Here is a 227,769-nt window from a genome sequence, read left to right as displayed (position 1 = left end):
GCCGAACGCGCCGCGGGCAGGATTTCGACGTTCTGCGTCGGACGGATACGCGTGCCGAGCGTGTCGATGACTTCGCCGTCGACGAGCACCCAGCCTTTCTCGATCCATTCGTCGGCTTCGCGGCGCGAGCAGAGGCCGAGTTCCGACATCACTTTGGAGAGGCGCACGAGGCCGTCGTTGTGGTCGCGATGCTTCGGCGCGGATTCCGCGGCGGGTGCGGGCGGCTTGCGCGCTTCGATACGATCGTCGCGTTTGGCGAATGGTCGATCGTCGTCGCGGCGTGTGGGACGCGTGCCCGGCGCGCGGTCGTCGCGCGATTTGAACGGGCGATCTTCGGTTGATCGGCGCGGGCCGCGATCGCCGAACGCGGGGCGTGAATCGTCGCCGCGTGGTTTGAATGTGCGACGCTCGTCGCCACCGGCTGGGCGCTCGCCGCGCGCCGGCGGACGACCTTCGCGACCGCGATCTCCAAATGCAGGACGCGAATCGTCACCACGCGGTTTGAACGTGCGACGTTCTTCGCCACCAGCAGGACGCTCGCCGCGCGCCGGCGGACGACCTTCGCGACCGCGATCGCCGAATGCAGGACGTGAATCATCGCCACGCGGCTTGAACGGGCGACGCTCGTCGCCACCGGCTGGGCGCTCGCCGCGCGCAGGCGGACGACCCTCGAACGATTTGCGCGGACCGCGATCGCCGAATGCAGGACGCGAATCATCGCCACGCGGCTTGAACGGGCGACGTTCATCACCACCGGCAGGACGCTCACCCCGCGCAGGCGGACGACCTTCGAACGATTTACGCGGACCGCGATCGCCAAATGCGGGACGCGAATCGTCGCCACGCGGCTTGAATGTGCGACGTTCATCACCCCCGGCAGGGCGCTCGCCGCGCGCAGGCGGACGGCCTTCGAACGATTTACGCGGACCGCGATCGCCAAACGCAGGACGCGAATCATCGCCACGCGCTTTGAACGGGCGACGTTCGTCACCACCGGTTGGGCGCTCGCCACGCGCAGGCGGACGGCCTTCGAACGACTTGCGCGGACCGCGATCGCCAAACGCAGGACGTGAATCATCGCCACGCGGCTTGAACGGGCGACGTTCCTCACCACCGGCAGGACGCTCGCCACGCGCAGGCGGTCGACCTTCGAACGATTTACGCGGACCACGCTCGCCAAACGCCGGACGCGAATCATCGCCACGCGGCTTAAATGGGCGTCGCTCGTCGCCACCGGCAGGACGCTCACCACGCGCAGGCGGCCGGCCTTCGAACGACTTGCGCGGACCGCGATCGCCAAACGCAGGACGCGAATCGTCGCCACGCGGCTTGGACGCGCGCGCTTCGCGCTTGTCGGTCGTCGGCGGGCTCGCGCGCTTGGGACGTGCCTCGTCCGGCGACGGCGCGCGAACAGGCTTGCGCCCGGTGACCGTGCCGGTTCGAACCGGTGAACGCGTCGCCGAAGTGGGACGCGGATGTTTGGCTGTCAGTTTGACGCGCATAAAGTCTCAGGCTGCGATCGCGCGCAGCAGCTCGGTTTCCACCTGGATCTGGGTGCGGTTGTTCGACAGGCTCTTGCCGTCGAGCAGGAACACGTCCTCGACACGTTCGCCGAGCGTGTTGATCCGCGCCGCCTGCACGCCGATCCGGTGTTGCGCCAGAACGCGCGCGATCGAATAAAGAAGGCCCTGCCGGTCGTTGGCCGACACGGACAGGATGTAGTACTGGCCGCGATCGTCGGGACGCAGGTCCACGCGCGGTGTGATCGGAAACGTGCGCACGAGCCGCGATACGCGGCCCTTCGACGGTTCCGGGAGTATGCGCTCATCCGCGAGCAGCGCGGCGAGTTGCTGCTCGACGAGGTTGGCGATGTCGCGATAACTCCCGTCGTGATCCGGATGCGCGACGAGGAAGTTATCGAGCGCGTAACCGTGACGGGTCGTCGTCACGCGCGCATCGAGCACGGAGAGACCGTTCTTGTCGAAATACGCGCAGATGCCGGCGAAGAGATCGGGCCGATCCTTCACGTACACGAGCACCTGCAACGCCGCGCCGATGGGCGAGGGCCGCGCGCGCACGATCGGCTCGTCGCTCTCCACGTGACGGTAAAGCACGCGCGTCTGCCACGCGATGTCGGCCGGATCGTGGCGCAGGAAATAGCCGACGTCGAGCTGATCCCACAGGCGCTTTTGCGCGTGCTCCGGCACGGTTTCCAGCCGCAGCAGCGCGAGCGCCGCTTCCTGGCGCGACTTGAGCTCCGAATGCGCATCCGGCTGCGCGCCGCCGAGCACGGCCTGCGTCGCACGGAACAGGTCTTCGAGCAGCTTGCCTTTCCAGTTGTTCCAGACTTTCGGGCTCGTGCCGCGGATATCGGCGACGGTCAAAAGGTAAAGCGCGGTGAGTCGCCGCTCCGTCTTCACCACCGACGCGAATTGCTTGATGACTTCGGGATCGCTCGTGTCCTGCTTCTGCGCGACCTGGCTCATCGTCAGATGCTGCTGCACGAGCCAGATCACGAGCTCGGTATCTTCGGCGCCGATATCGTGCTCGCGGCAAAAACGCCGGGCGTCGGCCATGCCGAGCGTCGAATGATCGCCGCCGCGGCCCTTCGCGATATCGTGGAAAAGAGCCGCGACATATAGCACCCACGGACGCTCGAAGTTGCCCATCAGCTGGCTGCAGAACGGATACTCGTGCGCATGCTCGGCGATCGCGAAACGCCGCAGGTTGCGCAGCACCATCAGGATGTGCTGATCGACGGTGTAGACGTGATAGAGATCATGCTGCATCTGCCCGACGATGCGCCGGAAGTTCAGCAGGTAGCGCCCGAGCACGCTCGTCTGGTTCATCAGTCGGAACGCATGCGTGATGCCTTCAGGCTGCTTGAGGATCTCCATGAACAGCCGGCGATTCTCCGGGTCGCGCCGCCAGTCGCGGTCCATCAGATCGCGTGCGTTGTAGATCGCCCGCAGCGTGCGCGCGGAAAATCCCTTGATGCCGCGCGTCTGTTCGTACAGCAGGAACGCTTCGAGAATCGCGTGCGGCTCGCGCTCGAATACATCGTCGCGGGCGATTTCCAGCATGCCTTGCTTCTCGACGAAGCGCCCGGAAATGACCCGCGTGATGCCGCTCGTCGACGGGAAAAGCTGTGCCTCGACGTTCTGGATCAGGATGGTGGCGAGCTGCGTGACCGCCTTCGCCGCCCAGTAGTAGCGGCGCATCAGCTGCTCGCTCGCGCGCTTGGCGGTGGTCGCCTCGAAGCCGAAGCTCTCCGCGAGCGGCGTCTGCAGATCGAAGACGAGAATGTCCTGGCGGCGCTTCGCGATCACGTGTAGCCGCGCGCGCAGCGCCTTCAGAAAGCCTTCGTTGCGGCGCAGTTCGCGCGCTTCGCGTTCGGTAATGAGCTCGCGCGCATCGAGTTCGCGCCAGCTGCTGCCAAAGCCCGCCGCGCGCGCGATCCACAGAATCAGTTGCAGATCGCGCAAGCCGCCGGGGCTTTCCTTGATGTTCGGCTCGAGGCTGTAGGGCGTGTCCTGAAACTTCGCGTGACGCTGGCGCATTTCCAGCACTTTCGCCTGGAAGAACGCGCGCGGATCGAGCGTCTCGCGATAGCGCGCCGAAAAGCGCTGGAACAGGGACATGTCGCCGCAAATGCGCCGCGCTTCGAGCAGCGACGTCTGCACGGTGATGTCGTTGCCGGCCTCGGCGATGCATTGCTCGACCGAGCGCACGCTGCTGCCGATATCGAGTCCCAGATCCCACGCCATCCCGATGAAACGCTCGACGCGGCCGTTCAGCTCCGCATCGCCGTGTTGCGGCGACGCTTCGGGAAGGAGCACGAGGATGTCGACGTCGGAATAGGGCGCGAGCTCGCCGCGCCCGTAACCGCCGACCGCGACGAGCGCCGCGCTCTCGGGCATGTCGCAGGCGGCCCACGCGCCTTTGAGGGCGTCGTCGGTGGCGCGGGCGAGCGCGTGCATCAGCGGCTCGACGTTCGACGCCGCCCCGAAGCGTTCGATAAGCGCCGCCTTCGCCGCCTTGTAGGCGGCGCGCAACGTTTCACAGGGCGTGGCGACAGCGGCGATTACGCTCATGAATGGAAAGTGGCGAGGACGGCGGAAGGATGCGCCCGCGTGCATGCGCGGCGGGCGCCGGGAGAGACGAAATCAGGCGGTCGCGGCGATCAGTTGCGAGGGCGCCTGCGTGCCCGCCGAAACGGTCAGCACGTCATAGCCCGTCGGCGTGACGAGCACGGTGTGCTCCCATTGCGCCGAGAGGCTGCGGTCGCGCGTCTTGACGGTCCACTGGTCCGGCATCGTGCGGATTTCGCGGCGGCCAGCGTTGATCATCGGCTCGACGGTGAAAATCATGCCGGCCTGCAGTTCGATGCCCGTGCCGGCACGGCCGTAGTGCAGCACCTGCGGCTCTTCGTGGAACACCTGTCCGATGCCGTGGCCGCAGTATTCCCGCACGACGCTGTAGCCTTGCGCTTCGGCGTGCTTCTGGATCGCCGCGCCGATGTCGCCAAGATGCGCGCCGGGGCGCACCTGTTCGATGCCGAGCCACATGCAGTCGAACGTCGTCTGAACGAGGCGCTTCGCCAGGATCGATCCCTCGCCGACGATGAACATGCGGCTCGTGTCGCCGAAATAGCCGTTCTTGATGACGGTGACGTCGATATTCAGCGCGTCGCCGTTCTTCAGCACCTTTTCGCCGGGGATGCCGTGGCAGATCACATCGTTTACGGAAATGCAGGTGGCTTTCGGGTACGGCGGATAGCCGGGCGGCTGATAATTGAGCGGTGCGGGAACGGTGCCCTGTTCCTTCACCATATATTCGTGACAGAGGCGATCCAGCTCTTCGGTCGTCACGCCGGGAGCGATATGCGGCGTGATGAAATCGAGCACTTCGCTGGCGAGCCGGCAGGCGACGCGCATCTGCGCGATATCGTGTTCGTTTTTCAGCGTAATGGACATGACTTGGCCCGAAATGCGTGTGTGCGGCAGTGAGCCGCGAAAGCGGCATTATCGCACCTTAAGAAATGCGCCGCACCCGGATCGTTTGGACCGGACGGGGCTAGGGCGCTAAGGTTGATGCAAAGACGCGCGGTTCCGGATCGGTCGTGCGGCTTGAGCCGACCAATCCTCACATGCTATACTCGAAGGCTAAGTCGTAATCCATATTGCCGTCACGATGTCGTATGACAATCCGGGCGTGAATAGTGGAATGCGGCTTGGAAACTTGTTTCAAGTCGATACGCAAGCCGGCGCACCCAGGGTGTCCGGCGCCCGGTTAAGCGAAAACAACCAGGCGCGGGATGCGGCAGCCGGCTTAAGACCTAACCCTCGCGGAGAATTTCATGGCAGTCACGATGCGTCAAATGCTGGAAGCCGGTGTCCACTTCGGTCACCAAACGCGCTTCTGGAACCCCAAGATGGCCCCGTACATCTTCGGTCATCGCAACAAGATTCACATCATCAACCTCGAAAAGACCCTGCCGCTCTACAACGACGCGCTGAAGTATGTGCGCCAGTTGGCAGCGAACCGCGGCACGATCCTTTTCGTCGGCACGAAGCGCCAGTCGCGCGACACCATCGCTCAGGAAGCAGCGCGCGCCGGTATGCCTTTCGTCAACGCCCGCTGGCTCGGCGGCATGATGACCAACTTCAAGACGCTGAAGGTTTCGATCAAGCGCCTGAAGGACATGGAAGCGGCGCTGGAATCGGGTGAAACCGAGCGCATGAGCAAGAAGGAAGCGCTTCTGTTCGAACGCGAAATGGTCAAGCTGCAAAAGTCCATCGGCGGCGTGAAGGACATGGGCGGCATTCCTGATGCAATGTTCGTGATCGACGTCGGCTACCACAAGATTGCCGTGACCGAAGCGAAGAAGCTCGGCATTCCGGTCATCGCCGTGGTCGATACGAACCACTCGCCGGAAGGCATCGACTACGTGATCCCGGGCAACGACGACGCCTCCAAGGCAGTCGCGCTGTACGCTCAGGGCGTTGCCGACGCGATCCTCGAAGGCCGCGCGAACGCGGTGAACGACGTTGTCCAGGCCGTCCGTAACGGCGAAGGCGACGAGTTCGTCGAGGTCAACGCAGAGGCGTAATCGAGCCCTGCGGCCGACAAAAAAGGGGGCTTTGCGAAAGGCCCCTTTTTTTTAGTCGAAGCGATAGAAATGCCTATTTTCCTGCCGTGGGCGCGATGTAAAGCCGGCGGCACGTATCAAACAGACTCAAGGAGCGAATGATGGCGGCAATTACCGCAAGCATGGTGGCAGAACTGCGCGCAAAGACCGACGCGCCGATGATGGAATGCAAGAAGGCGCTGACGGAAGCCGACGGCGACATGGCGCGCGCGGAAGAACTGCTGCGCGTGAAGCTCGGCAACAAGGCGAGCAAGGCGGCATCGCGCGTGACGGCTGAAGGCATCGTAACGGCGCACGTCGAAGGCGCCGTGGGCGCGCTCGTCGAACTGAACTGCGAAACCGACTTCGTCGCGAAGAACGACGACTTCCTGGCCTTCGGCAAGACGATCGCCGAACTGGTCGCCAAGAACAACCCGGCCGACGTGGCCGCGCTGTCGGCGCTGCCGCTGGAAAGCTCGACGGTCGACGCCGTGCGTCTCGCGCTCGTCGGCAAGATCGGCGAAAACCTGTCGATTCGCCGTTTCGTGCGTTTCGAGTCAGCCAACAAGGTCGCGTCGTACCTGCACGGCACGCGTATCGGCGTGCTGGTCGAGTTCACGGGCGCTGACGACCAGATCGGCAAGGACGTCGCGATGCACGTCGCCGCGATGAAGCCGGTTTCGCTGTCGTCGGACGAAGTGCCGGCCGATCTGATCGCCAAGGAGCGCAGCATCGCCGAGCAGAAGGCCGCTGAATCGGGCAAGCCGGCCGAGATCGTCGCGAAGATGGTCGACGGCTCGGTCCAGAAGTACCTGAAGGAAGTGTCGCTCCTGAACCAGCCGTTCGTGAAGAACGACAAGCAGACGATCGAACAGATGCTCAAGGCAGGCAACGCATCGGTGCAGAAGTTCGCGCTGTTCGTCGTGGGCGAGGGCATCGAAAAGCGCCAGGACGACTTCGCAGCCGAAGTCGCTGCGCAAGTCGCAGCGGCCAAGCAGTCCTAAGGCTCGCTTAAGGCGCGTGTGCTGTGATAGCGCGCCGAGTTCGCGGTACCCGCGGCGGAACATTCCGCCGCACGCATTCAGCGATCGGATCGCACAAGCAGCGGGCGCGTTAGGCTAGGGATAACCCTGATCTACCGCGCCCGCCGCCCGATCCGGCCCGCTTGCGGTAAGTAATGTTTCACCCCTACAGTTCTACGTTGTTGCAACCCTCCTCGGCGCGATCGGAACCTCATATGCCCACAGCCTACAAACGCGTACTCCTCAAACTCTCCGGCGAAGCCCTCATGGGCGACGATGCTTTCGGCATCAATCGCGCAACGATCGAAAGGATGGTGGCGGATGTCGCGGAGGTGGTGCGGATCGGGACGCAGCTTGCCGTCGTCATCGGCGGCGGCAATATCTTCCGTGGTGTGGCGGGCGGCGCGGCCGGCATGGATCGCGCGACGGCCGACTACATGGGCATGCTCGCCACGATGATGAACGCGCTCGCGCTCCAGGACGCCATGCGCCACGCGGGCATCGAAGCGCGTGTGCAGTCGGCGCTGCGCATGGATCAGGTGGTCGAGCCCTACATCCGTCCGCGCGCGATTCGCCAGCTCGAAGAGGGCAAGGTCGTGATTTTCGCGGCCGGCACGGGCAACCCGTTCTTCACGACAGACACGGCAGCCGCGCTGCGCGGCTCGGAAATCGGCGCCGAAGTGGTGCTGAAAGCGACGAAAGTCGATGGCGTATACTCCGCCGACCCGAAGAAGGACCCGCACGCGACGCGCTACAGCACGATCAGCTTCGACGAGGCCATCGGCAAGAACCTTCAAGTGATGGACGCCACTGCGTTCGCGCTGTGCCGCGACCAGAAGCTGCCGATTCGCGTGTTCTCGATCACGAAGCCGGGCGCGTTGAAGCGCATCGTGCAGGGCGACGACGAAGGGACCCTCGTCCACGTGTAAACTCTCGCGGTATCAGGCGCTGCGCGGCTGGCGGGGAGCCCCGCGCGTGATGCGCCGCTTTTCGCCAGTAAAACCCAGGTTTGGAGGTTCAAAATGAGTGTGGCTGACATCAAAAAAGGCGTCGACCAGAAGATGCAGCGGTCGATCGAAGCGTTCAAGGCCGATCTCGCCAAGATTCGCACGGGTCGCGCCCACACGGGGCTGCTCGACCACATCCAGGTTGATTACTACGGCTCGAACGTGCCCATCTCCCAGGTCGCGAACATGACGCTCGTCGATGCGCGCACGATCGGCGTGCAGCCGTGGGAAAAGAAGATGGTCGCGGTGATCGAGAAAGCGATCCGCGAATCGGATCTCGGCCTGAACCCGGCCACGCAGGGCGACCTGATCCGCGTGCCGATGCCCGCGCTCACCGAAGAGCGCCGCCGCGAACTCACCAAGGTCGTGAAGAGCGAAGGCGAAACCGCGAAGGTCGCCGTGCGCAACCTGCGCCGCGACGCGAACGATCAACTGAAGAAATCCGTGAAGGACAAGGAGATTTCCGAAGACGACGAGCGCCGTGCGAGCGACGAAGTGCAGAAGCTCACCGACAAGTTCGTCGCTGAGATCGACAAGCTCGTTCAGACCAAAGAATCCGAAATCATGACGGTGTGAGGCCGTAGAAACGGTCCTGCCAGCCCTGGGCGTGTATATATCCGGGCTGGCTTTCACTCTTTCAGATTCCCAGATTCAGCGGCCATGACCTATACCAGCTCTACCGTTACCGTGCCCGATGTCGCGGCTGTCCCGCGCCACGTCGCGATCATCATGGACGGCAATGGCCGATGGGCGACCGAGCGCCGCCTGCCGCGCGTCGCCGGTCATACGCGCGGCGTCGATGCGGTTCGTGCGACCGTCGAAAGCTGCGCGCGGCGCGGCGTCGAATTCGTCACGCTCTTTGCGTTCAGCTCCGAAAACTGGCGCCGTCCGACCGACGAAGTGTCGTTCCTGATGCGCCTGTTCGTCACCGCGCTCGAGCGCGAAATCGGCAAGCTGCACGCGAACGGCATCCGCCTGCGCGTCGTCGGCGACATCAGCATGTTCGACGACCGCATCCGCGCGCTGATTCAACGCGCCGAGACCAAGACGGCCCGCAACACCCGCCTCACGCTGACCATCGCCGCCAACTACGGCGGGCGCTGGGACATCATGCAGGCGACGAAGAAACTCATCGCCGAGTCCCTGGAGACGGGCACGCCCGCGCGCGTGGACGACGAGTCGTTCGCCGCGCATCTCGCGATGGCCTATGCGCCCGAACCGGATCTCTTCATCCGCACGGGCGGCGAGCAGCGCATCAGCAATTTCCTGCTGTGGCAGCTCGCGTACACCGAGTTTTATTTCACCGACATCTACTGGCCCGACTTCGACGCCGACGCGCTCGATCGCGCGATCGCTTCCTACGGTGACCGCGAGCGCCGCTTCGGGCGCACGAGCGCGCAACTCGCTTCTCAATCGCAGAAGGCCGACACCCTTTCATGCTAAGAACCCGTGTCATCACGGCAATCGTCCTGCTCGCGGTACTGGTGCCGATCACGCTGTTCGCGCCGATCGGCGCGTTCGGAGCGCTCATCGGTTTCGTCGTGGTGTTCGCGGCCTGGGAATGGGGACGTCTCCTCAAGCTGAACGGAGCGGGGCCGGTTGCCTACGCGCTCGTCGCGGGGCTCGCGCTCATTTTCAGCACGTTTCTCGGGATCAAGTCCACGCCGCTGTACCAGATGGCTGCGATTTTCTGGGTGCTGGCCGGTCCCTACGCCTTGCTGCGCAAGCCCGCGCTAGCCGCCCACACGTGGCGCGCGTTCCTGCTTTTCGCGGGAATCGTCGTGTTTCTGGCCTGCTGGCATGCCGTCGTCGATGCGCGCACGCGAGGCGTTGCATTCGTGCTATCGCTTCTTCTAGTAGTCTGGCTGGCTGACATAGGCGCATACTTCGCCGGAAAAGCGCTCGGCCGCCACAAACTCGCTCCGTCGATCAGCCCGGGCAAAACCTGGGAGGGCGCCATCGGTGGGTGGCTCGCCGTCATCGTCATCGGCGCGCTCGCCGCTGCCACCGGCTTTTATGCGCCTACCGTATTCACGGCCTTCGTCGGGCATCTCGGCTGGGATCGCTCGTTCGTCGCGCTTTCCGTGCTGGTCGCGTTCAGCGTGGTCGGCGATCTGTTCGAGTCGCTGCTGAAGCGCCAGGCCGGCGTCAAGGACTCGAGCGGCCTCTTGCCCGGTCACGGCGGCGTCCTCGACCGCATCGACGCATTGTTGCCTGTATTGCCGATCGCATTGCTCATGCTTGGCTAATCGGCTAGAGAAGAATTTATGCAAAAACGTCTCACATTGCTCGGCTCCACGGGCTCGATCGGCGACAGCACGCTCGACGTCGTGGCAAGGCACCCGGACCGTTTTTCGGTCTACGCGCTCACCGCTCACCGCAACGGCGACAAACTCGTCGCCCAGTGCCTGAAATTCCAGCCCGAGGTGGCGGTCGTCGGCGATGCCGAAACGGCCGCGCGCGTCGCGTCGGCATTGCGCGCGCAGGGCTGCAAGACCGAAGTGACGCACGGTACGGAGGCGCTCGTCGAGGTCGCACGCGCGACGCAGTGCGACACGGTCGTCGCGGCCATCGTAGGCGCTGCGGGCCTCGCGCCCACGCTCGCCGCCGCGCGCGCCGGCAAGCGCATCCTGCTCGCGAACAAGGAAGCGCTCGTGATGTCCGGCCAGATTTTCATGGACGCGGTGCGCGACAACGGCGCGATTCTGCTGCCGGTCGACAGCGAGCACAACGCCGTGTTCCAGTGCCTGCCGCCTTGCGCGGACAAGGAAGCGCAACTGCATGGCGGCGTGTCGAAGATCATCCTGACGGCGTCGGGCGGCCCGTTCCGCACGCGCGAACCGGCGACGCTCACGAACGTGACGCCCGAGGAAGCCGTCAAGCATCCGAACTGGGCGATGGGCCGCAAGATCTCCGTCGATTCCGCGACGATGATGAACAAGGGCCTCGAAGTGATCGAGGCGCACTGGCTCTTCAATCTGCCGGGCTCGCGCATCGAAGTGCTGATCCATCCGCAGAGCGTGATTCATTCGATGGTGTCCTACGCCGACGGCTCGGTCCTCGCGCAACTCGGCAACCCCGACATGCGCACGCCCATCGCGCACGCGCTGGCGTATCCTGACCGTGTGGACTCGGGCGTGGCGCCGCTGGATCTCGTGCAGATCGCGACCCTCACGTTCGAAAAGCCCGATTTCGCGCGCTTCCCGTGCCTCGCGCTGGCCATCCAGGCGCTCGAAGCGGGCGGCATCGCGAGCGCCGCGTTGAACGCGGCCAACGAAATCGCCGTGGAAGCGTTTCTGGAGCGCCGCATCGGCTTCATGGCAATCGGCGGCGTGGTCGAGCGCGTGCTGAACGACCTGCCGAATACGAGCGCCGCGACGCTGGCGGACGTGCTCGCGGCCGATGCGAGCGCGCGCCGTCTCGCATCCCGTTTCGTCGCTGAGCTCACCGCGAGCGCGCCGGGCGCCGAACCCATCGCCCATTGAGGCCGTCATGAACTTTCTGACCGAAATCGTCGCCTTCGTCGTTGCGATAGGCGTACTCGTCGTCGTCCACGAATTCGGTCACTACAGTGTCGCGCGACTGTGCGGCGTGAAAGTGCTGCGTTTCTCGGTCGGCTTCGGCAAGCCGCTCGTGCAGTGGGTCAGCAAGAAGACGGGCGTTCAGTGGACGATCGCCGCGCTGCCGCTCGGCGGCTACGTGAAGATGCTCGACGAACGCGAGGTCGATCCCGATAGCGGCACGACGATTCCCGCCGAGGACTTGCCGCGCGCTTTCAACCGCCAGAGCGTCGCCAAGCGGATTGCCATCGTGGCGGCGGGGCCCATCGCCAATTTCCTGCTCGCGATCGCGCTCTTTTCCGCCGTGTTCGCGGGCGGCGTGACCGAACCCGCCGCGATCGTCTCGCAGCCCGCGCCCGACACGGCGGCGGCGCACGCGGGTTTCGAAGGCGGCGAGACGGTGCTCTCGATGCGCGACGCGCAGGGCGGCGAGACGCATCCGATCCGCTCCTGGTCCGATTTGCGCTGGAAGCTGCTCGACGCGTCGTTCGATCATCGTCGCATCGTGCTGACGGCGAAGACGCACGACGGGACCTTCGACTTCCCGGTGACGGTCGCGGGCATCACCGACGAGCAAGCCGATCAGGACTTCATGGACAAGCTCGGCTTCGCGCCGGGCGGCGGCACGTTGACGGTCGCGGGCGTCGAGGCGGGGAGCGCGGCGCAGAAGAGCGGGCTGAAGGCGGGCGACATGCTGCGCGCGATCGATGGCCGCAGCGTCGACAACGCGACGAGCTTCATCGATTACGTGAAAGCACACGGCGCGAAGCCCGTCACGCTCGTGATCGAGCGCAACGGCAAGCGCGAGTCCGTGCAGATCGTGCCCGACCTCAAGCACGATGCATCGACGGGCAAGGAGATCGGCCGCATCGGCGCCGCGCTCGCGAATCAGCTGCCGACCGTGGACGTGCGCTACGGGCCGCTCGAAAGCCTGCGCCTCGGCGTGAACCGGACGTGGGACATCAGCATCTACTCGCTGCGCATGTTCGGGCGGATGATCGTCGGCGAGGCTTCGCTCAAGAATCTCTCGGGACCGGTCACCATTGCCGACTATGCGGGCAAGAGCGCAAGGCTCGGCGTGGCGGCCTTTGTTTCGTTTCTCGCCCTCGTCAGCATCAGTCTCGGAGTGTTGAACTTGTTACCGATTCCGGTATTGGACGGTGGGCATCTGTTATATTATTTGGTTGAGGCTGTTACCGGCAAAGCCGTATCCGATCGCTGGCAGCTGGCTCTGCAAAGGGCGGGCCTGGTCTGCATCGTCGCACTGTCGATGATCGCGCTGTTCAACGACCTCGCTCGTCTGATTCGTTTTTGATCCACTTTGACAATTTCTGGCGGCGCGTTTCGAGCGACCGCCGGAACGAATGCAGCTTTAAATACTGGGGAAGCACGTTGTTCAAACCTCATCGCTTTGTTCCTAAGACGGCTGTGGCCGCGGCACTCGCCGCAACGGGTATGGCGGCGCACGCCACCACGCCGTTCGTCGTGCAGGATATTCGGATCGACGGTCTCCAACGCATCGAGCCGGGCTCCGTGTTCGCTTATCTGCCGATCAAGCAAGGCGACACCTTCACCGACGACAAGGCCTCCGAAGCGATTCGCGCACTCTACGCGACGGGCTTCTTCAATGACGTTCAGATCGCAACCGAAGGCAACGTGGTGGTCGTGCAGGTGCAGGAGCGCCCGGCCATCTCGGCTATCGATTTCGCGGGCCTGCACGAGTTCGACAAGGACAATCTCACGAAGGCGCTGCGCTCGGTCGGTCTGTCGCAAGGCCGCTCCTACGACAAGGCGCTCGTCGACAAGGCGGAGCAGGAGCTCAAGCGCCAGTATCTGACGCGCGGCTACTACGCGGCGGAAGTCACGACCACCGTGACGCCTGTCGACCGCAACCGCGTCGCCATTCTGTTTTCCGTCGCGGAAGGTCCGAGCGCGAAGATCCGCCAGATCAACTTCGTCGGCAACAAGGCGGTGAGTTCGGGCACGTTGCTCGGCGAAATGCAGCTCTCCACGCCGAACTGGTTCTCTTGGTACACGAAGAGCGATCTCTACGCGAAGGAAAAGCTCACGGGCGACCTCGAGAACGTGCGCTCGTACTACCTGAACCGCGGTTACCTCGAGTTCAGCATCGATTCCACGCAGGTGTCGATCTCGCCGGACAAGAAGGACATGTATCTGACGATCGCCGTGCATGAAGGCGAGCCGTACAAGATCAGCAGCATCAAGCTCTCGGGCAATCTGCTCGACCGCGAGGCCGAGCTCAACAAGCTCATCAAGATCAAACCGGGCGAGCGCTTCTCCGCGGAGAAACTGCAGGCGACGACCAAAGCCATCGTCGACAAGCTCGGCGAATACGGCTACGCGTTCGCGCAGGTCAACGCGCAGCCGCAGATCGATCAGTCGAACCACACCGTGGCGCTCACGCTGCAAGTCGACCCGAGCCGCCGCGTGTACGTGCGGCGCGTGAACATCGTCGGCAATACGCGCACGCGCGACGAAGTGGTCCGTCGTGAAATGCGCCAGCTCGAAAGCTCGTGGTTCGATTCGAGCCGCCTCGCATTGTCGAAGGACCGGGTCAACCGTCTCGGCTACTTCACCGACGTGGACGTCACCACGACGCCCGTGGAAGGCACGAACGACCAGGTCGACGTGGACGTGAAGGTCGCGGAAAAGCCGACCGGCGCGATCACACTGGGCGCGGGTTTCTCGTCGACGGACAAGGTGGTGCTGTCGGCGGGCGTGTCGCAGGACAACGTGTTCGGCTCGGGCACGAGTCTCGCGGTCAACGTGAACACCGCGAAGACGTACCGCACGCTGACCGTGACGCAGGTCGATCCGTACTTCACGATCGACGGCATCAAACGTATCACCGACGCGTACTACCGTACGTATCAGCCGCTGTACTACTCGACCGATTCGAGCTTCAAGATCATCACGATGGGTGCGGACACCAAGTTCGGCATCCCGTTCTCCGAGCAGGACACGGTGTTCTTCGGCGTCGGCGCCGAACAGAACACGATGGACGTGGACTCGAACACGCCGCAGTCCTACATCAACTACGTGAACGAGTTCGGCCGCGTGGTGAACAACTATCCGCTGACGATGGGCTGGTCGCGCGACAATCGCGACAGCGCGCTCGTCCCGAGCCGCGGCTACTACATCCAGTCGAACGCGGAATACGGCACGCCGCTCGGCAACACGACCTACGCGAAATTCGACGCGCAGTTCCAGTATTACTACTCGTTCGCGCGCGGCTTCGTGCTCGGTTTCAACCTGCAGGGCGGCTACGGCAAGGGCCTGCAAGGTCAGACGTACCCGATCTTCAAGAACTACTATGCGGGTGGTATCGGTTCGGTGCGCGGCTACTCGCCGAGCTCGCTGGGTCCGCGCGACGCGAAGACGAACGACCCGATCGGCGGCTCGCGCATGGCGGTCGGCAACATCGAGCTGACATTCCCGCTTCCGGGCACGGGCTACGACCGCACGCTGCGAGTCTTCACCTTCCTCGATGCCGGTAACGTCTGGGGCGACCCGAACCAGGGCGGCACGAGCGGCGGTGCGAACGGCTTGCGCTACGGCTACGGTGTGGGTCTCGCGTGGATCTCGCCGATCGGCCCGCTCAAGCTGAGCCTTGGCTTCCCGCTGCAGAAGCACGAAGGCGACCAGTATCAGAAGTTCCAGTTCCAGATCGGTACGGCCTTCTAAACGGTATGCCGACTGTCACGAACTTCATCCATTCAGACGTAACGTGAGGAACACTTTGGGAACCGGTAAGCATTCGAAACATATGGCGCTGGCGCTTGCGTTGTCGATGGTTCTCGGCCTGGGCACGGCGATGTCCGCCAGTGCTCAGGAAGCGCGCATCGCTGCGGTCAATTCGGACCGCATCCTGCGCGAATCTGCAGCGGCGAAAGCCGCTCAGTCGAAGCTCGAGCAGGAATTCTCCAAACGCGACAAGGCGCTGCAGGACATGGCGCAGCGTCTGAAGGCGATGTCGGACAACATCGATAAAAACGGTTCCTCGATGTCGCCGACCGACCGCGCTGCGCGCCAGCGCGACCTCGCGCAACTCGACGCGGACTTCCAGCGCAAGCAGCGCGAGTTCCGCGAAGACCTGAACCAGCGCCGCAACGAAGAACTCGCGGCGGTGCTGGATCGCGCGAACAAGGTGATCAAGCAGATCGCCGAGCAGCAGCACTACGATCTGATCGTGCAGGAGGCGGTGTACGTGAGTCCGCGCATCGACATCACGGATCAGGTGCTGAAGGCGCTGGCCGCGGGCGCGACCGGCACGGGTTCGCTCACGAGCCCGAACTGACGAGGACTGAGACGAGATGGCATCAGGCATGGCGATCACGCTCGACGAACTGGTGAAGCGCTTCGGCGGCGAGGTGGTCGGTGACGGCGCGCACGCGGTCGGGAGTCTCGCACCTCTCGACAAGGCTGGCTCGGCACAGCTCGCGTTTCTCGCGAATCAGAAGTATCTGCCGCAGGTCGAGACGACGCGCGCCGGCGCGGTGCTGATTTCCCCGGCCGATCTCGAGAAGGTGACGAATCGCGCGGGCAGTAATTTCATCGTCACGCCGAACCCCTACGCTTATTTCGCGCGCGTGGCGCAGGCGTTCATCGATCTGGCGACGCCCAAGGCGAGGCCGGGCGTGCATCCCAGCGCCTATGTCGATCCGGACGCGAAGGTCGCGGCGAGCGCCGTGATCGGACCGCACGTGACGGTGGAGGCGGGCGCCGTCATCGGCGAGCGCGTGAAGCTGGATGCGGGCGTGGTCGTCGGCCGGGGCGTGAAGCTCGGCGACGACGTGCATCTGTATCCCAACGTCACCGTCTATCACGGCTGCAAGTTCGGCGCGCGCGTGATCGTGCACGCGGGCGCGGTTATCGGCGCGGACGGCTTCGGCTTCGCGCCGGATTTCGTCGGCGAGGGCGATGCGCGCACCGGCAGCTGGGTCAAGATTCCGCAGGTCGGCGCGGTGGATATCGCAGACGACGTGGAAATCGGTGCGAACACGACCATCGATCGCGGCGCGATGGCCGATACCGTCATCGAGGAATGCGTGAAGATCGACAACCTCGTGCAGATCGGTCACAACTGCCGCATCGGCGCGTACACGGTGATCGCCGGCTGCGCGGGCATCGCGGGCAGCACGAACATCGGCAAGCATTGCATGATCGGCGGGGCGGTGGGTATCGCGGGCCATGTGACGCTCGCGGACTATGTGATCGTCACGGCGCAATCAGGCGTCTCGAAATCGCTCCTGAAACCCGGCATGTACACGAGCGCGTTTCCGGCCGTGCCGCACGGCGACTGGAACAAGAGCGCGGCCATCATGCGCAATCTGGACAAGCTGCGCGATCGCATCAAGTCGCTGGAAACAGCGCTCGCCGATACAGCCAAGCGTGGCGATACGAGCGGCGACGAATAAGCAAGAACCTCGCGCAGAGCGGGCTCATCCAAGCCGCCGAAGCGCCAAGAGCAATTCCGGGCGGGCGTCCGATACGGCCCGCCATCCAAATTTCCGCGCCTGACGCGCGCGTGAGCAGAACGACCATGAGCACAGAAAAAATCAATCTCGACATCCACAAGATCCTCACGCTGCTGCCGCATCGCTACCCGATCCTGCTCGTGGACCGCGTGCTCGAACTCGAGCCGCACAAGAGCATCAAAGCGTTGAAGAACGTGACGATCAACGAGCCGTACTTCCAGGGCCACTTCCCGACGCGGCCGGTGATGCCGGGCGTGCTGATCCTCGAAGCGCTCGCGCAGACCGCGGCGCTGCTGACCTTCGCGGAAGAGCCGCACGATCCTAGCAACACGCTCTATTACTTCGTCGGCATCGACGGTGCGCGCTTCAAGCGCGTGGTGGAACCGGGCGATCAGTTGATCCTCAACGTCCACTTCGAGCGGTACATGCGAGGCATCTGGAAGTTCAAGGCGCGCGCCGAGGTCGATGGCGCGACCGCGGCCGAAGCCGAGCTCATGTGTACCGTCAAGAGCACGGACGCCTGAGGCATCTGCGTTCACTCCGCGTTCATCGTAACAAGCAGCACGAACAGCATAGGCGAAATGCGCATGAGCAAGATTCACCCAACCGCGATCATCGAGCCGGGCGCCCAGCTCGACGAGTCCGTCGAGATCGGGCCGTACGCGATCGTCGGTTCGCACGTCGTGATCGGCGCGGGCACGACCGTCGGCTCGCACAGCGTGATCGAAGGCCACACGACGATCGGCCGCGACAACAGCATCGGCCATTACGCATCGATCGGCGGCCGTCCGCAGGACATGAAGTACAAGGGCGAGCCGACGCGCCTCGAAATCGGCGACCGCAACACAATCCGCGAATTCACGACGCTGCACACGGGCACGGCGCAGGATCAGGGCTTGACGTCGATCGGCAGCGATTGCTGGATCATGGCGTACGTGCACGTCGGCCACGACTGCCGGCTCGGCGACAACGTCATCATGTCGAGCAACGCGCAACTGGCCGGGCACGTGTTCGTCGGCGATCACGCGATCATCGGCGGGATGTCGGGCGTGCATCAGTTCGTGCGCATCGGCGCGCATTCGATGCTCGGCGGCGCTTCGGCGCTCGTGCAGGACGTGCCGCCCTTCGTCATCGCGGCCGGCAACAAAGCTGAGCCGCACGGCATCAACGTCGAAGGACTGCGCCGCCGCGGCTTCACGCCCGAAGCGATCTCGGCGCTGCGTTCGGCGTATCGCATCGTCTACAAGAGCGGTCTGTCGCTCGAAGAGGCGAAGGTGCAGTTGAAGGAACTGAGCACGGCAGGCGGCGAGGGCGACGAACCCGTCACGGCATTTTCGGATTTCATCGCGGCGTCGCAGCGCGGCATCATCCGCTAGACACGCCGCCCGATGACCCTGATCACCAACCCGCCACGCATCGCGATGGTCGCGGGCGAGCCCTCTGGCGACCTGCTCGCGGCCTCGCTGCTCAAGGGCCTCACGCAAACCCTGCCGGAAGGCACGCGCTATAGCGGTATCGGCGGCCCGCGCATGACAGCCGAAGGCTTCGAAGCGCACTGGCCGATGGACAAGCTGACCGTGCGCGGCTATGTCGAAGCCCTGAGGCATATCCCCGAAATTCTCGGCATCCGCAACGAGATCAAGCGTCAGTTGCTCGCGGAGCCGCCGTCGGTGTTCATCGGCGTGGACGCGCCGGATTTCAATTTCGGCCTCGAACAGCCGCTGCGCGAAGCAGGCATTCCGACCGTGCATTTCGTGTGTCCGTCGATCTGGGCGTGGCGCGGCGGCCGCATCAAGAAGATCGCGAAAGCGGTCGATCACATGCTGTGCGTGTTTCCGTTCGAGACCGCGTTGCTGGCTAAGGCGGGCGTGGAGGCGAGCTACGTCGGTCATCCGCTCGCCGACGAAATTCCGCTCGAACCCGACGTCATGGGCGCGCGCCGCGAACTCGGCATCGCGCAGGGCGGGCCGGTGATCGCCGTGCTGCCCGGCAGCCGCCGCTCGGAAATTTCGCTGATCGGTCCGACCTTCTTCGATGCGATGGAACTGATGCAGCGTCGCGAGCCCGGCGTGCGCTTCCTGATGCCCGCGGCGAATCCGGCGTTGCGCGAGTTGCTTCAGCCGCTCGTGGACGCGCATCCGAATCTTTCGCTGACGATCACCGATGGCCGCGCGCAAACCGCGATGACCGCCGCCGACGCGATTCTCGTGAAAAGCGGCACGGTGACGCTGGAAGCGGCGCTGCTCAAGAAGCCGATGGTCATCTCGTACAAGGTGCCGTGGCTGACGGGCCAGATCATGAAGCGGCAGGGTTATCTGCCGTACGTCGGTTTGCCGAACATTCTGGCGGGCCGTTTCGTCGTGCCGGAAATCCTCCAGCACTTCGCGACGCCCGAGGCGCTCGCCGACGCAACGCTGAAACAGTTGAACGACGACGCCAACCGCCGTACCCTGACGGAAATCTTCACCGACATGCACATCGCGCTGCGCCAGAACACGTCGCAAAAAGCGGCCGAGGCGGTCGCGCGAGTGCTCGAAACGCGGAGGCCGCGATGATGGCGGCGAAACCATCGGCTCAGGCAGGACTCGATTTCAGCTCACCTTTCGACATCATCTGCGGCGTCGATGAGGCGGGGCGCGGTCCGCTGGCCGGCCCGGTCGTGGCAGCGGCCGTGATTTTCGATCCCGCGAAGCCGCGCATCAACGGTCTCGACGATTCCAAAGCGCTGACCGCCAAAAGGCGCGAGGAGCTCTACGAGAAGATCGTCGATCGCGCGCTCGCGTTTTGCATCGCGTCGGCGAGCGTCGAGGAAATCGACACGATCAACATCCTGCACGCGAGCATGCTCGCGATGAAGCGCGCGGTGGAAGGCCTTTCGGTCGCGCCGACGCTCGTCAAGGTCGACGGCAACCGCTGCCCGACGCTGTCAATTCGCGCCGAAGCCGTGATCGGCGGCGATGCGCTCATCAAGCAGATTTCGGCGGCATCGATTCTCGCGAAGGTCACGCGAGATCGCATGCTGGTCGAGCTTCACGAAACCTTTCCGGTGTACGGCTTCGATGCGCATGCCGGCTACGGCACGCCGCAGCATCTCAGGGCGCTGCGCGAGCATGGCCCGTGCGAGCATCATCGGCGTTCGTTCGCGCCGGTGCGCGAGGCGCATATCCGCTTCGGCTCGGTGCTGCCCGAGCTCGCGCCGGAAGTGCTTCAGGTCGCCGCGGCGCTCGAAGACGATCCCGATTCGCTCGCTTTCTGAGCGGCACTCAATTCAACGTGAAATCCATCACTTCGCGGGACAATCCGCTCTATAAGCGCATCAAGGCGCTGGCCGGCTCTACCGCGCAGCAGCGTCGCAGCGGCCATGCGCTGCTCGAAGGCCTGCATCTGGCGTCGGCCTATCTCGATGCAGCCGGACAGCCCGAAACGTGCGTGGTCACCGAAGGTGCGCTCACGCATGAGGAAGCCCGCGACATCGTCGCGCGTATCGAGGAAAAGCGGGTCGTCGTTTTGCCGGACGCGCTCTTCGGACAGCTTTCGAGCGTCGTGCACGGCGTCGGCATGCTGTTGCTCGTCGAGAAAATCGATGCCGAGTTGCCCGCGCGCGTCGCCGAAACCTGCGTGATTCTCGACGGCATCCAGGACGCGGGCAATGTCGGCTCGATTCTGCGCAGCGCGGCGGCGGCGGGCATCACGCGTGTGTTCTGCGCGCCGGGCACCGCGTACGCGTGGTCATCGAAGGTGCTGCGCTCGGGCATGGGCGCGCACTTCCTGCTGGATATTTTCGAAGACGTGGATTCCGCGGATCTGATCGCGCGGCTCGATGCGCCCGTGACCATCACCGATTCGCATGGCGCGGTCGCGCTCTACGATTGCGATCTGTCGGGCGCGCTGGCGTGGGTGTTCGGCAATGAGGGCGCGGGCGTGTCGCAGGTCTGGCGCGATGCCGTGACGCATCGCGTGACCATTCCGCAGCCGGGCGGGATGGAGTCGCTCAACGTGGCGGCCGCGGCGGCGATCTGTCTTTTCGAGCAGTGCCGCCAGCAGCGCTGAGCATAATCAGTAATACGACGGCCGTTCCGGCTTGATTTCCTGCAGGATCGTCGTGGCGATTTCCTCGATCGACTTGTGCGTCGACGAAAGCCACTTGACGCCCTCGCGCTTCATCATCATTTCCGCTTCGTTGATCTCGTAGCGGCAGTTCTCCAGCGCCGCGTACTTGCTGCCCGGGCGACGCTCGTTGCGAATTTCCGCGAGCCGCTGCGCATCGATCGAAAGGCCGAACATCTTCGCCCGATGTTCGAGCAAAGGCGTAGGCAGCTTGCCGCGCTCGAAGTCTTCGGGAATCAGCGGATAGTTCGCGGCCTTCACGCCATATTGCATCGCCAGATAGAGGCTCGTCGGCGTTTTGCCGCTGCGCGATACGCCGACCAGAATGACATCGGCATCGGCGAGGTTGCGGTTGGACTGGCCGTCGTCGTGCGCGAGCGAGAAGTTGATCGCCTCGATGCGATTCTTGTATTCCTCGGTGTCGGCATTCTGGTGGACGCGGCCCATCGCGTGCGTCGACTTCATTTCCAGTTCGTGTTCGAGCGGCTCGATGAAGGTCTGGAACATGTCGAGGACGAGCGCGTTGCAGCCCTTGACGACTTCGTTCGACGCGCTGTCGACGAGCGTGGTAAAGACGATCGGACGGCGGCCATCGAGGTCCACAACCTCGTTGATCTTTTCCACCGTCGCGTACGCCTTGTCGATCGAATCGACGAACGGCACGCGCACGAGCCGGAATTTTTGATCGAACTGGGCGAGGATCGAATGCGCGAAGGTTTCGGCAGTGATCCCGGTCCCGTCGGAAACGATGAATACGGAAGGCGGCATCGGCAAAAGACCAAATGGGGAACGAGTTGGGGCGGGCGCGCTCAAACGGTAACACGCGAAATAGACCGCGGGAACGCCCTGCACGGCTCACGAAAGCGCCTGTGTTACATTGGTTGCCCAGCGGTGTGCGCCGGCGAACCGAGCGGCGTGAAAGACTTCGATTTTGCCGTGGAATTACTGTCTCTGCCGAAACAAATTGAGAATCGGCACGGTAGAATAGCGGCAACCTGTTCGATAAGCAATTGCGGACAAATTGATTCGGATTTTCGTCAAATCGCGGTGGGTTCGTCGGTTTTGGCAGCAAAAACCTACGATTTCGAGCAGATTTCAGACGTCCCGCTTCTTTTTGCAACGCGCCCGGCTCCGGTGACGCGCTCCCCGATGGTTTATCAAACAGGTTGTACGAGATGCGGCCGCGCTTCCAATGAGCGCCGCCGCATATGAGCCCACTCGTGCGATCGTGAATTCCATCCACCTTAGGGGCTTGTATGACTAACGCAGTTAATGTTGCGAAAGATGTCGCAAAGGATCAGGCGTATGTAGTTCCATTCGAGCAGTTGCGAATGACCGACGTGGAAATCGTCGGTGGCAAGAATGCGTCGCTCGGCGAAATGATCAGCCAGCTTTCCGAAGCGGGCGTTCGTGTGCCGACGGGCTTTGCCACAACTGCGCTCGCATTCCGCGATTTCCTCCAGCACAACGACCTGACCGAGCGCATCGCCAAGCGTCTCGAGACGCTCGACGTCGACGACGTGAAATCCCTTGCCGAAGCGGGCAAGGAAATCCGCCAGTGGATCGTCGACGCGCCGATGCAGCCGCGTCTCGAAGACGAAATCCGCCGCGGTTTCGAAGTGCTCCAGAACAGCTCGCCCGAAGAGCTTTCGTTCGCCGTGCGCTCGTCGGCGACCGCCGAGGACTTGCCGGACGCATCGTTCGCGGGCCAGCAGGAAAGCTATCTGAACGTGGTCGGCATCGAGGACGTACTCGATCGCATGAAGCACGTGTTCGCGTCGCTCTACAACGACCGCGCCATCTCCTATCGCGTCCACAAGGGCTTCACGCATGCAGAAGTCGCGTTGTCGGCGGGCGTGCAGCGCATGGTGCGCTCGGACGTCGGCGCGGCGGGCGTGATGTTCACCATCGACACCGAATCGGGCTTCAAGGAAACCGTGTTCATCACGTCGAGCTACGGCCTCGGCGAGACGGTCGTGCAGGGCGCGGTGAATCCGGACGAGTTCCACGTCTTCAAGACCACGCTCGAACAGGGCAAGTACCCGATCATCCGCCGCTCGATCGGCTCGAAGCTCATCAAGATGGAGTTCACGAAGCCGGGCGAGCCGGGCCGCGTGAAGACCGTCGACGTGCCGCACGAGCAGCGCAACCGCTTCTCGATCACCGACGAAGACGTGATCGAACTCGCGAAGTACGCGGTGATCATCGAGAAACACTACGAGCGTCCGATGGACATCGAGTGGGGCAAGGACGGCCGCGACGGCAAGATCTTCATTCTCCAGGCGCGCCCCGAGACGGTGAAGAGCCAGGCGTCCGGCAAGGCCGAGATGCGCTTCAAGCTGAAGGGTCAGTCGAACGTGCTGGCGACGGGCCGCGCAATCGGCCAGAAGATCGGCGCGGGCCCCGTGCGCGTGATTCACGATCCGTCGGAGATGGAACGCGTGCAGCCGGGCGACGTGCTCGTCGCCGACATGACCGACCCGAACTGGGAGCCGGTGATGAAGCGCGCATCGGCCATCGTGACGAACCGCGGTGGACGTACGTGCCACGCGGCGATCATCGCGCGTGAACTGGGCGTGCCGGCGGTGGTCGGCTGCGGCGACGCCACCGACGTGCTGAAAGAAGGCGCGCTCGTCACGGTATCGTGCGCGGAAGGCGACGAAGGCAAGATCTACGACGGCCTGCTCGAAACCGAAGTCACGGAAGTGCAGCGCGGCGAGCTGCCGAAGATTCCGGTCAAGATCATGATGAACGTCGGCAATCCGCAGCTTGCGTTCGACTTCGCGCAGTTGCCGAACGCGGGCGTGGGTCTGGCGCGGCTCGAGTTCATCATCAACAACAACATCGGCGTGCATCCGAAGGCGATTCTGGAGTACCCGAACGTCGACGCCGATCTGAAGAAGGCAGTCGAGAGCGTCGCGCGCGGCCATGCGTCGCCGCGTGCGTTCTACGTCGACAAGCTGACGGAAGGCATCGCCACGATCGCGGCCGCGTTCTATCCGAAGCCCGTCATCGTGCGTCTGTCGGACTTCAAGTCGAACGAGTACAAGAAGCTGATCGGCGGTTCGCGCTACGAGCCGGATGAAGAAAACCCGATGCTCGGTTTCCGCGGCGCGTCGCGCTATATCGCGGAAGACTTCGCCGAAGCGTTCCACATGGAATGCATCGCGCTGAAGAAGGTGCGCGAGGAAATGGGTCTGGACAACGTGCAGATCATGGTGCCGTTCGTGCGCACGCTGAACCAGGCGGATCGCGTGATCGAACTGCTGAAAAAGTTCGGTCTCGAGCGCGGCAAGAACGATCTGAAGCTCGTGATGATGTGCGAGGTGCCGTCCAACGCGATTCTCGCGGAGCAGTTCCTGGAGCGCTTCGACGGCTTCTCGATCGGCTCGAACGACTTGACGCAGCTCACGCTCGGCCTCGATCGCGACTCGGGCATGGAACTGCTCGCGGCGGACTTCGACGAGCGCGACGAAGCGGTGCTGTTCATGCTCAAGCGCGCGATCGAAACTTGTCTGCGGCTGAACAAGTACGTCGGCATCTGCGGGCAGGGGCCGTCCGATCATCCGGACCTCGCGGAGTGGCTCGCGAAGGAAGGCATCGAATCGATGTCGCTGAATCCGGACACGATCATCGAGACATGGCAGCAACTGGCGAAGACCTTGTCAAAATAAGTCAGCAGCGCCTTTCCGGTTGCTTTCGGAAAGGCGCGAGCGTGCTATAAAAACACCCCGGACTTCTCCGGGGTGTTTTCGTTTGGAGACCGGCGATGCTAACGAGTGGACTGATTTGGTGGGTCGCGGCGGGCGCGCTGATCGTCGCGGAGCTGTTCACCGGCACGTTCTATCTGCTCATGATCGCGCTGGGCATGATCGCGGGCGGCATCGCTTATGTGTCCGGCGCGCTGCCGCATGTGCAGATGGGCGCGGCGGCCGTCATTGCGCTGATCGCCGTCGTGGTTTTGCGGCGCTCGCGCTTCGGTAGCTGGAAGGGGCGCGATGCATCGCGGGATGCGGCCGTGAATCTCGATATCGGCGCGACGCTGGAAGTGGATCAATGGCGCGATGGCCGCGCGCGCGCAATGTATCGCGGCGCGCAGTGGGACGTCGAACTCGCGCCGGGCGAAACTGAAGGCGCGCGGTACTACCGCATCACGGCGCTGGACGGGAACCGGCTGATCGTCGCGGCCAAACGTTAGACACGCTCGCTCACTATAAGAAGGAGTCACACAATGTATTTCGCGCTCATCGTGCTCATCATCGCCATCGTGATCGTGGTGAACACGGTCAAGATCGTTCCTCAACAGCATGCCTGGGTGCTGGAGCGATTCGGCCGCTATCACGCGACGCTCACGCCGGGTCTCAACATCGTGCTGCCGTTCGTCGATCGCATCGCCTACAAGCACATGCTGAAGGAGATTCCGCTCGAAGTGCCGAGCCAGGTGTGCATCACGCGCGACAACACGCAGTTGCAGGTAGACGGCGTGCTGTACTTTCAGGTGACGGACGCGATGAAGGCGTCGTACGGTTCGAGCAACTTCGTGTTCGCGATCACGCAGTTGTCGCAGACGACCTTGCGCTCGGTCATCGGCAAGCTGGAGCTCGACAAGACGTTCGAGGAGCGCGATTTCATCAATCAAAGCATCGTGAATGCGCTCGACGAAGCCGCGTCGAACTGGGGCGTGAAGGTGCTCCGCTACGAGATCAAGGACCTGACGCCGCCGAAGGAAATCCTTCACGCGATGCAGGCGCAAATCACCGCCGAGCGCGAAAAGCGCGCGCTGATCGCCGCATCCGAAGGCCGCAAGCAGGAGCAGATCAATCTGGCCGCCGGCGCACGTGAGGCCGCGATCCAGAAGTCCGAGGGCGAGCGTCAGGCGGCGATCAATCAGGCGCAGGGCGCGGCATCGGCGATTCTCGCGGTGGCCGAGGCGAACGCGCAAGCCATTCAGAAAGTCGGCACGGCGATTCAGACGACGGGCGGCATGGAAGCGGTGAATCTGAAGATCGCGGAGCAATATGTCGGCGCGTTCGGCAATATTGCGAAGACGGGCAACACGCTGATCGTGCCGGGGAACCTGTCCGATATGAGTTCGATGATCGCGTCGGCGTTGACCATCGTGAGAGGCGAGGGCGGCGGCGTCATCAAGAAGAGCTGACGCGCGGCAAAAGCAAACGGGGCGCTCAAGGCGCCCCGATTCGTTTAACGCGAAGCCGTGCGCATCAGGCGCCCGCGCTCGCGTTCCCAGTCGCGCTTCTTTTCGGTCTCGCGCTTGTCGTGCAGCTTCTTGCCCTTCGCGAGCCCGATCTCGCACTTCACGCGGCCGTCCTTGTAATGGAAGTTGAGCGGCACGAGCGTGTGTCCGCGTTGCTCGACCTTGCCGATGAGCTTGTCGATCTGGTCGCGATGCAGCAGCAGTTTGCGCGTGCGCACCGGATCCAGATTGGCGAACTTCGATGCCTCGGGCAGCGGGCTGATATGCGTGCCGATCAGAAAGAGCTCGCCGTGCTTGATCACGACATAGCCTTCCTTGATTTGCGCTCGGCCCGCGCGCAGCGCCTTGACTTCCCAGCCTTCGAGCACGAGACCGGCCTCGTAGCGCTCTTCGACGAAGTAATCGAAGAAGGCTTTTCTGTTGTCGATGATGCTCATGAATGGAAAGTGCCCAACTCGTTTAAAATCACGATTTTAGCAGCGTGCCGTCCGGCAGACGAACTCCGGCCGTGTTCTCTTGCGCGTTGCAGCCCAATTCAGCCACCGCTGCGCCCTATATGGCAGACGTCCAGAAAACCGTATTGATCCGCCATTCGGCGGAAGAAATGTTCGACCTCGTCACCGATGTCGCCGACTACCCCAATTTCCTGCCCTGGTGCGGCGGCGTCGAAATCGGCCGCCAGGACGAGAACGGCATGGAAGCGAAGATCGACATCAGCTTCAAGGGCATCAAGCAGCACTTCGCGACGCGCAACACGCAGAAGCGTCCGACCACCATCGATATGGAGTTCCTGAGCGGCCCTTTCAAGAAGTTCACCGGTTACTGGCGCTTCACGCCGCTGCGCGCGGACGCGTGCAAGATCGAATTCGCGCTGCACTACGAATTCTCCAATGTGATTCTGGAGAAACTCATCGGGCCGGTGTTCAGCCATATCGCCAACACGTTCGTCGATTCCTTCGTGAAGCGCGCGGATCAACGCTACGGCAAGCGATGATGCATATCGACGTCTGCTACGGCCTGCCCGATCGCGCGTTTCTGAAGCGCGTCGAGTTGCGCGAGGGCGCGACGGTGCGCGACGCAATCGATGCGAGCGGCGTGCTGCTCGTCCATCGCGATATCGATCTGTCGACGCAAAAGGTCGGCGTGTTCGGCAAGGCGAAGGCGCTCGACGCGGCGCTCGCCGACTTCGATCGCGTGGAGATTTATCGGCCGTTGAAAGTCGATCCGAAGGCCGCGCGCCAGCGTCGCGTCGACAAGGCGCGCAAGGCTGGTTCTATCGAAGGCCGCAAGTGGCACTCGAAGGATTCGCGCTGAGCCGTTTCAATGCGCGGGCGCTTCCTTCGCGCCCGCCGGCGCAGGCTCCAGCGTGTGTTGTCTGACCGACCAGAGCACGCCCACGAGCAGCAGCACGATCGCGAGCACTTCTGGCGTACGCGGCCAGCGGCCGTCGTAGACGAAAGCGTAGAGCAGGGCGAAGAGCGTTTCGAAGACGATCATCTGACCCGCGAGCGTGAGCGGCAGGCGTTTCGCCGCCGCATTCCACAGCATGTTGCCGAGCCACGAACCGCCGGTCGCCAGCGCGAAACACACGATCCAGAACACGTGCCAGCGCGCGGCCGGCACGCTCGCCTGAACCGTCCCCGCGGGCAGCATCCAGACGACGGCGCCGAGCACGAGGCCCAGGAGGCCCGTCACGATGCCCCATAGCACGGACCACTCGTTGCCGTCGAAGTGGCGATTTGCTTGCAGATAGCGTGCGTTGACGACCGCGTACCACGTCCACGATGCGAGCGCGCCGAGGGCGCACGCGAGACCGGTCAGGCGCGTGAGCACGCTCGCCGCATGCTCGCTACCGCCCGACGACGACACCACGTCGCTGAACACGTCCAGGTTGATGCACGCGATGCCGGCCAGCACGAGCAGCAAAGGTCCGACGAGCCGCCTGAGATCGATTGCGCCGTGGTCGCGCCGTCCGGCGAGCGTGACGGTGACGGGCAGAATGCCGACGATCAGCGACGAAGGCGCGACGCCCACCAGTTGCACCGCGCTCGCGAGCAGCATGTAGTAGAGCAGGTTGCCGATCAGCGCCAGCTTCACGAGCGCGATGAAATCGGCGCGCGTGAGTTTGGCGAAGAGCCTGCGGGCGAACGGCAGCGCGACCGCGAGCGACACGGCGCCGTACATCAGATAGCGTCCGACGCTCAGCGCGAGGGGCGAAAAATCCGGCAGGAGCCGGGGCGCGAGAAAGATGAAGCCCCAGATCGCTCCCGCTGACATTCCGTACATCACACCGCGCTGCATTGCCCGACTCCCTGTCGTTGTTTCATCTGACGGCACGAAGGGTAGCGTGGGCCCCGGGCGGCCGTCTTGTCGAAAACTGCATATGCGCGAGCGCCCGGCACGCGGGCGCGGACGGCCCGGATTTTGCGGCCGAACGGCCTAAGCTGCTGTTCGGGCAGTGAAAATGCAGGGAACTATCGGTATAATCTGCTTTTGCGCCCATAGGATTTGCCATGCGTCTGATCCAGAAAGCACTCACGTTCGATGACGTGCTCCTCGTGCCCGCGTTTTCCAGCGTTCTCCCGCGCGACACCAGCCTGAAATCACAGCTGACCCGCAATATTTCCCTGAACATGCCTCTCGTGTCCGCCGCCATGGACACGGTCACCGAAGGCCGGCTCGCCATCGCGATGGCGCAGATGGGCGGCATCGGCATCGTTCACAAGAATCTCACTGCCAAGGAGCAGGCCCGCGAAGTCGCGAAAGTGAAGCGCTTCGAGTCGGGCGTCGTGCGCGATCCGATCACAATTCCTCCGCAGATGCGCGTGCGCGACGTCATCGCGCTGACGCAGCAGCATGGCATTTCGGGCTTCCCGGTGGTCGAGGGCGCGCAGCTCATCGGCATCGTCACGAATCGCGACCTGCGTTTCGAAGAACGTCTCGATGAGCCGGTGCGCAACATCATGACCCCGCGCGAGCGTCTCGTGACGGTCAAGGAAGGCACGTCGCTCGCCGAAGCGAAAGCATTGATGCACGGCCATCGCCTGGAACGCGTGCTGGTCGTCAACGATGCGTTCGAGTTGCGCGGCCTGATGACCGTGAAAGACATCACCAAGCAGACGGAAAACCCGGACGCCTGCAAGGACGAAGACGGCAAGCTGCGTGTGGGCGCGGCGGTGGGCGTCGGTCCGGATAACGAAGAGCGCGTCGACCTGCTGGCGCAGGCGGGCGTCGACGTGATCGTCGTCGATACCGCGCACGGCCACAGCCAGGGCGTGCTCGAACGCGTGCGCTGGGTCAAGCAGAATTACCCGCACGTGCAGGTCATCGGCGGCAATATCGCGACGGCGGCGGCGGCGAAATCGCTCGTCGAATACGGCGCGGACGCGGTGAAGGTCGGTATCGGCCCGGGCTCGATCTGCACGACGCGGATCGTCGCGGGTGTCGGCGTGCCGCAGATCACGGCGATCGCCAACGTCTCCGAAGCGCTGCGCGGCACCGGCGTGCCGGTCGTCGCCGACGGCGGCGTGCGCTTCTCGGGCGACGTCTCGAAGGCGCTCGCGGCGGGCGCGAACGTCGTCATGATGGGCAGCATGCTCGCGGGCACGGAAGAATCGCCGGGCGACGTGTTCCTGTATCAGGGCCGTCAATACAAGTCGTACCGCGGCATGGGTTCGGTCGGCGCGATGAAGGACGGCGCGGCGGACCGCTACTTCCAGGACAACTCGGCGAACATCGACAAGCTCGTGCCGGAAGGCATCGAAGGCCGTGTGGCCTACAAGGGCTCGGTCAACGCCATCCTGTTCCAGATTGTCGGCGGTGTGCGCGCGAGCATGGGCTATTGCGGTTGCCGCACGATCAACGAAATGCACGAGAAGGCGGAATTCGTGCAGATCACGGCGGCCGGCATGCGCGAGTCGCATGTGCACGACGTGCAGATCACGAAGGAAGCACCCAACTATCACGTCGACTAATCGCGCGGAGCGATCATGAAACCGTTGCTGCGGGTCGTGCTCGTCATCAATGCCCTGATTTTTCTGGCGTTCGGCCTGCTGTTTCTGCTGACGCCGTGGGCCGGCTTGTACAGCGCGCTGCAACTGGATTCGATCCGCGTGCAACCGGTGTTCGCCGGGCAACTGCTCGGCATCGCGCTCATCGGGCTGTCGTGGCTCGCGTCTCATGCTTCCGTCGATGGCGCATTGACGGCCCGGGCCGCCCGCGTCTCGGGTCACGTGCAGTGGCTCTCGGGCGTCGTGGTGCTGGTCTGGTTGCTCGGGCTGCACGCGCCGCAGGTCGATGGCTTCGGGCAGATCAGCGCGGCGGTGGTCGGCGCCGTGCTGCTCGTACTCGGTTTGGGTAGCGTGAGGCTGTCGTCGGCGGTGCGGCGACGCGAGCGCGCGGCGCTGGCGGGCGCTGCGTCCGCCCAGCGGGCGGAGAAGAAGGCGGCGCAAAAGCGCGAGGATGTTCGCACGAGCGCCACGGTGCCTTCGGCGCGCGTCGAGCCGATCGATACCGCGGTCCGTCCCGCGGCGCGCGCGCCGCAAGCTACGGCCATCGATCCGGTTTCGGGTCGTGCGATCGATTCGGCGGGGCGTCCGCTCGATCCGGCTTCGCCGATCTCATCCGCCGCGGTGCGCGCGCATCCGGACGGCGCCGTCGATCCCGTCACGGGCGGCACGCTCGATCCGGTGACGGGCCGCGCGGTCGATCCGGTCACCGGCAAGCGCATCGAGCCCGTGATCAGCGGCGAGATCGATCCGGCGACGGGCCGAAGAGCCGATCCGCTCGCGCCCGACGCGAGCCACGCACCACGTTGAGGGCGCGAAGCGCATGCCGCAAGCCACGCGAGCGCAGCATCGGAAACACGCAGGACAAGCACGGTCGGCCATTGCGCCGGCCGTCGATTTATTTGCAGGCGGGCCGCGCGACGTCGCGTCCCGGCCGCACAGACATTATTCGTTCACTTAGCCTTTGGCCGCAGCCATGCACGACAAAATCCTGATTCTCGATTTCGGCTCCCAAGTCACCCAGCTGATCGCACGGCGCATCCGCGAGTCGCATGTCTACTCGGAGATCCATCCGTACGACGTCGATGAGACCTTCATCCGCGAATTCGCGCCGAAGGGCATCATCCTGTCGGGCGGCCCGAACTCCGTCACCGAGGCGAAGTCGCCGCGCGCGCCGCAGATCGTCTTCGATCTCGGCGTGCCGGTGCTCGGCATCTGTTACGGCATGCAGACGATGGCCGATCAGCTCGGCGGCAAGGTCGAACTGGGCAACGTGCGCGAATTCGGCTATGCGGAAGTACAGGCGCTGAATCACACGGGTTTTCTGGAAGGCATCGAGGACTTCAAGAGCGGCAAGGACGAGTCGATGCTCAAGGTGTGGATGAGCCACGGCGACAAAGTGGTCGACTTGCCGGCGGGCTTCAAGCTGATGGCCTCGACGCCGTCGTGCCCGATCGCCGCGATGGCCGACGACGACCGTCGCTTCTACGGCCTGCAATGGCATCCGGAAGTCACGCACACGGTGCAGGGCCGCGCGATGCTCGACCGTTTCGTGCTGGAACTGTGCGGCGCGCAGGCGGACTGGGAGATGGGCCATTACATCGACGAAGCCGTGGAGAAGATCCGCGCGCAGGTCGGCAACGAGCATGTGATTCTCGGTTTGTCGGGCGGCGTCGATTCGTCGGTGGCGGCGGCGCTCTTGCATCGCGCGATCGGCGACCAGTTGACGTGCGTGTTCGTCGATCACGGCTTGCTGCGTCAGAACGAGGCGGAGCAGGTGATGTCGACGTTCGCGGATCATCTCGGCGTGAAAGTGATTCACGTCGACGCGAGTGCGGAATTTCTGCAGAAGCTCGCGGGCGTGACCGATCCGGAAGCGAAGCGCAAGATCATCGGCGCGGAGTTCGTCGAGGTGTTCCACAAGGAATCGGACAAGCTCACCGATGCGAAGTGGCTCGCGCAGGGCACGATCTATCCGGACGTGATCGAATCGGCGGGCAAGGGCAAGAAGGGCGCGCACACCATCAAGAGCCACCACAATGTCGGCGGCTTGCCGGAGACGTTGAATCTCAAGCTGCTCGAACCGTTGCGCGAACTCTTCAAGGACGAAGTGCGCGAGCTCGGCGTGAAGCTCGGTTTGCCCCACGCGATGGTGTATCGACATCCGTTCCCGGGGCCGGGTCTCGGCGTGCGGATTCTCGGCGAAGTGAAGCGCGAATTTGCGGATCTGCTGCGTCGCGCGGATGCGATTTTCATCGAGACGCTGCGTAACACCATCGACAAGGAAACGGGCAAGTCGTGGTATGACCTCACGAGCCAGGCGTTTGCGGTGTTTCTGCCGGTGAAGAGCGTCGGCGTGATGGGCGATGGCCGCACTTATGAGTATGTCGTCGCGCTGCGCGCCGTGCAGACGCTTGACTTCATGACGGCGCATTGGGCGCATCTGCCGCATGAGTTGCTGGGGCATGTGAGCAATCGCATCATTAATGAGGTTCGCGGGATCAATCGGGTGGTGTATGACATCTCGGGGAAGCCGCCTGCGACGATTGAGTGGGAGTGAGGCGGGATCTCGTCTCTCGTTGACCCTTGCAGCGCCATCGATTTGCGAAGCTCAATCGCAATTTGATTGATGAAAATTTGTTTGCTCTCAGATGATTCAGTGAGATAGCGGGGTCGCGTTGGTGGTTGCGTCCTCGCCAATCTAAAACAAAAATAATGAGTGACATCAAGCTCTTCAAACTGGTCGAAGGTGTGGCCGTTGAGTTGAACGGTCAAGCCTCTGACCTCGAAAAACCGTTGCAGTCGCTGATCGAAAAGAATCTCGAAGCGCTTCTCGGGATTCGTTTTCTAGCGACGGAATACGCGACAGGAAAGACGCACTCCGGGCGGATCGACTCGTTGGGGCTGGATGAAAACAACAGCCCGGTGATCCTCGAATACAAGCGATCCGTAGGCGAAAACGTAATCAATCAGGGCCTGTTTTATCTCGACTGGCTGATGGATCATCAAGCCGAATTCAAGCTGCTAGTGATGGAGCAGCTTGGTCATGCGGCTGCGGCGCTGATCGATTGGAGTGTTCCTCGTCTCCTTTGTATTGCCGCTGATTTCACTCGATACGACGTCCATGCGGTGCAACAGATCAATCGTAACGTCGAGTTGATTAGATATCGCCGATTCGGGTCCGATCTCCTACTCTTCGAACTTGTTAATGCGACTATCGCCGCTAAGCCGAAGACAGGCCTGAAGCTATCGAATTCTGCGAAGGCAGTAGCTCCCCCGGTTCCTGCTATGCCAGTGGGACCGGCGATGCCGACGGTAACCAGTGTCGCTGCCAAGTCGGCAGTTTCGAGCGGAGACAAAAGCTATGCGGAGTGGGTTGAACAATACCCGGCTTCGATGCTCGAACTGTTGACGTCGATGGAAGACTTCATCGGTTCTTTGGGTGACGATGTTCAGCGTAAGGAGCTCAAACTGTACGTCGCGTTCAAGCGGTTAAAGAACTTTGCTTCTATCGTCCCGCAAAAGACCAGGTTCTTGCTGTTTCTTCATCTTGACCCCGATAAGATCAATCCCTTGCCGGGCAATGCCCGCGACGCGCGAAAATTCGGTCACTGGGGGACGGGGGATGTGGAGCTATCGATCGCCAGTTTCGACGATTTCGAACAGACAAAACCGTTAATCTTGACGGCATATGATGGGCATGGTGGGTTGAAAGTGCAGTAGCAAGCGGCGCGCACGAATCCGGAGGAACACGAATCATGAACGCTATTGTCTCCGAGCATGCGCCCTCCGTGCACCTCACTGAATCCATCTTCTTCGCGCTCTATCCCGACGCCCCCGCCGCCACCCGAATCACCGAACTCGCGGCTCGTCTGCGCATCGACCACAAGCTGAAGGCGACGCCGATCCCCGCCGCTCGCCTCCACATCACGCTGCAATACCTCGGCGCCTTCCCTGGCGTCCCCGCCGATGTCCTCAAGCAAGCACACACCGCGGCTTCGCAAATCACATCGCCGCCCGTCGAACTGACACTCGACCGCATCGAAAGCTTCTCCGGCCGCCGCGCGAAACGCCCGCTCGTTCTCTCAGGCAACGTCACCGCGCCACTCGACGCCCTCGAACAAACCCTCGGCGCAGCGCTCGCAACCGCCGGCATCGCACTCAAGCGCCATCCCCGCTTCACGCCCCACGTAACCTTGCTCTACGACGAGCATCGCATCGCGCGCCGGCCCGTCGAGCCCATCGCATGGACCGCGCGCGAGTTCGTGCTCGTGCGCAGCCTGCTCGGCCGGTCGCAATACGAAGTCCTCGCGCGCTGGCCGCTCGTATCGTGAGCCGTCGGATCCACCCAAAATAAAGGGTTTCGCGGATTTTTCTAACGCGTTAAGGTTCGTGTATCGGAATAAATCGATACGAAGCGCTTACATGACCCGGTCCCGTCTCCTGCACATCACGCCCGAAACGCATAACGTCCAGATCGATCTCGTCTACGCCACCGATCGCAATTTCACCGGCAAGCCGATCTACAAGGCGCAGCACTGCCTGCTGCTGGAACCCGCCGAAGCCGCATTGCGCAAAGCCGTCGATATCGCGCGGAGCATCGGCATGACGCTGCGGATCTTCGACGCCTATCGTCCGCCGCAAGCGCAAAAAGTGCTGTGGGACTTCCTGCCCGATCCGACCTTCATCGCCGAACTCGGCCGCGGCTCGAACCATAGCCGCGGCACGGCAGTGGACCTGACGCTCGTCGATCGCGACGGCAACGAGCTCGACATGGGCACCGGATTCGACGCGATGGTCGTCGAATCCGAGCATTTCCACTTCGGCCTGCCGGAGCACATCCAGCGGAATCGAACGCTGTTGCTCGGCGTGATGCACGGCGCGGGCTTCACTCACATCAAAAGTGAGTGGTGGCATTACGAATTGCCAGGCTCGCGCGAACTTGCTCTGATCGATAACGAAGAAAGCGGCCCGCTGCGGCTGATGTGAACCCGAAACCAACAGGACGACATCACATGAAAAAGGCATTGGCAGCGGTCATGCTCGCCTCGGCGCTGACGGCATTCACCGGCTTGCAGAGCGTGCAGGCGGCCACGCCGAAGGACATGTTCGTCATGGCGACGCTGCTCGATGAATTCACCTCGCTCGATCCCGGCGAAATCTACGAGCTGGTGCCGGAGGAATATGTCGCGAACACGTATGACCGGCTGGTGCGCGTCGATCTGAAGGATCCGTCGAAATTCAATGGCGATGTCGCCGAGTCCTGGACCGTGAGCCAGGACGGCCTCACGTTCACGTTCAAGATTCGCCCGGGCCTCAAGTTCCACTCCGGCAATCCGCTGACCGCCGACGACGTCGCCTGGTCGATCCAGCGCACCGCGCTGCTCGACAAGGGCGCGGCGGCCGTGCTCGCGGGTATCGGCCTGACCAAGGCGAACGCGCTGCAGAACGTGAAGAAAGTGGACGATACGACCGTCTCCATCACGACCGATCAACACTACGCGCCGACGTTCGTGCTCAACGTGCTCGGCTCGTGGCCGGCGTCGGTGGTGGATCGCAAGCTCGTCGAATCGCACGCGAAGGGCAGCGACTACGGCAACGAGTGGCTCAAGACCAACGAAGCGGGCTCGGGCGCGTACAAGCTCGTCAAATGGACCGCGAACGACAGCATCGTGCTTCAGCGCTTCGAGGGTTATCGCATCCCGCTCGCGATGAAGCGTATCGTGCTGCGTCACGTGACCGAGGCGGCGAGCCAGCGCCTCATGATCCAGAACGGCGACATCGACGTCGCGCGCGATCTGAGCCCCGACGATCTCGACACGCTCTCGAAGAGCGGCGTCATCAAGGCGACGGCCGTGCCGCAGGCGACGCTCATGTATCTCGGCCTCAACAACAAGAACCCGAATCTCGCGAAGCCCGAGGTCTGGGAAGCGATGAAGTGGCTGATCGACTATCAGGGCATCCAGAAAAACGTGATCCGCACGACCTACAAGGTCCACGAGACGTTTCTGCCCGAAGGCTTTCTCGGCGCGCTGAACGAGAACCCGTATCACCAGGATGTCGCGAAGGCGAAGGCGCTCCTCGCCAAGGCGGGTCTCGCCAACGGCTTCACCGTGAAGATGGACGTGCGCAACGACTATCCGTACAGCGAGATCGCGCAGGCCGTGCAGGCGAATCTCGCACTCGCGAACATCAAGGTTCAGCTCATGCCGAGCGACAACAAGCAGACGCTCGGACGCTATCGGGCGCGCGCGCATGACATCTATATCGGCGAGTGGTCGGCGGATTACATCGATCCGCACAGCAACGCGCAGGGTTTCGTCTGGAACCCGGACAACTCGGATGCATCGAGCTACAAGATGCTCGCGTGGCGCAACGCTTGGGACATTCCGCAACTGACCAAGGAAACCAACGCCGCGCTGGCCGAAAGCGATACGAAAAAACGCGCGCAGCTCTACGAGAAAATGCAGCGTGAAGTGCTCGCGAAATCGCCGTTCGTGATCATGTTCCAGAAGGTGTCGCAGGTCGCGGCGCGGCCCGGCGTGACCGGTCTCGAAGTCGGGCCGATCAACGATCTCGTGTCCTACCGCAACATCAAGAAGCAGTGAGCGCGGTCACGTTCATCGAGCGCTTGCGTGCGATGAGCGCGCATCGGGGCGGCGTGCGCATCGGGCTCGCGCTCGCGCACTGGATCGTGATGCTCGTCATCACGTTCACGGGCCTGCTCGCGATCACATTCTTCATCGGCCGCAAGATTCCGATCGATCCTGTGCTCGCGATTCTCGGCGATCGCGCGTCCGCGAGCGCGTATGCCGCCGCGCGTCTGAGACTCGGGCTCGACAAGCCGCTCATCGATCAATTCGTGATCTACGCGCGCGACGTGCTGCACGGCAATCTCGGCGTCTCGCTGCTGACGGCCAATCCGGTGATCGACGACATCAAACGCGTCTTTCCCGCGACGCTTGAACTCGCGACGCTCTCGACGTTCATCGGCATCGCGATCGGCGTGCCGCTCGGCGTCGCGGCGGCGGTGAAGCACAATCGCATCGTCGATCACATCGCGCGCGTGATCGGGCTCGCGGGCAGTTCGGTACCGGTGTTCTGGCTCGCGCTGATGGGCCTCCTGCTGTTCTATGCGCGGCTGCACTGGGTGTCGGGGCCGGGGCGCATCGATCCGGTCTATGACGGCATGGTCGATACGCGCACGGGCAGCCTTCTCATCGATTCGATCATGGCCGGCGAATGGGACGTTTTCCGGAACGCGTTTTCGCATATCGCGCTGCCGGCGAGCGTGCTCGCGTTTTATTCGATCGCGTATCTGTCGCGCATGACGCGCTCGTTCATGCTCGAACAACTGAGCCAGGAATACGTGACGACCGCGCGCGCCAAAGGCCTGCCCGAGCGCCGCGTGATCTGGCGGCATGCGTTCGGCAATATCGCGGTGCCGCTCCTGACGGTGATCGCGCTCGCATACAGCTATCTGCTCGAAGGCTCGGTGCTGACCGAAATCGTGTTCGCGTGGCCGGGCATCGGCTCGTATCTGACGGGCGCGCTGCTCAACGCCGACATGAACGCCGTACTTGGCAGCACGCTCGTGATCGGCGCGACGTTCATCGCGCTCAATCTCCTGACCGACGCGCTCTATCGCGTGTTCGACCCGCGCACGCGCTGACATGGAGGATTTTGCCCAGATGAAACCGGCGCGAACGAGCTTGCGCACGTGGCTGCTCACCGACACGCCCGCGTCCCCGCGCCAGGCTGCGCTCGGTCGGGCTTACCGGCGCTGGCGGCGATTCTCGTCGAATCCGCTGAGCATGCTCGGACTCGCGATTCTGCTGCTGCTCATCGTGGTCGCGGCAATCGGACCGATGCTCGTCGCGCAGGACCCGTTGCAGCAAGTGCTCGCCGAGCGTCTCACGCCGCCCGGCGCGGCGCACTGGTTCGGCACGGATCAGCTCGGCCGCGACATCCTCTCGCGGCTCGTGTACGGCTCGCGTCTCACGCTGGCGATTGCCATGCTCGTCGTCGTGCTCGTCGTGCCGGTCGGCCTTGCGATCGGCACGGTGGCGGGCTACTGCGGCGGTATCGTCGATACGGCGCTGATGCGCGTGACCGATGTCGCGCTCGCGTTCCCGAAGATCGTGCTCGCGCTCGCGTTCGCCGCGGCGCTCGGGCCCGGCGTGCTCAACGCGGTGATCGCGCTATCGATCACCGCATGGCCGCCGTATGCGCGTCTCGCGCGCGCGGAATCGCTGCGGCTCGCACAGGCCGATTACATCCACGCGGCGCGTCTGCAAGGCGCATCGCATCCGCGCATTCTGCTGCGCTATATCGTGCCGCTGTGTTCGTCGTCGGTGATCGTGCGCGCGACGCTCGATATGGCCGGCATCATTCTCGCCGTCGCGGGTCTCGGGTTTCTCGGACTGGGCGCGCAGCCGCCGAGCCCGGAATGGGGCTACATGGTGGCGTCGGGCCGCAATGTGCTGCTCGATGCCTGGTGGGTCGCGACGATCCCCGGTCTCGCGATTCTCGCGGTGAGCCTCGCTTTCAATCTGCTCGGCGACGGTCTGCGCGACGTCTTCGATCCGCGTCATGGAGGCTGACTTGTCCGATGTGCTGGCGCGGATCGACGGGCTCGAAGTGGCCTTCGCGGGCCACGACGGCGCGCTCATGCCTGCGGTGCGCGGCGTGTCGTTGACGGTGCGGCGGGGCGAGCGGCTGGGGATCGTCGGGGAATCGGGATCGGGAAAATCGCTGACCGGGCGCGCGCTGCTCGGGCTTCTGCCGCCCGAGGCGAAATGGTCGGCGAAGGGGCTGCGTTTCGAAGACCGGGACCTGCTCGCGATGCGCCCGCAAGAGCGCCGGCGCCTGTGCGGCACACGCATGAGCATGATCCTGCAAGACCCGAAGTACTCGCTCAATCCGGTGATGACCGTCGCGCAGCAGATGCGCGAAACCTTCGTGCGGCAAGGCGTGCGAGAGAGCCGGCGTGCGCTGCGCGAACGCATCGTCGCGGCGCTGGAAGCGGTGCATATCCGCGATCCGCAGCGCGTCGCCGATGCTTATCCGCATGAACTCTCAGGCGGCATGGGCCAGCGCGTGATGATCGCGATGATGGTCTCATCCGGTCCGCGCCTCCTGATCGCCGACGAACCCACGAGCGCGCTCGACGTCCTCGTGTCGATGCAGGTGCTCGCAGTGCTCGACGAGATGATCGATCGCCACGACACCGGGCTCGTGTTTATCAGCCACGATCTGCCGCTCGTGATGTCGTTTTGCGATCGCGTCGCGGTGATGTATGGCGGACGCGTCGTCGAGACATGCGCGGCGCGCGATCTCGTTCACGCGACGCATCCGTACACGCGCGGGCTGCTCGAAGCGAATCCGCCGCTCGACAATCCGCCCGACGAGTTGCCGACCTTGCGCCGCGACCCGGCGTGGCTCGACGAAGGGACGACGCGATGATCGACATCGAGCACGCGCACATCCGCTTCAGGACGAAGACCGGCCACGTCGACGCCGTGCGCGACGTTTCCTTGCGCGTGGAGGAGGGCGAAGTCTTCGGGCTGGTCGGCGAATCGGGCAGCGGCAAGTCCACCTTGCTGCGCGCGCTCGCCGGACTGACGCCGCTCGCGGGCGGCAGCATACGCATCGGTTCGCGTCCCGTGCGGCGCGATGTGCAGATGGTGTTCCAGGACCCCTATGGCGCGCTGCATCCGCGCTTCACCGTCGATAAAACCTTGCGCGAGCCGCTCGCGATCAACGGCATCGGCGACGAAGATGCGCGCATCCTCGATGCGCTCGCCGAAGTCGGCCTCGGCCCGGCATTCCGCTTTCGCTATCCGCATCAGTTGTCGGGCGGGCAGCGCCAGCGCGTGTCGATTGCGCGGGCGCTGATCGTCGAGCCACGCGTCCTGCTGCTCGACGAGCCGACCTCAGCGCTCGACGTCTCCGTGCAGGCCGAGATTCTGAATTTGCTGCGCCGTCTGCATCGCGAGCGCAAGCTGACGATGATTCTCGTGAGCCATAACCTCGCGGTGATCGGCTTTCTCTGTCAGCGCGTCGCGGTGATGCGCAATGGCGAGATCGTCGAGCAGCTGGGCGTGGAAGCGGTGCGCTCGCGCAACGTCGAGCACGAATACACGCGACGGCTGCTGCTCGCGACGCAAGGCTATACGCGCGAAAGCGCGACGCGTCAGGAGCGCGGACAGGGCGGTTAGTCATCGTACAAGCACAGTTGCCTTGAGGCAGTCAATGCATGTTGCGCAAACGACGCATATGAACCGCAATAAGCCCGGTATACGGTGACGCGCCGCGAACAGGCGCGTGTTGCGCGAAAACCTCTCGGCGGCCGCTGATAGAATAGGATCTGGATTGTCGAGACGTGCCGAACAACGCGCGAGCGTGGTTTTCCGGCTGCCTTCCGACTTCGAGCTAACCAACGGAAATCGTGACAGACCGCGCCCGTTCGCGGGTGAAAGCCGGTCGTAATCCCCGATGAAATTGCTAGATGCTTTGGTCGAACAGCGGATCAACGAAGCCGCTACGCGTGGCGAGTTCAACAACTTGCCGGGCGCGGGCGCTCCGCTCCACTTCGACGACGACGTCCTCGTGCCCGAGGAAGTGCGCGTCGCCAATCGAATCCTCAAGAATGCGGGCTTCGTCCCGCCCGCCGTCGAACAGCTTCGCGCGCTGCGTGGGCTACAGGAAGAGTTCGACAAGGTGACGGACCCCGCGGCCCGCTGCCAGTTGCAAGCCAGGATGCTCGCGCTCGACATGGCGCTCGAATCGCTGCGTGGCGGCGGTTGCGTGCCGCACGAGTACCGTCGGCGCATCGCTGAGCGGCTTTCCGAGCGCGCACAGTCGCGCGTGGCGGTGGAAGCCAAGTGACCGGAATGCCGGACGCGCCCGATCCCGCGCCGAACGCTTTCATCGCAGATCCATCCAGCGAACGCGATCGCCGCTTCATGGCGCTCGCGCAACACGCCGCCGACGAAGCCCGTCGCGCGGGTGAAGTCCCTGTGGGCGCGGTGATCGTGCTTGGCGATGAAGTCATCGCCACCGGCTTCAATCATCCGATTCGCGGCCACGATCCGTCCGCGCATGCCGAAATGGCCGCGCTGCGCGCCGCCGCCCAGAAACTCCAGAACTACCGTTTGCCGGGCTGTGAACTCTACGTGACGCTCGAGCCGTGCCTGATGTGCGCGGGCGCGATCATGCACGCGCGGATCGCGCGAGTCGTTTATGGCGCGACAGACCCGAAAACCGGCGCGTGCGGCAGCGTCGTCGACATGTTCGCGAATGCGCAGCTCAATCACCACACCACGGTGACGGGCGGCGTTCTCGCCGACGAATGCGGACACGCGCTCAAGAATTTCTTCGCCGAGCGGCGTCGTCTCGCGCGGGAAGAGCGCGATGCGCGTCGGGCGCGTGAAGCCGGCTCAATAACGAATCCAACGACAATATTGTGAAATCACGCACCATCGACCTCGTCGCGCCCTCTGGCTATCCGCACGATCCGGCGGCTGTGGAGCGCGCCCTCGGGCGATTGCGCAGGGAAGGGCATCGCCTGGAAAACGTCGATGCGACGCGGCGGCGTTTCCAGCGCTTCGGCGGCACTGACGCCGAGCGCGCGGCCGATCTCAACCGCCTCGCGGACGCATCGCGGCCGTTGCCAGACATCGTACTTGCGGTGCGCGGCGGCTATGGCGCATCGCGCATCCTGCACGGACTCGACTATCTCGGCTTGCGCAGACTCGCCGATCAGCCGGTCGCGATCGTCGGCCACAGCGATTTCACAGCGATCCAGTGCGCGCTCTTCGCCCACGCTGGCGTGAAAAGCTTCGGCGGGCCCATGTTCGCGGGCGATTTCGGCGCCGAACAGACGAGTTCGTTCACGATGCAGCACTTCTGGAACGCGATTTCCCATTCGAGCTTCACCGTGACGAGCAAAACGCCGCAGCGGCAGACCGTGGATGCGACCGGCATGCTGTGGGGCGGCAATCTCGCGATTCTGGCGTCGCTTGTCGGCACGCCGTATATGCCGCCGATCGAGGGCGGGATTCTCTACATCGAAGATGTGAACGAGCATCCGTTCCGGATCGAGCGGATGATTTATCAGTTGCATCAGTCGGGCATGCTCGGACGTCAGCAGGCGATCGTGATGGGCGAATTCTCGGGCGGCCGGCTTTCGGATTACGACAACGGCTATTCGCTCGACGCGATGATCGAGCAGGTCAGATCCGTGATCGGCATTCCGGTGGTGACGGGCCTGCAATTCGGGCATGTGGAGAATCTTCTGACGCTTCCTTTCGGTGCGACTGCTCACCTCGTGGCGACCGAGCGGGGATTTACGTTGAAGCTGTCGGACTATCCGCATCTGGCTTGACGCGGAAAGAACAGGGCGCTCCAGCGAGCGCCTAATTTTTAACCTTATTAAGCAACTAACGGTCTTGTTGTGCACCATCCAGGGGTCAACCGCGCACCAGACCCGAGGATGAGATTGTCGACAAAAAAGTGCTGGCAATGCTGACAAAAACTTGGTGAATTCGCTCAGACGTCCGTCCGCACTGGAGTAGAGCCGGATTCGACACCACGGAAAAGACCTTGAGTCGCAGAATCTCAAAATGAATTGTTGACAATCTTTATGTCGATTCTAAGATGCTTAACATGCAAGCGAGCACATCATGTCCGACACCAACCGTAGTGCTGAATCGAATGCTTTACCGGCCGCGCCGAACGGGGCGAATGCCGAGTCGATCGCCGAAAATATCCGCGCCGCGATCCTCGAGCATCGCCTGGCGCCGGGCGCGAAGCTGACCGAGGCGCAGTTGTGCGAGGTGTTCGCGGTGAAGCGCGGCACGGTCCGTCAGGCGCTCGCGCAACTGTCGAACGAGCGGCTGGTCGATCTGGAGCCGAATCGCGGCGCGTTTGTCGCAAGTCCGTCGCTGCAGGAAGTGCATGAAGTGTTCGAGATGCGCCGCATCATCGAGCTGGCGGTGGTGGAGCGGATCGCGCAAGGACACGGCATGCGTCGGCTGAAGTCGATCAGCGCCACCATCGGCAAAGAGCGCCGCGCATTCGAGAGCCACGATTTTTCCTCGTGGATCCGGCTTTCCGGCGAGTTCCACACTGAGCTCGCGGCGCTGACCGGCAATACGGTGTTGTGCGAATGTCTGTCGGGACTCGTCGCGCGCTCGACGCTGATCTCGGCGTTGTACGAATCGCTCGGAAAGAGCTCGTGCTCGTTCGAGGACCACGAAGAGATTCTCGCCGCGCTCGATGCCGGCGACGCCACGAAAGCGGCTGTTCTGATGGCGCAGCATCTGCGCGATGTCGAATTGAAGATGCTGGAGCGGCCGGCGCGCGGCGCGGTCGATCTGAAGGAAGTATTCACGAAGCCCGCCGAGCGCGAAAGGGCGCTGGATACGTAAGCGCAATGACGAGGCAGATCGGAGAATCTGCCATCGGCTGAATGTAGCAGGACTAAATAATTGGAGACCGTGCCCCGCGCGCCGCGCCGGGCACGCGGAGAGTCGCACGCGCAAAAAATCCGCAGCGTGGGCCGCATCGAACAGGACGCTCGTGTGAGCGTGAAATGAAAGTCGCCACAGGGCGAAAACGCAAATCCGAAGAATGCCGCGCCGATTCGATATCAGCGAAGGCATCAGATCGAAGCTCGTCACATCAGCATTTGCATCTTTTCACTACGCAAGCAGCCAATGAAGGAGACGTCATGGCCCAGTTCAGTGCACCCGGCAGCTCAGCCCTGCCGCAATACGAAGAGCAGACAGCAGGACACGATCCGAATCTGCCCGCAGGTTACAGCGATCGCCTTTACAACGAGGACCTCGCGCCGCTCAAGAACCAGACCTGGGGCGCGTACAACATCTTCGCGTTCTGGATGTCGGACGTGCATAGCGTCGGCGGTTATGTGTTCGCCGGGAGTCTCTTCGCGCTCGGCCTGACGAGCTGGCAAGTGCTGGTGTCATTGCTGATCGGCATCGGGCTGGTGAACGCGCTCTGCAACATGATCGCAAAGCCGAGCCAGGTGGCCGGCGTGCCGTATCCGGTCGCGTGCCGCGCCACCTTCGGCGTGCTCGGCGCGAACATTCCGGCCGTGATTCGCGGGCTCATCGCGGTCGCGTGGTACGGGATCCAGACGTACCTGGCTTCGAGCGCGCTCGTCATCGTCGTGTTGAAGTTCGTGCCGTCGCTGATGCCTTACGCCGATGTGCACAAGTACGGCTTCGTCGGGCTCTCGGCGCTCGGCTGGGCGGGCTTCATGCTGCTCTGGGTGCTGCAGGCCATCGTGTTCTGGCGCGGCATGGAGATGATCAAGAAGTTCATCGACTTCGCCGGTCCCGCCGTCTATGTCGTGATGTTCATGCTCGCCGGCTATATGGTGTGGCGCGCGGGCATCAAGAACATCGGACTGAATCTGGGTGGCGTGAAGTATCACGGCATGGAAGTGATTCCCGTGATGATTACCGCGATCTCGCTCGTCGTCTCGTACTTCTCCGGCCCGATGCTCAACTTCGGTGACTTCTCGCGCTACTGCAAGAGCTTCCGCAGCGTTAAGCGCGGCAACTTCTGGGGTCTGCCGGTCAACTTCCTGGCGTTCTCGCTGGTGACCGTTATCACGACCGCGGCGACGCTGCCCGTGTTCGGCCAACTGATTACCGATCCCGTCGAAACCGTGGGCCGCATCGATCATCCGACCGCCGTGATTCTCGGTGCGCTGACCTTCACGATCGCGACTATCGGCATCAACATCGTGGCCAACTTTGTGTCGCCGGCCTTCGATTTCTCCAACGTCGCGCCGAAGCTCATCAGCTGGCGTATGGGCGGCATGATGGCCGCGACCGCGTCGATCTTCATCACGCCGTGGAACCTGTTCAACAACCCGGCCGTGATCCACTACACGCTGGATATTCTCGGCAGCTTCATCGGACCGTTGTACGGCGTGCTGATCCTCGACTTCTATCTCGTGAAGCGCGGCAAGCTCGCAGTGGACGATCTCTACTCGGTGTCCGAGGAAGGCAAGTACTGGTACACGAAGGGCGTGAACCGCCGGGCGGTGATGGCGCTCCTGCCGGCCGCCGTGATCGCGATTCTCTGCGTGATGCTGCCGTCGCTCGAAGGCGCGGCGAATTTCTCGTGGTTCATCGGTGCGGGCCTGGCTGCGGTGTTCTACTTTTTCCTCGCCGATCGCAAGCGCCCGGTGTGAAGCTTGACCTATAACGAACGATAGAACCTGAGAGAACCTTCCAAAGCAGTCTGGAGAACAGCAATGCGCATCAAACTGATCAACCCGAACACGACGCAGCGCATGACCGACTCGATGGGCCGCTGCGCCCGCGAGGTCGCCGCGCCCGGCACCGAGATCGTCGCCGTCAGCCCGACGATGGGCCCGGCGTCCATCGAAGGCTATTACGACGAGGCGATCGCGTCGTTCGGGCTTCTGGCCGAAGTGGAGGCCGGAGAGAAACAGGGCTTCGACGGCTACGTGATCGCCTGCTTCGGCGATCCGGCCCTTTACGCCGCGCGTGAGTTGGCGCGCGGTCCGGTGATCGGCATCGCGGAAGCGGCGATGCACGCGGCGAGCGTGATCGCGCCGGGCTTTTCCGTCGTGACCACGTTGCAGCGCACGGTCGGCATGGCCTGGCATCTGGCGGAGCGCTACGGCATGACGCGCTTCTGCAAGAACGTGCGCGCAACCGACGTCCCCGTGCTCGAACTCGACGTGCCGGGCTCGCCCGCGCGTCAGACGATCATCGACGAATGCCGGCGCGCGCTCGACGAGGACGGCTCCGATGCGATCGTGCTCGGCTGCGCGGGCATGGCTGAGTTCTGCCGCGAGGTGGAAGACGCGATCGGCGCGCCGGTGGTGGAGGGGGTGACGGCCGCGGTGAAATGGGCGGAGGCGCTGATCGCGTTGAGGCTCCACACCGCGAAACGCGGCGATTATGCGCGTCCGCTCGCGAAACGGTACGACGGCGTGCTGTCGGATTTCAGCCCGCGCTGATGGCGCTTCGGACCGACACATACGGACGACGTGACCCGGAATATCTGACCTGATGTATGGGCGGGCCCGGGTCTTTTAGCTACACTGAATCGTCGACAATCCCGCTTTTTTCAACGCTTGAGTTCAACGCCTGCCATGTCACTCGATCCGAAATACCCACGCGACCTGATCGGCTACGGCCGCCACCCGGTGCAGGCGAACTGGCCGGGACGCGCGCGCGTCGCCGTGCAGTTCGTGCTCAATTACGAAGAGGGCGGCGAGAATTGCGTGCTGCACGGCGATCCGGGCTCGGAGCAGTTTCTGTCGGAAATCGTGGGCGCGGCGGCGTATCCCTCGCGGCACATGAGCATGGAGTCGATTTACGAATACGGCTCGCGTGCAGGCGTGTGGCGCATCCTGCGCGAATTCGAAAAGCGCGCCATGCCGCTGACGATTTTCGGCGTCGGTATGGCGATCGAGCGGCACCCGGAACTGGCGAAGGCGTTCGTCGAACTGGGGCATGAAATCGCGTGTCACGGGTATCGCTGGATTCACTATCAGGACATGTCGCCGGAGCGCGAGGCGGAGCACATGCGCCTCGGCATGGAAGCGATCGAGCGCGTGACGGGCGTGCGGCCGCTCGGCTGGTACACCGGACGCGACAGTCCCAACACACATCGGCTGGTCGCCGAATACGGCGGCTTTCTCTACGACTCGGACAACTACGGCGACGACCTGCCGTTCTGGACCGAAGTGGAGGTGACGGGCGGCGGGAAGAAGCCGCATCTGATCGTGCCGTACACGCTCGACACGAACGACATGCGCTTCGCGACGCCTCAGGGTTTCAACACGGGCGAACACTTCTTCACGTATCTGAAAGACGCGTTCGACGTGCTCTACGAAGAAGGCGACGAAGCGCCGAAGATGCTGTCCATCGGCATGCACTGCCGCCTGCTCGGACGTCCCGGGCGTTTCCGCGGCCTGCAGAAATTCCTCGATCACATCGAGAAGCACGATCGCGTGTGGGTCACGCGGCGTGTCGACATCGCGCGTCACTGGCGCGAGCAACATCCTTTCGAGAAAACCAACAACGGGACGGCGGCATGAAGGCGATGCAATACACACTCGACCAACTCAATACCATGCCCGCCGACACGTTCGTGACGGTGCTCGCGGGCATCTTCGAACATTCGCCGTGGGTGCCGGAAGCGGCGGCGCGACAGCGTCCGTTCAAGGACATCGACACGCTGCACACGGCGATGTCGCATATCGTCGAAACCGCGGGCGAAGAGAAGCAGCTCGCGCTCATCAACGCGCACCCGGAACTCGCGGGCAAGGCGGCGGTGCGCGGCGAACTGACGGCCGAATCGACTCGCGAGCAAAGCGGCGCGGGCCTCGGTCTATGCACGCAGGAAGAGTTCGACAGGCTGCAATCGCTCAATACGCGATATCGCGAAAAATTCGGTTTTCCGTTCATTCTCGCGGTGCGCGGGTATGACCGTCACGGCATCATCGCGAACTTCGAAAAGCGCGTGAATCACGACCGCGCCGAAGAACTGCGCACGAGTCTCGACCAGATTTACCGGATCGCGCGTTTCAGGCTGAACGACCTGATCCAGGCTGCGTAATCCGCATCAACCGTCACAACCGAACGAAAAGCAAGGAAGCAGACAAATGGCAATCCCGACACTCGATCCCAACGCGCCCGAATTCACGCGCCGCTATGTGAACCTCGCGGATCCGCGTCTGGGCGCGCAGGCACTCGAGGCGAGCGACGATTTCTTCGCGCCGAAGGACCGCATGCTGAACCCGGAGCCGGCGGTGTTCATTCCCGGCAAGTACGACGACCACGGCAAGTGGATGGACGGCTGGGAAACGCGCCGCAAGCGCACGACGGGCTATGACTGGTGCATCGTCAAGCTGGCGCGTCCGGGCGTGATCAAGGGCATCGACGTGGACACGAGCCACTTCACCGGCAATTTCCCGCCGGCGGCGTCGATCGAAGGCGCGCATGTCGCCGACGGTTCGCCGAATCAGTCGACCCAATGGACGGAAATCGTCCCGTCGACGACGCTTCAGGGCAACCATCACCACTATCTCGAAGTCAAGGCCGAGCAGCCGTTCACGCATCTGCGCGTGAACATCTATCCGGACGGCGGCATCGCGCGTCTGCGCGTGTACGGCCAGCCGCAGCTCGACTGGAGCAACGCGGACCGCAACCAGCTCGTCGATCTCGGCGCGATGGAAAACGGCGCGTACATGGTGGGCACGAACAACCAGCACTTCGGCCTCGCATCGACGCTGCTGATGCCGGGCCGCGGCGTGAATATGGGCGACGGCTGGGAGACGCGTCGTCGTCGCGAGCCGGGCAACGACTGGTGTATCGTCGCGCTGGCGCAGCCGGGCGTCATCAAGAAGGTCGAAGTGGATACCGCGCACTTCAAGGGCAATTTCCCGGATCGCTGCTCGCTTCAGGCGGCTTACGTGAAGGGCGGCACGGACAGTTCCCTCGTCACGCAGGCCATGTTCTGGCCCGTGCTGCTCGGCGAGCAGAAGCTGCAGATGGACAAGCAGCATTTCTTCGAGTCGGAAGTGGCGGCGCTCGGCCCGGTGACGCACGTGCGCTTCAATATTTATCCCGACGGCGGCGTGTCGCGTCTTCGTCTCTTCGGAACCCTCGCATGATGAAAAAGCTCGCTATCGAACCGTTGACGCGCGCTGCGTTCAAGCCTTATGGCGATGTCATCGAACTCGATGGCGCGAAGCAGATCCCGATCAACCTCGGCACCACGATCCGCTTTCACGATCTGTGCAACGTGGACGTGACGGATCAGGGCGGCGATGCGATCGTCAATCTCTTTCGCGGCCAGCCGCGCACGCTGCCGTTCGAATGCAAGATGATGGAACGGCATCCGCTCGGCAGCCAGGCGTTCATTCCGCTCGATGACCGGCCGTATCTCGTCGTCGTCGCGCCCGCCGGCGATCTCGACGAGTCGAAGATTCGCGCGTTCGTCACGAGCGGCTGGCAGGGCGTGAACTACGCGAAAGGCGTGTGGCACCATCCGCTGCTCGCGTTGGGGAAGGTGAGCGATTACATCGTCGTCGATCGCGGCGGTGGCGAAGGGCACAACCTCAACGAGCTGGATCTGAAGGAATCGCTGTGGCTGACGGACGAGGCGATGCGCTAGACCGCTTTTTTCGGGCAAGGGAAGGACCGGTGCGGTAAGACCGGTCCTTTTGCTTTTGGGGCGTTAAGATAAGCAGTTCATTTCCGATGACCCCCAACCCACGATGATCGATCTTCGCAGCGATACCGTCACCCGTCCCAGCCAGTCCATGCTCGCCGCCATGTCGGCCGCCGAAGTCGGCGACGATGTCTGGGGCGACGATCCCACCGTCATCCGCCTTCAGGCCGCGCTTGCCGAACGCACGGGCAAGGAAGCGGGCCTGTTCTTCCCGAGCGGCACGCAAAGCAACCTCGCCGCGTTGATGGCGCATTGCGAGCGCGGCGACGAGTACATCGTCGGGCAGTCCGCGCACACGTACAAATACGAAGGCGGCGGCGCGGCGGTGCTCGGCAGCATTCAGCCGCAGCCGATCGAAAACGCGCCCGACGGCTCGTTGCCGCTCGACAAGATCGCGGCCGCGATCAAGCCGATCGACAACCACTTCGCGCGCACGCGTCTGCTGGCGCTCGAGAACACCATCGGCGGAAAGGTGCTGCCGGCCGATTACGTGGCAAAGGCGACGAAGCTCGCGCGCGATCGCGGTTTGTCCACGCATCTCGACGGCGCGCGCGTGTTCAATGCCGCGGTGGCGTCGGACAAGCCGGTCAGGGATCTGTGCGCGCCGTTCGACAGCGTGTCGGTCTGCTTCTCGAAGGGTCTGGGCGCACCGGTCGGTTCGGTGCTGGTCGGATCGAAGGCGTTGATCGATGTCGCGAGCCGCTGGCGCAAGGTGCTCGGCGGCGGCATGCGTCAGTCGGGCCTGCTCGCCGCGGCGTGTCTGTATGCGCTCGATCATCACGTCGACGCGCTCGCGCAGGATCACGACAACGCTGCTCATCTCGCCGCGGGCCTTGCGCAAATCGATGGAATCGAGGTGCAATCGCACTCGACGAACATGGTCTTCGCTCAGATTCCCGAAGCGCATTGCGCACCGCTCGAAGCCTTTCTGAAGGAGCGCGGCATTCTCATGCAGATGCTCTATGCGTCGCGCTTCGTCACGCATCGCGATGTGTCGCGCGCGGATATCGATACCGTGATTCGCGCGGTGAAGGACTACTTCGCGCGTTGAATAAAAAATGCCCCGCTCGAACATCAGCGGGGCATTTCTCGACTCGGAACGGCAGACTTATTCGACGGCGCCGCCTGCAAACCACGCCGCCACCTTCTGACGCTCGGCATCGGTCATCTGCGTGACATTGCCGAGCGGCATCGCCTTCAGCGTCACGGCTTGCTGATGCACGCGCTGGGCGTTCTGCTTGATCTCGGCGGGCGTATCGAGCAACACGCCGGCGGGCGCGCTGCCCATCATCGTCGGATGCGCGGAGTGGCAGGTCGCGCAACGTTGCTGGATGATCGGCTGAATGTCGGAGACCTTGATCGTCGGCGCACCGGCGGCCTGTGCGACCGCCACGGTCGGCGCGGGCATCGTCCAAGCGAACGCGCCGAGCACCAGCACCAGACCCGCGACCGGCATGTACCACAGCACCTGGCCGCGATGGCGCATCACGAAGAACTGGCGAATGAGCGCGCCCGCCAGCATGATCAGCACGAGAATCAGCCAGTTGAACTTGTGCGTGTAGGTCATCGCGTAGTGGTTCGACAGCATCGCGAACACCACCGGCAGCGTGAAATACGTGTTGTGCACGGAGCGCTGCTTGCCGCGCTTGCCGTAGATCGCGTTCGGCGTTTCGCCCTTGAGCATCGCGGCGACCATCTTGCGCTGGCCCGGAATGATGACGAAGAACACGTTCGCCGACATGATCGTCGCGATCATCGCGCCGGTGATCAGATAGGCGGCGCGGCCCGCGAACACATGGCACGCAATGAACGCCGCGACCAGCACGTAGATGCCGACGCAGATGCCGAGCAGCTTGTCGTTGGTGCCGAGCACGCGGCACAGCGTGTCGTACACGATCCAGCCGGCCATCAGGAAGCCGAGCGCGGCGGACACGGCGACGACCGGGCCCATGTCGAGCACGCTCTTGTCGATGAGATAGGTGCTCGGCGACAGCAGATACAGCACGAAGAAGAGGCCGAAGCCCGACATCCACGTGGTGTAGGACGGCCAGAACGACCAGTGCAGGTTCTCCGGCATGTCCTGCGGCGCGACGGAATACTTCTGCATGTGATAGAAGCCGCCGCCGTGGACGTGCCAGAAATCGCCGAACACGCCGCGACGGCGCGCGTTCGGGTCCGTGGGCGGTTTCAGACTGTTATCGAGCGCAACGAAGTAGAACGATTCGCCGATCCATGCGATCGCGACGATGACGTGCAGACAGCGCAATACGAGATTGAGCCAGTCGGTGACAAAGCCTTCCATGTACTCCTCCACTACCGATTCGTTATGCGCACATCGTCAGATTTATGGGGACGGGCGCGATATATATGTTTTAGCTGCCGCGATACGTGCTGTACGCCCACGGCGATACGAGCAGCGGCACGTGATAGTGCGCGCCGGAATCCGCGATGCCGAAGCGCAACACGACGCGATCGACGAAGCGCGGCTCGGGCACCTTCACGCCGATCGTGGCGAAGTAGTCGCCCGCGTGGAACACCAGTTCGTATTCGCCGGTTTCCAGATCGGCGCCTTCGAGCAGCGGCGCATCGGCGCGGCCGTCGTCGTTGGTGTGGATGGTCTTGATCGCGCGGCGGGCGTCGCCGTTGAGCGCGAACAGCTCGACTTTGATGTTTGCGCCCGGGCGGCCGTGCGCGGTGTCGAGGACGTGGGTGGTGAGCTTGCCCATTCGCAGTTTCCTTGAGTTGTGCGAGATCCGGCTTTGCGCATCGATCCGAAATTCGGCACCTTGAAACGTCAGTGCGTCTGCGGCGGATCGAGGCTCCACGTCAGTGGCTACATACCCGTCGGCGTTTCAGATGCGCGCCGTGTACAGCATTGTAGGAATTTGAGACGCGCTGTGCGCCCGCGATAGGAAAGATAATGCCCAACGCATGACAGCGGCGCGTAAGCCTTGCCGCAAAGGGTTCGCCGACGTTCCCGGCGGCTTCCCGACGACTCTTCCGGCGATGCTACCCGCGCCAAAAATCGGGAATATATCGCCGCCGTGAAGACGACTATGACGGCAGTCTGATTGCGTCCGATTTTTTGATTGCGGACAGTGGCGGTGCGCGCAGTATCGATGGATATTTGCCGCGTCCCGAAGACGGCGGCAGACGCTGGGTAACCGGGGCTTTTACTGGTTCCCTTACCGTCTCTGGAGATAACGCAGATGCCACGCAGTCTTTTGGTCAAAAACGCTCACATGCTCGTCACGATGGACGAGCAGCGCCGTGAAATTCGCGACGGCGGCATGTATATCGAAGACAACCGGATCGTGCAGGCGGGACCGACGAGCGAATTGCCGCAAACCGCCGACGAGGTGCTCGACATGCGCGGCCATCTCGTGATTCCGGGCCTCGTCAACACGCACCATCACATGTATCAGAGCCTGACGCGGGCGATTCCCGCGGCGCAAAACGCCGAGTTGTTCGGCTGGCTCACGAATCTCTACAAGATCTGGGCGCATCTCACGCCCGACATGATCGACATCTCGACCAAGACCGCGATGGCCGAGCTGCTGCTTTCCGGCTGCACGACGTCGAGCGACCATCTGTATATCTATCCGAACGGCAGCCGGCTCGATGACAGCATCGCGGCGGCGCGCGAAATCGGCATGCGTTTTCATGCGGCGCGCGGCAGCATGAGCGTGGGACAGAGGGATGGCGGCTTGCCGCCCGATTCGGTCGTCGAAAAGGAGGACGCGATTCTGAAGGACTCGCAGCGCCTGATCGAGACGTATCACGACGAAGGCCGCTACGCGATGCTGCGCGTGGTCGTCGCGCCTTGCTCGCCGTTTTCGGTGAGCCGCGAATTGATGCGCGACGCGGCGCTGCTTGCGCGCGAATACGGCGTGTCGCTGCACACGCATCTGGCCGAGAACGTGAACGATGTCGCGTACAGCCGCGAGAAATTCGGCATGACGCCCGCGGAATATGCCGAGGACCTCGGCTGGGTCGGGCATGACGTGTGGCATGCGCACTGCGTGCAACTGGACAAGCCGGGCATCGAACTGTTCGCGCGCACGGGAACGGGCGTCGCGCATTGTCCCTGCTCGAACATGCGGCTGGCATCCGGCATCGCGCCGATCCGCGCGATGCGTGATGCGGGCGTGCCGGTTGGTATCGGCGTGGACGGCTCGGCGTCGAACGATGGCGCGCAGATGGTCGCGGAAGTGCGGCAGGCGCTGCTTTTGCAGCGTGTCGGGTTCGGTCCGGATGCGATGACGGCGCGTGAGGCGCTTGAAATCGCGACGCTCGGTGGCGCGAAAGTGCTCAATCGCGATGATATCGGCGCGCTCGCGCCTGGGATGGCGGCGGATTTCGTGTCGTTCGATCTTTCGCAGACGGCGTTTGCGGGCGCGTTGCATGATCCGGTGGCGGCGCTGGTGTTCTGCGCGCCGTCGCAGGTGTCGACGAGTGTTATCGATGGGAAGATCGTGGTGAAGGATGGGCGGTTGACGACGGTCGATTTGGGCGCGGTGGTGGAGCGCCATAATCGCCTGGCGCGGGGGCTGGTTGAGGCTTCGGGTTTGTGAGGGTTCGGTTTGGGCGGGGGCTTGCTTTTCGGCTTCTATGGATGGCCTGAGTTCGCGGTGGTCTATTAGCACTGCCCCTCCCCGGGGCGGGGGTCACTTTCTTTGCTGCTGCAAAGAAAGTAACCAAAGAAAGCAGCTTCTCACCGCCCGCGGTCACACGCACGTTAGCCATGCTTGCCAGCCGCAGGCGGCACTCGCCTAAGTGTCGCCCTCGAAGGCCCATCCGGGCTTGGCTCGCGCACGGTCTGCCGCACTAAATGTTTTGGCGCGTTGGTTCAGCACCAAAGAGTTCCGGCACAGCGCTACGCGCTGCCGTTGGGTATGCAAGGGAAACCATCGAAGAAGCGTGCGCAAACCCGATTGACCCATCGGCCGCGAAGCGGGCCGGAGCTATTTGGTGCTGAACCAGTTTGTTGTGTGGTGCGATGGGTCGGACCGTGCGCGGTCCAAGCCCTTGTCTGCTTGTGGGGGCACTCTCTACTGCCGGGCCATTAGGCCAATTGCCTGTGCCGCGGCCGGTGTGAGGTGCTTAGGCTGGGGAAAGCTGTTTCTTTGGTTACTTTCTTTGCAGCAGCAAAGAAAGTGACCCCCGCCCCGGGGAGGGGCAGAGCAAATAGACCGACGCGAAAACAGGTTTCACGAACGAACGCAAAGACAAGCGAGCGAAAAACCAAAAGCAACATCAAGGCTGATCGATCAACGACCGCGTCGCCTCGGCGACGAGCCCCCGCAGCCAGCGAACCTCATCGGAATAATGACACCGCTCATGCCACAACTGGTAATACTGCATCGGCGGGAAATCGAGCGGCGCCGGCACGACCGCGAGCGGCAGAAACCGCGCGTAATGGTCCGCGAAAAGCCGCGTCGTCGTGAAGACGAGATCCGACTTGATCAACACATAAGGCGCGAGATTGAAGTACGGCAACGTAACGACGACATGACGCTTCAAACGCTCCCGCGCAAGATGCACGTCGATCGCACCGCGCTGCCCGACGGAATAGGGCGTCGGCGCGAGATGCGGCGCGTTCAGGTACTGATCGAGCGTGAGCCCGCCGCGCTTGGCGAACGGATGCTGATTGCTGACGAGACACACGATCTTGTCGACGAACAGATTGGAGAGGTGCAACTGTTCGGGCGGCTCGGGCCAGTTGCCCACGACGATATCGAGCTTGCCGTCCTCGAGCGCCAGCTCGTAATCGAACGCGGGGCCGAGCGAATGGAACTCGAGCGTCGCGTCGGGCGCAGCCTGCCGGAATCGTTCGACGACGGTCGGCACGAACAGCACGTTCAGATAGTCGGGACAGCCGATGCGATAGCACCGCACCGACGTCGAAGGATCGAAGTTGTGCTGCTGGACCTTGATGCGCTCGATTTCGCGCAGCGCGTTCTGCGTAGGTTCGAGCAGGCGCAGACCATATTCGGTCGGCACCATGCCGGACTTGCCGCGCACGAGCAACGGGTCGCCGGTGATATCGCGCAACCGGCGCAAGGCGGCGCTGATGGCGGGTTGCGACTGATTGAGCTTGACGGCCGCACGCGTCACGCTGCGTTCCATCAAGAGGGTATGCAAGACGCGTAACAGATACGTATCGATCGCCTCGCGTTGCTGACTCATGTTATCTCCACTATATGTTCTGGCTGATCGATGCGGGGGTGCAACATATCATTTTTAATATGACGTAAAAATTTCGTCAAGGTGTGGCTTACCCGCAAACACTGGCTTTAGCGGTACGCAACACATAATTTTGAGTTATCGACTTAGCGTCCCGAATTCTGTAAATTCTGCCCGCGATATGAGTTTGTGCGACACCGCCGTGTCACGCGCTCGTGAGCGGTAACTTTTCCAGCCCGGTCTGCTCGGTGGCCAGGCGCATTTCTGGATTTCAATGGGCGACGCCATTTCCACGTCGATGACGCCACCGCGCCTGGCGTTGTCGGGTATCAGCAAACAGTATCCGTCCGTCAAGGCGAACGACGGCGTGAATCTCGTCGTCATGCCGGGGGAAATTCACGCCGTGCTCGGCGAGAACGGCGCGGGCAAATCCACGCTGATGAAAATCATCTACGGCGCGGTGCGCCCGGATGAAGGCGAAATCCGCTGGCAGGGCGAAACGGTCGAGATCGGCAGCCCGGCCGCCGCGCGCAAGCTCGGCATCGGCATGGTGTTTCAGCACTTCTCGCTGTTCGAGACGCTTACGGTCGGCGAGAACATCGCGCTCGCGCTCGACGAGAAGTTCGACATGAAGGCGCTCGGCAAACGCATCCGCGAAGTGTCGAAGGACTACGGCCTCGATGTCGATCCGCAGCGGCACGTGCACAGCCTCACCGTCGGCGAGCGGCAACGCGTGGAAATCGTGCGCTGCCTGCTGCAGAATCCGCGTCTGCTCATCATGGACGAGCCGACCTCGGTGCTCACGCCGCAGGCCGTGCAGAAACTCTTCAAGGTGCTGCGACGCCTCGCCTCCGAAGGTTGCAGCATTCTCTACATCAGCCACAAGCTCGACGAAATCCAGTCGCTCTGCGAAAACGCCACCGTGATGCGAGGCGGGCGCGTGACCGGCAACGTCGATCCGCGCAAGGAAACGCAGGCATCGCTCGCGCAACTGATGGTCGGCCATTCGCTACCCGACTACACGCGCCGCGAGCACAATCCGGGCGAGGTGCGGCTCGCGGTGAAGAACCTGTCGGTGGCGAGCCCCGATCCGTTCGGCACATCGCTGGAGAACGTCTCGTTTTCCGTGCACGCGGGCGAGATCTTCGGCATCGCGGGCGTGTCGGGCAACGGACAGGCGGAACTGCTCGCGGCGCTCTCGGGCGAAATCCGCGACCGTCACGTCGCGCCCGATGCCGTCTCGATCTGCGGCAAGTCCGCCGCGCGTCTGACCGCGGGCGGACGACGCCGGCTCGGCTTCGCGTTCGTGCCCGAGGAACGCCTCGGGCGCGGCGCGGTTCCGGCGATGTCCCTCGCCGATAACGGTCTGCTCACCGCGCATCGCGAAAACATGGTGCGCGGCGGCTGGATCAGATCGGGCACGGTGAAGTCGTTCGCCGAGCGCTGCATCAAGTCGTTCGACGTGCGCTGCGGCGGCAGCGATGCGCTCGCGCAGAGCCTGTCGGGCGGCAACCTGCAGAAGTTCATCGTCGGGCGCGAGATTCTTCAGGAGCCGAAGGTGCTCGTGGTCGCGCAGCCGACCTGGGGCGTCGATGTCGGCGCGGCGGGCTTCATCCGCCAGCAACTGCTCGATCTGTCGGCGCGGGGCGTGGCCATCCTCGTCATTTCCGAGGAGCTCGAAGAACTCTTCGACATCTGCGACCGGCTCGCCGTGATCGCGCGCGGCAAGCTCTCGCCGGTGCGCAAGACGAGCGAAACCAACGCGGAGGAAGTCGGCCTCTTCATGGCCGGCCTTTTCGAAGGCAAGTCCGCGCCCGCCGCCGAACCCGACTCTCTCTTGAAGCATTAAGCACGATGATCTTCCCCTATCGACTCGAAGCGCGCCCGACGCCCTCGCGCGCCATGCAGCTCGCGGTGCCGGTGGTTGCCGCCGTCGCGACGCTCGTCATCGGCTTTCTGATTTTCAGTCTCGTCGGCCAGGACCCGTTGCGCGCGATGCACGCGTTCTTCATCGAGCCGCTGTCGAGCGTCAACGGCTGGTCCGAGCTCGTGCTGAAAGCGTCGCCGTTGTGTCTGATCGGACTCGGGCTCGCGGTCGGCTATCGCGCGAACGTGTGGAACATCGGCGCGGAAGGGCAGATGCTGCTCGGCGGCATCGTCGCGGGCGGCATCGCGATCCATGTCGGCGATGCTTCCGGCTGGTGGACGCTGCCGCTGATGATGGCGGGCGGCGTCATCGGCGGGATGGTGTGGGCGGGGATTCCCGCGCTGCTGAAGAGCCGCTTCAACACCAACGAAATCCTGACGAGCCTGATGCTCACCTACGTCGCGGCGCAATTGCTGATCTATCTGGTGAGCGGCCCGTGGCGCGACCCGGAAGGCATGAACTTCCCGATCTCGGCGATGTTCGGCGACGATGCGCTGTTCCCGCGTCTCTACGGCGACTGGCACTGGGCGTGGCTCAAGGGCACGCGCATCAACGCGTCGGTGTTTCTGACGGCGATCGCGATTCCGTGCGTGTGGCTCTTCATGCGCAAGAGCTTCGCGGGCTTCCGGATGAACGTCGGCGGTCTTGCACCGCTCGCCGCGCGCTACGCCGGTTTCTCCGACAAGAAAACGATCTGGACATCGCTGCTCTTGTCCGGCGGCCTCGCGGGCCTTGCCGGCATGGGCGAAGTGGCCGGTCCGATCGGCCAGCTTCAGGCGGGCTGGTCGCCGGGCTACGGCTTCACGGCGATCATCGTCGTGTTCGTGGGACGTCTGCATCCGGTGGGCATCGTGCTCGCGAGCCTGCTGATGGCGCTCCTGTATCTCGGCGGCGAAGCCGTGCAGACCTCGCTGCAATTGCCGCAAGCGCTCGCGGGCGTGTTTCAGGGCTTGCTGCTCTTTTGCCTGCTCGGCTGCGACCTGTTCGTGAATTACCGCATCAAGCGCAGGACGCCTGCGCATCACGCCGCATGACGAGGCAATAAAAATGGACATCAATCAGGCCAGCAACCTCGCGTCGAGCGCCGTGATCGCCGCCATCCCGCTGATGTACGCGGGCGCGGGCGAACTCGTCGCGGAAAAATCGGGCGTCCTGAATCTCGGCGTCGAAGGGATGATGCTGATGGGCGCCGTCACCGGCTACGCCGTCACCGCGATCACCGGAAGTCCGTGGCTGGGCATCGTCGCGTCCGTGTTCGCGGGACTCGCGATGGCGCTGCTGTTCGGCTTTCTCACCATCACGATGCTCGCCAATCAGGTCGCGACGGGCCTGTCGCTGACGATCTTCGGCATCGGCTTTTCGGCGTATGTCGGCAAGCCGTATACGTCGGCGGCGGTGCGCGCGAGCATCGACGTGATGCCGCTTCCCGGCCTCGCGAACATTCCCGTGCTCGGCCCCGCGATCTTCTCGCTCACGCCGCTCGGCTATCTCGCGTTCATCATGTTCGGCGTGATCGGCTGGTTCCTCTACAAGACGCGCGCGGGGCTCGTGCTGCGCTCGGTCGGCGAATCGCCCGCGGTCGCGCATGCGGTGGGCTTTCCGGTCGTCGGCGTGCGTTATGGCGCGACGCTCTTCGGCGGCGCGATGGCCGGCATCGCGGGCGGCTATTACTCGATCGTCTATCTGCACGTCTGGCAGGAACAGTTGACTTCGGGCCGCGGCTGGATTGCGCTTGCGCTCGTCGTGTTCGCGACCTGGAGGCCGGGCCGCCTGCTGATCGGTGCGCTGCTCTTCGGCGCGGTGATGGCGCTGCAGTTTTACGCGCAGGCGATCGGCGTGCCCGTACCGACGCAATTCCTCGCGATGCTGCCGTATATCGCAACGATCGTCGTGCTCGTGCTCATCTCGCGCAACCCGAACACGATCAAGCTCAACGCGCCCGCATCGCTCGGCAAGCCGTTTTTCGCGGCGAGCTGATGCTGTTGTTCTCGCGCAGCATCGCGGTTTCGCTCTCATTTTTGACCGACCAAACTGACGCGGGGCTGCATGACCGCTTCACACAACATCGACCAGGAGAATCACAATGAATAAACCATGGCTGAAGGCGATCACCGCGACGGTCGCATTGTCCGCCACCGTCGCGGCCCTGAGCGCGCGGGCAGCGGATGCGCCGGGCGTCGCGTTCGTCTATCTCGGCAATCCGGGCGATGCGGGCTGGACCTTCGCGCACGATGCGGGCAGCAAGGAAGCCGAAGCGAAGTTCGGCAGCAAGATCAAGATCACGCGCGTGGAGAACGTGCCTGAGTCGGCGGATTCGGAGCGCGTGTTCCGCGATCTCGCGAACAAGGGCAACAAGGTCATCTTCGCGACGAGCTTCGGCTATCAGGATTTCGCGCTGAAGGTCGCGAAGGATTTCCCGGACACCATCTTCCTGACGGCAACGGGCTTCAAGAAGGCGAAGAACTTCGGCACCTATGACGTGCGCATGTATCAGGGCGCGTATCTGGCGGGCGTCGCCGCGGGCTACGTGACGAAGACCAACACGCTCGGCTTCGTCGCGTCGGTGCCGATTCCGGAAGTCGTGCGCAACATCAACGCCTACACGATGGGCGCGCGCTCCGTGAACCCGAAGGTCCATACGAAGGTCATCTGGATCAATAGCTGGTTCGATCCGGGCAAGGAAAAGCAGGCTGCCGAAACGCTGATCGGGCAGGGTGCCGACGTGCTGCTGCAGAACACGGATTCGAATGCGACGCTCAATACCGCCGCCGAGAAGAAAGTCTTCGCGTTCGGCTGGGATTCGAACATGAAGAAGTTTGGCCCGAGCGCGCATCTGGGCTCGGTGGTCGCGCACTGGGGCGTGTACTACAACACGGTGATCCAGCAAGTGCTCGACGGCAAGTGGAAGAACGATCCGGTGTGGCTCGGCATTCCGCAGAAGGCTGTCGATCTCGAAGATTTGAACACTGGCGCGATTCCCGCGAAGGCGGTGCAGGCGGTTGCCGCGAAGCGTGACGAACTGCATACGGGCAAGTGGGATGTGTTCAGTGGTCCGATCAAGGATCAGTCAGGCGCGGAGAAGGTGCCGGCGGGCAAGACGCTTTCCGATCCGGAACTGCAGCGGATCAATTGGTATGTCGAGGGGGTCGACGGGTCGTTGCCGAAGTAAGTTTTTTTGCGATTGATCCCGTGATCGTGTCGGTTTATTAGCACTGCCCCTGTGCGGGGCGGCACCTACTTTCTTTGCTGCTGCAAAGAAAGTAGGCAAAGAAAGCAGCTCGTCCAAGCCCGCGGTCACACGCACGTTGGCCATGCTTGCCAGCCCGCGGTGGCCCTCGCCTAAGTGTCGCCCTCACAGGCCCAATCGGGCTTGGCTCGCGCACGGTCTGCCGCACCAAATGTTTTAGCGAGCTGGTTCAGCACGAAATAGCTTCGGCACAGCGCTACGCGCTGCCGTCGGGTACGCGAGGGAAACCATCGAAGAAGCCCGCGCGCACCCGATTGACCCATCGGCCGCGAAGCGGGCCGGAGCTATTTGGTGCTGAACCAGTTTGTTCTGTGGCGCGATGTGTCAGACCGTGCGCGGTCCAAGCCCTTGTCTGCTTGTGCGGGCACTCGCTACTGCCGGGCCATTCAGCCAATCGCCTGTGCCGCGGCCGGTTTGAAGTGCTTAGGCTGGGGATAGCTGTTTCTTTGGTTACTTTCTTTGCAGCAGCAAAGAAAGTGACTGCCGCCCCGCACAGGGGCAGAGCTAATAGACCGACGCGAAAACGGGATCCGGCAAAAAGCCGGCCCCGGCATGCACGCATCCATCATCGAACGCCAACGGGATCGGCCAAAAGCCCACCCCCGGCTCGCGGGGGCGCCGCCATCAATCGATACGCAGTCCCACCTTGATCGTCACCTGCCAGTGCAGGACCTTGCCATCATCGATGTGTCCTCGTGTTTCCACCACTTCGAACCAGTGCATGTTGCGCAGCGTTTTCGACGCCTTCTCGAGCGCGACGCGCACGGCGTCATCGCTCGATTGCGGCGATGAGCCGGTCAATTCGATCTGCTTGTAGACGTGTTCCGACATGGTGTTCTCCTTGTAGTCCCTCAAGGGGATGTCTTCCGATGCAGCAAGGCACGCGCCATCACGCTTTCGCGCGTGGCTTCCATTAAAGGACAGGAACGCTTACGGGAGTAGTCGGGGTTTGCGCGAAGCACGTCGATGCGCAGACAACGGCACGCGAGGCCTCGTTCACGAGGCCCGCATGCATCGGGGACAAACAGGAAAGCTCAGAGAAGGATCAACGCAGCGGCCGTGAGGCAGCATCGCCCGCGTCCTGACGGCGCGTGCCGCGACGCCTGCGCGCCGAAACCGTCGCGCCGAATTCGCTCAGGATCTGCGTTCGGGCGCGGCTCGCGAACACGAGGAAACCAAAGCCGTTCGCCTCGTACCAGTAACCGCCGTTCTCCAGTCCGTCGAGTGGCTGCTCGAGCGCATTGGTGATCGATTCGACACAACGCCTGTGCAGCTCGTCGATGGCCGGGTACGGCGGCTGGGCGCCGCGCACGCTGCACAGAAGAACATCGAGCCCCGGCAGGACATGCGCGTACAGCACCGGTTCATCCTGGGCGCGAGCTCGGGCAATCTTCGTGTCGAGCTGACCAAATGGCTTGAAATGCCGCAGCACGGCGAGAAAAGACTCGTCGCCATCGGCCTTCACGCGCTTACGCTTTTTCGGGAAGGACATAAAAACTCGCCTGAAAAAGAATTGCAAGAAACGCAGCGTCCTCATGCGGCCACTCCCGTCTTGCGCGCCGCACGTCGATCTTTTATAGCGCATCGATGTGATTAGGTCACGGTGAATCGGGCCATTCGTCATTGTGACCGGCAAAACGCCGGTGCACGTTCCTGGCGCATGATTCGTGCCGATGACCGTTTGGCGGCCCGCTTGGCATCCCTCTGAGCATCTATCCCAATAATAGTCCCGCTGCTACCCGCGCGAACAGCTTTCGTAAAGAAAAAAGCGGGTGGGCGCACCAAGCGTGCGGGGTGACTCTTTGGGCAGACCCATGCGCATCGCACGGGTTCCGCCCGTTTCGAGCGGGTTTGCCCGGCTAGACGCGCGGCGCGTTCTTGAGTTCGTCGCGGATTTCGCGCAGCAGCAGCACGTCTTCCGGCGTCGCGGGCGGCGGCGTGGTTTCGGAAGGCTTGCGCAGATTGTTGATGAACTTGACCATCAGAAAGATGATGAACGCGAGGATGATGAAGTTGATCAGCGTCGTGATGAACGAGCCGTAGCCGAACACGGCGACGCCCGCCGTCTGCAAGTCCTTGTACGAATCCGGATTGCCCTTGAAGGTTGGCGGTATCTGTCCGAGTTTTACGAATAGGTTTGAAAAGTCCAGGCCGCCGGTGGCAAGACCGACGACCGGCATGATCAGATCCTTCACGACGGAGTTCACGATCGTCGAGAATGCGCCGCCGATGATGACACCGACCGCGAGGTCCATGACGTTGCCCTTCAGGGCGAAGTTCTTGAATTCTTCGATCATGCTCATGCGCGGCTTCCTCCAGTTTGAGTTAGACGGTTGTGCGGGCCAAAGCGGCAGCAAGGGCTATGCCATTGAGACATCCGCGAAACGCGCAGCGAAGTGTTTCATCGCGGACAGCGTCAATGATAGTCAATTCGACTGCGGACCGCCCGCGTGCCGAAAATCGCGCACGCCCGCGATCATCATGCGGCAGGCACGCGGCCCACGCTGATCGCCGCGCAAAAGGCGGCGTGATCGGCGACTGTCTGCGCGCCGTAGCGCTCAGCCCAGCTCGCGTAGGCCGCGTCGAGTCGATCCGAGTTGCCGCAATACCCCGCGATGAGCGCGGCGTCGCCCGTGCGCGCGTGGGCCCGGCCGAGCAGGAGGCCGAGACACCACGCGTAAAAATCGAAGGTGGCGCCGTGCAGCCAGTCCATGGGAATCGAGCCGCGAATCTGTTTCATCTGTCGTACGTAGAAATCGCGGCCGGATATGGTCGTCCAGCCGAGCAGCGCGTCCGACGAACTCTGCAAAAGCCGCTGGCCATGCACGACACGCCGTCCCTGATGCCGATACGGTTCGTCGAGCGGCGGCACGAAGGGCGCGGCGGCGGGCACGATGCCTTCCTTCACCTGAATGAAAAGCGGATCGCCGAGCGCGCGCCCGAGCATCAGCACGAGATACGCGCGCGTGCCGACACTGCCCACGCCGACGACGCGATGCGCCACATCCACGACGTCGTAGCGCTCGAGCATCATGCGCCATTCGCCCGCGATGGTCTGCAGATACGCCTTCAGGCCATCGATCACATGATTTTTTTCGGCGGCGTCGAGACTCGTGAGGATCGGCGGATCGACCTTGAAGCGATAGCTCTTGCCGACAGGTTCCGCGACTTTCGCGAGCATCGTCGCGTGCGAGCGCTTCATCGCGCGCTCGACGGTCTTTTCGATGGTCGCTTTTTCGTCGGCGTCGAGCTTGGTCGGGGCGTCCATGTGCAACGCGCTCGCGTAGGAGCGCATCTGCCAGAGATCGTAGGGGCTCACTTGCCAGAGATCGGCCATCGTCGTGCGATACGCGGCACATGCCGAGCGCACCGCGCGCTCGCGCCCGGCGGCGTCGACGCCGTTCTCGCGCGCCGCCACGTTGATGCTCGCGGTCAGGCGCTTCAGATCCCATTCCCAGGGACCGACTAGCGTTTCGTCGAAGTCGTTCAGATCGAACACGACGTCCTGGCGCGGCGTGCGAAAAAGGCCGAAATTATTGACGTGCGCATCGCCGTCGATGATGACGTTGTGCCCGATCGACGGGGACTTCGCCAGATCCCACGCCATCACGGTCGCGGAGCCGCGCAGGAACGCGAATGGCGACTCGGCCATGCGCTGCATGCGCAGCGGAATAAGCCGCTCCTGCCGGCCTGCGTTGCCCGCGAGCACGCGCTCGACGGGATCGGGCCTGTCGTGCTCAGGCGACCACGCGCCGTGGGCGTCGAACGGAACCGCGTCGCGCAACGCGCGGCCGGTCGCACGGCTTTCTTCGGCGGTGCCGTTGAGCGGTGAATTCGACGTCGCGGAAGCTGGGCGTGTGGACAAGGCGTATTCTCCTTCGGCGATGGGCGCGTGCGTCGAACGTGCCGGGGAGCGTCGGGCACGGAACGTTTTACACGCGGCGCGTGGCGAGCATGAGGCGTCGGATGTCGCGGAAGGTATGAAGCAAGCGGCGCGCCGACACAGCGCAAACGGGCACGCTAAATGCTCCTTACGATCGGCTTGAAGCCCCGCAATGCCAACGCACGATTCCGACGCAGCGCGCGTCAACCATTCGAACACATCATCTCATGCCGAACGAAATCCGCATTGCCGAAGGCTCCCCGTTTCCGCTCGGCGCTAACTGGGACGGAAAGGGCGTCAATTTCGCGCTCTTTTCCGCGAACGCGACCAAGGTCGAGCTGTGTCTCTTCGACGAGAAGGGCGAGAAGGAAACGCAGCGCATCGAGCTGCCCGAATACACCGATGAAGTCTGGCACGTCTACGTGCACGGGCTCGAACCCGGCGCGGTCTACGGCTATCGCGTGCACGGTCCTTACGAACCGGAAGCGGGACATCGCTTCAATCCGAACAAGCTGCTGCTCGATCCTTACGCGAAGGCGCACGTCGGCACGCTGCAATGGGATCCGGCCTTGTTCGGCTACACGCTCGACGCCGAAGGCGACGATCTCACCTTCGACGAACGCGACAGCGCGCCTTTCATGCAGAAGTGTCAGGTCATCGATCAGACCTTCAGCTGGACGCACGCGACGCGCGTGCGCGTCCCGTGGGAACACACGATCTTCTACGAGACGCACGTGCGCGGCTACACGAAGCTGCATCCGGCGATTCCCGAGCACATGCGCGGCACCTTCGAAGGGCTCGGGCAGAAGGAGGTGGTCGAGTACATCAAGAGCCTCGGCGTGACATCGGTGGAACTGTTGCCGATCCATACGTTCGTCAACGACAGTTATCTGCTCGACAAGGGCCTCACGAATTACTGGGGCTACAACACGATCGGCTTTTTCGCTGCCGATCCGCGCTATTTCGCGCGCGGGCCGGGCGTCGTCGCCGAGTTCAAGGAGATGGTCGACCGGCTGCACGAAGCCGGCCTCGAAGTGATTCTCGACGTCGTGTACAACCACACCGCCGAAGGCAACGAGCGCGGGCCGACGCTGTCGTTCCGCGGCATCGACAATGCGTCGTACTACCGGCTCATGCCGGAGGAATCGCGCTACTACATCAACGATACCGGCACGGGCAACACGCTCAATCTCTCGCATCCGCGCGTGCTGCAGATGGTCACCGACAGCCTGCGCTACTGGGTGACGGAGATGAATGTCGACGGTTTCCGCTTCGACCTCGCGACGATCCTCGGCCGCGAGCCGTACGGCTTCGACGAAGGCGGCGGCTTTCTCGACAGTTGCCGGCAGGACCCGATTCTGTCGAGCGTCAAGCTCATCGCGGAGCCGTGGGATTGCGGGCCGGGCGGCTATCAGGTCGGCGGCTTTCCGCCGGGCTGGGCGGAATGGAACGATCGCTATCGCGACACGGTGCGCGAGTTCTGGAAGGGCGACGAAGGCGTCGCGCCGGAACTGGCGACGCGCATCACCGCATCGGGCGACAAGTTCAACAAGCGCGGACGCAGGCCGTGGGCGAGCGTCAATTTCATCACCGCGCACGACGGTTTCACGCTGAACGATCTCGTGTCGTACAACGAAAAACACAACGAGGCGAACGGCGAGGATAACAACGACGGCCATTCGGACAACAAGTCGTGGAACTGCGGCGCCGAAGGCCCGACGGACGACGCGGAAATCCGCACGCTGCGCGAACGCCAGAAGCGCAACATGCTCGCGACGCTCCTGTTCTCGCAAGGCACGCCGATGCTGCTCGCTGGCGACGAATTCGGCCGCACGCAGAAGGGCAACAACAACGCGTACTGCCAGGACGACGACATCAGCTGGGTGAACTGGGACCTCGACGACGATGGCCGCGCGCTCGCCGAGTTCGTGCGCAAACTGACGACGCTGCGTCACACGCTGCCTGTGCTGCGGCGCCAGCGCTTCCTCACGGGCGAATACAACGAGGACTTGCAGGTTGCCGACGTCAGATGGCTCGGCACGACCGGCGACGAGCTCACGCAGGAGCAATGGGACGATCCGAACATGCGCTGCTTCGCGATCGTCTTCGACGGCCGCGCGCAGGCGACCGGCATCCGCAAGCCGGCGTCGGACGCAACGCTTTTGCTGATCGTGAACGCGTATCACGACGTGGTCGATTTCACGCTGCCCGATATTCCGGGCCCCGACGAATGGATCTGTCTGATCGACACGAATGCGCCGATCCGCGAGGAATTGCCGGAGTTCGGTTCGGACGACGTGTATCAGGTGACGGGGCGCTCGCTGCTGTTGTTCGCGCTTCAGCCGCGCGGCGCGACGAGGCGGATTTTCAAGCGTCTGGAGGAAGCGCTGACGGACGAAGCGCCGCCCGAAAGCGACGAGAAGAAAGCGGAAGGCTGAAGCTCGCGTCGACGGGCCGTCATGCGCGACCGGGTATCATGCGATTCTTTGCACTAGAGACAGGAGGCGGCGCGAGCCGCCTTCTTTTTTCCACGATGCCTGTTTCATTCACGCATGAACGCGCGCTCATCGAAGGCCGCGCTGCGCCGACGGCATGATCCTGCACGCCATTCTGCACGTCGCGAGCTGGGATCAGCTCGAACGCATCTGGGAATTCATCGTCGGCTTCTTCAAGTTTCTGTGGGGCCTGTTGCGTTTTCTCGGCGGCGGCTGATGCGCCAATTCTCCACGCCGTAACGAAAAGGGCCCCGCGCAAACGGGGCCCTCGATCATGCGTGCGCGACAAGCGGCAGGGTCAGGAATCGCGCCAGCTGTCGTCGCTGCTGCCGAGGTCTAGGCCTCCGCCGCCGCTGCCATCGTTCCAGTCGTTCGAGCCGTTGCCGAAATCGAGGCCGCCGCCGTTGGTGTTGTTGCCGAAGTCGAGACCGCCATTGTCGTTTTGCGCCGGGCGATCGACAGGCACTTCGCGCTCGATCACGCGATCGCGCCCATGCGACAGCGCTTCGCCCAGCAACACGCCGGTGAGCAGTCCGCCCATGCCGCCGCCGAATCCGCCGCCGCCTTGCTGAATGATGACGGGCGGTTGCTGCCCCTGCTGCGGCGGATAAGGCGGATAGGGCCCTTGCTGCGGATACTGCTGCTGGCCACGTCCGAAACGCTCGGCTTCCTGCGCATACGGCGAGCCGGCCGCCGCACCCGCTTGAGCGTTGTTCGCGGCGTTCGGATCGGGACGGCCCTCGGCGCGTGCCTTCAAACTTGCGACCTGATTCGCCAGATCTTCGATCGCATACGGCGGCACCGGATTCTTCGAGTTCGATAGCGACTCGACCATCTCGCGCAACTGCGTCTCCGCGCCTTCGACATCTTTAAGGAGCGCCTCGTGACCCGGCGCGGTGGAGAGCCGGACGTCGAGCTTGAGCGTGCGCACGTCGTTGAGCAGCTCGGTCGCGCGCTTGATCTGCGAGCGGCGGTCGTTCTCGGCCTGACCGTCGTCACGTGCGCGGGCACGTCGCAAGCCCCAGCGCAGCACGAGCGCGATCGCCGCGATCAGCAGCGCGAAACCGATCCACGCGCCCATGCCGATGCCGTGCTTTTGCGGCGCGGCGGACGCCTGTTCCTGATTGAACGGATTCTGCGCGCTCGAAGTAGTTGCGCCGTTGTTCGAGCGCGGCGAGATGCTCGCGCGCGTCGCATCGGCCTGGATGCGGGCCTGCGTAGCGGCGAAGCGCGATGGATCGGTGAAGCTCAGCGAGGGATCGAGCGATTTCGCCTGCTGAAGCTGCGAAAGCGCGTCGCTATAGCGGCCCTCGCGGTCGAGCACCTGTGCATACAGGTAGTGCGCATGCGCGTTCTTCGGATGCGCGCTGAGCACTTCGCTCAACTGGGAGTCGGCCTGTTGCCAGTTGCCCTGCGTCATCGACTGCTCGACCTGCTGCGCGGTCGGCACGGCGAACGCGAGCGGAGAAGCGAGCGACAGCGACAACGCCAGAGCCGTCAAAGTCTTTTTCATGATGCGGGCCGGACGCGATGAACGTCCGTCTCCTGTCGATGCTGCAAACGGGTGATGCAAGTCGTGATGCTCAAGGTAACGCATATTCGTGCGACGCGCGGCGGACCCGGAAGTTCGCCGCGCGCCGCCGCCTTTCAGATGCAGCACTTACTGCGCCGGCGTATTCAACTGCTTCTTCAGCGCTTCGAGACGATCTTCCACCGATGGCCCGCGATTGAGCGCGGCGAGCTTGTCCTCGAGCGCCTTGCCGGAGTTCTGGTCCGCCGAATTCAGACGCGCGTCCGAGCGGGCGTTGGCGAGTTGAACCTTGTCTTCGAGCTTCTGGAAGTCTTCGGAAAGATTTTTTCCGCCGATGCCGCCCAGCGCGGTAGCCGCCGTGTCCTTCGCCTGCGCGATCTGCTGCTTGGCCTGAAGAATATTCGAGCGCGCGTTGAGATCGTTGCGGCGCTGGCGCATGTCCGCGATCTGCTTTTTCAGATGCTCGACCGAGGGCACGAGCGTTTGCAGTTCCGCCGCGAGCGCGTCGCGTTCGGTTTCGGCGTTCGACTGCGCCGCGAGTGCTTCGCGCGCGAGACTTTCATCGCCCGACTGAAGCGCGCGCTTCGCGCCGTCTTCGTACTTCTTCGCCTTGTCGGCTGCTGCGTCGCGCTTGCTTTGCTGCGTCGCGACCTGCGCTTCGATCTCGATGAGCGAGTTCTCCGCCTTCGCGATGCTGTCGTCGAGCTCGCGCACGATCTGGCGTGCGTCGCGCGAAGGGTCCTGCATGGTGTCGGCGGCGTCGTTCAAGAGGCCTCTGACCGTGCGCGTGATGGAATCGAAAAGCGACATGTATTTCTCCTGGATGAAGACGGCGGCGTGCGCGCCCACCTGCGTGCCACGCGGCTCGAATGTGAGGCGCAATGCGCGGGATTGCAAGCGTCGTGAGCCTCACGCTCACGCCGGGTTTACCCGCTCATTAGATCATGCCGTGACTTAATCGGGACTTAACGGAAGGTTAAGGAGTGTAACGATGCGCCGTGCCGAAGAAGCGGACTACGGCAGCGGCGGCTAGCGTTCGGAACGCGTGTCGTCCGTCAGCGAGGCATCGTCGCCCTGATCCGTGTCGTGCTCGGCATCCTCTTCAGATTGGGCTTGCTGAGCTTGAGAAACCGTACGCGCCTGCGCCGCCCGCTTGGTTGCGCTCGCCGCCGCTTCGCGGGCCTCGCGCGCGGCGGCTTTCGCGGCGACGCTCTTCAGCGCGGCGTTGAGCGCATCGGGGGCTTTCGGCGCACGCAGACGATCGACGATGCCCGCGACCTTGATCTGCTCGCTCGTCGCGTTGAAGTTCAGCACCGCGCGCCGCATGAGCTCGCTCACGCTGATGCCGAGGTTGTCCGCTGTCTTGCTGATGGCCAGCTTCTGCGCGGGGGTCACGAAAACAACGATGCGTTCGCTGGGTTTGGTCGTCATGAGCGGCTCGCAAACAGTAAGGCAATCGTATGGGACGATCGCGACTTCGGTTCATCAAACGGCACGACATCGTTACTGCAGGCCCACCCGACCTGTTCCGGGGAACCTGCGATCCACTCAACCATCATATCGGTTTGCGGGCGGCCGTGCGTGTGAACCACCGCGCATCCCATGCGTTTGAGCATTGCGCAAAAACGGCGCGCGATCAACGACTTGGATATTTTCTCATACGGTTGTCCACAAGGCTCTCAACACTTTCTGTGGGTAACCCAACATTCACGCGCGTTCCGGCGGCGCGCGGGCATTTACTTACAAAAAATTCCCGCTGGTTTTGTAGTGGCGCCCGCGAATTCTTTAAAATGCGCTGTTATCTTCGGTCGATACCGGCCCGCACATTCACTCGTCCCGCCTTTGCAGTAGCGCCAGGGCTTCGGCGCATCGCATCGCAGCTCGGCAGCGCGCGCTTCACGGCGCGCCGAACGAACCCAGTCATGCCTATCATCAAACGACCCGACTCATCCAAATCCTCGCGATACGATCGCGAACCCCGCTGGAACGACTCTCGCAACGACTCACGCAATGACTCGGGCGGCCGCGACGGCGGCGGGCGCAATGGCGGAAACGGCCGTAACGATCGCAACGGCGGCGGCCGAGGCCGTTCGCCCTTCGCGCGCATCGCGCTCTGGTTCGCGGGGCTCGCTGCGATCGGCGTCGTGATCGGCGCGCTCATCGTCGGCTATGCGCTCGTCGTCATGGGGCCGAACCTGCCGTCGCTCAATGCGCTGATCGACTACCGGCCGAAGGTGCCGCTGCGCGTCTATACCGCCGATCACGTGCTGATCGGCGAGTTCGGCGAAGAGCGGCGCAGCCTCGTGCGCTTTCAGGACATCCCCGACCAGATGAAAAAGGCGGTCCTCGCGATCGAGGATTACCGCTTTTACGATCACGGCGGCGTCGACTTCGTGGGCATCCTGCGCGCGGGCGTGACCGATCTGACGCACGGCGGCGCATCGCAGGGCGCGAGCACGATCACGATGCAGGTCGCGCGCAACTTCTTTCTGTCGAGCGAGAAGACGTACACGCGCAAGATCTATGAAATGCTGCTCGCGTACAAGATCGAGCGCGCGCTGACGAAGGATCAGATTCTCGAGGTCTATATGAATCAGATCTATCTCGGCGAGCGCGCCTACGGCTTTTCGGCTGCGGCACGCGTGTACTTCGGCAAGGATCTGAAGGACATCTCGCTCGCCGAAGCGGCGATGCTCGCGGGTCTGCCGAAAGCGCCGTCGGCGTATAACCCGGTCGTCAATCCGAAGCGCGCGAAGGTGCGTCAGCAATACATTCTCAAGCGCATGCTGGACCTGAACTTCATCACGCGCGAACAGTACGATCAGGCGATCGCCGAGGATATCCACACGAAGTCCGCGGGCACCGAGTACGGCGTGCATGCGGAATACGTCGCGGAAATGGTGCGGCAGATGATGTACGCTCAGTACAAGGAGGAAACGTACACGCGCGGACTCACGGTGACGACGACCATCGATTCCGCCGATCAGGACGCCGCGTACAAGGCCGTGCGCAAGGGCGTGATGGATTACGAGCGCCGGCATGGCTATCGCGGGCCGGAGGGCAACATCAATCTGCCGTCGAACGCGGACGACCGCGCCGAGGCGATCGAAGACGCGCTCGTCGATCATCCGGACAACGGCGAACTCGTCGCTGCGGTCGTGACGGCCGCGAGCCCGAAGCAGGTGACGGCGCAGTTCGTCGGCGGCGATACCGCGACCATCGCGGGCGAAGGACTGCGCTTCGTGGCGGCGGGATTGCGCAACAATGCGTCGAAGGCGCTTGCGATCAAGCCGGGTTCGATCGTGCGCCTCGCGAAGGACGACAAGGGCAACTGGCAGATCACGCAACTGCCGCAGGTCGAGGGCGCGCTGGTTTCGATGACGCCGCAGGATGGCGCGATCCGCGCGCTCGTCGGCGGCTTCGACTTCAACAAGAACAAGTTCAATCACATCACGCAGGCCTGGCGTCAGCCGGGTTCGAGCTTCAAGCCGTTCATCTATTCGGCGGCGCTCGACAAGGGTCTCGGACCGGCGACCATCATCAACGATGCGCCGCTGTACTTCCCCGCGGCGGGCGGCGGCGATGCGTGGGAACCGAAGGACGACGACCAGCCCGACGGCCCGATGTCGATGCGCACCGGCTTGCAGAAGTCGAAGAACCTGGTGTCGATCCGCATTCTGTCGTATATCGGCACGGGCTACGCGCAGGACTTCGTCACGCAGAAGTTCGGCTTCGACAAGGACAAGACGCCGCCTTATCTCCCGCTCGCGCTCGGCGCCGGCCTTGTCACGCCGTTGCAACTGAGCGGCGCGTATTCGGTGTTCGCGAACGGCGGCTATCGCATCAATCCGTATCTCATCGCCGACGTCGCCGATGCGCGCGGCACCGTGATCTCGCGCGCCAATCCGCTCATGGCCGGCAGCAACGCGCCGCAGACGCTGGAGCCGCGCAACGCGTACATCATGAACAGCCTGCTGCATACGGTCGCGACGCAGGGCACCGGCTCGGGCACCAATGTGCTCAAGCGCAACGACCTGCAAGGCAAGACCGGCACGACCAACGACGCGAAGGATGGCTGGTTCGCCGGCTATCAGAAGCAGCTCGTCGCGGTTGCGTGGATGGGCTATGACCAGCCCAAGACGCTCGGCAGCCGTGAGTTCGGCGCGCAGCTCGCGTTGCCGATCTGGGTCGAGTACATGGGACGTGCGCTGCGCGGCATTCCGCAGGAGCAGATGGCGAAGCCCGATGGCATCACGACCGTGGACGGCGAATTGTTCTACGCCGACCGCACGCCGGGAGCGGGCTTCGTGGCGAGCATCGGGCTCGACAACACCAATCCGATGGCGGGCGATGCGACCACGATGGGCGGCGTCGGACCGGCGGGCATGCAGGCGCCGCCGACACCGCAAGTCACGACCGACGAACGCAAGCAGATCATGGACATGTTCAGCAGGCCGTGAGGTGATGCGGCACAGTCGATAAAAAAGCGCGCCGGGCTAAACACCCGGTGCGCTTTGCATTTCGGAGGCGTGAGTTCAGTGACCGACGGTCGCGGGTGACTTCACTTCACATTTCACGTCGAGCGTGGACTTGTCCGCGAACGAAAGGGTGAGGAGAATCGTCGAGCCGACCTTGAGCGGCTTGGGCGGCTCTTCTAGCATCAGGTGATAGCCCTTCGGCGCGAAGCTCAGCGTGCCGTGCGCGGGGACATCGACGGAATCGACCGGCGACATCGTGGCCGTGCCGCTTTTGCTCTCGGACTTGTGCATCATCGCCATGCCGAATGCGGGCGTCGCCGCGGCCGTGAGCGTCGCGGGCTTGTCGCCGTTATTGGCGACGGTGAAGTAGCCCGATGACGGCAGGTTCGGCGGCATCGCGCGAATCCAGCAATCGCGGGCTTCGAGCGTCGCGGCCTGTGCGAGCGATGCGCAGGCGAGGGTGCCCACGAGTACAGCGATTTTTTTCATTGCGTTCTCACTTGACGATGAAGTTGTAGTGACCTTGCGTGCGATGCCCGTCCGCTGCGACCGCGGTCCATTGCACCTTGTAGACGCCCGGCGCGAGATCGGGAAGCGCGACGCTCATGTGCTTCTTGTCGCTGGCATCGACGGTGGATTTCGCGGTGTTGATCTGCGTGCCCTGAGCATTGGTGACGATGAGCTTGCTGAAGGTCGGTTCGAGCGCTTCGCCGAAGTCGATCGCGACTTCGTGCGGCGCGCTGACGGTCGCGCCGGGTCCGGGCTGTTGCACCTTCGGCAATGCATGCGCGAGCGCGAGCTGTGCCGAGCCGAAGAACGCCAGCGCGAGCGCGCCGCGCATGATCGATGATGAAAGCATGATGGTTCCTTGCGTGCTCGAAGCCGCTGGCTTGTCGAGCAATGTTTGCTGCGTGCGAATGACGGACTTCATCTCGCGCGGTGCGATGAACGAAGTCCATGCGTAGGAGCGTGAATCAGGCGAAGGCGGGCGGGGCGCGCGGTTGCGCGGCGCTGAGCAGCTCACGGCGCGGCGCATCGTCGAAGGTGGCGTCGGCGAATGTTTCGTTTGACGGGAACGCGCAGAAGGTTCGATCGAGCGATACCGGCGGCGTCGGTGCGTGCGCGATGAGATCGCAATAAGCGCACACCTGAAAATGACCAACGGCGTCGTGATCGACCGGATGCGAATCGTGCGATGTGCGTGCATCGGCGGCGCACACGGAAGCGAGCATCGATTCGATGCGCGCATGTTCGAACGCCTGCGATGCGACGGGCGCGAGCGAGAGCAGCAGGATCGCGCATATCGCCGCGAACCCGCTTATCTTCCCGATGATGCCTCGACGCAAGTGATGCATGTCGCGTTTGATCCGTTATCGATACATAGACCATGCTGAGCGGACGATTATGCCATGCGTGTTTTCACACGCTTTGCATCGGAGCGAGTCGCTTCGACGCAGCATCGATGCTTCGCTTCTTCTTTTTCTTTGATCGAAGCAGATGGGGTCTTGCGACAAAGTAAGCGAGGACTTATAATCTTTTCTTCGACGGACGCGGGGTGGAGCAGTCTGGCAGCTCGTCGGGCTCATAACCCGAAGGTCGTAGGTTCAAATCCTACCCCCGCAACCAACACCGTCCAGCATCACGCAGAAAAGCCCGGTCAAGCCGGGCTTTTTGCTTTTCAGCGCACGCATCGCAGTGCGTCCATCGTGCAAACCCACGAACCGCACGAAGTCGCAATCTAACCAGTTCATGGCCGAAGCGCATGTGGCGGCTTCACATGCGCATGTCAAAATCGCAAAGACCGGCGCATGCACATGCGCCAATCCAATCCCATTCCACGCACGATAAAAGGAGTCCTCGCTCATGGACATTCCACACGTTCTGCAGGCTATCGCGCATCAGGAACACACGCTCGTGTTTCAGCAGTTTCACGCCGAGCATGCGTGGCAGATCGGCTCGCAATTGCGCGAGATGGCGCTCGCGCGCGACGCAGCCGTCGTCATCGACGTGCGTACGTTCGGGCGCAAGCTCTTCTATGCCGCGATGGACAACACGACGCCCGACAACGCGCGCTGGATCGAACGCAAGTCGCGCACCGTCGAGCATTTTCGACGCAGCTCGTATGCAATCGGGCTCGCGCTCCAGCAGGCGGGCACGACGCTCGCCGACAAACACGCCCTCGATCCCGCCGAGTTCGCGACGCACGGCGGCGCGTTTCCGTTGCGCGTATCGGGCGCGGGCGTGATCGGTTCGGTCGCGGTGTCGGGTCTTCCGCAGCGCGACGATCACCAGATGGTCGTCGAAGCGCTATGCGCCGTGCTCGGTGAGAACTTCGGCAATCTTTCGCTCGGACGCGACTGACGTCATCGGCATCCTCGAATCGACACGACAACCAAGATGCGCTCAACCGCTTATGTGCTTCTCGCCATCGCGATCGTCGCCGAAGTCGTCGCGACCTCCGCGCTGCGCGCCTCCGACGGCTTCACGCGTGCGCTGCCCGCGGCCATCGTCGTGGTCGGCTACGGGCTGTCGTTCTATCTGCTGTCGCTGACGTTGCGCGCGTTGCCCGTCGGCGTCGTGTATGCCGTGTGGTCGGGCGCGGGCATCGTGCTTATCACGATCGTCGCGGCGCTGCTCTTCAAGCAGACGCCCGATCTGCCCGCCATGCTCGGCATGGGCCTCATCGTGGCGGGCGTCGTGGTGCTCAATGCGTTCTCGAAGATGAGCGCGCACTGACACGCCCGAGCGCGCAGGCTTATTTGCAGCGCACGATCATCGAGCGATTCTTGACATTCGCCGAGATCACGTTGGTGATGCCGCCGCCGGTCGGGCCGCCTTCCTCGTTATCTTTCGAGACGATGTCGTATCCCGTCGCGCCGCATTTCTTGCCGGCGAGCACATAGCAGCTCGCCCAGCTCGATCCGGCGTCCGCGCCGCTGCAGTTGACGGCATAGCCGGTCTGTCCATCGGGCAGATTGATGAGCGATGCGTCGTTCGACGATGCGCACGCGCCGAGAGTCGAGATCGCGACGACAGCCGCGCCGAGTGCCGCGGCACGCAGCCAGGAGACACGCGAAACAGCGCCGCCATGTGCGGCACGTGCGGAGATACGGCGCATGCGCCGACCAGGTTCCTTCATCTTTACCTCGTGAGAGCGAAATGACGATATGCGCCCGCCGGCCTTGAGTTCGCGGGGAGGGCGCATTTTTTGAGATGTGCATTGTCCCATACGCCGCTTACGCGACACGTAAGCGGATGTTATCCGCGCGGCGCATGCCCGAAGCGCGATGGTCGCGCGGGCGCGTTGCTTGCGGAGCCACGATTGAACGCGCAAATCCGATGAACTATTTTCCGGATCGCGCACCTTATTCTCTGCAGTTTCGGTTGGAATTGCTTATCGGACGGCAGGACCAAAAGTGCCGCGAGCGAAAAAAGGAGAGAAAGCCATGGCGGAAAGAGTCACGGGGCCATATCGAGGGTATTACATCAGCGCGTCGGCGCGGCTCGTGCAATCGCACGGCGAGCATGACGGCGATGCGCCGATCTATGTCGGCTCGGTCAGTCTCGCGCGCGGCGGGCCCGACGACGCGCATCGCTTCGAGGCGCTCGTCGATCTCGGATCCGAGCGGCGCTTCGCAACCGAAGGCGAGGCGCTCGAGCATGTGGAGCAGGCCGCGCGCGAATACATCGACCGCTTGCTGCAAGCGACGTGATGCGTCCCATCCATCTTCGACACGCCGTGCTGTACGACGTCGCGAATGGCCTGATCGATCTTTTTCCGAGCGGCGCGGATATCGCGGAAATCGGTCTCGAGGCGACGCCCGCGCTCTTCGTGAGCTGGCGTACCGGCGGCGTCGCGAATCACCCCGGCAACATCGCGTGGGGCGTGCACTATCGCTTCGACGCGCAGGTGCTGCGCGACTATCCGCATCTGTCGGAGGAGGCGCGGCAGCGCGTATGCGAGCGCGTGCGCGAAATGAGCCGGTTGCTCGACTTCAACTACGCGGACCCTCTGGCGAGTTCGCTGCTCGTCGTGGATGTCGACGAACCGTTCTTGCCGCGTGAACGGCGCGGGCGCTGGACCGCGTGGCGCGAGCGCGAGTACCATAGTCGCCGAATCGATTCGTGCGATCGTTTGCGGCGCTGCAAACACATTCGCATCGAATGGAGCAACGAAGCGGAGCAACGAAGCGCTTGAACGTCTTCGCGTTGGCGCCGACCCGATGCTTTCCCGGCCGGGCGCCACGCATCAGCAACGAGACAATCATGGATATTCGATTCCTCCCCGACGCGCCCGATTACCGCGATGCCAACCTGACCATCGAGTTCGCCGCGATCGTCGACGGACGACGCGTGCCGTGCGCGATTTCGGTGGAAGCGCTGGAAGATCATTTCGGCGCGCAAACCTATGACAGCGCCGGCTGGATCGATGCGTTCGATTCGGGCCGCACGCGTATCGAAGCCGTGGCGCGCGAGCATCTGCGCGTGACCAACGGTATGCCGGTGCTCCTGAAAAGCGGACACTTTCCGCCGGGACGCGTCACGGTCTGATGCGCTGACGCACACGCACCTTCTCCTCTTACACGGCGCGATGTAAGACCTCCATCGCACCGCGTCCTTTATCGACGGCGGATGCGTTGCGCCTCCTTCCGCGTGATCGCGCATCGGAGTACCATCGCTCTATTCGCCGCACGCGATGCGATTCGCTCGGCACATTATTTGCTCGAAGGCATGCGCTTCTTGAGCAATCAAATATAAAAATCGCGCGGGGTCGTCATGCTTCAATCCTTTCTTCACTCACTTGTCGAGTCCAATGCGCTATGGCTCATCTGGGCAGCCGTTGGTGTGCTGATTCTTGCGCTGTGCATCGTGTTCGCGTCGGTTCTGCTGAGCGACTCGGACGAGCCGCTTTATCGGGCCGCGCCGCGCCGCGACGACGACGCCAAGATCACTATCTGAGCGCGCGCGGGCGCGCCGCGATTTGACTTCGACAGAGGCGGTGCCGACAATGCCTCGCATGGGACCGCAAGAGCGGCGCACCGAGCAAAGACGCGAACAGCGCCAGGCGCTGCGCGAGCGCATACTCGAGGTCTCGCGCGAGATCGTGAAGCGCGAAGGGTTCGCATCGCTCTCGATGAGAAAGCTCGCCGAAGCGATCGATTATTCGCCCGCCGCGCTGTACCTTCATTTCAAGAGCCGTGGCGATATCGCGCGGGCGTTGCGCCGCGAAGGGCACGCGAGTCTGCGCGATGCGTTCGTCGCGCATACATCGATCGCGGACCCGGCCGCGCGTTTGAACGCGATGGGCCGCGCGTATGTCGAATTCGGGCTGGCCGAGCCCGAGACGTATCGGCTGATGTTCATGGAGCCCGCGGGTTCCGCCGAAGCGGCCGCCGATGCCGATGCCGATGACAACGGCAACGGCCACGCGGCGGAATCCGGCGCGGCGACGCTTTCGCTGATCGCGGATGCGTTCGTCGAGTTGCGCGCGGCCGACCGGCTGCCGCCGCGCGCCGCGCCGATTGCGTGCGCGGAAGGGCTGTGGGCGAATCTGCATGGCATCGTCGCGCTGAAGCTCAATGGCGCGGCGTTGCCCGAGACACCGGCCGCGACGCTCGTCGAGTTGTCGCTCGACGTGTGGTACGCGCCGGTCAACGGAACTGAACCTCGGGGAACCGAAACTCGATTCAACTCACCGGATCGATCCGACACTTCAACACGATGACCACCGAAGACATCCGTATCGACACCGCCAACGGCATCGGCTTCATTGCACTCGATCGTCCGAAGGCACTCAACGCGCTGACGCCGCCGATGCTGCGCGCGATCAGCGAGGCATTGCGCGCGTGGCGCCACGATCAGGCGATCCGCGCGGTCGTCGTCTATAGTCCGCACGTGCGGGCGTTCTGCGCGGGCGGCGATATCCGCTTTCTGTACGAGTCCGCGCAGGCGGGCGCGCGCGACGCGATCGACGCGTTCTTCACCGACGAATACAAGCTCAATCACGCGATCTTCACGTTTCCGAAGCCGTATATCGCGGTCGTGAACGGCGTCGTGATGGGCGGCGGCATGGGCATCTCGCAGGGCGCGCATCACACGGGCGGCCTGCGCATCGTCACGCAATCGACGAAGATGGCGATGCCCGAGACGCGTATCGGCCTCTTTCCCGATGTCGGCGTGAGCTGGTTTCTCGCGCGCGCGCCGGGCGCGATCGGCCGTTATCTCGCGGCGACCGGCGCGAGCCTCGCCGCCGCCGATGCGCTCTACGCCCGCATGGCCGACGCTTATCTCGACGATGGCGCGCTGCCCGGACTCGTCGAATCGCTGAGGCATCAGCGCTTTCTCGATGGCGTGGAAATCGTGCGCTTCGTGCAGAACGAAACGACGAAGTACAAGGTCGCGCCGATCCCCGAGAGAAGCGAGCTTGCCTTGGCGCGCACGATGATCGACAAGCACTTCGCGGCGGGCAACGGCGCGTCGATTCTCGCGTCGCTCGAGCGCGAGGCGGACGCCGGCAACGACTGGGCGAAGCGCACCGCAGCCGACTTGCGCGAGCGCTCGCCGCTTTCCGTCGATGTAGCGCTGCAGCAGGTCGATCGCGCGAAGTTCTCGACGATGGCCGAAACGCTGCGCCGCGACTTGGATCTCACGCGCACGATGTTCGAGCGTGGCGATGTGCTGGAGGGTATTCGGGCGCGCATCGTCGACAAGGACAACGAGCCGCGCTGGAAGATCGCACGCGCCGAGGATGTGAACGCCGCCGATATCGACCGCATGTTCGAAAGCGCGTGGACGCCCGCGGCGCATCCGCTGCGGCTCTTGAAGGACTGATGCCGCGCGGGTGATTTCGACGCCGGATCAGTCCGGTTCGCTGCCGGCCATGAATGCGCGCATGAAGACGAGCGCGCCCCAGCCCCAGATCGCGTTGGCGATGAAGTTCGGCGCGAGGCGCGGCAGCATGTTGCCGCTCGGCCAGATGCCGCGCGCCGGATCGATCACGAACACGCCGACCGCGGTCAGCACGATGCCGCCGAAGACGAGCGCGCCGATCCAGGGCGCGTTGCGCTCGGGCGCGACACGCAGAAGCCACACCATCAGCACGGCGAAAATCGAGCTCCACAACGCATTAGCGATGAATTCGGGGATGCCGAGCGGAACAAACGGTGCGGTGGAAAAGCCGGCCGGATCGACGAGACCCGCTGCGTGCAGCAGCGCCAGGGTCGATTCGCGGAAAAAGAGCGCGGCGAGGAAACCGGAAACTAACGGCAGTATGACTTTTTGCATTGATTGGACCGCTTGAAGCCGGAGGGCGCGGTTCTCTCCGATTGTCATGACGAGCGCCATTATAGTTGCGTCGCGCGTGCTTCCAGGCGGGGTCCGGGGCCTTCGCGGATTATTTTGCGATCGCGTCGCTCGCCGGGCTGTGATGCAGCATGCGATCGCTGTTCTGCGGCGGATTCGGGCGCTTCACCGGCATGTTGTCGGGGTTGTCGGGACGCGTGGCGCTCGCGGATGGCGCACCGGGTGCGCCCGGCGGCTTGACCATCGATGCGCTGTCGTCGGGGCGCGCGGTCTGGGCGTGGGCCGCGAAGGTGGTGAGGAGCAGAAGGGCGGCTGTCGCGAGGTGATGCCGGGTCATGATCGCTCTCCGCGAAGGGGAGATTTTTGATGTGCATGACGCGTGCCTGAGGTCCAAGCGACCCGGCATAACAACCGATCCGCAGCGCTGCGGTAAAATCGCGGATTCCCCTTGAGATTCAGGCGGTTCGCACGAAAGCGCGGCCGTCGTCGCCCATGTCAGCCGTATCGAAGATCAGCCCCCGCCGCGTTTCCATTGCACCGATGATGGACTGGACCGACCGCCATTGCCGGTCCCTGCACCGGCTCGTGTCGCGTCATGCGTGGCTCTACACGGAGATGGTGACCACGGGCGCGCTGCTCTACGGCGATGTCGCGCGGCATCTCGCGTTCACGCCCGCCGAGGCGCCCGTCGCGTTGCAACTCGGTGGCAGCGAGCCGACCGATCTCGCCAAGAGCGCGAAGCTCGGCGAACAATGGGGCTACGACGAGATCAACCTGAATTGCGGATGCCCTTCCGAGCGCGTGCAGCGCGGCGCATTCGGCGCGTGCCTGATGAAGGAGCCGCAGCTCGTCGCGGATTGCGTGAAGGCGATGCGCGATGCCGTGTCGGTTCCGGTGACGGTCAAGCATCGCATCGGCGTGGATACGGTCGAGGAGTACGAATTCGTGCGCGATTTCGTCGGCACGATCGCCGATGCGGGCTGCGAGGTGTTCATCGTGCACGCGCGCAACGCGATCTTGAAAGGCCTGAGCCCCAAGGAAAACCGCGAGATTCCGCCGCTCAAGTACGAGTATGCGTATCGGTTGAAGCGCGACTTCCCGCATCTGGAGATTTCGATCAATGGCGGCATCAAGACGTTGGACGAAGTCGAGGAACACCTGAAGCACGTCGATGGCGTGATGCTCGGGCGCGAGGCTTATCACAATCCGTACGTGCTCGCGGGCGTCGACACGCGCTTCTACGGCGCCGCTGCGCCGGTTCCGTCGCGCGAGGACATCGAGGCGGGGTTCATCGACTACGCGCGCCACGAACTTTCGCGCGGCACGTATCTCGGTGCCATGACGCGGCACGCGCTGGGGCTGTATCGCGGCGTCGCGGGTGCGCGCGGATGGCGTCGCGTGCTCTCGGACAATCGGCGGCTCGCCAAAGGCGATCTGACGATTTTCGACGAGGCGCGTGCGCATCTTCGCGAGGCCGTGGAAGCTATCGAGTCCTGACGGCGCACTTCGGAAAAAGATGCTCGAAGGGACTAGGCAAGTGCAATCATTGTTCGTATAATCTCGCTTCTTGATTGCTACGGCAGTTCTGAAGCAGTCGGGATCGCGGTAACAGTGGTGGCTGTAGCTCAGTTGGTAGAGTCCAGGATTGTGATTCCTGTCGTCGTGGGTTCGAGTCCCATCAGCCACCCCACCGAGAATTCATGCAAAAAGCCCAGTCATCCGACTGGGCTTTTTGCTTTGCGCGACGCTTCGGCGCAAACGTTCACCCGCTTCGCCTCACCATGCTAGGATTTCCAAACCACCCCCAACGACGACATCGGAGACAGACATGACGACTTTGGCGATCGACGGTGTGCGCTGGGTCAACGATCGCGTGACCAACGTGCGCTGGGGCAGCTTCGATCCGGCCACGAACGACTGGACCGCGCCCACCACCATCGTGGACGTCCAGCAAGTCGTGGACGCTCTCAAAAGCGGCAAGGAAGTCCGCACGCTCTTTACACTCGGCGGCCGCGTCTTTCTCGGTCCAAAAGTCAGCGCGCTGCCGTATACGAACGGGCATATCGGCATCGAGGCGCGCGTGCAGGACGGGCAGATCGAGAAATCGCTCGAAGATCTGCCGCCCGTCTGAAGGTATCGCAAAGGCGCACTCGCGGAGACGAGCGTTGAATCGGGAACACGCGCTGCAGTTCGAAACCGAGTTCATGCCGCGCATCGTCGAGCGTGTGATGCGTGTCCTCGGGCGCGGCGTGCGCGTCGAGATACTTCCTTACGAGCGCGCAGCCGTGCCGACGCGTTTGCATGCCAACGCCGATGCGCATCGAGCGGGCGATGAGCATCGTCACGTCTATCCATATCCGCTGAACGTATTTCTGACCTGGGACGACGAAGAAATCGAACGTTTGTTGGGCGACGGCGGCGAGGCCCGATTCCTGCGATATCTCGACGCGATGGCCGCCAAGCTCGACGCCTGGCAGGGCGCACGCGACGTCGATCTCGCGACGCGTTCCCAGGCGGAGCCGTCAGTGCTCTTTGGCGGTCTCGATTTCGAAGCCTGATCACGGCGGCCGGCTGCCGCCCGTTAGCGCCCGATCAGCCGACGCATCGCATCGCCGGGGCTCACGCATTGCGTGGCGTCGGCAGGGCGCATCAACATGAACGTGGAGGTCGGTATGGCATCGTCGAATGAAGGCGATCTGCGCGCATTCGTGCAGACCGCGGAACAGGCGGGCGGTTTTGTGTGGGTCCTTGCGCTCGTCGATTTTTCGGCGCGCGAGGTGAAGCGCGTGCTGGTCTCCGAAGAAAATTTCGCCACCGCCGACGCAGCCCGCGACGCAGGCAATGATCGCCTGAAAGGGATGTCGAACGACCGCTGACGAAGCCTCGCGCGCGCGGCCCGCGACGGATTCACTTCGTCGCGATCACCATCGACTCCGGTCCCGCGAGAGGCTCGACGCGCGCCGTTGCGAAGCCCGCTTCCTTCATCCAGGCGCAACATTGCGCGCCGGTGTAATCGAAGCCGCCCGGCGTTTCGATCAACATGTTGAGGCTCATCAGAAGGCCGAACGCATTCTGACGGCGTTCGTCGTCGATGATCGCGTCGTACACGATGAGCACGCCGCCCGGCGGCAGCGCCGCATGGCACTTCGCGAGCAATTCGAGCTTCTGCGGCAGGTTCCAGTCATGCAGGACGTGACCCATCACGAGCACATCCGCCGACGGGCACGGGTCCTTGAAAAAATCGCCGGGATAAAAGCGCAAACGCTCCTGCAGCCCGTGCGCCGCGACGTAGTCGTCGAAAATGGGTCCGACCACCGGCAGGTCGAAGCCGCCTCCCGTCAGATGCGGATGCGCCCGCGCGACCTGCACCGGCAACGCGCCTTGCGCCGCGCCGATATCGATGAACGTCCGGTACTCGCTCCACGGAAACTGGCGGGCGATCGCCTGCGCCGCGCCCATGCTCACGCCGCTCATCGCTTGCAAAAAACCGCGCAGGCGCGCCGGGTCGCTATAAAGCGTCTCGAAGACATTGCCGCCGTGCTTCGATTCGTTCTGCGGCAAACCCGTGCGCAGCGCCTCGGTCAACGATCCCCAGAACGGGTACAGCCGCGCGTTCGCCATCTCCAGCAATCCGCCGACATACGAAGGCTTCTCGCGATCGAGGAAGAAATCGGCGTCGCTGGCGTTCGCGTAGCGGCCATCCTCGCGCGTAAGCAGATTAAGCGCGACGAGCGTATCGAGAAAATCCAGCGCCCCGCGCGGATGCAGTTCGAGCGCCTGCGCCAGGTCTTGCGCGGTTCGCGGTCCGCTTGCCAGTTGCGTGAACACGCCGAGTTCGACCGCCGACAGCAGCGCTTTCGACGCCCAGAACGCCATGCCCATCTGCAGCAAGCGCTCGGGATTCGGCTGTGCGTTCATACTGCCTTGCGCGTCTTGCATGATGCGGCTCCCTGAAGCTGAAAGCAGGCTGGAAAGGTCTGCGTACTCTAGGATCGGTTCGCGTCCGGTTCAAGGAGTTATGTGGGCCGCACCACGCAGACGAAAACATGTTCGATGATATCGAACGAGTGCGCCGATGACGTCGTACGGCAGCGCGCGAAGTACCGCCCATAATGACTTCACACTGATCAACGTTCAAAGGAGAACGTCATGAATCGCTTCGAAGGCAAGACAGTTCTGGTTACCGGCGGAAACAGCGGCATCGGTCTCGCGGCGGCGCAGGCATTTGCGGCGGAAGGCGCGCGGGTCGTCATCACGGGACGCGACGAAAGCTCGCTCGCCACGGCGCGCGCGTCGCTGGGCGCGGACGCGATCGCCATCCGCAACGTCGCCGGCACGGTCGGCGCGGCGCGTGAACTGGCGCAAGCGCTCGTCGATGCGAACATCCGCCTCGATGCGATCTTCGTCAACGCGGGCGTCGGCACGTTCGCACCGTTCACCGACATCGACGAAAAGGCGTGGGACGAAACCTTCGCGATCAACGTGAAAGGGCCTTACTTCCAGATTCAATCGCTGCTGCCGCTTCTGAACGAAGGTGCATCGATCGTGCTGAACGGTTCGATCAACGCGCATATCGGCATGCCGATGTCCTCGGTGTATGCGGCGAGCAAGGCGGCGCTTGTGTCGCTCGCGAAGACGCTGTCGGCGGAATTGCTGCCGCGCGGCGCGCGCGTGAATGTCGTGAGCCCCGGCCCGGTCTCGACGCCGCTGCATGAAAAACTCGGCCTCGTCGACGAAGCCGCCGCGCAACTCCAGAGCCAGATTCCGCTCGGGCGCTTCGGCAAGTCGAGCGAAGTCGCTGCGACGGTGCTGCATCTGGCATCGGCGGAATCGGGCTTCATCGTCGGCACGGAGATCATCATCGACGGCGGCATGAGCCAGCTCTAAGCCAACCGCACGGGCCGCACGCGCGGCCCGTGCTCCGCGAGGGATTCATCATGAGTGACATCACTTCGTTCGTCGTGCATCTGCCGGGCAAGCCGGAGCATCGCGATGACCTCGAAACGCGTCTTCTCGATGTGCTGGACCGCATGTCCGACGAGCCGGATTTCATCAACACGTATCTGCATCGCGCGGCGGACGATCCGAATACCCTCGTGCTGTACGAAACGTGGGCGTGTTCCGCCGAGCATTTCCGCGCGCATCATCTGGGCCGGCCTTATCGGCAGGCGTACGAGGCCGTGCTGCCGCAATTGCTCGCGCGCGACCGGACGATCGAATTTCTCACGCCGGTGCGAACCTACGAACGCGGCGCGCTCAGCGCATCGCCGGCTGCAGTTCGCCCCAGCTGACGAGAATTTGCTGGATGCTGCGCGCGTAGGCATCGCGATGTTTCGGCGACTCCGAGTGATAGGCGCCGATCGCGCGCCACGTGTTGCCGTACTTCACCATCTTCTGCTTCAGGAGCCACGCGGCGACGAACACATTGACGCACGGATCGGCGAGCGCGCGATGCGGGATGCCCTGACGCGCCAGATCGGTGAAATGGATCGAGTTGATCTGCAACTGGCCGACATCGATCGAGCCGTTGGCGTTGCGGTTGATCGCGGCGGCATCGCCTTTCGATTCGCGCCAGGCGACCGCGCGCAGCACGAGCGGATTGACGCCCTGATAGGCGGCGGCCTGCTCGAAGCAATCGTCGGCGTGAGCGGCGCCCGACGCGAGCGATGCGCCGAGCAGCACGCAGGCGGCGAGGGCGGCATGAGTCGAACGGAACATGAGGCGTGGCTCCTTCGGAAATGGGCGCGCGTCGCTTACGGCGCGAGCGCGATGTCGATGCGATGCTCGACGTCCTTCATGTACGCGCGCGATTCGTCGGACACGACGAGACGCGGTTCCGGGCCGCTGCATTTGCAGTCGGCGACGCGGCGCGTTTTCTTGCCTTTCTTGCTCGCGGACTTGACGGGCGGATCGTCGTCGTCGGTGGCGGCGGGGGGCAGCATCGCGAGCGTGGGCAAGGGCGGATAGACCTTCTGGACGACGGGGCCCAGCGCCGCGAGCGTTTGCACGGAGGCGGGCGCGCTCACGTCGAGCGGACCTGCGAAGGCGCTCGCCGAAAGCAATATGCCGGAGGCGAGGATCAGGAATCGGCGCATCGCGTCAGCCTCCCTGCGTCGGCTTGATGGACACGCTGTAGGGCTGTCGCGCGCCGGCGGTCAGATTTTCGAGGCTGAGCCTGACCGTGTGCCGGGCGGGAACGCCTTTCCAGATCGCCTGGTTGAGATACGGAAAGTCCTGTGCGAGCGCGGTGACGAGGATGGTCGTCGGCTGCTTCTGCGCGGCCGCGAGCGCACCGGCCTTTGCGAGCATCGCGGTGAGTTGCGGATCGCGCGCGCCGAGCGCGTCAGCGGGAATCTCGAAGCGGATGATTTCGGCGGACACCGCCGGCTTGTCGGTCTGGGCCGTGCTGGCCGCCTGCATCGGCGCGCAGCCGGTCACGGCGAATGCGACGGCGATGGCAAAAAAAAGTGACGCTGCCCCCTTCACTGGCATCTCCTGATTCAGTCATGGTGATATGCGAGTTGACGGCTCGCACGCGCGCGACTTGATAGCCGCGCGCAAACGTTTCGCCAAATAGCAAGACTTGACTCAGAAGACAGTGATTCGGGAAATCGCCCTGCACGGATTGCGGCAAACGATGCCGCGACGTTACCGATGTGACGGTGAAATGACGCGGGGATCGATCAGATGGGCCACCACGCGCCGATGCTCGGCTCGGCGTCGAGCGCGCGGAGGAAATCGTTGGCGAAGGCGTCGGCGGCGATTTCTCGCTCGGGCGAGCCTTCGGGTAGATCGTGGGGATTCTTCAGGCCGCGCGCGTGGCGGATGGCGGCGACCGTTTCGGTCAGGGCAGCGAGCGAGTCGAGCGTGTGGGAGTTCATACCGCGGATTACGGCACAGACGACGAAGGCTTTAGCCCTCACGTCATAAAACCGTCACGCCTTCGGCTTCCGATGCCCCGAAACGAGCGCGCCCGCATCCCTCGCGAGCCCGAACAGGTCCAGCACGCCCACCAGCCCCACGAACGCGACGATCAGAAACGCGACGCCGAAATCCTCCGGCCCGATCGAATGCGCATCGTGCCCGTGCAGCCACTCGCCGATGCGCAACGCGATCGCGCCGACCGCGACGCCGATGCCCATCGTCATCTGAAAGAGCGTGCTGGACAGCGCCGATGCGCCGCTCATCTGTGCTTTGGGCACATCGGCGAAGCTCAGCGTGTTGAGCGCCGTGAACTGCAGCGAGCGCGACAGGCCGCTCGCGAACAGCACGACGACGATCACGAGCTTCGGCGTCGTCGGCGCGAGCAGGCTCATCGCGGCAAGCGAGAGCGCCGCGAGCACGCCATTGACGATCAGCACCGGCCGAAAACCGAACTGGCGCATCACGGGCGTGGTGACGAGCTTCATCGACAGATTGCCCGCGAACACGGCAAGCGTGAGCAGGCCCGATTCGAACGCGTTCATGCCGAAGCCGACCTGGAACATCAGCGGCAACAGAAACGGCGCCGCGCTGATCGCGATGCGAAAGAGCGATCCGCCGCCCATCGCCACGGCAAAGGTTTTCACCTTCAGCGCCGACAGATCCACGACCGGATGCGCCGCGCGCCGCAGATGCCACCACGAAGCGATGCCCGCCGCCACGCCCACCGCGACGAGCACGCCGACGAGCGTCCAGTCGGCGTCGCTGCGGCCGACCAGTTCCATCGCGTAGAGCAGCGTCGTGCACGCAATGCCGCAGAGCGCGAAGCCCGGCAGGTCGAAGCGCCGTGTCGCGTCGCCGCGCTCGTTGCCGATGAAGCGCAGCGTCAGCAGCAAGCCGATCAGACCGAGCGGCACGTTCAGATAGAAGATCCAGCGCCACGACGAATACGTCGTGATGAAGCCGCCGAGCGGCGGGCCGATCACCGGGGCGACGAGTCCCGGCCACGTGATGATCGCGATGGCGCGCATCAGGCCTTCCTTGGGCGTCGCGCGCAGCACGGCCAGCCGGCCGACCGGCACCATCATCGCGCCGCCGATGCCCTGCAGCACGCGCGCGGCGGCGAACGCGGGCAGCGTCGAGGTCGTGGCGCACAAAACGGACGCCGCCGTGAACACCGCGATCGCGCTCGCGAACACGGTGCGCAGGCCGAAGCGGTCGGCGGCCCAGCCGGAAATCGGGATGAAGACGGCGAGCGTCAGCAGATACGCCGTGATGCCGAGACTCATGTCGGCGGGATGCACGTTGAACGAGCGCGCCATCTGCGGCAATGCGGTGGCGATGATCGTGCCGTCGAGGTTCTCCATGAAGAAGGTCGCAGCGACGAGCGTGACGATGAGCGACGAACCCTTGTTGTCGCGATCGCTTGCGGACGGCATCGGTCGAACGCTCCTGCATGACGTGTTGGAAGCTTGCCATTCTAGCCGCGAGAGCAGAGCTTTCGCGGCTATGGTAGTTTTTGCGATTGCCGGAAGACCAGCCATGCAGCATTTCCGACAATGCGCCGACAACGCGCAAACACAACGCCAACAAGAGGAATGAGCAATGAAGTTTCGGAAACTGGGTGATTCGGGTCTCGACGTCAGCCTGATCGGGCTCGGCACCATGACCTGGGGCGAGCAGAACACCGAAAGCGAAGCGCACGAGCAGATCGACTACGCGCTGGCCCAAGGCGTGAACCTGATCGATGCCGCCGAAATGTACCCGGTGCCGCCGCGCCCCGAGACGCAGGGCCGCACGGAGGAATACATCGGCACGTGGCTCGCGAAGAACGCCGCGAAGCGCGGCGACATCGTGCTCGCGACGAAAATCGCCGGGCCCGCGCGCCAGCCGCACAATCCGCGTCATATTCGCGGCGCAGGCAACCAGTTCGACCGCAAGAACCTGAACGAAGCCATCGACGGCAGTCTGAAGCGTCTGCAAACGGATTACGTCGATCTTTACCAGTTGCACTGGCCCGATCGCAGCACGATGACCTTCGGCCGCCCGTCATACCCGTATCTCGACGACGAATACACGGTGCCCATCGAGGAAACGCTCGCCGCGCTGGCCGATCTCGTGAACGCGGGCAAGATCCGCCATGTGGGCGTGTCGAACGAAACGCCGTGGGGCGTCGCGCAATTCCTGCGCGCCGCCGAAAAGGCCGGATTGCCGAAGATCGTCAGCATTCAGAATCCGTACAGCCTGGTGAACCGCACGTACGAGCTCGGCCTGTCCGAGTTCACGCACAAGGAAGGCGTCGGGCTGCTCGCGTATTCGCCGCTCGCGTTCGGCTGGCTGTCGGGCAAGTATGAAGGCGGGGCGCGTCCGGCGGGCGCGCGCATCACGCTGTTCGAACGCTTTCAGCGCTACAGCAAGCCGCAGGCGATCGCTGCGATCACGTCCTATGTCGAGCTGGCGAAGCGCCACGGACTCACGCCGACGCAACTCGCGCTCGCGTTCGTCAACACACGGCCGTTTACGACGAGCACGCTGATCGGCGCGACATCGATGTCGCAACTGAAGGAGAACATCGAGAGCGTGAATGTCGAACTGTCGGAGGAAATTCTGGCCGAAATCGAAGCGCTGCACGAACGACAGCCGAATCCGGCGCCCTGAAATTCCCTGTCCGGTCATGCATTTGTCGAAGAATCGGATGCGCTGGCCGCGAATGTGTCAGCATTGACGTTCGCATGGCAGTCGCGTAGTGCCTGCATCCTTTTCGTAATACCGCCGTGGGCCGAAGCGCCTGACGCTTTGACCCACGGCGCACCCCTCGCAACGTTCGCGGTGCGGTGCCGGCTGCAAGGCACTACACTTGCTCGATGGTCCTGGTTGCCCGCTGCGGCGCCTTTCGCCACAGCGCGCTCTTCGCAAAGGAGTCGTCGCTCATGTCTCAAGGAACACCGCAGGCCAAAGATCTCGATCGCCTCACGATCGACACCATCCGCACCCTCTCGATGGACGCCGTGCAGAAGGCCAATTCCGGCCACCCCGGCACGCCGATGGCGCTCGCGCCCGTCGGGTTCCATCTCTGGCAGAACCATCTTCGTTGCGATCCCGACGCGCCGCTCTGGCCCAATCGCGACCGCTTCGTGCTGTCGGTCGGGCATGCGTCGATGCTGCTTTACTCGCTCCTGCATCTGGCGGGCGTGAAGGAGTTCGACCAGGACGGCAAGCCGACCGGCAAGCCCGCGGTGTCGCTCGACGACATCGAGCACTTCCGCCAGCTCGACAGCAAGACGCCCGGTCATCCGGAATACCGCATGACGACCGGCGTCGAGACGACGACCGGCCCGCTCGGGCAGGGCCTCGGCAACAGCGTCGGCATGGCGATGGCCGCGCGCTGGAAGGAAGCCCACTTCAACAAGGGCAAGGATGCGATCTTCGATTACCGCGTCTACGCGCTCTGCGGCGACGGCGACATGATGGAAGGCGTATCGCACGAAGCCGCGTCGCTCGCGGGGCATCTGAAGCTCTCGAACCTCATCTGGATCTACGACAGCAACCGCGTCACCATCGAAGGTCATACGGACCTCGCCTATAGCGACGACGTCGAGGCGCGCTTTCACGGCTACAACTGGCACACGCTGCATGTCGACGACGCCAACGACGCGCAGGCGCTCGAAGACGCCATCAACAAGGCGAAGTCGCACACGGACAAGCCGACGCTGATCGTCGTGAAGAGCATCATCGGCTGGGGCGCGCCGAACAAGCAGGACACGTCGAGCGCGCACGGCGAAGCGCTCGGCGAGGAAGAGGTCAAGCTCGCGAAGAAGTTCTACGGCTGGCCCGAGGACAAGCAGTTCTACGTGCCGGACGGCGTGATGCAGCATTTCGCCGACGGCATGGGCGCGCGCGGCAAGAAGCTGCATGCCGAATGGAAGCAGCGCTTCGACGCCTACGAGAAGGCCAATCCGGAACTCGCGAAAGAAGCGTGGCAGATGCTCGAATCGAAGCTTCCCGACAACTGGGACGCCGACATTCCGACTTTCGAAGCCGACGCGAAGGGCATCGCCACGCGCGATTCATCGGGCAAGGTGCTGAACGCCATCGCGCCGCGCCTTCCCTGGCTGATCGGCGGTGCGGCGGATCTCTCGCCATCGACCAAGACGAATCTCAAGTTCGAAGGCGCGGGGAGCTTCGAGCACGACAGCTACGGCGGACGCAATCTGCACTTCGGCATCCGCGAGCACGGCATGGGCGCGGTCTGCAACGGCCTCGCGCTGTCCGGGTTGCGCCCGTACGGATCGACGTTCCTGATTTTCAGCGACTACATGAAGCCGCCGATCCGCCTTTCCGCGATCATGGAAGTGCCGGTGATCTACGTGTTCACGCACGATTCGATCGGTGTCGGCGAAGATGGTCCGACGCACCAGCCGATCGAGCAGCTCGCTTCGCTGCGCGGCGTGCCGGGTCTGTGCACGCTGCGCCCCGCCGACGCGAACGAGGTCGCCGAAGTGTGGCGCGTCGCGCTGACGCATTCGAAGGAGCCTTCGTGCATCGTGCTCACGCGTCAGGCGCTGCCGACTTTCGATCGCAAGAAGTACGCATCGGCCGATGGCGTGAAGCGCGGCGCCTACGTGCTCGCCGATGCCGATAGCGGCAAGAAGCCCGAAGTGCTTCTGCTCGCGACCGGCAGCGAAGTCTCGTTGTGCGTCGAGGCCTACGAGAAGCTGAAGGGCGAAGGCATCGCGGCGCGCGTCGTGTCGATGCCGTCGTGGGACATCTTCGAGAAGCAGGATAAGGCGTACAAGGACTCGGTGCTGCCGCCGGACGTGAATGCGCGCGTTTGCGTCGAGCAGGCCGCGACGCTCGGCTGGGACCGCTATGTCGGCCGCCTGGGATCGCAGATCGTGATGCACACCTTCGGCGCATCGGCGCCATTGAAAGCGCTGAAGACGAAATTCGGCTTCACGCCGGAAGCGGTCTACGACGCCGCGAAGAAGCAGATCGAACGCGTGAAATCCAACGGCAAGGAGTGAATCATCATGCAGATCGGCATCGTGGGACTGGGGCGCATGGGCGGCAACATCGGGCGGCGGCTGATGCGCGCCGGGCATACGTGCGTCGCGTACGATCACAATCCGCAAGCGACCGAAGCGCTCGCGAGCGAAGGTGCGACGGGCGCGAAGGATCTCGGCGATCTCGTCGCGAAGCTGAGTGCGCCGCGCGTTGTCTGGCTCATGCTGCCCGCCGGAAAGATCACGGAGGATACGCTCGACGATCTGCACAAGATCCTCGGCGCGGATGACGTGATCATCGACGGCGGCAACAGCTTCTATAAGGACGATATCCGTCGCGCCGCGCAGTTGCGCGAGAAGGGCATCCATTACGTCGACGTCGGCACGTCGGGCGGCATCTGGGGACTGGAGCGTGGCTACTGCATGATGATCGGCGGCGACGAGGCGATCGTGCGGCGGATCGATCCGATTCTCGCGACACTCGCGCCCGGACGCGGCGACATTCCGCAGACGCCCGGCCGCGAAGGACGCGATGCGCGCGTCGAGAACGGCTATATGCACTGCGGGCCGGTCGGCTCGGGGCACTTCGTGAAGATGGTGCACAACGGCATCGAGTATGGCCTGATGCAGGCGTATGCCGAGGGCTTCCACATTCTCAGGCACAAGGAGTCGAAGGATCTCGCGGAAGGCGAACGCTACACGCTCGATCTCGCGGATATCGCCGAAGTATGGCGGCGGGGAAGCGTCGTCTCGTCGTGGCTGCTCGATCTCACCGCGGGCGCGCTCGCCAGCGACGGAACGCTCGAACGTTTCTCGACGGAAGTCGCGGACAGCGGCGAAGGGCGCTGGACCATCGAGGCGGCGATCGAGGAAGCGGTGCCTGCGCAGGTGTTGTCGGCGGCGCTTTACACGCGCTTCCGCTCGCGCGATGCCGAGTCGTTCCCCGAGCGCATGCTTTCCGCGATGCGCTTCGGCTTCGGCGGGCATCACGAGTTTCCCGTGAAGTAGCTTTTTTTCTTCGATGATACGAACACGGCGATGGACTTCAACGGTCCATCGCCGTTTTTCATTTCATCATGCGTCGCCGGAAGAGCCACGCGCACAGGAAAAACGGCACGACCGCATAGGCGGTCAGCACGAGCACGTGCAACGCTGCGCCATCGAACGGACGGCCGAGCATCGCCGGGCGGATCAGCTCGACCGCATGGAAGAGCGGCAGAACCTGCGTGACGTGCCGGGCGATCGCGGGCAGTTGCGCGATCGGAAAGAACACGCCGGAGAGCAGCAGCATCGGCGTGAGCGCGAGCGTCTGATAGAACATGAAGAAGTCGTAGCTCGGCGCGAGCGCGGTGATGACCATCGCCGTGCTGGCGAACGCGAGTCCCGTAAGCACGATCACGGGCAGCGCGATCAGCATCGACGGAAAGCTCGCATAGCCTAGCGCGCCCGCGACGATCATGATCGCCACGCCCGACAGCACCGACTTGCTCGCGGACCATACGATCTCGCCAAGCACGATGTCGCCGAGCGTGAGCGGCGTATGCATGATCGCTTCCCACGTGCGCTGCACGTGCATGCGCGAGAAGCCCGAGTACATCGCCTCGAAGCTCGCGGACATCATCACGCTCGATGCCGCCGTTCCCGCCGCGAGAAACGCGATATACGACACGCCGTCGACATGCCCGACCATCAGCCCGAGACCCAGCCCCAGGCCGAAAAGATAGATCATCGGGTCGGCGAGATTGCCGATCATCGAGGCGATCGCGAGCTTCTTCCAGACGAGATAGTTGCGCCGCCAGACCGACATCCAGTGCGTTGCGTTGGCGGGCAGCGCGCTGGATAGCGGCGTGAAATTTTCCGCGTGCTTGGACTCGCGTTTTCGTCCGATGCGGGATGGTTCGAGCGTATCCATTGATTCAGTCCACCATCTCACGTCCCGTGAGACGCAGGAAAACATCTTCGAGATTCGCCGGACGATGCAGATAGCGCACGTCCGCGCGGCCTTTCACGCGCGCATGCACGGGCTGCGGATCGTCGACATAGCAAAAGAGCGTTTCGCCGCTCACTTCCATGCGCTCGACGAACGGTTCGAGCTCCGCCGCGAGCGCCTGCGGATCGGGCCCGTAGATCTCGATCACATCCGAGCCGATCACCGATTCGATGAGATCGCGCGGCCGTCCCTCGGCAATCTTGCGGCCTTCCTCGATCACACAGAGGCGATCGCAAAGTCGTTCGGCTTCTTCCATGAAATGCGTCGTCAGAAGGATGGTCTTGCCGCGCGCGAGGAGCGAGCGCAGGCGCTCCCAGATCATATGCCGCGCTTGCGGATCGAGTCCGGTGGTGGGTTCGTCCATCACGAGGACATCGGGATCGTTGACGAGCGCGCGCGCGAGCGTGAGACGCCGCTTCATGCCGCCCGACAGTTCGCCGACGCGCGCATCGGCCTTGCTCTCCAGGCGCGCGAACTCCAGCAGCGATGGCACGAGCGCATCCATGCGCGCGCCGGTGAGACCGAAGTAGCGGCCGAACACAGTCAGGTTTTCGCGCACCGTGAAATCGGGATCGAGATTGTCGAATTGCGGCACGACGCCCACGCGTTCGCGCGCGAAACGGGCGCGCGCGGGCACCGGCTCGCCGACTAGACGGATCGCACCGCTATCGGGCGAGGTGATGCCGAGCAGCATCTTGAGCGTCGTCGTCTTGCCCGCGCCGTTCGGGCCGAGCAGTCCGAAGCATTCGCCGGGCCGCACATCGAACGACAGACCATCGACCACGGTGCGCTCACCGTAGTGCTTCCTTACTTCGCTGAACTCGATGGCGGGCGCGCCGTTTTCATCGGACTCGCGTGATGTTTGATCAGTCATGCATTCGTGCCGCAGGAAAATCGCGTAGGGGAAATCCAGCGGGCTAGTGTAATCCATTGCACCAAGGCGATGCCTGGCGTGCAACCGCGTGCGGCGAGCGCGTGTCAAACCTGTGCGACGGGCGCCGAACCGGTTCCGGCCGAAAGTGCCAGAGGCTTGTCCGTCGGCGTGTTCGGAGTTCTGGCACGGTGCGAGCTAGCATGTTCGCGTCGGTAAGCGTTTTCCAGCGTTGTCACCCAAGGGGCGACGCACGATGATGAAGCAACGCCGCGGGTAAATCGCGCTTCGGGTCGCGTCGGGCGGGCGCGAAGGGCAAGTTGGCCAGGGAGGTCATGATGGAAAGCTACCGAAAAATCCTGCTCTGCTATGACGGCTCCAGAGAAGGTCGCAAGGCATTGCGCCAAGGCGCGAATCTCGCGCTGGATCTGAATGCCGAGACGCACGTCCTCGCGGTGGTGGATATGCGCTCGAGCATCGCGCAGAGCGCCGGACTGCTAACCGATATGGCCTGCGGACGCTTCGAAGAAGCCGCGCGCGACATTCTGCAGGAAGGCGTCGAATGGCTGCGCGAACGCGGTCTTCAGGCGCAGGGACATTTCGCGTTCGGGCATCCGATCGACGAGATCGCCGCGCTCGCCGAAAGCCTTCAGGTCGATCTCGTCGTGGTCGGGCATCGTTGCCGCAATGGTCTCGCGCGCTGGTGGATGGGCGCGGGCAACACGCCCTTGCTCGACCGCGTGAAGTGCAGCATTCTCGTGGCCGTCTGTCAGGCGGGTGAATCGGCGGAAGCGGAAGACGAAGCGGCTTACGCGGCCAAGCCCGTCAAGGCCGAAGCCGGCGCCTGATCGTCAGCCTCAGCCATTGAGATCGACCGCGACGAGCTTCCATGACACGAGGCCGTAGCGGTGAAAGATCGCCGAGTAACGCGCATCTCCGGCGCCGTGCTGATAGGTGACGACGAACGTGTTCAGGCTTCGATAACCGGCGGTGGTCTGCGGCGGTTCCTTGGGCGCCTGCTGCGCGGCCGTGACGCCCGAGGCCGGCGCGTTCGACGGCGTTGCCGATGAACCGTTTCCGGCTTGCGGCGGTTGCTCGCCCGGATCGCCGCGCGGCGGAATGCCGTTCAGAATCGCCGCGACGCCGTCCGGTGTCGCATATGAATCGACGAGAGGACCGACGAGCGCCGCACCTATCATCGCCCCGATGATTGCGAGCGGATTGCCGCTCTTTTGAATATCGACGCGGCGCGTGAGCAGCGCGCCGACCTGTTCCTTGAGGCTCGCGCGCAACGCGGGAAAATCGACGTACTGGTTGACGGTCTGCGCGTCGCGGGCATCGGCTGCGCGCTTCACGCGATTCAGCGCGATATAAGGTGACGCGTAAATAAAAGCGAGCGCCGCGACGAGAATCAGGACGACGAACGCGGTAGCGACAGAACGGGTAGTGCGGGACATGCGACGACGAAGCCTCTTTGCGAAACGTGAATTCGGGATTGACCACGCCGGCGCGCGATAAATCCCGTGAATTCACGTTCCACTCCGATTCAGGCGAGGATGCCGCCGGCGAGCCCCGCGTCTTCCTCCGCGATGCAACGGTCGATCATGCGCGACACTTCGTCGATCTTGCCCACCAGAATCACGCGCGATTGCCCGCGATAGACGCGCACCGGCGCGCGCTGTTCCGGCTCCGCGTGCACCGTGCTGCTCAGCGACACGCGCGCGAAAGCCGGCTGCCGGGAGGGCAGCGCGGGCATGTCGTCGAAGAGGTCGGGGGCGATTTCGGCGTGCGGCGTGCCGCATGCGATCAGCGTGCGCAGATGGCGCAGGCGGCCAAACTGACGGAAGGGCAGCAGACGGGCAAAACGTTCCATGATGACTCTCCAGACGATAGGACGCACCGCGGCGCACCGCGCACGGCGGCCGTCATGCTTGTTGTGTTTGAGCCGCCTCGACTGAGCGTTAAAGCGGTTGGTGAGGCTATCTTGCGATGTCAATGGGACATTTCTTGTCCCATTCTTATCTCTTTCTGAACGTGAGCGAACGATTTGCCCGCGCTTTTCGCTCCCCGCCCTTGCCGGACGGAGACTTCAGAACTCGCCAGAACGAATCAGGCCAACCGCGATGCCTTCCAGCGCGAAATCGCCGCTGCCGGAGCGCACGAAAATGTTCTCGTAGTCCGGATTCTCGGCGATCAGTTCGACGCCGTCCGGACGACGTTTCCAGCGTTTGACCGTGACGTCGTCGCCCAGACGCGCGACGACGATCTGTCCGTCCTTCGCCTCGGTGCGCTTCTGCACGGCAAGCAGATCGCCGTCGAGAATGCCGGCGTCGCGCATCGACAGGCCCCGCACTTTCAGCAGATAGTCCGGCTTGCTGGAGAAGAGCGCGGGATCGCATGCGTAATGCTGCGAGATGTGTTCCTGCGCGAGGATCGGGCTACCTGCCGCGACGCGCCCGACGAGCGGCAGCGACAATTGCATGATGCTCTGATGCGGCAGCGTGAACTGATGCGGCATTTCTTCGGAGCGATCGATCCGCGAGGCGTCGCCGAGCAGCCGGATGCCGCGCGACGAGCCCGCCGCGAGTTCGATCACGCCCTTGCGCGCCAGCGCCCGCAAGTGCTCCTCGGCCGAATTCGCCGAGCTGAAGCCGAGTTCCGCCGCGATCTCGGCGCGCGTCGGCGGAAAGCCCGTGCGGTCGATCGCGCGCTGAATCAGTTCGAAGACCTGCTGCTGCCGCGCGGTAAGTTTTGATGTCTTGGTCACAGGCTCTGGCCCCTGGTGCACTGTATGGATGGACAGTTGACTGTATTTTTATACAGTATTTCGCGCTTTTCAAGCTTTACTTTAAGTTCGCCCGCCCGCGGCAGCCGAGGACGCGTTTCACCGCCGCCGTCGCTTCTTCCACCCAGGAATATGCTTCTTAGCAGTTTTACGTATAAAAAAGTGAATAACGATTATTTCTAATCATATAGACGCCTCGATAGACTGATTCCGTCAATTCGATAAGACGGAGAACGGGGAATGCGAAGCATCAGATTGGGATTGGGCAAAGGCGCGCGGCGCGTGCTCGCGGCGGCGGCGCTGACGGCGGCGGGCGTCGGGCTGGCTGCGTCGGCGTTCGCGCAGACGTCGTTTCTGAACGTCTCCTACGACCCGACCCGCGAGCTGTATCAGGACTTCAATCAGGCGTTCGCGAAGAAGTGGAAGGCCGACACGGGCGAAACGGTCACTTTCAAGCAGTCGCACGGCGGCTCGGGCGGACAGGCGCGCGCGGTGCTCGATGGATTGCAGGCCGATGTCGTGACGCTCGCGCTCGCCTACGACATCGATGCGCTCGCGTCCAAGGGACTCGTCAACGCGGACTGGCAGAAGCGTCTGCCGGACAACGCGTCGCCGTACACATCGACGATCGTGTTCCTCGTGCGCAAGGGCAATCCGAAGCACATCAAGGACTGGGACGATCTGGCCAAGCCGGGCGTGTCGATCGTCACGCCGAATCCGAAGACCTCGGGTGGCGCGCGCTGGAACTATCTCGCGGCGTGGGCGTATGCGCAGCACAAGCCGGGCGGCAACGACCAGACCGCCAAGGACTTCGTGACGAAGCTCTACAAGAATGCGGGCGTGCTCGATTCCGGCGCGCGCGGTGCGACCACGAGTTTCGTGCAGCGCGGCCAGGGCGACGTGCTGATCGCATGGGAGAACGAGGCGTTCCTCTCGGTGAAGGAATTCGGCACGGACAAGTTCGAGATCGTGGTGCCGTCGGTGAGCATTCTCGCGGAGCCGCCGGTCGCGGTGGTCGACAAGGTCGTCGACAAGCACGGTACGCGCAAGCTCGCCGATGCCTATCTCAAGTATCTGTACAGCGACGAAGGACAGCAGATCGCCGCGCGCAATTTTTATCGGCCGCGTTCGGACAAGGTGCCCGCTGAACTCACGAAGCAGTTCCCGAAGCTGAAGCTCTACACCATCGACGACACGTTCGGCGGCTGGACGAAGGCGCAGAAGACGCACTTCGCGGACGGCGGCGTGTTCGATTCGATCTATCAGCCGCAGTAAGCGAAAGAGCGGGCGACGCGGCGCGTCAATGACGCCGGGCGCCCCGAAGCAGCGACGCGCCCAACCCCGGCGCAAGAAAAGGATCAATCAAGGATGACGACCCTCACATTCAAGAAGCCGAGCGCGCTTCCCGGGTTCGGCCTGACGCTCGGCATCACGGTGGCGTACTTAAGCCTCGTGGTGCTGATTCCGCTTGCCGCCACCTTCGCGAAGACCGCGACGCTCGACTGGGCGCAGTTCGTGCGCGCGGTTACGTCGCCGCGCGTGCTCGCGTCCTATCGGCTCACGTTCAGTGCCGCGCTCGGCGGCGCGCTCATCAACGCGGTGTTCGGCTTTCTCGTCGCGTGGGTGCTCGTGCGCTACACGTTTCCGTTCAAGCGCATCGTCGATGCGATCGTCGATTTGCCGTTCGCGCTGCCGACCTCCGTCGCGGGCATCTCGCTCGCCGCGGTCTATGCGGGCAACGGCTGGATCGGGCAATATCTCGCGCCGCTCGGCATCAAGGTCGCGTTCACGCCGCTCGGCGTGCTCGTCGCGCTGACGTTCATCGGCTTGCCGTTCGTCGTGCGCACGGTGCAGCCGGTGCTGGAGGAGTTCGAGCGCGAGCAGGAAGAGGCCGCCGCGTGCCTCGGCGCGACGCGCTGGCTGACGTTTCGCCGCGTCGTGCTGCCTTCGGTGTTTCCCGCGCTCCTGACCGGTTTCGCGCTCGCGTTCGCGCGTGCGCTCGGCGAGTACGGCTCAGTGATTTTCATCGCGGGCAATGTGCCGATGAAATCCGAGATCACGTCGCTGCTCATCATCACGAAGCTCGAACAGTACGACTATGCCGGCGCGACCGCGCTCGCCGTCGTGATGCTGTGCGTGTCGTTCCTGATGCTGCTCCTCATCAACACGCTGCAATGGTTCCTGCAGCGGCGCACGAGCAAGACGGGCGCGGCGCCTGCCGTCGCCGCCGGTCCTTCGCTGCATGTCGGACATCCGGGCGGAGGTCACGCATGAGTACGCCCGATAGCAAAGCGCTTCCGGTGCACGCCAGCGCGCGCGTGCGCGCCAGCAGCCTCAATCCCGTCACCGAACCGCGCGCCGTGCGCTGGCTGCTGACGGGCATCGCGCTCGTGTTTCTTGCGCTCTTTCTCGTCGTGCCGCTCGTCGCGGTGTTCGTGCAGGCATTCGCGAAGGGCATCGATTATTACTTCGAGTCGCTGAAGGATCCCGATGCGTGGTCCGCGATCAAGCTCACGCTGATCACCGCGGCGATCGCCGTGCCGCTGAACGTCGTGTTCGGGCTGGCCGCTTCGTGGGCGATCGCGAAGTTCGACTTTCGCGGCAAGGCGCTCCTGACCACGCTCATCGATCTGCCGTTTTCAGTTTCGCCCGTGATCTCCGGTCTCATCTACGTGCTGATTTTCGGCGCGCAAGGCTGGTTCGGTCCGTGGCTCGCCGCGCATGACGTGCAGATCATCTTCGCGGTGCCGGGCATCGTGCTCGCGACGATCTTCGTGACGTTCCCGTTCGTCGCGCGCGAGCTGATTCCGCTGATGCAGGCGCAGGGCAACGACGAAGAGGAAGCGGCGCACGTGCTCGGCGCATCGGGCTGGCAGATCTTCAGGCGCGTGACGCTGCCCAACGTGAAGTGGGGCCTGCTGTACGGCGTGATTCTCTGCAACGCGCGCGCGATGGGCGAGTTCGGCGCGGTATCGGTGGTGTCGGGCCATATCCGCGGACAGACCGACACGATGCCGCTGCACGTCGAAATTCTCTACAACGAATACAACTTCTCGGCCGCGTTCGCGGTGGCGTCGCTGCTTGCGCTGCTCGCGCTCGTGACGCTCGCGCTCAAGCTCCTCGCGGAGCGGCGCATGTCGCAAGCCATCGGCGAAACCCGGACACCCGCACAGAATTGAAGAGGCCGACAACATCATGAGCATCATCGTTCGCAATCTGCAAAAACGCTTTGGCGATTTCACCGCGCTCGACAACGTCACGCTCGATTTTCCGGCGGGCGAACTCGTCGCGCTGCTCGGGCCTTCGGGCTGCGGCAAGACCACGCTCCTGCGGGTCATCGCGGGCCTCGAATTCGCCGATGCGGGCCAGGTCGTGCTGCATGGCGAGGACGTCGCGGCAGTCGGCGCGCGTGAGCGGCAAGTCGGCTTCGTGTTCCAGCATTACGCGCTCTTCAGGCACATGACGGTGTTCGAGAACGTCGCGTTCGGCCTGCGTGTGAAGCCGCGCCGCGAGCGTCCGAGCGAAGCCGTGATCCGCGAGAAGGTGCATGAACTGCTGAAACTCGTGCAGCTCGACTGGCTCGCCGAGCGTTTTCCGTCCGAACTGTCGGGCGGGCAGCGGCAGCGCATCGCGCTGGCTCGCGCGCTCGCCGTCGAACCGAAAGTGCTGCTGCTCGACGAGCCATTCGGCGCGCTCGATGCCAAGGTGCGCAAGGAACTGCGCAGTTGGCTGCGCCGCCTGCACGACGATCTGCATATCTCGACGCTCTTCGTCACGCATGACCAGGAAGAGGCGCTCGAAGTGGCGGACCGTATCGTCGTGATGAATCATGGCCGCGTGGAGCAGGTGGGCAGTCCGCAAGACGTGTACGATCATCCGCAGACGTCGTTCGTGTACGAGTTTCTCGGCGCGGCGAACCGGCTGCAGGGCAATGTCGATGCCGGCGGCTTTGTCGTCGATGGCGCAGCAAGCCCGATCGCCGCGGAGGCGCATTTCAGGGGCCGGGCGCTCGCGTATGTGCGTCCGCACGATCTCGCGCTGTATCCCGCCGACGGCACGCATCGCGACGGCATCGTGGTCGGCGTGCGGCGCGTCGTGACGCTCGGCGGCTCGGTGCGCGTCGAGCTCGAAGGCAGTGCGGGCGGCGTGATCGAGGCGGAACTGGATCGCGAGGCATGGCGCGCGCTCAAGCTCGATGTCGGCGACGGCGTGACGGCCGTGCCGCGCGCGCTGCGCGTCTTTCCGGCGCCGTCGCCGGCGCAATGAGATAACAACATAAAAGGATCGCGGAGAGGTTTCACATGAATTTTCAGCAATTGCGCTTCGTGCGCGAGGCCGTGCGTCAGAACATGAATCTGACGGAGGTCGCCAACGTGCTCTACACGTCGCAGTCGGGCGTGTCGAAACAGATCAAGGATCTGGAGGACGAGCTCGGCGTCGATATCTTCATTCGCCGCGGCAAACGTCTCACGGGTCTCACCGAGCCGGGCAAGGAGGTGCATCAGCTGATCGAGCGCATGCTGCTAGACGCGGAGAACCTGCGGCGCGTGGCGCGCCAGTTCGCGGATCAGGACAACGGCCACCTTGTCGTCGCGACGACTCACACGCAGGCGCGTTACGCATTGCCGAAGGTCATCCGACAGTTCACCGAGGTGTTCCCGAAGGTGCATCTCGCGCTGCGCCAGGGCAGTCCGCAACAGATTGCGCAGATGATCATCAATGGCGAGGCGGATATCGGCATCTCGACCGAAGCGCTCGACCGTTATCCGGATATCGTCACGTTTCCGTGCTATTCGTGGCATCACACGGTCGTCGTGCCGAAGGGTCATCCGCTCGTCGGCCGCGAGAACATCACGCTCGAGCAGATCGCCGAATATCCGATCGTCACTTACGACCAGGACTTCACCGGCCGCTCGCACGTCGACCAGGCGTTCGCGAGCGCGGGCGCGATTCCCGATATCGTGCTCACCGCGATCGATGCCGACGTCATCAAGACGTATGTCGAGCTCGGCATGGGCATCGGCATCGTCGCGGCGATGGCCTACGACGCGAAGCGGGACACCGAGCTCGTCGCGCTCGATACGCAGCATCTGTTCGAGGCCAGCACGACGCGTGTCGGCCTGAGAAAGGGCGCGTTCCTGCGCGCGTATGCGTATCGATTGATCGAGATGTTCGCGCCGCAGCTCGAAGAAGCGCAGATCGCGGCCCAGCTTCGCGAAACGGCGTGATCCGCATGCCGGCTGATTTACAATCGCCGGCATGAATACATCCTCTCTCCCTCGCATCGCCGTGCTGGCGACGGGCGGCACTATCGCCGGGTCCGCCGGTGACGCATCGAAGACGGCGGGCTACAAGGCGGGCGTCGTCGGCGTCGACAAATTGCTCGATGCCGTGCCCGCGCTCGGTTCAGTGGCGCGCATTCACGCGGAGCAGATCGCGAGCATCGACAGCAAGGACATGAGCGCCGCGCTGTGGACGACGCTCGCATCGCGCATCGACGAACTGCTCGCGCAGGACGATATCGATGGCGTGGTCGTCACGCATGGCACCGATACGCTCGAAGAAACCGCGTATCTGCTGCATCTCACGGTGAAGAGCGCGAAGCCTGTCGTGCTGACGGCGGCGATGCGCCCATCGACTGCGCTGTCCGCCGATGGCCCGCTCAATCTGCTGAATGCGGTGACTGTCGCGGCATCGAGGGACGCGGCGGGCAAGGGCGTGCTCGTCGCGGTCAATAACCAGATTCATAGCGCGCGCGATGTCACCAAGACGAGCACTTATGCCGTCGATGCGTTTCGCTCGCCCGAGACCGGCGTGCTCGGTTTTGTGCAGGACGGGCGCGTCGAGTTTCAGCGGATAGTCGTGCGGCCGCATACCGTTGCGAGCGAGTTTTCCGTGAGCAGTCAATGGCCGATGGTCGAGATCGTCGCGAGTTACGCGGATGCATCGCGGGTGATGGTCGATGCGCTTGTCGCGGCGGGAGTGCGGGGGATCGTCGTTGCGGGCACGGGCAATGGCTCGATGCATGCGACGCTTACGCAGGCGCTCGCCGATGCCGTTTCGCAGGGCGTCGCGGTCGTGCGCGCGTCGCGCGTGGGGACGGGGCATGTGATGCGCAACGGCGCCGCGAATGATGACGCGATCGGGAGCGTCAGTGCGGGGACGATTAACCCTTATAAGGCGCGGGTTTTGTTGATGCTTGCTCTTGCTTCGGGAGTTGATGACTTGCAGCGCGTTTTTGATGTTTATTAGGGTTTTTTGTGCTTGCTTGGGTTTCTATGGATGGCCTGATTTCGCGGTGGTCCATTAGCACTGCCCTCCCCGGGGCGGGGGTCACTTTCTTTGCTGCTGCAAAGAAAGTAACCAAAGAAAGCAGCTTCTCATCGCCCGCGGTCACACGCAGTTTGGCCATGCTTGCCAGCCCGCGGTGGCCCTCGCCTAAGTGTCGCCCTCGAAGGCCCAATCGGGCTTGGCTCGCGCACGGTCTGACGCACCAAATGGTTAAGCGCGCTGGTTCAGCACCAAATAGCTTCGGCACAGCGCTACGCGCTGCCGTTGGGTATGTGAGGGAAACCGTCGAGGAAGAAGCGCACGCAAACCCGATTGACCCATCGGCCGCGAAGCGGGCTGGAGCCATTTGGTGCTGAACCAGTTTGTGGTGTGGTGCGATGTGACAGACCGTGCGCGAGCCAAGCCCGATTGGGCCTTCGAGGGAGACACTTAGGCGAGTGCCACTCGCGGCTGGCAAGCATGGCCAACGTGCGTGTGACCTCGGGCGGTGAGAAGCTGTTTCTTTGGTTACTTTCTTTGCAGCAGCAAAGAAAGTGACTGCCGCCCCGCACAGGGGCAGTGCTAATAAACCGACACGAACTCAGGCCATCCATAGAAACCAAAACAAACAATCCGACGCGGACACCCGACGATAAACCGTCTGACCGACCAAGGCTTACCCGGCGCATCACCGGGTGCCGCTTCTCGGACCCCACTTTGTCGCCCTCAGCCCAGAGCGACATTTGTCCCGCGTGCCCATACGCGGGACGCCCCACGGCTCAGGTGCTGCTTACGCAGCCTTGGCTTGCGCCGGCTCGTCAGCCACCTGGAAGTTCGACATGATTTCGAGCGCACGTACGAGCGCCGAGTGATCCCACGCCTTTCCGCCGTTCGCGGCGCACACGCTGAACAATTGCTGCGCGCTGGCCGTGTGGGGCAGGGCTAGGCCCATCTTGCGCGCGCCGTCGAGCGCGAGGTTCAAATCCTTCTGATGCAGCTCGATCCGGAAGCCCGGATTGAACGTGCGCTTCGTCATGCGCTCGCCATGCACTTCGAGAATGCGCGACGATGCGAAGCCGCCCATCAGAGCACGACGCACGCGCTCCGGATCGGCGCCCGAACGCGACGCGAACAGCAGCGCTTCCGCGACCGCCTCGATGTTCAGCGCGACGATGATCTGGTTCGCGACCTTGCAGGTCTGACCCGCGCCGTTGTCGCCGATGAGCGAGATGTTCTTGCCCATCAGTTCGAACAAGGGCTTCGCGATCTCGAACGACTTCTCGGGGCCGCCGACCATGATCGTGAGCGTCGCTTCACGTGCGCCGACTTCGCCGCCGGAAACCGGCGCGTCGAGATAGTCGCAGCCGAGCGCGTTGATCTTCTTCGCGAACTCCTGCGTCTCCAGCGGGGCAATCGAGCTCATGTCGATCACGAGCTTGCCCTTCGTGAGACCCTTCGCGACGCCGTCATCGGCGAACAGCACATTGGCGACATCGGGCGTGTCGGGCACCATCGTGATGACGATCTCGCTTTCCTGCGCGACCGCCGAGGAATCCGCGACGACCTGCGTTTGCGCGCGGATATCGTCCGGCACCGGAAACTTGCCGTTCACGACGAGCTTGTGGCCGCCCTTGATGAGATTGCGCGCCATGTGCGCGCCCATGATGCCGAGGCCGATGAAACCGATCGTTGCCATACTTCGAGCTCCTCCTGTGTGTCTGGTTTAAGCGGTTGCGCCTTGCTTCACGCCGCCGATCGATTGAAGCCAGCCGAGGCCCGCTTCGGTGCCGTCAAGCGGCTTGTACTCGCAGCCGATCCAGCCTTGATAGCCGATCTCGTCGAGCAGACCGAACAGATACGCGTAGTTGATTTCGCCCGTGCCCGGCTCGTTGCGGCCAGGGTTGTCGGCGAGCTGGATATGCGCGATCTGCGGCAGGTTCTTCCGGATCGTCGCGGCGAGTTCGCCTTCCATGCGCTGCATGTGATAGATGTCGTACTGCAGGAACAGATTGTCCGAACCGACCGCGCGGATCACATCCAGTCCTTCTTTCGAGCGGTTCAGCGCGAAGCCCGGAATGTCGTACGAATTGCACGGCTCGACCAGCAGCCTGATGCCTTCCTTCTTCAGCGCTTCCGCGGCAAAACGCAGATTCTCGATGATCGTCGTGCGCGCCTGTTCCGCCGATACGCCCGCCGTCGGAATGCCGACGAGGCAGTTCAATTGCGGCACGTTCAGCGCCTTCGCATATTCGATCGCGCGCGGCACGCCTTCGCGGAACTCCGCGACGCGATCCGGCAGGCAGGCGATGCCGCGCTCGCCCGCTTCCCAGTTGCCCGCGGGCAGGTTGTGCAGCACGATCCGCAGGTCGTTGTCCTTCAGGCGCTTCTGGATATCGCTGATCGAGAACGCGTAAGGGAACAGGAACTCGACCGCCTTGAAACCCGCGTTCGCGGCCGCGGCAAAGCGGTCGAGGAACGGGACTTCGTTGAACAGCATGGTCAAATTCGCGGCAAATTTCGGCATTGTTCTTTCCTGATGGTCGGTCAGTGAATGTTCGCCGCGCATTCGCTCGATCGAACGCGCGGCGGCGAAGCTTCAGTCGAGCGGCGTGACGGCGGTCGGCGCATCGGCCTTGGTTTCGGCGAGTTCTTCGAACTCGTTGATCGCGTCGATCTCGGTGCCCATCGCGATGTTGGTCACACGCTCGAGAATCATCTCGACCACGACCGGCACCTGATGTTCGGCGGCCAGCGCCTGCGCACGCTTCAGCGCCGGTGCAATGTCTTCCGGCTTGTGCACGCGCAGCGCCTTGCAGCCGAGGCCTTCGGCGACCGCGACGTGGTCCACGCCATAGCCTTCGAGTTCAGGCGCGTTGATGTTGTCGAACGCGAGCTGCACGCAATAGTCCATGTCGAAGCCGCGCTGCGCCTGACGGATCAGGCCGAGATACGAGTTGTTCACGACCACATGCACGTAGGGCAGCTTGAATTGCGCGCCCACCGCGAGCTCTTCGATCATGAACTGGAAGTCGTAGTCGCCCGAGAGCGCGACGATCTTGCGTTGCGGGTCAGCCGCACGCACGCCGAGCGCGGCGGGAATCGTCCAGCCGAGCGGGCCGGCCTGGCCGCAGTTGATCCAGTTGCGCGCCTTGAACACGTGCAGGAACTGCGCGCCCGCGATCTGCGACAGACCGATCGTCGTGACGAAACAGGTGTCGCGGTCGAACGCGAGGTTCATCTCTTCGTAGACGCGCTGCGGCTTCATCGGCACGTTGTCGAAGTGCGTCTTGCGCAGCATCGTGCGCTTGCGCTGCTGGCAGTCCGCCACCCACGCGCCACGATCCTTCAGCTTGCCGGCGGCCTTCCATTCCTTCGCCACTTCGACGAACAGTTCGAGCGCGGCCTTCGCATCCGACACGATGCCGAGGTCCGGTCCGAACACGCGGCCGATCTGCGTCGGCTCGATATCGACGTGCACGAACTTGCGGCCCTTGGTGTACACCTCGACGCTGCCGGTATGGCGATTCGCCCAGCGATTACCGATGCCGAGCACGAAGTCCGAGGCGAGCATCGTCGCGTTGCCGTAGCGGTGCGACGTCTGCAGGCCGACCATGCCTGCCATCAGCGGATGATCGTCGGGGATCGCGCCCCAGGACATGAGCGTCGGAATAACGGGCACGCCGAGCGTTTCCGCGAACTGCACGAGCAGGTCTTCCGCCGCCGCGTTCAGCACGCCGCCGCCCGAGACGATCAACGGCTTTTCGGCGTCGTTCAACATCGTCAGCGCCTTTTCGATCTGCCCGCGCGTCGCTTTCGGCTTGTAGACCGGCAGCGGTTCGTACGTGTCGATGTCGAATTCGATCTCGGCGAGCTGCACGTCGATCGGCAGGTCGACCAGCACCGGACCCGGACGGCCCGAGCGCATCAGATGGAATGCCTGCTGGAACACGCGCGGCACGAGCGCCGGCTCGCGCACGGTGACGGCCCACTTCGTGACCGGCTTGGCGATCGATTCGATATCGACGGCCTGGAAGTCTTCCTTGTAGAGACGCGCGCGCGGCGCCTGGCCGGTGATCGCGAGAATCGGAATCGAATCCGCCTGGGCCGAGTAGAGGCCGGTGATCATGTCCGTGCCCGCCGGGCCCGACGTGCCGATGCAAACGCCGATGTTGCCGGGCGCGGCGCGGGTATAACCTTCGGCCATGTGCGATGCGCCCTCGACGTGGCGCGCGAGCACGTGGCTGATGCCGCCCGACTTCTTCATCGCCGAGTAGAACGGGTTGATCGCTGCGCCCGGCACGCCGAACGCGGTATCGATTCCTTCTTTTTCCAGCACGAGGACGGCTGCGTCGACGGCTCTCATCTTGGGCATGGTTGTCTCCTTCCTGGGGGTCTCTATCCGAAATGGCTGTCTGCATTCAAGCAGGGTTCCGTTGCACTTTAAGTCTGTGAAAAAGGTTTGATAAGATCAGCCGCAGTCGCTTTTTCCCAAACAAAAAGTATCGAATGCCCGTTCCGCGCGGTCGGGCGGCTGGAGACGAGAGATGGACCGCTTCAAGCAGATAGAAACTTTCGTGCGCGTGGCCGAAGCCGGCAGCCTGGCGGCGGCGGCGCTGGAGGAGGGCGTGTCGCCGGTGATTCTCGGCAGGCGCATCGACGCGCTCGAGAAGCGCCTCGGCGTGAAGCTGATGTACCGCTCGACGAGGCGGCTCGTCGTGAGTGAAGAGGGCGCCGCGTTTCTGGACCGCTGCAAGAATCTGCTGCTGGAATGGGATCAGGCGGAGAACGAGCTCGCGGCGGGACGACGCGCGGTCGGCGGGCATCTGATCGTATCGGCGCCGGCGGCGTTCGGTCGCATGCACGTCGCGCCGCACGCGCCCGCATTCGTCGCCGACAAACCCGAACTGCAGATGTCGTTCAATCTGACCGACCGCGTCGTCGATCTGGTGCGCGAAGGCTATGACCTGTCGATTCGCATCGGCGGAGCGGTCGATCCGAATTTCGTCGCCGTGAAGCTCGCGGGCAACCGGCGCGTGGTGTGCGGCACGCCCGCCTATTTCAGGAAGCACGGCCGGCCGAAAGCGCTCGAAGACCTGCCGAATCACAACTGCCTCGCGTTCAATCTCCAAGGCGGGCAGAATCGCGGGTGGTATTTCCGGCGTAACGGCAAGGTCGTGACGGTTCGCGTGACCGGGACGCTCGATTGCAACGATGGCGAGTTGCTGCATCGCTGGGCGTCGGAGGGATTGGGGCTCGGCTGGCGCTCGACCTGGGAAATCCAGCGGCAACTGGAATCGGGCGAGCTCGAAACCGTCCTCGACGAATTCGAATTGCCCGATTACGACATCCTCGCGGTCTATCCACAACAGCGCTATGTACCGGCGCGCGTGCGCTATTTCATTGATTATCTTAAGGAAATCTATGCGCAACCCGGTTACTGGAGCCGTCGGCTGACGCTTCCGGGCGAGCCGCAGACGGCGCCCGCGCAGGCGTCGTAACTACTTGAAAACGCGTTCAAAATCGTATTTGCGCAGCCGCATGTAAAAAGCTATAATCTTTGGCTTCTCACTTGCCGCACCGGTCCGACGCCCGGGCGGCTTATATCCACAAGGAGTGAATATGCGTCATTACGAAATCGTCTTCATCGTGCATCCCGATCAGAGCGAGCAAGTGCCCGCCATGATCGAGCGCTACAAGGGCACGATCACGTCGCACGGTGGTCAGATCCACCGCATCGAGGACTGGGGCCGTCGCCAACTGGCCTACATGATCGAGAAACTCGCGAAGGCTCACTACGTCTGCATGAACATCGAATGCGACCAGGCCACGCTCGAAGAACTGGAACACGCGTTCAAGTTCAACGACGCCGTTCTGCGTCACCTCATCGTCAAGATGAAGAAGGCCGAAACCGGCCCGTCGCCGATGATGAAGGAAGTGCAGCGCGAAGAAGCCAAGAAGGCGGCTAGCCAGCCGTCCGAAGCGCAGGCTTAAGGACAGTTCAATACTGTCAAGCCACCAGGGAACAGAAGCTATCTCGTGAACCGGCTGCAACTGACAGCAAGCGTCGTGGAACGCGAACCGGTGCGGTACACGCCCGCCGGCATCCCGATCGCAAGCTGCACGTTGCAACACCGCGCGGAAGTCGTCGAAGCGGGCATCGCCCGTCAGATCGAACTGACACTGCAGGCGGTCGCGGCCGGAGAAGCGAGCGGCAGGCTGGAAAGCTGTCCGATGGGCGTCGAAGCACGCTTCACCGGATTTCTGGCCAAAAAGAGCCGTAACGCGCGGACCCTGGTGTTTCACATCACAGAATTGCAGGACATTGGAAAGGACTAATCATGCCCCGCCCGACTGGTAAGAAATTCGACAAGCGTCGTCAGCAACAAAACCCGCTCTTCAAGCGCAAGAAGTTCTGCCGTTTCACGGCAGCCGGTGTCGAGCAGATCGACTACAAGGACACGGAAACGCTGAAGGACTTCATCGGCGAAAACGGCAAGATCACGCCGGCTCGTCTGACTGGCACGAAGGCGCACTACCAGCGCCAGCTCGATACGGCAATCAAGCGCGCGCGTTTCCTCGCGCTCCTGCCGTACACCGACCTGCACAAGGCCTAATCAGACGACGCACTAAGGAAAGCCAAAAATGCAAATCATTCTTTTGGAAAAGGTCGTCAACCTGGGCAACCTCGGCGATATCGTCAAGGTCAAGGACGGCTACGCACGTAACTTCCTGATCCCCGGCAAGAAGGCACGCCGCGCAACGAAGGACGCAATCGCCGAATTCGAAGTTCGCCGCGCCGAGCTCGAAAAGGTCGCCGCTGAAAAGCTGGCGGACGCGCAAAAGCAAGGCGAAAAGCTGAACGGCTTCACGGTTCAGGTTTCGCAAAAGGCTGGCGTGGACGGCCGTCTGTTCGGTTCGGTCACGAATGCGGACATCGCCGAAGCACTGAAGTCGCAAGGCTTCGCCGAAGTGGAAAAGGCGCAAGTGCGTCTGCCGCAAGGCCCGCTGAAGATGGTCGGCGACCATTCGGTTCAAGTGGCGCTGCACACGGACGTGCTGGTCGACGTCACCGTGTCGGTGCTCGGCGAGCACGCGTAAGTTTGACGCGAGACTTCGGTCTCGCGTGCGGTACGAAAAAGCGGAGCCTTTCATGGCTCCGCTTTTTTTCGTCTGAACGTAGCCTAGCGCGCGACATTAATCGATAATTCCACCCCATGAACGCTCCGTCCAAAGACCCGCAACTCGACGCGCTGAAGGTCCCGCCGCATTCGATCGAAGCCGAGCAATCCGTGATTGGCGGCCTGCTGCTGGACAACGCCGCATGGGACCGCATCGCCGATGTCATGCACCAGAGCGATTTCTATCGCTACGACCATCGGATCATTTACGAGCACGTCGGCAAGCTGATCGCGGCGACGCGCCCGGCCGACGTCATCACCGTCTACGAAGCGCTCACGATGGCCGGCAAGGCCGAGGAAGTGGGCGGCCTCGCGTATCTGAACGCGCTGGCGCAAAACACGCCAAGCGCCGCGAATATCCGGCGCTACGCGGAGATCGTGCGCGATCGCGCCGTGCTGCGCCGCCTCGTGTCGGTCGCGGATGAAATTTCCGCCGATGCCTTCAATCCGCAAGGCAAGGAAGTTCGCCAGATTCTCGACGAAGCCGAAGCGCGCGTGTTCTCGATCGCCGAAGACGGGGCGCGCGGCACGCAGGGCTTTCTGGAAATCGGGCCGCTGCTCACGCAGGTCGTCGAGCGCATCGACACGCTGTATCACACGGCGAATCCGAGCGATGTGACCGGCACGCCGACAGGCTTCGTCGATCTCGACCGCATGACTTCGGGCATGCACGGCGGCGAGCTGATCATCGTGGCCGGCCGCCCGTCGATGGGTAAAACCGCGTTCTCGATGAACGTCGGCGAATATGTGGCGGTGGAGTACGGCTTGCCCGTCGCGGTGTTCTCGATGGAAATGCCGGGCACGCAACTGACGATGCGTATGCTGGGTTCGGTCGGCCGGCTCGATCAGCATCGTATGCGCACGGGCCGTCTCACGGACGAGGATTGGCCGAAGCTTACGCACGCGGTGCAGAAAATGAGCGAGGCGCAGCTTTTCATCGATGAAACCGGCGGCCTCAACCCGATGGAGCTGCGCTCGCGCGCGCGGCGTCTGTCGCGGCAATGCGGCAAGCTCGGCCTGATTATCGTCGACTATCTGCAATTGATGTCGGGCTCGGGCGGCGGCGAAAACCGCGCGACCGAAATCTCCGAAATCTCGCGTTCGCTCAAGAGTCTCGCGAAGGAACTCGACGTCCCGGTGATCGCGCTGTCGCAGTTGAATCGAGGTCTCGAACAGCGTCCGAACAAACGCCCGATCATGTCGGACCTGCGCGAATCCGGCGCTATCGAACAGGACGCCGACGTGATCCTCTTCATCTATCGCGACGAGGTCTACAACCCCGACAGCCCGGACAAGGGCACCGCGGAAATCATCATCGGCAAGCAGCGTAACGGTCCGATCGGCCCGGTGCGCCTGACCTTCCACGGTCAGTACACGAAGTTCGACAACTTCGCCGGCGCGCAGAACTTCTACGGCGGCGAATAGGCCTCCGATCGCATCCACTGTCAATCCCTGACGACATCGGCCACCGCGTGTCATGAACGCGCGGTGCGTCCGCCAATGTGCGCAGGTACAATATGACGGTTTGATGTACGTCTCAAATTGACCCATTTAGCGGGAATTTCATGTTCGGTCGTTTCATGCCCACCGAGGGCAAATTCTTCGAGATCTTCAACGCGCACGCGAAGTGCATGGTCGATGCAAGCCGCGAGCTCGAACTGCTGATCGATAACCTTGACGATGCCGAGGTCCACAAGCAGAACGTCCAGGCGAACGAAAAGCGCGCGGACAAGCTCACGCACGAGACCATCGATCTGCTGCACAAGACGTTCATCACGCCGCTCGACCGCGACGAAATCCACAAGCTCATCACGACGATGGACGACATCCTCGATCTGATGGAGGACGTCGCCACGGCCATTTCGCTGTACGACGTGCGCGCGGTCACGTCGGAAGCGAGCCAGCTCGCGCATATCTGCACCGGCACGGTCACGCGCGTGCAGCAGGCCGTCGGACTGCTGGCCGACATGAAGCGCGCGAGCGAAATCCTGAAGATCTGCGAGGAAATCGACCGGCTGGAGTCGGACGCCGACCGCGTGCTGCGCTCGGCGATGTCGAAGCTCTTCCGCGAGGAAGACGACGTGAAGACGCTCATCAAGCTGAAGGCGATTTACGAACTGCTCGAGACGATCACCGACAAGTGCGAAGACGTCGCGAACATCATCGAAGGCATCGTGCTGGAAAACGCCTGACCACGCCGTCCAAGCCCCCGGCGCGCGGCAGGCCCGCGCGCGGCGGGACACGAGAAAACCGGGACGACTAACCGGCAGCGCATTTCAAGACCGGTCAAAACAACACCAACCGATGCATTCGATTCAACTCGCCATCTGGGCAGTCTCCTTGCTCGTCATAGTCGCACTCGCGTTCGACTTCATGAACGGCTTTCACGACGCCGCCAATTCCATCGCGACGGTCGTCTCGACCGGCGTGCTCAAACCGCAGCAGGCCGTCGCGTTCGCCGCCGCGTTCAACGTCATCGCGTATTTCATCTTTCACCTGAAGGTCGCGGCGACCGTCGGCAAAGGCACGATCGATCCCGAAATCGTCGATCACTACGTCATCTTCGGCGCGCTCGTCGGCGCGATCGGCTGGAATATCGTCACGTGGCATTACGGCATTCCGTCGAGCTCATCACATGCGCTGATCGGCGGTCTCGTCGGCGCAGCGCTCGCGAAGTCGGGCTGGGGGTCGCTCAACTGGGACGGATTGCTGAAGACCGTCGCATTCATTTTCATCTCGCCGCTGCTCGGCTTCGTGCTGGGCTCGTTCTTCATGCTGCTCGTGTCGTGGCTGTATTTCCGCACGCCGCCCTCGAAGGTCGACCGGCGTTTCCGGCGCATGCAGCTCGTGTCGGCGGGCCTGTACTCGCTCGGCCACGGCGGCAACGACGCGCAGAAGACCATCGGTATCATCTGGATGCTGCTGATCGCGACCGGCTACGCTTCGGCAGCCGCCGATGCGCCGCCGATCTGGGTGATCGGCCTGTGCTATCTGTCGATGGGTCTCGGAACGCTCTTCGGCGGCTGGCGCATCGTGCGCACGATGGGCCAGAAAATCACCAAGCTGAAGCCGGTCGGCGGATTCTGCGCGGAGACGGGCGGGGCGATCACGCTCTTCGTCGCGTCGTTCCTCGGCATTCCCGTTTCGACGACGCATACGATTACCGGCGCGATCGTCGGCGTCGGCGCGACGCAGAAGTTCAGCGCGGTGCGCTGGGGCGTCGCGGGCAATATCGTGTGGGCGTGGATTCTGACGATTCCCGCGTCCGCCGCGCTCGCCGCAGCGGGCTGGTGGGTCGGCCACCGCTTCCTGTAAGCGTTTTATCTTGCCTCGGGGCCCGAACCGCTTCGGAGCCCGAGCGCGTCAAATGATCGGCGACGACACACCGTCCATCGGAATGATCGCGCCCGACACGTAACTCGCGCGCCGGCTCGCCAGAAAGAGCGCCACGTCGGCGATTTCCTCAGGTTTTGCATAGCGTCCGAGCGGCACTTTCGCCTGGCTTTCGGCAAGCACCTGATCGCGCGTGACGCCTTGCCGTTTCGCTTCCAGATCGAGTGCTTCCTCGACGCGCTCGGTGAGCGTCGCGCCCGGATTGATCGCGTTGATGCGAATGCCGAGCTTCGCGTAATGATGGGCGAGGCCGACGGTATTGAGCATCAGCGCCGCATTGGCCGCGCCGCCCGCGATATGGATGTCCGTCGCGATCTTCCCGCCCATTCCGACGATATTGACGATCGCGCCGGGTTCCGTGCCCGGTTCGTTGCGCAGGCGCTCGGCCATGCGCTTCAGCACGACCTGCTGCGGATAGACGTAGGAGAAGTATTTGGCGTCCATGGCCGCTTTATAGGCCGCGGCATCGAGCGTGTCGGGATCGTAGCGACGGGCGGCGCCCGCGCTATTGACGAGGATATCGATCGGTCCGAGCGCGGCGCTCGCTTCCTCGACCACATCCTCGGCGCTGTGCGCTTCGTGCAGGTCCGCGCGCGCGAGATGCACGTGATAGCCGGCGCTCGCCAGTTGTTCGCGGGCGCGGGCGAGATTCGCGGCATCGCGTGAGACGATCGCGACTTTCGCTCCTTCGCTCGCGAACGCCTTGGCGCATGCAAATCCGATTCCCTTGCTGCCGCCCGTGATCAGGACGACCTTGCCCGCGAGTCCCAGGTCCATGGTATTGCGCTCCGTCGAAGAATGATCGAAACACGATAGCAGAGACGCGTGGCGCGCGTCAGTTCGTGCCGGTCGCGAAGCTTGCGATGGGATCGTCGGTTTGCGCGGGGCGGGGCGCGGCGAGCGAACCGGTAGAGGCGCGCATCACGCGTACGGGCGCTTCGGCGGGATCGGTTGAGTCGGTGGCCTGAGCGGCGCGCGCCTGTTGACGTGCGGCGCGCGAGGTCGGAGGCGGCGGCTCGAAGGCGTCGGCGGCTGCCTGGATCGGATCGGACGACGCGTTGACGGCGGCGGCTGTCTGCGGCGCGATCGCGCCCGCGGCTTGCGATTGTCGTTGCGCGGCGGTGAGCGTGGAGGGCGGCGGTTCGAACGCGTCAGTGTTTGCCGGAACGGGGGGCGTTTGCCGCGCGTAAGCAGGCGTCGGCGCGGGCGTTTGCACGGGTGCGGGCGATGCCAGATAAGTCGGTGCATCGAACGGCGCGGGTGCGGCCTTGGGCGGCGCGACGCGTCGGATTCCGTCGAAGCGTTTCGCCCAATACGGGTTCGTCAGATAGTCGAGCCGCACGGTGCCGCCCGTCGACGGCGCGTTCACGAAACGCAGTTTGCCGACGTAAATGCCCACGTGCGAATGCGGCCGCCCGGTCGTGTTGAAGAAGATCAGGTCGCCCGGCGCGATGCCGTCCGGCTCGACCGATTCGCCTCGCGAACTCATGTCGGCGGTCGTGCGCGGCAGATTGACCGACGCCGCGCGGTCGACGACATAACGCACGAGCCCGCTGCAATCGAAACCCGCGTCCGGCGTGTTGCCGCCCCAGCGGTAGGGCACGCCGACGAGCGACATCGCCTGAATGGAGATTTCCTCGCGCCCGACGCTGTGATCGACGAAGTTCGGAAAGCCGGGTGGCGGCTGGTAGGTGCGGTTCGCGGTCGTGCTGGCGGCGGGCTTGCGTGCCGTCTGCTGCGGCGCGGATCCACACGCGGCGAGCAGTACGGTGACGGAAAGCAGCAACCAGATTCGACACATTGCATTAGGCGAGCGAAATCTCGCCGGGAGGGCACTGTGCCGATACTAGCCCGCCGAACGGGCGTGCGACAAGATGTCTTCAGGATTTACATGAAGCTTGTGCCGTAAGTGTTGCAGCCGGGGAACGTTCAGACAAAAGAAGCGGCCCGGCGAATTGCTTCGCCGGGCCGCATGGAAACGCAAAGGCGTGGTGCTTACAGGATGTCGGACGCGTAATCGGCGAGGCGCGAACGTTCGCCGCGCGCGAGCGTCACGTGTCCGCTATGCGTCCAGCCCTTGAAGCGATCGACTACGTACGTAAGACCCGAGCTGCCCTCGGTCAGGTACGGCGTGTCGATCTGCGCAATGTTGCCAAGGCAGATGATCTTCGTGCCCGGACCTGCGCGCGTGACGAGCGTTTTCATCTGCTTCGGCGTCAGGTTCTGCGCCTCGTCGATGATCACGTACTTGTCGACGAACGTGCGCCCGCGCATGAAGTTCATGCTCTTCACCTTCAGCCGCGAACGGATGAGTTCCTGCGTCGCGGCGCGGCCCCATTCGCCGGCGGCATCGTCGGTCTTTTGCAGGACTTCGAGGTTGTCGTCGAACGCGCCCATCCACGGCTGCATCTTCTCTTCCTCTGTGCCCGGCAGAAAGCCGATATCTTCGCCGACCGGCACCGTCGCACGCGTCACGATGATCTCGTTGTAGCGCTTGTCGTCGAGCACCTGCGCGAGGCCCGCGGCGAGCGCCATCAGCGTCTTGCCGGTGCCCGCCTGGCCGAGCAGCGTGACGAAATCGACTTCCGGGTTCATCAGCAGGTTGAGCGCGAAGTTCTGCTCGCGGTTGCGCGCTGTGATGCCCCACACGTTGTTCTTGTGATGGCCGTAGTCGCGCAGCGTCTGCAGGAGCGCGGTCTTGCCGTTCAGTTCGCGCACGACGGCGTGGAACGACGGCTCGCCGTTCTGCGGCTCCAGATAGACGAACTCGTTGACAAGCATCGACGGGCACAGCGGACCGGTCACACGGTAATACGTCGTGCCGGTCTTGGTGTCCTGCCAGCTCTCCATGCCCTTGGCGTGCTTGGTCCAGAAGTCCTGCGGCAGCGCGCGCACGCCCGAATAGAGCAGGTCCTTGTCCTCGAGAACCTGGTCGTTGAAATAATCCTCGGCGGGCAGCCCGAGCGCGTGCGCCTTGATGCGCATGTTGATGTCTTTCGACACCAGCACGACTTGCCGATCCGGCCGCTCCTTTTGCAGCGCGCGAACGACGCCGAGAATCTGGTTGTCCGCCTTGCCGACCGGCAGGCCTTCCACCGGCTCGATGTCGGTGAGCGTGGTCTGGAAGTAAAGGCGGCCGAGCGCGTCGCGGTTGCCTTGCGCGGCGAGCGGCAAACCTTCCGCCATCTTGCCGGCGTCGCCCGCGTGCGCGACGAGCGCATCGAGCGTGCGGCTCACCTGACGGGCGTTGCGCGCGACTTCCGACATGCCCTTCTTGTGATTGTCGAGTTCTTCCAACGTCATCATCGGCAGATAGACGTCGTGTTCCTCGAAGCGGAAGAGCGAGCTCGGATCGTGCATCAGCACGTTGGTGTCGAGCACGAACAGCTTGCGCAGTTCGGCTTCCGCCGCCGTGCCCTTGCGGCGCTTGTTTTGCGTGCGCGTGTCCCTCGGCGCGGTCCGCGCCGAAGTCTCCGGCGCCACAGGCGTCTCGGCGCGCTCGGTGCGAGCTTCGACTGGTTCCGGCGTGGCGCGCGCGGGCGGCGCCGGCTGCAGGAGCGCCGCGGTCTGTTTCGATTTTCGGCCGCGCGTCGGCACGGTGCCCGGCGCGGGCGGCGGCACGACCGCTTCCACGTGCGGTTCGGCCGGAATCTGGGTCAGCACTTCGCTCGCGATCGAGCGCAGCGTGTGCGCGGCGTTCGTGGCGGGACGCTCGGCGGCGACGGTCTCGACCGCGCCGTAGGCGTCGTCATCGCTCGCCGCGGCTTGTTTCTTCGACTGTTTCGAAGGCCGGGCTTTGGCCTTGTATTCTTCAGCCGGAAGGAGGTGGCCGAGCTTGGCCGGGGCGGTAGGCAAAGGCATAGTGTTCCCTCGAAAGGAATCGGGTCGTGTATCGTGCGCCGCCTGTCGCATCCTGCTCGTCCGCCCTCGAAGCGATACGAATCCCGCAGTTTGCGCCCGGTGGCGCGCTTAGTTGTCGAAATCGCCGGTTCGCCTAAGTTTCGATCTGCTCCTTGGGGGTCGCGTGCAACGCGCCGCTCGCGAGCCGGTCAACCGTGGCTTTTGTGCGACGCCAAATAAAAAAGCCGCCGTTCCGACTACCGGAACCAGCGGCTGACTTCTGTTTCAGAGCGCCTTTCCCTTGCCGGCTCCACGTAGCCCGGGTCCATGCCGACCGTACCGACAGGCACACGGCGGCTCGCGCTAAGACAAAGGGAATGGGGAGGACAGGCGCTCATTGCGAACCAATATATCGTGCCTCAAATCGCTTGTACAGCCTCGACAATAGCCTCTACGTGGCCTGGCACCTTGACGCCGCGAAACTCGCGGCGAAGCACGCCTTTCGCGTCGATGAGGAAGGTCGAACGCTCGACGCCGCGCACTTCCTTGCCATACATTTTCTTCATTTTGATGACATCGAAGGCCGAACAGATGGCTTCGTCGCCGTCGGAAACCAGCGTGTAGGGCAGTTCCAGCTTGGCCTTGAAATTGTCGTGCGATTTCACGCTGTCACGCGAGATGCCGATCACTTCCGCGCCCGCCGCCCTGAACTGGTCGTAGTGGTCGCGAAACTGCAGGCTTTCGGTCGTGCAGCCCGGCGTGTTGTCCTTCGGATAAAAGAAGAGCACGACCTTTTTGCCGCGCAGGGAGGACAGGGTGAACTCGCCACCCGTCGCGGGCGCGGTGAAGTCGGGAACGGGCTGGTCGACTGCGACTGACACGTAGGTTTCTCCGGTTGTTCTGATTTGTAGGTGAGAAAGAAGACGAAACTCGCGGCGAGTCCCGAAAAGCGGCCACGCGCCGCTTCAGCCCGCCTGAACGATCAGCTCGCCCGCGCGGCCCGGAATCTCGCCCCACGTCACAGGGTACGTGGGCAGCGACGCGCGGTCCAGCGCCGCATGGTAATCGCCCATCGTGGCGAAGGTGTGTCCCTGCGCGCGCCAGCCGGCGAGCAGTTGCTCGAACACCGGCGCGAGCTTCTGGCCTTCGAGTTCGGCGTGCAGGGTGAACACCTGATCGTGCGGATTGTCGGCCGTATGGCGCAGCACATGGGCCGCGACGTTGCTTTCGTCGACGCCGTCGACACCCAGCACTTCGTCGAGCGTCGGGAGCGTCGTGGGCATCTGGATGTGGTTCAGCGTGCGGCCATCGAGAACGGGAGTGTACGGCGTGTGGCCGCGCCCGTCGGACGCATAGCGCATGCCCCATGCATCGATCTGTTCGAAAGCGTAGCCGTTCATCTGCCAGCCGGCCGCGCCGTGCGTGACGGGCGGTCCGCCGAAGATCTCGATGAAACGCGCATGGCTCTGCCGCATCTGCGCGACGGTCCATTCGCGGTCGCGCCCACGCACGTTGTCCTGCCAGTAGACGTGGTCCCACGTATGGATGCCGCATTCGAAGCCGGCTTCGTGAATCGCGCGCATCTCCGACACGGCTTCACGGCCGATGTCCGGCCCCGGCAGGAGGACGCCGTACATGAGCGTCTTCACGCCATAGTGCTCGACCACCGACGTGCGCGACACCTTCTTCAGGAAGCCGGGCCGGAAGACGCGCCGCAGCGCCCAGCCGGTGTGATCGGGGCCGAGGCTGAAGAGGAACGTCGCGCGGGCGCTGTACTTGTCGAGCAGACGCCCGAGATTGGGCACGCCTTCGCGCGTGCCGCGCAACGTATCGACGTCGATTTTGAGAACGATGCGGGCCACGCGCGGTTCCCTCGCTTACGACTGTTCGACGAGCTTGCGGGCTTCGCCCACGTGGCCGCGATACGCTTCGAAGATCTTGCGCAGCGCGTCGTCCATGGACGCTTGCGGCGCCCAGCCGAGTTCCTGCATCGTGTTGTCGATCTTCGGCACGCGGTTCTGCACGTCCTGATAGCCGTTGCCGTAGTACGCGCCCGACGAGGTCTCGACGAGCTGCACCTTCTTCGCGGTGTCCGTGTACTCGGGGAACTCGTTCGCGAGCGCGAGCATCTTGTTCGCCAGCTCGCGCACCGAGAAGTTGTTCGTCGGATTGCCGATGTTATAGATCTTGCCCGACGCCACGCCGTCCTTGTTCTCGATGATCTTCATCAGCGCGCCGATGCCGTCGTCGATGTCGGTGAACGCGCGCTTCTGCGCGCCGCCGTCGACGAGGCTGATGTTCTCGCCGCGCACGATATGGCCGAGGAACTGCGTCACGACGCGCGACGAACCTTCCTTCGGCGTGTAGATCGAGTCGAGGCCCGGGCCGATCCAGTTGAACGGACGGAAGAGGGTGAAGTTCAGCCCTTCCATGCCGTAGCCCCAGATCACGCGGTCCATCAACTGCTTCGAGCACGCGTAGATCCAGCGCGGCTTGTTGATGGGACCGTAGGAGAGCACGGAGTTTTCCGGATCGAACTGCTCGTCCGTGCACATGCCGTAGACCTCGGAGGTCGACGGAAACACGAGATGCTTGCCGTACTTCACGGCCGAACGCACGATCGGCAGATTCGCTTCGAAGTCGAGTTCGAACACGCGCAGCGGCTGCTTCACGTAAGTCGCGGGCGTCGCGATGGCGACGAGCGGCAGGATCACGTCGCACTTCTTCACGTGATACTCGACCCACTCCTTGTTGATCGTGATGTCGCCTTCGAAGAAATGCATCCGCTCGTGATTCGCGAGGTCGCCCAGGCGATCGGTTTGCATGTCCATCCCGAAGACTTCCCAGTCGGTGTTTTCGAGGATGCGCTTGGACAGGTGATGGCCGATGAAGCCATTGACACCCAGGATCAGAACTTTTTTCATGAATGACGAGAGGATTGAATGATGCGGCCGAATTCGGCGGGATCGACGGGGCGCTCTTCGTCCACGGGTTGCGAATCGGGGCCGAGCGTCCGATGGCGCAACTCGTGGATGGCGATGACGCGGCCATCGCCGCAGACGCCGAACAGCGCATTATCCGCCACGCTTAGGCCCGGGGGCAAACCCCGCAACTCACCGAGCCTTTCGGAGGACAGGCCGGGCGCGCCGGTTTCGGGCACGAGCCGCGCCCGCGCGACGATGAAACGGTCCGCGCCGATATCCGTGAACGCGCCCGGATACGGCGGCGCGACCGCGCGGATCAGGTTGTAGACACGCTGCGCGGGCTGCGACCAGTCGATGCGGCCGTCTTCCGGCTTGCGCCCGCCGTAATAGCTCCCCGACGCGAGATCGTTCGGCAGATGCGGCGCTTCGCCCGCGAGCAGCGCGGGCAGCACGCGCCAGAGCGTCTGCTCGGCAGCGACCACGGTCTTGTCGAACACGAGCGCGGCGGTGTCGTCGGGGAGAATCGGCACCGGCGTCTGCGCGAGGATCGCGCCCGCATCGGGCTTCTCCGCCATTTCGTGCAGCGTCGCGCCGGTCTCGGTCTCGCCGTTGATCACCGCCCAGTTCGTCGGCACGCGGCCGCGATACTTCGGCAGGAGCGAGCCATGCATGTTGTACGCGCCGCGCCGCGCGAGCGAGAGCAGCGAAACCGGCAGCATGTGGCGGTAGTAGAACGAGAAGATGAAGTCCGGCGCGATCTTTTCCAGCGTGTCGTACAGCTCGGGCGACTTGGGATCGGCGCGCGTGATCGTGTCGATGCCGTGCTCCGCCGCAACCTGCGCGACGCTGCCGAACCAGATGTTCTCGCTCGCGCTGTCCTCGTGCGTGACGACGAGCGCGACATCGACGCCGCGTGCGAGCAGCACCTGCAGACAGCGCACGCCGACGTTGTGATAGGCGAAGACGACTGCGCGCGGCTTCATCGGCCGTCTTCCTCGCGCGTGACGACGGCCACGTGCTGCACGGATTCCTGCAGCGGCTTGATCGCAGTGGGCAGGCCGTCGCGCTGTTCGAGGATCGTCTGGACGAGATAGCGGGGCCGCGCGCGCACTTGCTGATAGATGCGCCCGATGTATTCCCCGAGCAGCCCGAGCGCGAAGATGATCACGCCGAGCATGAAGAACGTGATGGCGAAGAGGGTGAACACACCCTGAACTTCCGCGCCGAACATGAAGCGGCGAATCAACAGCAGCAGGAAGAGACCCGCCGAGCCGACCGACAGGATCACGCCGATGAACGACAGCCACTGCAGCGGCACCACCGAGAAGCCGGTGACGAGATCGAAGTTCAGGCGAATGAGACTGTAGAGCGAATACTTCGACTCGCCCGCAAAGCGTTCTTCATGCGCGACATCGACTTCGATGGGGTTCTGCGCGAACGTGTACGCAAGCGCCGGAATGAAGGTGTTGATCTCGCCGCAGCGGTTGATCGTATCGATGATATGGCGGCTGTACGCGCGCAGCATGCAGCCCTGGTCGGTCATGCGAATCTTCGTGATGCGTTCGCGCAGGCGGTTCATCGCGCGCGACGCTTTCTTGCGCCACAGGCTGTCCTGCCGCTGCTGACGAATGGTGCCGACGTAGTCGTAGCCCTCGCGCATTTTGTTGACGAGCTTGGCGATTTCCTCGGGCGGATTCTGCAGGTCGGCATCGAGCGTGACGACGATTTCGCCGCGCGACTGTTCAAAGCCCGCGAGAATCGCCATGTGCTGGCCGTAATTGCCATTGAGCAGAATCACGCGCGTGGTGTCCGGCCGCACGTGAAATTGCTGTGCGAGCAGCGCGGCCGATTTGTCGCGGCTGCCGTCGTTGATGAAGATCACCTCGTACGACGTGCCGAGCGCGTCGAGCGCGGGATACAGGCGCTGGAAGAGGGCCGCGAGGCCGTCTTCCTCGTTGTACACCGGGATGATCACCGAAAGCTCGGGAGACGTCGCCGGAAAATCCAAATGACTCATATTGGGCTGAGTGTCCTTGCTGGTTACCCGTTGTGCGCGAACTGTTCGCAGATTTCGTCGACTGATTTCACGACGTGTTCGACATCGTCCGTGCTCATCAGCGTGAAGAGCGGCAACGTGACCGTCGATGCGCCGTAGCGCTCCGCATGCGGAAACATGCCTTCTTTAAAGCCACGCGCGCGATACAGCGTGAAGAGATGCAGCGCCGGGTAGTGCAGACCCGTGCCGATGCCGCGTTCCTTCATCTCGGCCATGAACTCCGCGCGCGAGAGCCTGAGCTTTTCGAGCGGCAGCGCGATCTGAAACATGTGCCAGTTGCTGTCGGTGAAATTCTTCGTCGGCAGGCCGGCGCCGAGTTTGACCGCCGCGCCGCCTTCGAATGCTTCGAAGTACGCGCGCGCGAGTTCGCGGCGCTTTTCGGTGAAGCGCTCGATCTGCCGCAACTGGCCGAGCCCGACGCGCGCGGCCACATCCGTCAGGTTGTACTTGCCGCCGAGCACGTCGCAGTCCATGCCGTCGAAGCCCGTGCGCGTGATGCCTTGCAGGCGATACTTGCGCGCCAGTTCCGCTTCGTCCTCGTTGTTGAGCACGAGCGCGCCGCCTTCGATCGACGTCACGTTCTTGTTCGCGTGAAAGCTGAACGACACGATGTCGCCGATCGCGCCGATGCGCTTGCCCTTCCAGCTCGAACCGAACGCCTGCGCGGCGTCCTCGATGACCCGCAGCTTGTGGGCGCGCGCGATCTCGTAGAGCCTGTCCATGTCGACGGGCAGACCCGCCAGATAGACCGGCATGATCGCCTTGGTGCGCGGCGTGATCGCGCGCTCAAGCAGGTTCAGGTCGATGTTGCGCGTGAGCGGATCGATATCGACGAACACCGGCGTCGCGCCCACTTCGAGGATCACGTTCGCGGTCGACACCCAGGTCATCGGCGTGGTGATGACTTCGTCGCCCGGACCCACGCCGGCGATGCGCAGGCCGATTTCCATCGTGCACGTGCCCGAATTGAACGCCCGCACCGGACGGCCACCGACGTACGCCGACAGTTCGGCCTCGAACTGCTGGTTCTGCGGTCCCGTCGTGATCCAGCCCGAGCGCAGCACGTCGACCACGCCCTGGATGGTTTCCTCGTCGATCTCGGGCTTCACGAAAGGCAGAAACAGCCGCGTTGTTTGAGTCATTGGACTATGCGTTTAAAAATGAATTGATCTGCACGACGCTTCGATTCGACGAACTAGCCGCGCGCGAGCACCACCACGCCGATCAGGATGATGCCGATGCCGATGAGCCGCTGCATCGACAGCACTTCGCCGAACAGATACCACGCGGCGAACGCATTGACGACGTAGCCGAGCGAGAGCATCGGATAGGCGATCGATACATCCACGCGCGACAGCCCCACGATCCACACGACGACGCTCAGCACATAACACGCGAGCCCGCCGATGATCGGCCACTGCGTCGCAATCTTTAAGCCGACGGGCAGAATGTTGGCGGGCGTGAAGTCGAAATGGCCCACCGCATTCACGCCGGCTTTGAGCAGCAGCTGGGCGCACGCGTTCAACGATACGCCGATGACGATGCAAATAAAGGAAATCGGGTTCATCGCGCGTTTTTCAAATGCGGAACAAGGATACTCGGTTCAGCGGCAAATGCCGAACGATCGTGCGGCGCAACATCGCCGCTGAAACAGATGACGAGGCTCACGGCTGCGGCTTTTCCACGATCACGCGGCGTTCGTCGCGCGCGATCAGTTGCATCGGCACGTGGCGCGCGCTCAGTTCGTCGTAACGGGACGGCGACATCAGCGCGAGCGCGTAGCGTTGCGAATCCCACAACTTGATCCACTCGTCGATGCTCGGCACCCATTTCTGCGGTTCCGTGCGCACGCCGAAGCCCAGTTCGTCGGCCTCCGCGACCATGATCATGGTGTGGCCGAGGTAGAAGGGCATCGTGTGATCGAGCTTCGCGACCCCATAGAACGGCGTGTCGGGCGGCAGCTTCGCCATCGCGGCTTTGACGGCGGGCACGAGCCGCACACCGGAGCTTTCCGTACCGAAGACGTCGTGGCCGGAGCCTGCGATCGTGCCGAGCAGCAGCCACGCCGCGCCCAGGCCCGCCGCGCCCGCGAGCACGCTGCGCCGGTTCAGCCAGATCGCGAACACCGTCACGACGAACGCAACGGCGAGGCCCGCGTACACCCAGATCTGGAACTCTCGATACAGCACGTTCGGCGTGTTGGCGCTGCCCGCGCGGCCGATGAAGATGGCGCCGAATGCCGCCGCGACGAGAAAGACCGCATAGCCGATCAGATGCATGCGGTAGCGCGCCTGCGTGAGCGATGGCAGATAGAGCCCGATCACGAGCGCGATGGCGGGCGCGACCGGCAGCACGTAGGAAACGAGCTTGGAGTGCGACGCGCTGAAGAACAGGAAGATGAACGCGGCCCAGACGAGCAGCAGTGTGACCGGCGCGAAGCCGTTCGGCTGGCGCGGCGTCTTCAGGCCGTGACGCACGCTCTGAAAGGTGATCGACAGCCACGGCAGAAAGCCGACGATCAGCACGGGCACGAAGTAGTAGAACGCGCCCGGACGATTCTGCTCGGGCGTCAGATAGCGCTTGAACTGCTGAACGATGAAAAAGAAGTTGAAGAATTCCGGGTTCTTCATCTGGACGAGCGCGAACCAGGGACCGGTCACGATCAGGAATACGATCAACCCGCTGCCGATGTAGAGCCGCCTCCAGAGCGCCCAGTCCCGCGAGACGAGCGAGTACAGGACGAGAACCGCGCCCGGCAGGATCAGTCCGACCAGTCCCTTGGACAGCACGGCGGCGCCCATCGCGGCCCAGCAGAGCCACATCCACAGGCGCACTTCGCGCGTCGGCAGGCCGGGGCGCTGGGCGAGCAGCAGCGCGCAGAGCGTCAGTTGCATCCAGAACGACAGGCCCATGTCGAGCGTGTTGAAGTGGCCCATCAGGTTCCAGTACGGGCAGGTCGCGAGGATGACCGCGGCGGCGAAGCCCGTCATCGCGTTGAATACGCGCGTGCCGGTGTAGCCGACGAGCAGCACGCCCGCGAAGCCCGTGAGCGCCGTATAGAGCCGCGCCTGCCATTCGCCGATGCCGAACCACGCGAACGAGAGCGCGTTCGCCCAGGTTTGCAGCGGCGGCTTTTCGAAATATTTGTAGCCGTTGTAGCGCGGCGTGATCCAGTCGCCGGTCACGAACATCTCGCGCGCCATTTCGGCGTAGCGGCCTTCGTCGCTCGGCACGAGATGACGATAGCCAAGCGGCGCGAACCAGATGATCGCGAGCGCGAGTACGAGAAGAATGAGCGAAAGACGCGTGAGCGGTAGCCGGGAAGGCGTATCGTTCATGAAGTCGACCTGTCCGATGCCGCGATGCGCGGCGCTAGTGAAACGAAATGGGCGATGATCGCGGGCTGCGTGAGACTACAGTACGCGCCTGCTCAGGCATGCATTTTCGCTGTGAGTTCGCGAGTTGCGGCGCGCTACGTCCGAAGCGACTCCGCCGAATGCCCACCGAACACCCACGCCGGGCGGGAGTGTAGCGCACAGCCGGCCCGCATTCTTTAAATTCGGTACGCGGCGGGCGCGGGCGCGCGCCGATGGCGGATGAGCGGCGGAAGTCTGCCACCGCTTCCTTAGCATTTTCTTAGGCTTTCCTCAGGCTTCGATCAGGAGCGCGGCCGCCACGCGCCGGCCCTCGGACATCAGAATGTTGTAGGTGCGGCACGCCGCGCCGAAGTCCATCGTCTCGACGCCGATGCGCCGTTTCGCCAGTTGAGCCGTGAGCCGCGGATGCGGAAAGCGCAGCCGCGACCCGCTGCCGAAAATGACGACTTCCGGCGCCGCCTGGACGAGCGCATCGAAATGTTCGGACGTGAGCGCCTCGAACGACGACACCGGCCACGCCACGACGGGCGTCTCGGGCATGACGATCACGCTGCCTTCGTGGCTTTCGAGATTGATCGCCACGAAACCGTCTCCGTAGCTCGTGATGGTATTGAGCGCCTTGTTGGATTCCTGGTGCAGTTTCAAAACGATGATCCGGCAAGAGAAAGGGTGACGGCCCAGGGTCTGCGGCAACGGCGAAGGACTGGTCAGACGCGTTCCTTTGGTGCATTGCGGAACTGGGCCATAATCAGTAAATTATAACTTTTCGGCCGCCGGGCTTGCTCGTGCGCCATTCCGTTGCGCTCGCGTGCCGCCACAAGCCGCCTCCGACACGCAATCCGGTCCGCATCGCCCATGCCCTACCTGGCGCGGCGTCTAAAATGCATCGTTCGGCGCTCGGGAACGCGCGAGTCGTCCGGGCGAGCCGCCTTCAGGCTTCAAGTCCGGTTTTCATCGCAACGCCCGTCCGCTGTCCGCGCGCGAGGCTGTCCGCCCGAATGCCGAGCAGCACCTGAGCGACATCAGAACAACCAGTCCGCATCAACACCCAGACCCAGAGCGCCAGCCGTGAAACCGATTCTCAAATCCAACAAGCTGCAAAACGTCTGCTACGACATTCGCGGGCCCGTGCTCGAACACGCGAAGCGCCTTGAAGAAGAAGGCCACCGCATCATCAAGCTGAACATCGGCAATCTGGCGCCGTTCGGTTTCGAGGCGCCGGACGAGATCATTCAGGACATGATCCGCAATTTGCCGGGATCGTCGGGCTATTCGGATTCGAAGGGTGTGTTCGCCGCGCGCAAGGCGATCATGCATTACACGCAGCAAAAGGGCGTGACGGGCGTCGAACTGGACGACATCTACATCGGCAACGGCGCGTCCGAGCTGATCGTGATGGCGATGCAGGCGCTCCTGAACGACGGCGACGAAGTGCTCCTGCCCGCGCCGGACTATCCGCTGTGGACGGCCGCCGTGAGCCTGTCGTCGGGCACGCCGCGCCACTACATGTGCGACGAGAGCAACGGCTGGATGCCCGATCTCGACGACATCCGCGCGAAGATCACGCCGAACACCAAGGCGCTAGTCGTCATCAACCCGAACAATCCGACGGGCGCGCTGTACTCGGACGAGTTGCTGCGCGAGTTGATCGGCATCGCGCGCGAGCACGGGCTGATCATCTTCGCGGACGAGGTCTACGACAAGATCGTCTACGACGGCGAAACGCATACGTCGATGGCCGCGCTGTCCGAGGACGTGATCACTGTCACGTTCAACAGCCTGTCGAAGAGCTACCGGTCGTGCGGTTATCGCGCGGGCTGGATGGCGATTTCCGGGCTGATCGAAGAGAACCGCCGCCGCGCGAAGGATTATCTGGAAGGCCTGGGCATTCTCGCGTCGATGCGGCTGTGCCCGAACGTGCCCGGCCAGTACGCGATCCAGACCGCGCTCGGCGGCTATCAGAGCATCAACGACCTGATCGTGCCGGGCGGACGCCTCTACAAACAGCGCGAGCTCGCCTACGACATGCTCACGGCCATTCCCGGCGTGACCTGCGTGAAGCCGCAGGCCGCGCTCTACATGTTCCCGAAGCTCGATCCGAAGATGTACCCGATCCAGGATGACCAGCAGTTCATCACGGACCTGCTGCTCGAGGAGCGTGTGCTGCTGGTGCAGGGCACGGGCTTCAACTGGCCGACACCGGATCACTTCCGCGTGGTCTTCCTGCCGAACGTCGACGATCTCGCGGATTCGATCAACCGCATCGCGCGCTTCCTCGACGGCTATCGCAAACGACATTCCGCTTAATCTCTCTTTTAAAGACTCGCCCTGCATGGAACCGATCAAAGTAGGACTCTTGGGCTTCGGCACGGTCGGCAGCGGCACCTTCACGGTGCTGCGCCGTAACCAGGAAGAAATCAAACGACGCGCCGGACGCGGCATCGAAATCGCGCGCGTCGCGGTGCGCACGCCGGCGAAGGCCGAGGCCGCGAAGCAGGCAGGCATCGCGGTGACGGACGACTTTGGCGCGGTCGTCGACGATCCTTCCATCGATATCGTGTGCGAAATGATCGGCGGCACGGGCTTCGCGCGCGAGCTTGTGCTGCGCGCGATCGCCAACGGCAAGCATGTCGTGACGGCCAACAAGGCGCTGCTCGCGGTGCACGGCACGGAGATTTTCGAAGCCGCGCGCGCGAAGGGCGTGATGGTCGCGTTCGAAGCGGCGGTGGCGGGCGGCATTCCGATCATCAAGGCGCTGCGCGAAGGGCTGACGGCGAATCGCATCGAGTACATCGCGGGCATCATCAACGGCACGACGAACTACATTCTCTCGGAGATGCGCGACCGCGGCCTCGACTTCGCGACCGCGCTGAAGGCCGCGCAGGAGCTCGGTTACGCCGAAGCCGATCCGACCTTCGATATCGAAGGCGTCGATGCCGCGCACAAGGTCACGATCATGAGCGCGATCGCGTTCGGCGTGCCGGTGCAGTTCGATCGCGCGTATGTGGAAGGCATCAGCAAGCTGGCGGCCATCGACATTCGTTACGCGGAGGACCTCGGCTATCGCATCAAGCTGCTCGGCATCGCGCGGCGCACGGAGAAGGGCATCGAATTGCGCACGCATCCGACGCTGATTCCCGCCAAACGCCTGCTCGCGAACGTCGAAGGCGCGATGAACGCGGTCGTCGCGCATGGCGATGCGGTCGGCACCACGCTGTACTACGGCAAGGGCGCGGGCGCGGAGCCGACCGCTTCCGCCGTCGTCGCCGATCTCGTCGACGTGACGCGCCTGCACACGGCCGATCCGGAGCATCGCGTGCCGCATCTGGCGTTCCAGCCGGATAGCCTCTCGAACACGCCGATCCTGCCGATCGACGAAGTCACGAGCGGCTATTACCTGCGCCTGCGCGTCGCGGACGTAACAGGCGTGCTCGCGAACATCACGCGCATTCTCGCGGACAAGGCCATCTCCATCGACGCGTTGCTGCAGAAGGAATCGGAAGAAGTCGACGGCGCGAACAAGGGCGAAACCGACATCATCCTCATCACGCACGAAACGGTGGAGAAGAACGTGAACGCGGCGATCGCGGAGATCGAAGCGCTGTCCACGGTCGTTTCGAAGGTGACGAAGCTGCGCATGGAAGCGCTCAACTAAGGGCAAGCAAGATGAACTACATTTCGACGCGCGGCGCCGGCAGCAACGAGCGCCACACGTTCTCGGACATTCTTCTCGGCGGCCTGGCGAAAGATGGCGGCCTGTATCTGCCGGCGGAATATCCGCGCGTATCGGCCGATGAACTCGCGCGCTGGCGCACGCTGTCGTATGCGGATCTCGCATTCGAAGTGCTGTCGAAGTTCAGCGATGACATTCCTGCCGAAGACCTGCGCTCGCTCACGCGCAAGACCTACACCGCGCAGGTGTACAGCAACGTGCGCCACGAAGAGAGCGCCGTGCAGATCACGCCGCTCAAGACGCTCGGCGAAGAAAACGGCACGACCTTGTCGCTGCTGGAACTCTCGAACGGCCCGACGCTCGCCTTCAAGGATATGGCGATGCAACTGCTCGGCAATCTGTTCGAGTACGCGCTCGCGAAGCACGGCGAGACGCTGAACATCCTCGGCGCGACCTCGGGCGACACCGGCAGCGCCGCCGAATACGCGATGCGCGGCAAAAGCGGCGTGCGCGTCTTCATGTTGTCGCCGCACAGGAAGATGAGCGCGTTCCAGACCGCGCAGATGTTCTCGCTGCAGGACCCGAACATCTTCAATCTGGCCGTCGAGGGCAACTTCGATAACTGTCAGGACATCGTGAAGGCCGTATCGAACGATCACGCGTACAAGGCGAAGCACAAGATCGGCACGGTCAATTCGATCAACTGGGCGCGCGTCGTCGCGCAGGTCGTGTACTACTTCAAGGGCTACTTCGCCGCGACGGCGAGCAACGACGAGCGCGTGTCGTTCACGGTGCCGTCGGGCAACTTCGGCAATGTGTGCGCGGGACATATCGCGCGCATGATGGGCTTGCCGATCGATCAACTCGTCGTCGCGACCAACGAGAACGACGTGCTCGACGAGTTCTTCAAGTCGGGCGTGTATCGCGTGCGCGGCGCGGCGGAGACGTATCACACGACGTCGCCGAGCATGGATATTTCGAAGGCGTCGAACTTCGAGCGCTTCGTGTACGACCTGCTCGGCCGCGATCCGGCGCGCGTGCTGCAACTGTTCCGCGATGTCGAGGAGAAGGGCGGCTTCGATCTCGCGGCGAGCGGCGATTTCGCGCGCGTGCGGGAATTCGGCTTCGTGTCGGGCAAGAGCGATCACGACGACCGCGTGAACACCATCCGCGACGTGTACAAGCGCTACCAGACGATGATCGACACCCACACCGCCGACGGCGTGAAGGTCGCGCGCGAGAATCTGAAGCCGGGCGTGCCGATGATCGTTCTGGAAACCGCCCAGCCGATCAAGTTCGGCGAGACGATCCGCGAGGCGCTCAATCGCGAGCCCGAGCGGCCGTCGGCGTTCGCGGGACTTGAAAAACTGCCACAAAGGTTCGATATCGTTCCTGCGGATGCGGGCGTGGTGAAGGCTTTCATCGCCGAGCGCACCTGATCGGGGAGGCACGTCCGCCTCGTGCGGATTTATCGCGAAGACGCACGGGGCGCGGCCAGTCTGGACCGCGCCCTTTTTCATTCGATGCGCGGCGAACGCGGGTTCCAAGCCTCGCCCCCCGTTAAATCCCGCCAAAAGCTGCTAAAATCTTAGGTTTTTCGTCGTACCCCATTCAAAAGGACGCGCCGTGCTGTCTACCGCCAATATCACCATGCAATTCGGGCCCAAGCCCCTCTTCGAGAACATCTCGGTCAAGTTCGGCGAAGGAAACCGCTATGGCTTGATCGGCGCCAACGGCTGCGGCAAGTCGACCTTCATGAAGATTCTTGGCGGCGATCTGGAGCCGAGTGCGGGCAACGTCATGCTGGAGCCGAACGTCCGTCTCGGTAAACTGCGCCAGGATCAGTTCGCGTACGAAGACATGCGCGTGCTCGACGTCGTGATGATGGGCCACACGGAAATGTGGGCCGCGATGACCGAGCGCGACGCGATCTACGCGAACCCGGACGCCACCGACGACGACTACATGCGCGCCGCCGAACTCGAAGCCAAATTCGCCGAATACGACGGCTACACGGCCGAAGCGCGCGCGGGCGAACTGCTGCTCGGCATCGGCATCAACATCAACGATCACAACGGCCCGATGAGCAATGTCGCGCCGGGCTGGAAACTGCGCGTGCTGCTCGCGCAGGCGCTGTTCTCGAAACCGGACGTGCTGCTGCTCGACGAGCCGACCAACAACCTCGACATCAACTCGATCCGCTGGCTGGAAGACGTGCTCAACCAGTACAACTCGACGATGATCATCATCTCGCACGATCGACACTTCCTGAACCAGGTCTGCACCCACATGGCGGACATGGACTACGGCACGCTGAAGGTCTGGCCGGGCAACTACGACGACTACATGCTCGCGTCGACGCAGGCGCGCGAGCGTCAGCAGGCGGCGAACCAGAAGGCGAAGGACCGCGTGGCCGATCTGCAGGATTTCGTGCGCCGCTTCTCGGCGAACAAGTCGAAGGCGCGTCAGGCGACCAGCCGCCTGAAGATGATCGACAAGATCAAGATCGAGGAATTCAAGCCGTCGTCGCGTCAGAATCCGTTCATCCGCTTCGAGTTCGAGAAGAAGCTGCATAACATCGCGGTCGTGGCCGAGGATCTGACGAAGAAGTACGACCGGACGATCTTCCAGAACTTCTCCCTCTCGGTGCAGCCGGGCGAGCGCATCGCGATCATCGGCGAGAACGGCGCGGGCAAGACCACGCTGCTCAAGTCGCTCAAGGGCGCGCTGGATCTCGATCACGGCACCGTGAAGTGGGCGGAGAACGCGAACGTCGGCTACATGCCGCAGGACACGTACGAAGAGTTTCCGAAGGACGAGACGCTGACCGAGTGGATCGACCAGTATCGCAAGGAAGGCGACGACGAGCAGATGATGCGCGGCACGCTCGGCCGCCTGCTGTTCAATGCGGACGACATCAAGAAAAACGTGAAGGTGCTGTCGGGCGGCGAGAAGGGCCGCATGATCTGGGGCAAGCTGATGCTCGGCCGTCACAACGTCCTGATGATGGACGAGCCGACCAACCACATGGACATGGAGTCCATCGAGTCGCTGCAGATCGCGCTGGACAAGTTCGAAGGCACGCTGATTTTCGTGTCGCACGACCGCGAGTTCGTGAGCGGACTGGCGAACCGGATCATCGAAGTGAAAACCGATGGCACGCTGCGCGATTTCGGCGGGAATTACGAGGATTTTCTGTCGAGCCAGGGGATTCAGTGATCTTCCTGCTTACGCACTGATCGAAGCGGCCCGTCTCGAAAGAGCGGGCCGTTTTTCATTGCGCTCAGAGCCTGTCGTTCCGAAACCGCATCGCCGTGCCCTCGTTCGTGATGCGAGTCCAGATCGCGCGTTTCTCCTCGTCAGAGAGGAAAACCCAGTTGGACACCTCGCCCGCGGTGCGGCCGCAGCCTTTGCAGACTTCGTCGAAAAGCGTGGAGCACACGCCGATACAGGGGCTGTCGGGCAGGTCGTGAAGATTCGAAGACATTGGGCTGGCTCGTGACCGCATCATCGCCGGAAAAGAGGGCGACAACGCGGCGTTCAAATTCGTAAAAAAAACTCAACGCGCGATACTGTAGCCTATCCGCGCGATCCAGTGATTTCGCTGGTTGTAATCGAGGATGTCCTCGCCGTAGCCGTTGAAGTAACTCACGAACAGATAGCCGCCCCATGCGCTGCCGATCAGCTTCGCGAGCGGGTACGTGAGCTGCGAATCGACGCTGCCGTACCAGTGTTTCGTACCCTTGCGCAGTGTCGTGGCGAGCTGCCATCCGTCCGGGCTGCCGTACTTCACGAGAAAATCGACATAGCCGCGATAATTTGCGATGTCCTCGTTGCCCGACTTCGACAGGTAGTAATAGAACTTCGGCGACAGCGTCAGGTGGTTGCCGTTCAGGTCGCCGAAATCCCAGGTCGGGCGCACGAACGCAATGTTGATCGAGCGCGAATCGTCGCCGCTCCTGCCGTTCGACTCGTGTCCGAAACCCGCCGACACGCCCATGCGCGTGAAGAGCGCGCTCTTCCAGCCGGTGTCCTCCACGTAGTAGAACAGTTGCGGCTGAAAACTGATGTCGCGGAATGGCACGGACTCGGCGGAGAGGTTCCATATCGCCGTCTGCGTGTAACCGAAGTAGAGATTGTCCAGCAAGCCGCGCGAGCGCGGGTCGTCGGGCAGATGCAGGCGATATTTGAAGCTGAACTGAAATTTCGCGAGGTTGTCGCCGTTCTTGCCGTCCGCGAAGTACATCGGCTCGAAGGTGGAGAGGCGGCCGGAGAGCATCGTGTCGGTGGTGGTCGTCGGCACGGCTGCGGTGTTGGCGGCGGCGCTGGCGCTCGCGAGCTGCGCGGGTGTCGTCGCCTGCGTCTCGCGACGCTCGGCTGCGGCGACTTGCGTCTGCGTGTCGCTCCGATTGATCGTGACGAGCATCGGCGATGCATCGAAGCCGACCGGATCGATCTTCACCGTCCCGCGCGCCGATTCCGGCCAAGGCGCGGTAAAGCGCACGCGGCGATATTGGCCGGGCGCGAGCCGCAGACGGTCCGGCACCTTGGGGTCGCGTTCGAGCGTGAGCGGCGCGGGCGGCAGATCGCCGTTCGTCAGATTCACGGTCAATTGTTTGGGCACGTCGACGGTGAGGGGTTTCGCGTCATCGTCGGTGTAGAGGAGCGTCAGTTCGAGCGGCTGCGAGGCGGCTGCTTCGCGTGCGGGCTGAAGCACCGCGACGGTCGCGTGGGCCGCGCCGCTTGCGCCGATGGCGGCGAAAAGAAGTGCAAGCGAGCGTGCGCGGACGGAAAAGAAAATCGATCGTGGGCCTTGAGCCATATGGTTTGTGTCCTGTTTTTGGGCGGAGGCGAGCGCCAGAACGGTCTGACAACGCGAGCCGCGTCACGATCCCGAATCGACACGAAATCAGAAAGCTCAGCCCGGAAACACCGCCTGCCACAGCATCGCGCCGTTCAATGCGACGATCACGCCCGCGCACGCCCACGCGAGCGCGAGCGGCACGCGCGCGACGCGCCAGCGGCCCATCAGCCCGGCATCGGAGGCGAAGCGCACGAGCGGAATCACCGCGAGCGGCAATTGCAGGCTCAGCACGACCTGCGTCGCGACGAGCAGCGCGTTCGAGCCGTGCTGCCCGAAGCTCGCCACCGCGACGAGCGCCGGGCCGATCGCGAGACCGCGCGTTAGCAGCGCCCGTGCCCAGCGCGCCATCTTCAGCCGCAAGAAGCCTTCCATGACCGCCTGGCCGGCGAGCGTGCCAGTCACCGTCGCGTTCAGGCCGCAGGCGAGCAGGGCGGCAGCGAACACGACGCCCGCCCAATGGCTGCCGACGAGCGGCTCGATGAGCCGGTGCGCATCGGCGAGATCGTCGACGTCCGTATGGCCGGTCGCGTGGAACACGGCCGCCGCGACCACCAAAAGCGACGCGTTGACGATGAACGCGAGCCCGAGCGCGCCGAACGTGTCGATGTTCACGCCGCGCAGCGCCCGCCCGATGGCCGCGTCGTCGCGGGGGTCCGCGTGGTCCTTGACGAGCGCCGAGTGCAAATAAAGGTTGTGCGGCATCACCGTCGCGCCGAGCACACCCGCTGCGAGCCAGAGCATGCCGGCATCCCGCAGCAGCTTGCCCGAGGGCGCGAGCCCGCGCATCGCGTCGCCCCAGACCGGATGTGCGAGCACGAGTTCGACAACAAAGCAGAAACTCACGAAGAAGATCAGCGCGGTCACGGCGCGCTGCAACGGGCGTCTGCCGCGGCTTTGCAGCGCAAGCATCGCGAACGTCGCGACCGCCGAGATCAGCACGCCCACGGTCAGCGAGAAGCCGAATAGCAGTTGCAGCGCGACCGCACTGCCCACGACCTCCGCGACATCGCACGCGATGATCGCGATTTCGCACGCGATCCACAGCACGAGCGTCGTGCGCCGGCTGTAGCGCTCGCGGCAGAGTTGCGCGAGATCGCGCCCGGTCACGACACCCACGCGCGACGCGATCCATTGCAGCAGCATGCCCATCAGGCTCGCGAGCAGCACGACGAAGAGCAGCGAGTAGCCGTAGCGCGCGCCGCTCGCGAGCGCCGTCGCCCAGTTGCCGGGATCCATGTAGCCGACGGCGACGAGCGCGCCCGCGCCCGCGAAGGAATACCAGCGTCCGTGCGGGCGCGGGTCCCGTCGGCGGTCCTCGCGGCTCGCCGCGGGCGACTGCGCGTCGGACGGCGCGGCGGAAAGCTGGGCGAGCACGGACGGATTGGTGTTCATGCGGAAAGCGGCCTCGAATAGCGATGCAACGGCGGCGCCGATTCAGTCGTATGCGCGTGCGTTGCCGGTTCAGAAGACGCCGCACTTCGCGGCGCACGTCGAATTGGCTCGCAACAACTGTTCCGCTGGCTATTCGTCAGGCGCGGGCGCCCATTCGCGGGCGCCGGAGGCCGATTGCGAATGATGACATTGCATCGGGCTTACGCGATCGCGTCCCCTTTTGACGAGTGTGGTTTTATCAGGTGCCGCCGGGGCCGATTAAGGGCTAAAATGCGCGCTCTTTCCTGCCGGCCGCGCGTCGCGCGAAGCCGTCGAGAAGCCCGCCTGGCAAGACTGTCGCCGCACCGCGCAAGGGCGTGTACATTTTGCGCGACACGCGACTCTTTATTTTCTGTCGGGCATGCGTTTAATGGTAGTTTTTCGGGGTTTTAAGGGAGTCGCGGCCAGATCGGCGATGAGACGAAGCGCCGGGCCGGCGCAGCGCGACACCGTGACAAGTCGGAACAAGGGAGAATCGAAATGAACCAGAAACTGGCGGGCCGCACGGCCAAGCTGGCGGGCGCACTGGCATGCGTCGCGATGCTGACTCCGCTCGCGGCATCCGCGAAGGACACGCAGTTGAATGTGTACAACTGGTCCGACTATATCGCGAAGGACACGATTCCCAACTTCACCAAGCAGACCGGCATCAAGGTGAAGTACGACAACTACGACAGCGACGACACCCTTCAGGCCAAGCTGCTCACCGGCCGTTCGGGCTATGACATCGTGGTGCCGACGAGCAATTACGCGGGCAAGCAGATCGCCGCGAATATCTTCATGCCGCTCGACAAGTCGAAGCTGCCGAACCTGAAGTATCTCGATCCCGATCTGATGAAGCTCGTCGAGGGCGCCGATCCGGGCAACAAGTACGTGGTGCCTTGGGCCTACGGCACGACGGGCCTCGGCTACAACGTCGACAAGGCCAAACAGATTCTCGGGCCGAACGCCGAACTGAACAACTGGGACATCCTCTTCAAGCCCGAGAACATCTCGAAGCTGAAGGCGTGCGGCGTCTCGGTGCTCGACGCGCCGGACCAGATGTTCGCGGCGGCGCTCCATTACATCGGCAAGGATCCGATGAGCACGAATCCGGCCGATTACCGCGAAGCGCTCGCGATGATGAAGAAGATCCGCCCGTACATCACGCAGTTCAACTCGTCGGGCTACATCAACGACATGGTCGGCGGCGACATCTGCTTCACCTACGGCTGGTCGGGCGATGTCGTGATCGCGAAGCATCGCGCGGTCGAGGCGAAGAAGCCGTTCAAGATCGAGTACTACATTCCGAAGGGCGGCGCGCCCGTATGGTTCGACGTGATGGCGATCCCGAAGGACGCGAAGAACAAGGACGCCGCGCACGAGTGGATCAACTACATCGAGACGCCGCAGGTTCACGCCGCGATCACGAACGCGGTCTACTACCCGAGCGCGAATCTGGAAGCGCGCAAGTATGTGGACAAGGACGTCGCGAACGATCCGGCCGTGTATCCGCCGCAGGACGTCATCAAGACGCTGTTCCTGCTGAAGCCGCTGCCGCCTGAAATCCAGCGCCTGCAGACGCGGCTCTGGACGGAATTCAAGTCCGGCCGATGAACCCCAAAAGCCGGTTATTCTTTTGAATCGACGAAGCCCCTGGACCTCCGGGGGCTTTGTTCGTGATCGCATCGCATGGAAGCAGGAGTCGAATAGGCAATCATGAGTGAGCAGTCGAGCGCGTTGAAGGCAGCGCCTAATTCCGGCCGGCGCGAGCCGGGCATTTCTCCATCGGCCCAGGGCACGGACGAGAACTTCGTGCAGATCGTCGACGTCGTGAAAAAATTCGGCGAGACGACGGCCGTGCGGGGCGTCAACCTGTCGGTGAAGAAGGGCGAGCTGTTCGCGCTGCTCGGCAGTTCGGGCTGCGGCAAGTCGACGCTTTTGCGCATGCTCGCGGGGCTCGAGTCGGTGACCGAAGGGCAGATCCTGATCGACGGCGAAGACCTCGCGAAGATGCCGCCGTATAACCGGCCGGTGAACATGATGTTCCAGTCCTACGCGCTCTTTCCGCACATGAGCGTGGAATCGAATGTTGCGTTCGGGCTGAAGCAGGAAGGCGTGAAGGGCGGCGAGCTGAAGGACCGCGTGAACAACGCGCTCGAACTCGTGCAGATGGGGAAGTTCGCGAAGCGCAAGCCGCATCAGTTGTCGGGCGGCCAGCAGCAGCGTGTCGCGCTCGCGCGCAGTCTCGTGAAGCGCCCGAAGCTTCTCCTGCTCGACGAGCCGATGTCCGCGCTCGACAAACAAATCCGTCAGCGCACGCAGATCGAGCTCGTCAACATTCTCGATCAGGTCGGCGTCACCTGCATCATGGTGACGCACGATCAGGAAGAGGCGATGACGATGGCCAATCGCCTCGCCGTGATGAGCGAAGGGCAGATCGTGCAGCTCGGCACGCCGCACGAGGTCTACGAATATCCGAACACGCGCTTCTCGGCGCAGTTCATCGGCTCGACCAATCTTTTCGATGGCAATGTCGTGGAGGACGAGCCGGATCACGTCTTCGTCGAATCGCAAGATTTGCCCGTGCGTCTTTATGTGAGTCACGGCATCACCGGGCCGCTCGGCATGCCGGTGACGATCTCCGTGCGCCCCGAACGCATCGCGCTCACGCGCAAGCCGCCCGAAGGCACGTACAACTGGGGTCGCGGCAAGGTGTCGAACATCGCGTACATGGGCGGCTACACGCTTTATCACGTGACGCTCGATTCGGGCAAGGTCGTGGTCGCGAATTTGTCGAGCCTCGCGATCGGCGAGATCGATTCGCCCACCTTCGACGACGAAGTCTACGTGCGCTGGAGCGCGTCCGCGGGCGTGGTGCTGACCTCATGATGAAGTTGCTCAAGCGCATGGGCGTGTCGGGGCGCACGCTCGTCATCGGCGGGCCGTATCTGTGGCTCCTGCTGCTGTTCTTCGTGCCGTTCCTGCTCGTCGTGAAGATCAGCTTCGCGGACAGCCAGCTCGGCATTCCGCCGTACACGGATCTCGTGTCGATGGAACAAGGCGTGATGCATATCGCGCTCGACTTCGCGCACTACGCGTTCCTCGTGCAGGACAGCCTGTACTTCGCGACCTACATGAACTCGCTGCTGGTCGCGGCCGTGTCGACGCTGCTGTGCCTTCTGATCGGCTATCCGATGGCGTATTACATCGCGCGCTCGAATCCGTCGTCGCGCAACATCCTGATGATGGCGGTGATGCTGCCGTTCTGGACGTCGTTTCTGATTCGCGTGTATGCGTGGATCGGCATTCTCAAGAACAACGGCCTGCTGAACAATTTCCTGATGTCGATCGGCCTGCTGCATTCGCCGATCGAGCTGTATCACACGAATATCGCGGTGTATATCGGCATGGTCTATTCCTATCTGCCGTTTCTCGTGATGCCGCTCTACGCGCATCTCGTGAAGATGGATCTGACCTTGCTCGAAGCCGCCTACGATCTCGGCGCGAAGCCGTGGAAGGCGTTCGTGCAGATCACGTTGCCGCTGTCGAAGAACGGCATCATCGCGGGCTGTCTGCTCGTGTTCATTCCGGCGGTGGGCGAGTACGTGATTCCTGAACTGCTCGGCGGCGCGGACACGCTGATGATCGGCCGCGTCATGTGGAACGAGTTCTTCAACAACGCCGACTGGCCGATGGCGTCCGCCGTCACCTGCGCAATGGTCCTGCTGCTGCTCGTGCCGATGGCGCTCTTCCAGCACTTCCAGGCGAAGCAACTGGAGGAGAAGCGATGATCAAGCCCAGCCGTCCATTGCAGATCACCGCGCTCGGCCTCGGGTTTGCGTTCCTCTATATCCCGATCCTGAGTCTCATTGTCTATTCGTTCAACGACTCGCCGCTCGTCACCGTGTGGACGGAGCCGTCGCTCAAGTGGTATCGCGCGCTCATCACGGATGACGAGCTGATCAACGCGGCGTGGCTGTCGTTGCGCATCGCGTTCTTTACGGCGTGCGCGTCGGTCGTCATCGGCACGTGGGCGGGTTTCGTGCTGGCGCGCATGGGACGCTTCAAGGGCTTCACGCTCTACGCGGGCATGATCAACGCGCCGCTCGTGATTCCCGAAGTCATTCAGGGCATTTCGCTGCTGCTGCTGTTCGTGGAAATGGCGAAGCTCATCGGCTGGCCCGATCGCGGCTTCTTCACGATCTGGATCGGGCACGTGATGCTGTGCATTTCGTATGTGGCGATCATCGTGGAATCGCGCGTGCGGGAGTTGAATCCGTCGCTGGAAGAAGCCGCGCTCGATCTCGGCGCGACGCCGCTGCGCGTGTTCTTCTCGATCACGCTGCCGTTGATTTCGCAGGCGCTCGTGGCCGGCTGGCTGTTGTCGTTCACGCTGTCGATCGATGATCTCGTGCTGTCGGCGTTCCTGTCCGGCCCGGGCTCGACCACGCTGCCGCTCGTCGTGTTCTCGCGGGTGCGGTTGGGTCTGAATCCCGAGATGAATGCGCTCGCGACCTTGTTCATCGCGCTCGTGACGATCGGTGTGGTCGCGGCGAATGCGTTCATGCAGCGCAGCGAGCGCAGAAGGCTCGCGGGCGTGATGTAACGCCAGAAAGTACACGAATGGAAACGCGGCCCCTGTACGGGGCCGCGCGCATTTCAGGCGTTCGCCAGGTGTTTCGCGAAGGTCGCCGGATCGGTATTGGTGCCGCACAACAGCACGCCGACGCGCTTGCCCTGCAAACGCTCGCGCAGCGGGCCGAGCAGGGCGGCGGTGGCCGCCGCGCAAGCCGGTTCGACCGCGAGCTTGAGTTCGCTGAAGAGTTGCAGCATGCCATGCCGCAATGCATCGTCCGACACGGTCACGATGTCGTCGATATGCCGCCGGCACAGTTCATAGCTGTACTGCTCGGTGTGCGGGGCCATCAGCGAATCGGCGATGCCGTGCATCGCGCCCATCTTGATCGTGTGATTCGCTTCGAAACTGCGCTTCATCGCGTCCGATCCTTCCGGCTCCACGCCGAAGACGTGCAGCGACGGATTCGCGAGACGCATCGCCGTCGATACGCCCGCGGCGAGGCCGCCACCGCCGATCGGCAGGATCACGGCGTCGAGATCGGGCGCTTGCGAGGTCCACTCGTAGCCGAGCGTCGCCGTGCCGAGCACCGTGCGATAGCCGTTGAACGGATGGATGAAGACGCGTCCTTCTTCCGCTTCGACGCGTCGCACGACATCGAATGCCTCCGCGACGTTCTCCGCGAACACCACTTCCGCGCCGAAGCGCCGGCACAGCGCGACGCGCGCCGGACTCGCGCTCTTGATGATCACGACTTTCGCACCCACGCCCATGCGCTGCGCCGCGTAGGCCACGGCCACCGCGTGATTGCCCGCCGACACGCAGGTGACGCCCGCCGAGCGTTCGCTTTCCGAAAGCGCGAGGATGTTCGAGAACGCGCCGCGCGCCTTGAACGTGCCGCTCGCCTGCAGCAGTTCGAACTTGAACGTGATCGGTGTGCCTTCGAGCGTCGGAAAATCGTGACGCTCGAAGGTCGGCGTGCGCGCGACCCAGGGCGTGAGCGCCATGTGCTGCTCGGCGATTTCGTCGAGCGTCGGAATCGGCGTGCCGTCGATCGTATTGTCGGAATGCTGCGTGGCAGTGGACATGGCTTTTTGTTCTGAAGAGTCAGCGAGCCTGTGCTTCGACGGACATGCTGTGAATGAACTTGCCGAGGAACGCCTCGCACTGGACGAGCTGTTCGAGCGACACGTACTCGTTCGCCTTGTGCGCCTGCTCGATATTGCCCGGACCGCACACGATGCTCGGCACGCCGGCATTGGCGAACAGGCCTGCTTCGGTGCCGTAGGCGACCTTGTGCTTGTCCTGATCTTGCGTGAGCGCGCGCACGAGTTGCGTGATCGCGGCCTGCTCGGTGGCGTCGAGGCCCGGCGCGGACGCGAGCTTCGTGAATTCGATGGCCGCGTTGCCGTGCTCCTTCAGCATCTTCGGCAGCAGCGTGTCGTGCGCGTACGCCTCGATGCGTCTGAAGATCTGGTCGGGATCTATCGTCGGCAGATTGCGGAACTCGAACTCGAAGTTGCATTCGGCGGGCACGGTGTTGATTGCGTTGCCGCCTTTGATCGTGCTCGTCTGACCGGTGGTGAAGGGCACGTCGTAGAGCTCGTCGAACGGACCCTTCGCGCGGAACTCGTCGACGAGATCGCGGATGTGACAGATGAGCCGCGCCGCATATTCGATGGCATTCAGGCCCTTCGGCGTCAGCGACGAGTGCGCGGCGAACCCGCGCACGCAGCAGTGATACGTGTTGATGCCTTTATGCGCGATGATCGGGCGCATCGATGTCGGCTCGCCGACGATGCAGCCGTCCGGTTTCACGCCACGCTTTTGCAGGTCCGCGATCATCAGCGGCGCGCCGGCGCAGCCGACTTCTTCGTCGTAGGACAGCGCGAAGTGGATGGGTTTGGCGAGCTTCGTCGCCTGCATTTTCGGCAGCATCGCGAGCGCCGCGCCGATGAAGCCTTTCATGTCGCACGAGCCGCGGCCGTAGAGCAGGCCATCGCGGACTTCGGGCTTGAACGGATCGCTCTGCCAGTCCTGACCGTCGACCGGCACGACATCGGTATGACCTGACAGCACGATGCCGCCGTTGGTCTCGCCGTCGTGCGCCGGGACCGTGGCGAAGAGGTTCGCCCACTGGCCGCGCGGATCGTTGGTGATGGTCGCTTCGATGCCTGCGTGGCGCAACTCGTCGCGAACGGTTTCGATCAGGCCGAGGTTCGGATTGCGGCTGACTGTATCGATGGAGACTAGCCGTTCGATCCACGGCAGGGAAATGGGCGTTTCGGTGCTGGATTGAGCTTCGGGATGCGCCGCATTAGCGGTTTGGGACATTTTTTGGCTCCGGCGGGTAGGGTTTGATCATAGCCCAAATGTGGGGTGCTGGCCCGCAGCCGGGGGCTTTTGGGGTTTTGGTTTTTGGGTTTCGCTGGATCCCGTATTCGTGTCGGTCTATTTGTGTTGCCCTTGTGCGGGGCGGCAGTCACTTTCTTTGCTGCTGCAAAGAAAGTAACCAAAGAAACAGCTATCCCCAGCCTAAGCACTTCATGCCGGCCGCGGCACAGGCGATTGGCTGAATGGCCCGGCTGTAGCGAGTGCCCCCACAAGCAGACAAGGGCTTGGACCGCGCACGGTCTGACACATCGCACCACTCGCCTCACTGGTTCAGCACCAAATAGCTCCAGCCCGCTACGCGGCCGATGGGTCAATCGAGTGCGCGCGCGCTTCTTCTTAGTTGGTTTCCCTCGCATACCCAACGGCAGCGCGTAGCGCTGTGCCGAAGCTATTTGGTGCTGAACCAGCACGCTATAACGTCTAGCGCGTCAGACCGTGCGCGAGCCAAGCCCGATTGGGCCTTTGGGGGCGACACTTAGGCGAGTGCCATCGACGGCTGGCAAGCATGGCCAAACTGCGTGTGACCGCGGGCTTAAGCGAGCTGCTTTCTTTGGTTACTTTCTTTGCAGCAGCAAAGAAAGTGACCCCCGCCCCGGGGAGGGGCAGTGCTAATGGACCGACACGAATTCAGGCAATCCATAGAAACCAAAAACCTCACCGCACAGCAACAGCCTGCCTCACCGGCCCACCCAACGCCCGCAGCGTCTCCTTAACCGTAGAAATCCGCACCGCAAGATCGGGACTCCGCGCCTCGATGCGCAACTTGTCCTGCCCCGCGAGCTTGATGTGCTTATGCTTCTGAACCATCTCGATGATCTTCATCCCATCAACCGGCGGATTCGGAATGAACTGCAACGAGATCGACTGCTCGGCCGCATCGATCTTCGAGATGCCCAGCGGCTTCGCGGCCAGCCTCAACCGATGCGTCTCGACGAGCGCATGAGCCTGCGGCGGCAGCTTGCCGAAACGGTCGACGAGTTCTTCGAGAATGCCGTCGATGGCATCGCTCGATTCGCAGTTCGCAAGCCGCTTGTACAGCGATAAACGCTCCTGCACATCGCCGCAATAATCGGCGGGCAGGATCGCGGGCGCGTGCAGGTTGATCTCGGTCGTCGCGGCAAGCGGTGCGTTCAGATCCGGCTCGCGACCTTCCTTCAAAGCGCGCACCGCGTCGTTCAGCATGTCGGTGTAAAGCTGGAAGCCGATCTCGTGAATCTCGCCCGATTGCTTGTCGCCGAGCACTTCGCCCGTGCCGCGGATTTCGAGGTCGTGCATCGCGAGATAGAAGCCCGAGCCGAGCTCCTCCATCTGCTGGATCGCTTCGAGCCGGCGCTGCGCCTGCTTGGTCAGCGACTGCGGATCGTGCACCAGCAGATACGCATACGCCTGGTGATGCGAGCGCCCCACGCGTCCGCGCAACTGATGCAGTTGCGCGAGACCGAACTTGTCCGAGCGATGCATGAGGATCGTGTTCGCGCTCGGCACGTCGATGCCCGTTTCGATGATCGTCGTGCACAACAGCACATTCGCGCGCTGCCCGACGAAATCGCGCATCACGCGTTCGAGCTCGCGTTCGTGCATCTGTCCGTGCGCCACCGCGATACGCGCTTCCGGCACCAACGCTTCGAGCATCGTGCGGCGATTCTCGATCGTCTCCACTTCGTTGTGCAGGAAGTACACCTGCCCGCCGCGCTTGAGTTCGCGCAGCATCGCCTCGCGGATCACGCCGTCTTCCTCGCGCCGCACGAAGGTCTTGATCGCGAGTCGCTTCTGCGGCGCGGTCGCGATCACGGAGAAATCGCGCAGGCCTTCGAGCGCCATGCCGAGCGTGCGCGGAATCGGCGTCGCGGTGAGCGTGAGCACGTCGACTTCGGCGCGCAACGCCTTCAGCGCTTCCTTCTGCCGCACGCCGAAGCGGTGTTCCTCGTCGATGATCACGAGCCCGAGACGCTTGAACTTCACATCGCCCGACAAGAGCTTGTGCGTGCCGATGACGATATCGACCGAGCCGTCATTGATCTGCTGCACGGCCGTCGACACTTCCTTGCCGGTCTTGAAGCGCGACAGCTCCGCGATCCGCACGGGCCAGTCGGCGAAGCGGTCAGTGAAGGTCTGCGTGTGCTGTTCGGCGAGCAGCGTAGTGGGCGAAAGAATCGCGACCTGCTTGCCCGCCATCACCGCGATGAACGCGGCGCGCAACGCGACTTCCGTCTTGCCGAAGCCGACGTCGCCGCACACGAGACGGTCCATCGGCTTGCCGCTCGTCATGTCGCCGATCACCGCCGCGATCGCCGCCGCCTGATCGGGCGTTTCCTCGAAGCCGAAGCTTTCCGCGAACTTCACGTAATCGCGCGGTTCGAGCTTGAACGCGTAGCCCTCGCGCGCGGCGCGGCGTGCGTAGAGATTGAGGAGTTCCGCCGCCGTATCGCGGATTTGCTGCGCCGCCTTGCGCTTGGCCTTTTCCCATTGGCCCGAACCGAGCGTATGCAGAGGCGCGCTTTCCGGGTCTGCGCCGCTGTAGCGCGAGATCACATGCAACTGCGCGACCGGCACATACAGCTTCGATTCGTTCTGGTACTCGAGATGCAGGAATTCGGTTTCGCCTTCGCCCAGATCCATCGATACGAGGCCCATGTAGCGGCCGATGCCGTGCTGCGCATGAACGACGGGATCGCCGATCTTCAGCTCGGCGAGATCGCGGACCATCGAATCGACGTTGCTCGCCTGCTCCTGGCGTCGTCGTCCGGCGCGGCGCGCGAGCGGCCCGTAAAGCTCCGTCTCGGTGATGATCGACAGCTTCTCCGCGGGCAGCGCGAAGCCGTTCGCCAGCGGCGCGATACCGAGCGTGAATCGGGCGTCGCTCGTGAGCCATTCCTGGAACGTGTCGCGCAACTCGCCGCGCAGGCCGTTGTCCGCGAGCAGTTGCTGCATCGTCTCACGCCGTCCCGCCGATTCCGCGACGAGCATCACGCGGTTCTCCGTCTGCTCCAGATAATGGCGCAACGCGAGCAAGGGTTCGTCGGCGTGACGGTCGAGGGCGAGTCCCGGCAGCGGCACCGCCCAGCCGCCTTCCGGCGTGCTCGGGAATTTCAGTTGGGCGAAGGGCTTCGCGAACGTGAAGAAATCGTCGTCGCTCAGAAAGAGCCGGCGCGGTTCGAGCAAGGGCCGCTCGCGGTCGTGCGAGAGAAAGTCGAAGCGCTGCTTCGTGTCGTTCGTGAAGCGCTTGATCGCCGCATCCATGTCGCCGACGAAAGCGAGCTGCGAGCCTTCCGGCAGATAGTGGAAGAGCGTGGCGGTTTCGTCGAAAAAGAGCGGCAGATAATATTCGATGCCCGCCGACGGCACGCCGATGCCGATGTCCTTGTAAATCTGCGAGCGGCTCGGATCGCCCTCGAAGACCTCGCGCCAGCGGCTGCGGAAAGCGGTGCGCGCGGCTTCGTCGAACGGAAACTCGCGGCCCGGCAGCAGACGCACGTCGCGCACGGGGTAGAGGCTGCGCTGCGTGTCGGGATCGAACGCGCGGATGGAGTCCACCTGATCGTCGAACAGGTCGATGCGATAAGGCAGCGCCGAGCCCATCGGATACAGGTCGATGAGCGAGCCGCGCACGCAGTATTCGCCCGGCCGCACGACCTGACTCACGTGCTCGTAGCCCGCGAGCGTCAATTGCGCCTTGAGCTTGGCTTCGTTCAGGCGCTCGCCCTGCGTGAACGAGAACGTGTAGGCCGCGAGAAACGAGGCGGGCGGCATGCGGTAAAGCGCCGTCGTCGCGGGCACGATCAGAATGTCGCAACGGCCTTCGCCGAGGTCGTGCAGCGTGGCGAGACGCTCGGACACGAGATCCTGGTGCGGCGAGAAAGTGTCGTACGGCAGCGTTTCCCAGTCCGGCAGAAGCCGCACGCGCGCGTCCGGTGCGAAGAAGGGGATTTCGGCGGCGAGACGCTGCGCATCGACGGCGCCCGCGGTCAGGACCGTCAGGAGCGGCAGGCTCTCGCGATACGCGGTGTGATAGCGCGCGATGGCGAGCGCATCGGCGGAGCCGGAGGCCCCGTCGAAGACGAAACGCTGGCCCGGCTTCAAGAGCGCGATGGGAGAACTGGACTGCGCGTTGACGGCTTTGGAAGGCATAGAGTGTGCATGGAGCCGTCCGGCAAACGCGGGTTCGGAGAGTCGACTACCGCGCGCGGGACGTGATCGCGAAAGACCTATTATAAAATCCGGGATTCAACTTTGACTTGCCCACATTATTCGCCCGTGACTTCGCGCCTGTTTTCACTGATTCCCTGCGCCGGAACCGGCAGCCGTTCCGGTGCGCCGATGCCGAAGCAATACCAGACTGTCGCGGGCCGTCCGATGCTCGCGTACTCGCTTGCGGCGTTCGACGCGTGCTCCGAATTCTCGCAGACACTCGTCGTGCTCGCACCGGACGACCATCATTTCGACGCCCGCCGCTTCGCCGGACTGCGCTTCGCGGCCGAGCGCTGCGGCGGCGCCTCGCGGCAGGCGTCGGTGTACAACGGGCTGCTCGCGCTCGCGAAATTCGGCGCGCGCGAGGACGACTGGGTGCTCGTGCACGACGCCGCGCGGCCCGGCATCACGCCGGAGCTGATTCGCAAACTTGTCGCGGAACTGCGCGATGATACGGTCGGCGGCATTCTCGCACTGCCGCTCGCGGATACGCTCAAGCGCGTCGCACCGAACATGCCCGATGTGCCGGCCGTTGCCGGCGAAAGCGAGACGCGCATCGCACGCACGGAATCGCGCGACGGGCTCTGGCAGGCGCAGACGCCGCAAATGTTCCGGCTCGGCATGCTGCGCGAAGCGATCGAGCGTGCGCGTCACGACGGCCACGATCTGACGGACGAAGCGAGCGCCGTCGAATGGCTCGGGCACTCGCCGAAACTAGTTCAGGGCAGCTTGCGCAACTTCAAGGTGACCTATCCGGAAGATTTCGCGCTCGCGGGCGCGGTCCTCTCCGCGAACGCCTGACTCACACTCAACGAAGGTTTGAATCGATGGATTTCAGAATCGGACAAGGGTACGACGTCCACCAGCTCGTCGAGGGCCGCCCGCTCATCATCGGCGGCGTGACGATTCCCTACGAACGCGGCCTGCTCGGCCACTCCGACGCCGACGTGCTCCTGCACGCGATCACCGATGCGCTCTTCGGCGCGGCGTCGCTCGGCGATATCGGCCGGCATTTTCCGGACACGGCGACGGAATTCGCCGGCGCCGACAGCCGCGTGCTGCTGCGCGAGGCGTTCAAACGCGTGTCGGAAGCGGGATTCGCGATCGCGAACGTCGATAGCACGATCATCGCGCAGGCGCCGAAACTCGCGCCCCATATCGATGCGATGCGCGCGAATATCGCCGCCGATCTCGATCTCGCCATCGACCGCGTGAACGTGAAGGCCAAGACCAACGAAAAGCTGGGCTATCTCGGCCGCAAGGAAGGCATCGAAGCGCAGGCTGCGGTGCTGCTGCGCCGCACATCGATCGACGGATGAGACGACGCCACGCTGCCAGAGCGTGGCGTCTTCGAAGACTTACTTCCCTTCCGCTTCGATCGTCAGCGCGACGGCATTGATCACCGCCGCGATGCGTCCGACGTCGCGCAATTGCGTCGTCGACATGCCTTCGGTCACGAGATTCGCGTAGTGCGATTTCACGCAGAAGTGGCACTTGCCGATGATCGACGCCGCGAGCGCATACATCTCGAAGCGCCGCTTGTCGACGCCGCCGTGCGACGCATAGGCGTTCATGCGCAGGCCGGCGGGCTGCGTTTTGAGATCGGCGTTGTCGGCCATCTCGAGGTACGGATACCAGACGTTGTTCATGCCCATCAGCGCGGCGGCGGTCAGCGCGGCGTTGGTTTCTTCCGGCGACAGCACGCCTGCATTGCGGATGATGCCGGTGAGCTTCGTCGCCTTCGCGGCATACGCGGCGGCAAGCGCGACGCCGACCGCATCGTTGCCTTCGAGCGACGAGCGGGCAATCGTGCCATCGACGTTCAGGCGAATGTCCTTCGCGTAGTCGGGCACGAGTTCCTTGATCGCAGACAGGAATTCCATTGTTCTCTCCAGTTCAATGGCGTTAAAAAGCCCGCCGCGGCCGGATACGCTTGGCCGAAGGCGGGCTTCGCGGCATCAGGAAACGCTTACAGCGTCGAGCCGCCGACAGCGCGGTTGCACGGGCACAGTTCGTCCGTCTGCAAGCCGTCGAGAATGCGCAGGACTTCTTCCGGGCTGCGGCCCACGTTCAGGTTATTGACCGACACGTGCTGAATGACGTTGTCCGGATCGACGATGAAGGTCGCGCGCAGCGCCACGCCGGCTTCCTTGTCGCGCACGCCGAGCTGGTCGATCAGCTCGCCCTTCACGTCGCCGAACGCATAGTGATTCAGCTTGTTCAGATCCCTGTGCTCGCGGCGCCATGCGAGCTTGACGAACTCGTTATCGACGCTGCCGCCGAGCAGAACCGCGTCGCGATCTTCGAAATCCTTCGCCAGCTTCGCGAACTCGACGATTTCCGTCGGGCACACGAACGTGAAGTCCTTCGGATAGAAGTAAATGATCTTCCACTTGCCCGGAAACGACTGCTCGGTGATTTCCTCGAAAGCGGACTGGCCGTTTTCTTCGTGATGGTTGAAACCCGGCTTCGCAGCGGTAACGGTAAATGCTTCGACTTTATCGCCAACGGTCTTCATGCAGTAACTCCTGTGAAATCGTTGAAAGGACAAGCTCGACCAAATTACTGGATCGCCATAACGCACGCGTGACACTTTCATGCCAAGGCGTGCTACGCGTTAACCCGGTTTATCTTAACTCTAATTAAATGATCGGCTCGGTGGTTTCTGGCTACCGATTCGGCCGATATGCAGGCGTCTAGCCTTCGAAGCGCGCGCCGCCTTTCACGGGCGGGAAATCGATCGTCACTTCGAAGCCGGGAAGCGGCGTGCGGTTGCGCAGCCGCAGCGTGCCGCGCTGACGCGTGACGAGGCGCTGCACGATGGCCATGCCGAGACCCGTGCCGTTCGCCTGCGTGCGCGCCGTATCGACGCGATAGAACGGGCGCGTGATGAGCGCGACCTGATCGTCGGGAATGCCGCGGCCTTCGTCCATCACGGAGAGTTCGACCTTGCCGTGCGCGACGCGCGTCTGCAACGTGATGCGCGCGATGTCGTCCTGTTCGCTGCGTCCGTACTTGCGCGCGTTTTCCAGCAGATTGCCGACCACGCGGCGCGCATCGGTCGGATCGCCTTCGATCACCGCGCCTTGCGCGAGATCGGTATGCATCACGACGCCGTCGTCGGCCTGGAAGCGCGCGGCGAGCTCGCTGGCGATCATCGAGAGATCCACCGCTTCGGGCATCCGCTGCATCGGCCGCGCGTAATCGAGGAAGCGGCCGATGATCATGTCCATCTGCTCGATGTCGTCGATCATCGCGAGCTTGGTCGCTTCGTCCGACGGGCTCATTTCCGTTTCCAGACGCAGGCGCGCGAGCGGCGTGCGCAGATCGTGCGAGATGCCGGCGAGCATCAGCGCGCGATCCGCTTCGAGCTGTTCGAGATCCTGCACCATCTGGTTGAAGCTTCGGTTGGTTTCCGCCGCCACGCCCATGCCGCGCTCGGGCAAAGGCTCAGGCGACTGCCCCGAGCCAACCTTGCGCGCCGCGAGCGCGAGGCGCGCGAACGGCCGGTTCACGAGACTGGTGATGAACGCCGCGCCGAACAGCGACAGCGCGAGCGCGAACACACCCCAGCCGGCCCATTGCAGGCCGGTGACAGTGTCGAGCTGATCGCGGTCGAGCGCGACCCAGTAATCGTCGTCGTCGATCTTGAAGCTGATCCAGACGCCGGGAATGTCGTTCACCGATTGCGCGATGATCGTCTCGTTGCCGAGCCGGCCGCGCACGTCGCGCTCGATCAGCCGGTTGAGCGATTCGTCCGGCTGCAGCTTGTATTTGTCGGTGGTCTCGCGCGGATACACGCGCACGCCCTCGTTGCTCTCCAGATCCTGAAGCAGCGCGCGGCGCAGATCGGGATCGGAATAGAGCAGGGCGGTGCGCGTGAGCTTGACCACGGCGACGAGCTGAAGCGCCACGCGCTGCGCGCGCGGTTCGCGTTCGATCACGCGAAAGCTCTGGAACCACGCCGTCAGACTGACGGCGATGAGCAGCGCGATCAGCGCGAAGGTTCGCCAGAACAGGCCGCCGAACGCGAGCGCCAGTAGCCGCCTGTCGATGCGCATGGGTCTGTCGGGTTCAGCTCGGTAAAGGGGAGAAAGCGTGACGAAACTCGCTCAAATATCGATCAGGCTGCGCCGTCGGGAATGAAGACGTAGCCGAGCCCCCATACGGTCTGAATGAAACGCGGGCTGCTGGGGTCGGGCTCGATCAGCTTGCGCAAACGCGAGATCTGCACGTCGAGGCTTCGATCGAACACTTCGTATTCACGTCCGCGCGCGAGTTCCATCAGCTTCTCGCGCGAGAGCGGCTGACGCGGATGACGCGCGAATACCTTGAGCACCGAAAACTCGCCGGTGGTCAGCGGAATTTCCTGGCCGTTCTTCGTGAGCGTGCGCGTCGCGAGGTTCAGCGCGAACTCGCCGAACTCGAACACTTCGGTGGTTTCGGACGGCGCGCCCGGCAATTCGGACGGTGTCTGACGACGCAGCACCGCGTGAATGCGCGCGACGAGTTCGCGCGGATTGAACGGCTTCGGCAGATAGTCGTCCGCGCCCATTTCCAGTCCGACGATGCGATCGACGTCTTCGCCCTTCGCGGTGAGCATGATGATCGGCGTGCGATCGTTGCTGCCGCGCAGACGCCGGCAGATGGAAAGCCCGTCTTCGCCGGGAAGCATCAGATCGAGCACGAGCAGATCGAAACGCTCGCGCACCCAGAGCTTGTTCATCGACGGCGCGTTTTCGGCGACGTACACGTTGAAGCCCTGTTCACCGAGATAGCGCCGCAGCAGATCGCGCAGGCGCGGATCGTCGTCGACGACGAGAATTTTTGAAGGGTTCTTGGTTTCCATGGAGGCATCTTAGCGCGTTTGATCAAACGCCGAGTTTGTAACAAAAGCGAGTGTAACAGTTCGTTACAAAATTTACGGAGGCTGTGGCACGGCCTAAGGGTTTGCTGCGTACACTCCTTTACCTAAGCCCGCCATTCGGTAGATACTCCATTAGACCAGCGCGTCATGCGGCCCGACCAAGCCCTTGTAAGACGTGCGCGAAAAGAATGAGGCTGTCCGGTTGTCGAGCAACGAAGGGAACAACATGAAGGGAGCGCGGCAGCGCGGACCTGTGCGCTCCGAGCGCATCTTCAGAAAGACACTTCTTGCCAGTGCGCTCTACGCAGTACTGAGCACACCCCACGCCTATGCGCAGTCCACGGGCTTCGATCGCGGCATCTCCACTTCGCCAAATCGCTTCGACGGTCGCATGATTCGCGCGCAGCAGCGCGTGAATAGCGTGAATAGCGCGGGTAAAGGCTCGACTCCTTCGAGCCAGGATCGCGACCCGAAAGGGCTGGCGATGCAACCCATCCAGCAGGTCGATCAGACACCGCCCGCGCGCCCGCCGCGCCACACAGTGATGACCGCCGACGAGCGCCGTCTCCTGCGGCAGCACATCGAAGAAGCGGTGCGCGATCTCTATAAGCGGTAAGCAGCGCGACCCGCGATGAACCGACGTCAATTCCTCTCGATTGCCGGCGCGTTCGCAGGATGTGCGGGCAGCTTGGAAGAAGCGTGCGCTATCGCACATTCCAATGCTTCGTCTTCTATTCGCACGCTCGTGCTCGTCGATCTCGACGGCGGCAACGATGGGCTGAACACCGTCATTCCAGTCGCGGATCCTCGCTATCGCGCGTTGAGGCCGAAGCTCGCCATATCGAAAGACCGGGCATTGACGCTCGATGAACGCACGGCACTGCATCCGTCGCTGTCGCCGTTGATGAGCGCGTGGCGCGCGAACGATCTCGCGATCGTGCAGGGCGTCGGTTACGACGCGCCCAACCGCTCGCATTACCGCTCGCGCCAGATCTGGGATACCGCATCGCATGTCGATGAATATCGTGCCGTTGGCTGGCTCGATCGCGTGAATGTCGTCACCGAGGTGAAGACGTTCAAGGCCGCAAGCGATGCCATCGCGCGCGCCTCGCCGCATGAAACAAGCGTGATCCGCATCGCGCTGCATGGCTTCGATACGCACGAGAATCAGGCGCGCCGACATGCGGCATGTCTTGCACAACTGGCTGAAGGACTCGCGTCGCTGCGCGCGTCGTCGATCGCGTCCGGCGCGTGGAGCAGTACGCTCGTGATGACGCGTTCGGAATTCGGACGCACCGCGCGTGAAAATGCCGCGGGCGGCACGGAGCACGGAGCGGCTTCGGCGCATTTCATGTTGGGTGGACGTGTGCGCGGCGGACTGTTCGGCACGCCGCCGCGACTCGATCGGCTCGACGCGGACGGCGGCTTGCCCGTCGGCATCGACTTCAGACGGCTGTATGCGACGGTCCTCGACGCATGCTGGCAGAGCGATTCCGCATCGATCCTCGGCGCGCGTTTCGAGCCGCTACCGATTCTTCGCGTCTAACGTGTGCGCCATGTGATCCACAGCTTGCGGATCGGCGTGAGCGCGATGCGTTGATGCAGCACCTGAAAGTTTTCACGTTCGATCTCGTCGAAGAGCGCAAGCGACAGCGCGGCCTGCGCGCGCAGCACGCGCTGCGTCGAGCGTTCCGAGGCGGGGATGGCAGCCAGCGCATCGTCGAGCGCCTGGCGGGCGCGTCCGGTCTGAAAGCGCATGAGATCCGTGAAGGCATCGCTGTACTTTCGATTGATGACATCCGCGGCGGTCACGTTGAAGCGCTGCAACTCGTCGATGGGAATATAGATGCGGCCATTGCGCGCATCGCCGCCGATCTCCTGAACACGCTCGGCGAGCAGCAACGCCGATCCCAGCGGAGCGGCCCACGCGGCAGCCTGAACCGGATCGCGCGCGCTCGCCCGCGCAAGCGCCGTCGCGAACGCGCCGCCCGTCTGATCGAGATACCGTTTGAGACCGGGCCAGTCGAGATAGCGCGCCTGATCCAGATCCATGCCGAAACCATCGACGACCGTGGCGAGCGACGTGCGCCATGCTGCATCGCCTTCATGCGCTTGCAATGCCTTGGTGACCGGGTGCGTCGGCTCGCCGCCATCGAGTCGACCAAGCTCGCTCTGCCACCACGCGTGCTTCGTGCGGCCGATGGTCGGATCGCTGGTTTCCTTCACGGTCTCTTCGAGTTCGCGATAGAGCGCGAAGAGCGCGGTCAGAAGCGGCTGACTCGCGGCCGGCGCGCGGCGCAGCGCGTAGTACGTGCCGGAGCCTTCGGGGGCGGCCTTTTGCTGGCAATAGTCGTCGAAATTCACGAACGGGGCTTATGGGAGTTCGAAGGGGAGGCGTGTCGTCTTGCGGTTTCGCCACGCGGCGGACCGACGCACGGGCGCTCATTTTATCCGGCGGGGCGCGGCTTCGCCGACGCGAGATCAGGCGGGTGATGGAGCGCGGGCATCGACTTCGCGGGTCGCTCGCAGGCGAAACGCGAGGCGATGACGATCGAGCTGGGCGACATCGGCATCTGACCGGTGAAAGCAGAGCCCGAAAACGAAAAACCCCTTTGCCGATGAAAGGGGTTTCGTTGTGGTGCGAGGAGGGGGACTCGAACCCCCACACCCTTGCGGGCGTCAGGACCTAAACCTGGTGCGTCTACCAATTTCGCCATCCTCGCAGCACGGCAGGCTCTGGGCTGATTCGGTGACGATTCGCGCCCGGCGATGCCGCCGTGTCCGGCACCGGTCCACTGTGCCAAGCCCGAAATTCTAACCGATCCGTCCGACGATGTCTGCGAAAATGCGTCGATGCTTTTCACTCGGTGAATCGGCTTGCAGGGCGCGCGCATGAGCGCCGATCCCGGACATACACGCTCCAGGATTGCCGCTTCGTGAGCGGCTGCCTACAATCCCGTTCATTCATCCGTCTCGACACCCGGGCTTCCTTTCATGACTCGCAACGCGCGCAATTGCTTCGTCGCATGGCTCGGCATCGCCGCCATGTGGCTCGCGTTCGTCGCGCCGGTCATCAGCCAGACGCTCGCAGCACGCGACGCCACGACCGATCCGCAAGCGATCCTGTGCACGGTCGATGCAAACGGCGCGGATGCGCACGCGGGTCATCACGACGCCGCGAATCACTTCGACGCCTGCTCGTACTGCGGATTGCTCGCACACGATCTGCCCATCGCTACGAGCGCCGCGCATGACGTGGCATCGATCGAGCGCGTCGTACGTGCCCCGACGTTCGCGAGCGCCGATCCGGTCGCCTCGAAATCCTTCAACGCCGCGAGCCCGCGCGCGCCTCCCGTTCTTTCCTGACATCGTCCTTCGTCCGACCGTCTCGCTCATCCAGCGAGGGCGTCGGCGTTCGCGCCAGCATTGCGTGTCCTGCCCGCATGCCGCGCGCACGCTCAGTCTGAAAACACGAACATTCAACGAGAATCGCCATGCTTGCACCCAACCTGAACGCGGAGGTCGCGGCGCACCGTCGCACGCTCTGGCGCTGGCATTTCTATGCGGCGCTCTTCGTGATGCCGCTACTCATCGTGCTCGCGATCACCGGCACGATCTATTGCTTCCAGCCGCAGATCGAGCCGCTTCTGTATCGCGACCGGATGGTCGTCGCGGATACGCACGGACCGCAGCTTCCCCGCGATGTCCTGCTTGCGAAGGCCGCCGCGAACGAGCCGCCCGGCGCCGTGCCGACGCTCGCGCAAATCGAAACCGATCGCACGCGCAGCGCCGAGTTCGTCTTTCGCCTGCCTTCGGGCGAGAGCGAAAGCGTGCATGTGAATCCCTATGACGGCGCGGTGCTCGGCACGCTGTCCGTCGAACATCGATTGATGAAGCAGGTGCGCAATCTGCATCGCGGACTGATGCTCGGCAAGACCGGCGAACTCGTGATGGAACTGGCCGGCTGCTGGACTCTCGTGATGATCGGCACGGGCATCGCGCTGTGGTGGCCGAGCCGGTCGAACGCGCGACAGGGCGGCGTGTGGCTGCCGCGTCTGTCGTTGCAAGGACGCGCGTGGTGGCGCGATCTGCATGCGGTGGGCGGCATCTGGCTCGCCATCGGCGCGCTGTTCTTCGTGCTCTCGGGGCTGCCGTGGTCGGGATCGTGGGGCAAGGAGTTCAAGGCGCTCGCGACATCGGCGTCGCTCGGCTATCCGAAGGGCGCGTGGGGCGAAGCGCATGTGCATTCGGCCGCGCCCGGCGCCGCATCGAAGAACACGGATGAGCACGCAATGCACGGCATGCACATGAAGATGGACGACCTCCCGCTGCATCAGACGCCGTGGGCCGTCGGTGCGACGACCGTGCCCGATAGCGCGGACGCTTCTTCGCCGGCCGCGCGCGTGTCGATCGACGACGTGGTCGCGCTCGCCGCGAAAAACGGAATCGCCGACGACTACGGCATCGCGCTGCCCGACAAGCCGACGGGCGTCTACACGGTTTCGTACTTCCCGGCCGATCCGCGCGCCGAACGCACGCTTCACATCGATCAGTACAGCGGCCGCGTGCTGTCCGATATCGATTACGCGAGCTACGGACGCGTCGCGCAATGGATTTCGTATGGCACGTCGCTGCACATGGGACGCTACTTCGGGCTCGCGAACCAGATCGTCTGCTCCGCGATTTCGCTCGGGCTCGCGACGCTGGCCGTGACGGGCTTCATCATGTGGTGGAAGCGCCGGCCCGCGCGTGAACTCGGCGCGCCGGCGCGTCCCATCAAGCGGCCGCCGATGCGCGCGTGGCGCGGCGGCCTCACCTTGCTGGGCGTGGTTTTCCCGCTGATGGGCGCGACGATGCTCGCCGTCTGGTGCCTCGACCGGTTCGCGTTCGGCGCGAAGCGCGCGGTCGTCTAGCGGTTCCCGACGCTCAGATCGAACCGAACCGGAGCCGCGTGAGTTGCTCGGCTTCGTTAGCGAGCAGGCGCGCGGCGTCGCGGATCGCCGTATCGAGCGTGATCGGGCCCGGCGCGGGCGAGAAGCAGCCGCTGAAAAACTCGGAGAGCCGCGGCAGCGCAGCCGAATCGACCGCGCCCGACAGCAGCGACGCCGGCACGCCCGAATCGCGCGCGTGCCTGCAGGCGATGAAGGGCGCCTTGCCGTGCAGCGTCTGGACATCCGAACGGCCTTCGCCCGTGATCAGCCAGTTCGCGCCTTCGAGCGCGGCATCGAGGCCGATTTCGCGCGCGACCACTTCCGCGCCCGTCTCGAAGCGCGCGCCGAGCATGTGCAGCGCGAAGCCGAGTCCGCCGGCCGCGCCCGCGCCGGGTTCGTTGCGCTTCGCGACGCCCATCGCGGGTTCGAGGAGATCGGCGAAATGGGTGAGGGCGGCGTCGATCGTCGCCACTTGTTCGGGCGTCACGCCTTTTTGCGGACCGAAGATCGCGGTCGCGCCGTGATCGCCGGTGAGCGGATTATCGACATCGGACATGCCGACGAACTTTGCATCCTTCACACGCGCATCGAGTCCCGATGCGTCGATCCGCGCGATCTGCGCCAGCGCCGACGGCACCGGAGCGAGTTCCTTGCCGGCCGCATCGAAGAGTTTGAGCCCGAGGCCGACGAGCAGGCCCGCGCCGCCGTCATTCGTGCTGCTGCCGCCGAGCGCGACGTAGAACGTGCGCGCGCCGGAATCGAGCAGCGCGCGAATCGCCTCGCCCATGCCGAGCGTGCTGCGCTCGGTGACCGGCACGGCCATGCCATCCGGATCCGTGATGCCGACGACTTCCGCCGTCTCGATGATCGCGCCGCCGTCGTCGAGCAGGCCGGTCGCGGCATCGCGACGCGCGGCGGCCGCGCCGCGCACGTTGAGCATGCGGCGCTCGCCGCCCGCCGAGAGCATCGCGTCGAGCGTGCCTTCGCCGCCGTCGGCCATCGGGCGGATGCGGATGTCGGCGTCCGGCCGTGCGCGCCTGATGCCTTCCGCGATGGCGTTCGCGACGCCTTCCGCGGAGAGCGAGCCCTTGAAGGAATCGGGAGCGATGACAACTACAGGAGCAGCAGACGTGGCGTTAGGCATGGTGTCTCGAATGTTCTGGTGTGAAGGAACGATTGAAAAGCCGCGGCGATGCCTTATCTATGCACTTGTTGCATGCGCTTCATGCCTTGCGGCAATGGATTGCGCGCCGGGCGGCTTCGTCGCGTGAATCATGCGCCGGCAAGCTTATCAGCGCGGCGCGCGCCGCAAAATAGCGGCGCGCCGATAACGGGAATTGTGCGCGTGGGAGCGCGTCGGAAAAACGCGGATTTACGCCGAAATTTCCTCGTTAAAAGGGCGCTTTGCCGGGGAAATCCGGCTGAAACGGCGCGTTCACGAATTCGTCGGACGGACCGCGCGGAATTGTTTGCTAAAATACTTGGCTCTGTTGACTGACACCGTGTCGGGCGACGTTCCGGCACGCCGCGAGATGCGTTTTTTGCGCGTCTTTCGGCGCCAGGCGTCGATTTCGGCCGGCTCCCGCAGAGCCCGCATCCGGACCCGCGCCTTAAGAACCGCGGAAGAACCGAACACCGAATTTACGATTTACTCTAGGACGATTTCAGCCATGGCTAACGTAGTTGAGAACCTCGGCAAGCTCGAACGCCGCGTGACGATTTCCCTGCCGAAAGACACCGTGCAGAAGGAAGTGGATTCGCGCATCCGCCAGTTGGCCAAGAACGTGCGCATGCCGGGCTTCCGCCCGGGCAAGGTGCCGCTCAAGATGGTGACGCAGCAGTACGGCGGCCAGGTCGAGGCGGAAGTGCTGAGCGACAAGGTCGGCAAGGAATTCTTCGACGTCACGCGCGCCGAAAACCTGCGCGTCGCGGGTCAGCCGAGCTTCGCGCCGAAGTCGGAAGTCGCAGCCGACGCCTACGCGTTCGACGCGACCTTCGAGGTCTATCCGGAAGTGCAACTCGGCGATGTGGCGAACGCTGAAATCGAACGCACGGTCACGACCATCTCCGAAGCTGAAGTCGATCGCACGCTGGACATCCTGCGCAAGCAGCGCGTGCACTTCCACGCACGCGGCGAAGCCGGCGAGCATGGCGACGGCGGCGAGAGCACGGCAGCGGCCGACGGCGACCGCGTGACGCTCGACTTCGTCGGCAAGATCGACGGTGTCGCATTCGAAGGCGGCAGCGCGGAAGACTTCGCGTTCGTGCTGGGCGAAGGCCGCATGCTGCCCGAATTCGAGCAAGCCGCAACGGGCCTGAAGGTCGGCGAATCGCGCGATTTCGACCTCAAGTTCCCCGAGGACTACCACGGCAAGGACGTCGCGGGCAAAACGGCGCAGTTCACGATCACGGTCAAGAAGATCGAGTGGCCGCATCTGCCGGAAATCAACGCGGACTTCGCGAAGTCGCTCGGCATCGAAGACGGCGATCTCACGAAGATGCGCACCGAGATCAAGGACAACCTGGAGCGTGAAGCGAAGCGCCGCACGCAGCAAATCGTGAAGAACCAGGTCATGGACGCGCTCCTGAAGATCTCCGAGCTGGACGTGCCGAAGGCGCTGATCGAGCAGGATCAGCAGCGTCTCGTCGAAATGGCGCGCCAGGACCTGCAGCAGCGCGGTGTACCGAACGCCGCCGACGCGCCGATCCCGGCCGAAATGTTCGCCGAGCAGGCCGAGCGCCGCGTGAAGCTGGGCCTCGTGCTGGCCGAACTGGTGAAGGCCAACGAACTCCAGGCGAAGCCGGAACAGATCCGCGCTGAAGTGGACGAATTCGCCAAGAGCTACGAAGACCCGAAGGAAGTCGTCCGCTGGTATTATTCGAACCAGCAGCGCCTCGCCGAGATGGAAGCGTACGTCGTGGAAAGCAACGTCGTCGATTTCGTCCTGGGCAAGGCCAAGGTGACCGACAAGGAAGTCAGCTTCGAGGAACTGGCCAGCGCAACGGCGCAAGCCTGACGCGTTAGGCAAGGGGCGTGCGGAGTCGTCGGACTGACGGCTCGCACGCCTTTTTTGCATTAAAGTTTGGGCGTTTGCATGCCGTTCTATTGGATGTTCCTTTGTCGTTCAGTATCCCTATTCCGAACAAGGAAATTGCATGACCTTTCGCGCTGAATTGCTCGACACGTTGGCGTCCCACGCATCGCGGGACTTCGAAGCCCAGGCGCTCGGCCTCGTTCCGATGGTCGTGGAAACGAGCGGCCGCGGCGAGCGGGCCTATGACATTTATTCGCGCCTCCTGAAGGAGCGTGTGGTGTTTCTCGTCGGCGAGGTGAACGACCAGTCGGCGAACCTCGTCGTCGCCCAGTTGCTGTTCCTCGAAAGCGAGAACCCGGACAAGGACATCAGCCTGTACATCAACAGCCCTGGCGGCTCGGTTTCGGCCGGCATGGCGATCTACGACACCATGCAGTTCGTGAAGCCCGATGTCTCCACGCTTTGCATGGGTCTCGCCGCGAGCATGGGCGCGTTCCTGCTGGCGGCGGGCGCGAAGGGCAAGCGCGTCGCGCTGCCGAACGCGCGCGTGATGATTCACCAGCCGCTCGGCGGCGCGCGCGGCCAGGCATCGGACATCGAGATCCAGGCGCGGGAGATCCTGTACCTGAAGGAACGTTTGAATCAGTTGTTGTCGCATCACACGGGTCAGCCGGTCGAGCGCATCGCGCGCGACACGGATCGCGACAACTTCATGTCGGGCGACGATGCGCAAGCTTACGGCCTCGTCGACCAGGTGCTTCACAAGCGTCCCTGAAGGCGTCCGGAGCGGCGCCGCGCCGGCCCTCGGAGACGAAAAGCCGGCCAGGAGTGCGAAGTCGCGCATGCGGCGCAACGCCAAAAACGCGCTTCTTTCGACCTCGCGGGTGCGAATCTGCGTCGTCGAATCGAAGCGCGTATCATGTAACAAGAGTGTCCGGAGGCTTACACATTTATGGCGGACAAAAAAGGTTCCAGCAGCGAAAAGCTGCTGTATTGCTCGTTCTGCGGAAAAAGCCAGCATGAGGTGAAGAAGCTCATCGCTGGGCCGTCGGTGTTCATCTGCGACGAATGTATCGATCTGTGCAACGAGATCATTCGCGACGAGGCAGCCGGCGCGGCGGAGGAGGCCGGGCTGACGAGGTCCGACCTGCCGAGCCCGCAGGAAATCAGCGATATCCTCAACCAGTACGTCATCGGCCAGGAACGCGCGAAGAAAATTCTCGCGGTGGCCGTGTACAACCATTACAAGCGGCTCAAGCATCTCGACAAAAAAGACGAGATCGAGCTGTCGAAGAGCAACATTCTCCTGATCGGGCCGACCGGCTCGGGCAAGACGCTGCTCGCGCAGACGCTCGCCCGCATGCTGAACGTGCCGTTCGTGATCGCGGATGCAACGACGCTGACCGAAGCCGGCTATGTCGGCGAGGACGTCGAGAACATCATTCAGAAGCTGCTGCAGAACTGCAACTACGAAGTCGACAAGGCGCAGCGCGGAATCGTTTACATCGACGAAATCGACAAGATCAGCCGCAAGTCCGACAACCCGTCCATCACGCGCGACGTGTCGGGCGAGGGCGTGCAGCAGGCATTGCTCAAGCTGGTCGAAGGCACGATGGCGTCGGTGCCGCCGCAAGGCGGACGCAAGCACCCGAATCAGGATTTCATCCAGGTCGATACGACCAACATCCTGTTCATCTGCGGCGGCGCGTTCGATGGGCTGGAAAAGGTCATCACGGACCGCACCGAGAAGACTGGTATCGGTTTCGGCGCGAGCGTGAAGAGCAAGCAGGATCGCGATGCGGGCGAAGTGCTGCGCGAAGTCGAGCCGGAAGATCTGATCAAGTTCGGTCTGATTCCTGAACTGATCGGCCGTCTGCCCGTCGTGGCGACGCTCGGCAAGCTCGACGAAGCCGCGCTCGTGAAGATTCTCATCGAACCGAAGAATGCGCTCGTGAAGCAGTATCACAAGCTCTTCGCGATGGAACGCGTGGAACTGGAAATCCGCCCGGCGGCGCTGCAGGCCATCGCGCAGAAGGCGATTCGCCGCAAGACCGGCGCGCGCGGCCTGCGTTCGATTCTGGAACAGGCGTTGCTCGACGTGATGTACGAACTGCCGACCATGAAGGGCGTTTCGAAGGTGATTGTCGACGACAACACGATCGACGGCGACGGCAAGCCGCTGCTCATCTACGAAGACGCACCGAAAGTAGCAGGATCGAACTGAAGCAGGCTGTGTGTCGGCGAAAGGCCGTTCATGGCGACGTGAACGGCCTTTTATTTTTTTCGGTTTATCTTGTGGACGTTACTGACGCGATCTTTGACTAACGACTTTTCCCTTCCGATAAAGGCTTGCAATAGCTCTGAACGGCCTTACTTACGACTGAACTGATTCCATTAATGGGGAAATGAAATGTCAGGAACCCAACTCCTCCCGCAGGAACGCATTACGCTGCCGCTGCTCCCGCTGCGCGACGTAGTCGTTTTCCCGCATATGGTGATTCCGCTCTTCGTCGGGCGGCCTAAGTCGATCAAGGCCCTCGAAGCCGCGATGGAAGGCGGCAAGCACATCATGCTCGTCGCCCAGAAGACGGCGGCGAAAGATGAACCGACCGAAAAGGACATGTACGAAGTGGGATGTGTCGCCAACATCCTGCAAATGCTGAAGCTGCCCGACGGCACCGTTAAAGTGCTCGTCGAAGGTTTGCAACGCGCCAAGACGCTCTCGATCGAAGAGCAGGAAACGCAATTCTCGTGCGACGTGATGCCGCTCGAGCCCGATCACGCCGACAGCGCTGAAACCGAAGCGCTGCGCCGCGCGATCGTTTCCCAGTTCGATCAGTACGTGAAGCTCAACAAGAAGATTCCGCCGGAGATCCTGACGTCGCTGTCGGGTATCGACGAAGCGGGTCGTCTTGCCGACACCATCGCCGCGCATTTGCCGCTCAAGCTCGATCAGAAGCAGCACATCCTCGAGATGTTCCCTGTGATCGAGCGTCTGGAGCATTTGCTCGCGCAGCTCGAAGCCGAAATCGACATCCTTCAGGTCGAGAAGCGCATTCGTGGCCGCGTGAAGCGTCAGATGGAGAAGAGCCAGCGCGAGTACTACCTGAACGAACAGGTCAAGGCCATCCAGAAGGAACTGGGCGAAGGCGAAGAGGGCGCGGATCTCGAAGAACTCGAGAAACGCATCACCGCCGCGCGCATGCCGAAGGAAGCCAAGAAAAAGGCCGATGCCGAGCTCAAGAAGCTGAAGCTCATGTCGCCGATGTCCGCGGAAGCGACCGTCGTGCGCAATTACATCGACACGCTGATCGGTTTGCCGTGGCGCAAGAAGAGCAAGGTCAACAATGACCTCACGAACGCCGAGCGTGTGCTGGACGAAGACCACTTCGGTCTCGAGAAGGTGAAGGAACGCATTCTCGAGTACCTCGCGGTTCAGCAACGCGTCGAGAAGGTGAAGGCGCCGATCCTGTGCCTCGTCGGGCCTCCGGGCGTCGGCAAGACCTCGCTTGGGCAATCCATCGCCCGCGCGACGAACCGCAAGTTCGTGCGCATGGCGCTGGGCGGCGTGCATGACGAGTCCGAGATTCGCGGTCACCGTCGCACGTATATCGGTTCGATGCCCGGCAAGATCCTGCAAAGCCTGACGAAGGTCGGCGTGCGCAATCCGCTCTTCCTGCTCGACGAAGTCGACAAGATGGGCATGGATTTCCGCGGCGATCCGGCTTCCGCGCTGCTCGAAGTGCTCGACCCGGAACAGAACCACACGTTCGCGGACCACTACATCGAAGTGGACTTCGACCTGTCGGACGTGATGTTCGTGGCGACGTCGAACTCGCTGAACATTCCGCCGCCGCTGCTCGACCGGATGGAAGTCATCCGTCTGTCGGGTTACACGGAAGACGAGAAGGTCAGCATCGCGACGCGCTACCTGTTGCCGAAGCAGAAGCGCAACAACGGCCTGAAGGACGGCGAGATCGATGTCACCGAGCAAGCCATCCGCGACATCATTCGTTACTACACGCGTGAAGCGGGCGTGCGTTCGCTCGAGCGCGAAGTATCGAAGATCTGCCGCAAGGTCGTGAAGATGTTGCTGCTGAAGAAGGCCGAAGGCGCCGTGAAGGTCGATGGCTCCAACCTCGACACCTTCCTCGGCGTGCGCAAGTATGACTTCGGTCTGGCCGCGAAGGACAACCAGATCGGTCAGGTCACGGGTCTTGCGTGGACGGAAGTCGGCGGCGATCTGCTGACGATCGAAGCGGCGGTGATGCCCGGCAAGGGCGGTGTGATCCGCACGGGTTCGCTGGGCGACGTGATGAAGGAATCCGTCGAAGCGGCGCGCTCGGTGGTGCGTTCGCGTTCGCGTCGTCTCGGCATCACGGATGAGTCCTTCGAGAAGAAGGACATTCACATCCACGTGCCGGAAGGCGCGACGCCGAAGGACGGTCCGTCCGCCGGTATCGCGATGACCACGGCGCTGGTGTCGGTGCTGACGGGCATTCCGGTTCGCGCGGATGTTGCGATGACGGGCGAAATCACGCTGCGCGGCGAAGTGCTGCCGATCGGCGGATTGAAGGAGAAGCTGCTGGCGGCGCATCGCGGTGGCATCAAGCTCGTGCTGATCCCCGAGGAGAACACCAAGGATCTGGCCGAGATTCCCGACAACGTGAAGAACGCCATCGAGATCGTGCCGGTTCGCTGGATCGATCGCGTGCTGGAACTGGCGCTCGAACGTGCGCCGGAATCGTTGCCCGAGGAAGAAGCGAAGGCAACTCCGGTCACAGCCGAGCAAAAGGACGCGCCTGCATCGGGCGAGTTTGTGAAGCACTGAGCGCTTCTCGCGACACGGTTTCATCGCCGTGTTGCGTGATCGAAGCTAAAACCCGCAGGCGTTTGCCTGCGGGTTTTTCTTTTTGCGAAACGCTTTTCCGAAGAGGTGTTCTAAAACGCTTCAAAGCCGCGCCGAATAAGGCTCAACCCCCGTTGACACGCTTCTTTCGGCTAAGTTAAATGAGCGCCGCATCCATCATATCGAGATGCCATTCGCATCGATGCTGGACCAGATCGATTACAACGTGCCAATACTGATTCGGGGATCACCATGAACAAGACGGAATTGATCGACCATATCGCGCAGCAAGCCGATATCTCCAAGGCCGCAGCCGGCCGCGCGCTCGAAGCGGTGATCGGCGGCGTGAGCGCGACGCTGAAGAAGGGCGGCACCGTGACGCTCGTCGGCTTCGGGACGTTCGCCGTGGGCAAGCGCACCGCGCGCACGGGCCGCAATCCGCGCACGGGCGATGCGATCAAGATCGAAGCCGCGAAGGTCCCGAAATTTCGCCCTGGCAAAGCGCTGAAGGATGCGCTAAACTAGCGGACTCGCTGGATACGGCGCTTCTCAAGACGAAGCGCATGAATTCAGCGCAGCGCAAACCGAATGAATTTGCGGACCGGGTGCTTAGCTCAGTTGGTAGAGCGGCGCCCTTACAAGGCGTAGGTCGGGAGTTCGAGCCTCTCAGCACCCACCAGGTCTCAGTTCATTGCGCGCTACCCAGGAGCGGTAGTTCAGTTGGTTAGAATACCGGCCTGTCACGCCGGGGGTCGCGGGTTCGAGTCCCGTCCGCTCCGCCAGAATCGAACATGAAAGTCCCGCAAGCTGCATCGCTTGCGGGACTTTTTTGTTTTTTGCGCGTGATTCCGCGTCGTTAAGAATGCTAACGATTGCGCGAAGAAGCATGCGTCTGTGTGCCGCTGATTCGCTGCACGCAAGGTGTTTCCGGAGCGTGAGACCTTTCACTACGGAAAATCGGCGCGACTATTTCGCTCTTGGGAACGCAAATCCCATCTGCCTTTCGCCTTTTCCCCGTCCACTGTTGTAATATCGAGCGTTTTGTTATAACCACGCAGCGCTACGCATGCTCGACTTTTTCCGTAATCACCAGCGCCTGATGATGGCTCTGCTGATCCTGATCATCGTGCCCGGTCTGGGCATGGTCGGGATCCAGGGCTTCAGCAACTATTTCGACGAAAGCTCCTATGTCGCCAGCGTGAATGGCCACAAGATCACGCGCGCGGAGTTCGACAGCGCCTTCCGTCAGCAAGTGGACCGCGCCCGCTCGATGCTCGGCGCGCAGTTCGACGCCAAGATGTTCGATACGCCCGAGGCACGCGCCGCGATGGTCGACAGCCTCGTGCAGCAACGCGCGATGGCCGACGAAACGCAGCGCCTGCATCTGACCGCGTCGGATGACGCCGTGCGCCGCGCGCTGCTTTCCGATCCGGTGATCTCGTCGCTGAAGAAACCAGACGGCAGCATCGACCTCGATCGCTACAAGCAACTGCTCGCGATGCAGGGCATGACGCCCGCGCAGTACGACGAGCGCATGCGCTACACGATCGCGACCGAGCAGATTCCGGGCAGCATCCAGACGACATCGTTCACATCGAAAGCGCTCGCGCAGAGTCTGACGGAGCTTGCCGAGCAGAAGCGCTCGGTGCAGGGTCTGTCGCTGCGCGCGGCCGACTACACCGCGAAGATCCAGCCCACCGACGCGCAGCTCAATGCTTACTACGACGCGCATCGCAACGACTTCGCGACGCCGGAGACGGCCACGATCCAGTATCTGCTGCTGTCGCCATCGACGGTCGCGGCGGCATCGAAGCCGAGCGACGCCGAGCTCAAGAAGTATTACGACGACAACATCCAGCGCTATCGCACGGAAGCCGAAGTGCGCGCGAGCCACATTCTCGTGAACGCGCCGAAGGACGCGAGCGCGGCGGACAAGGCGAAGGCGAAGCAGAAGGCCGAAGAACTGCTCGCGCAAGTCAAGGCGCATCCCGACCAGTTCGCGCAGATCGCGCAGAAGAACTCGGACGATCCCGGTTCGGCGAGCAAGGGCGGCGATCTCGGCTACTTCGCGCGCGGCCAGATCGCGGGCGGCAAGGCTTTCGACGACGCCGCGTTCGGCCTGAAGAAGGGCGAGGTGAGCAATATCGTCGAGTCGGATTTCGGGTATCACATCATCCAGGCGACCGATGTGAAGCCGTCCATCACGAAGCCGTTCGATGAAGTGAAAGATTCGCTCGCCAAGGACTATGCGGCCCAGCAAGGCACGAAGGGCTTCGCCGAAAACGCGCAAGGCTTTACCGATCTCGTCTACGAGAAGGCGAAGACGCTGCAACCGGCCGCGGACAAGTACAAGCTGACGATCCAGACCGCGACGGTCGGCCCGAAGCCGAATCCGCAGTTGCCGCAGGACAATCCGCTCAACAATCCGAAGTTCCTCGCGGCCGTCTTCGCGCCGGACGCGGTGAAGGACCGCAACAACACGCAGGCCATCGACGTCGGCAACAACACGCTGATCGCCGCGCGCGTGACCGACTACAAGGCTCCGTCGGTTCCGGCGTTCGACGCCGTGAAGGACGACGTGCGCAAGAAGGTGATCGCGGAAATGGCCGCTGCGATGGCGAAGAAAGAAGGCGAAGCGAAGCTTGCGAACCTGCAGAAGTCGAAGTCGGCCGATGGTTTCACGTCGCCCGTCACGGTTTCGCGTAACGACGCGCAAGGCTTGCCGCCCGCTGCGCTGAGCGCGATCTTCAAGGTGGATGTATCGAAGCTGCCGGCTTATGTCGGTGTGGATCTCGGCGCGGACGGTTATGCGATCTATCGCGTGAACGGCATCGAGAAGGCCACGCCGGTTGCCGCCGATCGTCTCGCAGGTGCGCAGCAGCAGGTCGCCCAGGTCTATGCGCAAGCCGACATGGAGGCTTATATCAACGCATTGAAGGCGCGCTCGAAGGTCAAGCTGAGCCAGGCGCCGCCGCCGTCGTCGTCGAACTGATCGACGCTGGCGTCGTAAAAAAGCCCCGCATCTGAAAGGATGCGGGGCTTTTGCTTGGCTACGCCGCCGTAAAGCCGGCAGGCGTCAGAACTCGCTTACAGGCAAGCCTGGATATCGCCGGTGGCCTGGCTGCCGGCAGCGCCCGAGGCGCGGAAACCGACCCACGTGCCCGAACCCGACCATGCCGGACGGACGACGGCCGCAGCGCCGCTCGGCGGTTGCTGGCCGGGAACGTACACGTCGACGGCCTGATCGTTCGCCAGCGTGTCCTGCGACACGACTTGCTGCTGCGACGCGTCGGCCCACTTCTGGGCGACGCATTGCGCGACGACCTTCGGCGCCTTCTGGCTCGTGCCGACCTGCTGCACGCCGGCAGGCGGCTGAGCGGCGCAGGCCGAGATCGCAACGGTCAGGGCGAGAAGAGGGATAAATTTCACGTGACCTCCTTGTAGAGTCGCTCACGAAACGAGCGGGGTTATAAGAGTTACGCGAAAGTCTCAGAGATCTGAATCTTGGCCGTGCTCCGCGTTGGATTGCTAAAGCTGTCGCGCGTCCGGCGTCTTCGTTAGTGCGACGCACTGGCGCCCAGCAAGGGTTTCAAGGTTGGCCAGACGTTATCCAATAGCAAAGGCTGGGCCTGCACCGTCGGGTGAATCTGGTCGGCCTGGAACATGGCGGGCTTGTCAGCGATGCCCGCGAGCAGAAACGGCACGAGCGGCACGTTCTTGTCCTTCGCGATACGCTCGTAAACCGCGTGGAACTTTTGCGTGTAGTCGGGGCCGTAATTGGGCGGAACGTACATGCCGATGAGTAAAACCTTCGCGTGCGCGGCCTGCGATGCATCGACGATGCCGCGCAGATTCGTCTCCGTCGTCGAAAGCGGAACGCCACGCAGCGCGTCGTTCGCGCCGAGCTCGACGATCACGACCGCGGGCTTGATGCGCGAAAGCACCGCGGTCAGGCGCGCGCGCCCGCCGCTCGTGGTGTCGCCGCTGATGCTCGAATTGGCGACGCTATAATCGAAGCGCTCCTTCGCCAGCTTGTCGCGCAGCAGATTGACCCAGCCGGTGTCGCGCGGCAGACCGTATTCCGCCGACAGACTATCGCCCAGCACGACGATCGCGGGCTTCGGTTGCGATGCCGCCTGCGCATCCGCGGCGTGCGCGGTCGCACAACATGCCGTCATCATCGCGAACGCGGTAACGAGGCCGCGCAAGTTTATTTTCAAGGTGTCCATGCAAAACAATATCGAGCCGGTCATCGAAGTACGGGGATTAAGCAAGCGAGTGAAGGACGCAACGGGCGAACTCACGATTCTCGATCACATCGATCTGTCGATCGCGAAGGGCAGCAGCGTCGCGATCGTCGGCGCATCGGGCTCGGGCAAGTCGACATTGCTCGGCCTGCTCGCCGGTTTGGACAGCGCGAGCGAGGGCTCGGTTCGTCTGCTCGGCAAGGAGTTGTCGACCTTGAACGAAGACGAGCGCGCCGCGCTCAGAAGCGGCGCCGTCGGCTTCGTGTTCCAGTCGTTCCAGTTGATGCCGCATCTGACCGCGCTCGAAAACGTGATGCTGCCGCTCGAGTTGCGCGCCCAGACGCCGCACAGCGAGATCGCCGCGCGCGCTCGTTCGCTGCTCGATCAGGTCGGACTGGCGCAACGCACAGGACATTATCCCAAGGTGCTGTCCGGCGGCGAGCAGCAGCGTGTCGCGCTCGCGCGCGCGTTCGTCACGCATCCCGCCGTGCTCTTCGCCGACGAACCCACCGGCAGCCTCGATGCCGCCACGGGCTACGCGATCATCGATCTGATGTTCGAGATGAATCGCCGCAACGGCGCGACGCTCGTGCTCGTCACGCATGATCAGGAACTCGCGGAACGTTGCGATGCCACGGTGACGATCGAAGCCGGGCGTCTCGTCAACGGTCTCGGCGTGTAAAAAAGCCCGCAACGCAGAAGCGTCGCGGGCCATCGACGACAAAGCCGGGCGTCAGCGCTTCAACGCACTGCGCGCACGCGCGATCAACGCCGACGTCGACGAATCATGCTTCGCCGCATCGACGCTCGCGGCGGTGATATCGGCCTCGACGACCTTGCCGAGAATCTTGCCGAGCTCCACGCCCCACTGATCGAACGAGTTGACGTCCCACACCGTGCCTTGCACGAGCACCTTGTGTTCGTACAGCGCGATGAGCGCGCCGAGCGACTGCGGCGTGAGCGCATCGAGCATGATGGTCGTGGTCGGGCGGTTGCCGGGGAAGCTCAGATGCGTCGCGAGTTCTTCCTTGCCCGGACCGGCCACCTTCTTCGCTTCTTCCAGCGTGCGGCCGAGCATCAGCGCTTCGCTCTGCGCAAAGCAGTTGGCGAGCAGCTTCGCGTGATGATCGACAAGCGGATGCTCCGGCGTCATCACGGCGATGAAGTCGATCGGGATCAGCGTCGGGCCCTGATGCAGCATCTGGAAGAACGCGTGCTGGCCGTTCGTGCCCGGCTCGCCCCAGATCACGGCGGCGGTCGGATAATCGACCATCTTGCCGTCGAGCCGCGCGGACTTGCCGTTGCTTTCCATCTCCAGTTGCTGCAGATAGGACGGCAGATAGTGCAGCGCCTGCGAATACGGCGCGATCAGATCGCTCTGCGAGCCAAAGAAGTTGCGATACCAGATGCCGATCATGCCCATCAGCACGGGCAGGTTCTTGTCGAGCGGCGCGGTGCGGAAGTGCTCGTCCATCGCGGCCGCGCCTTGCAGGAGCGCGTCGAAATTCTGCGGACCGACGGAGAGCATGATCGAGAGACCCACGGCCGACCACAGCGAGTATCGGCCGCCGACCCAGTCCCACATCTCGAACACGTTTTCTTTCGCGATACCGAACTTGACCACTTCGGCCGGATTCGCCGACACGCCGACGAAATGCTTCGACAGTTGATCTTCGGGACAGCCGGATTTCAGGAACCAGTCGCGCATCGAATGCGCGTTGGTCATCGTTTCGAGCGTCGTGAAAGTCTTGGAGACAACGATCGCGAGCGTCTCTTCGGCGTCGACTTGCTGTAGGACGCTCCAGAGATCGGCGCCATCGACGTTCGATACGAAGTGCGTGTCGAGATCCTTCGACGCGAGATGATGCAGCGCGTGCACGACCATCTTCGGCCCGAGGTCCGAGCCGCCGATCCCGATGTTCACCACGTGACGGATGCGCTTGCCGCTATAGCCTGTCCACGAGCCGTCGCGCACGCGATCGGAGAAGGCGGCCATCTTGGCCTTTTCCTTCTGCACCTGCTCGTAGAAGGGCGCGTCGGGCGACTGGGCGCGCAGCGCGGTATGCAGCACCGCGCGATGCTCGGTGATGTTGACGATATCGCCACGGAACATCGCGTCGCGGCGTTCGGTGACCTTGGCTTGCTGCGCGACCTCGACGAGCAGCTTGAGCGTTTCGTCCTTGACGCGGTTTTTGGAGAAGTCGATTGCGAGGCCGCCGCCTTCGAAGGTCAGGCGCTCGGCGCGCGTCGGCGCGGTGTCGTTCTCGGGCGCGAACCAGTCGCGCAGGCGCTCGCCGGAGATGGCATCGTAATGCGACTGGAGCGCCGACCAGGCAGGAAGCGAATTGAGCATCGAGTTTTGGGTCATGAGCGGTCCGTTAGTCTGAGAGTGACAGAGGAATACGTTCGTGCGATTGCGGCTCGGCTTGCCTGTGCGTGTCGTGTCTGGTGAACGCGACTGAAACACGAGTGAGCGGCCGCGGTTGCCCGAATCAAAAAAGAGTATAGCGACGATGCATGAACGGATGCTTGCAAAGCGTCACGATGGCCTTGCAGGCGAGCGCCAGAAAACCGTCAGCTTCGGGCATGCCCCGCGTAAAAGCGGCGGTTGATGAGACTGCGCACGACGGGCGCGAGTTCGCCCGCGGTCAGTCCGGCCGGGCCGATGCCGTCGTCGGTGAGCGTCTGCGCGGCGAGCCCATGCAGATAGACGCCCGCGAGCGCGGCTTCGTAAGCCGGCAGCTTCTGCGCGAGCAATGCTCCGATTAATCCGCCGAGCACGTCGCCGGTGCCGCCGGTCGCGAGGCCGGCGTTGCCGGTCGGGTTCACCGAGACGCGGCCATCGGGCGACGCGATCACCGTGCCCGAGCCCTTGAGCACCGCGATCGCCGCATAGCGCGCGGCGAGCTGGCGCGCGGCGGCGATGCGGTCGGCCTGAACGGTTTTCGCGTCGGTTTGCAGGAGGCGCGCCGCTTCGAGCGGATGCGGCGTCAGGATGCACGGATCGCCCTGAGCGCCGCGCGTCGCGACGGCGGAGGCGAGCGCCTCGTCTTTCGCGACGAGATTGAGCGCGTCGGCGTCGAGGAGTTTCGGGACGTCGAGCTTCAGCACGTCCGCGAGCACGTTTTTCGCGCGCTCGCTCGTGCCCATGCCGCAGCCGATCGACAGCGCGTCCATCCTGTCGAGCGCGAAGCCGTCGGCGCGATGCAGCATCAGTTCGGGATGCGGTGGATCGTAGGGCGGAAAGGCGTCGCCGAGAAACGCGACGTGGACTTTTCCCGCGCCGCCGTAGAGCGCCATGCGCGCGGCGAGAATCGGCGCGCCGCACATGCCGGTATCGCCGCCGATCACCGCGAGCGAGCCGAACGTGCCCTTGTTGGTCGCGTTGTCGCGCGGCGGCATGCACGGGCCGAAGAGCGCGGGCGCGTTGAGCACGATTGAGGGCGCGGCGCTCGATTCGATCTCCAGCGTCGAAACGAAGAGCCGTCCCGTCAGATCGCGGCCCTGCGACGTGAAATGACCCGGCTTCGCGCCGATGAACGTGATGGTGTCGGTCGCGCGCACGGCTTCGCCGCCGTTCACGGGCGCGCCGGTGTCGCTGTTCAGGCCGCTCGGGACGTCGAGCGCGAGCACGCGGCCGGAAGCAGCGTAACGGCGCGACATGCGCGCGGCGATATCGGCGAACTCGCCTTCGAGCGCGCGCGTGAGACCGATGCCGAACATGCCGTCGACGAGCCAGCCGAAGCCGTCGAACGATGCGGGCGGCTGGCCATCGATCGGCACGCCCGCCGCGCGCGCCGATTCGAGCGCCCAGCGCGCGTCGTCGGGCTTTACTTCGACCGGCATGCACACGCGCACGGCAATCCCCGCTCGATGCAGCCGCTCGGCCATCACGAGCGCGTCGCCGCCGTTATTGCCGGGACCGGCCACGAGCCATACCGGCCGTGCGCGGGAATCGGGATCGTGCTCGAACACGTCGATGAGGCATTGCGCGGCGGCCGCGCCCGCGCGCGCCATCAACGTGTGGGGCGGCAGCGCCGCGGCTGCGCGCGCTTCGAGCGTGCGCAGCTCGGTGAGCGTCAGCAGCGCGAGCGGATCGTCTTTGGGGCTGAAGTAGGGCGAGCGGGCAGCGGTCATGGCGGCGGCGGGAAGGGCGATCGGAAACCCGGCGTTTTCGCAGCAATCGTGCCCGTCGCGGCGGCGCGCGCCGCGAGGTCGCTAGAAGCGTTCGATGCTCAGCGCGGCGAGCGTGCCAGCGGGCAAATCGGGCGTGACGCCGGAGACGAGGTCCGCGATCACTTTAGCAGACCCGCACGCGAGGCCCCAGCCCGCCGGGCCGTGCGCCGCGCTCACGAAAAGCCGCGGATGGCGGGCCGCGCCGACGATCGGCAGCCCGTCGGCGGTGATCAGTCGCAGACCGTCCCACGCGCGCGCGGCGGAGACCCGCGCGGCGCCCGGAATCCAGTCGTGCGTGCCCTGGCCGAGCAGGTCGAGCGCGCGCCGGGAAAGCGTGGCGTCGAGCGGCTTGTCGGCCTTCGACGCGCTCTGAAACACGCCCGCGCCGCCCACGCGCAGCCGTTGGTTCACGCGCGTCATGGTGATGCGCTTGACCGTATCGACGACCGTGAGATGCGGCACGCGCTCCTCATACGCGACGGGCGCGGTCAGCGTGTGCACACGCAGCGGAAAGAGCGAGGACGCCGATTTCACACCGCCGACGAGCCCCGGCGTGCCGGTGCCCGCCGCGACGACGATCGCATCCGCGGTGATCAGCTCGACGTCGGCGCTGCGCTTCCTGCCCTCGTTCGGATCGCCGAGTTCGACCGCGGCGCGCGCGCCGTCCAGCCGGACCGACGCGACGCTCCGATGCATGCGGAACTGCACGCCGTCGTCTTCGAGCACCTGCTTCAGTTGCTTCGTGAAGAGCGGGCAGTTCGCCGTGCGTTCCTCGGGCAGCAGCACGCCGCCCGCGAATTCGGGATAGTCCGGCACGGAAGGCTCGACGGCGACGCATTCCTCGGGCGTCAGGAGCCGGTACGGCACGCCGCAGCCCTTGAGCAGATCGATGGCCGGCTGCGCGTCTTCGAGTTCGCGCGGCTGCCGGAATACGTGCAGCATGCCGCGGCGTTGTTCGAAATCGAGTTCCAGACGGCTTTCGATGTCCGCCAGCACGCGCCGCGACAACTCGACGAGCGGCTGCAGATGCGCGTATTGCGCCGCGAACGCGTCGGGATCGCGCAGCGTCGCGAGTTGCTTGATGAAATCGCGCGCGGCCGAATCGAAGCCGGTCTTGACCACCATGCCGCTTTGCTTCGAGCGGCTCGACGCCATGAAGGTCGGGCCGAACCAGACATCGAGCGGCGAGGGCAGAAGCGGGCCGCCCTGGCCGTAGGTCGCGCCTTGCGCGACGGTCGCGTGGCGCTCGATCACGCAGACGCGATGCCCGGCCGCATGCAACTGATAAGCGGTGGCGATGCCGGCGATTCCTCCGCCGATGACGATGACATCCATGACTTTTTTTGTGCCCGAAGGCGCGAGATTGCAGTGCTGCGCGGCGTGACGCGCGGGCGGAAGCGCCCGAAGCCGCGCGCCTTGACGGTAGAACGACGGAACCGGCGGCGCGACTTTACGCCGGACCCGAAGAAAGCGCGCCATGATAGCGCCAAAATCGTTTGCGAGGGACGGCAAGCCGCGTGGTCGTGGGCCGCGCGGCGCCCTCCGTTGAACGCGGCCGGGCAAGCCCCGGTGATTTCGAGATGAGCATTCGATGCATTCGGCATCGCCGGGCCGCCGCCGTGCGCCGGTCGCACGGACCGCCCCGGCCGATTTCGAGACGCTTCCGGGTTATAATCGCGGTCTTCCTTTCGCCTCACGCCGTTTTGCGCGCTCGAGTCCGGATTTGCGAATTTTCTGGATTCGCAAAAATGCGAGCGTCGCGCGAGCGGCACACAGACGTCATCGACGCACCGTCACAATGGCCCACTTCTCGTGTTTCCCCGGCGCTTCGGCCCTCTCCGATTTTCGTCAGACCCGCCTTCTCGAAACGCTCGCCCGCATCGACGCGAATATCGTCGGCGTGCGCGGCCAGTATCTGCATTTCGTCAACGCGTCCGAGCCGCTCACCGACGATGACACCAGCCGCATCGACGCGCTGATGCATTACGGCGCGCCGTTCGACGCATCGAAGGAACGCGGCCACGTCGAAACTTTCATGGTCGTGCCGCGCTTCGGCACGGTTTCGCCGTGGGCGAGCAAGGCGACCGACATCGCGCATCACTGCGGGCTCGAGAAGGTGCGGCGCATCGAGCGCGGCGTCGAGTACTCGGTCATCATGAAAAGCGGCTTTCTCGGCGGCAAGAAGGCGCTGTCGGACGAAGCGCGCGCGGCTGTCGCGGATGCGTTGCACGACCGCATGACGGAAAGCGTCGCGGCATCGCGCGATCAGGCGCTGCATCTCTTCGATGAACTGCCGGCCAAGCCCTTGCAGACGGTCGATATCATCGGCGCGGGCCGCAAGGCGCTGGAAGCCGCGAATATCGAACTCGGCCTCGCGCTCGCGGACGACGAGATCGACTATCTGGTGAGCGCGTTCGAAGATCTGAAGCGCAATCCCACCGATGTCGAACTGATGATGTTCGCGCAGGCCAACAGCGAACACTGCCGCCACAAGATCTTCAACGGCGAATGGACCATCGACGGCGAAAAGCAGGACATGTCGCTGTTCCAGATGATCCGCAACACCGAAAAGCTGAATCACGAAGGCACGATCGTCGCGTATTCGGACAACTCGGCGATCATGCAGGGCGGCATCGCGGAACGCTGGTTCCCGCGCGGCCGCGACGAGCAGTATCAGCGTCACGTGGAAATGACCCACACGCTGATGAAGGTTGAGACGCACAACCATCCGACCGCGATTTCCCCGTTCGCGGGCGCGGCGACGGGCTCCGGCGGCGAAATCCGCGACGAAGGCGCGACGGGCCGCGGCGCGCGGCCGAAGGCCGGTCTCGCGGGCTTCACGGTGTCGAATCTCGATTTCCCCGACGCGCGCGAAAAGTGGGAAAACGATCGCGATGCCGCCGTGCCGCTCGCATCGCGCAACCCCGCCGACCAGCACGCGCCGTATGGCCGGCCCGACCGCATCGCGTCGCCGTTGCAGATCATGATCGACGGGCCGATCGGCGCCGCCGCCTTCAACAACGAATTCGGCCGCCCGAACCTCGGCGGCTACTTCCGCACCTACGAGCAGAACGTCGCGGGCCGCGTGCGCGGCTATCACAAGCCGATCATGATCGCGGGCGGCATCGGCAATATTTCGGATCAGCACACGCACAAGAACGATCTGCCGGCCGGCACGCTGCTGATCCAGATCGGCGGGCCGGGCATGCGCATCGGCATGGGCGGCGGCGCGGCGTCGTCGATGGCGACCGGCGCGAACACCGCCGAACTCGACTTCGACTCGGTCCAGCGCGGCAATCCGGAAATCCAGCGCCGCGCGCAGGAAGTCATCAACACCTGCTGGCAGATGGGCGACGGCAATCCGATCCTGTCGATTCACGACGTCGGCGCGGGCGGCATTTCGAATGCATTCCCGGAACTCGTCGATGGCGCGGGCAAGGGCGCGCGTTTCGATCTGCGCAAGGTGCAGCTCGAAGAAAGCGGTCTTTCGCCGCGCGAAATCTGGTCGAACGAAGCGCAGGAGCGTTACGTCCTCGCGATCTCGCCCGCCGATCTGCCCGCGTTCCAGGCCATCTGCGAGCGCGAACGCTGCCCGGTGGCAGTCGTCGGCGTGGCGACGGAAGAGCGCCAGTTGAAGCTGATCGACGACGCGAACGAAGGCCAGGAACCCGTCGATATGCCGATGGACGTGCTGCTCGGCAAGCCGCCCAAGATGCATCGCGACGTGAAGCGCGAGAGCACGCAGTTCACGCCGGTCGATGTGACCGGTCTGCCGCTGTCGGCGGTCGCGGTCGATGTGCTGAAGCATCCGACGGTCGCGAGCAAGTCGTTCCTTATCACCATCGGCGACCGTTCGGTGGGCGGCACGACCGCGCGCGACCAGTTCGTCGGCCCGTGGCAGGTGCCCGTCGCCGATTGCGCGGTCACGACGATGGACTACGCGGGCTTTCGCGGCGAAGCAATGACGATTGCCGAGCGCACGCCGCTCGCCGTCATCGACGCGCCCGCATCGGGCCGCATGGCGGTGGGCGAAGCGGTGACGAACATCGCGTCGGCGCCGATCGAATCGCTGAACAAGCTGAAGCTGTCGGCGAACTGGATGGCCGCGTGCGGCAGCGCCGGTGAAGACGCCGCGCTCTACGAGACGGTGAAGGCGATCGGCATGGAACTGTGCCCGGCGCTCGGCATCAGCATTCCGGTCGGCAAGGATTCGCTGTCGATGCGCACCAAGTGGCAGGACGCACGCGGCGGCGCGCGCGAAGTGGTGTCGCCGGTGTCGCTGATCATCTCGGCATTCGCGCCGGTGGAAGACGTGCGTCGTCATCTGACGCCGCAGCTCGTCAACGACGCCGGCACGGTGCTGATCGCGATCGATCTGGGCCGCGGCCGCAACCGCATGGGCGGCAGCATCCTCGCGCAAGTGACGCAGCAAGTCGGCGATGCCGTACCCGACGTCGACGATCCCGAAGACCTCAAGCGCTTCTTCGCCGCGATCCAGGCGCTCAACGCCGACGGCAAGCTGCTCGCCTACCACGACCGCTCCGATGGCGGCCTGTGGGCAACGGTCTGCGAAATGGCGTTCGCGGGTCACGTGGGCGTGTCGCTGAACGTCGACATGCTGACGCTCGACGCCGAACACGAATCCGACTACGGCGACGCGAAGGACTGGGCGAAGCAGACGAGCGGCCGCCGCGACGACCGCACGATCCGCGCGCTGTTCTCGGAAGAGCTCGGCGCGGTGGTGCAGGTGCGCGCATCGGACCGCGACGCGGTGCTCGGCGCGCTGCGCGAGCATGGCCTGTCGGCGTGCTCGCATGTGATCGGCAAGCCGAACGAAAACGGCGCGATCGAGATCTATCGCGACGCGAAGAAGATTTTCGATGCACCGCGCGCCGAGCTGCATCGCGCGTGGAGCGAGGTGAGCTGGCGCATCGCGCGTCTGCGCGATAACCCGGCCTGCGCAGACGCCGAATACGACGCGCTGCTCGATGCCGCCGACCCCGGCATTTCGCCCGTGCTGAACTTCGATCCGGCCGAAGACGTCGCCGCGCCGTTCATCGCGACGGGAAAACGTCCGCGTGTCGCGATTCTGCGCGAGCAGGGCGTGAACTCGCATCTCGAAACGGCCTACGCGTTCGATCGCGCCGGCTTCGATGCGCACGACGTCCACATGAGCGACCTGCTCGAAGGCCGCGCGACGCTCGCCGATTTCGCGGGCGCGGTCGCGTGCGGCGGCTTCTCGTACGGCGACGTGCTGGGCGCGGGCGAGGGCTGGGCGAAGACGATCCGCTTCAATCAGCGTCTCGCCGACATGTTCGCCGCGTTCTTCGGCCGCGCCGATACCTTCGCGCTCGGCATCTGCAACGGCTGCCAGATGATGTCGAGTCTCGCGTCGATCATTCCCGGCGCGGAAAACTGGCCGAAGTTCACGCGCAACAAGTCGGAGCAGTTCGAGGCGCGCTTCTCGCTCGTCGAGGTGCAGAGTTCGCCGTCGATCTTCTTCGCCGGCATGGAAGGCTCGCGCATTCCGGTGGCGGTCGCGCACGGCGAAGGTTTCGCCGACTTCTCGCAGCAGGGCGATCAGGCGCAGGCGCTCGTCGCGATGCGCTACGTCGATCATCGCGGCAATGCGACGGAGCAGTATCCGTTCAACCCGAACGGCTCGCCGCAGGGCATCACGTCCGTGACGACGCCCGATGGCCGCTTCACCGTGCTGATGCCGCACATGGAGCGCGTGCATCGCAACGTGCAGATGAGCTGGACGCCCGACGACTGGACCACCGACGGCAGCCCGTGGCTGCGCGTGTTCCAGAACGCGCGACGCTTCCTCGGCTGATCGCGCTTCGCGTCGGAATTTGCGTCAGAAACAACAAAGCCGCCCGAGGGCGGCTTTGTCATGATCGCTGATGCGCGAACGGAACGATCAGGCAAGCACGCTTACTTGATCACCGCCTTGCTTCGCAGACCTTCTTCGAATGCCTGCAGCTTTTCCTGCTGAATCTGCTGCGCGATCTGCGTCTTGACCTGATCGAGCGGCGGCGGGGCGATTTCGCGCGAATCGTCCAGGCGGATCACGTGCCAGCCGAACTGCGTCTTCACCGGCTCCGGCGTGACTTCGCCCTTCTTCAGCTTCTCCGCGGCGGCGCCGAATTCCGGCACATAAGCCGAAGGCGACGACCAGTCCAGATCGCCGCCGTTCTTGCCCGATCCCGGGTCTTTCGAATATTGCTTGGCGAGATCCTCGAAGCTCGCGCCGGCCTTGATCTTCGCGATCAGATCCTTCGCCTGCGCTTCGTCCGCGACGAGGATGTGATGCAGATGCAGTTCCTTGCCGCCACCGTTCTGCTTGACGAGCTGGTCGTAGCGCGCCTTGATCTCGGCGTCGGTCGGCGTGTTCTTCTTCACGAAGTCTTCGATCAGCGCGCGCAGCACGACGGTCTGCTGCGCCACGGCGACCTGCGCCTTCACGTCGGGACGCGTCGCGACGCCTTCACGCGCGGCTTCCTGCATCAGGATTTCGCGGTTGATGAGTTCTTCGCGTACGGCCTGCTGAAGTTGCGGCGAGTCCTGCTGACCCTGCGCGACGAGCTGCTTCACGAGCGCATCGGCGCGCGACGTGGGAATCGGCGTGCCGTTGACGACGGCGACGTTTTGCGCAAAGGCGGGCGCAGCCGCGAACGCAGCCAGCAACACCCAGACGCGGGTTTTTTTCAAAGTCATCGGAGGTTCCTAACTGAGCAAACAGACGCCTTCAAAGGCGAATTTAAGAGGCAAAGCTTTGTGATGAAGCGCGCGCGCGTCTATTCGAATTGTTCTGCGAACTCCTGCGGCGTGTAAGCCCGGATCGCGAGCGCGTGCACGCCGCGCCGCATTTCCTCAGCCAGCGCATCATACACCAGCCGATGCCGCGCCACGCGCGCCTTGCCGGCGAAGCACGCCGCGACGATCGTCACCGTGTAGTGGCTGCCGGCCGCAGCACCCGCATGGCCCGCGTGCGCGGCGCTGTCGTCGTCGATATGCACCGACTGCGCTTGCAGCGCCTCGTTCAGACGCGCTTCGAGATGCGCGATCTTGTCCGCCGCCGACGCGCTCATGAAATCGAACGATGCGTTCATTGTCCGTCCTCCTTCATGTGTTTCGCGAGCCAGAAACTCTGCGCGACGATGAACAAAACGAGACAGCCCGTCGCGCCGAAGAGCTTGAAGTTGACCCACTGATCCGTCGTGTAGTTATACGCGACGAAGAGGTTCACGATGCCGAGCAGCGCGAAGAACACGGCCCACGCGACGTTCAATTGTCCCCACACGCGATGCGGCAGCACGATCTGCTTGCCCATCATCGCTTCGATCAGATTTTTTCTGAAGCCGATCTGCGCGACGATCAGCGCGAACGCGAACAGCCAGTAGAGCGCTGTCGGCTTCCATTTGATGAAGGTGTCGTTATGCAGCACGAGCGTCGCGCCGCCGAACACGACGACGACGCCGAGGCTCACCCACAGCATCGGATCGACCTTGCGATGACGGAACGCGACCCAGGCGATCTGCACGAGCGTCGCCGCGATCGCAACCGCCGTCGCGGTATAGATGCCCCAGACCTTGAAAGCGACGAAAAAGAGAATGATCGGAAACAGATCGAACAGAAATTTCATTGGCGTCCGGACGTGATGGGCATCGGATGGATGCGAGGCGCGCGAGGGAAGAACGCCCGCTCGAACGGAGCGGGCGTCGGTACGGCGTGGCACGGTCGCTCCCCGAGCGAGGGTGCCGGGCTCGCGCTTACTTGGGTTCGAATTGTAGCGCAGCCGAGTTGATGCAATACCGCAGGCCGGTCGGCGCGGGGCCGTCCTCGAATACATGGCCGAGATGCGCGCCGCAGTTCATGCACAGCACTTCGATGCGCAGCATGCCGTGCGTGCGGTCGGTTTTCTCCTGGATCACTTCGCCGTTGATCGGCTTGAAGTAACTGGGCCAGCCGCAACCAGCGTCGAATTTCGTGGCGGATTCGAAAAGCGGCGTGCCGCAGCACACGCAATCGTAGACGCCGCGCTCGTCGTGATCCCAGTATTTGCCGGTGAACGGGCGCTCGGTCACGGCGTGGCGCGTGACCTGATACTGCATGTCGTCCAGTTCACGGCGGTAGGTGGCGTCGTCTTTCTGCAGCGGATAGTTCGTCGGGGTGTCTTCTCTGCTCATCTCTCGTTCCTTTGGTCTGGCCGGGAAGGCCTTGTATATGAGGGCGATCCTACGAAGAACAACTGACTTCGAGGTCGCTCGCCCAGTTGGGCGGCAGGCCGGCATAAGCCTCGTATTGCGGCTGTTCGTCATACGGATGGCGCAGCACGTCCAGGAGGCGCTCCACTTCTGAAAAGTCCTTCTCGGCCGCCCGGCGGATCGCTTGTTCGGCCAGATGATTGCGCAGCACGTACTTCGGATTCACGCGATTCATCGCCGTGGCGCGCGCGGCGTCGTCGCGCGGCTCGTGCGCCAGGCGCTCGCGATACTGCACGGCCCACGCATCGAAGGCGGCGCGGTCGAGGAACAGATCGCGAACCGGTGCATCCTGGCTCGCGTCGGATTTCGAGAGCTTCGACAAGTTCCGGAACGTGAGCGTGAAGTCCGCGCGATTCGCATGCATGATTTCGAAGAGACCGTTGGCGAGCTTGTCGTCGCCGTCGCGCTCGATTTCGAGGCCGAGCTTCGCGCGCATCGTCGCGACGAGCGCGGGCCCGAAGCGATCCTTGTATCGCTCCATCACTTTCTGCGCCTCTTCGACCACGCGTTCGGCGCGTCCTTCCTCGGGCAGATTCCCGCCGAAGAGCGGCACGAGCGCCTGCGCGAGACAGAAGAGGTTCCAGTATCCGACCTGCGGCTGGCGGCCATAGGAATAGCGTCCCTGCGTATCCGAGTGATTGCAGACGTGATGCGCGTTGAAGGCGTCCATGAAGCCGAACGGACCGTAGTCGATCGTGAGGCCGAGAATCGACATGTTGTCGGTGTTCATCACGCCGTGGCAGAAGCCCACGCCTTGCCATTGCGCCATCAGATCGGCGGTGGAGCGCACGGCTTCGTCGAGCAGCGCGAGATAGGGGTCGTCGGCGTCGCGGCAGTGCGGATAAAAGCGGTCGATCACGTGATCGGCGAGCGTGCGCAGATCGTCGATGCGGTCGTTCGCATAGAAGTGCTCGAAGTGGCCGAACCGCACGAAGCTCGGCGATACGCGCGTGACGATCGCCGCCGTTTCGATGGTCTCGCGGCGCACCGGCAGATCCGAGCCGATGACGGCGAGCGCGCGCGTCGTCGGAATGCCGAGATGGTGCATCGCTTCCGAGCACAGAAACTCGCGGATCGACGAACGCAGCACCGCGCGGCCGTCGCCCATGCGCGAGTAGGGCGTGCGTCCTGCGCCCTTCAGTTGCACTTCGAGGCGCTCGCCATCGTGCTGGACCTCGCCCAGGGTAAGCGCGCGGCCATCGCCCAGTTGACCCGCCCACACGCCGAATTGATGCCCTGAATACACGGCGGCATAGGGCAGCGAATCGCTCGCCCAGTCGCGTGTCGGATTGCCGGCCAAGTACGCGGCGAATGCATCCTTTTCGGGGCCGGTGGCGACTTGCGGATCGAAACCGAGCGTTTCGGCCATCTCGCGCGAAAGCCCGACGAGATACGGATCGGGCACCGGCGCGGCGGGAAGACGCGTGAGAAAAGCGCTGCCGAGCGCGGCGAACGAACCGGGCTCGCCGACGCGGATCGCGCCGGCGATTTCGCTCATGGAACGCGCGTCGGCGGGCGTCTCGTCGCGCGTCGCGCGTACGGCATTGCTTGGGGAAAACGACATATTGAGCGCCTCTGAGTTAAACGATATTGTAATTCCGCGCCCGCGGGCCTGCAGGAGCGTGGCCCGGCCATCCGATCAGCATCCGACAGATTCGAGGACCCCGCCTATGACGTCGCCGCTCTACGGCCAGATGATGGAAGTACCGCTGCTCGCGTCGTCCCTGCTGTCCCATGCCTCGCGCCACTTCGGCGATAACGAGATCGTGTCGCGCCGCATCGAAGGCGACATCCACCGCTACACGTACCGCGATTGCGAGAAGCGCGCGAAGCAGCTTGCGCAGGCGCTGAGCGCGCTCGGCGTCGAGCAGGGCGAGCGCATCGGCACGCTTGCATGGAACGGCTACAGACATCTGGAGTGCTATTACGGCGTGAGCGGCATGGGCGCCGTTTGCCACACGATCAATCCGCGTCTCTTTCCCGACCAGATCGCGTTCATCATCGATCACGCCGACGATTCCTATGTCTGCTTCGACATGACCTTCGGCCCGCTCGTCGAACTCATCGCGCCGCAGTGTCCGAACGTGAAAGGCTGGATCGCGCTCGGCGATGCCGCATGCATCCGCGAGCATCTGTCGGACATGAGCGTGCCGGTGATGAGCTACGAGAGCCTCATCGGCGAGCATGACGGCGACTACGAATGGCCGATGCTCGACGAGCGCCAGGCCTCGTTTCTCTGCTACACGTCGGGCACGACCGGCAATCCGAAGGGCGCGCTGTACTCGCATCGATCGACGGTGCTGCACGCCTACGGAGCGTCGCTGCCCGATGCGATGGGCGCGTCGTCGAGCGATGCGATTCTGCCTGTCGTGCCCATGTTCCATGTCAACGCGTGGGGCATTCCGCATGCGGGGCCGCTCGTCGGCGCGAAACTCGTGTTCCCCGGCAAGGACCTCGACGGCAAATCGCTCTACGAGCTGATGGAGGCGGAAGGCGTCACGTATTCCGCGGGCGTGCCGACTGTCTGGATGGCCTTGCTCACCTACATGAAGCAGCAGAACGTGCGGTTTTCGACGTTGAAGCGCACGGTGATCGGCGGCTCCGCGTGTCCGCCCGCGATGCTGCGCATCTTCGAGGAAGAGTACGGCGTGCAGGTGATCCACGCGTGGGGCATGACGGAGATGTCGCCGCTCGGCACGTTGGCCCGCCTGAACTTCAGGCAGAAGCAGCGTCCGCTCGAAGAGCAGCGCCGCTCGCTCGAGAAGCAGGGGCACACGCTCTTCGGCGTCGATATGAAAGTCGTCGGCGACGACGGTGCCGAGCTGCCTTGGGACGGAAAGTCCTTCGGCGATCTGTATGTGCGCGGGCCGTGGGTCATCGACCGCTATTTCCGTCGCGACGACTCGCCGCTCGTCGACGGCTGGTTCCCGACGGGCGATGTCGCGACCATCGATCCGGACGGCTTCATGCAGATCACCGATCGCAGCAAGGACGTCATCAAGTCCGGCGGCGAATGGATCAGCTCGATCGAACTGGAAAATATCGCGGTGTCGCATCCGCAGGTGGCGGAGGCCGCGTGCATCGCGTGTTCGCATCCGAAATGGACGGAGCGGCCGTTGATCGTGGCGGTGCTCAAGCCTGACGCTACCGTCACGCGCGAGGAACTGCTCGCGCATTTCGAGGGCAAGGTCGTGAAGTGGTGGATTCCGGACGATGTCGTGTTCGCCGAGTCTTTGCCGCACACCGCGACCGGCAAGCTGCAGAAGCTGCGTCTGCGCGAGCAGTATCGCGATCACGTTCTGCCGGCGTCCGCCTAAGTCACGTCGGTACGTTTGAAGCTTCGCTGAATTCGGGTGAATGCGCGGTAAGGGCGCCAATCAGGCGCTCTGACTGCGCTCTCGCAGCATCCCTTTCAGCCACCGACAAAATACCCGTGCCATCTGCACATGTCGGCTCCGCGAATTGACGTACGCCACGTACATGGCCCCCGACGCCACTATTTCCTGATCGGCCAAAATCAGTGTCCCTGTCTGCAAATGGTCCTGCACGACAATACGCGGCACGATCAGAAGGCCGTTGCCACCGATTGCAGCAGCCACGGCGAGAAACAGGTGATCGTACACAGCGTGGACCTGGAGCGATTCGACCGGGATGTTCTTGGCCAATGCCCAGACGGCAATGGTGTCCGGTCGCGACCGCGATGCTATCAGCGGCCACCGATACAGCGCCTTTGAACGATGCGCTGACTGCATGGACGGCGAACAAACGCAAACGAGTTCTTCCTGGATGAGTTCCCAACTCTCCGTGTCCGGAAGGCTGAGATCTCTCGTTATCAAGACGTCGAACTGCTCGCGTGGCTGAGGCGGTGAGAGAGACGTGACAAGGTCGATCTGCACGGGATGACTGATCGTGAAAGCGCCCAACGCGGGAATCACAACCGTCATTGCAAAGCTTGGCATAGACGTTCTTACGGTGATTCGGTCATGCTCCTGCTGACCCTGCATGAGCTGCAAGGTAGCGAGTTCAATCGTCGAGACCGCATCTTTAACCGCGTCGTGAAACTGAGCGCCTGAGGGTGTCAGCGTCAACTGGGGGCCCCGACGCTCGAACAGCGAACATCTCACCAGCGCCTCAAGCGTTGCAATGTGACGACTGACGGCACTCTGCGTGATGCCCAACGCTTCCGCCGCGCGCGTGAAATTCCCATGCCTGCCGACCGTTACGAAAACACGTATCGCAGTCAAGGGCAGCGTCGATTTCGGCACCATAACAAAAACTCATGCTAGCAGGAGTGGATCATATAACCGTCATTTTTACGATGATATCTTTTTTCCATCGTAACCAGGTTTTAAAGCTGCACCACGCCATCGTGCCAAGGGGATAACAATGTTGAAGCGGGTTCAATTAGCATGCATTTCAATCATGATAGGGCCTTTGTTGCAGCATCCGGCACAGGCAGCTGATGTCGTGCTGTATTCATCTAACGACGTTGAAACAGTCGCCAAGGTTGTCGAGCAATTTGAAAAGCAGAATCCCGCCATCAAAGTTTCGGTTGTTCGTGCCGGGACAGGAGCGCTGATGCAGCGGATCAAAGCCGAAGCGGCTAACCCGCTTGGCGATATCTTTTGGTCGGGAGGAATCTCGACGATCAGCGCTTTTCAGGATCAGTTCCAGCCCTATAACTCCCCGGAGGAGAGCGCGGTTCCAGCGCAGTATCGAAGCAAGCAAGGTCTGTGGCTTGGAACCAATACGCACGTGTCTGTGCTCATGGCCAATCTTCGCCAGGCGCCGGGCGGGCAAGCACCGAAAGGCTGGAACGACCTTGCAGACCCAAAATGGAAAGGGAAAATTGTTATCCCCGATCCGCAATTCAGCAGCGCCTCGTATGTCGCCCTTTATGGGCTGAGTAAGTTGGTTTCGCCTGGCGTATACGCGCAGATCATTCGCAACGCAGTCATCGTCGGCACGACATCGGCCGCGTACCAGGGTGTCGCCAATGGAGAGTTTGCTATAGCGGTGACTATGGAATACGCCGCGTACCAGTATGTTGCCGGTCAACTCGACAGCGTGAAACTGGTCTATCCCGCTGAAGGCACTTTCCTTTCACCGGAAGGCATGGCGCTCATCCGCGGTGGAAAACACCCATCGGAAGCTCGAAAACTTTTCGATTTCCTCGCGTCGAAGCCGGTTCAGACAGAGATCTTCAAAAGCGCGTTCCGGCGGCCGCTGCGGACCGATATCGACGTGAGCAAGATGTCTGCGCTTCCGGCGCTCGACAATATCAAGGTTATCGCGCTCGACGCCAGTCAGATGGAAGCAGCGCGCGCGGAATTCCTCTCGCAGTGGCGCCAGATTGTGGCCTCCAAGTAACGGGCGACGAGGAACCGATATGCAGGTTTCATTTGAAAAAATCGATCAGAGCTACGGACGACAGATGCTGTTTCGTTCACTCGACCTGGTCATTCCGAGCGGCCAGTTTTTCACGCTGCTCGGCCCATCGGGCTGCGGCAAGACCACCTTGCTGCGAATGCTTGCCGGATTTGTACGGCCCGACCGTGGACGTGTTCTTTTCGGCAACGAGAACGTCACGTCAATTCCGGTGCACCGACGGGGCGTGGGCATCGTGTTTCAGGACTACGCACTTTTCCCGGATCGGTCGGTGATGGCGAATGTCTCATACGGGCTGCTGGCCCGCGGTATGGCGAGGCAGGAAGCGTTTGAGCGATCGGCTTCGATGCTCGAGCGCGTTGGACTTGGCGCCTTTCTCGATCGCGCTCCGGCCGCACTGTCCGGTGGCCAACGGCAACGGGTGGCGATGGCTCGCGCTCTTGTCATCGAACCAAAAGTATTGCTGCTCGACGAACCACTGTCAGCGCTCGACGTAAAACTGCGCGTTGAACTGCGTTCGATGATTCGCACCTTGCAGATCGAAGCGGGGATAACGACAGTGTTCGTGACTCACGACCAGGAGGAAGCGCTCGCCGTGTCGGATCAGATCGCTGTCATGAATCGCGGCGAGATCGTGCAGATCGGATCACCACTGGGAATTTACACACGCCCTCGCACCGCATTCGCGGCCGACTTTGTGGGCGGCGCCAACGTTATCCCGATCATTCAGGAGTTGGCCGCCCGCAGCGATGGTCTGCGACGGATGGAAACGCCAGCAGGCATTCTGCTCACAAGAAGCGATGCGCATGTTCCAGACGGCGCTTCGCTGGCGGTCCGTGGAGCGGATATTTCCATCGCTGACGCTTCGCCCGTAAAGGACGGGGAAATAGCCGGATCAATCGTTCAGGTCGAATATCGCGGTCACACGGTTGGGTACTCCGTCCAGACGAGTATCGGACCGATCCGCGTCGATGCCTCCGCTTCACAGGGTACGCGGCTTCGATCGAGGGGAGAACCTGTTGTGTTGAGAGTGCCGCACTCTTCGCATATCGTGGAGGGAACGCTATGTTAGGCAGCCTCCGGCGCGATCCCGTATGGCTCGCGCTAGCCGTTCTCTCAATTGCCTTGTTGTGCGCGTTTTTGCTATGGCCGTTAGGCACGATGCTCGGCAAGTCTCTGATCGACTCTAGTGGCGCTGCTGACTTCAGCGGTTATGTGCGTTTTTTTTCTGAGCGTGGGTATCGCGAAGCGCTATTCAACACACTGATCCTAGGGGGTGCCGTAACCGTCTCTTCGATGCTGATCGGCGGAGGACTCGCAATCGTTGTTGCGCGTTGCGCATTCCCTCTGGCGGGACTGGTTTCCGCGCTGCCATTCATCACGCTCGTGGTGCCCGATGTCGTGGTGGCCGCGGCCTGGGTATTGATCCTGGGCAAGCAAGGGGTGGTGAATATGGTGCTAACGCCGACAGGACTCCAGGTGCCGTCATTGTATTCGTGGTGGGGTCTCGTATTTGTGATGACCCTAAACAACTACGTCTATGCGTTTGTAGCGGTCTTCGTCGGACTGAAGTCGATGGATCGCAATCTGGAAGAAGCTGCGCTTAGCCTTGGTCGGCCGATGAGCCGAGTGCTGTCGGGTGTCACCTTGCCGATGCTGCTGCCCTCGGTATTCGCCGGTGCAATGATTGTCTTTACGCACGTCATCGGCAGCTTTGGTGTTCCGGCCATCATCGGCGCGCGGACGCCTGTTCTCGCAGTGAAGGCATACAACGAGTTTGTCAGCGAAATGGGCGGCAGTGCGCAGATGCAGACCACGATGGCGTCGTTGCTCGTGTCGTTGGGAGCCGGCGCTCTGCTGTTTCAAAAAATCGTAGTCGAGCGACGACAGTTTCAGATGGAATCCGGGCGGACACCGGCATCCTCCAGGATATCGGGTTGGCACGCCGTGGCAGCGACGTCCAGTGTGTCGCTGGTAGTCGTCATGTCGCTGCTACCGGCGCTCGTTGTCGTTGTGACTGCGTTCACGCCGTCGATCGGTCCAGTACTGAGGTATGGCAGCTTCACGCTGGACAACTTGACGCATGTTTTGTTTCAAGCGCCAGAGCCGCTCTATCGCTCGCTATTCCTTGCAACGATCGCCACCGTCGCCGGGACATGTTTCTCAATTGCCGCCGCCTATCTCATCGTGAAGCGGCGTTCGGCGCTCTCGCATACGCTGGACGTCCTCGTCACGCTTCCTCTGACCGTCGCCGGTACGGTTATGGGGATCGCCTTGACGAATACCTTTGGCAGCGGCTGGCTTGTCCTGACTGGAAGCTGGGTCATCATGGCGCTCGCCTACTTCTTGCGAAAAGTGCCGACGAGCGTGCGCGCTGCAATCGGCCCACTTCATAACCTGAAGGACTCGATCGAGGAAGCGTCGATGAGTCTTGGGGTTAGCCCGATCAAGAGCTTCTTCAAAGTCGTTCTGCCTGTCATTGGCCCATCGGTCGCGGCTGCCGCCGTTCTGATGTGGGTCACGACATTGTCCGAACTGTCGGCGACGATCGTGCTGTATTTCGGCGGTATGAGCACGATGCCGATCGAAATCTTCCAGCAGGTCGACAGTGACCGTCTGGCGCTCGCCTGCGCGTACAGCCTCTTGCTTCTGCTCTCCATCTTTGTGCCGCTTGCGGTGGCCAAATGGAAACTTCGCCTCAAAATAGGAACGATCGAATGACCGCAATCGAAACGACACTTCTGGCAAATCGGGTCCTCGGCGCCAAACCCTCCGCCACCAAGGAAATGACCCGCCTTGCGAATCAGTTGAAACGCGAAGGCGCGGACGTAATCGCGCTCAGTCAGGGCGAACCGGATTTCCCGACGCCAGAGCACGTTCGCGAGGCTGCCAAACTTGCGATCGATCGCAATGAATCGCGTTATACGGATGTCGCCGGTACGCTCGAACTTCGCGAGGTCGTGGTACGCAAATTCCAGCGCGACAACGGGCTCGACTATCGACCGGAGCAGATCCAGGTAGGGTGCGGTGCCAAGCAATTGCTGTATAACGCGCTTCAGGCCACGATCAATCCCGGCGACGAAGTCGTTATTCCGACTCCCGCGTGGGTGTCCTACCCGGAGATGGTGCTGCTTGCCGGGGGTCGTCCAATCATTGTCCGCTGTGGCGCCGCCAGCGGCTTCAAAATCACGCCAGCGCAACTCGAAGAGTCGATCACGCCGCGCACGAAATGGCTGATGCTGAATTCTCCGTCGAATCCAAGCGGTGCAGTCTATAGCGCCGAAGAACTCTCCGCGTTAGGAGAGGTGCTTCTGCGACATCCGAACGTTTGGGTGATGGCCGACGACATCTACGAAAAAATCCGTTACGACGATTCGGCCTTCGCCACGCCGGCCGCCGTGACCCCCGAATTGGCTTCTCGCACGCTGACAATCAACGGAGTGTCCAAGGCATACGCGATGACTGGCTGGCGGGTAGGGTTCGGAGCAGGACCTACCGAGCTCATCAAGGCGATGAATCTCGTTCAGTCGCAATCCACGTCTCATACCAGTTCGATCAGTCAGGCGGCATCGATTGCCGCGCTGGATGGTCCGATGGACTTCCTAGACGGTTTTGTCGAACAGTTTCGCAAGCGCCGTGACAACGTCGTCGATACTTTGCGTGGGATCAAAGGCCTGACATGCGATCTTCCGCCCGGCGCCTTCTACGCTTTTCCTGGTTGTGTCGGTCTGCTCGGCACCCGTGATGAATCTGCAAATCTGATCGCGACCGATATCGATCTTGCGATGTACATCCTTCGGACAGCCGGCGTTGCGGTTGTACCCGGCACGGCCTTTGAACTGCCGGGCCACTTTCGCATCTCGTATGCTGCGTCCGACGCCGAGTTGCGCGAAGCAATGAGCCGCATCGCCCGAGCCTGTTCCGCGCTGCGTTAAGTCACGCCGTCAAAGCTCCCGACAACCTTGAAGTTACCATAGGATACCTAAATGACAAAGAATGAATTCCTGCGTGAAACACTTAACCAAGGCAGGCTTTTCACGGCGATGGCGGCACATAATCCATTGTCTGCCAAGCTGGCCGAGCAGGCTGGTTTCGATGGTATATGGGGTAGCGGCTTCGAGCTTGCGGCGAGCTATGCGGTCCCCGATGCGAACATTCTTTCGTTCGGCACACATCTGGAGATGATGCGCGCCATCGCTTCGGTTACCTCGATTCCTCTTATTGCCGACATCGATACCGGTTTCGGCAATGCCGTCAACGTCCGATACGTCGTACCTCAGTACGAAGCGGCCGGGGCGTCGGCGATCGTGATGGAGGACAAGACATTTCCCAAGGATACGAGTTTGCGCGCGGAAGGGCGGCAAGAACTCGTCCGCATCGAGGAGTTTCAGGGAAAGGTCGCAGCCGCTGTGGCGGGACGACATGATCCTGACTTCGTGATCATTGCGCGCACCGAAGCGCTGATCGCGGGGCAAGGGCAGGACGAAGCGCTGCGCCGCGCCGCCGCATACGAAGAAGCTGGCGCCGATGCAATCCTGATCCACTCGAAGCAGAAGACACCCGACGAAGTACTCGCCTTCATCAATGCGTGGAACGGCCGCGTGCCACTGGTACTTGTTCCGACTGCATATCCTGAACTGACTGAATCAGATATCAAGGCACTTCGCAAGGTCGGTATCGTCATCTACGGAAATCATGCGATCCGTGCAGCTGTGGGAGCGATGCAAACCGTCTTTGCAAAGATACGGCGAGAGGAAGGAATTCGCGAAGTCGATAAAACGTTACCGTCCGTCCAGGAAATCATTAGTCTTCAGGGCGACGCGCACATGGGCGATATCGAAGCGAAATTCCTTCGCTGAACACGGTTGGCAAGCGCGCGCCGGATTGCCGGCAAAACCACGGTAGGCGCGCGATTCATCTATTGCGAGGAACAGAATGGCGATCGACGTTTTTTCGTTTCACGGTGGCCGGGTCACGAGTCCAACCACCACGCTCTGTGATCGCGCGGATGGTGGCCACCTCATTGTCTACCCGTCTCAATCGGTCTGGGAGCGAAGCGAACTCGCCCCGCTCGATTTGTATCATTGGTCATGCCTTGTCGCAGCGACCGGCCGCGCGATGCTCCAGGTCTTGCCTCAACTCGACGGCGGGTGCGTGAATTACTGGGAAGCGGGAAATTGGTCGCTGAACGACAGCGCAGACCCTGCGGGACCCAAGAACGTAGCGGAGTATCGCAGAGTGCATCATCACATTTTCGGCAGAAGCCGGAACGCGCTCAGTGATGACTGGAAATGGGGCGAGGCTCCGAAGTTTCCGGACTTCGCGAAGAAGAAACAATGGGCATGCAACCGCAATCCACTCAACGGCGATGAGCGTGAAGCCATAGCGCGGCGCGTCGGTGAAATCTTGCGTGAGAGCTATGGGCTATAAGTTCGGCAAGCTCTTCGCTGCTCACCCGGAAGCCCATCGGATGTCCTGGGCGCTGAAGGGGGCCGATCATGTCGCATACAGTGGAGACGCGACGAAAAACTCGGTCTAGCGCAGTCGCGCTCGTCGAAGCTCCGGTCCGCTCGCGCGGAGCCGGGGCTTCGTCGTATTCGGCGTCTGCATGACACTAGGCAATCATATTAATTGAACGGTCGTGCTTTTTTGTGTATTCTGCACCCATCGCCCACAATTAATCTGATATCCGGTCGACAGGAGACGCTCATGGCAGTGGACTACACGAACCGCGGCGGCATCGCGGTCATTACCCTCGATAACCCGCCGGTCAACGGGCTCGGGCATTCGACGCGCGCGGGCATCGTAGAAGGCATCGAACGCGCCAACGATGACGACGACGTGCGCGCCATCGTCATCATCGGCGCGGGCAAGGCATTTTCGGGCGGCGCGGACATCACCGAATTCAATACGCCGAAAGCCACGCAAGAGCCCACGCTCATGACCGTGATCAAGGCGCTGGAAGAGAGCGCGAAGCCGGTGGTCGCAGCGATCCACGCGGTCGCGATGGGCGGCGGTCTCGAACTCGCGCTCGGCGCGCACTACCGCATCGCCGCGCCCGGCGCGCAGATCGCGCTGCCGGAAGTGAAGCTCGGCCTGCTGCCCGGCGCGGGCGGCACGCAGCGCCTGCCGCGCGTGGTCGGGCTGGAAACGGCATTGAACATGATCGTTTCGGGTGCGCCGGTGCCGTCGGAAACGCTCGCGCAGACCGCGCTTTTCGACGAACTCGTCGAAGGCGATCTGCTGACCCGCGCGCTGTCGTTCGCGAGCAAGGCGGCGGATTGGGGCGGTCCGCATCCGAAAGTGCGCGACCGCGAGATCGAGCACCTGAACGCCGAAGGTTTCATCCAGTTCGCGAGGAACGGCGTCGCGGCGGTCGCTAAACAATTCCCGGCACCGCACAAGTGCATCGACGCGGTAGAAAAAGGCGTGAAGGAAGGTTTCGAGCGTGGCCTCGCATTCGAACGCGAATGTTTTCTCGCGCTCGTGCAGACACCCGAGAGCCGCGCGCTGCGGCATGCGTTTTTCGGCGAGCGCGCGGCCGCCAAGATCGCCGATGTGCCGTCGAATACGCCCGCCAGGACCATCGCGCAAATCGGCGTGATCGGCGCGGGCACGATGGGCGGCGGCATCGCGATGAACTTCCTCAACGCGGGCTTGCCCGTCGTGCTGCTCGAAACGAAGCAGGAGGCGATCGATCGCGGGCTCGCCACGATCCGACGCAACTACGAAGCCCAGGTCAAAAAGGGCAAGCTCACGCAGGAGAAGGTCGAAGCGCGCATGGCGCTGATTCAGCCGACGCTGTCGTTCTCCGATCTGGCGAACGCGGATCTGATCATCGAAGCCGTGTTCGAGGAACTGGGCGTGAAGGAGCAGGTGTTCCGCCAGCTCGATGAAATCGCGAAGCCCGGCGCGATCCTCGCATCGAACACCTCGACGCTCGATCTGAACCGGATCGCCGCGTTCACGAAGCGTCCCGGCGATGTCATCGGCATGCACTTCTTCAGCCCCGCGAACGTGATGAAGCTGCTCGAAGTCGTGCGCGGCGAGAAGACGGACAAGGACGTGCTCGCCACCGTCATGCAGCTCGCGAAGAAGATCAAGAAGACGGCGGTGGTGTCGGGCGTGTGCGACGGCTTCATCGGCAACCGGATGATCGAGCAGTACATCCGGCAAGCGCTTTTCATGCTGGAGGAAGGTGCGCTGCCCGCGCAGATCGATCGCGCGATCGAAAAATTCGGCTTCGCGATGGGCCCGTTCCGCATGAGCGATCTCGCGGGCAACGACATCGGCTGGGCGATCAGAAAGCGCCGCTATCGGGAGCAGCCTGATCTGCACTATTCGCGCGTCGCGGATCGCCTGTGCGAGACGGGCCGCTTCGGGCAGAAAACCGGCGCGGGCTGGTACGACTATCAGCCGGGCAGGCGCGACGCGGCGCCGTCGAAACTCGTCAACGACATGATCGTCGCGTATTCGAACGAGCGCGGCGTCGGGCGGCGCAAGATCGGCGACGAAGAGATCGTCGAGCGCCTCGTGCTCGCGCTCGTGAACGAAGGCGCGAAGATTCTCGCGGAAGGCATCGCCAGCAAGGCGTCGGATATCGACATGGTCTATCTGACGGGCTACGGCTTTCCGCTCTGGCGCGGCGGCCCGATGCTCTATGCGGACACCATCGGCCTCTACAACGTGGAGCGCGCGATGCGCAAGTACGCGAAGCAGGCCAACGGCGAAGCGTGGCAACCCGCCGCGCTCGTGACCCGGCTCGCGCAATCGAATGGACGCTTCAATGACTGAGATGAAACCCGTCGAAGACGTGTTGCTCGTCGTGGATGTGCAGTACGACTTCATGCCGGGCGGCGCGCTTGCCGTCGCGCGCGGCGATGAAGTCGTGCCCATCGTCAACCGGCTTGCGCGCGCGTTCTCGCACGTCGTGCTGACGCAGGACTGGCATCCGCGCCCGCATGTGTCGTTCGCGGCGAATCACGCGGGCCGAAAGCCGTTCGAGACGATGACGCTGCCGTACGGCGAACAGGTGCTGTGGCCGGTTCATTGCGTGCAGGACACCGAGGGCGCGGCGCTGCATCGCGATCTGCATGTGCCGCATGCCCGGCTCGTGATCCGCAAGGGACATCACGAGCAGGTCGACAGCTACTCGGCGTTCATCGAAGGGGATCGCGTCACACCGACCGGCCTCGAAGGCTATCTGCGCAACGTCGGCGCGAAGCACGTCTGGCTCGCGGGACTCGCGACCGACTATTGCGTCGCGTGGTCCGCGCTCGATGCGCGCGCGGCGGGCTTCGACGTGACCGTGATCGAGGACGCGTGCCGCGCGATCGATCTCGACGGCTCGCTCGAGCGCGCGTGGCAGGACATGCGCGACGCCGGCGTTCGGCGCGTGGACTCAGCAGACATACTCAATTAAAGCAAGGGAGACAACATGACCGATGCAGTCATCGTATCGACGGCGCGCACCGCGCTCGCCAAATCGTGGCGCGGCGCGCTCAACATGACCCACGGCGCGACGCTCGGCGGGCACGTGACGAAGGCCGTCGTCGAACGCGCGGGCATCGATCCGGCGCGCGTCGAGGACGTCATCATGGGCTGCGCGAATCCCGAAGGCGCGACGGGCATGAACATCGCGCGGCAGATCGCATTGCGCGCGGGTTTGCCCGTTTCCGTGGCCGGCATGACGGTGAATCGATTCTGCTCGTCGGGCTTGCAGACGATCGCGCTCGCCGCGCAACGCGTGATCGCGGGCGAGGGCGATGTGTATGTCGCGGGCGGCGTCGAATCGATCTCGTGCGTGCAGAACGAGATGAACCGCCACATGCTCACCGATGGCTGGCTGAACCAGAACAAGCCGGAGATCTACTGGTCGATGCTGCAGACCGCCGAGACCGTCGCGAAGCGCTACGAGATCTCGAAAGCGCGGCAGGACGAATACGGCGTGCGCTCGCAGCAGCGCGCGGCGGCGGCTCAGGCCGCGGGCAGGTTCGACGATGAAATCGTGCCGATCACCGTGCTCGCCGGCATCGCCGACAAGGCGACGGGCCGCATGTTCACGAAGGAAGTGACGCTCGCCGCCGACGAAGGCATCCGCGCCGACACGACGCTCGAAGGCGTGTCGAAGATTCGGACCGCGCTGCCCGGCGGGGTCGTCACGGCGGGCAACGCGAGCCAGTTTTCCGACGGCGCATCGGCGTGCGTCGTGATGAACGCGACGCTCGCCGAGAAAGAGGGACTTCAGCCGCTCGGCATCTTCCGCGGCTTCGCGGTCGCGGGCTGCGAGCCGGACGAGATGGGCATCGGTCCGGTGTTCGCCGTGCCGAAGCTTTTGAAGCGCGCGGGCTTGTCCGTCGACGATATCGGCCTGTGGGAATTGAACGAAGCCTTCGCCGTGCAGGTGCTCTATTGCCGCGACACGCTGGGCATCCCCGATGAGCGACTGAACGTGAACGGCGGCGCGATCGCGGTCGGGCATCCGTACGGCGTTTCGGGCGCGCGCCTGACGGGCCATGCGCTCATCGAAGGCAAGCGGCGCGGCGCGAAGTTCGTCGTGGTCACGATGTGCATCGGCGGTGGGCAAGGGGCTGCGGGGCTGTTCGAAATCGTGTGACGGTTGCGCGTTTCTCGCCGCACGGCGATTTTTGCTACGCTTCAGTTCTCGTTCGACAACAGGAGTCGCCGTGGTACGTCACATCGTCATGTGGAAGCTGAAGGAAAACGCCGAGGGCGCGAGCCGCGCCGAGAACGCCGAAAAGCTGAAGGCGAAGCTCGAGACCTGCCGCAGCATCGTCAAGGGGCAGGGACATTTCGAAGTCGGCACCGCGCAGCCTGGTTTCGCGTGCACGTACGACGTCGTGCTGGTCTCCGACTTCGACGACCACGCCGCGCTCGAAGCCTATCAGGTTCATCCGAAGCATCAGGCGCTGAAGGACTTCGTCGCGGCGATCCGCGAAGACCGGCAGTGCGTCGATTACGAAGTGTGAGCGCGATGTCTTCTTCAGATTCATCAAGCAACGTTTCGATCGAAAGCCCGTTCATCGACGCGCTCGGCGTGCAGCTCGTCAAGGCCGCCGACGGCGAGAGCGAAGTGCGCATGCCGCTTCAGGAAGCGCACATGAACACGTGGGGCATCGCGCACGGCGGCGTCACGATGACGCTTCTCGACGCAGCGCTTGCGCTCGCCGCGCGCAGCGTCGCGGGCGATGGAATAGGCGTCGTCACCGTCGAGATGAAAGTCAACTTCATGCAGCCGGGCCGCGGCGAGTTGCGCGGCTATGGCCGCGTGCTGCATCGTTCGACGACGATGGCCTATTGCGAAGGCGAGATCCGCGACAGCGAAGGCCACTTCGTCGCGAAGGCGCTCGGCACGTTCAAATACATGAAGCGGCTCGCGGTCGGGCGCGACATCGTCAGGCAGAAGATGCGTTCCGATCCGAAGGCGACGCCCGGTCCGAGCGACGCCTGATCCAAACAATCCGCGAAGGAGAATCCGCATGGCTGAGACACACATCAACCGCCAGATCCTGCTCGTGTCGCGCCCGCAAGGCGAGGCGTCGGTGTCGAACTTCAAACTGGTCGAAACGCCGCTCGCGCCGCTGCAAGACGGCGAAGTGCGCGTGCGCAATCACTATCTGTCGCTCGATCCGTACATGCGCGGCCGCATGGACGAAGCGAAATCGTACGCCGCGCCGCAGCCGCTCAACGAGGTGATGATCGGCGGCACCGTGGGCGTCGTGAGCGAATCGCGCAATCCGGCGTTCGCGGTGGGCGATAGCGTCGTCGGCGTGCTCGGCTGGCAGGAGTTCGGTACGTCCGATGGCCGCGGCCTGAACAAGGTCGATGCGTCGCGCGTGCCGCTGTCCGCGTATCTCGGCGCGGTCGGCATGCCGGGCGTCACCGCGTGGTACGGGCTCAATCGCATCATCGAGCCGAAGGCCGGCGAGACGGTCGTCGTGTCGGCGGCGAGCGGCGCGGTGGGCAGCGTCGTCGGGCAACTGGCGAAGGCGGCCGGATGCCGCGCGGTCGGCATCGCGGGCGGACCGGACAAGTGCCGCTATGTCGTCGAGACGCTCGGCTTCGATGCCTGCGTCGATTACAAGGCGGGCAAGCTCTACGAGGATCTGAAGGCCGCGACACCCAACGGCGTCGATGGCTACTTCGAGAACGTCGGCGGCGCCACGCTCAATGCCGTGCTCGCGCGCATGAATGCGTTCGGACGCGTCGCCGTGTGCGGAATGATCTCCGGTTACGACGGCAAGCCTTTGCCGATGGACGCGCCCCGACTCATCCTGACGCAGCGGCTCAAGCTCCAGGGCTTCATCGTCTACGAACATCTGGATATCTGGCCGCAGGCGCTCAAGGAACTCGCCGAGCGCGTCGCGACGAAGAAACTGCATTTTCGCGAGAGCATCGCGCAAGGGCTGGAGAATGCGCCCGAGGCGTTTCTCGGCCTCCTGCGCGGAAAGAACTTCGGCAAGCAACTCGTGAAGCTCGTCTAGCCGCGAAGGAACGCACGTGGATCGATTCGAAGGCAAGGTCGCCGTCATCACCGGCGCGGGTAGCGGATTCGGGCGCGAGTTCGCGAAGCTGGGCGCGTCGCTAGGCATGAAGCTCGTGCTCGCCGATCTCGACACCGCCGCGCTCGCCGCGACCGTCGAAGCGGTGCGCGCGGAGGGCGGCGATGCGATCGGCGTCACGACGGACGTGTCGGACGCAGCTCAGGTCGAAGCGCTCGCGCGCGCATCGCTCGAAACGTACGGCGGCGTGCATCTGCTCTTCAACAACGCGGGCGTCGGCGCGGGCGGCTTCGTGTGGGAGAACAGCGCGAACGACTGGCAATGGGTCTTCGGCGTGAACGTGATGGGCGTCGCGAACGGACTGCGCGCGTTCGTGCCGGTCATGCTCGAACAGAACGAGCCGGCGCATATCGTCAACACGGCGTCGGTGGCGGGCCTGCTCGCCGCGCCCGCGATGGGCGTCTACAACGCATCGAAGCATGCGGTCGTCGCGCTGACCGAGACGCTACATCACGACTTGCGGCTCGCGGGTGCGTCGCTGATCGGCGTGTCGCTGCTGTGTCCCGCGTTCGTGCCGACCGGCATTGCCGACGCCGAACGTTCGCGGCCCGAGGCGCTCGCCAACGAGGCGCCTTATACGGCGTCGCAGAAGCTCGCGGCCCGGCAACTCACGCGGGCGGTGGAAGGCGGCAAGCTCACCGCGCGCGACGTCGCCCTTTTGGCGTTCGATGCGGTGCGCGAAGGGCGCTTCTATGTCATCACGCATCCGAACATCATGGCGTCGGTGCAACTGCGGCTCGACGACATCGCGCAACTGCGCAATCCAACCGATCCGATGTCGCTGAAACGGCCGCGCTGACGGCGTGGCGTGGCATCATCGTGTCCCTTTGACATTCACTTCGCCGATGCCGCTCAATCCGAAGATCGCGCAAATCCTGGAGATGGTCGCGCGCGCGAATCGACCGCCGTATCACACGCTCACGCCGCAACAGGCGCGCGCCGCGTACGCGATGAGCGCGCAAATTCTCGACATCGCGCCGCTGCCGATGTTCAGCGTCGAGGACCTGCGCATTCCCGTGCGCGATGGCGAAACGATCGGCGTGCGCATCTATCATCCGGTCGAGCCGGGCTGGGCCGAGCCTGTCGCGGCGCTCATGTATCTGCACGGCGGCGGCTTTACGGTCGGCAGCATATCGACGCATGACGCGCTATGCCGCAAGCTCGCGCACGACGCGGGCTGCGCGGTCGTATCGGTCGATTACCGTCTCGCGCCCGAGCACAAGTTTCCCGTCGCGGTGAACGATGCGTTCGACGCGCTGCAATGGCTCGTTCGAGAAGCGCCGACGCTCGGCATCGATCCGGCGCGGCTCGCGATCGGCGGCGACAGCGCCGGCGGCACGCTCGCGATCGTGTGCGCGGTGCTCGCGCGCGATGCGGGCATCGATTTGCGGCTGCAGTTGTTGATCTATCCGGGCACGAGCGCGTGGCAGAAGAGCGCGTCGCACGCGCGGCTCGCCGATGGCTATCTGCTTTCCGGCGAAACGATCCAGTGGTTCTTTGCGCAATATCTGCGCGACGATCGTGACCGCGACGACTGGCGCTTCGCACCGCTCGATGCGGCGGGCGGCGTGCCGGACTTAAAAGGCGTTGCGCCGGCGTGGATCGCGGCGGCGGATCACGATCCGCTCTATGACGAGGACATCGCATTTGCCGCCACGCTTGAAAAGGCGGGCGTGGCGGTCACGCTCGTGCGGTATGAAGGCATGATCCACGAGTTCTTCAAGATGGGCGGATTCGTGCCAGAAGTTGCCGAGGCGCATGCGGAAGCGGTGAGGGTGTTGCGGGCGGCGTTCGACGCTTGATAGCGACCGGTAAGCAAATGGATAAAATCCGAATTTCCGTTCGGGCGAATTAATCCGGATTCCGAAGTGTTAGGATCGGTTTGACGCAAAACGAAGTTGAAAACATGTCAGATCGATACGCAGCAGAACACGGTATTCCGCGCGGCCCTTCCTGTTCCAGGTCCGAAAACATTTCGCTGCGCTTTGACGGCGATACGCTGATCATGCATGGACCGCGCGGCGGGTCTTATCCGGCGGTGTCGGGCCGTCCGAACGGAGGCAAGTTTGATTATTCTTCAGGGCGATTCGGCATGCGCAGCGACGGTCCCATTCCTCCCGGACGGTATTGGATCAAACCCTCGGAAATGTGGTCGAACCACTGGTACAACCTGGCCTCTCGCTCCGCATGGGGCGATCATCGAATCACGATACACGTCTTTCCCGGCACAGAAACCTATGGGCGCGGCGGTTTCTTCATCCATGGTGGAACGCACGCGGGCAGCGCTGGTTGCGTCAACCTTCATTCGCGAATGGAGGATTTCGTTCGTGAGCTGGAAGCCGCAACGAAGGACTCGCAAGACTGCTATGTACCGTTGACGGTTCGATACTAAAGCAATGACCAAAGGAAGATTTCGCGCTTTGCTCTATTGGGGCTTGCTCGTCACCGTGTTTCTCGTGGGCGCATTCAACGTGCTCAATCTCAACGAAGCCTATGGCGACGGTCCGCCGTACTACGCACGCACGATGAACATGGACAAGTGGACCGATCCGCTACCTGCGCTCGCAGCGATCGATGCCGTGACTGTCCTGCTCATCGCCGCGGTCGTATATGTGGCTCGACGTACTCGCTGATCACGTAATCTCGAACGCAAACGCCCGCTCGAAAGCCCCCGGCCGCACGATGCGATGCGAACCGTCATCATCGCTACGCTCCTTGATTTCCAGCGACAGTCCCCGCGCAAACGGCTTCACCCGCAACGCCGTCGTGCTGCGCGTCGCGTAATCGGGCGTTTCGATGAACGCCGCCGACAGCACGCGCTCCCGCTCGATCGAGATTCCCGTCGATGGCAGATGCTCGTCGTTCGCGATACGCGGATCGCGCAATGTGTCGATGAGCACATCGAGCGACGGACGTTCATCGGCGTGAATCAGATCGCACAGCGCTTCGCGTTGCGCGACGAGCTTCGGCCAGGGCGTGTTCAACAGACTGTTGGACAAGCCGTGCACGCCTGCGTCGAGCAACGCGGGCGGCGCATCGGCGCGATTGCCGTACCAGCCGAGCTCGCGCCGCGTGAAGTCTCCGCACAGCAGGTTGAAGCCGTTATATCGATGACCTTCCCGCGCCACGTTCTGTAAGTAATCCAGGGGCGCTTCCCGTTCGCCCGCGAGAAAATTGCTTACGAGCGTGCCGCGCGTCGGCGCGTTCGGCTTCATGTCGCCCGGCGCGCGATAGTTGGTGAGCGCCGCGAAACGGCCATCGCGCGAGACGCCGAGCCACGTTCCGCCGCCCGTCAGATCGCGGCCCGCGAGTACGCCGAGCGCGTCGTTCCACCAGTGCATCGGCTCGGCGTCGCGGCGCAGGAATTCGTCGCGGTTGGCCGAGAGCGTCAACAATGCGCGGCCGCTTTCCTCGGAAGCCGCGGGCTGCCAGTCGAAGACGATCAGACACATGCGCGCGCGACCTCAGGCGTCGGCGGGAAAAGCGTAGGGCAGCGGCACGAAGCCGAGCGCGGGGCCATCGGCGGCGCCGACGTGCACCGAGCCGCTTTCGAGCGCGGCGAGCTTGATTTCCACGAGACAATCCACGCCGCCGTGCTCGCCGGGCGCCACGTTGACGACGAGTCCGCACGGCTGGCCGGGATCATCGGAATGAAAGAGCTCAGCGCCGGGCAGGACGGAATCGGCGCCGGTATCGACGTGTGCGAGCGCCGTGCGCCGCTTGATCGTGCCGCGATACTGGCTGCGCGCGACGATCTCCTGTCCCGGATAGCAGCCTTTTTTGAAGTTCACCGCGCCGAGCACGTCGAAGTTCACCATTTGCGGAACGAACTGCTCGACCGTCGCGTGCGTGATGCGCGGCTCGCCGGCGTGGATATCGAGCCAGTCCCACATTTGCTCGGGCACGCGCTTCAGTTTTTCGTCGAGCTTCGCGATGTGCGCCTCGACATCGGCTTTCGGTCCGACCCACAGAAAGCGCGGACGATGCGCCGCATCCGGCACGCGGATCAGCGCGCCGTGCGGGCCTTCGACCTTCACGTGCACGCCGTCGGGCAATGCGTCGAAGATGCCGGAGAGCGCCGCACGCACGTCGCCCGCGAAGCCGACTGCCGCCACTTCCGAAGTCGCGTCGGTGAGCTTCGCCTTCGAGCGCAGCACGAACATCGACAGGCGCTTCTGCACGGCGGCCTGCACGTCGTGCGCGATCAAGAGGCGCACCACGTCGGCCGTGCGCCACATCAGGAACGAACCGAGCAGGCGGCCCTTCGGCGAGCAATAGCCCGCGAGCCGCGCGGTGGACGCATCTAAATGCTGGACATCGTTCGTGACCTGGTTGTGCAGGAACGAGGCGGCGTCCTCGCCCTTGACGTCGATCACGCCGAACTGGGTGAGCGGCATATACGCGCCGGCGGTCTTGACGGATTCGAAGTCTGAAGCGGCGAGGGCGATGGTCTGGGAATTCATGAGCGGGCGGGCTGTCAATCCTATCGTTTGGGCGCAAGCCGCAGAAAGCGGCTCTGACGCAGGCGGCAAGTTATTATATTGGTCTTATCTCAAGCGTGTTTCGCATGTCCTTTTTCAAGAAATGCGTCGTGGCGGCGGTGTTCGTCGCGATGCTCGCGGCGGCCGTCGCAGGCGGCATGTACTGGTGGGCCAACCGGCCGATGACCCTGTCGACGCCCGAACTCGACGTCACCATCAAGCCCCACAGCAGCCTGCGCAGCGTGAGCGCCCAGTTGAACCGCGGCGGCGTGCCCGTCGAACCCGAGCTGTTCGTGCTGATGACGCGCGTGCTCGGCCTGTCCGCGCAACTGAAGTCCGGCAACTACGCTTTCAAGAGCGGCGTCACGCCTTACGAAGTGCTGGAGAAGATCGCGCGCGGCGACGTGAACGAATACGTCGCGACCGTCATCGAAGGCTGGACGCTGCAAAAAATGCGCGGCGAGCTCGACGGCAATCCCGCGCTCACGCACGACACGGCAGGCATGACCGACACCGACCTGCTGCGGGCGATCGGCGCGGCCGAAGTCGACAAGGCATCGGCCGAAGGACTGTTCTTCCCGGACACCTATCTCTTCGACAAGGGCACGAGCGATCTCGCCGTCTACAAGCGCGCGTATCGGCTGATGCAGGCCCGCCTCACCGAAGCGTGGAACACGCGCGCGCAGAATCTGCCTTACAAGACGCCGTACGACGCGCTCATCATGGCGTCGATCGTCGAAAAGGAGACAGGGCGCGCGTCGGATCGTCCGCTCGTCGCGGCGGTGTTCGCGAACCGGCTGCGTATCGGCATGCCGCTGCAGACCGACCCGACCGTCATCTACGGCCTCGGACCGGCTTACGGCGGAAAGCTCAGGAAAAAAGACCTGCAGACGGACACTCCGTACAATACCTACACGCGCATGGGCCTGCCGCCGACTCCGATCGCGCTGCCCGGCGTGGCCGCATTGAACGCCACGCTCAACCCCGCCGCGAGCAACGCGCTGTATTTCGTGTCGCGCGGCGACGGCAGCAGCATCTTTTCCGACAATCTGGGCGACCACAACAAGGCCGTCGACAAATACATCCGGGGTCAATGAATGGCGCGCGGCAAGTTCATCACGTTCGAAGGCATCGACGGCGCGGGCAAGACCACGCATCTGGACTGGTTCCGCCAGCGCCTCGAAGAGAAACTGGCGTCGGGCGGGCATCAGGTCGCGATGACGCGCGAACCGGGCGGCACGCCGCTCGGTGAAACGCTGCGCGGCATCCTGCTGAATCAGCCGATGGACCTCGAAACCGAAGCGCTGCTGATGTTCGCCGCGCGCCGCGAGCATCTCGCGCAGGTGATCGAACCGGCGCTTTCGCGCGGCGACTGGGTATTGTCGGACCGTTTCACCGACGCGACTTTCGCGTATCAGGGCGGCGGGCGCGGCCTGCCGCGCGACAAGCTGGAGGCGCTGGAGCGCTGGGTGCAGGGCGGTTTCCAGCCCGATCTGACCGTGCTTTTCGACGTACCGACCGATACCGCCAGCGAGCGCCGCTCGGCGGCCCGCGCGCCGGACAAGTTCGAGAGCGAGTCGGAGGCGTTTTTCGAGCGCACGCGCAACGAGTATCTGCGCCGCGCGGAGGAATCGCCGCAGCGGTTCTTCATCGTCGATTCGACGCGGTCTATCGAAGACATTCGTGAAAAGCTTGAAGAAGTAGTCGCAAGCCTCTGATTTAACATAGAAACATATCGATGATCTACCCTTGGCAAACCGACGACTGGCAGCGTCTCCCGCAACTGCGCGCGCACTGGCCGCATGCGCTTTTACTGCATGGCGAGGCGGGCATCGGCAAGCTTCAGTTCGCGCAGCATCTCGCGCAGGGACTGCTGTGCGAGATGGCCGCGCCGAATGGCGAGCCGTGCGGGACTTGCCGGGCATGTCTGTGGTTTTCCCAGGGCAATCATCCCGATTACCGCGCGGTGCTGCCTGAAGCGCTCGCGGGCCTCGCGGCCGGCAGCGCCGACGCCGCCGACGCATCCGCCGACAAAGCCGATGGCGACGAAGGCAAGAAGACCCGCACGCCCAGCAAGGAAATCAAGATCGAGCAGGTGCGCGCGCTGCTGGACTTCTGCGGCGTCGGCTCGCATCGGGGCGGCCTGCGTGTCGTCGTGCTGTATCCGGCGGAAGCGCTCAACGTCGCGGCGGCGAATGCGTTGCTCAAAACGCTCGAAGAGCCGCCATCGGGCGTCGTGTTTTTGCTGGTGTCGGCGCGCGTCGACCGTCTGCTGCCCACCATCATCAGCCGATGCCGCCAGTGGCCGATGAGCGTGCCGCCGTCGAACGAAGCGAGCGCGTGGCTCGCGTCGCAGGGCGTCGACGATCCGGCGGGACTGCTCGCGCAGGCAGGCGGCGCGCCGCTTGCTGCGCTTGCGCTGGCGAACGACGAGAACCGCGCCCTGCGTGACTTCACGCTCGCGCAACTCGCCGCCGGACCGAATTGCGACGCCTTCGCCTGCGGAGAAAACCTGCAGAAGCTGCCGGTGCCGCTCGTGCTCGGCTGGCTGCAACGCTGGCTCTACGATCTGCTTGCCGAGCGCACGGCGGGCCGGCCGCGCTATTTTCCCGGCGCGGCGAAGGCACTCGCCCGTTGCGCCCAGAGCGCCGACCCCGCCGCGCTCGCACGCTACATGAAGACCGTCACGCGGCAGCGCGCGGTGGAAAATCACCCGCTCAATGCGCGCCTCGTGTTCGAGGAACTGTTCATCGGCTATCGCGGCATTTATACGGCCTGACATACGGCCTGACCGCGACTTGCGCCCCACGCGCAGCAGCACATGTATTAAGGAGCACCGGATGTTCGTCGATTCACACTGCCACATCAACTTCGAAGGACTCGCCGACCGTCTGCCCGACGTTCTCGACAAGATGCGCGCGCACGCCGTGACCCACGCGCTGTGCGTGTCGGTCGATCTGGAAACGCTGCCTTCGGTGCTCGACATCGCCGAAAAGCACGAGAACGTGTACGCATCCGTCGGCGTGCATCCGGATCACGAGGATGCGAAGGAGCCGAGCGTCGCGGAACTCGTCGAACTGGCCGCGCATCCGAAGGTTTGCGCGATCGGCGAGACCGGGCTCGACTACTATCGGCTGGAAGGGCGCAGCATCGCCGACATGGAATGGCAGCGCGAACGCTTTCGCACGCACATCCGGGCCGCGCACAAGACGGGCAAGGCGCTCATCATTCATACGCGCTCGTCGTCGGACGACACGCTGCGCATCATGGAGGAAGAGCGCGCGGGCGTGCCGGGCGGCGTGATGCATTGCTTCACGGAGCCGTGGGAGATCGCGGAACGGGCGCTCGCGCAGAACTTCCATATTTCGATCTCGGGCATCGTCACGTTCAAGAACGCGAAAGACGTGCAGGACGTTGCGCGGCGCGTGCCGATCGAGCGTTTGCTGATCGAAACCGATTCGCCGTATCTCGCGCCGGTGCCGTATCGCGGCAAGCCGAACGAACCTGCGTACGTGAGTTATGTCGGACGTTTCATCGCGCAGTTGCGCGAGCAGCCGGAAGAGGCCGTCGCAGAGGCGACCACCGAGAACTTCTTCCGGCTCTTCAAGATCGCGCGGCCAGTCTGAGGGCAGCCGGCCCGCGCGCGAAAAAAACCTGTTTCAAGGCAATCCGAAGGTCACTATGAACAATTCCCCGATGGTTTCCACCCTGTCCGTGGCGAGCGTGCCAAACGTTTCCCGTGCCCGCGATGTCCGCAATGCACGAGCGGGCGCGGCCGTGCGCGGCCTCGTCGCGGGCGCGCTGCTGGCCGCATGCGCGATCGCGCAGCCGGTCTGGGCCGCATCCGTGGACTCGCTCATCAAGGCGGTCAAGTTCGACGACGTCTCCGCAGTCAAGAAACAGCTCGCACAGGGCGCGGACCCGAATACGGTCGACAACACGGGCACGCCGATCATCGTGATCGCCGCACGCGAGAAGTCCGACAAGGTCGGCCAGTTGCTCGCCGACAATTCGAAGACCGATCTGGAGAAACTCGACCCCGCCGGCGAAAACGCGATGATGCTCGCCGCGCTCAACGGCGACGCGACCTTCGTGAATCTTCTGATCGCAAAGGACGCCGAAGTGAACAAGAAGGGCTGGACGCCGTTGCACTACGCGGCAACCAATGGCCATGACGATATCGTGAAGATCCTGGTCGATCATTCGGCCTATATCGACGCCGGTTCGCCCAACGGCACGACGCCGCTCATGATGGCCGCGCGCGGCGGTCATCTTTCGACCTGCAAGCTGCTGCTCGACGAAGGCGCGGATCTGCGTGTGAAGAATCAGCTCGGCATGACGGCGGTGGACTTCGCCCGCAAGTACAACGAGAAGGACGTCGCGGAAGGCCTGCAGGCGCGTCTGGATTCGATGCCACAGAGCGGCGGCGCTCCGCAAAGCGGCTCAAACGGTGCAAAATAGCGCAGCGCGACAGTCAAGCTCCGGGGCACGCGCGGTCAGGCGCGACCGCGCATCGCCCCGAACCCGTTGCCCCATTCAAGCCGCCGCTCAACATAAAAGGAAGACCATGCTGCGGGAATTCGTCCTCGCCTGTGCTCTCGCGACGCCCGTCTGCGCGTTTGCGTTTACCGGCAACGATCTGAACAAGCTCTGCACCAAAACGGATCCCAATTCGCGGACTGCCTGCGCGGCCTATATCGAAGGCGCGGCGGACGGCATCTACAACACGATCGAGGCGATCGGCGGAACCTCCGGGCCGCAGGTCGGCCAGTATTTCTGTCTGCCGGCGGACGTGAAGCCGCAGCAACTCACGGACGCGGTGCGCAAGTACATCGCCAATAATCCCGACAAGGCCGATTTCAACGCGACCACGATGGTCTCGCTCGGCCTCGGCAAGGCGTTCCCCTGCAAGGCGGAGCGCTGATCGTCTTTTGACGCCGGGGCGCCATCGGGCGTCCTGGCGTCGCGCTGCATTGCGCGGCGATCCGCATCCGTGCGATGCGGCCGGCGTATCCACATCGCCGCCTCCACTTTCACGAAGCTGATCTTCGCGACGCTCATGCTCCCACTCGATCACTTCCTGAATCTCGCAGAACGGCCGCTCGGCACCTGGCCGGGCGCGCTCGTCGTGGCCGCCATCGCGGTGGTATTCGCGATCGGCGTGCATCGCATCGGCGCGCGGATTCTCGTGCGCATCGCGCGGCCGTATCCGCTGATGAGCGTCGTCCTGCGCTACGTCGACAAGCCCGCGCTCGTCCTCCTCATCATCCTCGGAATCGGCTTCGTGATATTCGAGGCGCCCGATACGCTGCCGTTCATCGGCGTGCTGCGCGATATCGAAACCGTCGCGCTGATCGGCGCGCTCACGTTTCTCGCGATGCGCTCTGCGGGCGCGGTAGGCGAGGCGATTGTGCAGGCGCATCCGCTCGACACCGACGACAACCTCAACGCGCGCCGCATCCACACCCAGGCGCGCGTGCTCGCGCGTTCGGTGATGGTGGTGATCGTGATCATCGGTTTCGGCGCGGCGCTGATGGCGTTTCCGAGCGTGCGGCAGATCGGCGCGAGCCTTTTGGCATCGGCGGGCGTCGCGGGGCTCGTCGCCGGTATCGCGGCGCGGCCGGTGCTCGGCAATCTGATCGCCGGATTGCAGATCGCGCTGTCGCAGCCGATTCGCCTCGACGATGTCGTCGTGATTCAGGGCGAGTGGGGACGCGTCGAGGAAATTACCGGCACGTATGTATCGATTCGAATCTGGGACCAGCGACGCCTCATCGTGCCGTTGCAGTGGTTCATCGAGAATCCGTTCACGAACTGGACGCGCAACAGCTCGCAGATCATCGGCACGGTGTTTTTGTACGTCGATTACCGCATGCCGATCGCGCCGCTGCGAGAGGAACTGGAGCGCATTCTCGCGCACGCGCCGGAATGGGACGGCCGCGTGCAGGTGCTGCAGGTCACCGACGCCACCGACCGCGCGATGCAGCTTCGCGTGCTCGTCAGTTCGTTCGATTCGGCGCTCAACTGGGATTTGCGCTGCCGCGTGCGCGAAGGGCTCGTGAACTTCGTGCAGGCCGCGTATCCGCAGTATCTGCCGCGTGCGCGCGCGGATTTGTCGACGGATAAGGATCGTCATGTCGATTTCGCGCCGCCGCTCGAACGCGAGGGCGCGACGCATGCCGCCAGCACGGCGAACACACCCGCCGATCCGGTCGCGAGCCGCGGCGAGCCGGGCGGGCCGGATCCACGAGCGCATGCGGCGGCATCGACCGGGAAGAACTGAGGGCATCGACGGAAACCCGCGCGGGATTTTCCAGTCGAAAATTTCGGGTTTATTCTAAAAAGAAAAGTTCGAAGAGGAAAAGGAAAGCATATGAGCCGTCTCGTCGTCGTATCCAACCGGGTCGCCACGCCGACCGAAACCAAAGGCTCCGCGGGCGGCCTCGCCGTCGGCGTCTTCGGCGCGCTCAAGGACAGCGGCGGCGTCTGGTTCGGCTGGAGCGGGGACGTCGTGAGCGAAACCGTCGCGAACCAGGGGCCGAAGCTCGAACAGGACGGCGCGGTGACTTTCGCGACCGTCGGCCTGCCGAAGAAGGACTACGACCAGTATTACCGTGGCTTCTCCAACGCGATGCTGTGGCCGGTCTTTCACTATCGCAACGATCTCGCCGTCTACGACCGCGACGAATACGCCGGCTACCGGCGCGTGAACGCGTGGCTCGCGCACAAGCTCATCAAGCTGCTCGAACCCGACGACATCATCTGGGTCCACGACTATCATCTGATCCCGTTCGCCGAGGCGCTGCGCTCGGCGGGCATCACCAATCGCATCGGCTTCTTTCTGCATATCCCGTTTCCGTCGCCGCAGATTCTCTTGAACATTCCGCCGCACGAGGAACTGGTCAAGTCGCTGTGCTGCTACGACGTGGTCGGCTTTCAGACCGAACGGGACCGCGTCGCGTTTCATGATTACATCGTCCGGCACGCGCACGGCACCGCAACGCCCGACGGCCACGTCGAAGCGTTCGGCAGAAAGCTCAGGACGAACGTGTATCGCATCGGCGTGTTTCCGGACGAAATCGCCGAACAGGCCGAACGCGGGGAAGCGCGTCAGGACGTGATGGACCTGAAGCAGAGCCTCGAAGGCCGCAAGCTCATCATGAGCGTGGACCGGCTCGATTACTCGAAAGGACTCGTCGAGCGTTTTCGCGCGTTCGAGCATTTTCTGGAGAAATCGCCCGAATGGCGCGGCAACGTCACGCTCGTGCAGATCGCGCCGCCGACGCGCGCGGATGTCGAGACCTATCAGCAGATTCGCCAGAACCTGGAATACGAAGCGGGGCGCATCAACGGGCGCTACTCCGGGCTCGATTACACGCCGATCCGCTATCTCAACCAGCGTTACGACCGATGGAAGCTGATGTCGCTCTTTCGCGAATCGCAGATCGGGCTCGTCACACCGCTGCGTGACGGCATGAATCTCGTCGCGAAGGAATACGTCGCCGCGCAGAATCCCGACGATCCCGGCGTGCTCGTGCTCTCGCAGTTCGCGGGCGCGGCCGATGAAATGACCGGCGCGGTGATGGTCAATCCGCACGATATCGTCGGCACGAGCGAGGCGATCGGGCGCGCGCTCGCGATGCCGCTCGCCGAGCGCAAGGAGCGCTACGAAACCAACATGACCGCGCTGCGCAAGCACGACCTGGGCGTGTGGCGCGACGACTTCCTCGCGGATCTGCGCGGCGACGCTCAAGCGTAACCGTCTCCCGAAACGAGTGTTTCGCCCCTGTAACAGAGCGATGAAAGTGCAATAGACGCCCACGGCAGGCGTATTCGCACTCGATAATGGGTTCAGCACGCTGGCGCTTGCCGGCGCACGACAGGCATGGGCGAACCGCGCGAGACGGAATTACGCGTAAGGGCAAACCTTGTTGGCCCGGCTTACGGCCCGCTGTCATACTCGATGCGCGCCGCGGCCGGTACATGAAGTTCGCGCCGCACGTCGATATTCGCATGGAGACGAGAACGATGAGAATTGCCCAGATTGCTCCGCTGACCGAGTCGGTGCCGCCGAAACTATATGGTGGAACCGAGCGCGTCGTGTCGTACCTCACCGAGGCGCTCGTCGAGCTCGGTCATGACGTGACGCTCTTCGCGACCGGCGACTCGCAAACCAGCGCCAACCTGGAAGCCGTATGGCCGCGCGCGTTGCGGCTCGACCCGGCGATCCGCGACCGCATCGCGCCTCACATGCTGCTGATGGAACTGGTGCGTCGTCGCGCCGAAGAGTTCGACGTCCTGCACTTTCACATGGACTATTACTCGTTCTCGCTCTTCAAGCGCCAGGACACGCCGTTCGTGACGACGATGCACGGCCGTCTCGATCTTCCCGAGCAGCAACCGGTATTCGATACGTTCAATACCGCGCCCGTGATCTCCATTTCCGATGCGCAGCGCCATCCGCTGCCGCAGGCGAAGTGGGTGAGCACGGTGTATCACGGCCTGCCGGAGAAGCTTTATACGCCGCAGCCGGTGGAACAGAAGTACCTCGCGTTCCTCGGGCGCATCTCGCCGGAAAAGCGTGTCGATACCGCGATCCGCATCGCGGGCCGCTGCGGCTTGCCGATCAAGATCGCCGCCAAGGTCGATTTCGCCGATCACGAGTATTTCGAGCGCGAAATCGCGCCGTTGCTGAAGTTGCCGTACGTCGAGTATGTCGGCGAAATCAACGACAGTCAGAAGGCCGAATTTCTGTCGGGCGCGCATGCGCTCATGTTCCCGATCGACTGGCCGGAGCCCTTCGGGCTCGTGATGATCGAAGCGATGGCGTGCGGCACGCCTGTCATCGCGTTCAATCGCGGCTCGGTGCCGGAAGTGCTGGACGAAGGCGTGTCGGGCTTTATCGTGGAGGATGAAATCGGCGCGGTGGCTGCGGTGAATCGTCTGCACACCTTGTCGCGCGAACGCGTGCGCGCGCGCTTCGAAGAGCGCTTCACATCGCATCGCATGGCGCGGCAATATCTGGAGGCGTATCAGGCAGTCGTGCGCGCGCAAAAGCGTACGCGCTTCAAGCTGATCGATCGCGCGACGACGACCTGATCGGTCGAGCTTCGACGAAAAAAACCGCCGTGTGGCGCGGCCCGAAGGTCGCACCACACGGCGGTTCTGCATTCGCCGCGCGGGAAGAGCAGCGCGCTCAGTACTTGATGCGCGACACCTTCGTGCCTTGCAGCGAGACATCCGCCATCAGGCCGGCGTTGGTCAGCACGATCGCCTCGACAGGCTTGGTGGCCGTGGTGGTATCGATCACGCCGTTCGCGCCCATCTTCACCAGCGCCACCGATGCATCCGCGCCCGCCGACCAGCCGTCGGAGTTGCGGAATTTGTCGAGGGCATCCTGCGTCATGAACAGGAAGATCAGCGCCTTCGATTGCGCGCCCGCCTGCAGGCCGAACGAGCCGGACGTCGTGCTGTAGTAGCCGACCGAGCTGCCGCCGACACGCAGCGCACCCTTGCCGTATTGCGCGCCGACGATAAAGCCGGCCTGAAGCACTGACGGGAACACCAGCACGCCGCGCGCTTTCGCCACCAGCTCACGCGAGCCGCCCACCGTTGCGTAGAGACGCTGGATGGTGCTGTCGACGTCGGCGTCGATGGAGCGCCGGTCATCGGCGGCGCCCGCAGCCGCTTCACTGCCGGCGTTTCTGTTTGCCGTGCAGCCGGCAAGCGCGAGGCCTCCCAGCGCCAGAACGGCGGTCGACTTGAGCATGAAGTTTCGTCTTTGCATCATTGTTCTCCATCGTGGAATTTAGGAAACCCCATAGAGCGGGAGGGTGAGGCACGCCAAGTTATAGCACAGCAACCTGAAAACACGAGCCCCGATCCTTGCGCCCAAAGCCTTGTCACGCTTGGGTTCTCAGGCTACGCACCATTCAGGGAAAACGCTCGGAGCTAGCTTACTCCGAATCCGGCCCCATAAGCGACATGCAGCACGCTAAATTACATCCGACTTTCGATCGACACTTCGCCTGATATTAGGGTAGACGAAGCTTCGACCAAACGAAATGGAACCGGCGTTTTCGCCCGAAGTGCGCCCTCAAGACAAGCATAAATTTCGTCCAGCTTCCTTAAGGTCGTACGAGAAAACCGCAAGCAGAAGTAGCAACGACCGTACCCGACCCGCGCTCACGGATGGGTCGTCGTTTTTACCTCGGAGGCAGATGTGCTCGGATGCTGCGGGCGGCGCAGCGCGCGCCTGACGCCGCCGACGAGCATGCCGAGCACGAGCAGGAAGGCGGCGGGCACGATCCAGTAGCCGACGAACGCATGCCACAGATAATCCGCGAGCGTCGCCTTGCGATGCGCGTATTCGTCGAGCGCTTCCTGATGCTTCGCCGCGGTAGCCGCGATGACATCTTCGGGGCAGCCGGCGGCACGGGCCTCGTCGGGCGCGCCGTGGCAGCGCGCGGCGACGCCTGCCGCGCGTTGCGCGTCGGTCAGCTCCCAGGTCGAGAGCGCCTTTTGAAGATCGACGTTGTTATACGCCATCTCCTCGCGCACCTCGTTCACCGCGACGATCAGCACCGGCACGAACCAGAACGTGATTATCACGAGCCACCGCCTGAACCAGCGATTTTTATGTCTCCATGCCATCCGGATGCCTCCATGCGCGGCTTTTCGCCTCGCTCGAAACGGCGGCGGCCGATGGCGTGTTTCTTGTATTCGTGAGGGGCCGCCTTCGCGCCATCTTATGAGAAAAAGACGACGGTGCGAATCAATTGCTTGGGTGCAGTGCAATATCGGCCGGTAGGCTGAGTAAATACGAAAGGGTCGCCGCGCGCGAATGGCGCGGCGTGAACATGCGCGCGAGCGGGATCAGCCCTTGTTGCTGAGGCAGCTCTTCATGAACGTCTTGCGTTCGTCGCCTTTCTTGTCGCTTGCCTGCTGATTGCACGCGGTCATCTTCTGCTGCTGCGTCATCGGCGCGGAAGCAGCGGCGGGCGCGGCGGACAGACAGCTCTTCATGAAGGCCTTGCGGTCGTCGCCTTTTTTGTCGCCCGCCTGCTTGTTGCAATCGGTCATCTTGCTTTGCTGACTGTTGGCGGCGATAGCGACGTTCGCGCCGAGCGCGAGGCTCAACACAGCGACGAGGGCGGTGGCTCGAATAGTCATGTGACGCTCCCTGATTTGAGTGACGGTTTATTCTTCGGCGGCGCCTGTCTAGAGCGGCATGCCGCCCGCGCATTATGGCAAACCCAATATGAACGGTGTGTGGGATAAGGTGAAATCGGGAGACGGACGCGGGAACGAGGCTTGCAGCCGCCTTTCACTCATCCACGACCCACGCGAAGCATGCAGCCGACGTATGATCGTGCGATGCATCTCAACGCAAAGGAGACGCTTCATGTCCACACCGCTGTCCGACCATTACAAGGGCTTCGAGATCAAGGTGCAGGCATTGCGGCGCGCGAAAGAACGCGACGAACCGGACGACGGTCCGCGCCACTTCGACATCGTCGTGACGATCGCGAAGAGCGCGCACGGCGAGAGCGGCCGCGCGGTGATGTTCGGCGTGCCCGAACAGGAACCTTTCGATAGCCCGATCGACGCGACGCGCGCGGGCATCGACTACGCGCGCGACATCATCGACAAGAAGGTGGACGGGCAGTCGGTCGAAGATCTCTGACTTTGACAGCAAGCCGTTGCACGCTGGCAACCACGGAACACCGACAATGCCGCCGATCCTTTGATCGACGGCATTGTCGCGTGTGGACTACACGTTAGCCCGATTGACCTCGGGCGTCTGTCCAACGAGAATCGACGACGAGCAAACGTTGACACCGCGTCCGGACAGAACCATCGAAGGCTTTGGCGCGCAACACGAAGCGAGGGGCGCGACAGGGCGCCCGCAATCGCTTCCCTTCGTTGCCCGGCGCGGATCGACACGCGTTGCTCGCGTTCGCTGCATCTCGAAAGACCAGACAAACCAGAACAAAGCACTGGAGATCCGCATGAACCGAACCATCCGCCGACGCGTCCTGTCGGCCGCCGTCGCGCTCGCCGCCTGCACCGCATTGCCGTTCGCTTCGTCATCCGCATTCGCGCAAACGGCGGGCAAGCCGAAGGTCGCGCTCGTCATGAAGTCGCTCGCCAACGAGTTCTTCCTGACGATGGAAAACGGCGCGAAAGACTATCAGGCGCACAACCCCAGCCAGTTCGACCTGATCACCAACGGCATCAAGGATGAGACCGACACCGCGGCGCAGATTCGCATCGTCGAGCAGATGATCGTGTCGAAGGTCGACGCGCTCATCATCGCGCCGGCCGATTCGAAGGCGCTCGTGCCGGTGATCAAGAAGGCGGCGGACGCGGGCATCATCGTCGTGAATATCGACAACCGGCTCGATCCGGACGTGCTCAAGTCCAAGGATCTGAACGTGCCGTTCGTCGGACCGGACAACAAGAAGGGCGCGCGAAAGGTCGGCGATTATCTCGCCCCGAAACTCAAGAAGGGCGATGAAGTCGCGATCATCGAGGGCGTGACGACCACCACGAACTCGCAGGCGCGCAGTGCGGGCTTCAAGGAAGCGATGGACGCGGCCGGCATGAAGGTCGTCGCGCTCCAGTCCGGCGAATGGGAAATCGACAAGGGCAACGCAGTCGCAGGGCAGATCCTGAACGCGAACCCGAACGTGAAGGCGCTCCTGTGCGATAACGACAACATGGCGATCGGCGCCGTGTCGGCGATTCGCGCGGCGGGCAAGGCGGGCAAGGTGCAGGTCGTCGGCTTCGACAATATCGGCGCGATCAAGCCGATGCTGAAAGACGGCCGCGTGCTCGCGACCGCCGACCAGTACGCGGCGAAGCAGGCCGTGTTCGGCATCGACGTGGCGCTGAAGGCGATCGCCGGCCACAAGAAGCAGTCGGAGCTTTCGCAGGTCGTGGAAACGCCGGTCGATCTCGTGACGAAGTAAGCCCGGCGCGCGGCGGCGTCGTCGGGCGCCGTTTCGCGCGAAAAGCCTAAAGTTCGCGGCCGGCGTGCCGATAACACACTGACGAGCGCGGAAGGCAGACGGCGCGGGCATTGTCCGCCGCCATCCGGACGCTTTTCCGCGCGGGACTACCACGAGGATGCACAGCGAAGCCTTGAAGCGCCCCATGAGCGGATCGAACGATGCGAACGTGCTGACGGTGACGGGCATCGGCAAGACCTATGTCGAGCCGGTGCTGGCGGACGTCTCGCTGGCGCTCGTTCCCGGCGAAGTGCTCGCGCTCACGGGCGAGAACGGCGCGGGCAAAAGCACGCTGTCGAAGATCATCGGCGGACTCACCGACCCGACCACGGGCACGATGACGCTCGCGGGCCAGCCCTACTTGCCGAAGAGCCGCTCGGACGCCGAAGCGCTCGGCGTGCGTATGGTGATGCAGGAGTTGAACCTGCTGCCCACTTTGTCGGTGGCGGAGAATCTGTTTCTGAACCGGCTGCCGCGCAAAGGCTTCGGCTGGATCGACCGGAAGCGGCTCGCGCAAGACGCGCGTCACGCGATGGCGCAGGTCGGGCTCGACGCGATCGATCCGGACACGCTCGTCGGCGGCCTCGGCATCGGGCATCAGCAGATGGTCGAGATCGCGCGCAATCTGATCGACGATTGCCGCGTCCTGATCCTCGACGAGCCGACCGCGATGCTCACCGCCCGCGAAGTCGATCTACTGTTCGAGCAGGTCGAGCGGCTGAAGGCGCGCGGCGTCGCGCTCGTCTACATCTCGCACCGGCTGGAGGAATTGCAGCGCATCGCCGAGCGCGCGGCCGTGTTGCGCGACGGACGCCTCGTGCATATCGGTCCGATGGACGAACTCACGAGCGACCGGCTCGTCACGCTGATGGTCGGACGCGAGATCGGCGAGCGCATCGATCTCGGCGAGCGGCGCATCGGCGGCGTCGCGCTGAAAGTGGAAAGCATGACGCGTGCGCCCGTGGTGCGCGACGTGTCGTTCGAGGTCCGCGCGGGCGAGATTTTCGGCGTGAGCGGGCTGATCGGCGCGGGCCGGACCGAACTCATGCGCCTCATTTACGGCGCGGATCGCGCGGACGCGGGCACGGTGTCGATCGCGCGCAACGGCGAGCCGCTGCGGCGCGTGTCGGTGCGCTCGCCGTCGGACGCGGTCGACGAAGGCATCGCGCTGATCACGGAGGATCGCAAGGGCGAGGGCCTTTTGTTGAGCCTGCCCATCGCCGCGAACGTTTCACTGGGCAATCTGGGCGCGGTGGCGCGGCATGGCGTCGTCGATACGCGCCGGGAATCCGCGCTCGCGCAGCGCCAGATCGACGCGATGCGCATCCGCACGTCGGGGCCTGCGCAGGCGGTGTCGGAGCTGTCGGGCGGCAACCAGCAAAAGGTCGTGATCGGCCGCTGGCTCGCGCGCGACTGCACGGTGCTGCTGTTCGACGAACCGACGCGCGGCATCGACGTCGGCGCGAAGTTCGACATCTACGGGCTGATGGGCGCGCTGGCCCGCGAAGGACGCGCGCTCGTCGTCGTGTCGAGCGATCTGCGCGAGCTGATGCTGATCTGCGACCGGATCGGCGTGATGTCGGCCGGGCGCATGACGGGCGTGTTCGAGCGCGCGAGCTGGACGCAGGACGCGCTGCTCGCGGCGGCGTTCTCGGGTTACGCGAAGCGCGAGGCGATCTTGCACGATCCGATCGCGCCCGATGCGAAAGCGCCCGAAGACAACCTGGAGCACTGAATGAGCGAAGCGAACCTGCCCGCCGATGCACCGAAGAGCACGAAAGGCGTCGGCACGCGTCTCGGCATTTCGAATTACCTGGGTCTCGCGGGTGCGCTCGCCGCGATGATTGCGCTGTTTTCGGTGCTGAGCACGCACTTCCTGACGTACGACACGTTCAGCACGATCGCGAACCAGATTCCCGATCTCGTCGTGATGTCGGTCGGCATGACGTTCGTGCTGATCATCGCGAGCATCGATCTGTCGGTGGGTTCGGTGCTGGCGCTCGGGGCGTCGGTCGTGAGCGTGGCCGCGCTGAAGTGGCACTGGCCGGCGTTTCCCGCCGCGCTGATCGGTCTCGCGGCCGCCGCGCTGACCGGCACGGTGACGGGCCTCGTCACGGTGGCGTGGCGGATTCCGTCGTTCATCGTGTCGCTCGGCGTGCTGGAAGGCGCGCGCGGGCTCGCGTACCAGATGACGAACTCGCGCACGGCGTATATCGGCGATGCGTTCGATTTTCTGTCGAATCCGATCGCGTTCGGCATCTCGCCCGCGTTCCTGATCGCGGTCGCGGTGATGATAATCGCGCATCTGGTCTTGACCCGGACGGTTTTTGGCCGATATCTCGTAGGGATCGGCACGAACGAGGAAGCGGTGAGGCTCGCGGGCGTCAATCCGCGGCCGTACAAAGTCATCGTTTTCGCGCTGATGGGCGCGCTCTCGGGACTGGCGGCGCTGTTCCAGATCTCGCGGCTCGAAGCCGCCGATCCGAACGCCGGCGCGGGAGTGGAACTGCAGGTGATCGCGGCCGTCGTGATCGGCGGCACGAGTCTGATGGGCGGGCGCGGCTCGGTCATCAGCACGTTTTTCGGGGTGTTGATCATTTCCGTGCTGGCGGCGGGACTGGCGCAGATCGGCGCGAACGAGCCGACCAAGCGCATCATTACCGGCGCGGTGATCGTGGTGGCGGTGGTGCTGGACACATACCGCAGCAGAAGGAAGCGTGTGTAATCGTTTGTCTGACCGATGGACGGCGACGGCGCGCACCGCACGGGGCGGAAAAGCGGCCGGCGACGGTGGTTGAAGCAGGAGCGGCAAGCAGGGCGCGCGCGATGAGAAGTACGCGCCGGACGCCTTACGACCAATAAGAGCAGTTGGACCAAAGCATAGAGAAGGACGATGTATGGCGACGATCAAAGACGTGGCAGCCATTGCCGGGGTGTCGTTTACGACGGTATCCCACGTAGTGAACAATTCACGGCCGGTGTCGGCCGACGTGCGGGCGAAAGTCGAGCGGGCGATCCTGGAACTCGACTACGTGCCGTCGGCGGTCGCGCGCTCGCTGAAGGCGCGCTCGACGGCGACCATCGGCCTGCTCGTGCCGAACGCGACGAACCCGTATTTCGCCGAACTGGCGCGCGGCGTCGAGGACGGCTGCGCGAAAAACGGCTATTGCGTGTTCTTCTGCAACTCCGATGACGATCCCGCCAAGCAGCGCAGCTATCTGCGCGTGCTGCAGGAAAAGCGCATCGATGGACTGGTGATCGCGTCGGCGGGTGAGGATTCGGTGCTCGCGCAGTGCCTCGCGGGCGCGCGTGAGCCGCTCGTGATCGTCGATCGCAATATCGAAGGGCTGCAATCCGACCTCGTGCAGATCGACCACGAAAAGGGCGCGTATCTCGCGACGCGGCATCTGCTGCAACTCGGGCACTCGCAGATTGGCTGCATCACGGGGCCGGTCGCGACAGCCGTTTCCGCGATGCGCCTGCACGGCTTCATCCGCGCGATGGCCGAGCGCGGCATCGAGATCGAGCCGAACGCGATCGTCCAGAGCGACTTTTCCGCGACGGGCGGTTACGCCGCGGCGTCGCAATTGCTCGACAACATGAAGCCGACCGCGATCTTCGCGTGCAACGACATGATGGGCATCGGCGCGCTGCGTGCGGCGGCCGAGCGCCACATCAACGTGCCGACGGAATGCTCGATCATCGGTTTCGACGATGTCGAGCTGTCGCGCTACACGTATCCGGCCTTGTCGACGGTGGGACAATCGGTGCGCGCGCTCGGCGAAATGGCCGCGCAGACGCTGATCGACCGCATCACCGGCAAGCTGACCGGCACGACACGCCGGCGCGTGGTGGCGCCGCGCCTCGTGCGCCGCGAATCGACCGCCGTGGTGCCCGAATCGCGCAGCGCGAGAGCATAACGAAGGCTGTTCGAAAAGGAAGCGAGATGGGCGACAACGCCAATTCAGGCGACGCAGGCAAGACCGGCCGAGTGACCGTGGTCGGCAGCCTCAACATGGATCTCGTCGCGCGCGCGCCGCGTCTGCCGAGGCCGGGCGAAACGCTCGCCGGACATGCATTTGCGCAAGTGCCGGGCGGCAAGGGCGGCAATCAGGCGGTCGCCGCGGCGCGCCTGGGCGCACGGGTCGCGATGATCGGCTGCGTCGGCAACGATTCGAACGGTGCGACGCTCAAGGGCAGTCTGGAGGCGGAAGGCATCGACTGCACGGCCCTCGCGACCAGCGAGAATGCGCCGACGGGCGTGGCGCTCATCGTCGTCGATGATGCGAGCCAGAACGCGATCGTCATCGTCGCGGGCAGCAACGCCGAAGTGACGCCCGCGCGCATTGAGGCGCAGGAAGCGCTGATCGCGCAGGCCGATGTCATCGTGTGCCAGCTCGAAACGCCGCCCGAAACCGTGCGCGCCGCACTCGCCGCCGGCCGGCGTCTTGCACGCACGACGATCCTCAATCCCGCGCCCGCCGCGCGCAAGTTGCCGCCGGACTGGTTCCCGCTCGTCGATTATCTGATTCCGAACGAACTGGAAGCCGCGACGCTCTCGGGCGTGGCGATCGACACGCCCGACGACGCGCGCCGCGCGGCGCAGGCGCTCAAGGCGAAGGGCGCGCGCAACGTGATCGTGACGCTCGGCGGACAAGGCGTGCTCGCGCTGCTGGATGGCGGGGACGACGCCGGCGTACATCTGCCTTCGCCGCTCGTCGAAGCAGTCGACACGACCGCCGCCGGCGACACGTTCATCGGTGGCTTCGCGGCGGAACTCGCGCGCGGCGCCGCTCCGATCGACGCAATCGCATTCGGCCAGCGCGCCGCCGCGGTGGCGGTGACACGCGAAGGCGCCCAGCCGTCGATTCCGCACCGCAGCGAAATTTCCGCATAACTTTTCAATGATCGCTGAAAAACGGCGCGCCTGACGCGCTGTTTTCTTTTCGGACGAAATAATTCCCTCAAGTGCTTACGCTTTCGCGCCGTTTACATCGATAGCGGTCGCGTGATCCTTCGCGCGCGCAGACACGAAACGACGACTCCGCTCGCGGGCGGCATCAGGGAAAACTCAATGAAAAAGGCTTTGACGATCAAGGCGCGCCTCGGCATCTCGATGGCGTTTCTGGGTGGGCTGCTCATCGCGATCGGCGCGCTGGGACTCACCGGCATGAGCCATTCGAACGGCGCGTTTCAGGAAACATACTCAGTGCAGATGCCTGCGGCGATCGCCGTCGGCAACGCGGAAATGTACGCCGCGCGCGAGCGGCTCGTGTTCGATCGCGCGGCGCTCCTCGCCGGCACGCCGGAAGTGGCGTCCACCGTCGAGCGCGCGCGCATGATGCGCGATCGGGCGGACGGCTACTGGAAGGAATACATGTCCTTGCCGCAGGCGCCGGGCGAAAAGCGCCTCGCCGACGCCGCGCAGGACAAGCGCCTCGCGCTGCAGGGCATCGTCGACAAGGGCATCGCCGCGGTCATGGAGAACGATCACGACGGCATCATCGCGAACGCCAAGGCGATGCAGTCGATGTACAACGAGCTCGCCAACGCGGACGACGCACTGCGGAAGTATCTGACCGAAGCGTCGAAGCAGAGCTACGAAGAGACGCAGAACCGCTTCCTGTGGTTCCGCGCGCTGAGTCTCGGCGCGATCGCGCTCGGCATGGCGGCTGCCGTGTTCGCGTGGGTATCGCTGCGGCGCGCGATCGCGCGTCCGCTCGAAGCCGCGCTCGGTCATTTCGACGCGATCGCCGCGGGCGATCTGCGCCGCGAGGTCGTCGTCACGTCGCGCGACGAAATGGGGCAGTTGCTCGAAGGGCTCGCCAGAATGCGCACGAGCCTGCTCACGACCGTGCGCACCGTGCGCTCGGGCAGTGAATCGATCGCATCGGCGACGCAACAGATCGCCGCCGGCAATACCGATTTGTCCTCGCGCACAGAAGAACAGGCGTCCGCGCTGCAGGAAACGGCGTCGAGCATGGAAGAACTGACCGGCACCGTCCGCCAGAACGCCGACAATGCGCGGCAGGCGAGCGCGCTCGCGGCGAATGCGTCGGACATCGCGGGCAAGGGCAGCGCGGTGGTCACGCAGGTCGTCGACACGATGCGCGAGATCAACGGCAGCTCGTCGAAGATCGCGGACATCATCACGATCATCGAGGGCATCGCGTTCCAGACCAACATCCTCGCGCTCAACGCGGCCGTCGAAGCGGCGCGGGCGGGCGAGGAAGGGCGCGGCTTCGCGGTCGTCGCGGGCGAGGTGCGCAGCCTCGCGCAGCGGTCGTCGGCGGCGGCGAAGGAAATCAAGGAACTGATCGACACCTCGGTGGCGCGCGTGCGCACGGGCACGACGCTCGTCGATGAAGCCGGCCGCACGATGAACGAGATCATCGGCGCGGTGCAGCGCGTGACCGACATCATGGGCGAGATCGCGGCGGCGTCGGAGGAGCAAAGCAGCGGCATCGAGCAGGTGTCGCGCGCCGTCACGCAGATGGACGAGGTGACGCAGCAGAACGCGGCGCTCGTCGAGGAAGCGGCGGCGGCCGCGCAGTCGCTCGAAGATCAGGCCGCGCGCCTGCGGCAGGCGGTGGCGGTGTTCCAGGTGGCGGACGGCGCGCCGCTCGCAGTGACAATGTCCACGTCCACGCCGGCCACGAAAGTTGCACCGCGTGCAACGATGACGCCGCGTGTCGCGCCGCGCGTTTCGCCCGCCAAGCGCGCGGTCACCGCGCCGGCAGCGCCCAAGGCTCCGGCGACCGCGGAGACGGCCGGCGACTGGGAGACGTTCTGAGCAACGCCATTCGGCGTGTAGCGGCAAACGGGCGGTGAATGCGCGCGAAGGCACACGCGCGCGACCAACGTCGATCCGGTAACCCGTACACTGATGGGTGTGCGTCACCGCTCACACGAGGATATCGACATGACCGGATCGACACTCGCCGCGAAGTTCGCGGACGCCCGCCGCCGGCATCAGCTGATCGAAACGCTGGCGCCCGCCGACATTCCGGCCGACGCGCCCACCGCCTACGCGATCCAGCACGAGATGCTGAGAGAGTCGGATGCGCGCATCGGCGCGTGGAAGATCGGCGCGCGCGCGCCCGATGCGCTCGCCACCGGCGCGCCCATCGACGCCGCGCTTGTTCACGTTTCGCCCGCGCGCGTGCCCTTCGAATCGTTTTTCCGCGTGCTGGTGGAACTCGAAGTCGCGTTCCGCTTCGCCTATGCGCTGCCCGCGCGACATGACCCTTACACGCGCGAGGAAGTATTCGATGCGATCGGCGGTATCGCGGTCGCGCTCGAAGTGGTCGACAGCCGTTTCGCGCAATGGCCCAATGTCGATCCGCTCGCCCAGCTCGCCGACTCGCAGAACAACGGCGCGCTCGTGGTGTCGGGCATGGAGCCTTACGACGTCGTCGCGCCGGGCTTCGACTTTCTCCAGCCGCGCCTGGAATTCACGCTGGATGGCGTGTCCATCGCGCCGGCCGCGCTCGGCAATCCGGCGGGCGATCCCCGCGAACTGCTGCCTTGGCTCGTCAACCATTGTTGCCGCATGGGTTTGACCGTCGAACCGTTCTGGACCATCACCACGGGCTCATATACGGGCGCATATCGCGTCGATGGACCTGGCATGCTCCATGGCGCGATCGACCGCATCGGCGAACTGGAACTGGTGCTCGCATGAAGCCGGAACATGCGCATCGATTGCATCGATACTTTGCATCTCATGAGCGCGCGCGCACGTATCCGTCATGACGTGATGAATGCATGTGCGCGAGTGAGGCGCACGTCGCATTGGCGGACAGAAGCAGTGGATAAGTAGCAAAGAGCGCGCGGAAGCGAACAGGCAGCGACGATGTCCAGCAAGAGGATAGAGACATTGGGATGAGGATTGTAGGTGAACGAAAATAACTCACCAAGATAGGAATTCTTCGAAGCAAATGAACAACGCAAGTGCGTGAAAAAAAATTCGAAAGGGTTTAGGATGATTTCAAGCGATGTCGTTTCGATTACGCGCGTTGCGCACGACATAGCTTTCTGACTTCGGCGAGGAGGTAGCATGGATATCTACAGCAGTTTCGCGACCCGCTTCGAAAAAACCCGCGAGGAGGAATTCTCGCTCGAAGAGTATCTCGCGCTCTGCAAAGAAGATCCTGCCACATATGCAACAGCGGGCGAACGCATGTTGACGGCCATCGGGGAACCCGAATTCGTCGATACGCGACTCGATCCGCGGCTGTCGCGTACGTTTGCGAACAAGGTCATCAAGGTGTATCCCGCGTTCCGTGAGTTTTACGGAATGGAGGAGGTGATCGAGAACGTCGTGTCGTACTTCCGGCACGCGGCACAGGGTCTCGAAGAAAAGAAGCAGATCCTGTATCTGCTGGGTCCGGTGGGCGGCGGCAAGTCGTCGATCGCCGAACGGCTGAAGCAGCTCATGGAGCGCGTTCCGTTCTATTCGTTGAAGGGCTCGCCCGTCAACGAATCGCCGCTCGGTCTCTTCGATTACGACGAAGACGGCCCGGTGCTCGAAGAGCAGTACGGCATTCCGCGCCGCTATCTCAAGAGCATTCTCTCGCCGTGGGCCGTGAAGCGCCTGCACGAGTACAACGGCGACATCCGCAAGTTCCGCGTGGTGCGCCGCTATCCTTCGATCCTTCGCCAGATCGGTATCGCGAAGACCGAGCCTGGTGACGAGAACAACCAGGACATCTCGTCGCTCGTCGGCAAGGTGGATATCCGCAAGCTCGAAACCTATTCGCAGGACGACGCTGACGCGTACAGCTATTCCGGTGGCCTGTGCCTCGCCAATCAGGGCCTGCTGGAATTCGTCGAAATGTTCAAGGCGCCGATCAAGGTGCTGCACCCGCTGCTCACCGCGACCCAGGAAGGCAACTTCAAGGGCACGGAAGGCTTCGGTGCGATTCCGTTCGACGGCGTCATCCTCGCGCACTCGAACGAGTCGGAGTGGAAGGCGTTCCGCAACAACAAGAACAACGAAGCACTGCTCGATCGTATCTTCGTCGTGAAGGTGCCGTACTGCCTGCGCTACGGCGAAGAGATCAAGATCTACGAGAAGCTGCTGCGCAACTCGTCCCTCGCCGAGGCGGTTTGCGCACCGGGCACGCTCAAGATGATGGCGCAGATGGCCGTGCTCACGCGTCTGCACGAACCGGAGAATTCGAGTCTCTTCTCGAAGATGCAGGTCTATGACGGAGAGAACCTGAAGGACACGGACCCGAAGGCGAAGTCGTATCAGGAGTATCGCGACTACGCAGGGGTCGACGAAGGCATGACGGGCGTGTCCACGCGCTTCGCGTTCAAGATCCTGTCGCGCGTCTTCAACTTCGATTCGAGCGAAGTGGCCGCGAACCCGGTGCATCTGATGTACGTGCTCGAACAGCAGATCGAGCGCGAGCAGTTCCCGCCGGAGACGGAGCAGAAGTACCTGTCGTTCATCAAGGACGTGCTGGCTTCGCGCTACGCAGAGTTCATCGGGAAGGAAATTCAGACCGCTTATCTGGAGTCGTACTCGGAATATGGTCAGAATATCTTCGATCGCTATGTCACCTATGCCGACTTCTGGATTCAGGACCAGGAGTTCCGCGACCACGACACCGGCGAGAGCTTCGACCGCGCATCGTTGAATGCCGAACTGGAGAAGATCGAGAAGCCCGCGGGCATCAGCAACCCGAAGGATTTCCGCAACGAGATCGTGAACTTCGTGTTGCGTGCGCGTGCGGCGAACGGCGGCAAGAATCCCGCGTGGATCAGCTACGAGAAGCTGCGCGTGGTGATCGAAAAGAAGATGTTCTCCAACACGGAAGAACTTCTGCCGGTTATTTCGTTCAACGCGAAAGGGTCGGCCGAAGAGCAGCGCAAGCACGAGGACTTCGTCAATCGCATGGTCGCGAAGGGCTACACGCCCAAGCAGGTCCGGCTCCTGTGCGACTGGTATCTGCGCGTGCGCAAGTCGTCGTGATGTAGAGTGGATGGGTATGGGGCAATCGACGGGAGTGGGCGCCATCGCGCCTTACTCCGGTCCCGCGCAAAGCGATAGTCAGGATGTCCCCTGCGGCCCGGGCGCGTGGATTGCGTCCCGACCGCACAGTGGACAGTTTGCGAGACGAAAGACGCCGCGATCAGTCGAAGCTGCACGCCGCGCCTCGAAAGCTCGCCAATAACGCGGGAGACTGGATGTGCTGCACCAAATCATCGACCGCAGGTTAGCCGGCAAGAACAAGAGCATCGCCAACCGCGAGCGCTTCCTGCGACGCGTCAAGAGTTACATTCGCCGCGCGGTGTCTGACGCGGTGCGCGATCGCAGTATCAAAGACATTCAAAGCACCCAGAGCATCACCATTCCCA

218 protein-coding genes, 5 tRNA genes and 1 pseudogene (2 of these 224 only partly in view) are annotated in these 227,769 nt (G+C 63.4%); 145 read left to right on the top strand and 79 right to left on the bottom strand.

The genetic code is table 11. From position 1 onward, the window contains the following. The 4 genes from ACEN42_RS09120 to map form a co-directional block, all read right to left on the bottom strand. On the bottom strand, positions 1 to 167 hold the beginning of the coding sequence (locus tag ACEN42_RS09120; RefSeq protein WP_371879752.1) for a pseudouridine synthase. It extends 583 nt beyond the left edge of the window; the window shows 167 of its 750 coding nt (coding positions 1–167); it begins with the start codon at positions 165 to 167; its stop codon lies off the left edge, out of view. After that, positions 149 to 1,324, bottom strand: a complete 1,176-nt coding sequence (locus ACEN42_RS09115; protein ID WP_371879751.1) for a hypothetical protein — start codon at positions 1,322 to 1,324, stop codon at positions 149 to 151. The genes ACEN42_RS09120 and ACEN42_RS09115 overlap by 19 nt, the downstream gene beginning before the upstream one ends. Positions 1,325 to 1,508: 184 nt before the next feature. Beyond that, a complete protein-coding gene (locus ACEN42_RS09110) occupies positions 1,509 to 4,094 on the bottom strand; it encodes a [protein-PII] uridylyltransferase (protein ID WP_371879750.1) in 2,586 nt (861 codons plus the stop codon). 72 nt (positions 4,095 to 4,166) lie between these two features. Continuing rightward, complete coding sequence (gene map / locus ACEN42_RS09105) at positions 4,167 to 4,976, bottom strand: type I methionyl aminopeptidase (protein WP_187604910.1); 810 nt, start codon at positions 4,974 to 4,976, stop codon at positions 4,167 to 4,169. Between the two features lie 383 nt (positions 4,977 to 5,359). Here map and rpsB point away from each other — a divergent pair, with 383 nt between their 5' ends. From rpsB to ACEN42_RS09025, 16 genes are all read left to right on the top strand, one after another. Continuing rightward, complete coding sequence (rpsB, locus tag ACEN42_RS09100; protein WP_008350088.1) at positions 5,360 to 6,112, top strand: 30S ribosomal protein S2; 753 nt, start codon at positions 5,360 to 5,362, stop codon at positions 6,110 to 6,112. Between the two features lie 140 nt (positions 6,113 to 6,252). Next, positions 6,253 to 7,134 carry a translation elongation factor Ts gene (gene tsf / locus ACEN42_RS09095; protein WP_371881099.1) on the top strand — a complete coding sequence of 294 codons (882 nt, stop codon included), beginning with the start codon at positions 6,253 to 6,255 and terminating at the stop codon, positions 7,132 to 7,134. 233 nt (positions 7,135 to 7,367) lie between these two features. Continuing rightward, positions 7,368 to 8,081: a UMP kinase gene (gene pyrH / locus ACEN42_RS09090; RefSeq protein WP_008350086.1), complete on the top strand. Its 714-nt coding sequence runs from the start codon at positions 7,368 to 7,370 to the stop codon at positions 8,079 to 8,081. A 93-nt stretch (positions 8,082 to 8,174) separates the two neighbouring features. Next, positions 8,175 to 8,735, top strand: coding sequence for a ribosome recycling factor (gene frr / locus ACEN42_RS09085; RefSeq protein WP_035498903.1), 561 nt, complete (start codon positions 8,175 to 8,177; stop codon positions 8,733 to 8,735). Positions 8,736 to 8,819: 84 nt separating this feature from the next. After that, entirely contained in the window at positions 8,820 to 9,602 is a 783-nt protein-coding gene (uppS, locus tag ACEN42_RS09080; protein WP_035498901.1) for a polyprenyl diphosphate synthase, read from the top strand. Next, positions 9,596 to 10,408, top strand: coding sequence for a phosphatidate cytidylyltransferase (locus ACEN42_RS09075; protein WP_187604908.1), 813 nt, complete (start codon positions 9,596 to 9,598; stop codon positions 10,406 to 10,408). The genes uppS and ACEN42_RS09075 overlap by 7 nt, the downstream gene beginning before the upstream one ends. Before the next feature lie 18 nt (positions 10,409 to 10,426). After that, positions 10,427 to 11,644 (top strand): 1-deoxy-D-xylulose-5-phosphate reductoisomerase, encoded by a 1,218-nt coding sequence (locus tag ACEN42_RS09070; protein WP_371879749.1) that lies wholly within the window; start codon positions 10,427 to 10,429, stop codon positions 11,642 to 11,644. Positions 11,645 to 11,651: 7 nt separating this feature from the next. Beyond that, positions 11,652 to 13,034: an RIP metalloprotease RseP gene (gene rseP / locus ACEN42_RS09065; RefSeq protein ID WP_371879748.1), complete on the top strand. Its 1,383-nt coding sequence runs from the start codon at positions 11,652 to 11,654 to the stop codon at positions 13,032 to 13,034. A gap of 77 nt (positions 13,035 to 13,111) precedes the next feature. Then, positions 13,112 to 15,424, top strand: coding sequence for an outer membrane protein assembly factor BamA (bamA, locus tag ACEN42_RS09060; RefSeq protein WP_187604905.1), 2,313 nt, complete (start codon positions 13,112 to 13,114; stop codon positions 15,422 to 15,424). An 82-nt stretch (positions 15,425 to 15,506) separates the two neighbouring features. Next, complete coding sequence (locus tag ACEN42_RS09055; RefSeq protein ID WP_187604904.1) at positions 15,507 to 16,037, top strand: OmpH family outer membrane protein; 531 nt, start codon at positions 15,507 to 15,509, stop codon at positions 16,035 to 16,037. A gap of 28 nt (positions 16,038 to 16,065) precedes the next feature. After that, a complete protein-coding gene (gene lpxD, locus ACEN42_RS09050) occupies positions 16,066 to 17,157 on the top strand; it encodes a UDP-3-O-(3-hydroxymyristoyl)glucosamine N-acyltransferase (RefSeq protein ID WP_309881917.1) in 1,092 nt (363 codons plus the stop codon). 125 nt (positions 17,158 to 17,282) lie between these two features. Beyond that, positions 17,283 to 17,741: a 3-hydroxyacyl-ACP dehydratase FabZ gene (gene fabZ / locus ACEN42_RS09045; protein ID WP_187604903.1), complete on the top strand. Its 459-nt coding sequence runs from the start codon at positions 17,283 to 17,285 to the stop codon at positions 17,739 to 17,741. Between the two features lie 63 nt (positions 17,742 to 17,804). Beyond that, a complete protein-coding gene (gene lpxA / locus ACEN42_RS09040; protein ID WP_187604902.1) occupies positions 17,805 to 18,593 on the top strand; it encodes an acyl-ACP--UDP-N-acetylglucosamine O-acyltransferase in 789 nt (262 codons plus the stop codon). 12 nt (positions 18,594 to 18,605) lie between these two features. Further along, positions 18,606 to 19,772 carry a lipid-A-disaccharide synthase gene (lpxB, locus tag ACEN42_RS09035; RefSeq protein WP_371879747.1) on the top strand — a complete coding sequence of 389 codons (1,167 nt, stop codon included), beginning with the start codon at positions 18,606 to 18,608 and terminating at the stop codon, positions 19,770 to 19,772. Beyond that, positions 19,772 to 20,473 (top strand): ribonuclease HII, encoded by a 702-nt coding sequence (gene rnhB, locus ACEN42_RS09030; protein ID WP_371881098.1) that lies wholly within the window; start codon positions 19,772 to 19,774, stop codon positions 20,471 to 20,473. The genes lpxB and rnhB overlap by 1 nt, the downstream gene beginning before the upstream one ends. A gap of 17 nt (positions 20,474 to 20,490) precedes the next feature. Then, complete coding sequence (locus ACEN42_RS09025) at positions 20,491 to 21,267, top strand: RNA methyltransferase (protein WP_238210451.1); 777 nt, start codon at positions 20,491 to 20,493, stop codon at positions 21,265 to 21,267. Between the two features lie 6 nt (positions 21,268 to 21,273). Here the strand turns inward: ACEN42_RS09025 and ACEN42_RS09020 are convergent, their stop codons facing one another. Beyond that, the gene (locus tag ACEN42_RS09020) at positions 21,274 to 22,092 is read right to left on the bottom strand and encodes a pyruvate, water dikinase regulatory protein (RefSeq protein WP_035498887.1); all 819 of its coding nucleotides are present in this window, start codon (positions 22,090 to 22,092) and stop codon (positions 21,274 to 21,276) included. Positions 22,093 to 22,239: 147 nt separating this feature from the next. Here ACEN42_RS09020 and ACEN42_RS09015 point away from each other — a divergent pair, with 147 nt between their 5' ends. The 4 genes from ACEN42_RS09015 to ACEN42_RS09000 all read left to right on the top strand — a co-directional run bounded on the left by ACEN42_RS09015 (position 22,240) and on the right by ACEN42_RS09000 (position 26,482). Beyond that, positions 22,240 to 22,536 (top strand): hypothetical protein, encoded by a 297-nt coding sequence (locus ACEN42_RS09015; RefSeq protein WP_250483508.1) that lies wholly within the window; start codon positions 22,240 to 22,242, stop codon positions 22,534 to 22,536. Positions 22,537 to 22,580: 44 nt separating this feature from the next. After that, complete coding sequence (gene ppsA / locus ACEN42_RS09010) at positions 22,581 to 24,998, top strand: phosphoenolpyruvate synthase (protein ID WP_187604897.1); 2,418 nt, start codon at positions 22,581 to 22,583, stop codon at positions 24,996 to 24,998. Positions 24,999 to 25,093: 95 nt separating this feature from the next. After that, on the top strand, positions 25,094 to 25,522 hold the full coding sequence (locus tag ACEN42_RS09005; protein ID WP_371879746.1) for an NfeD family protein: 429 nt from the start codon (positions 25,094 to 25,096) through the stop codon (positions 25,520 to 25,522). A gap of 33 nt (positions 25,523 to 25,555) precedes the next feature. After that, positions 25,556 to 26,482: an SPFH domain-containing protein gene (locus tag ACEN42_RS09000; RefSeq protein ID WP_187604895.1), complete on the top strand. Its 927-nt coding sequence runs from the start codon at positions 25,556 to 25,558 to the stop codon at positions 26,480 to 26,482. Positions 26,483 to 26,526: 44 nt separating this feature from the next. Here the strand turns inward: ACEN42_RS09000 and smpB are convergent, their stop codons facing one another. Next, a complete protein-coding gene (gene smpB, locus ACEN42_RS08995; protein WP_035498881.1) occupies positions 26,527 to 26,976 on the bottom strand; it encodes an SsrA-binding protein SmpB in 450 nt (149 codons plus the stop codon). A gap of 119 nt (positions 26,977 to 27,095) precedes the next feature. Here smpB and ACEN42_RS08990 point away from each other — a divergent pair, with 119 nt between their 5' ends. Then, positions 27,096 to 27,533: a type II toxin-antitoxin system RatA family toxin gene (locus ACEN42_RS08990; RefSeq protein ID WP_035498879.1), complete on the top strand. Its 438-nt coding sequence runs from the start codon at positions 27,096 to 27,098 to the stop codon at positions 27,531 to 27,533. After that, on the top strand, positions 27,530 to 27,853 hold the full coding sequence (locus tag ACEN42_RS08985; RefSeq protein ID WP_187604894.1) for an RnfH family protein: 324 nt from the start codon (positions 27,530 to 27,532) through the stop codon (positions 27,851 to 27,853). The genes ACEN42_RS08990 and ACEN42_RS08985 overlap by 4 nt, the downstream gene beginning before the upstream one ends. A gap of 6 nt (positions 27,854 to 27,859) precedes the next feature. Here the strand turns inward: ACEN42_RS08985 and ACEN42_RS08980 are convergent, their stop codons facing one another. Next, a complete protein-coding gene (locus ACEN42_RS08980) occupies positions 27,860 to 28,840 on the bottom strand; it encodes a DMT family transporter (protein WP_371879745.1) in 981 nt (326 codons plus the stop codon). A gap of 212 nt (positions 28,841 to 29,052) precedes the next feature. On the opposite strand from ACEN42_RS08980, the gene guaB reads away from it, so the two are divergent. The 22 genes from guaB (at position 29,053) to ltaE (ending at position 50,848) form a co-directional block, all read left to right on the top strand. Beyond that, positions 29,053 to 30,513, top strand: a complete 1,461-nt coding sequence (gene guaB / locus ACEN42_RS08975) for an IMP dehydrogenase (RefSeq protein WP_187604892.1) — start codon at positions 29,053 to 29,055, stop codon at positions 30,511 to 30,513. 15 nt (positions 30,514 to 30,528) lie between these two features. Beyond that, positions 30,529 to 31,356, top strand: coding sequence for a hypothetical protein (locus ACEN42_RS08970; RefSeq protein WP_371879744.1), 828 nt, complete (start codon positions 30,529 to 30,531; stop codon positions 31,354 to 31,356). A gap of 166 nt (positions 31,357 to 31,522) precedes the next feature. Next, positions 31,523 to 33,106, top strand: coding sequence for a glutamine-hydrolyzing GMP synthase (guaA, locus tag ACEN42_RS08965; RefSeq protein ID WP_187604890.1), 1,584 nt, complete (start codon positions 31,523 to 31,525; stop codon positions 33,104 to 33,106). Positions 33,107 to 33,261: 155 nt separating this feature from the next. Next, positions 33,262 to 34,269 carry a DUF5655 domain-containing protein gene (locus ACEN42_RS08960; RefSeq protein WP_371879743.1) on the top strand — a complete coding sequence of 336 codons (1,008 nt, stop codon included), beginning with the start codon at positions 33,262 to 33,264 and terminating at the stop codon, positions 34,267 to 34,269. 35 nt (positions 34,270 to 34,304) lie between these two features. Next, positions 34,305 to 34,880 carry an RNA 2',3'-cyclic phosphodiesterase gene (gene thpR, locus ACEN42_RS08955; protein ID WP_371879742.1) on the top strand — a complete coding sequence of 192 codons (576 nt, stop codon included), beginning with the start codon at positions 34,305 to 34,307 and terminating at the stop codon, positions 34,878 to 34,880. 91 nt (positions 34,881 to 34,971) lie between these two features. Next, positions 34,972 to 35,535, top strand: coding sequence for a D-alanyl-D-alanine dipeptidase (gene ddpX / locus ACEN42_RS08950; RefSeq protein ID WP_035498870.1), 564 nt, complete (start codon positions 34,972 to 34,974; stop codon positions 35,533 to 35,535). 50 nt (positions 35,536 to 35,585) lie between these two features. After that, the gene (locus ACEN42_RS08945) at positions 35,586 to 37,154 is read left to right on the top strand and encodes an ABC transporter substrate-binding protein (RefSeq protein ID WP_238210555.1); all 1,569 of its coding nucleotides are present in this window, start codon (positions 35,586 to 35,588) and stop codon (positions 37,152 to 37,154) included. A 32-nt stretch (positions 37,155 to 37,186) separates the two neighbouring features. Beyond that, on the top strand, positions 37,187 to 38,218 hold the full coding sequence (locus tag ACEN42_RS08940) for an ABC transporter permease (protein WP_371881097.1): 1,032 nt from the start codon (positions 37,187 to 37,189) through the stop codon (positions 38,216 to 38,218). A 19-nt stretch (positions 38,219 to 38,237) separates the two neighbouring features. Then, on the top strand, positions 38,238 to 39,149 hold the full coding sequence (nikC, locus tag ACEN42_RS08935; RefSeq protein ID WP_371879741.1) for a nickel transporter permease: 912 nt from the start codon (positions 38,238 to 38,240) through the stop codon (positions 39,147 to 39,149). Beyond that, positions 39,139 to 40,011 carry an ABC transporter ATP-binding protein gene (locus tag ACEN42_RS08930; protein ID WP_371879740.1) on the top strand — a complete coding sequence of 291 codons (873 nt, stop codon included), beginning with the start codon at positions 39,139 to 39,141 and terminating at the stop codon, positions 40,009 to 40,011. Before nikC ends, ACEN42_RS08930 begins: the two co-directional genes overlap by 11 nt. After that, complete coding sequence (locus ACEN42_RS08925; RefSeq protein ID WP_371879739.1) at positions 40,008 to 40,766, top strand: ABC transporter ATP-binding protein; 759 nt, start codon at positions 40,008 to 40,010, stop codon at positions 40,764 to 40,766. Before ACEN42_RS08930 ends, ACEN42_RS08925 begins: the two co-directional genes overlap by 4 nt. A gap of 277 nt (positions 40,767 to 41,043) precedes the next feature. Beyond that, positions 41,044 to 41,436: a DnaJ family domain-containing protein gene (locus tag ACEN42_RS08920; protein ID WP_035498862.1), complete on the top strand. Its 393-nt coding sequence runs from the start codon at positions 41,044 to 41,046 to the stop codon at positions 41,434 to 41,436. A gap of 5 nt (positions 41,437 to 41,441) precedes the next feature. Next, positions 41,442 to 42,017, top strand: a complete 576-nt coding sequence (tadA, locus tag ACEN42_RS08915; RefSeq protein ID WP_371881096.1) for a tRNA adenosine(34) deaminase TadA — start codon at positions 41,442 to 41,444, stop codon at positions 42,015 to 42,017. Then, positions 42,011 to 42,934 (top strand): muramoyltetrapeptide carboxypeptidase, encoded by a 924-nt coding sequence (gene ldcA / locus ACEN42_RS08910; protein WP_238210561.1) that lies wholly within the window; start codon positions 42,011 to 42,013, stop codon positions 42,932 to 42,934. Before tadA ends, ldcA begins: the two co-directional genes overlap by 7 nt. A 298-nt stretch (positions 42,935 to 43,232) precedes the next feature. Next, the gene (locus ACEN42_RS08905) at positions 43,233 to 43,979 is read left to right on the top strand and encodes a GntR family transcriptional regulator (RefSeq protein ID WP_371879738.1); all 747 of its coding nucleotides are present in this window, start codon (positions 43,233 to 43,235) and stop codon (positions 43,977 to 43,979) included. A gap of 302 nt (positions 43,980 to 44,281) precedes the next feature. Next, positions 44,282 to 45,775, top strand: coding sequence for an NCS1 family nucleobase:cation symporter-1 (locus tag ACEN42_RS08900; RefSeq protein WP_035498858.1), 1,494 nt, complete (start codon positions 44,282 to 44,284; stop codon positions 45,773 to 45,775). A gap of 63 nt (positions 45,776 to 45,838) precedes the next feature. Continuing rightward, entirely contained in the window at positions 45,839 to 46,573 is a 735-nt protein-coding gene (locus tag ACEN42_RS08895) for an aspartate/glutamate racemase family protein (RefSeq protein WP_371879737.1), read from the top strand. Positions 46,574 to 46,708: 135 nt separating this feature from the next. Further along, a complete protein-coding gene (gene puuE / locus ACEN42_RS08890) occupies positions 46,709 to 47,659 on the top strand; it encodes an allantoinase PuuE (protein ID WP_238210469.1) in 951 nt (316 codons plus the stop codon). Further along, positions 47,656 to 48,180 carry a 2-oxo-4-hydroxy-4-carboxy-5-ureidoimidazoline decarboxylase gene (gene uraD, locus ACEN42_RS08885; protein WP_371879736.1) on the top strand — a complete coding sequence of 175 codons (525 nt, stop codon included), beginning with the start codon at positions 47,656 to 47,658 and terminating at the stop codon, positions 48,178 to 48,180. The genes puuE and uraD overlap by 4 nt, the downstream gene beginning before the upstream one ends. Positions 48,181 to 48,226: 46 nt before the next feature. Then, positions 48,227 to 49,237 (top strand): allantoicase, encoded by a 1,011-nt coding sequence (gene alc, locus ACEN42_RS08880; RefSeq protein WP_238210471.1) that lies wholly within the window; start codon positions 48,227 to 48,229, stop codon positions 49,235 to 49,237. Continuing rightward, the gene (locus tag ACEN42_RS08875; RefSeq protein ID WP_371881095.1) at positions 49,237 to 49,740 is read left to right on the top strand and encodes an ureidoglycolate lyase; all 504 of its coding nucleotides are present in this window, start codon (positions 49,237 to 49,239) and stop codon (positions 49,738 to 49,740) included. The genes alc and ACEN42_RS08875 overlap by 1 nt, the downstream gene beginning before the upstream one ends. A gap of 103 nt (positions 49,741 to 49,843) precedes the next feature. Then, complete coding sequence (gene ltaE, locus ACEN42_RS08870) at positions 49,844 to 50,848, top strand: low-specificity L-threonine aldolase (RefSeq protein ID WP_371879735.1); 1,005 nt, start codon at positions 49,844 to 49,846, stop codon at positions 50,846 to 50,848. Between the two features lie 57 nt (positions 50,849 to 50,905). Here the strand turns inward: ltaE and ACEN42_RS08865 are convergent, their stop codons facing one another. Both ACEN42_RS08865 and uraH read right to left on the bottom strand, forming a co-directional pair. Further along, a complete protein-coding gene (locus tag ACEN42_RS08865; RefSeq protein ID WP_035498847.1) occupies positions 50,906 to 52,099 on the bottom strand; it encodes a urate hydroxylase PuuD in 1,194 nt (397 codons plus the stop codon). A 70-nt stretch (positions 52,100 to 52,169) separates the two neighbouring features. After that, entirely contained in the window at positions 52,170 to 52,523 is a 354-nt protein-coding gene (gene uraH / locus ACEN42_RS08860; RefSeq protein ID WP_035498845.1) for a hydroxyisourate hydrolase, read from the bottom strand. Positions 52,524 to 53,006: 483 nt separating this feature from the next. Here uraH and ACEN42_RS08855 point away from each other — a divergent pair, with 483 nt between their 5' ends. Then, on the top strand, positions 53,007 to 54,371 hold the full coding sequence (locus ACEN42_RS08855; RefSeq protein WP_371879734.1) for an 8-oxoguanine deaminase: 1,365 nt from the start codon (positions 53,007 to 53,009) through the stop codon (positions 54,369 to 54,371). Positions 54,372 to 55,053: 682 nt separating this feature from the next. Here ACEN42_RS08855 and ACEN42_RS08850 read toward each other — a convergent pair. Beyond that, entirely contained in the window at positions 55,054 to 55,986 is a 933-nt protein-coding gene (locus ACEN42_RS08850; RefSeq protein ID WP_035498841.1) for a LysR substrate-binding domain-containing protein, read from the bottom strand. 271 nt (positions 55,987 to 56,257) lie between these two features. Here ACEN42_RS08850 and ACEN42_RS08845 point away from each other — a divergent pair, with 271 nt between their 5' ends. From ACEN42_RS08845 to ACEN42_RS08830, 4 genes are all read left to right on the top strand, one after another. Beyond that, positions 56,258 to 57,832 carry an ABC transporter ATP-binding protein gene (locus ACEN42_RS08845; protein ID WP_371879733.1) on the top strand — a complete coding sequence of 525 codons (1,575 nt, stop codon included), beginning with the start codon at positions 56,258 to 56,260 and terminating at the stop codon, positions 57,830 to 57,832. Between the two features lie 5 nt (positions 57,833 to 57,837). Then, positions 57,838 to 58,944 (top strand): ABC transporter permease, encoded by a 1,107-nt coding sequence (locus ACEN42_RS08840; RefSeq protein WP_238295850.1) that lies wholly within the window; start codon positions 57,838 to 57,840, stop codon positions 58,942 to 58,944. A gap of 13 nt (positions 58,945 to 58,957) precedes the next feature. Then, positions 58,958 to 59,887 carry an ABC transporter permease gene (locus ACEN42_RS08835; RefSeq protein ID WP_238210485.1) on the top strand — a complete coding sequence of 310 codons (930 nt, stop codon included), beginning with the start codon at positions 58,958 to 58,960 and terminating at the stop codon, positions 59,885 to 59,887. A 106-nt stretch (positions 59,888 to 59,993) separates the two neighbouring features. Continuing rightward, a complete protein-coding gene (locus ACEN42_RS08830) occupies positions 59,994 to 61,079 on the top strand; it encodes a BMP family ABC transporter substrate-binding protein (protein WP_187604874.1) in 1,086 nt (361 codons plus the stop codon). Between the two features lie 702 nt (positions 61,080 to 61,781). Here the strand turns inward: ACEN42_RS08830 and ACEN42_RS08825 are convergent. The 4 genes from ACEN42_RS08825 to ACEN42_RS08810 form a co-directional block, all read right to left on the bottom strand. Beyond that, a complete protein-coding gene (locus ACEN42_RS08825) occupies positions 61,782 to 61,988 on the bottom strand; it encodes a dodecin (protein WP_035498835.1) in 207 nt (68 codons plus the stop codon). Positions 61,989 to 62,202: 214 nt separating this feature from the next. Beyond that, positions 62,203 to 62,694 (bottom strand): hypothetical protein, encoded by a 492-nt coding sequence (locus ACEN42_RS08820; protein ID WP_035498834.1) that lies wholly within the window; start codon positions 62,692 to 62,694, stop codon positions 62,203 to 62,205. A 322-nt stretch (positions 62,695 to 63,016) separates the two neighbouring features. After that, the gene (gene mscL / locus ACEN42_RS08815) at positions 63,017 to 63,460 is read right to left on the bottom strand and encodes a large conductance mechanosensitive channel protein MscL (RefSeq protein ID WP_035498832.1); all 444 of its coding nucleotides are present in this window, start codon (positions 63,458 to 63,460) and stop codon (positions 63,017 to 63,019) included. A 176-nt stretch (positions 63,461 to 63,636) separates the two neighbouring features. Next, on the bottom strand, positions 63,637 to 65,022 hold the full coding sequence (locus ACEN42_RS08810; RefSeq protein WP_371879732.1) for a DUF2252 domain-containing protein: 1,386 nt from the start codon (positions 65,020 to 65,022) through the stop codon (positions 63,637 to 63,639). Positions 65,023 to 65,267: 245 nt separating this feature from the next. Between ACEN42_RS08810 and glgX the strand changes: the two genes are divergently transcribed. Next, a complete protein-coding gene (gene glgX, locus ACEN42_RS08805; protein WP_371879731.1) occupies positions 65,268 to 67,478 on the top strand; it encodes a glycogen debranching protein GlgX in 2,211 nt (736 codons plus the stop codon). Between the two features lie 355 nt (positions 67,479 to 67,833). Here glgX and ACEN42_RS08800 read toward each other — a convergent pair whose 3' ends face one another. The 3 genes and pseudogenes from ACEN42_RS08800 to ACEN42_RS08790 form a co-directional block, all read right to left on the bottom strand. Next, a complete protein-coding gene (locus ACEN42_RS08800; RefSeq protein WP_371879730.1) occupies positions 67,834 to 69,048 on the bottom strand; it encodes a tetratricopeptide repeat protein in 1,215 nt (404 codons plus the stop codon). A gap of 147 nt (positions 69,049 to 69,195) precedes the next feature. After that, a complete protein-coding gene (locus tag ACEN42_RS08795; protein ID WP_238293806.1) occupies positions 69,196 to 69,876 on the bottom strand; it encodes a PspA/IM30 family protein in 681 nt (226 codons plus the stop codon). 392 nt (positions 69,877 to 70,268) lie between these two features. Further along, positions 70,269 to 70,497: pseudogene (locus ACEN42_RS08790) on the bottom strand (hypothetical protein); the annotation flags it as partial. Between the two features lie 491 nt (positions 70,498 to 70,988). Between ACEN42_RS08790 and ACEN42_RS08785 the strand changes: the two are divergent. Continuing rightward, positions 70,989 to 73,526 (top strand): penicillin-binding protein 1A, encoded by a 2,538-nt coding sequence (locus ACEN42_RS08785; protein WP_371879729.1) that lies wholly within the window; start codon positions 70,989 to 70,991, stop codon positions 73,524 to 73,526. Positions 73,527 to 73,601: 75 nt separating this feature from the next. Here the strand turns inward: ACEN42_RS08785 and ACEN42_RS08780 are convergent, their stop codons facing one another. The 3 genes from ACEN42_RS08780 to ACEN42_RS08770 form a co-directional block, all read right to left on the bottom strand. Next, positions 73,602 to 74,033 (bottom strand): copper chaperone PCu(A)C, encoded by a 432-nt coding sequence (locus ACEN42_RS08780; protein WP_371879728.1) that lies wholly within the window; start codon positions 74,031 to 74,033, stop codon positions 73,602 to 73,604. A gap of 7 nt (positions 74,034 to 74,040) precedes the next feature. Continuing rightward, on the bottom strand, positions 74,041 to 74,403 hold the full coding sequence (locus ACEN42_RS08775) for a copper resistance protein CopC (RefSeq protein WP_371879727.1): 363 nt from the start codon (positions 74,401 to 74,403) through the stop codon (positions 74,041 to 74,043). A gap of 115 nt (positions 74,404 to 74,518) precedes the next feature. Beyond that, positions 74,519 to 74,899: a DUF2946 domain-containing protein gene (locus ACEN42_RS08770; RefSeq protein WP_371879726.1), complete on the bottom strand. Its 381-nt coding sequence runs from the start codon at positions 74,897 to 74,899 to the stop codon at positions 74,519 to 74,521. Between the two features lie 194 nt (positions 74,900 to 75,093). Between ACEN42_RS08770 and ACEN42_RS08765 the strand changes: the two genes are divergently transcribed. Continuing rightward, positions 75,094 to 75,170 (top strand) — tRNA-Met (locus tag ACEN42_RS08765). On the opposite strand, the gene ACEN42_RS08760 is transcribed toward ACEN42_RS08765, so the two are convergent. Continuing rightward, positions 75,149 to 75,409, bottom strand: coding sequence for a hypothetical protein (locus tag ACEN42_RS08760; RefSeq protein WP_371879725.1), 261 nt, complete (start codon positions 75,407 to 75,409; stop codon positions 75,149 to 75,151). The two genes, ACEN42_RS08765 and ACEN42_RS08760, sit on opposite strands and share 22 nt — an antisense overlap. On the opposite strand from ACEN42_RS08760, the gene ACEN42_RS08755 reads away from it, so the two are divergent. Both ACEN42_RS08755 and ACEN42_RS08750 read left to right on the top strand, forming a co-directional pair. Next, positions 75,408 to 75,905: a heme-degrading domain-containing protein gene (locus ACEN42_RS08755; RefSeq protein WP_035498821.1), complete on the top strand. Its 498-nt coding sequence runs from the start codon at positions 75,408 to 75,410 to the stop codon at positions 75,903 to 75,905. The two genes, ACEN42_RS08760 and ACEN42_RS08755, sit on opposite strands and share 2 nt — an antisense overlap. 36 nt (positions 75,906 to 75,941) lie before the next feature. Further along, a complete protein-coding gene (locus tag ACEN42_RS08750; protein WP_035498820.1) occupies positions 75,942 to 76,280 on the top strand; it encodes a multidrug efflux SMR transporter in 339 nt (112 codons plus the stop codon). Between the two features lie 19 nt (positions 76,281 to 76,299). Here ACEN42_RS08750 and ACEN42_RS08745 read toward each other — a convergent pair whose 3' ends face one another. After that, entirely contained in the window at positions 76,300 to 76,683 is a 384-nt protein-coding gene (locus tag ACEN42_RS08745) for a hypothetical protein (RefSeq protein WP_238293656.1), read from the bottom strand. A 307-nt stretch (positions 76,684 to 76,990) separates the two neighbouring features. Between ACEN42_RS08745 and ACEN42_RS08740 the strand changes: the two genes are divergently transcribed. The 6 genes from ACEN42_RS08740 (at position 76,991) to ACEN42_RS08715 (ending at position 80,375) form a co-directional block, all read left to right on the top strand. Continuing rightward, on the top strand, positions 76,991 to 77,257 hold the full coding sequence (locus tag ACEN42_RS08740) for a hypothetical protein (RefSeq protein ID WP_371879724.1): 267 nt from the start codon (positions 76,991 to 76,993) through the stop codon (positions 77,255 to 77,257). Continuing rightward, the gene (locus ACEN42_RS08735) at positions 77,254 to 77,742 is read left to right on the top strand and encodes a hypothetical protein (RefSeq protein ID WP_371879723.1); all 489 of its coding nucleotides are present in this window, start codon (positions 77,254 to 77,256) and stop codon (positions 77,740 to 77,742) included. Before ACEN42_RS08740 ends, ACEN42_RS08735 begins: the two co-directional genes overlap by 4 nt. 68 nt (positions 77,743 to 77,810) lie before the next feature. Then, positions 77,811 to 78,095, top strand: coding sequence for a DUF1488 domain-containing protein (locus tag ACEN42_RS08730; protein WP_035498949.1), 285 nt, complete (start codon positions 77,811 to 77,813; stop codon positions 78,093 to 78,095). Positions 78,096 to 78,320: 225 nt separating this feature from the next. Next, positions 78,321 to 78,503, top strand: a complete 183-nt coding sequence (locus ACEN42_RS08725; protein WP_035498816.1) for a hypothetical protein — start codon at positions 78,321 to 78,323, stop codon at positions 78,501 to 78,503. 49 nt (positions 78,504 to 78,552) lie between these two features. Continuing rightward, positions 78,553 to 79,269, top strand: a complete 717-nt coding sequence (locus ACEN42_RS08720; RefSeq protein ID WP_371879722.1) for a TetR/AcrR family transcriptional regulator — start codon at positions 78,553 to 78,555, stop codon at positions 79,267 to 79,269. Further along, entirely contained in the window at positions 79,266 to 80,375 is a 1,110-nt protein-coding gene (locus ACEN42_RS08715) for an enoyl-CoA hydratase/isomerase family protein (protein WP_238215567.1), read from the top strand. The genes ACEN42_RS08720 and ACEN42_RS08715 overlap by 4 nt, the downstream gene beginning before the upstream one ends. 27 nt (positions 80,376 to 80,402) lie before the next feature. On the opposite strand, the gene ACEN42_RS08710 is transcribed toward ACEN42_RS08715, so the two are convergent. Together ACEN42_RS08710 and ACEN42_RS08705 are read right to left on the bottom strand one after the other, a co-directional pair. Beyond that, a complete protein-coding gene (locus ACEN42_RS08710) occupies positions 80,403 to 80,828 on the bottom strand; it encodes a hypothetical protein (protein ID WP_371879721.1) in 426 nt (141 codons plus the stop codon). A gap of 109 nt (positions 80,829 to 80,937) precedes the next feature. Continuing rightward, positions 80,938 to 81,183: a hypothetical protein gene (locus tag ACEN42_RS08705; RefSeq protein ID WP_238293661.1), complete on the bottom strand. Its 246-nt coding sequence runs from the start codon at positions 81,181 to 81,183 to the stop codon at positions 80,938 to 80,940. 155 nt (positions 81,184 to 81,338) lie between these two features. Between ACEN42_RS08705 and dusA the strand changes: the two genes are divergently transcribed. The 5 genes from dusA (at position 81,339) to ACEN42_RS08680 (ending at position 83,722) form a co-directional block, all read left to right on the top strand. Further along, positions 81,339 to 82,343 carry a tRNA dihydrouridine(20/20a) synthase DusA gene (gene dusA / locus ACEN42_RS08700; RefSeq protein WP_371879720.1) on the top strand — a complete coding sequence of 335 codons (1,005 nt, stop codon included), beginning with the start codon at positions 81,339 to 81,341 and terminating at the stop codon, positions 82,341 to 82,343. Between the two features lie 117 nt (positions 82,344 to 82,460). Then, positions 82,461 to 82,536 (top strand) — tRNA-His (locus tag ACEN42_RS08695). A 138-nt stretch (positions 82,537 to 82,674) separates the two neighbouring features. Continuing rightward, positions 82,675 to 82,977 (top strand): hypothetical protein, encoded by a 303-nt coding sequence (locus ACEN42_RS08690; RefSeq protein WP_371879719.1) that lies wholly within the window; start codon positions 82,675 to 82,677, stop codon positions 82,975 to 82,977. A gap of 34 nt (positions 82,978 to 83,011) precedes the next feature. Further along, on the top strand, positions 83,012 to 83,404 hold the full coding sequence (locus ACEN42_RS08685; protein WP_371879718.1) for a DUF5594 family protein: 393 nt from the start codon (positions 83,012 to 83,014) through the stop codon (positions 83,402 to 83,404). 114 nt (positions 83,405 to 83,518) lie between these two features. Continuing rightward, positions 83,519 to 83,722 (top strand): hypothetical protein, encoded by a 204-nt coding sequence (locus ACEN42_RS08680; RefSeq protein WP_035498948.1) that lies wholly within the window; start codon positions 83,519 to 83,521, stop codon positions 83,720 to 83,722. Positions 83,723 to 83,753: 31 nt separating this feature from the next. On the opposite strand, the gene ACEN42_RS08675 is transcribed toward ACEN42_RS08680, so the two are convergent. Next, complete coding sequence (locus ACEN42_RS08675; protein WP_371879717.1) at positions 83,754 to 84,785, bottom strand: methyltransferase; 1,032 nt, start codon at positions 84,783 to 84,785, stop codon at positions 83,754 to 83,756. Between the two features lie 210 nt (positions 84,786 to 84,995). On the opposite strand from ACEN42_RS08675, the gene ACEN42_RS08670 reads away from it, so the two are divergent. Both ACEN42_RS08670 and ACEN42_RS08665 read left to right on the top strand, forming a co-directional pair. Then, a complete protein-coding gene (locus tag ACEN42_RS08670; RefSeq protein WP_371879716.1) occupies positions 84,996 to 85,733 on the top strand; it encodes an SDR family oxidoreductase in 738 nt (245 codons plus the stop codon). Between the two features lie 50 nt (positions 85,734 to 85,783). Next, positions 85,784 to 86,137, top strand: a complete 354-nt coding sequence (locus ACEN42_RS08665; RefSeq protein WP_371879715.1) for a putative quinol monooxygenase — start codon at positions 85,784 to 85,786, stop codon at positions 86,135 to 86,137. Here ACEN42_RS08665 and ACEN42_RS08660 read toward each other — a convergent pair. From ACEN42_RS08660 to ACEN42_RS08640, 5 genes are all read right to left on the bottom strand, one after another. Next, a complete protein-coding gene (locus tag ACEN42_RS08660) occupies positions 86,103 to 86,564 on the bottom strand; it encodes a lytic transglycosylase domain-containing protein (protein ID WP_238215577.1) in 462 nt (153 codons plus the stop codon). The two genes, ACEN42_RS08665 and ACEN42_RS08660, sit on opposite strands and share 35 nt — an antisense overlap. Positions 86,565 to 86,599: 35 nt before the next feature. Further along, on the bottom strand, positions 86,600 to 86,941 hold the full coding sequence (locus tag ACEN42_RS08655; RefSeq protein WP_250483558.1) for a hypothetical protein: 342 nt from the start codon (positions 86,939 to 86,941) through the stop codon (positions 86,600 to 86,602). 4 nt (positions 86,942 to 86,945) lie between these two features. After that, complete coding sequence (locus tag ACEN42_RS08650; RefSeq protein ID WP_238215580.1) at positions 86,946 to 87,338, bottom strand: hypothetical protein; 393 nt, start codon at positions 87,336 to 87,338, stop codon at positions 86,946 to 86,948. Between the two features lie 191 nt (positions 87,339 to 87,529). Beyond that, complete coding sequence (locus tag ACEN42_RS08645) at positions 87,530 to 87,727, bottom strand: hypothetical protein (RefSeq protein ID WP_187604836.1); 198 nt, start codon at positions 87,725 to 87,727, stop codon at positions 87,530 to 87,532. A gap of 54 nt (positions 87,728 to 87,781) precedes the next feature. Further along, entirely contained in the window at positions 87,782 to 89,206 is a 1,425-nt protein-coding gene (locus tag ACEN42_RS08640) for an MFS transporter (RefSeq protein ID WP_187604835.1), read from the bottom strand. A gap of 166 nt (positions 89,207 to 89,372) precedes the next feature. On the opposite strand from ACEN42_RS08640, the gene ACEN42_RS08635 reads away from it, so the two are divergent. The 3 genes from ACEN42_RS08635 (at position 89,373) to gnd (ending at position 93,778) form a co-directional block, all read left to right on the top strand. Next, on the top strand, positions 89,373 to 90,425 hold the full coding sequence (locus ACEN42_RS08635; RefSeq protein WP_371879714.1) for an NADP(H)-dependent aldo-keto reductase: 1,053 nt from the start codon (positions 89,373 to 89,375) through the stop codon (positions 90,423 to 90,425). A gap of 272 nt (positions 90,426 to 90,697) precedes the next feature. Then, positions 90,698 to 92,791, top strand: coding sequence for a transketolase (gene tkt / locus ACEN42_RS08630; RefSeq protein WP_371879713.1), 2,094 nt, complete (start codon positions 90,698 to 90,700; stop codon positions 92,789 to 92,791). Between the two features lie 6 nt (positions 92,792 to 92,797). Then, a complete protein-coding gene (gene gnd, locus ACEN42_RS08625) occupies positions 92,798 to 93,778 on the top strand; it encodes a phosphogluconate dehydrogenase (NAD(+)-dependent, decarboxylating) (RefSeq protein WP_035498788.1) in 981 nt (326 codons plus the stop codon). A 58-nt stretch (positions 93,779 to 93,836) separates the two neighbouring features. Here the strand turns inward: gnd and ACEN42_RS08620 are convergent, their stop codons facing one another. Beyond that, on the bottom strand, positions 93,837 to 94,682 hold the full coding sequence (locus tag ACEN42_RS08620; RefSeq protein WP_273654957.1) for an ABC transporter permease: 846 nt from the start codon (positions 94,680 to 94,682) through the stop codon (positions 93,837 to 93,839). A gap of 4 nt (positions 94,683 to 94,686) precedes the next feature. Continuing rightward, entirely contained in the window at positions 94,687 to 95,634 is a 948-nt protein-coding gene (gene nodI / locus ACEN42_RS08615) for a nodulation factor ABC transporter ATP-binding protein NodI (RefSeq protein ID WP_371879712.1), read from the bottom strand. Positions 95,635 to 95,969: 335 nt separating this feature from the next. Between nodI and ACEN42_RS08610 the strand changes: the two genes are divergently transcribed. Next, positions 95,970 to 96,479: a universal stress protein gene (locus tag ACEN42_RS08610; RefSeq protein ID WP_035498786.1), complete on the top strand. Its 510-nt coding sequence runs from the start codon at positions 95,970 to 95,972 to the stop codon at positions 96,477 to 96,479. Positions 96,480 to 96,488: 9 nt separating this feature from the next. On the opposite strand, the gene ACEN42_RS08605 is transcribed toward ACEN42_RS08610, so the two are convergent. The 3 genes from ACEN42_RS08605 to lexA form a co-directional block, all read right to left on the bottom strand. Beyond that, entirely contained in the window at positions 96,489 to 97,088 is a 600-nt protein-coding gene (locus ACEN42_RS08605) for a DUF2939 domain-containing protein (protein WP_371879711.1), read from the bottom strand. 89 nt (positions 97,089 to 97,177) lie between these two features. Further along, complete coding sequence (locus tag ACEN42_RS08600) at positions 97,178 to 97,504, bottom strand: hypothetical protein (protein ID WP_371879710.1); 327 nt, start codon at positions 97,502 to 97,504, stop codon at positions 97,178 to 97,180. Positions 97,505 to 97,720: 216 nt separating this feature from the next. Beyond that, a complete protein-coding gene (gene lexA, locus ACEN42_RS08595) occupies positions 97,721 to 98,398 on the bottom strand; it encodes a transcriptional repressor LexA (RefSeq protein ID WP_238215591.1) in 678 nt (225 codons plus the stop codon). 258 nt (positions 98,399 to 98,656) lie between these two features. Here lexA and ACEN42_RS08590 point away from each other — a divergent pair, with 258 nt between their 5' ends. From ACEN42_RS08590 to ACEN42_RS08565, 6 genes are all read left to right on the top strand, one after another. Continuing rightward, entirely contained in the window at positions 98,657 to 99,691 is a 1,035-nt protein-coding gene (locus ACEN42_RS08590; RefSeq protein WP_371879709.1) for a sulfate ABC transporter substrate-binding protein, read from the top strand. 93 nt (positions 99,692 to 99,784) lie between these two features. Then, positions 99,785 to 100,690 (top strand): sulfate ABC transporter permease subunit CysT, encoded by a 906-nt coding sequence (cysT, locus tag ACEN42_RS08585; RefSeq protein ID WP_371879708.1) that lies wholly within the window; start codon positions 99,785 to 99,787, stop codon positions 100,688 to 100,690. After that, positions 100,687 to 101,595, top strand: coding sequence for a sulfate ABC transporter permease subunit CysW (gene cysW, locus ACEN42_RS08580; RefSeq protein WP_371879707.1), 909 nt, complete (start codon positions 100,687 to 100,689; stop codon positions 101,593 to 101,595). Before cysT ends, cysW begins: the two co-directional genes overlap by 4 nt. A 16-nt stretch (positions 101,596 to 101,611) precedes the next feature. Next, the gene (locus ACEN42_RS08575; protein WP_371879706.1) at positions 101,612 to 102,682 is read left to right on the top strand and encodes a sulfate/molybdate ABC transporter ATP-binding protein; all 1,071 of its coding nucleotides are present in this window, start codon (positions 101,612 to 101,614) and stop codon (positions 102,680 to 102,682) included. 35 nt (positions 102,683 to 102,717) lie between these two features. Beyond that, positions 102,718 to 103,644, top strand: a complete 927-nt coding sequence (locus tag ACEN42_RS08570; protein ID WP_035498772.1) for a CysB family HTH-type transcriptional regulator — start codon at positions 102,718 to 102,720, stop codon at positions 103,642 to 103,644. A 31-nt stretch (positions 103,645 to 103,675) separates the two neighbouring features. After that, on the top strand, positions 103,676 to 104,668 hold the full coding sequence (locus ACEN42_RS08565) for an asparaginase (protein WP_371879705.1): 993 nt from the start codon (positions 103,676 to 103,678) through the stop codon (positions 104,666 to 104,668). 808 nt (positions 104,669 to 105,476) lie between these two features. On the opposite strand, the gene ACEN42_RS08560 is transcribed toward ACEN42_RS08565, so the two are convergent. From ACEN42_RS08560 to gcl, 3 genes are all read right to left on the bottom strand, one after another. Continuing rightward, a complete protein-coding gene (locus ACEN42_RS08560) occupies positions 105,477 to 106,382 on the bottom strand; it encodes a 2-hydroxy-3-oxopropionate reductase (RefSeq protein ID WP_187604827.1) in 906 nt (301 codons plus the stop codon). Between the two features lie 27 nt (positions 106,383 to 106,409). After that, positions 106,410 to 107,210 carry a hydroxypyruvate isomerase gene (gene hyi / locus ACEN42_RS08555; protein ID WP_035498943.1) on the bottom strand — a complete coding sequence of 267 codons (801 nt, stop codon included), beginning with the start codon at positions 107,208 to 107,210 and terminating at the stop codon, positions 106,410 to 106,412. Between the two features lie 72 nt (positions 107,211 to 107,282). After that, a complete protein-coding gene (gene gcl / locus ACEN42_RS08550; protein WP_187604825.1) occupies positions 107,283 to 109,058 on the bottom strand; it encodes a glyoxylate carboligase in 1,776 nt (591 codons plus the stop codon). A gap of 172 nt (positions 109,059 to 109,230) precedes the next feature. Here gcl and ACEN42_RS08545 point away from each other — a divergent pair, with 172 nt between their 5' ends. The 8 genes from ACEN42_RS08545 to ACEN42_RS08510 all read left to right on the top strand — a co-directional run bounded on the left by ACEN42_RS08545 (position 109,231) and on the right by ACEN42_RS08510 (position 115,179). Then, the gene (locus ACEN42_RS08545) at positions 109,231 to 110,184 is read left to right on the top strand and encodes a LysR family transcriptional regulator (RefSeq protein ID WP_187604824.1); all 954 of its coding nucleotides are present in this window, start codon (positions 109,231 to 109,233) and stop codon (positions 110,182 to 110,184) included. Between the two features lie 121 nt (positions 110,185 to 110,305). Continuing rightward, positions 110,306 to 110,677, top strand: a complete 372-nt coding sequence (gene rpsF, locus ACEN42_RS08540; RefSeq protein WP_014191231.1) for a 30S ribosomal protein S6 — start codon at positions 110,306 to 110,308, stop codon at positions 110,675 to 110,677. 45 nt (positions 110,678 to 110,722) lie between these two features. After that, positions 110,723 to 111,022 carry a primosomal replication protein N gene (priB, locus tag ACEN42_RS08535; protein ID WP_035498764.1) on the top strand — a complete coding sequence of 100 codons (300 nt, stop codon included), beginning with the start codon at positions 110,723 to 110,725 and terminating at the stop codon, positions 111,020 to 111,022. A gap of 2 nt (positions 111,023 to 111,024) precedes the next feature. After that, the gene (gene rpsR, locus ACEN42_RS08530; RefSeq protein ID WP_014191233.1) at positions 111,025 to 111,300 is read left to right on the top strand and encodes a 30S ribosomal protein S18; all 276 of its coding nucleotides are present in this window, start codon (positions 111,025 to 111,027) and stop codon (positions 111,298 to 111,300) included. A gap of 28 nt (positions 111,301 to 111,328) precedes the next feature. Further along, on the top strand, positions 111,329 to 111,784 hold the full coding sequence (gene rplI / locus ACEN42_RS08525; protein ID WP_187604823.1) for a 50S ribosomal protein L9: 456 nt from the start codon (positions 111,329 to 111,331) through the stop codon (positions 111,782 to 111,784). Positions 111,785 to 111,900: 116 nt separating this feature from the next. Continuing rightward, complete coding sequence (locus ACEN42_RS08520) at positions 111,901 to 113,289, top strand: replicative DNA helicase (protein ID WP_035498758.1); 1,389 nt, start codon at positions 111,901 to 111,903, stop codon at positions 113,287 to 113,289. A 140-nt stretch (positions 113,290 to 113,429) separates the two neighbouring features. Continuing rightward, positions 113,430 to 114,056, top strand: coding sequence for a DUF47 domain-containing protein (locus ACEN42_RS08515; protein WP_187604822.1), 627 nt, complete (start codon positions 113,430 to 113,432; stop codon positions 114,054 to 114,056). A 112-nt stretch (positions 114,057 to 114,168) separates the two neighbouring features. Next, positions 114,169 to 115,179 (top strand): inorganic phosphate transporter, encoded by a 1,011-nt coding sequence (locus tag ACEN42_RS08510; protein ID WP_035498755.1) that lies wholly within the window; start codon positions 114,169 to 114,171, stop codon positions 115,177 to 115,179. Between the two features lie 48 nt (positions 115,180 to 115,227). Here the strand turns inward: ACEN42_RS08510 and ACEN42_RS08505 are convergent, their stop codons facing one another. The 12 genes from ACEN42_RS08505 to ACEN42_RS08450 form a co-directional block, all read right to left on the bottom strand. Further along, entirely contained in the window at positions 115,228 to 116,034 is an 807-nt protein-coding gene (locus ACEN42_RS08505) for an SDR family oxidoreductase (RefSeq protein WP_035498754.1), read from the bottom strand. A gap of 58 nt (positions 116,035 to 116,092) precedes the next feature. After that, entirely contained in the window at positions 116,093 to 117,058 is a 966-nt protein-coding gene (locus ACEN42_RS08500; RefSeq protein WP_371879704.1) for an NlpC/P60 family protein, read from the bottom strand. Positions 117,059 to 117,252: 194 nt separating this feature from the next. Then, positions 117,253 to 119,118, bottom strand: a complete 1,866-nt coding sequence (locus ACEN42_RS08495) for a PhoH family protein (protein WP_371879703.1) — start codon at positions 119,116 to 119,118, stop codon at positions 117,253 to 117,255. 398 nt (positions 119,119 to 119,516) lie between these two features. After that, the gene (locus tag ACEN42_RS08490) at positions 119,517 to 119,978 is read right to left on the bottom strand and encodes a peroxiredoxin (RefSeq protein WP_035498749.1); all 462 of its coding nucleotides are present in this window, start codon (positions 119,976 to 119,978) and stop codon (positions 119,517 to 119,519) included. An 84-nt stretch (positions 119,979 to 120,062) separates the two neighbouring features. Next, positions 120,063 to 120,959, bottom strand: coding sequence for a polysaccharide deacetylase family protein (locus ACEN42_RS08485; protein WP_371879702.1), 897 nt, complete (start codon positions 120,957 to 120,959; stop codon positions 120,063 to 120,065). 15 nt (positions 120,960 to 120,974) lie between these two features. Then, entirely contained in the window at positions 120,975 to 122,021 is a 1,047-nt protein-coding gene (locus tag ACEN42_RS08480) for a bifunctional UDP-4-keto-pentose/UDP-xylose synthase (protein ID WP_371879701.1), read from the bottom strand. Next, positions 122,018 to 123,004: a formyltransferase gene (locus ACEN42_RS08475; RefSeq protein ID WP_371879700.1), complete on the bottom strand. Its 987-nt coding sequence runs from the start codon at positions 123,002 to 123,004 to the stop codon at positions 122,018 to 122,020. The genes ACEN42_RS08480 and ACEN42_RS08475 overlap by 4 nt, the downstream gene beginning before the upstream one ends. Next, entirely contained in the window at positions 123,001 to 124,038 is a 1,038-nt protein-coding gene (locus ACEN42_RS08470; protein ID WP_035498746.1) for a glycosyltransferase, read from the bottom strand. The genes ACEN42_RS08475 and ACEN42_RS08470 overlap by 4 nt, the downstream gene beginning before the upstream one ends. A 23-nt stretch (positions 124,039 to 124,061) precedes the next feature. Then, positions 124,062 to 125,219 (bottom strand): DegT/DnrJ/EryC1/StrS family aminotransferase, encoded by a 1,158-nt coding sequence (locus ACEN42_RS08465; RefSeq protein WP_371879699.1) that lies wholly within the window; start codon positions 125,217 to 125,219, stop codon positions 124,062 to 124,064. A gap of 53 nt (positions 125,220 to 125,272) precedes the next feature. Then, positions 125,273 to 125,644, bottom strand: coding sequence for an SMR family transporter (locus tag ACEN42_RS08460; protein ID WP_187604814.1), 372 nt, complete (start codon positions 125,642 to 125,644; stop codon positions 125,273 to 125,275). A gap of 97 nt (positions 125,645 to 125,741) precedes the next feature. After that, positions 125,742 to 127,415 carry a glycosyltransferase family 39 protein gene (locus ACEN42_RS08455; protein ID WP_371879698.1) on the bottom strand — a complete coding sequence of 558 codons (1,674 nt, stop codon included), beginning with the start codon at positions 127,413 to 127,415 and terminating at the stop codon, positions 125,742 to 125,744. A 309-nt stretch (positions 127,416 to 127,724) separates the two neighbouring features. Next, positions 127,725 to 128,099, bottom strand: a complete 375-nt coding sequence (locus ACEN42_RS08450; RefSeq protein WP_371879697.1) for an Mth938-like domain-containing protein — start codon at positions 128,097 to 128,099, stop codon at positions 127,725 to 127,727. A gap of 423 nt (positions 128,100 to 128,522) precedes the next feature. Between ACEN42_RS08450 and ACEN42_RS08445 the strand changes: the two genes are divergently transcribed. From ACEN42_RS08445 to ACEN42_RS08430, 4 genes are all read left to right on the top strand, one after another. Then, positions 128,523 to 129,761 (top strand): pyridoxal phosphate-dependent aminotransferase, encoded by a 1,239-nt coding sequence (locus tag ACEN42_RS08445; protein ID WP_371879696.1) that lies wholly within the window; start codon positions 128,523 to 128,525, stop codon positions 129,759 to 129,761. A 25-nt stretch (positions 129,762 to 129,786) separates the two neighbouring features. Beyond that, a complete protein-coding gene (locus ACEN42_RS08440) occupies positions 129,787 to 131,109 on the top strand; it encodes a homoserine dehydrogenase (protein ID WP_187604810.1) in 1,323 nt (440 codons plus the stop codon). Positions 131,110 to 131,120: 11 nt separating this feature from the next. Then, positions 131,121 to 132,566, top strand: a complete 1,446-nt coding sequence (gene thrC / locus ACEN42_RS08435; protein ID WP_371879695.1) for a threonine synthase — start codon at positions 131,121 to 131,123, stop codon at positions 132,564 to 132,566. 187 nt (positions 132,567 to 132,753) lie between these two features. Continuing rightward, positions 132,754 to 134,346 carry an ABC-F family ATPase gene (locus ACEN42_RS08430; protein ID WP_238215624.1) on the top strand — a complete coding sequence of 531 codons (1,593 nt, stop codon included), beginning with the start codon at positions 132,754 to 132,756 and terminating at the stop codon, positions 134,344 to 134,346. A gap of 64 nt (positions 134,347 to 134,410) precedes the next feature. On the opposite strand, the gene ACEN42_RS08425 is transcribed toward ACEN42_RS08430, so the two are convergent. The 3 genes from ACEN42_RS08425 to ACEN42_RS08415 form a co-directional block, all read right to left on the bottom strand. After that, entirely contained in the window at positions 134,411 to 134,614 is a 204-nt protein-coding gene (locus tag ACEN42_RS08425; protein WP_371879694.1) for a DUF1289 domain-containing protein, read from the bottom strand. Between the two features lie 72 nt (positions 134,615 to 134,686). Continuing rightward, a complete protein-coding gene (locus tag ACEN42_RS08420) occupies positions 134,687 to 135,949 on the bottom strand; it encodes a phospholipase A (protein ID WP_371879693.1) in 1,263 nt (420 codons plus the stop codon). Positions 135,950 to 136,045: 96 nt separating this feature from the next. Next, the gene (locus tag ACEN42_RS08415; RefSeq protein WP_238215631.1) at positions 136,046 to 137,383 is read right to left on the bottom strand and encodes an Nramp family divalent metal transporter; all 1,338 of its coding nucleotides are present in this window, start codon (positions 137,381 to 137,383) and stop codon (positions 136,046 to 136,048) included. A 519-nt stretch (positions 137,384 to 137,902) separates the two neighbouring features. Here ACEN42_RS08415 and ACEN42_RS08410 point away from each other — a divergent pair. The 4 genes from ACEN42_RS08410 to ACEN42_RS08395 all read left to right on the top strand — a co-directional run bounded on the left by ACEN42_RS08410 (position 137,903) and on the right by ACEN42_RS08395 (position 142,010). Further along, the gene (locus ACEN42_RS08410; protein ID WP_187604804.1) at positions 137,903 to 139,018 is read left to right on the top strand and encodes a polyamine ABC transporter substrate-binding protein; all 1,116 of its coding nucleotides are present in this window, start codon (positions 137,903 to 137,905) and stop codon (positions 139,016 to 139,018) included. A 102-nt stretch (positions 139,019 to 139,120) separates the two neighbouring features. Beyond that, the gene (locus ACEN42_RS08405; protein WP_238293722.1) at positions 139,121 to 140,293 is read left to right on the top strand and encodes an ABC transporter ATP-binding protein; all 1,173 of its coding nucleotides are present in this window, start codon (positions 139,121 to 139,123) and stop codon (positions 140,291 to 140,293) included. Next, positions 140,290 to 141,195, top strand: coding sequence for an ABC transporter permease subunit (locus tag ACEN42_RS08400; protein WP_187604802.1), 906 nt, complete (start codon positions 140,290 to 140,292; stop codon positions 141,193 to 141,195). The genes ACEN42_RS08405 and ACEN42_RS08400 overlap by 4 nt, the downstream gene beginning before the upstream one ends. Continuing rightward, positions 141,195 to 142,010, top strand: a complete 816-nt coding sequence (locus tag ACEN42_RS08395) for an ABC transporter permease subunit (protein ID WP_238215740.1) — start codon at positions 141,195 to 141,197, stop codon at positions 142,008 to 142,010. Before ACEN42_RS08400 ends, ACEN42_RS08395 begins: the two co-directional genes overlap by 1 nt. A 53-nt stretch (positions 142,011 to 142,063) precedes the next feature. Here ACEN42_RS08395 and ACEN42_RS08390 read toward each other — a convergent pair whose 3' ends face one another. The 3 genes from ACEN42_RS08390 to mfd form a co-directional block, all read right to left on the bottom strand. Beyond that, positions 142,064 to 143,068 carry a threonine/serine dehydratase gene (locus ACEN42_RS08390; RefSeq protein WP_187604801.1) on the bottom strand — a complete coding sequence of 335 codons (1,005 nt, stop codon included), beginning with the start codon at positions 143,066 to 143,068 and terminating at the stop codon, positions 142,064 to 142,066. Positions 143,069 to 143,087: 19 nt separating this feature from the next. Further along, positions 143,088 to 144,314: an acetylornithine deacetylase gene (argE, locus tag ACEN42_RS08385; protein WP_371879692.1), complete on the bottom strand. Its 1,227-nt coding sequence runs from the start codon at positions 144,312 to 144,314 to the stop codon at positions 143,088 to 143,090. 714 nt (positions 144,315 to 145,028) lie between these two features. After that, positions 145,029 to 148,502 carry a transcription-repair coupling factor gene (gene mfd / locus ACEN42_RS08380; protein ID WP_371879691.1) on the bottom strand — a complete coding sequence of 1,158 codons (3,474 nt, stop codon included), beginning with the start codon at positions 148,500 to 148,502 and terminating at the stop codon, positions 145,029 to 145,031. 126 nt (positions 148,503 to 148,628) lie between these two features. On the opposite strand from mfd, the gene ispD reads away from it, so the two are divergent. Together ispD and ispF are read left to right on the top strand one after the other, a co-directional pair. After that, positions 148,629 to 149,363: a 2-C-methyl-D-erythritol 4-phosphate cytidylyltransferase gene (gene ispD / locus ACEN42_RS08375; protein WP_371881094.1), complete on the top strand. Its 735-nt coding sequence runs from the start codon at positions 148,629 to 148,631 to the stop codon at positions 149,361 to 149,363. A gap of 26 nt (positions 149,364 to 149,389) precedes the next feature. Continuing rightward, the gene (gene ispF / locus ACEN42_RS08370) at positions 149,390 to 149,881 is read left to right on the top strand and encodes a 2-C-methyl-D-erythritol 2,4-cyclodiphosphate synthase (RefSeq protein ID WP_187604797.1); all 492 of its coding nucleotides are present in this window, start codon (positions 149,390 to 149,392) and stop codon (positions 149,879 to 149,881) included. Between the two features lie 39 nt (positions 149,882 to 149,920). Here ispF and ACEN42_RS08365 read toward each other — a convergent pair whose 3' ends face one another. The 4 genes from ACEN42_RS08365 to ompR form a co-directional block, all read right to left on the bottom strand. Further along, entirely contained in the window at positions 149,921 to 150,445 is a 525-nt protein-coding gene (locus tag ACEN42_RS08365) for a carboxymuconolactone decarboxylase family protein (protein WP_187604796.1), read from the bottom strand. Positions 150,446 to 150,531: 86 nt separating this feature from the next. After that, positions 150,532 to 151,080 carry a peroxiredoxin gene (locus tag ACEN42_RS08360; RefSeq protein WP_238215644.1) on the bottom strand — a complete coding sequence of 183 codons (549 nt, stop codon included), beginning with the start codon at positions 151,078 to 151,080 and terminating at the stop codon, positions 150,532 to 150,534. Positions 151,081 to 151,258: 178 nt separating this feature from the next. Beyond that, the gene (locus tag ACEN42_RS08355) at positions 151,259 to 152,623 is read right to left on the bottom strand and encodes an ATP-binding protein (protein ID WP_035498710.1); all 1,365 of its coding nucleotides are present in this window, start codon (positions 152,621 to 152,623) and stop codon (positions 151,259 to 151,261) included. A gap of 62 nt (positions 152,624 to 152,685) precedes the next feature. Further along, positions 152,686 to 153,411 (bottom strand): two-component system response regulator OmpR, encoded by a 726-nt coding sequence (gene ompR, locus ACEN42_RS08350; RefSeq protein WP_008349770.1) that lies wholly within the window; start codon positions 153,409 to 153,411, stop codon positions 152,686 to 152,688. Positions 153,412 to 153,682: 271 nt separating this feature from the next. Here ompR and ACEN42_RS08345 point away from each other — a divergent pair, with 271 nt between their 5' ends. Both ACEN42_RS08345 and ACEN42_RS08340 read left to right on the top strand, forming a co-directional pair. Then, on the top strand, positions 153,683 to 154,045 hold the full coding sequence (locus ACEN42_RS08345; RefSeq protein WP_371879690.1) for a hypothetical protein: 363 nt from the start codon (positions 153,683 to 153,685) through the stop codon (positions 154,043 to 154,045). Positions 154,046 to 154,060: 15 nt separating this feature from the next. Beyond that, positions 154,061 to 154,975, top strand: a complete 915-nt coding sequence (locus ACEN42_RS08340; RefSeq protein WP_371879689.1) for a DUF1501 domain-containing protein — start codon at positions 154,061 to 154,063, stop codon at positions 154,973 to 154,975. Here the strand turns inward: ACEN42_RS08340 and ACEN42_RS08335 are convergent. Both ACEN42_RS08335 and ACEN42_RS08330 read right to left on the bottom strand, forming a co-directional pair. Next, complete coding sequence (locus ACEN42_RS08335; protein WP_371879688.1) at positions 154,972 to 155,793, bottom strand: squalene/phytoene synthase family protein; 822 nt, start codon at positions 155,791 to 155,793, stop codon at positions 154,972 to 154,974. The two genes, ACEN42_RS08340 and ACEN42_RS08335, sit on opposite strands and share 4 nt — an antisense overlap. A gap of 272 nt (positions 155,794 to 156,065) precedes the next feature. After that, positions 156,066 to 156,152, bottom strand: a tRNA-Leu gene (locus ACEN42_RS08330). A gap of 271 nt (positions 156,153 to 156,423) precedes the next feature. Here ACEN42_RS08330 and ACEN42_RS08325 point away from each other — a divergent pair. Continuing rightward, positions 156,424 to 156,795 (top strand): DUF2946 domain-containing protein, encoded by a 372-nt coding sequence (locus tag ACEN42_RS08325; RefSeq protein ID WP_371879687.1) that lies wholly within the window; start codon positions 156,424 to 156,426, stop codon positions 156,793 to 156,795. Positions 156,796 to 156,923: 128 nt separating this feature from the next. Then, the gene (locus ACEN42_RS08320; protein WP_371879686.1) at positions 156,924 to 158,342 is read left to right on the top strand and encodes a PepSY-associated TM helix domain-containing protein; all 1,419 of its coding nucleotides are present in this window, start codon (positions 156,924 to 156,926) and stop codon (positions 158,340 to 158,342) included. A gap of 13 nt (positions 158,343 to 158,355) precedes the next feature. Here the strand turns inward: ACEN42_RS08320 and ACEN42_RS08315 are convergent, their stop codons facing one another. Beyond that, positions 158,356 to 159,504 (bottom strand): glycerate kinase, encoded by a 1,149-nt coding sequence (locus tag ACEN42_RS08315; RefSeq protein ID WP_371879685.1) that lies wholly within the window; start codon positions 159,502 to 159,504, stop codon positions 158,356 to 158,358. Positions 159,505 to 160,030: 526 nt separating this feature from the next. Here ACEN42_RS08315 and tig point away from each other — a divergent pair. The 8 genes from tig (at position 160,031) to ACEN42_RS08275 (ending at position 169,236) form a co-directional block, all read left to right on the top strand. Beyond that, positions 160,031 to 161,377, top strand: a complete 1,347-nt coding sequence (gene tig, locus ACEN42_RS08310; protein ID WP_238293737.1) for a trigger factor — start codon at positions 160,031 to 160,033, stop codon at positions 161,375 to 161,377. Positions 161,378 to 161,516: 139 nt separating this feature from the next. Further along, a complete protein-coding gene (gene clpP / locus ACEN42_RS08305) occupies positions 161,517 to 162,170 on the top strand; it encodes an ATP-dependent Clp endopeptidase proteolytic subunit ClpP (protein WP_035498698.1) in 654 nt (217 codons plus the stop codon). A 177-nt stretch (positions 162,171 to 162,347) separates the two neighbouring features. Continuing rightward, entirely contained in the window at positions 162,348 to 163,619 is a 1,272-nt protein-coding gene (clpX, locus tag ACEN42_RS08300; RefSeq protein ID WP_035498697.1) for an ATP-dependent Clp protease ATP-binding subunit ClpX, read from the top strand. A gap of 186 nt (positions 163,620 to 163,805) precedes the next feature. After that, a complete protein-coding gene (gene lon, locus ACEN42_RS08295; RefSeq protein WP_035498696.1) occupies positions 163,806 to 166,226 on the top strand; it encodes an endopeptidase La in 2,421 nt (806 codons plus the stop codon). Positions 166,227 to 166,496: 270 nt separating this feature from the next. Continuing rightward, positions 166,497 to 166,769, top strand: coding sequence for an HU family DNA-binding protein (locus tag ACEN42_RS08290; protein ID WP_187604786.1), 273 nt, complete (start codon positions 166,497 to 166,499; stop codon positions 166,767 to 166,769). 78 nt (positions 166,770 to 166,847) lie between these two features. Continuing rightward, positions 166,848 to 166,923, top strand: a tRNA-Val gene (locus ACEN42_RS08285). Between the two features lie 26 nt (positions 166,924 to 166,949). Then, positions 166,950 to 167,026, top strand: a tRNA-Asp gene (locus tag ACEN42_RS08280). Positions 167,027 to 167,310: 284 nt separating this feature from the next. Beyond that, on the top strand, positions 167,311 to 169,236 hold the full coding sequence (locus tag ACEN42_RS08275) for a SurA N-terminal domain-containing protein (RefSeq protein WP_371879684.1): 1,926 nt from the start codon (positions 167,311 to 167,313) through the stop codon (positions 169,234 to 169,236). 95 nt (positions 169,237 to 169,331) lie between these two features. Here ACEN42_RS08275 and ACEN42_RS08270 read toward each other — a convergent pair whose 3' ends face one another. Both ACEN42_RS08270 and ACEN42_RS08265 read right to left on the bottom strand, forming a co-directional pair. After that, positions 169,332 to 169,673, bottom strand: a complete 342-nt coding sequence (locus ACEN42_RS08270; protein ID WP_187604784.1) for a hypothetical protein — start codon at positions 169,671 to 169,673, stop codon at positions 169,332 to 169,334. Positions 169,674 to 169,801: 128 nt separating this feature from the next. Then, entirely contained in the window at positions 169,802 to 170,473 is a 672-nt protein-coding gene (locus tag ACEN42_RS08265; protein ID WP_371879683.1) for an arylesterase, read from the bottom strand. On the opposite strand from ACEN42_RS08265, the gene ACEN42_RS08260 reads away from it, so the two are divergent. Further along, complete coding sequence (locus tag ACEN42_RS08260) at positions 170,472 to 171,173, top strand: ABC transporter ATP-binding protein (protein WP_035498685.1); 702 nt, start codon at positions 170,472 to 170,474, stop codon at positions 171,171 to 171,173. The genes ACEN42_RS08265 and ACEN42_RS08260 overlap by 2 nt on opposite strands. 51 nt (positions 171,174 to 171,224) lie before the next feature. Here ACEN42_RS08260 and pgi read toward each other — a convergent pair whose 3' ends face one another. From pgi to ACEN42_RS08245, 3 genes are all read right to left on the bottom strand, one after another. Beyond that, positions 171,225 to 172,859, bottom strand: a complete 1,635-nt coding sequence (gene pgi, locus ACEN42_RS08255) for a glucose-6-phosphate isomerase (protein WP_371879682.1) — start codon at positions 172,857 to 172,859, stop codon at positions 171,225 to 171,227. Between the two features lie 206 nt (positions 172,860 to 173,065). Then, positions 173,066 to 174,628 carry an NAD(P)H-hydrate dehydratase gene (locus ACEN42_RS08250; protein WP_371879681.1) on the bottom strand — a complete coding sequence of 521 codons (1,563 nt, stop codon included), beginning with the start codon at positions 174,626 to 174,628 and terminating at the stop codon, positions 173,066 to 173,068. 81 nt (positions 174,629 to 174,709) lie between these two features. Continuing rightward, positions 174,710 to 176,002, bottom strand: a complete 1,293-nt coding sequence (locus ACEN42_RS08245; RefSeq protein ID WP_371881093.1) for an FAD-dependent oxidoreductase — start codon at positions 176,000 to 176,002, stop codon at positions 174,710 to 174,712. Between the two features lie 463 nt (positions 176,003 to 176,465). On the opposite strand from ACEN42_RS08245, the gene purL reads away from it, so the two are divergent. Then, positions 176,466 to 180,503, top strand: a complete 4,038-nt coding sequence (gene purL, locus ACEN42_RS08240; protein ID WP_371879680.1) for a phosphoribosylformylglycinamidine synthase — start codon at positions 176,466 to 176,468, stop codon at positions 180,501 to 180,503. A gap of 101 nt (positions 180,504 to 180,604) precedes the next feature. On the opposite strand, the gene ACEN42_RS08235 is transcribed toward purL, so the two are convergent. The 5 genes from ACEN42_RS08235 to ACEN42_RS08215 form a co-directional block, all read right to left on the bottom strand. Then, on the bottom strand, positions 180,605 to 181,387 hold the full coding sequence (locus ACEN42_RS08235) for a peptidylprolyl isomerase (protein WP_187604778.1): 783 nt from the start codon (positions 181,385 to 181,387) through the stop codon (positions 180,605 to 180,607). An 80-nt stretch (positions 181,388 to 181,467) separates the two neighbouring features. Next, positions 181,468 to 181,782: a BolA family protein gene (locus ACEN42_RS08230; protein WP_371879679.1), complete on the bottom strand. Its 315-nt coding sequence runs from the start codon at positions 181,780 to 181,782 to the stop codon at positions 181,468 to 181,470. Further along, complete coding sequence (locus tag ACEN42_RS08225; RefSeq protein ID WP_035498675.1) at positions 181,779 to 182,315, bottom strand: septation protein A; 537 nt, start codon at positions 182,313 to 182,315, stop codon at positions 181,779 to 181,781. The genes ACEN42_RS08230 and ACEN42_RS08225 overlap by 4 nt, the downstream gene beginning before the upstream one ends. Before the next feature lie 127 nt (positions 182,316 to 182,442). Beyond that, positions 182,443 to 182,859, bottom strand: a complete 417-nt coding sequence (gene msrB, locus ACEN42_RS08220) for a peptide-methionine (R)-S-oxide reductase MsrB (protein WP_371879678.1) — start codon at positions 182,857 to 182,859, stop codon at positions 182,443 to 182,445. Positions 182,860 to 182,908: 49 nt separating this feature from the next. Next, entirely contained in the window at positions 182,909 to 184,501 is a 1,593-nt protein-coding gene (locus ACEN42_RS08215; RefSeq protein ID WP_371879677.1) for a YdiU family protein, read from the bottom strand. Positions 184,502 to 184,607: 106 nt separating this feature from the next. Here ACEN42_RS08215 and ACEN42_RS08210 point away from each other — a divergent pair, with 106 nt between their 5' ends. Then, a complete protein-coding gene (locus ACEN42_RS08210; protein ID WP_371879676.1) occupies positions 184,608 to 186,254 on the top strand; it encodes a 3-(methylthio)propionyl-CoA ligase in 1,647 nt (548 codons plus the stop codon). A 60-nt stretch (positions 186,255 to 186,314) separates the two neighbouring features. On the opposite strand, the gene ACEN42_RS08205 is transcribed toward ACEN42_RS08210, so the two are convergent. Further along, on the bottom strand, positions 186,315 to 187,205 hold the full coding sequence (locus ACEN42_RS08205) for a LysR family transcriptional regulator (RefSeq protein WP_371879675.1): 891 nt from the start codon (positions 187,203 to 187,205) through the stop codon (positions 186,315 to 186,317). A 118-nt stretch (positions 187,206 to 187,323) separates the two neighbouring features. Here ACEN42_RS08205 and ACEN42_RS08200 point away from each other — a divergent pair, with 118 nt between their 5' ends. The 16 genes from ACEN42_RS08200 (at position 187,324) to ACEN42_RS08125 (ending at position 202,540) form a co-directional block, all read left to right on the top strand. Beyond that, the gene (locus tag ACEN42_RS08200) at positions 187,324 to 188,307 is read left to right on the top strand and encodes an ABC transporter substrate-binding protein (RefSeq protein WP_238215673.1); all 984 of its coding nucleotides are present in this window, start codon (positions 187,324 to 187,326) and stop codon (positions 188,305 to 188,307) included. A gap of 19 nt (positions 188,308 to 188,326) precedes the next feature. After that, positions 188,327 to 189,397, top strand: a complete 1,071-nt coding sequence (locus ACEN42_RS08195; RefSeq protein ID WP_371879674.1) for an ABC transporter ATP-binding protein — start codon at positions 188,327 to 188,329, stop codon at positions 189,395 to 189,397. Further along, entirely contained in the window at positions 189,391 to 191,046 is a 1,656-nt protein-coding gene (locus ACEN42_RS08190; protein ID WP_371879673.1) for an ABC transporter permease, read from the top strand. The genes ACEN42_RS08195 and ACEN42_RS08190 overlap by 7 nt, the downstream gene beginning before the upstream one ends. Beyond that, on the top strand, positions 191,043 to 192,260 hold the full coding sequence (locus ACEN42_RS08185) for a pyridoxal phosphate-dependent aminotransferase (RefSeq protein WP_371879672.1): 1,218 nt from the start codon (positions 191,043 to 191,045) through the stop codon (positions 192,258 to 192,260). Before ACEN42_RS08190 ends, ACEN42_RS08185 begins: the two co-directional genes overlap by 4 nt. Before the next feature lie 51 nt (positions 192,261 to 192,311). Beyond that, positions 192,312 to 193,184: a phosphonopyruvate hydrolase gene (locus tag ACEN42_RS08180; protein ID WP_187604769.1), complete on the top strand. Its 873-nt coding sequence runs from the start codon at positions 192,312 to 192,314 to the stop codon at positions 193,182 to 193,184. Positions 193,185 to 193,260: 76 nt separating this feature from the next. After that, complete coding sequence (locus ACEN42_RS08175; protein ID WP_371879671.1) at positions 193,261 to 193,755, top strand: hypothetical protein; 495 nt, start codon at positions 193,261 to 193,263, stop codon at positions 193,753 to 193,755. A gap of 279 nt (positions 193,756 to 194,034) precedes the next feature. Next, positions 194,035 to 196,119, top strand: coding sequence for a 3-hydroxyacyl-CoA dehydrogenase NAD-binding domain-containing protein (locus ACEN42_RS08170; protein WP_371879670.1), 2,085 nt, complete (start codon positions 194,035 to 194,037; stop codon positions 196,117 to 196,119). Position 196,120: 1 nt separating this feature from the next. Further along, positions 196,121 to 196,747, top strand: coding sequence for a bifunctional nicotinamidase/pyrazinamidase (pncA, locus tag ACEN42_RS08165; protein WP_371881092.1), 627 nt, complete (start codon positions 196,121 to 196,123; stop codon positions 196,745 to 196,747). A 15-nt stretch (positions 196,748 to 196,762) separates the two neighbouring features. Continuing rightward, a complete protein-coding gene (locus tag ACEN42_RS08160; protein ID WP_187604765.1) occupies positions 196,763 to 197,941 on the top strand; it encodes an acetyl-CoA C-acyltransferase in 1,179 nt (392 codons plus the stop codon). Between the two features lie 70 nt (positions 197,942 to 198,011). Continuing rightward, the gene (locus ACEN42_RS08155) at positions 198,012 to 198,314 is read left to right on the top strand and encodes a Dabb family protein (protein ID WP_371879669.1); all 303 of its coding nucleotides are present in this window, start codon (positions 198,012 to 198,014) and stop codon (positions 198,312 to 198,314) included. A 5-nt stretch (positions 198,315 to 198,319) separates the two neighbouring features. Beyond that, complete coding sequence (locus ACEN42_RS08150) at positions 198,320 to 198,796, top strand: PaaI family thioesterase (protein WP_187604764.1); 477 nt, start codon at positions 198,320 to 198,322, stop codon at positions 198,794 to 198,796. 28 nt (positions 198,797 to 198,824) lie between these two features. Then, positions 198,825 to 199,829, top strand: a complete 1,005-nt coding sequence (locus ACEN42_RS08145) for an NADP-dependent oxidoreductase (protein WP_238215689.1) — start codon at positions 198,825 to 198,827, stop codon at positions 199,827 to 199,829. Between the two features lie 16 nt (positions 199,830 to 199,845). Next, positions 199,846 to 200,706, top strand: coding sequence for an SDR family oxidoreductase (locus ACEN42_RS08140; RefSeq protein ID WP_371879668.1), 861 nt, complete (start codon positions 199,846 to 199,848; stop codon positions 200,704 to 200,706). 46 nt (positions 200,707 to 200,752) lie between these two features. After that, a complete protein-coding gene (locus ACEN42_RS08135; protein ID WP_371881091.1) occupies positions 200,753 to 201,709 on the top strand; it encodes an alpha/beta hydrolase in 957 nt (318 codons plus the stop codon). Positions 201,710 to 201,789: 80 nt separating this feature from the next. Beyond that, positions 201,790 to 202,299: a tlde1 domain-containing protein gene (locus ACEN42_RS08130; RefSeq protein WP_371879667.1), complete on the top strand. Its 510-nt coding sequence runs from the start codon at positions 201,790 to 201,792 to the stop codon at positions 202,297 to 202,299. Between the two features lie 4 nt (positions 202,300 to 202,303). Beyond that, entirely contained in the window at positions 202,304 to 202,540 is a 237-nt protein-coding gene (locus ACEN42_RS08125; protein WP_371879666.1) for a hypothetical protein, read from the top strand. On the opposite strand, the gene ACEN42_RS08120 is transcribed toward ACEN42_RS08125, so the two are convergent. Then, positions 202,541 to 203,359, bottom strand: coding sequence for an NRDE family protein (locus tag ACEN42_RS08120; RefSeq protein ID WP_371879665.1), 819 nt, complete (start codon positions 203,357 to 203,359; stop codon positions 202,541 to 202,543). Between the two features lie 12 nt (positions 203,360 to 203,371). Beyond that, positions 203,372 to 204,370: a folate-binding protein YgfZ gene (locus ACEN42_RS08115; RefSeq protein WP_187604760.1), complete on the bottom strand. Its 999-nt coding sequence runs from the start codon at positions 204,368 to 204,370 to the stop codon at positions 203,372 to 203,374. A gap of 104 nt (positions 204,371 to 204,474) precedes the next feature. On the opposite strand from ACEN42_RS08115, the gene mltG reads away from it, so the two are divergent. The 9 genes from mltG (at position 204,475) to ACEN42_RS08070 (ending at position 213,487) form a co-directional block, all read left to right on the top strand. Beyond that, complete coding sequence (mltG, locus tag ACEN42_RS08110) at positions 204,475 to 205,485, top strand: endolytic transglycosylase MltG (RefSeq protein WP_371879664.1); 1,011 nt, start codon at positions 204,475 to 204,477, stop codon at positions 205,483 to 205,485. Then, positions 205,486 to 206,106: a dTMP kinase gene (gene tmk / locus ACEN42_RS08105; protein ID WP_371879663.1), complete on the top strand. Its 621-nt coding sequence runs from the start codon at positions 205,486 to 205,488 to the stop codon at positions 206,104 to 206,106. Between the two features lie 20 nt (positions 206,107 to 206,126). Next, positions 206,127 to 207,167 carry a DNA polymerase III subunit delta' gene (locus tag ACEN42_RS08100; protein WP_371879662.1) on the top strand — a complete coding sequence of 347 codons (1,041 nt, stop codon included), beginning with the start codon at positions 206,127 to 206,129 and terminating at the stop codon, positions 207,165 to 207,167. Between the two features lie 61 nt (positions 207,168 to 207,228). Then, positions 207,229 to 208,014, top strand: a complete 786-nt coding sequence (locus tag ACEN42_RS08095) for a TatD family hydrolase (protein ID WP_250483589.1) — start codon at positions 207,229 to 207,231, stop codon at positions 208,012 to 208,014. A gap of 55 nt (positions 208,015 to 208,069) precedes the next feature. Then, positions 208,070 to 208,849: an ankyrin repeat domain-containing protein gene (locus tag ACEN42_RS08090; protein ID WP_250483590.1), complete on the top strand. Its 780-nt coding sequence runs from the start codon at positions 208,070 to 208,072 to the stop codon at positions 208,847 to 208,849. A gap of 106 nt (positions 208,850 to 208,955) precedes the next feature. Then, positions 208,956 to 209,312 (top strand): Rap1a/Tai family immunity protein, encoded by a 357-nt coding sequence (locus ACEN42_RS08085; protein WP_008349679.1) that lies wholly within the window; start codon positions 208,956 to 208,958, stop codon positions 209,310 to 209,312. A 135-nt stretch (positions 209,313 to 209,447) separates the two neighbouring features. Next, entirely contained in the window at positions 209,448 to 210,671 is a 1,224-nt protein-coding gene (locus ACEN42_RS08080; protein WP_371879661.1) for a mechanosensitive ion channel family protein, read from the top strand. 90 nt (positions 210,672 to 210,761) lie between these two features. Further along, on the top strand, positions 210,762 to 212,147 hold the full coding sequence (gene otsA, locus ACEN42_RS08075; protein ID WP_035498648.1) for an alpha,alpha-trehalose-phosphate synthase (UDP-forming): 1,386 nt from the start codon (positions 210,762 to 210,764) through the stop codon (positions 212,145 to 212,147). A gap of 269 nt (positions 212,148 to 212,416) precedes the next feature. Beyond that, positions 212,417 to 213,487 carry a glycosyltransferase family 4 protein gene (locus tag ACEN42_RS08070; protein ID WP_187604752.1) on the top strand — a complete coding sequence of 357 codons (1,071 nt, stop codon included), beginning with the start codon at positions 212,417 to 212,419 and terminating at the stop codon, positions 213,485 to 213,487. A 97-nt stretch (positions 213,488 to 213,584) separates the two neighbouring features. On the opposite strand, the gene ACEN42_RS08065 is transcribed toward ACEN42_RS08070, so the two are convergent. The 3 genes from ACEN42_RS08065 to ACEN42_RS08055 form a co-directional block, all read right to left on the bottom strand. Beyond that, entirely contained in the window at positions 213,585 to 214,175 is a 591-nt protein-coding gene (locus ACEN42_RS08065; RefSeq protein WP_035498938.1) for a YSC84-related protein, read from the bottom strand. A 398-nt stretch (positions 214,176 to 214,573) separates the two neighbouring features. Beyond that, complete coding sequence (locus ACEN42_RS08060) at positions 214,574 to 215,041, bottom strand: hypothetical protein (RefSeq protein WP_187604751.1); 468 nt, start codon at positions 215,039 to 215,041, stop codon at positions 214,574 to 214,576. A 222-nt stretch (positions 215,042 to 215,263) separates the two neighbouring features. Then, the gene (locus tag ACEN42_RS08055; protein ID WP_238215712.1) at positions 215,264 to 215,560 is read right to left on the bottom strand and encodes a PsiF family protein; all 297 of its coding nucleotides are present in this window, start codon (positions 215,558 to 215,560) and stop codon (positions 215,264 to 215,266) included. A gap of 232 nt (positions 215,561 to 215,792) precedes the next feature. Between ACEN42_RS08055 and ACEN42_RS08050 the strand changes: the two genes are divergently transcribed. The 10 genes from ACEN42_RS08050 to ACEN42_RS08005 form a co-directional block, all read left to right on the top strand. After that, the gene (locus ACEN42_RS08050) at positions 215,793 to 216,074 is read left to right on the top strand and encodes a hypothetical protein (RefSeq protein WP_187604749.1); all 282 of its coding nucleotides are present in this window, start codon (positions 215,793 to 215,795) and stop codon (positions 216,072 to 216,074) included. Between the two features lie 325 nt (positions 216,075 to 216,399). Continuing rightward, positions 216,400 to 217,362 (top strand): sugar ABC transporter substrate-binding protein, encoded by a 963-nt coding sequence (locus tag ACEN42_RS08045; RefSeq protein ID WP_187604748.1) that lies wholly within the window; start codon positions 216,400 to 216,402, stop codon positions 217,360 to 217,362. A 184-nt stretch (positions 217,363 to 217,546) separates the two neighbouring features. Beyond that, a complete protein-coding gene (locus tag ACEN42_RS08040) occupies positions 217,547 to 219,136 on the top strand; it encodes a sugar ABC transporter ATP-binding protein (RefSeq protein ID WP_371879660.1) in 1,590 nt (529 codons plus the stop codon). Beyond that, positions 219,137 to 220,126, top strand: coding sequence for an ABC transporter permease (locus tag ACEN42_RS08035; protein ID WP_187604746.1), 990 nt, complete (start codon positions 219,137 to 219,139; stop codon positions 220,124 to 220,126). 172 nt (positions 220,127 to 220,298) lie between these two features. Further along, positions 220,299 to 221,321 carry a LacI family DNA-binding transcriptional regulator gene (locus ACEN42_RS08030; RefSeq protein WP_371879659.1) on the top strand — a complete coding sequence of 341 codons (1,023 nt, stop codon included), beginning with the start codon at positions 220,299 to 220,301 and terminating at the stop codon, positions 221,319 to 221,321. Between the two features lie 26 nt (positions 221,322 to 221,347). Then, entirely contained in the window at positions 221,348 to 222,298 is a 951-nt protein-coding gene (gene rbsK / locus ACEN42_RS08025; protein WP_371879658.1) for a ribokinase, read from the top strand. Positions 222,299 to 222,475: 177 nt separating this feature from the next. Beyond that, a complete protein-coding gene (locus ACEN42_RS08020; RefSeq protein WP_371879657.1) occupies positions 222,476 to 224,194 on the top strand; it encodes a methyl-accepting chemotaxis protein in 1,719 nt (572 codons plus the stop codon). Between the two features lie 129 nt (positions 224,195 to 224,323). Next, positions 224,324 to 225,085 (top strand): hydratase, encoded by a 762-nt coding sequence (locus ACEN42_RS08015; protein ID WP_187604743.1) that lies wholly within the window; start codon positions 224,324 to 224,326, stop codon positions 225,083 to 225,085. A gap of 375 nt (positions 225,086 to 225,460) precedes the next feature. Then, complete coding sequence (locus ACEN42_RS08010) at positions 225,461 to 227,383, top strand: PrkA family serine protein kinase (RefSeq protein WP_035498636.1); 1,923 nt, start codon at positions 225,461 to 225,463, stop codon at positions 227,381 to 227,383. Positions 227,384 to 227,600: 217 nt separating this feature from the next. Then, positions 227,601 to 227,769: the 5' end (the start) of a YeaH/YhbH family protein gene (locus tag ACEN42_RS08005; protein WP_187604742.1), read on the top strand. The gene runs 1,097 nt beyond the window's last position; only the first 169 of its 1,266 coding nucleotides appear in the window; its start codon is at positions 227,601 to 227,603; the stop codon falls past the right edge of the window.

Origin of the sequence: Caballeronia sp. S22 (genome assembly GCF_964261745.1) — a bacterium.
Classification (GTDB): domain Bacteria; phylum Pseudomonadota; class Gammaproteobacteria; order Burkholderiales; family Burkholderiaceae; genus Caballeronia; species Caballeronia jiangsuensis.
This window is presented reverse-complemented; position numbering and strand designations above follow the sequence as displayed.

Coding starts and splice junctions, on each gene's coding strand:
- ACEN42_RS09110 (WP_371879750.1), bottom strand. CDS start 4,094: ATGAGCGTAATCGCCGCTGTCGCCACGCCCTGTGAAACGTTGCGCGCC.
- map (WP_187604910.1), bottom strand. CDS start 4,976: ATGTCCATTACGCTGAAAAACGAACACGATATCGCGCAGATGCGCGTC.
- rpsB (WP_008350088.1), top strand. CDS start 5,360: ATGGCAGTCACGATGCGTCAAATGCTGGAAGCCGGTGTCCACTTCGGT.
- tsf (WP_371881099.1), top strand. CDS start 6,253: ATGGCGGCAATTACCGCAAGCATGGTGGCAGAACTGCGCGCAAAGACC.
- pyrH (WP_008350086.1), top strand. CDS start 7,368: ATGCCCACAGCCTACAAACGCGTACTCCTCAAACTCTCCGGCGAAGCC.
- frr (WP_035498903.1), top strand. CDS start 8,175: ATGAGTGTGGCTGACATCAAAAAAGGCGTCGACCAGAAGATGCAGCGG.
- uppS (WP_035498901.1), top strand. CDS start 8,820: ATGACCTATACCAGCTCTACCGTTACCGTGCCCGATGTCGCGGCTGTC.
- ACEN42_RS09075 (WP_187604908.1), top strand. CDS start 9,596: ATGCTAAGAACCCGTGTCATCACGGCAATCGTCCTGCTCGCGGTACTG.
- ACEN42_RS09070 (WP_371879749.1), top strand. CDS start 10,427: ATGCAAAAACGTCTCACATTGCTCGGCTCCACGGGCTCGATCGGCGAC.
- rseP (WP_371879748.1), top strand. CDS start 11,652: ATGAACTTTCTGACCGAAATCGTCGCCTTCGTCGTTGCGATAGGCGTA.
- ACEN42_RS09055 (WP_187604904.1), top strand. CDS start 15,507: ATGGCGCTGGCGCTTGCGTTGTCGATGGTTCTCGGCCTGGGCACGGCG.
- lpxD (WP_309881917.1), top strand. CDS start 16,066: ATGGCGATCACGCTCGACGAACTGGTGAAGCGCTTCGGCGGCGAGGTG.
- fabZ (WP_187604903.1), top strand. CDS start 17,283: ATGAGCACAGAAAAAATCAATCTCGACATCCACAAGATCCTCACGCTG.
- lpxA (WP_187604902.1), top strand. CDS start 17,805: ATGAGCAAGATTCACCCAACCGCGATCATCGAGCCGGGCGCCCAGCTC.
- lpxB (WP_371879747.1), top strand. CDS start 18,606: ATGACCCTGATCACCAACCCGCCACGCATCGCGATGGTCGCGGGCGAG.
- rnhB (WP_371881098.1), top strand. CDS start 19,772: ATGGCGGCGAAACCATCGGCTCAGGCAGGACTCGATTTCAGCTCACCT.
- ACEN42_RS09020 (WP_035498887.1), bottom strand. CDS start 22,092: ATGCCGCCTTCCGTATTCATCGTTTCCGACGGGACCGGGATCACTGCC.
- ppsA (WP_187604897.1), top strand. CDS start 22,581: ATGACTAACGCAGTTAATGTTGCGAAAGATGTCGCAAAGGATCAGGCG.
- ACEN42_RS09005 (WP_371879746.1), top strand. CDS start 25,094: ATGCTAACGAGTGGACTGATTTGGTGGGTCGCGGCGGGCGCGCTGATC.
- ACEN42_RS09000 (WP_187604895.1), top strand. CDS start 25,556: ATGTATTTCGCGCTCATCGTGCTCATCATCGCCATCGTGATCGTGGTG.
- smpB (WP_035498881.1), bottom strand. CDS start 26,976: ATGAGCATCATCGACAACAGAAAAGCCTTCTTCGATTACTTCGTCGAA.
- ACEN42_RS08990 (WP_035498879.1), top strand. CDS start 27,096: ATGGCAGACGTCCAGAAAACCGTATTGATCCGCCATTCGGCGGAAGAA.
- ACEN42_RS08985 (WP_187604894.1), top strand. CDS start 27,530: ATGATGCATATCGACGTCTGCTACGGCCTGCCCGATCGCGCGTTTCTG.
- ACEN42_RS08980 (WP_371879745.1), bottom strand. CDS start 28,840: ATGCAGCGCGGTGTGATGTACGGAATGTCAGCGGGAGCGATCTGGGGC.
- guaB (WP_187604892.1), top strand. CDS start 29,053: ATGCGTCTGATCCAGAAAGCACTCACGTTCGATGACGTGCTCCTCGTG.
- ACEN42_RS08970 (WP_371879744.1), top strand. CDS start 30,529: ATGAAACCGTTGCTGCGGGTCGTGCTCGTCATCAATGCCCTGATTTTT.
- guaA (WP_187604890.1), top strand. CDS start 31,523: ATGCACGACAAAATCCTGATTCTCGATTTCGGCTCCCAAGTCACCCAG.
- ACEN42_RS08960 (WP_371879743.1), top strand. CDS start 33,262: ATGAGTGACATCAAGCTCTTCAAACTGGTCGAAGGTGTGGCCGTTGAG.
- thpR (WP_371879742.1), top strand. CDS start 34,305: ATGAACGCTATTGTCTCCGAGCATGCGCCCTCCGTGCACCTCACTGAA.
- ddpX (WP_035498870.1), top strand. CDS start 34,972: ATGACCCGGTCCCGTCTCCTGCACATCACGCCCGAAACGCATAACGTC.
- ACEN42_RS08945 (WP_238210555.1), top strand. CDS start 35,586: ATGCTCGCCTCGGCGCTGACGGCATTCACCGGCTTGCAGAGCGTGCAG.
- ACEN42_RS08940 (WP_371881097.1), top strand. CDS start 37,187: ATGAGCGCGCATCGGGGCGGCGTGCGCATCGGGCTCGCGCTCGCGCAC.
- nikC (WP_371879741.1), top strand. CDS start 38,238: ATGAAACCGGCGCGAACGAGCTTGCGCACGTGGCTGCTCACCGACACG.
- ACEN42_RS08930 (WP_371879740.1), top strand. CDS start 39,139: ATGGAGGCTGACTTGTCCGATGTGCTGGCGCGGATCGACGGGCTCGAA.
- ACEN42_RS08925 (WP_371879739.1), top strand. CDS start 40,008: ATGATCGACATCGAGCACGCGCACATCCGCTTCAGGACGAAGACCGGC.
- ACEN42_RS08920 (WP_035498862.1), top strand. CDS start 41,044: ATGAAATTGCTAGATGCTTTGGTCGAACAGCGGATCAACGAAGCCGCT.
- tadA (WP_371881096.1), top strand. CDS start 41,442: ATGCCGGACGCGCCCGATCCCGCGCCGAACGCTTTCATCGCAGATCCA.
- ACEN42_RS08905 (WP_371879738.1), top strand. CDS start 43,233: ATGTCCGACACCAACCGTAGTGCTGAATCGAATGCTTTACCGGCCGCG.
- ACEN42_RS08900 (WP_035498858.1), top strand. CDS start 44,282: ATGGCCCAGTTCAGTGCACCCGGCAGCTCAGCCCTGCCGCAATACGAA.
- ACEN42_RS08895 (WP_371879737.1), top strand. CDS start 45,839: ATGCGCATCAAACTGATCAACCCGAACACGACGCAGCGCATGACCGAC.
- puuE (WP_238210469.1), top strand. CDS start 46,709: ATGTCACTCGATCCGAAATACCCACGCGACCTGATCGGCTACGGCCGC.
- uraD (WP_371879736.1), top strand. CDS start 47,656: ATGAAGGCGATGCAATACACACTCGACCAACTCAATACCATGCCCGCC.
- alc (WP_238210471.1), top strand. CDS start 48,227: ATGGCAATCCCGACACTCGATCCCAACGCGCCCGAATTCACGCGCCGC.
- ACEN42_RS08875 (WP_371881095.1), top strand. CDS start 49,237: ATGAAAAAGCTCGCTATCGAACCGTTGACGCGCGCTGCGTTCAAGCCT.
- ltaE (WP_371879735.1), top strand. CDS start 49,844: ATGATCGATCTTCGCAGCGATACCGTCACCCGTCCCAGCCAGTCCATG.
- ACEN42_RS08865 (WP_035498847.1), bottom strand. CDS start 52,099: ATGGAAGGCTTTGTCACCGACTGGCTCAATCTCGTATTGCGCTGTCTG.
- uraH (WP_035498845.1), bottom strand. CDS start 52,523: ATGGGCAAGCTCACCACCCACGTCCTCGACACCGCGCACGGCCGCCCG.
- ACEN42_RS08855 (WP_371879734.1), top strand. CDS start 53,007: ATGCCACGCAGTCTTTTGGTCAAAAACGCTCACATGCTCGTCACGATG.
- ACEN42_RS08850 (WP_035498841.1), bottom strand. CDS start 55,986: ATGAGTCAGCAACGCGAGGCGATCGATACGTATCTGTTACGCGTCTTG.
- ACEN42_RS08845 (WP_371879733.1), top strand. CDS start 56,258: ATGGGCGACGCCATTTCCACGTCGATGACGCCACCGCGCCTGGCGTTG.
- ACEN42_RS08840 (WP_238295850.1), top strand. CDS start 57,838: ATGATCTTCCCCTATCGACTCGAAGCGCGCCCGACGCCCTCGCGCGCC.
- ACEN42_RS08835 (WP_238210485.1), top strand. CDS start 58,958: ATGGACATCAATCAGGCCAGCAACCTCGCGTCGAGCGCCGTGATCGCC.
- ACEN42_RS08830 (WP_187604874.1), top strand. CDS start 59,994: ATGAATAAACCATGGCTGAAGGCGATCACCGCGACGGTCGCATTGTCC.
- ACEN42_RS08825 (WP_035498835.1), bottom strand. CDS start 61,988: ATGTCGGAACACGTCTACAAGCAGATCGAATTGACCGGCTCATCGCCG.
- ACEN42_RS08820 (WP_035498834.1), bottom strand. CDS start 62,694: ATGAGGACGCTGCGTTTCTTGCAATTCTTTTTCAGGCGAGTTTTTATG.
- mscL (WP_035498832.1), bottom strand. CDS start 63,460: ATGAGCATGATCGAAGAATTCAAGAACTTCGCCCTGAAGGGCAACGTC.
- glgX (WP_371879731.1), top strand. CDS start 65,268: ATGCCGAACGAAATCCGCATTGCCGAAGGCTCCCCGTTTCCGCTCGGC.
- ACEN42_RS08800 (WP_371879730.1), bottom strand. CDS start 69,048: ATGAAAAAGACTTTGACGGCTCTGGCGTTGTCGCTGTCGCTCGCTTCT.
- ACEN42_RS08795 (WP_238293806.1), bottom strand. CDS start 69,876: ATGTCGCTTTTCGATTCCATCACGCGCACGGTCAGAGGCCTCTTGAAC.
- ACEN42_RS08785 (WP_371879729.1), top strand. CDS start 70,989: ATGCCTATCATCAAACGACCCGACTCATCCAAATCCTCGCGATACGAT.
- ACEN42_RS08780 (WP_371879728.1), bottom strand. CDS start 74,033: ATGAAAAAAATCGCTGTACTCGTGGGCACCCTCGCCTGCGCATCGCTC.
- ACEN42_RS08775 (WP_371879727.1), bottom strand. CDS start 74,403: ATGCTTTCATCATCGATCATGCGCGGCGCGCTCGCGCTGGCGTTCTTC.
- ACEN42_RS08770 (WP_371879726.1), bottom strand. CDS start 74,899: ATGCATCACTTGCGTCGAGGCATCATCGGGAAGATAAGCGGGTTCGCG.
- ACEN42_RS08755 (WP_035498821.1), top strand. CDS start 75,408: ATGGACATTCCACACGTTCTGCAGGCTATCGCGCATCAGGAACACACG.
- ACEN42_RS08760 (WP_371879725.1), bottom strand. CDS start 75,409: ATGAGCGAGGACTCCTTTTATCGTGCGTGGAATGGGATTGGATTGGCG.
- ACEN42_RS08750 (WP_035498820.1), top strand. CDS start 75,942: ATGCGCTCAACCGCTTATGTGCTTCTCGCCATCGCGATCGTCGCCGAA.
- ACEN42_RS08745 (WP_238293656.1), bottom strand. CDS start 76,683: ATGAAGGAACCTGGTCGGCGCATGCGCCGTATCTCCGCACGTGCCGCA.
- ACEN42_RS08740 (WP_371879724.1), top strand. CDS start 76,991: ATGGCGGAAAGAGTCACGGGGCCATATCGAGGGTATTACATCAGCGCG.
- ACEN42_RS08730 (WP_035498949.1), top strand. CDS start 77,811: ATGGATATTCGATTCCTCCCCGACGCGCCCGATTACCGCGATGCCAAC.
- ACEN42_RS08725 (WP_035498816.1), top strand. CDS start 78,321: ATGCTTCAATCCTTTCTTCACTCACTTGTCGAGTCCAATGCGCTATGG.
- ACEN42_RS08720 (WP_371879722.1), top strand. CDS start 78,553: ATGCCTCGCATGGGACCGCAAGAGCGGCGCACCGAGCAAAGACGCGAA.
- ACEN42_RS08715 (WP_238215567.1), top strand. CDS start 79,266: ATGACCACCGAAGACATCCGTATCGACACCGCCAACGGCATCGGCTTC.
- ACEN42_RS08710 (WP_371879721.1), bottom strand. CDS start 80,828: ATGCAAAAAGTCATACTGCCGTTAGTTTCCGGTTTCCTCGCCGCGCTC.
- ACEN42_RS08705 (WP_238293661.1), bottom strand. CDS start 81,183: ATGACCCGGCATCACCTCGCGACAGCCGCCCTTCTGCTCCTCACCACC.
- dusA (WP_371879720.1), top strand. CDS start 81,339: ATGTCAGCCGTATCGAAGATCAGCCCCCGCCGCGTTTCCATTGCACCG.
- ACEN42_RS08690 (WP_371879719.1), top strand. CDS start 82,675: ATGACGACTTTGGCGATCGACGGTGTGCGCTGGGTCAACGATCGCGTG.
- ACEN42_RS08680 (WP_035498948.1), top strand. CDS start 83,519: ATGGCATCGTCGAATGAAGGCGATCTGCGCGCATTCGTGCAGACCGCG.
- ACEN42_RS08675 (WP_371879717.1), bottom strand. CDS start 84,785: ATGCAAGACGCGCAAGGCAGTATGAACGCACAGCCGAATCCCGAGCGC.
- ACEN42_RS08670 (WP_371879716.1), top strand. CDS start 84,996: ATGAATCGCTTCGAAGGCAAGACAGTTCTGGTTACCGGCGGAAACAGC.
- ACEN42_RS08665 (WP_371879715.1), top strand. CDS start 85,784: ATGAGTGACATCACTTCGTTCGTCGTGCATCTGCCGGGCAAGCCGGAG.
- ACEN42_RS08660 (WP_238215577.1), bottom strand. CDS start 86,564: ATGTTCCGTTCGACTCATGCCGCCCTCGCCGCCTGCGTGCTGCTCGGC.
- ACEN42_RS08655 (WP_250483558.1), bottom strand. CDS start 86,941: ATGCGCCGATTCCTGATCCTCGCCTCCGGCATATTGCTTTCGGCGAGC.
- ACEN42_RS08650 (WP_238215580.1), bottom strand. CDS start 87,338: ATGCCAGTGAAGGGGGCAGCGTCACTTTTTTTTGCCATCGCCGTCGCA.
- ACEN42_RS08645 (WP_187604836.1), bottom strand. CDS start 87,727: ATGAACTCCCACACGCTCGACTCGCTCGCTGCCCTGACCGAAACGGTC.
- ACEN42_RS08640 (WP_187604835.1), bottom strand. CDS start 89,206: ATGCCGTCCGCAAGCGATCGCGACAACAAGGGTTCGTCGCTCATCGTC.
- ACEN42_RS08635 (WP_371879714.1), top strand. CDS start 89,373: ATGAAGTTTCGGAAACTGGGTGATTCGGGTCTCGACGTCAGCCTGATC.
- tkt (WP_371879713.1), top strand. CDS start 90,698: ATGTCTCAAGGAACACCGCAGGCCAAAGATCTCGATCGCCTCACGATC.
- gnd (WP_035498788.1), top strand. CDS start 92,798: ATGCAGATCGGCATCGTGGGACTGGGGCGCATGGGCGGCAACATCGGG.
- ACEN42_RS08620 (WP_273654957.1), bottom strand. CDS start 94,682: ATGGATACGCTCGAACCATCCCGCATCGGACGAAAACGCGAGTCCAAG.
- nodI (WP_371879712.1), bottom strand. CDS start 95,634: ATGACTGATCAAACATCACGCGAGTCCGATGAAAACGGCGCGCCCGCC.
- ACEN42_RS08610 (WP_035498786.1), top strand. CDS start 95,970: ATGGAAAGCTACCGAAAAATCCTGCTCTGCTATGACGGCTCCAGAGAA.
- ACEN42_RS08605 (WP_371879711.1), bottom strand. CDS start 97,088: ATGTCCCGCACTACCCGTTCTGTCGCTACCGCGTTCGTCGTCCTGATT.
- ACEN42_RS08600 (WP_371879710.1), bottom strand. CDS start 97,504: ATGGAACGTTTTGCCCGTCTGCTGCCCTTCCGTCAGTTTGGCCGCCTG.
- ACEN42_RS08590 (WP_371879709.1), top strand. CDS start 98,657: ATGCGAAGCATCAGATTGGGATTGGGCAAAGGCGCGCGGCGCGTGCTC.
- cysT (WP_371879708.1), top strand. CDS start 99,785: ATGACGACCCTCACATTCAAGAAGCCGAGCGCGCTTCCCGGGTTCGGC.
- cysW (WP_371879707.1), top strand. CDS start 100,687: ATGAGTACGCCCGATAGCAAAGCGCTTCCGGTGCACGCCAGCGCGCGC.
- ACEN42_RS08575 (WP_371879706.1), top strand. CDS start 101,612: ATGAGCATCATCGTTCGCAATCTGCAAAAACGCTTTGGCGATTTCACC.
- ACEN42_RS08570 (WP_035498772.1), top strand. CDS start 102,718: ATGAATTTTCAGCAATTGCGCTTCGTGCGCGAGGCCGTGCGTCAGAAC.
- ACEN42_RS08565 (WP_371879705.1), top strand. CDS start 103,676: ATGAATACATCCTCTCTCCCTCGCATCGCCGTGCTGGCGACGGGCGGC.
- ACEN42_RS08560 (WP_187604827.1), bottom strand. CDS start 106,382: ATGGCAACGATCGGTTTCATCGGCCTCGGCATCATGGGCGCGCACATG.
- hyi (WP_035498943.1), bottom strand. CDS start 107,210: ATGCCGAAATTTGCCGCGAATTTGACCATGCTGTTCAACGAAGTCCCG.
- gcl (WP_187604825.1), bottom strand. CDS start 109,058: ATGCCCAAGATGAGAGCCGTCGACGCAGCCGTCCTCGTGCTGGAAAAA.
- ACEN42_RS08545 (WP_187604824.1), top strand. CDS start 109,231: ATGGACCGCTTCAAGCAGATAGAAACTTTCGTGCGCGTGGCCGAAGCC.
- rpsF (WP_014191231.1), top strand. CDS start 110,306: ATGCGTCATTACGAAATCGTCTTCATCGTGCATCCCGATCAGAGCGAG.
- rpsR (WP_014191233.1), top strand. CDS start 111,025: ATGCCCCGCCCGACTGGTAAGAAATTCGACAAGCGTCGTCAGCAACAA.
- rplI (WP_187604823.1), top strand. CDS start 111,329: ATGCAAATCATTCTTTTGGAAAAGGTCGTCAACCTGGGCAACCTCGGC.
- ACEN42_RS08520 (WP_035498758.1), top strand. CDS start 111,901: ATGAACGCTCCGTCCAAAGACCCGCAACTCGACGCGCTGAAGGTCCCG.
- ACEN42_RS08515 (WP_187604822.1), top strand. CDS start 113,430: ATGTTCGGTCGTTTCATGCCCACCGAGGGCAAATTCTTCGAGATCTTC.
- ACEN42_RS08510 (WP_035498755.1), top strand. CDS start 114,169: ATGCATTCGATTCAACTCGCCATCTGGGCAGTCTCCTTGCTCGTCATA.
- ACEN42_RS08505 (WP_035498754.1), bottom strand. CDS start 116,034: ATGGACCTGGGACTCGCGGGCAAGGTCGTCCTGATCACGGGCGGCAGC.
- ACEN42_RS08500 (WP_371879704.1), bottom strand. CDS start 117,058: ATGTGTCGAATCTGGTTGCTGCTTTCCGTCACCGTACTGCTCGCCGCG.
- ACEN42_RS08495 (WP_371879703.1), bottom strand. CDS start 119,118: ATGCCTTTGCCTACCGCCCCGGCCAAGCTCGGCCACCTCCTTCCGGCT.
- ACEN42_RS08480 (WP_371879701.1), bottom strand. CDS start 122,021: ATGAAAAAAGTTCTGATCCTGGGTGTCAATGGCTTCATCGGCCATCAC.
- ACEN42_RS08475 (WP_371879700.1), bottom strand. CDS start 123,004: ATGAAGCCGCGCGCAGTCGTCTTCGCCTATCACAACGTCGGCGTGCGC.
- ACEN42_RS08470 (WP_035498746.1), bottom strand. CDS start 124,038: ATGAGTCATTTGGATTTTCCGGCGACGTCTCCCGAGCTTTCGGTGATC.
- ACEN42_RS08465 (WP_371879699.1), bottom strand. CDS start 125,219: ATGACTCAAACAACGCGGCTGTTTCTGCCTTTCGTGAAGCCCGAGATC.
- ACEN42_RS08460 (WP_187604814.1), bottom strand. CDS start 125,644: ATGAACCCGATTTCCTTTATTTGCATCGTCATCGGCGTATCGTTGAAC.
- ACEN42_RS08455 (WP_371879698.1), bottom strand. CDS start 127,415: ATGAACGATACGCCTTCCCGGCTACCGCTCACGCGTCTTTCGCTCATT.
- ACEN42_RS08440 (WP_187604810.1), top strand. CDS start 129,787: ATGGAACCGATCAAAGTAGGACTCTTGGGCTTCGGCACGGTCGGCAGC.
- thrC (WP_371879695.1), top strand. CDS start 131,121: ATGAACTACATTTCGACGCGCGGCGCCGGCAGCAACGAGCGCCACACG.
- ACEN42_RS08425 (WP_371879694.1), bottom strand. CDS start 134,614: ATGTCTTCGAATCTTCACGACCTGCCCGACAGCCCCTGTATCGGCGTG.
- ACEN42_RS08420 (WP_371879693.1), bottom strand. CDS start 135,949: ATGGCTCAAGGCCCACGATCGATTTTCTTTTCCGTCCGCGCACGCTCG.
- ACEN42_RS08415 (WP_238215631.1), bottom strand. CDS start 137,383: ATGAACACCAATCCGTCCGTGCTCGCCCAGCTTTCCGCCGCGCCGTCC.
- ACEN42_RS08410 (WP_187604804.1), top strand. CDS start 137,903: ATGAACCAGAAACTGGCGGGCCGCACGGCCAAGCTGGCGGGCGCACTG.
- ACEN42_RS08405 (WP_238293722.1), top strand. CDS start 139,121: ATGAGTGAGCAGTCGAGCGCGTTGAAGGCAGCGCCTAATTCCGGCCGG.
- ACEN42_RS08400 (WP_187604802.1), top strand. CDS start 140,290: ATGATGAAGTTGCTCAAGCGCATGGGCGTGTCGGGGCGCACGCTCGTC.
- ACEN42_RS08390 (WP_187604801.1), bottom strand. CDS start 143,068: ATGTCCACTGCCACGCAGCATTCCGACAATACGATCGACGGCACGCCG.
- argE (WP_371879692.1), bottom strand. CDS start 144,314: ATGTCCCAAACCGCTAATGCGGCGCATCCCGAAGCTCAATCCAGCACC.
- mfd (WP_371879691.1), bottom strand. CDS start 148,502: ATGCCTTCCAAAGCCGTCAACGCGCAGTCCAGTTCTCCCATCGCGCTC.
- ispF (WP_187604797.1), top strand. CDS start 149,390: ATGGATTTCAGAATCGGACAAGGGTACGACGTCCACCAGCTCGTCGAG.
- ACEN42_RS08365 (WP_187604796.1), bottom strand. CDS start 150,445: ATGGAATTCCTGTCTGCGATCAAGGAACTCGTGCCCGACTACGCGAAG.
- ACEN42_RS08360 (WP_238215644.1), bottom strand. CDS start 151,080: ATGAAGACCGTTGGCGATAAAGTCGAAGCATTTACCGTTACCGCTGCG.
- ACEN42_RS08355 (WP_035498710.1), bottom strand. CDS start 152,623: ATGCGCATCGACAGGCGGCTACTGGCGCTCGCGTTCGGCGGCCTGTTC.
- ompR (WP_008349770.1), bottom strand. CDS start 153,411: ATGGAAACCAAGAACCCTTCAAAAATTCTCGTCGTCGACGACGATCCG.
- ACEN42_RS08340 (WP_371879689.1), top strand. CDS start 154,061: ATGAACCGACGTCAATTCCTCTCGATTGCCGGCGCGTTCGCAGGATGT.
- ACEN42_RS08325 (WP_371879687.1), top strand. CDS start 156,424: ATGACTCGCAACGCGCGCAATTGCTTCGTCGCATGGCTCGGCATCGCC.
- ACEN42_RS08320 (WP_371879686.1), top strand. CDS start 156,924: ATGCTTGCACCCAACCTGAACGCGGAGGTCGCGGCGCACCGTCGCACG.
- ACEN42_RS08315 (WP_371879685.1), bottom strand. CDS start 159,504: ATGCCTAACGCCACGTCTGCTGCTCCTGTAGTTGTCATCGCTCCCGAT.
- tig (WP_238293737.1), top strand. CDS start 160,031: ATGGCTAACGTAGTTGAGAACCTCGGCAAGCTCGAACGCCGCGTGACG.
- clpP (WP_035498698.1), top strand. CDS start 161,517: ATGACCTTTCGCGCTGAATTGCTCGACACGTTGGCGTCCCACGCATCG.
- clpX (WP_035498697.1), top strand. CDS start 162,348: ATGGCGGACAAAAAAGGTTCCAGCAGCGAAAAGCTGCTGTATTGCTCG.
- lon (WP_035498696.1), top strand. CDS start 163,806: ATGTCAGGAACCCAACTCCTCCCGCAGGAACGCATTACGCTGCCGCTG.
- ACEN42_RS08290 (WP_187604786.1), top strand. CDS start 166,497: ATGAACAAGACGGAATTGATCGACCATATCGCGCAGCAAGCCGATATC.
- ACEN42_RS08275 (WP_371879684.1), top strand. CDS start 167,311: ATGCTCGACTTTTTCCGTAATCACCAGCGCCTGATGATGGCTCTGCTG.
- ACEN42_RS08260 (WP_035498685.1), top strand. CDS start 170,472: ATGCAAAACAATATCGAGCCGGTCATCGAAGTACGGGGATTAAGCAAG.
- ACEN42_RS08265 (WP_371879683.1), bottom strand. CDS start 170,473: ATGGACACCTTGAAAATAAACTTGCGCGGCCTCGTTACCGCGTTCGCG.
- pgi (WP_371879682.1), bottom strand. CDS start 172,859: ATGACCCAAAACTCGATGCTCAATTCGCTTCCTGCCTGGTCGGCGCTC.
- ACEN42_RS08250 (WP_371879681.1), bottom strand. CDS start 174,628: ATGACCGCTGCCCGCTCGCCCTACTTCAGCCCCAAAGACGATCCGCTC.
- ACEN42_RS08245 (WP_371881093.1), bottom strand. CDS start 176,002: ATGGATGTCATCGTCATCGGCGGAGGAATCGCCGGCATCGCCACCGCT.
- purL (WP_371879680.1), top strand. CDS start 176,466: ATGGCCCACTTCTCGTGTTTCCCCGGCGCTTCGGCCCTCTCCGATTTT.
- ACEN42_RS08235 (WP_187604778.1), bottom strand. CDS start 181,387: ATGACTTTGAAAAAAACCCGCGTCTGGGTGTTGCTGGCTGCGTTCGCG.
- ACEN42_RS08230 (WP_371879679.1), bottom strand. CDS start 181,782: ATGAACGCATCGTTCGATTTCATGAGCGCGTCGGCGGCGGACAAGATC.
- ACEN42_RS08225 (WP_035498675.1), bottom strand. CDS start 182,315: ATGAAATTTCTGTTCGATCTGTTTCCGATCATTCTCTTTTTCGTCGCT.
- msrB (WP_371879678.1), bottom strand. CDS start 182,859: ATGAGCAGAGAAGACACCCCGACGAACTATCCGCTGCAGAAAGACGAC.
- ACEN42_RS08215 (WP_371879677.1), bottom strand. CDS start 184,501: ATGTCGTTTTCCCCAAGCAATGCCGTACGCGCGACGCGCGACGAGACG.
- ACEN42_RS08210 (WP_371879676.1), top strand. CDS start 184,608: ATGACGTCGCCGCTCTACGGCCAGATGATGGAAGTACCGCTGCTCGCG.
- ACEN42_RS08205 (WP_371879675.1), bottom strand. CDS start 187,205: ATGGTGCCGAAATCGACGCTGCCCTTGACTGCGATACGTGTTTTCGTA.
- ACEN42_RS08200 (WP_238215673.1), top strand. CDS start 187,324: ATGTTGAAGCGGGTTCAATTAGCATGCATTTCAATCATGATAGGGCCT.
- ACEN42_RS08195 (WP_371879674.1), top strand. CDS start 188,327: ATGCAGGTTTCATTTGAAAAAATCGATCAGAGCTACGGACGACAGATG.
- ACEN42_RS08190 (WP_371879673.1), top strand. CDS start 189,391: ATGTTAGGCAGCCTCCGGCGCGATCCCGTATGGCTCGCGCTAGCCGTT.
- ACEN42_RS08185 (WP_371879672.1), top strand. CDS start 191,043: ATGACCGCAATCGAAACGACACTTCTGGCAAATCGGGTCCTCGGCGCC.
- ACEN42_RS08180 (WP_187604769.1), top strand. CDS start 192,312: ATGACAAAGAATGAATTCCTGCGTGAAACACTTAACCAAGGCAGGCTT.
- ACEN42_RS08175 (WP_371879671.1), top strand. CDS start 193,261: ATGGCGATCGACGTTTTTTCGTTTCACGGTGGCCGGGTCACGAGTCCA.
- ACEN42_RS08170 (WP_371879670.1), top strand. CDS start 194,035: ATGGCAGTGGACTACACGAACCGCGGCGGCATCGCGGTCATTACCCTC.
- pncA (WP_371881092.1), top strand. CDS start 196,121: ATGAAACCCGTCGAAGACGTGTTGCTCGTCGTGGATGTGCAGTACGAC.
- ACEN42_RS08160 (WP_187604765.1), top strand. CDS start 196,763: ATGACCGATGCAGTCATCGTATCGACGGCGCGCACCGCGCTCGCCAAA.
- ACEN42_RS08150 (WP_187604764.1), top strand. CDS start 198,320: ATGTCTTCTTCAGATTCATCAAGCAACGTTTCGATCGAAAGCCCGTTC.
- ACEN42_RS08145 (WP_238215689.1), top strand. CDS start 198,825: ATGGCTGAGACACACATCAACCGCCAGATCCTGCTCGTGTCGCGCCCG.
- ACEN42_RS08135 (WP_371881091.1), top strand. CDS start 200,753: ATGCCGCTCAATCCGAAGATCGCGCAAATCCTGGAGATGGTCGCGCGC.
- ACEN42_RS08125 (WP_371879666.1), top strand. CDS start 202,304: ATGACCAAAGGAAGATTTCGCGCTTTGCTCTATTGGGGCTTGCTCGTC.
- ACEN42_RS08120 (WP_371879665.1), bottom strand. CDS start 203,359: ATGTGTCTGATCGTCTTCGACTGGCAGCCCGCGGCTTCCGAGGAAAGC.
- ACEN42_RS08115 (WP_187604760.1), bottom strand. CDS start 204,370: ATGAATTCCCAGACCATCGCCCTCGCCGCTTCAGACTTCGAATCCGTC.
- mltG (WP_371879664.1), top strand. CDS start 204,475: ATGTCCTTTTTCAAGAAATGCGTCGTGGCGGCGGTGTTCGTCGCGATG.
- tmk (WP_371879663.1), top strand. CDS start 205,486: ATGGCGCGCGGCAAGTTCATCACGTTCGAAGGCATCGACGGCGCGGGC.
- ACEN42_RS08100 (WP_371879662.1), top strand. CDS start 206,127: ATGATCTACCCTTGGCAAACCGACGACTGGCAGCGTCTCCCGCAACTG.
- ACEN42_RS08095 (WP_250483589.1), top strand. CDS start 207,229: ATGTTCGTCGATTCACACTGCCACATCAACTTCGAAGGACTCGCCGAC.
- ACEN42_RS08090 (WP_250483590.1), top strand. CDS start 208,070: ATGAACAATTCCCCGATGGTTTCCACCCTGTCCGTGGCGAGCGTGCCA.
- ACEN42_RS08085 (WP_008349679.1), top strand. CDS start 208,956: ATGCTGCGGGAATTCGTCCTCGCCTGTGCTCTCGCGACGCCCGTCTGC.
- ACEN42_RS08080 (WP_371879661.1), top strand. CDS start 209,448: ATGCTCCCACTCGATCACTTCCTGAATCTCGCAGAACGGCCGCTCGGC.
- otsA (WP_035498648.1), top strand. CDS start 210,762: ATGAGCCGTCTCGTCGTCGTATCCAACCGGGTCGCCACGCCGACCGAA.
- ACEN42_RS08070 (WP_187604752.1), top strand. CDS start 212,417: ATGAGAATTGCCCAGATTGCTCCGCTGACCGAGTCGGTGCCGCCGAAA.
- ACEN42_RS08065 (WP_035498938.1), bottom strand. CDS start 214,175: ATGCAAAGACGAAACTTCATGCTCAAGTCGACCGCCGTTCTGGCGCTG.
- ACEN42_RS08060 (WP_187604751.1), bottom strand. CDS start 215,041: ATGGCATGGAGACATAAAAATCGCTGGTTCAGGCGGTGGCTCGTGATA.
- ACEN42_RS08055 (WP_238215712.1), bottom strand. CDS start 215,560: ATGACTATTCGAGCCACCGCCCTCGTCGCTGTGTTGAGCCTCGCGCTC.
- ACEN42_RS08050 (WP_187604749.1), top strand. CDS start 215,793: ATGTCCACACCGCTGTCCGACCATTACAAGGGCTTCGAGATCAAGGTG.
- ACEN42_RS08045 (WP_187604748.1), top strand. CDS start 216,400: ATGAACCGAACCATCCGCCGACGCGTCCTGTCGGCCGCCGTCGCGCTC.
- ACEN42_RS08040 (WP_371879660.1), top strand. CDS start 217,547: ATGAGCGGATCGAACGATGCGAACGTGCTGACGGTGACGGGCATCGGC.
- ACEN42_RS08035 (WP_187604746.1), top strand. CDS start 219,137: ATGAGCGAAGCGAACCTGCCCGCCGATGCACCGAAGAGCACGAAAGGC.
- ACEN42_RS08030 (WP_371879659.1), top strand. CDS start 220,299: ATGGCGACGATCAAAGACGTGGCAGCCATTGCCGGGGTGTCGTTTACG.
- rbsK (WP_371879658.1), top strand. CDS start 221,348: ATGGGCGACAACGCCAATTCAGGCGACGCAGGCAAGACCGGCCGAGTG.
- ACEN42_RS08020 (WP_371879657.1), top strand. CDS start 222,476: ATGAAAAAGGCTTTGACGATCAAGGCGCGCCTCGGCATCTCGATGGCG.
- ACEN42_RS08015 (WP_187604743.1), top strand. CDS start 224,324: ATGACCGGATCGACACTCGCCGCGAAGTTCGCGGACGCCCGCCGCCGG.
- ACEN42_RS08010 (WP_035498636.1), top strand. CDS start 225,461: ATGGATATCTACAGCAGTTTCGCGACCCGCTTCGAAAAAACCCGCGAG.